The 221,634-nt window shown below is 71.0% G+C and carries 234 protein-coding genes, 1 tRNA gene, 1 pseudogene and 1 riboswitch (1 of these 237 only partly in view); of the genes and pseudogenes, 138 read left to right on the forward strand and 98 right to left on the reverse strand.

Annotated features, from left to right (window positions below; genetic code table 11):
• Nucleotides 1-206: 206 nt before the first annotated feature.
• On the reverse strand, nt 207-968 hold the full coding sequence (locus ACFRIC_RS30015) for a CDP-alcohol phosphatidyltransferase family protein (RefSeq protein WP_382792115.1): 762 nt from the start codon (nt 966-968) through the stop codon (nt 207-209).
• 150 nt (nt 969-1,118) lie between these two features.
• Here ACFRIC_RS30015 and ACFRIC_RS30020 point away from each other — a divergent pair, with 150 nt between their 5' ends.
• On the forward strand, nt 1,119-1,679 hold the full coding sequence (locus ACFRIC_RS30020) for a GNAT family N-acetyltransferase (protein ID WP_382792118.1): 561 nt from the start codon (nt 1,119-1,121) through the stop codon (nt 1,677-1,679).
• A 111-nt stretch (nt 1,680-1,790) separates the two neighbouring features.
• Here ACFRIC_RS30020 and ACFRIC_RS30025 read toward each other — a convergent pair whose 3' ends face one another.
• The 7 genes from ACFRIC_RS30025 to ACFRIC_RS30055 form a co-directional block, all read right to left on the reverse strand.
• Nucleotides 1,791-3,398 carry a type VI secretion protein gene (locus tag ACFRIC_RS30025; protein WP_382792121.1) on the reverse strand — a complete coding sequence of 536 codons (1,608 nt, stop codon included), beginning with the start codon at nt 3,396-3,398 and terminating at the stop codon, nt 1,791-1,793.
• Nucleotides 3,398-4,822, reverse strand: a complete 1,425-nt coding sequence (locus ACFRIC_RS30030; protein WP_382792123.1) for an ATP-binding protein — start codon at nt 4,820-4,822, stop codon at nt 3,398-3,400. The genes ACFRIC_RS30025 and ACFRIC_RS30030 overlap by 1 nt, the downstream gene beginning before the upstream one ends.
• A 14-nt stretch (nt 4,823-4,836) precedes the next feature.
• Nucleotides 4,837-6,396 (reverse strand): SCO6880 family protein, encoded by a 1,560-nt coding sequence (locus tag ACFRIC_RS30035; RefSeq protein ID WP_382792126.1) that lies wholly within the window; start codon nt 6,394-6,396, stop codon nt 4,837-4,839.
• Nucleotides 6,393-7,715 (reverse strand): hypothetical protein, encoded by a 1,323-nt coding sequence (locus tag ACFRIC_RS30040; protein WP_382792129.1) that lies wholly within the window; start codon nt 7,713-7,715, stop codon nt 6,393-6,395. The genes ACFRIC_RS30035 and ACFRIC_RS30040 overlap by 4 nt, the downstream gene beginning before the upstream one ends.
• Nucleotides 7,705-8,559: a hypothetical protein gene (locus tag ACFRIC_RS30045; RefSeq protein ID WP_382792132.1), complete on the reverse strand. Its 855-nt coding sequence runs from the start codon at nt 8,557-8,559 to the stop codon at nt 7,705-7,707. Before ACFRIC_RS30045 ends, ACFRIC_RS30040 begins: the two co-directional genes overlap by 11 nt.
• 207 nt (nt 8,560-8,766) lie before the next feature.
• Entirely contained in the window at nt 8,767-9,075 is a 309-nt protein-coding gene (locus ACFRIC_RS30050; protein WP_037622434.1) for a hypothetical protein, read from the reverse strand.
• A gap of 799 nt (nt 9,076-9,874) precedes the next feature.
• The gene (locus tag ACFRIC_RS30055; RefSeq protein ID WP_382792135.1) at nt 9,875-10,147 is read right to left on the reverse strand and encodes a DUF397 domain-containing protein; all 273 of its coding nucleotides are present in this window, start codon (nt 10,145-10,147) and stop codon (nt 9,875-9,877) included.
• A 485-nt stretch (nt 10,148-10,632) separates the two neighbouring features.
• Here ACFRIC_RS30055 and ACFRIC_RS30060 point away from each other — a divergent pair, with 485 nt between their 5' ends.
• From ACFRIC_RS30060 to ACFRIC_RS30070, 3 genes are all read left to right on the forward strand, one after another.
• On the forward strand, nt 10,633-11,412 hold the full coding sequence (locus ACFRIC_RS30060) for a trypsin-like serine peptidase (protein WP_382792138.1): 780 nt from the start codon (nt 10,633-10,635) through the stop codon (nt 11,410-11,412).
• A gap of 107 nt (nt 11,413-11,519) precedes the next feature.
• Nucleotides 11,520-12,527, forward strand: coding sequence for an NlpC/P60 family protein (locus ACFRIC_RS30065; RefSeq protein WP_382792141.1), 1,008 nt, complete (start codon nt 11,520-11,522; stop codon nt 12,525-12,527).
• Nucleotides 12,528-12,719: 192 nt separating this feature from the next.
• The gene (locus ACFRIC_RS30070) at nt 12,720-13,421 is read left to right on the forward strand and encodes a phosphatase PAP2 family protein (protein ID WP_382792144.1); all 702 of its coding nucleotides are present in this window, start codon (nt 12,720-12,722) and stop codon (nt 13,419-13,421) included.
• A 116-nt stretch (nt 13,422-13,537) separates the two neighbouring features.
• On the opposite strand, the gene ACFRIC_RS30075 is transcribed toward ACFRIC_RS30070, so the two are convergent.
• Together ACFRIC_RS30075 and ACFRIC_RS30080 are read right to left on the reverse strand one after the other, a co-directional pair.
• Complete coding sequence (locus ACFRIC_RS30075; protein ID WP_382792147.1) at nt 13,538-15,124, reverse strand: FAD-binding oxidoreductase; 1,587 nt, start codon at nt 15,122-15,124, stop codon at nt 13,538-13,540.
• 409 nt (nt 15,125-15,533) lie between these two features.
• Nucleotides 15,534-15,704 (reverse strand): hypothetical protein, encoded by a 171-nt coding sequence (locus tag ACFRIC_RS30080; protein ID WP_382792150.1) that lies wholly within the window; start codon nt 15,702-15,704, stop codon nt 15,534-15,536.
• Nucleotides 15,705-15,821: 117 nt separating this feature from the next.
• Between ACFRIC_RS30080 and ACFRIC_RS30085 the strand changes: the two genes are divergently transcribed.
• Together ACFRIC_RS30085 and ACFRIC_RS30090 are read left to right on the forward strand one after the other, a co-directional pair.
• Nucleotides 15,822-16,655 (forward strand): hypothetical protein, encoded by an 834-nt coding sequence (locus tag ACFRIC_RS30085; protein WP_382792153.1) that lies wholly within the window; start codon nt 15,822-15,824, stop codon nt 16,653-16,655.
• A 133-nt stretch (nt 16,656-16,788) separates the two neighbouring features.
• Nucleotides 16,789-16,977 (forward strand): hypothetical protein, encoded by a 189-nt coding sequence (locus tag ACFRIC_RS30090; RefSeq protein ID WP_382792156.1) that lies wholly within the window; start codon nt 16,789-16,791, stop codon nt 16,975-16,977.
• A gap of 103 nt (nt 16,978-17,080) precedes the next feature.
• On the opposite strand, the gene ACFRIC_RS30095 is transcribed toward ACFRIC_RS30090, so the two are convergent.
• Complete coding sequence (locus tag ACFRIC_RS30095; protein WP_382792158.1) at nt 17,081-17,437, reverse strand: metal-sensitive transcriptional regulator; 357 nt, start codon at nt 17,435-17,437, stop codon at nt 17,081-17,083.
• Between the two features lie 237 nt (nt 17,438-17,674).
• On the opposite strand from ACFRIC_RS30095, the gene ACFRIC_RS30100 reads away from it, so the two are divergent.
• Complete coding sequence (locus tag ACFRIC_RS30100; protein WP_037622416.1) at nt 17,675-18,295, forward strand: DUF47 domain-containing protein; 621 nt, start codon at nt 17,675-17,677, stop codon at nt 18,293-18,295.
• Between the two features lie 7 nt (nt 18,296-18,302).
• Nucleotides 18,303-19,301, forward strand: a complete 999-nt coding sequence (locus ACFRIC_RS30105; RefSeq protein ID WP_382792161.1) for an anion permease — start codon at nt 18,303-18,305, stop codon at nt 19,299-19,301.
• Nucleotides 19,302-19,640: 339 nt separating this feature from the next.
• Here the strand turns inward: ACFRIC_RS30105 and pstB are convergent, their stop codons facing one another.
• The 11 genes from pstB to ACFRIC_RS30160 all read right to left on the reverse strand — a co-directional run bounded on the left by pstB (nt 19,641) and on the right by ACFRIC_RS30160 (nt 31,515).
• Nucleotides 19,641-20,417: a phosphate ABC transporter ATP-binding protein PstB gene (pstB, locus tag ACFRIC_RS30110; RefSeq protein ID WP_382792164.1), complete on the reverse strand. Its 777-nt coding sequence runs from the start codon at nt 20,415-20,417 to the stop codon at nt 19,641-19,643.
• 47 nt (nt 20,418-20,464) lie between these two features.
• A complete protein-coding gene (gene pstA / locus ACFRIC_RS30115; protein ID WP_382792167.1) occupies nt 20,465-21,523 on the reverse strand; it encodes a phosphate ABC transporter permease PstA in 1,059 nt (352 codons plus the stop codon).
• On the reverse strand, nt 21,520-22,527 hold the full coding sequence (pstC, locus tag ACFRIC_RS30120) for a phosphate ABC transporter permease subunit PstC (RefSeq protein WP_382792871.1): 1,008 nt from the start codon (nt 22,525-22,527) through the stop codon (nt 21,520-21,522). Before pstC ends, pstA begins: the two co-directional genes overlap by 4 nt.
• 100 nt (nt 22,528-22,627) lie before the next feature.
• Nucleotides 22,628-23,758 (reverse strand): phosphate ABC transporter substrate-binding protein PstS, encoded by a 1,131-nt coding sequence (pstS, locus tag ACFRIC_RS30125; protein ID WP_382792170.1) that lies wholly within the window; start codon nt 23,756-23,758, stop codon nt 22,628-22,630.
• Nucleotides 23,759-24,217: 459 nt separating this feature from the next.
• Entirely contained in the window at nt 24,218-24,631 is a 414-nt protein-coding gene (locus ACFRIC_RS30130) for an NUDIX hydrolase (protein ID WP_382792173.1), read from the reverse strand.
• Nucleotides 24,632-24,641: 10 nt separating this feature from the next.
• Nucleotides 24,642-25,700, reverse strand: a complete 1,059-nt coding sequence (locus tag ACFRIC_RS30135) for a CHAD domain-containing protein (protein ID WP_382792175.1) — start codon at nt 25,698-25,700, stop codon at nt 24,642-24,644.
• A complete protein-coding gene (locus ACFRIC_RS30140) occupies nt 25,681-27,912 on the reverse strand; it encodes an RNA degradosome polyphosphate kinase (RefSeq protein ID WP_382792178.1) in 2,232 nt (743 codons plus the stop codon). Before ACFRIC_RS30140 ends, ACFRIC_RS30135 begins: the two co-directional genes overlap by 20 nt.
• Before the next feature lie 363 nt (nt 27,913-28,275).
• Nucleotides 28,276-29,262: a hypothetical protein gene (locus ACFRIC_RS30145; RefSeq protein ID WP_382792180.1), complete on the reverse strand. Its 987-nt coding sequence runs from the start codon at nt 29,260-29,262 to the stop codon at nt 28,276-28,278.
• On the reverse strand, nt 29,259-30,212 hold the full coding sequence (locus ACFRIC_RS30150) for a hypothetical protein (RefSeq protein ID WP_382792182.1): 954 nt from the start codon (nt 30,210-30,212) through the stop codon (nt 29,259-29,261). The genes ACFRIC_RS30145 and ACFRIC_RS30150 overlap by 4 nt, the downstream gene beginning before the upstream one ends.
• Complete coding sequence (locus tag ACFRIC_RS30155; RefSeq protein WP_382792185.1) at nt 30,209-31,132, reverse strand: ATP-binding cassette domain-containing protein; 924 nt, start codon at nt 31,130-31,132, stop codon at nt 30,209-30,211. The genes ACFRIC_RS30150 and ACFRIC_RS30155 overlap by 4 nt, the downstream gene beginning before the upstream one ends.
• Nucleotides 31,129-31,515 (reverse strand): GntR family transcriptional regulator, encoded by a 387-nt coding sequence (locus ACFRIC_RS30160; RefSeq protein WP_382792874.1) that lies wholly within the window; start codon nt 31,513-31,515, stop codon nt 31,129-31,131. Before ACFRIC_RS30160 ends, ACFRIC_RS30155 begins: the two co-directional genes overlap by 4 nt.
• A 189-nt stretch (nt 31,516-31,704) precedes the next feature.
• On the opposite strand from ACFRIC_RS30160, the gene ACFRIC_RS30165 reads away from it, so the two are divergent.
• From ACFRIC_RS30165 to ACFRIC_RS30185, 5 genes are read left to right on the forward strand one after another with little or no spacing between them, the layout of a single operon-like run.
• A complete protein-coding gene (locus ACFRIC_RS30165; protein ID WP_266760215.1) occupies nt 31,705-32,247 on the forward strand; it encodes an RNA polymerase sigma factor in 543 nt (180 codons plus the stop codon).
• On the forward strand, nt 32,244-33,155 hold the full coding sequence (locus ACFRIC_RS30170; protein ID WP_382792189.1) for a zf-HC2 domain-containing protein: 912 nt from the start codon (nt 32,244-32,246) through the stop codon (nt 33,153-33,155). The genes ACFRIC_RS30165 and ACFRIC_RS30170 overlap by 4 nt, the downstream gene beginning before the upstream one ends.
• The gene (locus tag ACFRIC_RS30175; protein WP_382792192.1) at nt 33,152-34,012 is read left to right on the forward strand and encodes an ABC transporter ATP-binding protein; all 861 of its coding nucleotides are present in this window, start codon (nt 33,152-33,154) and stop codon (nt 34,010-34,012) included. Before ACFRIC_RS30170 ends, ACFRIC_RS30175 begins: the two co-directional genes overlap by 4 nt.
• Nucleotides 34,009-35,574, forward strand: coding sequence for an ABC transporter permease (locus ACFRIC_RS30180; protein WP_382792194.1), 1,566 nt, complete (start codon nt 34,009-34,011; stop codon nt 35,572-35,574). The genes ACFRIC_RS30175 and ACFRIC_RS30180 overlap by 4 nt, the downstream gene beginning before the upstream one ends.
• Nucleotides 35,565-36,281 carry an ABC transporter gene (locus tag ACFRIC_RS30185; RefSeq protein WP_382792197.1) on the forward strand — a complete coding sequence of 239 codons (717 nt, stop codon included), beginning with the start codon at nt 35,565-35,567 and terminating at the stop codon, nt 36,279-36,281. The genes ACFRIC_RS30180 and ACFRIC_RS30185 overlap by 10 nt, the downstream gene beginning before the upstream one ends.
• 61 nt (nt 36,282-36,342) lie before the next feature.
• Here the strand turns inward: ACFRIC_RS30185 and mshD are convergent, their stop codons facing one another.
• Entirely contained in the window at nt 36,343-37,269 is a 927-nt protein-coding gene (gene mshD, locus ACFRIC_RS30190) for a mycothiol synthase (protein ID WP_382792199.1), read from the reverse strand.
• 462 nt (nt 37,270-37,731) lie between these two features.
• On the opposite strand from mshD, the gene ACFRIC_RS30195 reads away from it, so the two are divergent.
• Entirely contained in the window at nt 37,732-39,528 is a 1,797-nt protein-coding gene (locus ACFRIC_RS30195; protein ID WP_382792202.1) for a bifunctional metallophosphatase/5'-nucleotidase, read from the forward strand.
• A 179-nt stretch (nt 39,529-39,707) separates the two neighbouring features.
• Here ACFRIC_RS30195 and ACFRIC_RS30200 read toward each other — a convergent pair whose 3' ends face one another.
• The 4 genes from ACFRIC_RS30200 to ACFRIC_RS30215 all read right to left on the reverse strand — a co-directional run bounded on the left by ACFRIC_RS30200 (nt 39,708) and on the right by ACFRIC_RS30215 (nt 43,398).
• Nucleotides 39,708-41,177 carry a sensor histidine kinase gene (locus ACFRIC_RS30200; RefSeq protein WP_382792205.1) on the reverse strand — a complete coding sequence of 490 codons (1,470 nt, stop codon included), beginning with the start codon at nt 41,175-41,177 and terminating at the stop codon, nt 39,708-39,710.
• Nucleotides 41,177-41,908 (reverse strand): response regulator transcription factor, encoded by a 732-nt coding sequence (locus ACFRIC_RS30205; protein WP_382792208.1) that lies wholly within the window; start codon nt 41,906-41,908, stop codon nt 41,177-41,179. The genes ACFRIC_RS30200 and ACFRIC_RS30205 overlap by 1 nt, the downstream gene beginning before the upstream one ends.
• A gap of 79 nt (nt 41,909-41,987) precedes the next feature.
• On the reverse strand, nt 41,988-42,167 hold the full coding sequence (locus ACFRIC_RS30210) for a hypothetical protein (RefSeq protein ID WP_382792211.1): 180 nt from the start codon (nt 42,165-42,167) through the stop codon (nt 41,988-41,990).
• Between the two features lie 13 nt (nt 42,168-42,180).
• The gene (locus tag ACFRIC_RS30215; protein WP_382792214.1) at nt 42,181-43,398 is read right to left on the reverse strand and encodes a S1C family serine protease; all 1,218 of its coding nucleotides are present in this window, start codon (nt 43,396-43,398) and stop codon (nt 42,181-42,183) included.
• Between the two features lie 536 nt (nt 43,399-43,934).
• Here ACFRIC_RS30215 and ACFRIC_RS30220 point away from each other — a divergent pair.
• Entirely contained in the window at nt 43,935-45,692 is a 1,758-nt protein-coding gene (locus ACFRIC_RS30220; protein ID WP_382792216.1) for a trypsin-like serine protease, read from the forward strand.
• A gap of 154 nt (nt 45,693-45,846) precedes the next feature.
• Here ACFRIC_RS30220 and ACFRIC_RS30225 read toward each other — a convergent pair whose 3' ends face one another.
• A complete protein-coding gene (locus ACFRIC_RS30225) occupies nt 45,847-46,869 on the reverse strand; it encodes a LacI family DNA-binding transcriptional regulator (RefSeq protein ID WP_339130229.1) in 1,023 nt (340 codons plus the stop codon).
• A gap of 23 nt (nt 46,870-46,892) precedes the next feature.
• The gene (locus ACFRIC_RS30230; RefSeq protein WP_339130227.1) at nt 46,893-47,711 is read right to left on the reverse strand and encodes a response regulator transcription factor; all 819 of its coding nucleotides are present in this window, start codon (nt 47,709-47,711) and stop codon (nt 46,893-46,895) included.
• 277 nt (nt 47,712-47,988) lie between these two features.
• Between ACFRIC_RS30230 and ACFRIC_RS30235 the strand changes: the two genes are divergently transcribed.
• The 9 genes from ACFRIC_RS30235 (at nt 47,989) to ACFRIC_RS30275 (ending at nt 53,813) form a co-directional block, all read left to right on the forward strand.
• The gene (locus tag ACFRIC_RS30235; RefSeq protein ID WP_382792221.1) at nt 47,989-48,849 is read left to right on the forward strand and encodes an alpha/beta hydrolase family protein; all 861 of its coding nucleotides are present in this window, start codon (nt 47,989-47,991) and stop codon (nt 48,847-48,849) included.
• Between the two features lie 65 nt (nt 48,850-48,914).
• The gene (locus ACFRIC_RS30240) at nt 48,915-49,169 is read left to right on the forward strand and encodes a MoaD/ThiS family protein (protein WP_355759864.1); all 255 of its coding nucleotides are present in this window, start codon (nt 48,915-48,917) and stop codon (nt 49,167-49,169) included.
• An 8-nt stretch (nt 49,170-49,177) separates the two neighbouring features.
• Entirely contained in the window at nt 49,178-50,350 is a 1,173-nt protein-coding gene (locus ACFRIC_RS30245) for a hypothetical protein (RefSeq protein ID WP_382792224.1), read from the forward strand.
• 169 nt (nt 50,351-50,519) lie between these two features.
• Entirely contained in the window at nt 50,520-51,263 is a 744-nt protein-coding gene (locus tag ACFRIC_RS30250; protein ID WP_382792227.1) for a DUF2993 domain-containing protein, read from the forward strand.
• A 279-nt stretch (nt 51,264-51,542) separates the two neighbouring features.
• The gene (locus tag ACFRIC_RS30255) at nt 51,543-51,623 is read left to right on the forward strand and encodes a putative leader peptide (protein WP_350310325.1); all 81 of its coding nucleotides are present in this window, start codon (nt 51,543-51,545) and stop codon (nt 51,621-51,623) included.
• Nucleotides 51,624-51,776: 153 nt separating this feature from the next.
• Nucleotides 51,777-52,622, forward strand: a complete 846-nt coding sequence (locus ACFRIC_RS30260; RefSeq protein ID WP_382792230.1) for a sulfurtransferase — start codon at nt 51,777-51,779, stop codon at nt 52,620-52,622.
• Between the two features lie 30 nt (nt 52,623-52,652).
• Entirely contained in the window at nt 52,653-52,940 is a 288-nt protein-coding gene (locus ACFRIC_RS30265) for a DUF1416 domain-containing protein (RefSeq protein WP_054232391.1), read from the forward strand.
• A gap of 189 nt (nt 52,941-53,129) precedes the next feature.
• Entirely contained in the window at nt 53,130-53,393 is a 264-nt protein-coding gene (locus tag ACFRIC_RS30270) for a DUF3099 domain-containing protein (RefSeq protein WP_103552296.1), read from the forward strand.
• A 27-nt stretch (nt 53,394-53,420) separates the two neighbouring features.
• Complete coding sequence (locus ACFRIC_RS30275; RefSeq protein ID WP_382792234.1) at nt 53,421-53,813, forward strand: VOC family protein; 393 nt, start codon at nt 53,421-53,423, stop codon at nt 53,811-53,813.
• A gap of 79 nt (nt 53,814-53,892) precedes the next feature.
• Here the strand turns inward: ACFRIC_RS30275 and ACFRIC_RS30280 are convergent, their stop codons facing one another.
• Nucleotides 53,893-54,255: a DsrE family protein gene (locus tag ACFRIC_RS30280; protein ID WP_355759853.1), complete on the reverse strand. Its 363-nt coding sequence runs from the start codon at nt 54,253-54,255 to the stop codon at nt 53,893-53,895.
• A 263-nt stretch (nt 54,256-54,518) separates the two neighbouring features.
• Between ACFRIC_RS30280 and ACFRIC_RS30285 the strand changes: the two genes are divergently transcribed.
• The 7 genes from ACFRIC_RS30285 (at nt 54,519) to ACFRIC_RS30315 (ending at nt 59,592) form a co-directional block, all read left to right on the forward strand.
• Nucleotides 54,519-55,178, forward strand: coding sequence for a hypothetical protein (locus ACFRIC_RS30285; RefSeq protein ID WP_382792238.1), 660 nt, complete (start codon nt 54,519-54,521; stop codon nt 55,176-55,178).
• On the forward strand, nt 55,175-56,203 hold the full coding sequence (locus ACFRIC_RS30290; protein ID WP_382792240.1) for a hypothetical protein: 1,029 nt from the start codon (nt 55,175-55,177) through the stop codon (nt 56,201-56,203). Before ACFRIC_RS30285 ends, ACFRIC_RS30290 begins: the two co-directional genes overlap by 4 nt.
• A gap of 236 nt (nt 56,204-56,439) precedes the next feature.
• Nucleotides 56,440-57,243, forward strand: coding sequence for a hypothetical protein (locus ACFRIC_RS30295; RefSeq protein ID WP_382792242.1), 804 nt, complete (start codon nt 56,440-56,442; stop codon nt 57,241-57,243).
• Between the two features lie 96 nt (nt 57,244-57,339).
• The gene (locus ACFRIC_RS30300) at nt 57,340-57,480 is read left to right on the forward strand and encodes a hypothetical protein (protein ID WP_382792901.1); all 141 of its coding nucleotides are present in this window, start codon (nt 57,340-57,342) and stop codon (nt 57,478-57,480) included.
• A gap of 25 nt (nt 57,481-57,505) precedes the next feature.
• Nucleotides 57,506-58,081 (forward strand): FABP family protein, encoded by a 576-nt coding sequence (locus ACFRIC_RS30305; protein ID WP_037622373.1) that lies wholly within the window; start codon nt 57,506-57,508, stop codon nt 58,079-58,081.
• Between the two features lie 76 nt (nt 58,082-58,157).
• Entirely contained in the window at nt 58,158-58,583 is a 426-nt protein-coding gene (locus ACFRIC_RS30310; RefSeq protein ID WP_355759844.1) for a Fur family transcriptional regulator, read from the forward strand.
• A 43-nt stretch (nt 58,584-58,626) separates the two neighbouring features.
• Nucleotides 58,627-59,592, forward strand: coding sequence for a YgfZ/GcvT domain-containing protein (locus ACFRIC_RS30315; RefSeq protein WP_382792246.1), 966 nt, complete (start codon nt 58,627-58,629; stop codon nt 59,590-59,592).
• A 3-nt stretch (nt 59,593-59,595) separates the two neighbouring features.
• Here the strand turns inward: ACFRIC_RS30315 and dtd are convergent, their stop codons facing one another.
• Nucleotides 59,596-60,021, reverse strand: coding sequence for a D-aminoacyl-tRNA deacylase (dtd, locus tag ACFRIC_RS30320; protein WP_382792248.1), 426 nt, complete (start codon nt 60,019-60,021; stop codon nt 59,596-59,598).
• Nucleotides 60,022-60,215: 194 nt separating this feature from the next.
• Between dtd and ACFRIC_RS30325 the strand changes: the two genes are divergently transcribed.
• The 3 genes from ACFRIC_RS30325 (at nt 60,216) to ACFRIC_RS30335 (ending at nt 63,609) form a co-directional block, all read left to right on the forward strand.
• Nucleotides 60,216-60,869: an AmfC protein gene (locus tag ACFRIC_RS30325; RefSeq protein ID WP_382792251.1), complete on the forward strand. Its 654-nt coding sequence runs from the start codon at nt 60,216-60,218 to the stop codon at nt 60,867-60,869.
• A 146-nt stretch (nt 60,870-61,015) separates the two neighbouring features.
• Nucleotides 61,016-62,137 (forward strand): asparaginase, encoded by a 1,122-nt coding sequence (locus ACFRIC_RS30330; protein WP_382792254.1) that lies wholly within the window; start codon nt 61,016-61,018, stop codon nt 62,135-62,137.
• A gap of 116 nt (nt 62,138-62,253) precedes the next feature.
• Entirely contained in the window at nt 62,254-63,609 is a 1,356-nt protein-coding gene (locus tag ACFRIC_RS30335) for a GNAT family N-acetyltransferase (RefSeq protein WP_382792256.1), read from the forward strand.
• Nucleotides 63,610-63,763: 154 nt separating this feature from the next.
• Here ACFRIC_RS30335 and ACFRIC_RS30340 read toward each other — a convergent pair whose 3' ends face one another.
• Nucleotides 63,764-63,949 carry a hypothetical protein gene (locus ACFRIC_RS30340; RefSeq protein ID WP_037622368.1) on the reverse strand — a complete coding sequence of 62 codons (186 nt, stop codon included), beginning with the start codon at nt 63,947-63,949 and terminating at the stop codon, nt 63,764-63,766.
• Between the two features lie 195 nt (nt 63,950-64,144).
• Between ACFRIC_RS30340 and ACFRIC_RS30345 the strand changes: the two genes are divergently transcribed.
• Nucleotides 64,145-65,074, forward strand: a complete 930-nt coding sequence (locus tag ACFRIC_RS30345; RefSeq protein ID WP_382792261.1) for a FadR/GntR family transcriptional regulator — start codon at nt 64,145-64,147, stop codon at nt 65,072-65,074.
• Here ACFRIC_RS30345 and ACFRIC_RS30350 read toward each other — a convergent pair.
• Complete coding sequence (locus ACFRIC_RS30350; protein WP_382792264.1) at nt 65,064-65,258, reverse strand: hypothetical protein; 195 nt, start codon at nt 65,256-65,258, stop codon at nt 65,064-65,066. The genes ACFRIC_RS30345 and ACFRIC_RS30350 overlap by 11 nt on opposite strands.
• Before the next feature lie 188 nt (nt 65,259-65,446).
• On the opposite strand from ACFRIC_RS30350, the gene ACFRIC_RS30355 reads away from it, so the two are divergent.
• From ACFRIC_RS30355 to ACFRIC_RS30390, 8 genes are all read left to right on the forward strand, one after another.
• The gene (locus tag ACFRIC_RS30355; protein WP_382792266.1) at nt 65,447-66,331 is read left to right on the forward strand and encodes a GntR family transcriptional regulator; all 885 of its coding nucleotides are present in this window, start codon (nt 65,447-65,449) and stop codon (nt 66,329-66,331) included.
• Nucleotides 66,331-67,068, forward strand: a complete 738-nt coding sequence (locus ACFRIC_RS30360; RefSeq protein WP_382792270.1) for an HAD family hydrolase — start codon at nt 66,331-66,333, stop codon at nt 67,066-67,068. The genes ACFRIC_RS30355 and ACFRIC_RS30360 overlap by 1 nt, the downstream gene beginning before the upstream one ends.
• Nucleotides 67,069-67,340: 272 nt before the next feature.
• Nucleotides 67,341-68,384 carry a phosphotransferase gene (locus ACFRIC_RS30365; protein WP_382792273.1) on the forward strand — a complete coding sequence of 348 codons (1,044 nt, stop codon included), beginning with the start codon at nt 67,341-67,343 and terminating at the stop codon, nt 68,382-68,384.
• A 39-nt stretch (nt 68,385-68,423) separates the two neighbouring features.
• Complete coding sequence (locus ACFRIC_RS30370) at nt 68,424-69,077, forward strand: TetR/AcrR family transcriptional regulator (RefSeq protein ID WP_382792276.1); 654 nt, start codon at nt 68,424-68,426, stop codon at nt 69,075-69,077.
• A 66-nt stretch (nt 69,078-69,143) separates the two neighbouring features.
• Complete coding sequence (locus ACFRIC_RS30375) at nt 69,144-71,276, forward strand: HelD family protein (protein ID WP_382792279.1); 2,133 nt, start codon at nt 69,144-69,146, stop codon at nt 71,274-71,276.
• A 114-nt stretch (nt 71,277-71,390) separates the two neighbouring features.
• Entirely contained in the window at nt 71,391-71,903 is a 513-nt protein-coding gene (locus ACFRIC_RS30380) for a helix-turn-helix domain-containing protein (protein WP_382792282.1), read from the forward strand.
• Nucleotides 71,904-71,959: 56 nt separating this feature from the next.
• A complete protein-coding gene (locus tag ACFRIC_RS30385) occupies nt 71,960-72,547 on the forward strand; it encodes a hypothetical protein (RefSeq protein WP_382792285.1) in 588 nt (195 codons plus the stop codon).
• A 116-nt stretch (nt 72,548-72,663) separates the two neighbouring features.
• Nucleotides 72,664-72,996, forward strand: a complete 333-nt coding sequence (locus ACFRIC_RS30390) for a DUF2516 family protein (RefSeq protein WP_382792287.1) — start codon at nt 72,664-72,666, stop codon at nt 72,994-72,996.
• Nucleotides 72,997-73,144: 148 nt separating this feature from the next.
• Here ACFRIC_RS30390 and ACFRIC_RS30395 read toward each other — a convergent pair whose 3' ends face one another.
• The 3 genes from ACFRIC_RS30395 to ACFRIC_RS30405 all read right to left on the reverse strand — a co-directional run bounded on the left by ACFRIC_RS30395 (nt 73,145) and on the right by ACFRIC_RS30405 (nt 76,992).
• Nucleotides 73,145-74,473: a PP2C family protein-serine/threonine phosphatase gene (locus ACFRIC_RS30395; RefSeq protein WP_382792291.1), complete on the reverse strand. Its 1,329-nt coding sequence runs from the start codon at nt 74,471-74,473 to the stop codon at nt 73,145-73,147.
• Between the two features lie 337 nt (nt 74,474-74,810).
• Complete coding sequence (locus tag ACFRIC_RS30400) at nt 74,811-75,953, reverse strand: NlpC/P60 family protein (RefSeq protein ID WP_382792294.1); 1,143 nt, start codon at nt 75,951-75,953, stop codon at nt 74,811-74,813.
• Nucleotides 75,954-76,206: 253 nt separating this feature from the next.
• Nucleotides 76,207-76,992, reverse strand: a complete 786-nt coding sequence (locus ACFRIC_RS30405) for a class I SAM-dependent methyltransferase (RefSeq protein ID WP_382792297.1) — start codon at nt 76,990-76,992, stop codon at nt 76,207-76,209.
• A 398-nt stretch (nt 76,993-77,390) separates the two neighbouring features.
• On the opposite strand from ACFRIC_RS30405, the gene mshA reads away from it, so the two are divergent.
• The 3 genes from mshA (at nt 77,391) to ACFRIC_RS30420 (ending at nt 81,267) form a co-directional block, all read left to right on the forward strand.
• The gene (gene mshA / locus ACFRIC_RS30410; RefSeq protein WP_382792300.1) at nt 77,391-78,728 is read left to right on the forward strand and encodes a D-inositol-3-phosphate glycosyltransferase; all 1,338 of its coding nucleotides are present in this window, start codon (nt 77,391-77,393) and stop codon (nt 78,726-78,728) included.
• 132 nt (nt 78,729-78,860) lie between these two features.
• Nucleotides 78,861-79,352: a YbjN domain-containing protein gene (locus tag ACFRIC_RS30415; protein WP_382792303.1), complete on the forward strand. Its 492-nt coding sequence runs from the start codon at nt 78,861-78,863 to the stop codon at nt 79,350-79,352.
• A 199-nt stretch (nt 79,353-79,551) separates the two neighbouring features.
• Nucleotides 79,552-81,267: a glycosyl hydrolase family 28-related protein gene (locus ACFRIC_RS30420; RefSeq protein WP_382792305.1), complete on the forward strand. Its 1,716-nt coding sequence runs from the start codon at nt 79,552-79,554 to the stop codon at nt 81,265-81,267.
• An 82-nt stretch (nt 81,268-81,349) separates the two neighbouring features.
• On the opposite strand, the gene ACFRIC_RS30425 is transcribed toward ACFRIC_RS30420, so the two are convergent.
• A complete protein-coding gene (locus tag ACFRIC_RS30425; RefSeq protein WP_382792308.1) occupies nt 81,350-82,141 on the reverse strand; it encodes an AraC family transcriptional regulator in 792 nt (263 codons plus the stop codon).
• Between the two features lie 115 nt (nt 82,142-82,256).
• Between ACFRIC_RS30425 and ACFRIC_RS30430 the strand changes: the two genes are divergently transcribed.
• Entirely contained in the window at nt 82,257-82,763 is a 507-nt protein-coding gene (locus ACFRIC_RS30430; RefSeq protein WP_382792877.1) for a DUF2000 family protein, read from the forward strand.
• Between the two features lie 154 nt (nt 82,764-82,917).
• Here ACFRIC_RS30430 and ACFRIC_RS30435 read toward each other — a convergent pair whose 3' ends face one another.
• On the reverse strand, nt 82,918-84,270 hold the full coding sequence (locus ACFRIC_RS30435) for an MDR family MFS transporter (protein ID WP_382792311.1): 1,353 nt from the start codon (nt 84,268-84,270) through the stop codon (nt 82,918-82,920).
• A 195-nt stretch (nt 84,271-84,465) separates the two neighbouring features.
• Here ACFRIC_RS30435 and ACFRIC_RS30440 point away from each other — a divergent pair, with 195 nt between their 5' ends.
• Nucleotides 84,466-85,227 carry a phosphoglyceromutase gene (locus ACFRIC_RS30440; protein WP_339130172.1) on the forward strand — a complete coding sequence of 254 codons (762 nt, stop codon included), beginning with the start codon at nt 84,466-84,468 and terminating at the stop codon, nt 85,225-85,227.
• Nucleotides 85,228-85,330: 103 nt separating this feature from the next.
• Here the strand turns inward: ACFRIC_RS30440 and ACFRIC_RS30445 are convergent, their stop codons facing one another.
• The 11 genes from ACFRIC_RS30445 to ACFRIC_RS30495 all read right to left on the reverse strand — a co-directional run bounded on the left by ACFRIC_RS30445 (nt 85,331) and on the right by ACFRIC_RS30495 (nt 92,650).
• Nucleotides 85,331-85,606, reverse strand: a complete 276-nt coding sequence (locus ACFRIC_RS30445) for a ribosomal protein L7/L12 (protein ID WP_382792315.1) — start codon at nt 85,604-85,606, stop codon at nt 85,331-85,333.
• A gap of 40 nt (nt 85,607-85,646) precedes the next feature.
• Nucleotides 85,647-86,894 carry a tyrosine-type recombinase/integrase gene (locus tag ACFRIC_RS30450; RefSeq protein ID WP_382792318.1) on the reverse strand — a complete coding sequence of 416 codons (1,248 nt, stop codon included), beginning with the start codon at nt 86,892-86,894 and terminating at the stop codon, nt 85,647-85,649.
• Complete coding sequence (locus ACFRIC_RS30455; protein ID WP_362620199.1) at nt 86,894-87,130, reverse strand: helix-turn-helix domain-containing protein; 237 nt, start codon at nt 87,128-87,130, stop codon at nt 86,894-86,896. The genes ACFRIC_RS30450 and ACFRIC_RS30455 overlap by 1 nt, the downstream gene beginning before the upstream one ends.
• Nucleotides 87,123-88,421, reverse strand: a complete 1,299-nt coding sequence (locus ACFRIC_RS30460) for a replication initiator (RefSeq protein ID WP_382792322.1) — start codon at nt 88,419-88,421, stop codon at nt 87,123-87,125. Before ACFRIC_RS30460 ends, ACFRIC_RS30455 begins: the two co-directional genes overlap by 8 nt.
• 164 nt (nt 88,422-88,585) lie before the next feature.
• The gene (locus ACFRIC_RS30465; protein WP_382792325.1) at nt 88,586-88,831 is read right to left on the reverse strand and encodes a SpdD protein; all 246 of its coding nucleotides are present in this window, start codon (nt 88,829-88,831) and stop codon (nt 88,586-88,588) included.
• Between the two features lie 25 nt (nt 88,832-88,856).
• Entirely contained in the window at nt 88,857-89,051 is a 195-nt protein-coding gene (locus ACFRIC_RS30470; RefSeq protein ID WP_382792328.1) for a hypothetical protein, read from the reverse strand.
• A 15-nt stretch (nt 89,052-89,066) separates the two neighbouring features.
• A complete protein-coding gene (locus tag ACFRIC_RS30475; RefSeq protein WP_382792331.1) occupies nt 89,067-89,258 on the reverse strand; it encodes a mobile element transfer protein in 192 nt (63 codons plus the stop codon).
• Between the two features lie 12 nt (nt 89,259-89,270).
• Nucleotides 89,271-89,891 (reverse strand): DUF2637 domain-containing protein, encoded by a 621-nt coding sequence (locus tag ACFRIC_RS30480; RefSeq protein ID WP_382792333.1) that lies wholly within the window; start codon nt 89,889-89,891, stop codon nt 89,271-89,273.
• A gap of 85 nt (nt 89,892-89,976) precedes the next feature.
• A complete protein-coding gene (locus ACFRIC_RS30485) occupies nt 89,977-91,353 on the reverse strand; it encodes an FtsK/SpoIIIE domain-containing protein (RefSeq protein ID WP_382792336.1) in 1,377 nt (458 codons plus the stop codon).
• Entirely contained in the window at nt 91,353-91,709 is a 357-nt protein-coding gene (locus tag ACFRIC_RS30490) for a hypothetical protein (RefSeq protein WP_326787718.1), read from the reverse strand. Before ACFRIC_RS30490 ends, ACFRIC_RS30485 begins: the two co-directional genes overlap by 1 nt.
• Nucleotides 91,710-91,864: 155 nt before the next feature.
• Nucleotides 91,865-92,650 carry a GntR family transcriptional regulator gene (locus ACFRIC_RS30495; RefSeq protein WP_151472681.1) on the reverse strand — a complete coding sequence of 262 codons (786 nt, stop codon included), beginning with the start codon at nt 92,648-92,650 and terminating at the stop codon, nt 91,865-91,867.
• A 107-nt stretch (nt 92,651-92,757) separates the two neighbouring features.
• On the opposite strand from ACFRIC_RS30495, the gene ACFRIC_RS30500 reads away from it, so the two are divergent.
• The 5 genes from ACFRIC_RS30500 (at nt 92,758) to ACFRIC_RS30520 (ending at nt 95,602) form a co-directional block, all read left to right on the forward strand.
• Nucleotides 92,758-93,165 carry an NUDIX hydrolase gene (locus tag ACFRIC_RS30500; RefSeq protein WP_103552356.1) on the forward strand — a complete coding sequence of 136 codons (408 nt, stop codon included), beginning with the start codon at nt 92,758-92,760 and terminating at the stop codon, nt 93,163-93,165.
• 46 nt (nt 93,166-93,211) lie between these two features.
• Complete coding sequence (locus ACFRIC_RS30505; RefSeq protein ID WP_382792341.1) at nt 93,212-93,637, forward strand: ATP-binding protein; 426 nt, start codon at nt 93,212-93,214, stop codon at nt 93,635-93,637.
• Nucleotides 93,631-94,014 (forward strand): hypothetical protein, encoded by a 384-nt coding sequence (locus ACFRIC_RS30510; protein ID WP_382792343.1) that lies wholly within the window; start codon nt 93,631-93,633, stop codon nt 94,012-94,014. The genes ACFRIC_RS30505 and ACFRIC_RS30510 overlap by 7 nt, the downstream gene beginning before the upstream one ends.
• A 99-nt stretch (nt 94,015-94,113) precedes the next feature.
• Nucleotides 94,114-94,569 (forward strand): hypothetical protein, encoded by a 456-nt coding sequence (locus ACFRIC_RS30515; RefSeq protein WP_382792346.1) that lies wholly within the window; start codon nt 94,114-94,116, stop codon nt 94,567-94,569.
• 400 nt (nt 94,570-94,969) lie between these two features.
• Complete coding sequence (locus ACFRIC_RS30520) at nt 94,970-95,602, forward strand: DUF4145 domain-containing protein (RefSeq protein ID WP_382792349.1); 633 nt, start codon at nt 94,970-94,972, stop codon at nt 95,600-95,602.
• 9 nt (nt 95,603-95,611) lie between these two features.
• Here the strand turns inward: ACFRIC_RS30520 and ACFRIC_RS30525 are convergent, their stop codons facing one another.
• Nucleotides 95,612-96,718 carry a TIR domain-containing protein gene (locus ACFRIC_RS30525; protein ID WP_382792352.1) on the reverse strand — a complete coding sequence of 369 codons (1,107 nt, stop codon included), beginning with the start codon at nt 96,716-96,718 and terminating at the stop codon, nt 95,612-95,614.
• Between the two features lie 805 nt (nt 96,719-97,523).
• Between ACFRIC_RS30525 and ACFRIC_RS30530 the strand changes: the two genes are divergently transcribed.
• On the forward strand, nt 97,524-98,096 hold the full coding sequence (locus ACFRIC_RS30530; protein WP_382792355.1) for a suppressor of fused domain protein: 573 nt from the start codon (nt 97,524-97,526) through the stop codon (nt 98,094-98,096).
• Nucleotides 98,097-98,154: 58 nt separating this feature from the next.
• Here ACFRIC_RS30530 and ACFRIC_RS30535 read toward each other — a convergent pair whose 3' ends face one another.
• The 4 genes from ACFRIC_RS30535 to phoU form a co-directional block, all read right to left on the reverse strand.
• The gene (locus ACFRIC_RS30535; protein ID WP_382792358.1) at nt 98,155-98,673 is read right to left on the reverse strand and encodes a hypothetical protein; all 519 of its coding nucleotides are present in this window, start codon (nt 98,671-98,673) and stop codon (nt 98,155-98,157) included.
• Nucleotides 98,674-98,766: 93 nt separating this feature from the next.
• Nucleotides 98,767-102,612 carry an AAA family ATPase gene (locus ACFRIC_RS30540; protein ID WP_382792361.1) on the reverse strand — a complete coding sequence of 1,282 codons (3,846 nt, stop codon included), beginning with the start codon at nt 102,610-102,612 and terminating at the stop codon, nt 98,767-98,769.
• Nucleotides 102,613-102,912: 300 nt separating this feature from the next.
• Nucleotides 102,913-103,065, reverse strand: coding sequence for a hypothetical protein (locus ACFRIC_RS30545; protein WP_328451008.1), 153 nt, complete (start codon nt 103,063-103,065; stop codon nt 102,913-102,915).
• A 698-nt stretch (nt 103,066-103,763) separates the two neighbouring features.
• Entirely contained in the window at nt 103,764-104,453 is a 690-nt protein-coding gene (gene phoU, locus ACFRIC_RS30550; RefSeq protein ID WP_382792364.1) for a phosphate signaling complex protein PhoU, read from the reverse strand.
• Between the two features lie 243 nt (nt 104,454-104,696).
• On the opposite strand from phoU, the gene ACFRIC_RS30555 reads away from it, so the two are divergent.
• Nucleotides 104,697-105,977 carry an ATP-binding protein gene (locus ACFRIC_RS30555; protein WP_355759776.1) on the forward strand — a complete coding sequence of 427 codons (1,281 nt, stop codon included), beginning with the start codon at nt 104,697-104,699 and terminating at the stop codon, nt 105,975-105,977.
• On the forward strand, nt 105,974-106,654 hold the full coding sequence (locus ACFRIC_RS30560) for a response regulator transcription factor (RefSeq protein ID WP_037622332.1): 681 nt from the start codon (nt 105,974-105,976) through the stop codon (nt 106,652-106,654). Before ACFRIC_RS30555 ends, ACFRIC_RS30560 begins: the two co-directional genes overlap by 4 nt.
• Before the next feature lie 186 nt (nt 106,655-106,840).
• Here the strand turns inward: ACFRIC_RS30560 and ACFRIC_RS30565 are convergent, their stop codons facing one another.
• Nucleotides 106,841-107,512 carry a DUF461 domain-containing protein gene (locus ACFRIC_RS30565; RefSeq protein ID WP_382792368.1) on the reverse strand — a complete coding sequence of 224 codons (672 nt, stop codon included), beginning with the start codon at nt 107,510-107,512 and terminating at the stop codon, nt 106,841-106,843.
• 949 nt (nt 107,513-108,461) lie between these two features.
• Here ACFRIC_RS30565 and ACFRIC_RS30570 point away from each other — a divergent pair.
• The 6 genes from ACFRIC_RS30570 (at nt 108,462) to ACFRIC_RS30595 (ending at nt 115,230) form a co-directional block, all read left to right on the forward strand.
• Complete coding sequence (locus tag ACFRIC_RS30570) at nt 108,462-108,944, forward strand: CarD family transcriptional regulator (protein ID WP_003953493.1); 483 nt, start codon at nt 108,462-108,464, stop codon at nt 108,942-108,944.
• A gap of 355 nt (nt 108,945-109,299) precedes the next feature.
• Nucleotides 109,300-110,052, forward strand: coding sequence for a 2-C-methyl-D-erythritol 4-phosphate cytidylyltransferase (ispD, locus tag ACFRIC_RS30575; RefSeq protein ID WP_382792371.1), 753 nt, complete (start codon nt 109,300-109,302; stop codon nt 110,050-110,052).
• 13 nt (nt 110,053-110,065) lie between these two features.
• On the forward strand, nt 110,066-110,602 hold the full coding sequence (ispF, locus tag ACFRIC_RS30580) for a 2-C-methyl-D-erythritol 2,4-cyclodiphosphate synthase (protein ID WP_382792374.1): 537 nt from the start codon (nt 110,066-110,068) through the stop codon (nt 110,600-110,602).
• 335 nt (nt 110,603-110,937) lie between these two features.
• The gene (cysS, locus tag ACFRIC_RS30585; RefSeq protein ID WP_382792376.1) at nt 110,938-112,338 is read left to right on the forward strand and encodes a cysteine--tRNA ligase; all 1,401 of its coding nucleotides are present in this window, start codon (nt 110,938-110,940) and stop codon (nt 112,336-112,338) included.
• Between the two features lie 120 nt (nt 112,339-112,458).
• Nucleotides 112,459-113,400 carry a 23S rRNA (guanosine(2251)-2'-O)-methyltransferase RlmB gene (rlmB, locus tag ACFRIC_RS30590; RefSeq protein WP_382792379.1) on the forward strand — a complete coding sequence of 314 codons (942 nt, stop codon included), beginning with the start codon at nt 112,459-112,461 and terminating at the stop codon, nt 113,398-113,400.
• 117 nt (nt 113,401-113,517) lie between these two features.
• Nucleotides 113,518-115,230, forward strand: coding sequence for a DoxX family membrane protein (locus ACFRIC_RS30595; RefSeq protein ID WP_382792381.1), 1,713 nt, complete (start codon nt 113,518-113,520; stop codon nt 115,228-115,230).
• Between the two features lie 262 nt (nt 115,231-115,492).
• On the opposite strand, the gene ACFRIC_RS30600 is transcribed toward ACFRIC_RS30595, so the two are convergent.
• The 3 genes from ACFRIC_RS30600 to ACFRIC_RS30610 form a co-directional block, all read right to left on the reverse strand.
• The gene (locus tag ACFRIC_RS30600; protein ID WP_362408718.1) at nt 115,493-116,224 is read right to left on the reverse strand and encodes a nucleotidyltransferase family protein; all 732 of its coding nucleotides are present in this window, start codon (nt 116,222-116,224) and stop codon (nt 115,493-115,495) included.
• A 143-nt stretch (nt 116,225-116,367) separates the two neighbouring features.
• Nucleotides 116,368-116,817: a hypothetical protein gene (locus ACFRIC_RS30605; protein WP_382792386.1), complete on the reverse strand. Its 450-nt coding sequence runs from the start codon at nt 116,815-116,817 to the stop codon at nt 116,368-116,370.
• 246 nt (nt 116,818-117,063) lie between these two features.
• Nucleotides 117,064-118,200, reverse strand: coding sequence for an ABC transporter ATP-binding protein (locus ACFRIC_RS30610; protein ID WP_382792388.1), 1,137 nt, complete (start codon nt 118,198-118,200; stop codon nt 117,064-117,066).
• Between the two features lie 239 nt (nt 118,201-118,439).
• Between ACFRIC_RS30610 and ACFRIC_RS30615 the strand changes: the two genes are divergently transcribed.
• Nucleotides 118,440-118,513: transfer RNA gene (locus ACFRIC_RS30615), tRNA-Thr, on the forward strand.
• A 26-nt stretch (nt 118,514-118,539) separates the two neighbouring features.
• Here the strand turns inward: ACFRIC_RS30615 and xerC are convergent.
• Together xerC and ACFRIC_RS30625 are read right to left on the reverse strand one after the other, a co-directional pair.
• Nucleotides 118,540-120,129 carry a tyrosine recombinase XerC gene (gene xerC, locus ACFRIC_RS30620; protein ID WP_382792391.1) on the reverse strand — a complete coding sequence of 530 codons (1,590 nt, stop codon included), beginning with the start codon at nt 120,127-120,129 and terminating at the stop codon, nt 118,540-118,542.
• A 3-nt stretch (nt 120,130-120,132) separates the two neighbouring features.
• Entirely contained in the window at nt 120,133-120,879 is a 747-nt protein-coding gene (locus ACFRIC_RS30625; RefSeq protein WP_382792395.1) for a helix-turn-helix transcriptional regulator, read from the reverse strand.
• 124 nt (nt 120,880-121,003) lie between these two features.
• On the opposite strand from ACFRIC_RS30625, the gene ACFRIC_RS30630 reads away from it, so the two are divergent.
• From ACFRIC_RS30630 to ACFRIC_RS30865, 48 genes are all read left to right on the forward strand, one after another.
• Nucleotides 121,004-121,210 carry a helix-turn-helix transcriptional regulator gene (locus ACFRIC_RS30630; protein WP_382792880.1) on the forward strand — a complete coding sequence of 69 codons (207 nt, stop codon included), beginning with the start codon at nt 121,004-121,006 and terminating at the stop codon, nt 121,208-121,210.
• Complete coding sequence (locus tag ACFRIC_RS30635; protein ID WP_382792397.1) at nt 121,207-121,530, forward strand: hypothetical protein; 324 nt, start codon at nt 121,207-121,209, stop codon at nt 121,528-121,530. Before ACFRIC_RS30630 ends, ACFRIC_RS30635 begins: the two co-directional genes overlap by 4 nt.
• Before the next feature lie 17 nt (nt 121,531-121,547).
• A complete protein-coding gene (locus ACFRIC_RS30640; RefSeq protein WP_382792399.1) occupies nt 121,548-121,949 on the forward strand; it encodes a hypothetical protein in 402 nt (133 codons plus the stop codon).
• A complete protein-coding gene (locus ACFRIC_RS30645) occupies nt 121,946-122,380 on the forward strand; it encodes a hypothetical protein (RefSeq protein ID WP_382792401.1) in 435 nt (144 codons plus the stop codon). The genes ACFRIC_RS30640 and ACFRIC_RS30645 overlap by 4 nt, the downstream gene beginning before the upstream one ends.
• The gene (locus tag ACFRIC_RS30650; protein WP_382792404.1) at nt 122,377-122,685 is read left to right on the forward strand and encodes a hypothetical protein; all 309 of its coding nucleotides are present in this window, start codon (nt 122,377-122,379) and stop codon (nt 122,683-122,685) included. The genes ACFRIC_RS30645 and ACFRIC_RS30650 overlap by 4 nt, the downstream gene beginning before the upstream one ends.
• Nucleotides 122,682-122,921, forward strand: coding sequence for a hypothetical protein (locus ACFRIC_RS30655; protein ID WP_382792406.1), 240 nt, complete (start codon nt 122,682-122,684; stop codon nt 122,919-122,921). The genes ACFRIC_RS30650 and ACFRIC_RS30655 overlap by 4 nt, the downstream gene beginning before the upstream one ends.
• 83 nt (nt 122,922-123,004) lie before the next feature.
• Complete coding sequence (locus tag ACFRIC_RS30660) at nt 123,005-123,928, forward strand: bifunctional DNA primase/polymerase (RefSeq protein ID WP_382792409.1); 924 nt, start codon at nt 123,005-123,007, stop codon at nt 123,926-123,928.
• Nucleotides 123,925-125,091, forward strand: a complete 1,167-nt coding sequence (locus ACFRIC_RS30665; protein ID WP_382792411.1) for a DNA primase — start codon at nt 123,925-123,927, stop codon at nt 125,089-125,091. The genes ACFRIC_RS30660 and ACFRIC_RS30665 overlap by 4 nt, the downstream gene beginning before the upstream one ends.
• A 192-nt stretch (nt 125,092-125,283) precedes the next feature.
• Entirely contained in the window at nt 125,284-125,670 is a 387-nt protein-coding gene (locus ACFRIC_RS30670) for a hypothetical protein (protein ID WP_382792414.1), read from the forward strand.
• Entirely contained in the window at nt 125,667-126,068 is a 402-nt protein-coding gene (locus ACFRIC_RS30675) for a hypothetical protein (protein WP_103554478.1), read from the forward strand. Before ACFRIC_RS30670 ends, ACFRIC_RS30675 begins: the two co-directional genes overlap by 4 nt.
• Nucleotides 126,069-126,173: 105 nt before the next feature.
• Nucleotides 126,174-126,686: a single-stranded DNA-binding protein gene (locus ACFRIC_RS30680; protein ID WP_382792418.1), complete on the forward strand. Its 513-nt coding sequence runs from the start codon at nt 126,174-126,176 to the stop codon at nt 126,684-126,686.
• Nucleotides 126,687-126,694: 8 nt separating this feature from the next.
• Complete coding sequence (locus ACFRIC_RS30685; protein WP_382792421.1) at nt 126,695-126,895, forward strand: hypothetical protein; 201 nt, start codon at nt 126,695-126,697, stop codon at nt 126,893-126,895.
• Nucleotides 126,892-127,533 (forward strand): hypothetical protein, encoded by a 642-nt coding sequence (locus ACFRIC_RS30690; RefSeq protein WP_382792423.1) that lies wholly within the window; start codon nt 126,892-126,894, stop codon nt 127,531-127,533. Before ACFRIC_RS30685 ends, ACFRIC_RS30690 begins: the two co-directional genes overlap by 4 nt.
• The gene (locus ACFRIC_RS30695; RefSeq protein ID WP_382792426.1) at nt 127,533-127,691 is read left to right on the forward strand and encodes a hypothetical protein; all 159 of its coding nucleotides are present in this window, start codon (nt 127,533-127,535) and stop codon (nt 127,689-127,691) included. Before ACFRIC_RS30690 ends, ACFRIC_RS30695 begins: the two co-directional genes overlap by 1 nt.
• 89 nt (nt 127,692-127,780) lie before the next feature.
• A complete protein-coding gene (locus ACFRIC_RS30700; RefSeq protein WP_382792429.1) occupies nt 127,781-127,957 on the forward strand; it encodes a hypothetical protein in 177 nt (58 codons plus the stop codon).
• A gap of 102 nt (nt 127,958-128,059) precedes the next feature.
• On the forward strand, nt 128,060-128,416 hold the full coding sequence (locus ACFRIC_RS30705; RefSeq protein ID WP_382792432.1) for a hypothetical protein: 357 nt from the start codon (nt 128,060-128,062) through the stop codon (nt 128,414-128,416).
• Nucleotides 128,413-129,144: a DUF6907 domain-containing protein gene (locus ACFRIC_RS30710; RefSeq protein WP_382792434.1), complete on the forward strand. Its 732-nt coding sequence runs from the start codon at nt 128,413-128,415 to the stop codon at nt 129,142-129,144. The genes ACFRIC_RS30705 and ACFRIC_RS30710 overlap by 4 nt, the downstream gene beginning before the upstream one ends.
• The gene (locus ACFRIC_RS30715) at nt 129,141-130,259 is read left to right on the forward strand and encodes a hypothetical protein (protein ID WP_382792437.1); all 1,119 of its coding nucleotides are present in this window, start codon (nt 129,141-129,143) and stop codon (nt 130,257-130,259) included. The genes ACFRIC_RS30710 and ACFRIC_RS30715 overlap by 4 nt, the downstream gene beginning before the upstream one ends.
• On the forward strand, nt 130,256-130,432 hold the full coding sequence (locus tag ACFRIC_RS30720) for a hypothetical protein (RefSeq protein WP_382792440.1): 177 nt from the start codon (nt 130,256-130,258) through the stop codon (nt 130,430-130,432). The genes ACFRIC_RS30715 and ACFRIC_RS30720 overlap by 4 nt, the downstream gene beginning before the upstream one ends.
• Nucleotides 130,429-130,830 (forward strand): hypothetical protein, encoded by a 402-nt coding sequence (locus ACFRIC_RS30725; RefSeq protein ID WP_382792442.1) that lies wholly within the window; start codon nt 130,429-130,431, stop codon nt 130,828-130,830. The genes ACFRIC_RS30720 and ACFRIC_RS30725 overlap by 4 nt, the downstream gene beginning before the upstream one ends.
• A 13-nt stretch (nt 130,831-130,843) precedes the next feature.
• A complete protein-coding gene (locus ACFRIC_RS30730; RefSeq protein ID WP_382792445.1) occupies nt 130,844-131,047 on the forward strand; it encodes a hypothetical protein in 204 nt (67 codons plus the stop codon).
• Nucleotides 131,048-131,049: 2 nt separating this feature from the next.
• Nucleotides 131,050-131,385, forward strand: a complete 336-nt coding sequence (locus tag ACFRIC_RS30735) for a hypothetical protein (RefSeq protein ID WP_382792448.1) — start codon at nt 131,050-131,052, stop codon at nt 131,383-131,385.
• A gap of 87 nt (nt 131,386-131,472) precedes the next feature.
• Complete coding sequence (locus ACFRIC_RS30740) at nt 131,473-133,563, forward strand: cell division protein FtsK (RefSeq protein WP_382792451.1); 2,091 nt, start codon at nt 131,473-131,475, stop codon at nt 133,561-133,563.
• 188 nt (nt 133,564-133,751) lie between these two features.
• Nucleotides 133,752-134,156, forward strand: coding sequence for a DUF6221 family protein (locus tag ACFRIC_RS30745; protein ID WP_382792453.1), 405 nt, complete (start codon nt 133,752-133,754; stop codon nt 134,154-134,156).
• 15 nt (nt 134,157-134,171) lie between these two features.
• Nucleotides 134,172-134,372 carry a hypothetical protein gene (locus tag ACFRIC_RS30750; RefSeq protein WP_382792456.1) on the forward strand — a complete coding sequence of 67 codons (201 nt, stop codon included), beginning with the start codon at nt 134,172-134,174 and terminating at the stop codon, nt 134,370-134,372.
• 284 nt (nt 134,373-134,656) lie between these two features.
• A complete protein-coding gene (locus ACFRIC_RS30755) occupies nt 134,657-135,019 on the forward strand; it encodes a hypothetical protein (RefSeq protein WP_382792458.1) in 363 nt (120 codons plus the stop codon).
• Nucleotides 135,020-135,037: 18 nt separating this feature from the next.
• The gene (locus ACFRIC_RS30760; protein ID WP_382792461.1) at nt 135,038-135,322 is read left to right on the forward strand and encodes an HNH endonuclease; all 285 of its coding nucleotides are present in this window, start codon (nt 135,038-135,040) and stop codon (nt 135,320-135,322) included.
• A gap of 118 nt (nt 135,323-135,440) precedes the next feature.
• On the forward strand, nt 135,441-135,878 hold the full coding sequence (locus ACFRIC_RS30765; RefSeq protein WP_382792463.1) for an AAA family ATPase: 438 nt from the start codon (nt 135,441-135,443) through the stop codon (nt 135,876-135,878).
• A gap of 234 nt (nt 135,879-136,112) precedes the next feature.
• On the forward strand, nt 136,113-136,388 hold the full coding sequence (locus ACFRIC_RS30770; protein WP_382792465.1) for a hypothetical protein: 276 nt from the start codon (nt 136,113-136,115) through the stop codon (nt 136,386-136,388).
• On the forward strand, nt 136,381-137,862 hold the full coding sequence (locus ACFRIC_RS30775) for a terminase (RefSeq protein WP_382792468.1): 1,482 nt from the start codon (nt 136,381-136,383) through the stop codon (nt 137,860-137,862). Before ACFRIC_RS30770 ends, ACFRIC_RS30775 begins: the two co-directional genes overlap by 8 nt.
• 11 nt (nt 137,863-137,873) lie before the next feature.
• Nucleotides 137,874-138,050, forward strand: coding sequence for a hypothetical protein (locus ACFRIC_RS30780; protein ID WP_382792470.1), 177 nt, complete (start codon nt 137,874-137,876; stop codon nt 138,048-138,050).
• On the forward strand, nt 138,047-139,213 hold the full coding sequence (locus ACFRIC_RS30785) for a phage portal protein (protein WP_382792473.1): 1,167 nt from the start codon (nt 138,047-138,049) through the stop codon (nt 139,211-139,213). The genes ACFRIC_RS30780 and ACFRIC_RS30785 overlap by 4 nt, the downstream gene beginning before the upstream one ends.
• An 11-nt stretch (nt 139,214-139,224) precedes the next feature.
• Nucleotides 139,225-139,896, forward strand: a complete 672-nt coding sequence (locus tag ACFRIC_RS30790) for an HK97 family phage prohead protease (RefSeq protein WP_326786456.1) — start codon at nt 139,225-139,227, stop codon at nt 139,894-139,896.
• Nucleotides 139,897-140,040: 144 nt separating this feature from the next.
• A complete protein-coding gene (locus tag ACFRIC_RS30795) occupies nt 140,041-141,459 on the forward strand; it encodes a phage major capsid protein (protein ID WP_382792477.1) in 1,419 nt (472 codons plus the stop codon).
• 58 nt (nt 141,460-141,517) lie between these two features.
• On the forward strand, nt 141,518-141,757 hold the full coding sequence (locus ACFRIC_RS30800; RefSeq protein WP_382792480.1) for a hypothetical protein: 240 nt from the start codon (nt 141,518-141,520) through the stop codon (nt 141,755-141,757).
• Nucleotides 141,758-141,767: 10 nt separating this feature from the next.
• Nucleotides 141,768-142,325 (forward strand): head-tail connector protein, encoded by a 558-nt coding sequence (locus ACFRIC_RS30805; RefSeq protein ID WP_382792483.1) that lies wholly within the window; start codon nt 141,768-141,770, stop codon nt 142,323-142,325.
• Nucleotides 142,325-142,789 carry a hypothetical protein gene (locus tag ACFRIC_RS30810; RefSeq protein WP_382792486.1) on the forward strand — a complete coding sequence of 155 codons (465 nt, stop codon included), beginning with the start codon at nt 142,325-142,327 and terminating at the stop codon, nt 142,787-142,789. The genes ACFRIC_RS30805 and ACFRIC_RS30810 overlap by 1 nt, the downstream gene beginning before the upstream one ends.
• A gap of 23 nt (nt 142,790-142,812) precedes the next feature.
• A complete protein-coding gene (locus tag ACFRIC_RS30815) occupies nt 142,813-143,028 on the forward strand; it encodes a hypothetical protein (protein ID WP_382792489.1) in 216 nt (71 codons plus the stop codon).
• Nucleotides 143,028-144,014 (forward strand): phage tail tube protein, encoded by a 987-nt coding sequence (locus ACFRIC_RS30820; RefSeq protein ID WP_382792492.1) that lies wholly within the window; start codon nt 143,028-143,030, stop codon nt 144,012-144,014. Before ACFRIC_RS30815 ends, ACFRIC_RS30820 begins: the two co-directional genes overlap by 1 nt.
• 9 nt (nt 144,015-144,023) lie before the next feature.
• Nucleotides 144,024-144,542 carry a hypothetical protein gene (locus ACFRIC_RS30825; protein ID WP_382792495.1) on the forward strand — a complete coding sequence of 173 codons (519 nt, stop codon included), beginning with the start codon at nt 144,024-144,026 and terminating at the stop codon, nt 144,540-144,542.
• A 15-nt stretch (nt 144,543-144,557) separates the two neighbouring features.
• A complete protein-coding gene (locus ACFRIC_RS30830) occupies nt 144,558-145,049 on the forward strand; it encodes a hypothetical protein (RefSeq protein WP_382792497.1) in 492 nt (163 codons plus the stop codon).
• A gap of 124 nt (nt 145,050-145,173) precedes the next feature.
• On the forward strand, nt 145,174-148,938 hold the full coding sequence (locus tag ACFRIC_RS30835) for a hypothetical protein (protein ID WP_382792499.1): 3,765 nt from the start codon (nt 145,174-145,176) through the stop codon (nt 148,936-148,938).
• 4 nt (nt 148,939-148,942) lie between these two features.
• The gene (locus ACFRIC_RS30840; protein WP_382792502.1) at nt 148,943-151,405 is read left to right on the forward strand and encodes a LamG-like jellyroll fold domain-containing protein; all 2,463 of its coding nucleotides are present in this window, start codon (nt 148,943-148,945) and stop codon (nt 151,403-151,405) included.
• Between the two features lie 8 nt (nt 151,406-151,413).
• Nucleotides 151,414-151,851, forward strand: coding sequence for a hypothetical protein (locus tag ACFRIC_RS30845; RefSeq protein ID WP_382792504.1), 438 nt, complete (start codon nt 151,414-151,416; stop codon nt 151,849-151,851).
• Entirely contained in the window at nt 151,848-152,345 is a 498-nt protein-coding gene (locus tag ACFRIC_RS30850) for a hypothetical protein (protein ID WP_382792507.1), read from the forward strand. The genes ACFRIC_RS30845 and ACFRIC_RS30850 overlap by 4 nt, the downstream gene beginning before the upstream one ends.
• A gap of 61 nt (nt 152,346-152,406) precedes the next feature.
• A complete protein-coding gene (locus ACFRIC_RS30855) occupies nt 152,407-153,174 on the forward strand; it encodes an N-acetylmuramoyl-L-alanine amidase (protein ID WP_382792509.1) in 768 nt (255 codons plus the stop codon).
• An 8-nt stretch (nt 153,175-153,182) separates the two neighbouring features.
• Nucleotides 153,183-153,365, forward strand: coding sequence for a hypothetical protein (locus ACFRIC_RS30860; protein WP_382792512.1), 183 nt, complete (start codon nt 153,183-153,185; stop codon nt 153,363-153,365).
• Nucleotides 153,365-153,634, forward strand: a complete 270-nt coding sequence (locus ACFRIC_RS30865; RefSeq protein ID WP_382792514.1) for a hypothetical protein — start codon at nt 153,365-153,367, stop codon at nt 153,632-153,634. Before ACFRIC_RS30860 ends, ACFRIC_RS30865 begins: the two co-directional genes overlap by 1 nt.
• Before the next feature lie 73 nt (nt 153,635-153,707).
• On the opposite strand, the gene ACFRIC_RS30870 is transcribed toward ACFRIC_RS30865, so the two are convergent.
• Nucleotides 153,708-153,944, reverse strand: coding sequence for a GntR family transcriptional regulator (locus ACFRIC_RS30870; RefSeq protein ID WP_382792516.1), 237 nt, complete (start codon nt 153,942-153,944; stop codon nt 153,708-153,710).
• A gap of 152 nt (nt 153,945-154,096) precedes the next feature.
• Between ACFRIC_RS30870 and ACFRIC_RS30875 the strand changes: the two genes are divergently transcribed.
• Both ACFRIC_RS30875 and ACFRIC_RS30880 read left to right on the forward strand, forming a co-directional pair.
• Complete coding sequence (locus ACFRIC_RS30875; RefSeq protein WP_382792518.1) at nt 154,097-154,294, forward strand: hypothetical protein; 198 nt, start codon at nt 154,097-154,099, stop codon at nt 154,292-154,294.
• A gap of 217 nt (nt 154,295-154,511) precedes the next feature.
• A complete protein-coding gene (locus ACFRIC_RS30880; protein WP_382792521.1) occupies nt 154,512-154,655 on the forward strand; it encodes a hypothetical protein in 144 nt (47 codons plus the stop codon).
• A 489-nt stretch (nt 154,656-155,144) separates the two neighbouring features.
• On the opposite strand, the gene ACFRIC_RS30885 is transcribed toward ACFRIC_RS30880, so the two are convergent.
• Nucleotides 155,145-156,761, reverse strand: coding sequence for a hypothetical protein (locus tag ACFRIC_RS30885; protein ID WP_382792523.1), 1,617 nt, complete (start codon nt 156,759-156,761; stop codon nt 155,145-155,147).
• Nucleotides 156,762-156,957: 196 nt separating this feature from the next.
• Here ACFRIC_RS30885 and ACFRIC_RS30890 point away from each other — a divergent pair, with 196 nt between their 5' ends.
• Nucleotides 156,958-160,080, forward strand: coding sequence for a BTAD domain-containing putative transcriptional regulator (locus ACFRIC_RS30890; RefSeq protein ID WP_382792525.1), 3,123 nt, complete (start codon nt 156,958-156,960; stop codon nt 160,078-160,080).
• Between the two features lie 141 nt (nt 160,081-160,221).
• Here the strand turns inward: ACFRIC_RS30890 and ACFRIC_RS30895 are convergent, their stop codons facing one another.
• The 3 genes from ACFRIC_RS30895 to ACFRIC_RS30905 all read right to left on the reverse strand — a co-directional run bounded on the left by ACFRIC_RS30895 (nt 160,222) and on the right by ACFRIC_RS30905 (nt 163,490).
• The gene (locus tag ACFRIC_RS30895) at nt 160,222-161,427 is read right to left on the reverse strand and encodes a hypothetical protein (protein ID WP_382792528.1); all 1,206 of its coding nucleotides are present in this window, start codon (nt 161,425-161,427) and stop codon (nt 160,222-160,224) included.
• A gap of 2 nt (nt 161,428-161,429) precedes the next feature.
• A complete protein-coding gene (locus ACFRIC_RS30900) occupies nt 161,430-161,624 on the reverse strand; it encodes a hypothetical protein (protein ID WP_382792532.1) in 195 nt (64 codons plus the stop codon).
• Between the two features lie 156 nt (nt 161,625-161,780).
• Nucleotides 161,781-163,490 carry a hypothetical protein gene (locus ACFRIC_RS30905; RefSeq protein ID WP_382792535.1) on the reverse strand — a complete coding sequence of 570 codons (1,710 nt, stop codon included), beginning with the start codon at nt 163,488-163,490 and terminating at the stop codon, nt 161,781-161,783.
• 294 nt (nt 163,491-163,784) lie between these two features.
• On the opposite strand from ACFRIC_RS30905, the gene ACFRIC_RS30910 reads away from it, so the two are divergent.
• Nucleotides 163,785-164,228 (forward strand): DUF4913 domain-containing protein, encoded by a 444-nt coding sequence (locus tag ACFRIC_RS30910; protein WP_382792538.1) that lies wholly within the window; start codon nt 163,785-163,787, stop codon nt 164,226-164,228.
• A gap of 249 nt (nt 164,229-164,477) precedes the next feature.
• On the opposite strand, the gene ACFRIC_RS30915 is transcribed toward ACFRIC_RS30910, so the two are convergent.
• The gene (locus ACFRIC_RS30915) at nt 164,478-165,521 is read right to left on the reverse strand and encodes an NlpC/P60 family protein (protein WP_382792541.1); all 1,044 of its coding nucleotides are present in this window, start codon (nt 165,519-165,521) and stop codon (nt 164,478-164,480) included.
• Nucleotides 165,522-165,682: 161 nt separating this feature from the next.
• Here ACFRIC_RS30915 and ACFRIC_RS30920 point away from each other — a divergent pair, with 161 nt between their 5' ends.
• Nucleotides 165,683-166,075 (forward strand): hypothetical protein, encoded by a 393-nt coding sequence (locus tag ACFRIC_RS30920; RefSeq protein WP_382792544.1) that lies wholly within the window; start codon nt 165,683-165,685, stop codon nt 166,073-166,075.
• Nucleotides 166,072-167,304: a DUF418 domain-containing protein gene (locus ACFRIC_RS30925; protein ID WP_382792547.1), complete on the forward strand. Its 1,233-nt coding sequence runs from the start codon at nt 166,072-166,074 to the stop codon at nt 167,302-167,304. The genes ACFRIC_RS30920 and ACFRIC_RS30925 overlap by 4 nt, the downstream gene beginning before the upstream one ends.
• Here the strand turns inward: ACFRIC_RS30925 and ACFRIC_RS30930 are convergent.
• The 8 genes from ACFRIC_RS30930 to ACFRIC_RS30965 all read right to left on the reverse strand — a co-directional run bounded on the left by ACFRIC_RS30930 (nt 167,222) and on the right by ACFRIC_RS30965 (nt 175,722).
• On the reverse strand, nt 167,222-169,018 hold the full coding sequence (locus ACFRIC_RS30930; RefSeq protein ID WP_382792550.1) for a type IV secretory system conjugative DNA transfer family protein: 1,797 nt from the start codon (nt 169,016-169,018) through the stop codon (nt 167,222-167,224). The two genes, ACFRIC_RS30925 and ACFRIC_RS30930, sit on opposite strands and share 83 nt — an antisense overlap.
• Nucleotides 169,015-170,532: an ATP/GTP-binding protein gene (locus tag ACFRIC_RS30935; protein ID WP_382792883.1), complete on the reverse strand. Its 1,518-nt coding sequence runs from the start codon at nt 170,530-170,532 to the stop codon at nt 169,015-169,017. The genes ACFRIC_RS30930 and ACFRIC_RS30935 overlap by 4 nt, the downstream gene beginning before the upstream one ends.
• Nucleotides 170,533-170,816: 284 nt before the next feature.
• Entirely contained in the window at nt 170,817-172,310 is a 1,494-nt protein-coding gene (locus ACFRIC_RS30940) for an SCO6880 family protein (RefSeq protein ID WP_382792553.1), read from the reverse strand.
• Nucleotides 172,311-172,448: 138 nt separating this feature from the next.
• Nucleotides 172,449-173,681, reverse strand: a complete 1,233-nt coding sequence (locus ACFRIC_RS30945) for a hypothetical protein (protein ID WP_382792555.1) — start codon at nt 173,679-173,681, stop codon at nt 172,449-172,451.
• Nucleotide 173,682: 1 nt separating this feature from the next.
• On the reverse strand, nt 173,683-174,432 hold the full coding sequence (locus ACFRIC_RS30950; RefSeq protein ID WP_382792558.1) for a hypothetical protein: 750 nt from the start codon (nt 174,430-174,432) through the stop codon (nt 173,683-173,685).
• A gap of 18 nt (nt 174,433-174,450) precedes the next feature.
• Nucleotides 174,451-174,738, reverse strand: coding sequence for a hypothetical protein (locus ACFRIC_RS30955; RefSeq protein WP_355763305.1), 288 nt, complete (start codon nt 174,736-174,738; stop codon nt 174,451-174,453).
• A 79-nt stretch (nt 174,739-174,817) separates the two neighbouring features.
• Nucleotides 174,818-175,099: a hypothetical protein gene (locus tag ACFRIC_RS30960; protein WP_365490179.1), complete on the reverse strand. Its 282-nt coding sequence runs from the start codon at nt 175,097-175,099 to the stop codon at nt 174,818-174,820.
• Nucleotides 175,096-175,722 (reverse strand): DUF6668 family protein, encoded by a 627-nt coding sequence (locus ACFRIC_RS30965; RefSeq protein ID WP_382792562.1) that lies wholly within the window; start codon nt 175,720-175,722, stop codon nt 175,096-175,098. The genes ACFRIC_RS30960 and ACFRIC_RS30965 overlap by 4 nt, the downstream gene beginning before the upstream one ends.
• A gap of 407 nt (nt 175,723-176,129) precedes the next feature.
• Between ACFRIC_RS30965 and ACFRIC_RS30970 the strand changes: the two genes are divergently transcribed.
• The 3 genes from ACFRIC_RS30970 (at nt 176,130) to ACFRIC_RS30980 (ending at nt 178,893) form a co-directional block, all read left to right on the forward strand.
• Nucleotides 176,130-176,957: a lytic transglycosylase domain-containing protein gene (locus tag ACFRIC_RS30970; protein ID WP_382792565.1), complete on the forward strand. Its 828-nt coding sequence runs from the start codon at nt 176,130-176,132 to the stop codon at nt 176,955-176,957.
• A 17-nt stretch (nt 176,958-176,974) separates the two neighbouring features.
• Nucleotides 176,975-177,958: a hypothetical protein gene (locus ACFRIC_RS30975; RefSeq protein WP_382792567.1), complete on the forward strand. Its 984-nt coding sequence runs from the start codon at nt 176,975-176,977 to the stop codon at nt 177,956-177,958.
• A gap of 236 nt (nt 177,959-178,194) precedes the next feature.
• Complete coding sequence (locus ACFRIC_RS30980) at nt 178,195-178,893, forward strand: sigma-70 family RNA polymerase sigma factor (RefSeq protein WP_382792569.1); 699 nt, start codon at nt 178,195-178,197, stop codon at nt 178,891-178,893.
• A gap of 55 nt (nt 178,894-178,948) precedes the next feature.
• On the opposite strand, the gene ACFRIC_RS30985 is transcribed toward ACFRIC_RS30980, so the two are convergent.
• A complete protein-coding gene (locus ACFRIC_RS30985) occupies nt 178,949-181,897 on the reverse strand; it encodes a BTAD domain-containing putative transcriptional regulator (protein WP_382792572.1) in 2,949 nt (982 codons plus the stop codon).
• Between the two features lie 197 nt (nt 181,898-182,094).
• On the opposite strand from ACFRIC_RS30985, the gene ACFRIC_RS30990 reads away from it, so the two are divergent.
• On the forward strand, nt 182,095-182,748 hold the full coding sequence (locus ACFRIC_RS30990) for a rhomboid-like protein (protein WP_382792575.1): 654 nt from the start codon (nt 182,095-182,097) through the stop codon (nt 182,746-182,748).
• 9 nt (nt 182,749-182,757) lie between these two features.
• Nucleotides 182,758-184,164, forward strand: a complete 1,407-nt coding sequence (locus ACFRIC_RS30995; protein WP_382792577.1) for an NAD(P)/FAD-dependent oxidoreductase — start codon at nt 182,758-182,760, stop codon at nt 184,162-184,164.
• A 45-nt stretch (nt 184,165-184,209) separates the two neighbouring features.
• Here the strand turns inward: ACFRIC_RS30995 and ACFRIC_RS31000 are convergent, their stop codons facing one another.
• The 3 genes from ACFRIC_RS31000 to ACFRIC_RS31010 all read right to left on the reverse strand — a co-directional run bounded on the left by ACFRIC_RS31000 (nt 184,210) and on the right by ACFRIC_RS31010 (nt 188,053).
• Nucleotides 184,210-185,712, reverse strand: a complete 1,503-nt coding sequence (locus ACFRIC_RS31000) for an MFS transporter (protein WP_382792581.1) — start codon at nt 185,710-185,712, stop codon at nt 184,210-184,212.
• Between the two features lie 80 nt (nt 185,713-185,792).
• Nucleotides 185,793-186,773, reverse strand: coding sequence for a zinc-binding dehydrogenase (locus tag ACFRIC_RS31005; RefSeq protein ID WP_382792583.1), 981 nt, complete (start codon nt 186,771-186,773; stop codon nt 185,793-185,795).
• A 113-nt stretch (nt 186,774-186,886) separates the two neighbouring features.
• Nucleotides 186,887-188,053: an NAD(P)-binding protein gene (locus ACFRIC_RS31010; RefSeq protein ID WP_382792585.1), complete on the reverse strand. Its 1,167-nt coding sequence runs from the start codon at nt 188,051-188,053 to the stop codon at nt 186,887-186,889.
• A gap of 190 nt (nt 188,054-188,243) precedes the next feature.
• On the opposite strand from ACFRIC_RS31010, the gene ACFRIC_RS31015 reads away from it, so the two are divergent.
• Nucleotides 188,244-188,951 (forward strand): pentapeptide repeat-containing protein, encoded by a 708-nt coding sequence (locus tag ACFRIC_RS31015; protein ID WP_382792587.1) that lies wholly within the window; start codon nt 188,244-188,246, stop codon nt 188,949-188,951.
• Nucleotides 188,952-188,971: 20 nt separating this feature from the next.
• Here ACFRIC_RS31015 and ACFRIC_RS31020 read toward each other — a convergent pair whose 3' ends face one another.
• The 3 genes from ACFRIC_RS31020 to ACFRIC_RS31030 form a co-directional block, all read right to left on the reverse strand.
• Nucleotides 188,972-189,466 carry a DUF4913 domain-containing protein gene (locus ACFRIC_RS31020; RefSeq protein WP_382792590.1) on the reverse strand — a complete coding sequence of 165 codons (495 nt, stop codon included), beginning with the start codon at nt 189,464-189,466 and terminating at the stop codon, nt 188,972-188,974.
• A 106-nt stretch (nt 189,467-189,572) separates the two neighbouring features.
• The gene (locus ACFRIC_RS31025) at nt 189,573-190,517 is read right to left on the reverse strand and encodes a hypothetical protein (RefSeq protein ID WP_382792593.1); all 945 of its coding nucleotides are present in this window, start codon (nt 190,515-190,517) and stop codon (nt 189,573-189,575) included.
• Between the two features lie 66 nt (nt 190,518-190,583).
• The gene (locus ACFRIC_RS31030; RefSeq protein WP_382792596.1) at nt 190,584-191,084 is read right to left on the reverse strand and encodes a hypothetical protein; all 501 of its coding nucleotides are present in this window, start codon (nt 191,082-191,084) and stop codon (nt 190,584-190,586) included.
• Between the two features lie 192 nt (nt 191,085-191,276).
• Between ACFRIC_RS31030 and ACFRIC_RS31035 the strand changes: the two genes are divergently transcribed.
• Nucleotides 191,277-192,686 carry a M1 family metallopeptidase gene (locus tag ACFRIC_RS31035; RefSeq protein WP_382792598.1) on the forward strand — a complete coding sequence of 470 codons (1,410 nt, stop codon included), beginning with the start codon at nt 191,277-191,279 and terminating at the stop codon, nt 192,684-192,686.
• Between the two features lie 72 nt (nt 192,687-192,758).
• On the opposite strand, the gene ACFRIC_RS31040 is transcribed toward ACFRIC_RS31035, so the two are convergent.
• Nucleotides 192,759-193,334, reverse strand: a complete 576-nt coding sequence (locus ACFRIC_RS31040; protein ID WP_382792601.1) for a TerD family protein — start codon at nt 193,332-193,334, stop codon at nt 192,759-192,761.
• Nucleotides 193,335-193,548: 214 nt separating this feature from the next.
• On the opposite strand from ACFRIC_RS31040, the gene arfB reads away from it, so the two are divergent.
• On the forward strand, nt 193,549-193,977 hold the full coding sequence (arfB, locus tag ACFRIC_RS31045) for an alternative ribosome rescue aminoacyl-tRNA hydrolase ArfB (protein WP_382792604.1): 429 nt from the start codon (nt 193,549-193,551) through the stop codon (nt 193,975-193,977).
• Nucleotides 193,978-194,013: 36 nt separating this feature from the next.
• Here arfB and ACFRIC_RS31050 read toward each other — a convergent pair whose 3' ends face one another.
• Entirely contained in the window at nt 194,014-194,496 is a 483-nt protein-coding gene (locus ACFRIC_RS31050) for a flavin reductase family protein (RefSeq protein ID WP_382792885.1), read from the reverse strand.
• A gap of 509 nt (nt 194,497-195,005) precedes the next feature.
• Between ACFRIC_RS31050 and cdgB the strand changes: the two genes are divergently transcribed.
• Nucleotides 195,006-196,751 carry a diguanylate cyclase CdgB gene (gene cdgB / locus ACFRIC_RS31055; RefSeq protein ID WP_382792606.1) on the forward strand — a complete coding sequence of 582 codons (1,746 nt, stop codon included), beginning with the start codon at nt 195,006-195,008 and terminating at the stop codon, nt 196,749-196,751.
• A gap of 117 nt (nt 196,752-196,868) precedes the next feature.
• A complete protein-coding gene (locus tag ACFRIC_RS31060; protein ID WP_382792609.1) occupies nt 196,869-197,828 on the forward strand; it encodes a carbohydrate-binding protein in 960 nt (319 codons plus the stop codon).
• 61 nt (nt 197,829-197,889) lie between these two features.
• Here the strand turns inward: ACFRIC_RS31060 and ACFRIC_RS31065 are convergent, their stop codons facing one another.
• The 4 genes from ACFRIC_RS31065 to ACFRIC_RS31080 all read right to left on the reverse strand — a co-directional run bounded on the left by ACFRIC_RS31065 (nt 197,890) and on the right by ACFRIC_RS31080 (nt 201,629).
• The gene (locus ACFRIC_RS31065; protein WP_382792612.1) at nt 197,890-198,246 is read right to left on the reverse strand and encodes a peptidase inhibitor family I36 protein; all 357 of its coding nucleotides are present in this window, start codon (nt 198,244-198,246) and stop codon (nt 197,890-197,892) included.
• Between the two features lie 133 nt (nt 198,247-198,379).
• Nucleotides 198,380-199,297 carry a 1-phosphofructokinase family hexose kinase gene (locus tag ACFRIC_RS31070; protein WP_382792614.1) on the reverse strand — a complete coding sequence of 306 codons (918 nt, stop codon included), beginning with the start codon at nt 199,295-199,297 and terminating at the stop codon, nt 198,380-198,382.
• A gap of 144 nt (nt 199,298-199,441) precedes the next feature.
• Nucleotides 199,442-200,626, reverse strand: a complete 1,185-nt coding sequence (nagA, locus tag ACFRIC_RS31075; RefSeq protein WP_382792617.1) for an N-acetylglucosamine-6-phosphate deacetylase — start codon at nt 200,624-200,626, stop codon at nt 199,442-199,444.
• A gap of 7 nt (nt 200,627-200,633) precedes the next feature.
• Nucleotides 200,634-201,629, reverse strand: a complete 996-nt coding sequence (locus ACFRIC_RS31080; RefSeq protein WP_382792620.1) for an ROK family protein — start codon at nt 201,627-201,629, stop codon at nt 200,634-200,636.
• Nucleotides 201,630-201,783: 154 nt separating this feature from the next.
• On the opposite strand from ACFRIC_RS31080, the gene ACFRIC_RS31085 reads away from it, so the two are divergent.
• Together ACFRIC_RS31085 and otsB are read left to right on the forward strand one after the other, a co-directional pair.
• Nucleotides 201,784-202,011, forward strand: coding sequence for a DUF3263 domain-containing protein (locus ACFRIC_RS31085; RefSeq protein WP_261701885.1), 228 nt, complete (start codon nt 201,784-201,786; stop codon nt 202,009-202,011).
• A gap of 76 nt (nt 202,012-202,087) precedes the next feature.
• Complete coding sequence (otsB, locus tag ACFRIC_RS31090; protein WP_382792623.1) at nt 202,088-202,942, forward strand: trehalose-phosphatase; 855 nt, start codon at nt 202,088-202,090, stop codon at nt 202,940-202,942.
• A 214-nt stretch (nt 202,943-203,156) separates the two neighbouring features.
• Here otsB and ACFRIC_RS31095 read toward each other — a convergent pair whose 3' ends face one another.
• Together ACFRIC_RS31095 and ACFRIC_RS31100 are read right to left on the reverse strand one after the other, a co-directional pair.
• Nucleotides 203,157-204,617 carry a trehalose-6-phosphate synthase gene (locus tag ACFRIC_RS31095; RefSeq protein ID WP_382792627.1) on the reverse strand — a complete coding sequence of 487 codons (1,461 nt, stop codon included), beginning with the start codon at nt 204,615-204,617 and terminating at the stop codon, nt 203,157-203,159.
• 78 nt (nt 204,618-204,695) lie between these two features.
• A complete protein-coding gene (locus ACFRIC_RS31100) occupies nt 204,696-205,640 on the reverse strand; it encodes a glucosyl-3-phosphoglycerate synthase (protein WP_382792630.1) in 945 nt (314 codons plus the stop codon).
• Between the two features lie 205 nt (nt 205,641-205,845).
• A riboswitch (SAM riboswitch) is annotated at nt 205,846-206,002 on the forward strand.
• 17 nt (nt 206,003-206,019) lie between these two features.
• On the opposite strand from ACFRIC_RS31100, the gene thrC reads away from it, so the two are divergent.
• The 5 genes from thrC to ACFRIC_RS31125 all read left to right on the forward strand — a co-directional run bounded on the left by thrC (nt 206,020) and on the right by ACFRIC_RS31125 (nt 211,628).
• Nucleotides 206,020-207,318 carry a threonine synthase gene (gene thrC / locus ACFRIC_RS31105; RefSeq protein WP_382792632.1) on the forward strand — a complete coding sequence of 433 codons (1,299 nt, stop codon included), beginning with the start codon at nt 206,020-206,022 and terminating at the stop codon, nt 207,316-207,318.
• On the forward strand, nt 207,315-207,590 hold the full coding sequence (locus ACFRIC_RS31110) for a MoaD/ThiS family protein (protein ID WP_355766811.1): 276 nt from the start codon (nt 207,315-207,317) through the stop codon (nt 207,588-207,590). Before thrC ends, ACFRIC_RS31110 begins: the two co-directional genes overlap by 4 nt.
• A gap of 441 nt (nt 207,591-208,031) precedes the next feature.
• Nucleotides 208,032-208,235, forward strand: a complete 204-nt coding sequence (locus ACFRIC_RS31115; protein ID WP_005315736.1) for a cold-shock protein — start codon at nt 208,032-208,034, stop codon at nt 208,233-208,235.
• A 362-nt stretch (nt 208,236-208,597) separates the two neighbouring features.
• On the forward strand, nt 208,598-210,220 hold the full coding sequence (gene groL / locus ACFRIC_RS31120) for a chaperonin GroEL (protein WP_103550993.1): 1,623 nt from the start codon (nt 208,598-208,600) through the stop codon (nt 210,218-210,220).
• Between the two features lie 286 nt (nt 210,221-210,506).
• Nucleotides 210,507-211,628 (forward strand): NADH:flavin oxidoreductase, encoded by a 1,122-nt coding sequence (locus tag ACFRIC_RS31125; RefSeq protein ID WP_382792634.1) that lies wholly within the window; start codon nt 210,507-210,509, stop codon nt 211,626-211,628.
• 68 nt (nt 211,629-211,696) lie between these two features.
• Here the strand turns inward: ACFRIC_RS31125 and ACFRIC_RS31130 are convergent, their stop codons facing one another.
• Both ACFRIC_RS31130 and ACFRIC_RS31135 read right to left on the reverse strand, forming a co-directional pair.
• Nucleotides 211,697-211,888: a DUF397 domain-containing protein gene (locus ACFRIC_RS31130; protein WP_382792636.1), complete on the reverse strand. Its 192-nt coding sequence runs from the start codon at nt 211,886-211,888 to the stop codon at nt 211,697-211,699.
• Nucleotides 211,872-212,711, reverse strand: coding sequence for a helix-turn-helix domain-containing protein (locus tag ACFRIC_RS31135; RefSeq protein WP_382792638.1), 840 nt, complete (start codon nt 212,709-212,711; stop codon nt 211,872-211,874). Before ACFRIC_RS31135 ends, ACFRIC_RS31130 begins: the two co-directional genes overlap by 17 nt.
• Before the next feature lie 122 nt (nt 212,712-212,833).
• Between ACFRIC_RS31135 and ACFRIC_RS31140 the strand changes: the two genes are divergently transcribed.
• Nucleotides 212,834-213,040: a hypothetical protein gene (locus ACFRIC_RS31140; protein ID WP_355766823.1), complete on the forward strand. Its 207-nt coding sequence runs from the start codon at nt 212,834-212,836 to the stop codon at nt 213,038-213,040.
• Nucleotides 213,041-213,076: 36 nt separating this feature from the next.
• Here the strand turns inward: ACFRIC_RS31140 and ACFRIC_RS31145 are convergent, their stop codons facing one another.
• The 4 genes from ACFRIC_RS31145 to ACFRIC_RS31160 are packed head-to-tail and all read right to left on the reverse strand — an operon-like array spanning nt 213,077 to nt 217,100.
• Nucleotides 213,077-213,664, reverse strand: coding sequence for a hypothetical protein (locus tag ACFRIC_RS31145; protein ID WP_355766795.1), 588 nt, complete (start codon nt 213,662-213,664; stop codon nt 213,077-213,079).
• A 34-nt stretch (nt 213,665-213,698) separates the two neighbouring features.
• Nucleotides 213,699-215,189 (reverse strand): PTS transporter subunit EIIC, encoded by a 1,491-nt coding sequence (locus ACFRIC_RS31150; protein WP_382792640.1) that lies wholly within the window; start codon nt 215,187-215,189, stop codon nt 213,699-213,701.
• Nucleotides 215,190-215,205: 16 nt separating this feature from the next.
• Nucleotides 215,206-216,141, reverse strand: coding sequence for an N-acetylmuramic acid 6-phosphate etherase (gene murQ / locus ACFRIC_RS31155; RefSeq protein WP_382792643.1), 936 nt, complete (start codon nt 216,139-216,141; stop codon nt 215,206-215,208).
• Between the two features lie 38 nt (nt 216,142-216,179).
• A complete protein-coding gene (locus ACFRIC_RS31160) occupies nt 216,180-217,100 on the reverse strand; it encodes a MurR/RpiR family transcriptional regulator (protein ID WP_382792646.1) in 921 nt (306 codons plus the stop codon).
• A gap of 56 nt (nt 217,101-217,156) precedes the next feature.
• On the opposite strand from ACFRIC_RS31160, the gene ACFRIC_RS31165 reads away from it, so the two are divergent.
• Together ACFRIC_RS31165 and ACFRIC_RS31170 are read left to right on the forward strand one after the other, a co-directional pair.
• Nucleotides 217,157-217,552, forward strand: coding sequence for a hypothetical protein (locus tag ACFRIC_RS31165; protein WP_382792648.1), 396 nt, complete (start codon nt 217,157-217,159; stop codon nt 217,550-217,552).
• Nucleotides 217,549-217,812, forward strand: coding sequence for a DUF4031 domain-containing protein (locus ACFRIC_RS31170; RefSeq protein WP_382792651.1), 264 nt, complete (start codon nt 217,549-217,551; stop codon nt 217,810-217,812). Before ACFRIC_RS31165 ends, ACFRIC_RS31170 begins: the two co-directional genes overlap by 4 nt.
• A gap of 15 nt (nt 217,813-217,827) precedes the next feature.
• On the opposite strand, the gene ACFRIC_RS31175 is transcribed toward ACFRIC_RS31170, so the two are convergent.
• From ACFRIC_RS31175 to ACFRIC_RS31185, 3 genes and pseudogenes are all read right to left on the reverse strand, one after another.
• Nucleotides 217,828-218,934, reverse strand: a complete 1,107-nt coding sequence (locus ACFRIC_RS31175; RefSeq protein WP_382792654.1) for a GNAT family N-acetyltransferase — start codon at nt 218,932-218,934, stop codon at nt 217,828-217,830.
• A gap of 126 nt (nt 218,935-219,060) precedes the next feature.
• Nucleotides 219,061-219,740 (reverse strand): annotated as a pseudogene (locus ACFRIC_RS31180) (hypothetical protein).
• A complete protein-coding gene (locus ACFRIC_RS31185; protein WP_382792657.1) occupies nt 219,698-220,759 on the reverse strand; it encodes a helix-turn-helix domain-containing protein in 1,062 nt (353 codons plus the stop codon). The pseudogene ACFRIC_RS31180 and the gene ACFRIC_RS31185 overlap by 43 nt, the downstream one beginning before the upstream one ends.
• A 110-nt stretch (nt 220,760-220,869) precedes the next feature.
• Between ACFRIC_RS31185 and ACFRIC_RS31190 the strand changes: the two genes are divergently transcribed.
• Nucleotides 220,870-221,634, forward strand: partial view of a saccharopine dehydrogenase family protein gene (locus ACFRIC_RS31190; RefSeq protein ID WP_382792660.1) — the 5' portion only. 267 nt of this gene lie beyond the right edge of the window; the window shows 765 of its 1,032 coding nt (coding positions 1-765); its start codon is at nt 220,870-220,872; the stop codon falls past the right edge of the window.

Here is a 221,634-nt window from a genome sequence, read left to right on the forward strand (position 1 = left end):
GCAGGGGGGACCCTGTGGGAGAGTAGGACGCCGCCGAACAAATTGTGAGAAGACCCCCGGACCGGGGATACCGGTCCGGGGGTTTTCTGCGTTCAAGAACAGTTCTCAAAGGTTCTCAACAGTTCTCAATGGGAATCTCAACAGCTCTCATGGGAAAGGGGGGCGGTCTCCATCAGGAGACCGCCCCCCTTTTCTTTTTGGTGCGGTTACTTCAGGCGGGACGACGCGACGATCGAGACCACGTGTGCCGGCACGAGCAGCCACACGATCGCCGTCACGGCGACGGTCGCGATGCGCGTGGCGGTCAGGTCGCCGAGCGCCAGGTCGACGACCGCGGTGACGAGCAGCAGGATGGTGCACTCGATGCCGTTGACCAGGCGGTGCAGGCCCACGGCCGAGGCCAGCCGGCGGACCTGGGCGAGGCCGCTGGAGCGCGGGACGACGGAGGCGTCGGTCGCCTTCTGCATGCCGCTGTCGGAGCGGGCCACGTGCACGAGGTCGGAGGACGACTTCAGGAGCAGCACACCGATCGCCGCGGCCAGTCCGGCCACCAGGTAGAGATCGAGGCCGAGTTGGGCGGCGCGGATGCCCATGCCCACCATCACGGCGGCATCGGCGAGGTAGGCGCCGAGGCGGTCGAGGTAGACGCCGAGCGGGCTGAACTGGCGGCGCCAGCGCGCGACTTCGCCGTCCACGCAGTCGAGCAGCAGGTAGAGCTGCATGAAGACGACGGAGAGGACGGCGCCGCCGAGGCCCGGCAGGATCAGGGCGACTCCCGAGAGCATCCCCGCGAAGACCATGATCACGGTGATCTGGTTCGGCGAGATGCGGGTGTCGACGAGATGGCGGGTCACGCGAAGGGAGAGGGACCTCATGTAGAGGCGTCCGGCCCAGTGCTCCGCCCGGCTGTCCAACTTGCCCGTGGGGTGGATGACGTTGCGGAGTTCCTCTAGTTGGACTTTGGCCATGCGGTGTTCTCCCTGGAGGGCTTGCGCGTGATCGGATCGGTCGGCTCACAATGCCGTACAGGGAAGAGCATGACGGTGGCCGGGCCGGCGCTGATCGGCAGGGTGGATATCGGATGAGCCCGGCCGTGTGCGCGTACTACGGTGACTGCCATGAACTCGGTTGCCCACGTGATCCGTTCCATACGTTCCGACGAGTGGCCGCAGGTGAAGGAGCTCCGGCTCGACGCCCTGCGGGACCCCGTCGCGCACCTCGCGTTCCTGGAGACCTACGAGGACGCGGTGACGCAGCCGGACGGCTTCTGGCAGGACCGGGCGGCCGGGGCCGCTGTCGACGCCACCGCGCGGCAGCAGATCGTCGCCGTGGGCGAGGACGGGGTGTGGGCCGGGTCCGTGACCGTTCTCGTCGAGGAGGCCGGGGTGCAGGACGCGTTCGGGGACGTGCCCGAGCGCACCCAGGGTCATCTGGTGGGGGTGTACGTACGGCCCGAGTACCGGGGGAGCGTGGCCGGTGTGACCCGGGGGCTCTTCGACGCCGCTCTGGCGTGGTCCTGGGACGCCGGGCTCGACCGCGTGCGGCTGTTCGTGCACGAGAAGAACGGTCGTGCCGAGGCGTTCTACCGGAAGGCGGGTTTCCTGCCCACCGGGCGGACGACCCCCATGCCGGGGGACACCGGCGAGCTGGAGCTCGAGTTCGTCATCGAGCGGGGATAGGGCGGCCCGTCCGTATCAGCCGCGTATCCGTGTCAGCCCCGAATCCGCATCAGCCCCGAATCCGCATCAGCTACGTATCCGGTCCGGTGTCGGGGGCGGGCTCCGGACCGCTCAGACCGGAAGCTCGTACTGCGGCCAGCGGGAGCGGAGTTGTTCGCGGGACCGGACGAGCGCCAGGGTCGGCAGACCGCGGGCCGGGCCCGTGGTCAGCAGGTCGGGGAGCTGGGGGAGCGGGGCCACGGCCGCGATGTCGTCCAGGACGAGCGTGAGTGGTGGGTCGAGCCGACCGGAGGATGACCGTTCGGCCATGCGCCGGCCACGCTCGACCACGCTTGAGGCGAGGGCCGTCAGGAGAGGCATGGCGCCGGGGCCGGCCTTGGGGTCCTCGAGGGGTTCACCGATCATATAAAGCGTGCCCCCTTCATTGACGAAGGAATCCAAGGCGAGGCTGTCACTTCGGTTCGGAGTGCAGGATTCTCGGATGTTGACCGTGCCGAGCGCCGACAGCGCACGTGCCGTCAGCTCCTGGGCGATGTCACGGCGTTCGGGATGCGAGACGAGCGCGGCCTCGAGCTCCCCGGCGGTGCCGGACGCTGCCCTGGGATGCGTCCGCAGGGCTCGTACGGCGTCCTGCACCTGTGAGCCCTGGGCCCAGCGGTGCACGTGGCGGATGGCCTTGCCCTCCACCGCGGCGGCGTGCAGATAGCAGCGCATGAGCGTCTCGGCGACGTCGGCCATCGCCTGGTCGGCCTTGGCGGAGGGGCGTACCGGGGCGAGGAGGGCGGCCGCTCTGGCCGCCGCCGTCTCCTTGTCCTCGCACCCTGCCGACGGGGACCAGTGCAGCCGGGCCGGGGTGTCGCAGAGGTGGGCGGGGTCGTAGAGGAGGACGGGGCCCAGTTTGGCGCGGGCGTCCTTGGTCTCCGACCAGATGCGGGGGGCGGAGGTGATGACGAGGACCGGGCCCTCGGCGTCGCGGACGGCCTGGGCGGCGGTGAGGTGACGTGTCTCGGCGGGGGCGAGGACGACCGCGCGCGCGGACGTCCACGCCGGTCCCGGCTGCGGTGCCGCGGCGACGGCCGGGGCTACGGCGGCTTCGGCGGCGATGGTGTCGAGGCCGCCCAGGTGCTCGTGGGCCGGCGCGCCCGCGGGTTCGGGCACCTGCGGGGGCGTCCCGTCCGGCGCGGCCGCCCTGGGGGCCGTCTCCAGGGGCTGTGCGGGCAGTGGCCGCTGTTCCGTCCTGGCCGGGGGCACCACCGGATCGGGCGCTTCCGTGGATGCCCTGGACGCCCTGGACGCGCGCTTGGACGCCTTGGGCTCCAGGCCCTGTGCTCGTCGTCGTGCTCGTCCGGCGCGCCACCGTGCCAGGGTGCCCATCACGAACACCGTGAGGACCAGCAGGACCATCAACTGGCCGATGAACAGGCCCCAGAAGAGGCCGTAGTCCGACAGTTGGGCGGGCGGGGTGTCGGGCCAGGCGCCGGCGATGTCGTGCGGCTCGCCGATCAGATGGCGCATGGCCAGGGGCGTACGGGTGAAGGTGATGGCGTCCGGCCAGGCGCCGCGGGAGAACCAGCCCGCGAGGCCTGTCGCCGACCACACCATCAGGGTCATGCCGAGCAGGAAGCCCAGCACCCCGATCAGCAGGCCGTCCGGAATGCCGCCCGCCCCCTCGTGCCGGGGGCCGTGGCGGTCGTCGCGCTGGTCGGGGTACGGGCTCATCACGCCACCGTGGACTCGGTGGAGCCGTCGAGATCGCTGAGGTGCTGTTCCATGAAGGCGGCCGCCCGTTCCTCGGCCTCCAGTTCGGCGGCGCGCATGGCGTCGTCGGAGAGCAGGTCCGCGGAGGACTCCGTCATCGCGCGGTCGGTGAAGACCAGCGGGCGTTCCGTCTCGGTGATCAGGTGTTTGACCACCTGGACGTTGCCGTTGACGTCCCAGACCGCGATGCCCGGGGTCAGCGTCGGGATGATCTCGACCGCCCAGCGGGGCAGGCCGAGGACCCGGCCCGTGGACCGGGCCTCGTCCGCCTTCTGCGCGTAGATGGTCCGTGTCGAGGCCATCTTCAGGATCGCGGCGGCCTCCTTGGCCGCCGCTCCGTCGACGACGTCCGACAGGTGGTGGACCACCGCCACGAAGGACAGGCCGAGGCGGCGCCCGAACTTCAGGAGCCGCTGGAAGAGCTGGGCCACGAAGGGGCTGTTGATGATGTGCCAGGCCTCTTCCACCAGGAAGATGCGCTTCTTGCGGTCGGGCCGGATCCAGGTGTGCTCCAGCCACACACCGACGATCGCCATCAGGATCGGCATGGCGATGGAGTTCCGGTCGATGTGCGACAGGTCGAAGACGATGAGCGGGGCGTCCAGGTCGATGCCGACCGTCGTCGGGCCGTCGAACATGCCCCTGAGGTCACCGTCGACGAGCCGGTCCAGCACCAGGGCGACGTCCAGGCCCCAGGCCCGTACGTCGTCTATGGCGACGTTCATCGCCTCGGCGGACTCCGGTTCGGGGTGGCGGAGCTGCTCGACGATGTCCGTGAGCACCGGCTGGCGCTCGACGATCGTCTCGTTGACGTAGGCGTGCGCGACCTTCAGGGCGAAGCCGGACCGCTCGTCGAGGCCGTGGCCCATCGCGACCTCGATGATCGTGCGCAGCAGGGCGAGCTGCCCCGTCGTCGTGATCGAGGGGTCGAGCGGGTTGAGCCGGATGCCCATGTCCAGGGCGGCCGTGGGGTCGAGCCGGATGGGAGTTATCCCCAGCTCCTGCGCGATGAGGTTCCATTCGCCGACGCCGTCCTCGCCCTGGGCGTCGAGGACGACGACCTGGCGGTCCCGGAAGCGCAACTGCCGCAGGACGTACGTCTTCTCCAGGGCCGACTTGCCGTTGCCGGACTCGCCGAGGACCAGCCAGTGCGGGGCGGGGAGCTGCTGCCCGTAGAGCTGGAAGGGGTCGTAGATGTAGCCCTTGCCGGAGTAGACCTCGCGGCCGATGATGACGCCCGAGTCGCCGAGACCCGGTGCGGCGGTGGGCAGGTAGACCGCCTGCGCCTGGCCCGTGGACGTGCGTACGGGCAGGCGGGTCGTCTCGACCTTGCCGAAGAGGAAGGACGTGAAGGCGTCCGTCGCGGCGGACAGCGGATCCCGCATCAGTGCATCAGCCCCTACCTGCGGATTCCGGTGGCGAACGGCAGTGTGTTGACGAAGGCACGGTGGTGCTCGCGGTCGCACCACTCCAGTTTCAGATACGACTTGCCGGCCGAGGCGCGGATGGTGCGCTTGTCGCGCGCGAGGGCCTCGGGGTTGCGGGAGGAGACGGTGATGTAGCCGACGAGGTTGACGCCCGCGGCGCCGCTCGCGAGGTCCTCGCCGCGCTGGTCGAGGCGGTTGTGCGAGGCGATGTCGCGCGGGTCGACGGTCCGGTTCATCTTGGCGGCGCGGCTGGCCTCGGCCTCGTCGTTCGTCTTCTCGGTCAGCATGCGCTCGATGGCGATCTCGGTGGGTTCGAGGTCCATGGTCACGGCGACCGTGCGGATGACGTCCGGGGTGTGGACGAGGAGCGGGGCGAGGAAGTTGACGCCGACCGGGGTCATCGGCCACTCCTTCACCCAGGCCGTGGCGTGGCACCAGGGCGCGCGGGTGGAGGACTCGCGGGTCTTCGCCTGGAGGTACGTCGGCTCCATCGCGTCCAGTTCGGCCGGCCAGGCGTTGCGCCTGGTCATGGCCTGGATGTGGTCGATGGGGTGGTCGGGGTCGTACATCGAGTGCACGAGGGAGGCGAGCCGTCCCTGGCCGAGCGGCTGCCGCACGCGGATGTCGGCTTCCTGGAGCCGTGAGCAGATGTCGGTGAGCTCGCGGGCCATGACGACGGCGAGTCCGGCGTCCCGGTCGACCTTGCGTCCGCCCTGCGGCCGGGCCGCCCGCGCCATGGCCTGGCCCTCGGCGGCGAGTTCCCGCGAGTAGTGCATGCAGGCGACGAGGTAGGCGCGGTGCTGCTCGCTGCTCGTGGACACCATCGACTGGAGCTGGTCGTACGACTGCTGGAGCCAGCCGGGGGCGCGCTCGTCGCCGCGTACGGAGACGTCCTTGGCGTGGGCGTCCGGGTCGGCCGGGAGGGTGCGGGCGAGCATCTGGAGGCGGGTGACGAAGCCGTCGCCGTTCGCCACGTGCTTGAGCAGCGTGCCGAAGCGGTCGACGAGGGCCTCCTGGTCCTCGCTGTCGCGCAGGCCGACGCCCGGGCCCTCGATCTCGATGGCGGCGGTGACGGTCCGGCGGTCGGCGTGGAGCAGGACGGCGATCTCGTCGGGTCCGAAGGGGGCGGCGAGCCAGGCGATGCGCCCGATGCCGGGCGGCGGTCCGATCTCGACCTCCCTACCGTCGAGGTGGACACCGGCCTCCATCACCTGGCTGCGGTAGGCCGTTCCCTGGCGCAGGGTCCGCTTGTAGCTGCGGTTGATCTCGAACCACTTGTAGAACGTGCGCCGCTTGTACGGGACGTACACCGCGGCGAGCGCGAGCAGCGGGAAGCCCATGAGCAGCACGATCCGCAGGGACAGCACCGGGACGAGCAGGCCGCACATCATGCCGAGGAACGCGCCGCCGATGATGAGCGCGATCTCGCCGGACTCGCGGTTCCGGCCGACGATCGCGTTCGGCCGGGCGCGGCCGATCAGATATGTACGGCGGGGCGTGACCGGATGGGACAGGTGGGACTCGGTCGTCAACGCCCTTCACCTCCCGTGCGGTTGCTGTTGCGGGTGTTGCTTGCGTGCGGGGTGTTGATCGCGCTGCTGCGCGGCGGTGGTGCGGCGGAGGGGACGGATCCGCCGCCTCCGTTCGGCGTGCGGCTGCTGTGCGCGGCCACACCGCCGGACGCGGGGTTGGCGGGGCGGGGCTGGCTGTTGCCGCCTCCGCCTCCGCCGCCGTTGTTGTCGGCGCGGGAGCTGTGGGTCTTGATGCCCTGGGCGACCAGGGTGGCCGGCGAGCTGATGACGGCGGCGGCCTTGCCCTCGGCGCCCTGCATGATGCGGTTGTTGCGGGAGCCGGCGATCTCGTCGCCGAAGCCGGGGACGAAGCGGTAGATCATCGCGCTGGCGAAGATGGCGAGCAGGATGATGGCGAGTCCGGAGACGACGGCGGAGAACGCGTCGGGGCCGTTGTCGGAGCTGAGGGCGCCGGCGAGGCCGAGCACGATGACGATGACCGGTTTCACCAGGATGACCGCGATCATGATGCCCGCCCAGCGGCGGACGTGGCCCCACAGGTTCTTGTCGACGAGGCCCGCGTAGACGACGGTGCCGAGGAGGGCGCCGACGTAGAGCAGGGCGGCCCGGATGACCAGCTCCAGCCAGAGGATTCCGGCGGCCAGGATCGAGACCATCGAGACGACGATGAGCATGATCGGGCCGCCGCCGATGTTGCCGCCCTTGTCGAGGGCGCCGGAGAACGTTCCGAAGAAGGCGTCCGTCTGGTTGCCGGTGGTCTTGGCGAGCACCTCGGTCACGCCGTCCGTCGCGGAGACGACGGTGTAGAGGATGAGCGGGGTGAACGCGGAGGCCAGCACGGTCAGCCAGAGGAAGCCGATCGCCTCGGACAGGGCCGTGCCGAGGGGGACACCCCGTACGGCCCGCTTCGCCACGGCCAGCAGCCACAGGAGCAGGGTGAGGATCGTGGAAGCCGCGAAGACGACGGCGTACTGCTGGAGGAACTTGGGGTTCGTGAAGTCGACGTTGGCGGTGTCATTCACGGCCGCGGAGAGTTTGTTGATGGTCCAGGAGGCGGCGTCGGCGCAGCCGTTCGCGAGGGAGGAGAGGGGGTCGAGGGTGGAGGTACCGGGTTCGGTGGTGAGGCCGGATTTGCCGGAGCCCTTGGTTCCGCTGTCGCAGTACTTTCTGGCGGGGCCGCGGACGAGTTCACAAGGGTTGCGGCTGGGAGTCGGGCTGGGGGCGGCGACCGCCTTGGTGGCCAGCAGGACGGCGGCCGACTGCATCGCCGCCACCGTGGCGGCGAGCGAGAGGACACGGCGCGGCTTGTTAGCGGGCATACGTGAACCCTCCGAACTCCTCGACGGCCTTGGTCATGTCGTCCGCGGTGGAGGCCTTCTGGTCCCGCCCCACCGGGACGGGCCCGTCCTTCTGAGTGAAGTCGGTGACCTTCCAGTCCCCGTCGATCCACTTCAGCTGGTAGGTCGTCGTGTACCAGCTCTCCGACACAGGGTTGGTTGAGCCGTCGCCGGACAGGCCGAACAGCGAGGTGTACCAGAGCTCGACCGTGGCGCTGTCCGTGCTGGAAGCCTTGGTCTTGGTGCCGACCGGGATGATCCGCGAGATGAAGGTCTGGCCGGCCGGGGCGGCGCCGTTCTTGTCCAGGCCGATGTTCGTCAGGAACTTCTCACTCGTGTAGGCCGCGTCCAGGTCGGGCTGCCGTGCGGCAGCGACGTCGGGCGCGTACACCGCGTCGACGATCGCGTGCCGCTGGTCGGCGTTGAACATGCCGGTGGAGCCTAGGGCGATACCGTAATTGGCGGCCGCGCTCTGTGCGCCCTCCGGTGTGTGGGGGAAGCCCGACGGGATGCCGGCGGACTTCGTCGTCACCGGGTGGTTGCCGGAGGCGGCCGTCGGGGACGTCTTCGCCTTGTCGCCGCTGCCGTCGCCCGACGAGGCCGCGTCGTCCCCGCGGTTCGCGAAGGCGATCGCGGCGATGAGCAGGACGACGACACCGACGACCGTGACCAGGCTCCGCGAGGAGGATCCGCGTCCGCGCCGCGCGCCGCCGTAGACGTCGCCCGGACGGTCGGGCAGGCGGGTACGGGTCTGGCCGGAGCCGCCGTACCCCCCGTCCTCGCCGCGCGGGCCGTCGCCGTACCCGGGTTCGTCACCGAGACTCATGCCGCGTACGCCCCCTCAATCTCTCGCTGAACCACGTAGTACGACGGTAGCCGTGCTGGTTCCCGCGCGGGCGCGGTGTGGTGACTGGACATCAGGGAGTTGCAACCTCAGCCGGTGGGCACGACGGACGGATGGATCGGAGGACGAGAATCCGGGCGCGCCCGGCCGGGTACTGACGGCACGCCGGTGCGGCATGGCCGTGCCGGGCTACACGGCCATGCCGTACACGATGGTGAAGAGCGTGCCGAGGGATCCGATGATGAAGACCCCGGTGAGCCCGGCGATGATGAGTCCCTTGCCCTGTTCGGCGCTGAAGGTGTCGCGGAGCGCGGTCGCGCCGATGCGCTGTTTGGCCGCACCCCAGATCGCGATGCCGAGGCAGAGCAGGATGGCCACCGCCATCACCACCTCGACCATCACCTTGGCTTCGTTGCCCAGGCTGCCGAAGGGGCCCCAGTCCGGGGCGATTCCGCCGATGATTGTGTTGATGTCGCCCTTGTCGGCTGCGAAAAGCATGTAAGTCACCGCCCCTAGTGGGTAGTTCTGCACCCCCTGCCACTGCGCGCAGAGGTCGGGCCCATTCTCGCCGACAATGACGCCTTCGTATGTCGACTTGACGTCATTGGTTGGCGGGATTCGTGCGAATTCCTTGTCACCGGCGTACGCGGGACCCTCGCGGGAGGCGTACGGCGGTGTACGAGAGTCGTATCGTCACTCTGTGTATCACGGGTGGTCACGCCGGGCAATGAAGCGGAAGCGAAACCTGGCGCGTGGTTCCGTCGTTGTCCCCTTCTGTGCCTCGCGCGCGGGGGGATGGCGGGGAGATATTCGAACGGACGCGGTTGCGGGGAGGGGCTTCTGACGGTGCGTCGCGCCGGTGTTCCCCGGGTCGCCGGGGCCCTGCGGGGTGGACGCACGGAACGGGCCGCGGCTGGTTGCCGCGGCCCGTTCCGCCGGGTGGTGCCGGGGAACCCCACGTCTCCCGGCGTCCGCCCTACTCCGGAGGCCGGCCGGTGAACGCGGTGACCGCCTCCGGGGTGCCCCGGCGGGTCGGGCCGTCGTGGCCCGGGGTCGCGGTGGCGAGGTGGCCGGTGCCGCCGAACGTGTTCCGGCCGATCGTGATGCCTTACGGGTCGTGCGCCGCGGCGCCGGTGGCCGGGCGGGCCCGCGGACGACCATCCCTTGTTGAGTACGTGACAACAAGAGGCTCGTGGAAGCCTTGCTCGCGCATTGCCGAACGCGGCGGGCGCGTGACCCTCCCATGGCTCACGGATGGCCGACCGCTGACGGCCGCTTGACCCGACTCACAGCTTTTTCAGGGGAATTGCACGGGTGGCGGCGTCACGTCGTGCGGCCCGAGGCCGTCCTGCAGCCCCTCGACGAAGTGGTCGAACTCGCCCGCCCGGACCCCGAGCACGAACGCGTCCCACTTCCTGCGCGTGGTCGTCACGACGTTCTCCGGATCGCCGGTCTCCCTGATGTAGACCAAGTCGTCTTCGCCGAAGGCGAGTTCGATCCAGGGGCCCGGGCCGGTCGCGTCCTCGGGCGCGGCACGGGTCCAGTCGAGGCCGGCGGGGAGGTCAGTCACGGTCGTGCTCCTCGGACTTCCGCCGGACGGGCGTGGGCATCGCGGACTCCAACTCCCCTGTGTGATCGGAGACGTTCACGGCCACCGTATCGCCGACCCGGAGCCGTGGCCTCCGGCTCCCCTGGGATCGGGTGGTGCCAGGGGATCGCCGGGTGATCCGGGTGGTGCCGGAGGATCGCCGGGTGATCCGGGTGATCCGGGTGGTCCTTGTTCCGGGCGACGGTTCGTCCCGCGCGGGCTTCTCTCCGTCTGTCCTCTCGCCACTCCGGTGTCTGGCTGCCCCGTCGCTCCGTCGGCTCGTCCGTTCCGGTGCCGATGGGAGTACCTGGCGCGGGTTCCACGGCGCTCGCGGCGGCCCGGACCGGAGGGCCGGGAGGGGGCGTCGTGGCTGGTGGGGCGCGGTGGCCGGGCGGGGGCGGCGTTCACAGGTGATACTCGGACTGGTCCGAGGTTTTTCTCACCCGCTTGCGGCAAGGTGAGGGGCGATGAAGAGCATCCGCATCACCCGTCTCCCGGAGACCCGGCGGCCGGTCCTGCTCGGTGCGGCCCTGGTGCTGCTCGCGGTGACGTCCTCGTCCGTCGCCGCGGCCGACGACGGCCCCGGGCCGTTCGGCGTGACCGTCCGGGCCGCCGACAACGGCCGGAGTGCCCGGGTGGGCGCCCTGTTCCACGGGAGCGCCGCGAGCAAGGGCGCCGGCGGGCACTTCTGCACCGCCTCCGTCGTGCACAGCGAGGGGCGCGATCTGGTCGTCACGGCCGCCCACTGCCTGGACGGCGAGGCGGAACTGTCCTTCGCGCCTGGCTACCGCGACGGCAAGGCGCCCCACGGGTTCTGGGACGTCGAGGGCGTGTTCCTCCCCGACGGTTGGAAGAAGGACCAGGACGAGGACAGCGACGTCGCCTTCGCCGTGCTCGCCACCCGCGACGGCGAGGGCGTCGAGGACGCCGTCGGCGGCGGGAACGCCTTCGCCGCGCACCGCGCCACCGGGGCCACCGCCGTCACCGTCACCGGATACCCCGGCTCCCTCGACGCCCCCGTCACCTGCACCGACAAGCCCACCGCGCACAGCCGTACGCAGCAGCGCGTCGCCTGCCCCGCCTTCGCCGGCGGAACCAGCGGCAGCCCCTGGGTGAACGGGGACGGGGCGGTCGTCGGCGTCATCGGCGGTCACGAACAGGGCGGGGACACCGACGACGTCTCGTACAGCCCCGTGTTCGGCACCGAGGCCGAGAACCTGTACCACGTGGCCGCCCTGGCCGGTTGACGCCGCTCCGACGGGACGAACCGCTCCGTCCGTGCGCGTGACACCCCTCTCCCGCAGGGGCCCGCCTCTACACTGACGTCGGCGGACTCCTGGGCGGCGAGGGGCGGTTGACGGTGCGTAAGGCCTGGATCGTGGCGACCGCGGCCGTGGGCGCGGGGATGGGCTTCGTGATGGTCCTCGTCGTCGGGGTCTACCTGGTCGCCGGGAACCTCGCGGGCGGCATCGGCGGCGGTTCGGTCGGGCTCGCCAAGGGCGCTGTGCCCGCCGCGTACCAGTCCCTCGTACAGAAGTGGGGCAATCTCTGCGGCGCGATCAATCCCGCCCTGCTCGCCGCGCAGCTCTATCAGGAGAGCGGATTCAATCCCAACGCGAAGAGTCCGGCACAGGCGGAAGGGATAGCGCAATTCATTCCGGGGACGTGGGCCACGCACGGCGTCGACGGCGACGGGGACGGCGTCCGTGACGTCTGGAACCCGAATGACGCGATTCCGTCGGCCGCCTCGTACGACTGCGAGCTCGCCTCCTATGTGAAGAACGCTCCGGGAAACGTCACCGAGAACATGCTCGCCGCCTACAACGCGGGCGCCTACGCGGTCATCAAGTACGGGGGCGTGCCGCCGTACGCGGAGACCCGGAACTATGTGAAGACGATCACCACGCTGGCCAAGAGCTTCGCCGCTCCCGTCACCCGAGTGGACCCCTCGAAGCAGGCCGCGGGGGCCATCACGTACGCGCAGAAGAAGCTCGGCACCCCCTACCTGTGGGGTGGCAACGGCACGGCTGACCAGGGCGGACGGTTCGACTGCTCGGGTCTGACCAAGGCCTCGTACGAGAGTGTCGGGGTGAGCCTGCCGCGGGTGGCCAACGACCAGTACAACGCCGGGCCGCACCCCAAGCGGGACGAACTGCTGCCCGGGGACCTGGTCTTCTTCTCCGACGACCTCACCAACTCCCGCGCCATCCGGCACGTGGGTATCTACGTGGGCGGCGGATACATGATCGACGCTCCCCGGCCGGGTGCCGTCATCCGGTTCGACCCCGTCGACACGCCCGACTATTTCGGGGCCACACGGGTGACCGAGGATGGCGCGAAAGCATTGCCCACTTCGGTATGAATCCACCCTCTGATCTGCGGAGATATCTCTCTTCGATAACGTGTGCGTGATCATTCCGTGGAGGGTGGAACGTATTGGAGGGGACCGTGCGTTCCTGTTGACGTAGAGAACCGATCTACAACCACGGGGGTGGACGGAGCGGCGCGCGAAAGGGCGCGGTCGCGGGAATGACGACGAAGGGGCCGCAGCGCCATGGCGCAACTCGCCGAATCCGGTTCGAACCCCGACGTCGACCTGCTCTACGACATCAATGGCCTGGCCAAGCACACGCCGCACTGGGTCGACCGGGCCATGGAGTTCGTCGGCGAGTGGGGTCTCCTGCTCGCGATGGTCCTGCTCGTCGTGTGGTGCTGGTCGAGCGTGCGGCGGCGGGGCGGCTCCGACGCGGCGGCGACCGTGGCCGCACTCGTCTGGGTCCCGCTCGCGGCCGGTGTCGCCCTCCTCGTGAACGTCCCGATAAGGGGTTTCGTGGAGCGTCCGCGCCCCTTCGTGGACCACCAGGGCCTGGACGTCCTCGTGGGCGGCAAGACCGACTTCTCCTTCGTCAGCGACCACGCGACCATCACCATGGCGATGGGTGTCGGACTCTTCGTCGCGAACCGGAAGTTCGGGCTCGCCGGGATCGCGCTGGCCCTGCTCGAAGGGTTCTGCCGGGTCTTCATGGGCGTGCACTACCCGACGGACGTCGTCGGCGGATTCGCGCTCGGTACGGCCGTCGTCCTGCTGCTGTCGCCGCTCGCCATGGCCCTGCTCACGCCGGTCATGAAGGCCGTCGAGGCCGCGCCGCGCGCGGGCCTTCTGATCCGGGCGCGCGGCGCCGTGCCCGCCGGGCGGGAGACATTGATCCCGGGGGCGCGGGCCGAGCACTCGGAGGAGCGGGACCTCGCCGCGTAGGGGCTCGCTGGGGCGGGTGCCTGATCCGTCTGACCTGGCTGATCTGGCTGACCTGTCCGGCCCGGTGGCCCGTGTGGTGGTGGGCCGCCGGGCCCGTGCGGCGGCCCGTGGTGGTCTCAGAGGGCCTGCGGGAACGAGAAGAAGCGGTTCGGGTCGTACTGGTGCTTCAGGGCCGCGAGGCGCGTGGCCGCGTCTCCGTAGTACGCCTTGCGCCAGTTCGTCAGCGTCGCGTCCGTGTAGTTCTGGTAGGCCGCGCCCGAGGCGTACCGGGTCATCGCGTTGTGGGCGCCCGTCAGCCAGGACTGGGCGGTGGTGCCGGAGGTGCCCGCCCGCCAGGAGACGATGTACTGCGCCAGCATCCGCGAGCGGCGGTGCACGAACGCGGTGGACGTCGGCGCCACGCGGTTGACCGCGCCGCCCAGCGCGGTGAGGGCGATGCTGCCCGCGCCGCCGCGGACCCCGGAGATCTGGTTCAGGAGCGTCTGGACGCCGGCCGCCGAGATCGAGCGGTCGAAGAAGTCCGAGCGGGCCGCGTACGTCTCCCGGCCGAGGGCGCCCTGCGGGCTGCGGCCCGGCGTCGAACCCGGCAGATGGCACTGGGCGTCGGCGGAGAACGACGAGCAGCCCGCGTACACCTCCATCGACTCCTCGTACGAGCGCCGCTTGAGGGAGACGCTGCGCGCGGGGGAGCCGATCCGGTCCGCCAGCCGGTCCACCGCGTTCTGGAGCTCGCCGTAGGTGCCGAGGGAGAAGGCGGCTATGGAGACGGTGGGGGTGCCGCCGGCCGCGTTGGACAGGTGGCAGGACGACCAGATCTCGTCCGGCTGGCTCGGGCCCCACTCCTGCCAGGCCTTCACCACCGCGGCGGCCTTGGCCCACGGCCAGGTCATGTACGCCGACACGGCCTGCGGCGCGGGGTGGGTCTTGAAGCGGAGCTCGGTGACGACGCCGAAGTTGCCGTTGCCGGCGCCGCGCAGTGCCCAGAACAGGTCCTTGTTCTCGGTCGCGTTCGCGGTGAGCTGCTTGCCGTCGGCGGTGATCAGCGTCGCCTGCGTGAGGCTGTCGCAGGTCAGTCCGTACGCCCGGGACACCACGCCGTGGCCGCCGCCCAGGGTCAGGCCGGAGACGCCGACGGTGGGGCAGGAGCCGGCGGGGATGGTGACGCCCTTCGCGGCCAGCGCCCGGTAGACGTCGATCAGCTTGGAACCGGCGCCGACCACCGCCTCGTTCGCCGAGGCGCGGATCTTGTTCAGCTTGGAGACGTCGATGATCAGGCGGCCGTCGCCGGAGGACCAACCCGCGTAGGAGTGGCCGCCGTTGCGGATCGAGACCTTCACGCCGTGGGCGCGGGCGTAGTCCATCGTGGTGCGGATGTCGTCGGCGTGCGCGACGTAGGCGACGGCGGCGGGCTTCAGGTTGTCGAAGCGGGTGTTGTAGAGCTGGTGGGAGGTGGTCCAGCTCCGGTCGCCGGGGCGGATCAGGGAGCCGTCCAGTTGGCGCGACAGCGCGGTCCAGTTGGCGGCTGCCGCGTCGGCCGCGGTCGCCGTGCGTATGCCGCTGGTGTCGGCCGCCCCGGCCGTGGCGTTCGTGGACCCGCCCTTGCCGTCGGCGTGCGTGCCGCCCTTGCCGCTGCCGCTGCAGGCGGACGTCGCCGCCGCCGCGAGGACGGCCGTGGTGCCGCCGATGAACGAACGCCGTTGCATGTGTGCCTCCCGTGGGTTCCGTGGAACGAGACGGGCCCCCGGGTCCGGGGGTTCCGCACGGCTGTGTCGCAGAACGGCTACAGCACTGCGCATCCCAGCACGGTGGGGTTCGGGTGATGGCGGCGGGGTGGCCGAGACCGGTGGGGCGGGTTCGGTCCGGTGGGGGGTCGGGGCCGTACCGGTGCATCAGCCCGTCGCCGTTGGGTGAGGAGTGACCGTCGGTGGCGACGGCCATTGATGTACCGGCACGGCCCCTCGCGCCGGATCCCGTCTGCGGGTCCGCGTTCGCTGGGGTTCGGGCGTGAGTTTCAGCCCCTCCGGCGATTGAGGAGCGGGGTCTGGGGCGGAGCCCCAGGTTCGGGTCGGGTAGGGGCGGAGGGGGCGAGGAAAGGCTGGGCGGTGCGCCGGTTCAGGGGGTCATGGCCAGGGCGTGGGTCGCGGCGTCCGTGCGGGCCTGGCTTCTGGCGCGGCGGGCCGGACCGCGCCAGCCGCAGGTGCAGCGGGCCAGGCAGAAGGGGCCTTGCTCGACCGTGGTCGTCCGATGGCCGGCGCCCGGGTCCGTCTCGTCCAGATGCTCCACACCGACAACGTTACCCAAGGCAAGTGAACGGATTCCCGCCGCGTGACGGGCGCCTCCACCTGTCGTTAACCGGACGACGGGATGGCCCGGGACGGACCGGCTGGGGGTCGGTGGACGATGGTGGCGCAGCAGCAGGAACGCGCGCGGGTCCTGGTCGCGTTCGTCGCGGCGGGACTCATGGTCTGTGGCACCGGATGCTCGGGCGGCGGGGCGGCCGCCGAGGACGTCCGCAGCGGTCCCGGCACCGTGGACACGCTGCGCCGGGCGGTGGCCGCCCTGGAGCGCGCCGGCAGCGCGAAGGCCAGTACGTCGATGGAGATGGCCACCGGCGGGACCCGGGTCACCATCCGCGGGCAGGGCGTGTACGACTTCAGGAAGCAGACGGGGCGGCTGAAGGTGCTGCTGCCGCAGGACCCGGCGGGCGCGGCCGAGCACCGGCCGATCACCGAACTCCTCGCTCCGGGCGCTCTGTTCATGAAGAACCGGGGGGCGGGAGTGCCCGCCGACAAATGGGTGCGGGTGGAGACGGCCGGTCTCACGGACGGCAACCTCGTCACGGGCGGCGCCACCGACCCGTACGCCGCGGCCGAACTGCTGCGCGGCGCGCGGTCGGTGACCTATGTGGGGAAGACCGAGGTCGCCGGGGTCCCCGTACGGCACTATCGCGGCACCGCCGACCTCGGCACCGCCGCGCGGGACGCCTCGACGGGGCAGCGGCCGGCGCTGAGGGCGGCCGCGAAGGGGTTCGCCACCACCGCCGTGCCCTTCGACGCCTACCTCGACGACCAGGGGCGGCTGCGCAAGGTCCGGCACCGGTTCAGCTTCGTCAACGGGCAGCGCAAGGGCACCGTGGCCGTCGCCTCGACGCTCCTGCTGTACGACTTCGGCAGCCCCGCCGTCGTACGGCTGCCGGATTCCTCCGACATCTACGCCGGGAAGATCGCGGAGTAGTGGCTTCCGGGGGGATGGGCAAGAGCATCCGGAGCCGTAGCTTCAGAGGAGGGCTGGAAATGGCCCTTCCGTGCCATGCGCGGTGCGTAGGCCGCTCCCTACTCTAGGAAGTCGGTTACGGCAGGAAGAGGTGATGTTCGTGGCTCCGGTCGGCGGTGCGGCAGTTCAGGACCACGTGGCCCTCGCCGAGATCGACCTGTGCGGTGAGCTGATCATCGCGGCCTCCGCGGCGCACGAGGACCGCCTCAGCCTGGAGAGCATCGACGCGGTCCTGAAAGTGGCCGAAGAGCGCGCTCCCGTGCAGCGGGGCGGGGAGGACTAGTCCTTTCCGGCCCCGTCCCGGTGGCCGAGGCGCGCACGTCGCGGATGTCACATGCGTCGTATCTCTCACGTTTCGCGCACTTCGCGAGGCCGCGGCGGCCGGCTCAGGTGCGCAGCAGGCGGCCGATCGCCTTCGTCGCCTCGTCGACCTTCGCGTCGATCTCGTCGCCGCCCTTGACGGCCGCGTCCGCCACGCAGTGCCGCAGGTGCTCCTCCAGGAGCTGGAGGGCGAAGGACTGGAGCGCCTTGGTGGAGGCGGACACCTGGGTGAGTATGTCGATGCAGTAGACGTCCTCGTCGACCATCCGCTGCAGGCCCCGGATCTGGCCCTCGATGCGGCGCAGCCGCTTCAGGTGCTCGTCCTTCTGCTGGTGGTAGCCGTGGATGCCGCGGTCGTGATCGGTCACGGCCTGCTGCGGGTCTCCGGAGGGCGCCGTCGCGCCGGCCTCGGTGGTCGTCATCGCGTCCTCCTGTGGATCCGATCGGCGATCCTGTCTGAAACGCCACTTACATATACCCCTGGTGGGTATATCGTACCGAACTTTGCTGGGTATGGAGCCCTTGCCCGGCGCCGGTACCGGACCCCGTGCCGATCACTGTGCCTGATGGGCGACACTGGGTGGCGGCCCGTTAGCCGTGGCCGGATGATGCGCCTAGCATCAGCCTGACCGAAACCGAAGCACCCCGAGGACCCCAACGTGCGCTTTCGTCTGACCCCCAGGGAGACGAGCTTCTACGACATGTTCTCCGCATCCGCGGACAACATCGTCACGGGCTCGAAACTCCTGATGGAACTGCTCGGGGCGGACGCTTCCGCTCGGGCCGAGATCGCAGAGCGTATGCGGGCCGCGGAACACGCTGGTGACGACGCGACACACGCGATCTTCCACCAGCTGAACTCCTCCTTCATCACGCCCTTCGACCGCGAGGACATCTACAACCTCGCCTCCTCCCTCGACGACATCATGGACTTCATGGAGGAGGCCGTCGATCTCGTCGTCCTCTACAACGTCGAGGAACTCCCCAAGGGCGTCGAGCAGCAGATCGAGGTCCTGGCGCGTGCCGCCGAGCTGACCGCCGAGGCCATGCCCAATCTGCGGACCATGGACAACCTCACGGAGTACTGGATCGAGGTCAACCGTCTGGAGAACCAGGCCGACCAGATCCACCGCAAGCTGTTGGCCCACCTCTTCAACGGCAAGTACGACGCCATCGAGGTGCTGAAGCTCAAGCAGATCGTGGACGTGCTGGAGGAAGCGGCCGACGCGTTCGAGCACGTGGCGAACACGGTGGAGACCATCGCCGTCAAGGAGTCCTGACCCGTTCATGGACACCTTTGCTTTGATCGTGACCATCGGGGTCGCGCTCGGTTTCACGTACACGAACGGCTTCCACGACTCGGCGAACGCCATCGCCACCTCCGTGTCCACGCGCGCCCTGACGCCGCGGGCCGCGCTCGCCATGGCCGCGGTGATGAACCTCGCCGGCGCGTTCCTCGGCAGCGGGGTCGCCAAGACCGTCAGTGAGGGGCTGATCCAGACGCCCGAGGGCTCGAAGGGGATGGGCATCCTCTTCGCGGCGCTCGTCGGCGCGATCACCTGGAACCTGATCACCTGGTACTTCGGTCTGCCCTCCTCTTCCTCGCACGCCCTGTTCGGCGGCATGGTCGGGGCGGCCCTGGCCGGCGGTACGACGGTCTACTGGAGCGGGCTGGTCGACAAGGTCATCATCCCGATGTTCCTGTCGCCGGTCGTCGGTCTGCTCGTCGGCTATCTCGTGATGGCCTTGATCATGTGGCTGTTCCGGCGGTCCAACCCGCACAAGACCAAGCGCGGTTTCCGTATCGCGCAGACGGTGTCCGCGGCCGGCATGGCGCTCGGGCACGGTCTCCAGGACGCCCAGAAGACGATGGGTGTCGTGGTGATGGCGCTGGTCATCGCCGGCGAGCAGAGCGCGAACGACCCGATTCCGGTCTGGGTGAAGATCGTCTGTGCGGCGATGCTGTCGCTGGGGACGTACGCCGGTGGCTGGCGCATCATGCGGACGCTCGGGCGGAAGATCATCGAGCTCGATCCGCCGCAGGGGTTCGCCGCGGAGACCACCGGTGCCTCGATCATGTTCGCGACCGCCTACCTCTTCAAGGCGCCGATCTCCACGACCCACGTCATCACCTCGGCGATCATGGGTGTCGGGGCGACGAAGCGGGTGAACGCCGTGCGGTGGGGTGTCGCCAAGAACATCGTCCTCGGCTGGTTCATCACCATGCCGGCCGCCGCTCTCGTGGCCGCGGCCAGCTTCTGGGTCGTGAATCTGGCGTTCCTGTAGGAGTGCGAGTACGACGCCGCCGGTGTCCGGCGGTGTGCGGGGCCGGTCCTTCGGGGCCGGCCCCCTTCGTCTTTCCGCCCAGGTGACATGGCGGCGGCCATCTGCGCGCGGTGGCGATCTGTGCCCGGGGACCGGCCCGGCCCCCCCGGGGTTCCGCCGGCCCCTGGGGGCTCCGCCCCCAGACCCCCGGTGTCCCGCCCGCCCACCCGTCTCGGTCCGCTGGGAAGGGACCGCAGGGAACGCGAACGGGCCCGCCCCCGGGAGCCAGGGGCGGGCCCTTCTCGTCCTCGCGGTGGCACCGCCATGCAGCACCGCGAGGGGTTTCGGGAGGCGGTCCGATCAGCCGAAGCGACCGGAGATGTAGTCCTCCGTGGCCTGGACGGACGGGTTGGAGAAGATCCGCTCCGTGTCGTCGATCTCGATGAGGCGGCCGGGCTGGCCCACCGCGGAGAGGTTGAAGAACGCCGTGCGGTCGGAGACGCGGGCGGCCTGCTGCATGTTGTGCGTCACGATGACGATCGTGAAGCGCTCCTTCAGCTCACCGATCAGGTCCTCGATGGCGAGGGTGGAGATCGGGTCCAGGGCCGAGCAGGGCTCGTCCATGAGGAGGACCTGCGGCTCGACCGCGATGGCCCGCGCGATGCACAGACGCTGCTGCTGACCGCCGGACAGGCCGGACCCGGGCTTGTTCAGCCGGTCCTTGACCTCGTTCCAGAGGTTCGCGCCCTTGAGGGACCGCTCGACGATGTCGTTGAGCTCGGACTTCTTGTAGGAGCCGTTGAGCTTCAGACCCGCCGCCACGTTGTCGAAGATCGACATGGTGGGGAAGGGGTTGGGGCGCTGGAAGACCATGCCGATGGTGCGGCGCACGGCGACGGGGTCTATGCCGTTCCCGTACAGGTCCTCGTCGTCGAGCAACACCTTGCCCTCGACGCGGCCACCGGGGGTGACCTCGTGCATGCGGTTCAGGGTGCGCAGGAAGGTCGACTTTCCGCAGCCGGAGGGGCCGATGAAGGCCGTCACGGAGCGGGGCTCGACCGTCATGGAGATGTCTTCGATCGCCTTGTGGGCGCTGTAGTAGGCGGTCAGACCGCTTACGTCGATTCGCTTGGCCATGTCAGTCACTGCTTCTTTCGAAAGGATCGGATCGCTGATCGGCCGCGTCAGCGGCCCGTCTTGGGTGCCTTCCAGCGCGCGATGGCGCGGGCACCCATGTTGAGGATCATGACGAACAGGATGAGGGCGAGCGCCGCTGCCCAGGCCCTGTCGGTGGACGCCGTGGTTCCGGCCGCGTACTGCTGGTAGATGTACAGCGGCAGCGACGCCTGGGGACCGTCGAACGGGTTGTTGTTGATGAACCCGGTGCCCCACACGAGCAGCAGCACGGGAGCGGTCTCACCGGTGATGCGCGCGACGGCGAGCATCACGCCCGTGGTGATGCCGCCGATGGACGTCGGCAGGACCACCTTGAGGATGGTGCGCCACTTCGGGATGCCGAGCGCGAGGGAGGCCTCGCGCAGCTCGTTCGGGACGAGCTTGAGCATCTCCTCGGTGGAGCGGACCACCACGGGCATCATCAGGATCGACAGGGCCATCGCGCCGGCGAAGCCGGAGTAGCCCATGCCCAGGATCAGGATCCAGAAGCTGAGGACGAACAGACCGGCGACGATCGACGGGATGCCCGTCATGACGTCGACGAAGAAGGTGACGGCCTTGGCGAGCTTGCCGCGGCCGTACTCGACGAGGTAGATCGCGGTGAGCACACCGATCGGCACGGCGATGAGCGAGGCGATGCCCACCTGCTCCAGGGTGCCGATGATCGCGTGGTAGATACCGCCGCCGGTCTCGGCGTCGGCGACCACGCCCATGGAGTGGCTCAGGAAGTAGGTGTCGAAGACCTTCACACCGCGCTTGAGCGTCTCCCAGATCAGGGAGACGAGCGGGACGACGGCGACGATGAAGCAGACCCACACCAGGCTGGTGGCGACCCGGTCCTTGGCCTGGCGGCGGCCCTCGACGCGCGCGGCGACGACGTACGTACCGAGGACGAAGAGGATCGCGGCGATCAGGCCCCACTGGATCTTGCTGTCGAGGCCGGCGGCGAAGGAGATGCCCACTCCGACCGCGATGGATCCCGCCGCGAGGGCCCAGGGGGACCACTTGGGAAGGCTGCCGCCGCGCAGGGAGCTGGCGTGCTTGCGGGTGACGGGTGCGTTGCTCATGCGTTGGCCCCCGAGTACTCCTTGCGGCGGTTGATGATCAGACGCGCCGCGCCGTTGACCAGCAGGGTGATCACGAACAGGACCAGACCCGAGGCGATCAGGGCGTCCTGGCCGAACTCGTTGGCCTCGTTGAACTTGGCCGCGATGTTCTGCGCGAACGTGCCGCCGCCGGGATCGAGCAGGCTGGCCTGGATGTCGAAGCTCGGGGACAGCACGGTGGCGACGGCCATCGTCTCGCCGAGCGCGCGGCCGAGGCCGAGCATCGAGGCGGAGATCACGCCGGAGCGGCCGAAGGGCAGCACCGACATGCGGATGACCTCCCAGCGCGTGGCGCCGAGAGCGAGTGCGGCTTCCTGGTGCATCTGCGGAGCCTGGCGGAAGACCTCACGGCTCACGTTCGTGATGATCGGAAGGATCATGATCGCGAGCAGGATGCCGACGGTGAGCATGGAGCGGGGCGCGCCGTCCTGCCAGGTGAAGATGCCGGTCCAGCCGAAGTAGGTGTCGAGCCAGCCGAACAGCCCGACCATGTGCGGTACGAGGACGATGGCGCCCCAGAGGCCGTACACGATGGAGGGGACGGCGGCGAGCAGGTCGATCACGTACGCGATGGGTCCGCCGAGCTTGCGCGGCGCGTAGTGCGTGATGAACAGGGCGATGCCGACCGCTACCGGGACCGCGAGGGCCATGGCGATGATCGCGGAGACCACCGTGCCGAAGGCCAGCACCGCGATGCCGAAGACCGGCGGTACCAGGTTGGGGTTCCACTCGAAGGTGGTGAGGAAGTTGCCCTCGTTCTTGCTGAGCGCGAGGGAGGCGCGGTAGGTGAGGAAGACCGCGATGGCGGCCATGATCACCAGGAGGAGGATGCCGGAACCGCGCGAGAGGCCGAGGAAGACGCGGTCTCCGGGGCGGGTGGCACCACGGGCGGCGCGCTTGCGCGTGGCGCCCGAAGATCGTGGGGTGGGGGGAGGTGCTTCAGTGTTCCGTGTCGATATGTCCATCATGAGTCTCCGGTCTGCGGAGCCGGTTCGAGTACCGGCTCCAGGCGGCGGTGCACCGGACGGTGCGGCCCGCCTCGGCGAGGCGGGCCGCACACTCGGGTCAGCTCAGGTTCGAGACGGTGCTGCGAACCTTGGTGATGATCTCGGCGGGGATCGGGGCGTACTGGGCGGCGGTGAGCTGGTTCTGGCCGTCCTCGCTCGCGATGTAGGTGAGGAACGCCTTCGTGGCGGCCAGGGTGTCGGCCTTGTTGCCCTTCTCGCAGACGATCTCGTAGGTGACGAGCGTGAGCGGGTAGGCGCCCTCGGCGGTCGGCTTGTAGTTCAGCTCGAGCGCGAGGTCGTTGCCCGTGCCGACGACCTTGGCGCTGGAGATGGCCTTGGTGGCGTTCTCGACGGAGGCCTTGACCGGGGTGGCCGCGTCCGTCTTGAGGTCGACGGTCTTGATGCCGTCGGCGGCGTAGGAGAGCTCGAAGTACGAGATCGCGCCGGGGGTCTGCTTCACCTGCTGGGCGAGGCCGGACGAACCCTGGGCGGACTGGCCGCCCTTGGCCTGCCACGCCTTGCCGCCGGAGTAGTTCCAGTCGGAGGGGGCGGTGGCCTTGAGGTACTTGGTGAAGTTGTCCGTGGTGCCGGACTCGTCCGAGCGGTGGAACGCCTGGATCTTGGTGCTGGGGAGCTTCGCGTCGGGGTTCAGCTTCTTGATGGCCGCGTCGTCCCACGTCTTGATCTTGCCGTCGAAGATCTTGGCGATCGTCGCGGGGTCCAGGACGAGGTTGTCGACACCGTCGACGTTGTAGCCGAGCGCGATGGGGCCACCGACCATGGGCAGGTCGACCGCGGCGTTGTTGTTGCAGACCTTCTTGGCGGCCGTGGCCTCTTCGGGCTTGAGCGGCGAGTCCGAACCGGCGAACGCGGTCTGGCCCTGCGTGAACGCGGTGACGCCGGCGCCCGAACCGGTCGGGTTGTAGTTGATCTGGACGTCCTTGCAGGCGGCCGTGAAGGCCTTGACCCAGGCGTCGATCGCGTTCTTCTGCGCGGAGGAGCCGGAGGCCTGCAGCTGACCCTTGGCGTCGTCACACTTGATGGCGCTGTTGTTGCTGGCCGAGGCCGAGCTGCCGCCACCGCTGGTGTTGCCGGTGTCGTCAGAACCGCACGCCGTGAGGGCCAGGGCGCCAGAGACGGCGAGAGCACCGAGGGTGAGGGCCCGCCGGTTCATGCGCTGAAGCTTCACTTCGGGAGTTCCTTCCAGGAGCCGCCGTCAGGTGGCGGCGTGCGATGTCTGTGTACTGCGGTCCGTAGCGATGGGAAGGGTTCGCCCCGAGGCGTTCTTCGCACCGCGTAAGGCCGAAATTAAGCAGATCAGGTGAAGGCGCCGAAGGCCGTAAGTGAACGGGGGGTGAACCCCTGACGGCGGTGCGGTGAGGTCACGGAACGCTCACGTCGAGGACACGGCTGTGTCCCGGCCGAGGGGGCCGGAAGGGAAACTCCAGGTAATCGAACGGGTGCGGTCGCGACGCGTGGAGCCCATGTTCCCGTCATAGCTCATTCGCCCCGGTTTCCTCATGAGCAACAGCGAAGGGCGCGCCGACTACGGTGAGTGTCCGCCGTCGGCTCCCCGGGCTCGATGTCGCCCATGGACGTGCGCCGTGCCGGAAGCCCGGGCGGCGCCTCTCCTTTCCAGGGGAACACGTCAGGCCAGGTGCAGCGCGTCCAGCAGCGCGTCGACCAGATCGCGGTCGCGGGGCTGGGTGAGGCGGTGGCGTGCGGCGGTGGGGGAGAGCCAGAGGACGCGGTCGACCTCGTCGTTCGGGGCGAAGCGGCCGTCGGCGGCCTCGGCGGCCCAGTAACGGACCTCCTTGGGGCGCCCGCCGACGTCGTAGCGGAGGGTGGGGAGCACGGCACCGGGGACGGCGCCGTAACCCGTCTCCTCCTCGACCTCGCGCAGCGCGCCGGCCAGGAACTCCTCGTCCCGCTTCAGCTTGCCCTTCGGGTGCGACCAGTCGTCGTACTTGGGCCGGTGGACGAGGCAGATCTGCAGCGCTGAGTCGACCGGGGAGCGGCGCCACAGGACGCAGCCCGCCGCGTGGATGGTGTCGTCGGCCATGGGGCCTCCCTCAGGGGGTGCGTACGGCTTCCTTCTGCCATGCCTGCTGGAAGGCGAACCGTGCCGCCTCCACCTCGTGGCGCTGGTCGGCGTGCAGCACGCCGAGCGCGTACGCCGTCGCCGGCGCGATCCGCGGAGTGCGCGCCGCCGAGGCGGCGGCCGAGGCCGCCTCCGCCGCGTCCCGGTGCCGGTTCAGCGCCGTGCCCGCGCCGAGCAGGCGTACGTCGACGGGGCACTCGCCCCGGTGCAGCACCTCACCGGCGTAGCGGTGCAGCCGCAGCAGCAGCCGGACCTGGTGCCAGGGCGCGTCCTGCGGCTGGGGCGCGGTGTCGGCGGAGAGGCCGTGCACGAGGGCTTCCGCGTTGTAGGGACGGCCCGCTACGACCAGCGGCAGCGCGCTGACGGCGTCGGCCAGCCGTTCCTGGGCCGCGGTGGCCAGTGGGCGCAGATCGGCGTGGTCCGCGGCCGGGGCCAGCGGAACCTCGCTGGCCAGCACGGCGACGCTGTCGGCGACGGCGTGGAAGCGGGAGGAACCCAGTGCCTGGAGGGCCGCCGAGTGGGCGCGGGTGCGGGCGAGCGTGAGCTGGCGGTCGAGGAGCGCGCCCGCCTTCGCGGCGCCGACGGTGAGACTGCCGGTCTTGGGGGCCGCGGCGGGGGCCCGGCCCGTCTGGCCGGGCACGGTGGCCGTGCCGGAGAGCCGGTTCAGCGCGCCGATCAGCCGTTCCAGGCGTGCGGCGTAGGCGTGTTCGCGCGCCAGGGTGCCCGAGAGCCAGGCCAGTTCGGGGCGCATCCCCTCCGACCAGTCCGGGTCGAGGAGCGGCCGGAAGGTGTGCAGGCTGCCGCTGATGCGGCGCGCGGAGTGGCGCAGGGAGCGCGCCGCGTCGCCGGGCTCCCCTCCTCCGCTCGCCGCGCCGCCGGTTTCCCGGTGCTGGCGCAGTGAGCGGAGGAATTCCGTGGCCTGGGCCCGCAGATAGCCCGCGAGGGCGTCACCGATCGGGGTGTCTCCCTCGCCGAGGGAGGCCGTTTCGGCCACGGAACCGGTGGGGGGATCAAGGTGCTGCTGTGCCACGCCGGCGCCTCCGGGCGTCTATGAGCATCTCCTGGACGTTCCGCAGGGGTTGTCCCTCCGCGTCGGTCGCGTGGCGGATCCACTCGCCGTCGGGGCCGAGGTGCCAGGAGGCCGTGGTGTCGGACATGCCGGTCTCCAGCAGCCGGTTCAGGGCTGCGCGGTGAGCCGGGTCGGTGACCCTGACCAGGGCCTCGATCCGCCGGTCGAGGTTGCGGTGCATCATGTCGGCGCTGCCGATCCACACCTCGGGTTCGCCTCCGTTGCCGAAGGTGAAGACCCGGGAGTGCTCCAGGAAGCGGCCGAGGACGGAACGGACTCGTATGTTCTCGGACAGGTCCGGGACGCCGGGGCGGACGGCGCATATCCCGCGCACCCAGACGTCGACCGGCACACCGGCCTGGGAGGCGCGGTACAGCGCGTCGATGAGCGCCTCGTCCACCATCGAGTTGACCTTGATGCGGACGAAGGCGGGGCGCCCGGCCTTGTGGTGCTGTACTTCCTTGTTGATCCGCGCGACCAGGCCGTCGCGCAGCGACTTGGGCGCGACGAGCAGACGGCGGTAGGTCTCGCGGCGCGAGTAGCCCGAGAGCCGGTTGAAGAGGTCCGAGAGGTCCGCGCCGACCTGGGGATCGGCGGTGAGCAGTCCGAGGTCCTCGTACAGCCGGGCGGTCTTCGGGTGGTAGTTGCCGGTGCCGACGTGGGAGTAGCGGCGCAGGGTCTCACCCTCCTGCCGGACCACGAGCGACAGCTTGCAGTGGGTCTTCAGGCCGACGAGGCCGTACACGACGTGGCAGCCGGACTCCTCGAGCTTGCGGGCCCACTTGATGTTGGCCTGCTCGTCGAAGCGCGCCTTGATCTCGACCAGGACGAGGACCTGCTTGCCGGACTCGGCCGCGTCTATCAGCGCGTCCACGATCGGGGAGTCGCCGGAGGTGCGGTAGAGCGTCTGCTTGATGGCGAGCACGTCGGGGTCGGCGGCGGCCTGTTCCAGGAAGGCCTGCACCGAGGTGGAGAAGGAGTCGTACGGGTGGTGCAGCAGGACGTCGCGCTCGCGCAGCGCGGCGAAGATGTCGGGCGGCGAGGCCGACTCGACCTCGGCGAGGTCGCGGTGGGTGCCCGCGATGAACTTGGGGTACTTCAGCTCGGGCCGGTCCAGGGAGCCGATGCCGAAGAGGCCGGTGAGGTCGAGGGGACCCGGCAGCGGGTACACCTCGGCCTCGGAGATCTTCAGTTCGCGTACGAGGAGATCCAGGACGTAGCGGTCGATGGACTCCTCGACCTCCAGGCGCACCGGCGGGCCGAAGCGGCGCCGCATGAGCTCCTTCTCCAGCGCCTGCAGGAGGTTCTCGGCGTCGTCCTCCTCGACCTCCAGGTCCTCGTTGCGGGTGAGCCGGAAGGTGTGGTGCTCGAGGACCTCCATGCCCGGGAAGAGCTCCTCCAGGTGGGCCGCGATCACGTCCTCGATGGGGACGTAGCGGTTCGGGGAGGCCTCCAGGAAGCGGGAGAGCAGCGGCGGGACCTTGACGCGCGCGAAGTGGCGGTGGCCGCTGACCGGGTTCCGTACGACGACGGCGAGGTTCAGGGACAGGCCGGAGATGTACGGGAAGGGGTGCGCGGGGTCGACCGCCAGCGGGGTCAGGACCGGGAAGATCTGGTGCCGGAAGAGAGTGAACAGGCGGGCCTGCTCCTTCTCGGTCAGCTCGCTCCAGCGGACGAGGTGGATGCCCTCCTCGGCGAGCGCGGGGGCGACGTCCTCCTGGTAGCAGGCGGCGTGGCGGGCCATGAGTTCGCGGGAGCGGGCCCAGATCATCTCCAGGACCTCGCGGGGCTGGAGGCCCGAGGCGGACTTGGTGGCGACACCGGTGGCGATGCGGCGCTTGAGGCCGGCCACGCGGACCATGAAGAACTCGTCCAGGTTGCTGGCGAAGATCGCCAGGAAGTTGGCGCGCTCCAGCAGGGGCGTGTTCGGGTCCTCGGCGAGCTCCAGGACGCGCTCGTTGAACGCGAGCCAGCTCCGCTCACGGTCCAGGAACCGCCCCTGGGGCAGCATGATCCCGTCCTGCTCCAGGTCCTCGTACGCGTCGAGGTCGGCGTCGAGATCGGGCTCCAGGTCGGACACGTTCGCCGCGACGGTGTGCGGGCGGTGGGCGGCGATGGAGCCGACGGAGGGCTGCGGGTGCTGCACGGGTGCCTGGGCGCTTCGCTGGTTCATGGACCCATTCTTCCGTGCCGAGGGCGAGACCGGCGCGTCGGAGAGGGCGGGCGTCAGCGCGCTGATGCGGAGAATCCCGTTCCGCTTCGCTGGCGTACGCTGACTCCGCGTCGACGGGGAGGGCTCGTTCTCCGGCGCGGGAGAAGGCTCGGGCACGGCGGGCTGCATTGCTCGAGCGTCGCAAGGTCACCTGAATCGATGGTTACGGCGACATGACGTGCGGGATATCTGGGGGAGGCTCCCGGACGTCTGCATGTCCGGGAGCCGTGTACACACCCACCCGCGTCGCGTGCGCGTCCGCCGGCACCGCCTCCGGTCGCGGATGCCGTGCCCCCCTCGGTCGCGGATGCGTGCTACCGACGGTTACGCGAGCCGTCGGCGCAGCAGCGCGAAGGCCGCGGCGACCGCGAGCCCCGCGACGGCCAGGAGCAGGCCGCTCTCCACGAGCTGGAGGGGCCAGTAATGGGACTGAGGCTGGTAGGTGCTCCAGAAGTCGGTCCACGGACCCCGCCTGATACACGCCTCGAGGGCGGAACCGTCGGTCCCGACGCAGGCCAGGCTGGTGTTCACCCGCTCGCCGTCGGCGGTGACGGAACCGTGTTCGAGGAGCATGGAGCCGTACGGGACATGCAGTGCGGCCCGTCCGGTGGTCGTCACGGCGGGCCACAGGCTCATCCGGAACCCGTCCAGCACCTCGTGCAGGACGACGGCCGCGGCGAGGGCGGCCGCTGCGGCGGGCAGGGCCCTGCGCAGGACCAGGCCGGCGAGCGCCCCGAGGGCGAGGCCCGCGAGGGCGTACGCGACGGCCACCGGCCCGGAGGAGATGAAGACGTTCGCGTTGAACCAGCCGCCGGACAGGTCCCCTCTCCCCGCACGGCGGGTCCAGTTGCCGAGCAGGACCGCCAGCGTGGTGCCCGCCGTCAGCAGGACCGCGGGGACGGCGAGCCTGGTGGCGAGCCAGCGCGCCGGGGTGACGGACTGGGTCCACGCCAGCCGCGCCGTGCCGCTCTCCAGCTCGCGGCCGGTCAGCGCGGCACCCGCCCAGACCGCGACCGCGTACATCTGGAACGTGACGCACGCGGAGACCAGGGCGAGGCCGGTGGCGTAGGTCCTGGCCGTCGTGGTCCACCGGGCGGTTCCGCAGTCCATCGGGAACGGGTCCGACGCGTCGCAGCCGCCGACGATCGCGCGGGCGTCGGGGCCGACGGCGAGCAGCCAGATCAGGGCCGCCACGGCGGCGAGCAGGGCGGCGCCCCAGACGTACAGGGCCGTGCGGTGCAGGCGCAGCACGGTCCAGGTCAGGCCGGACGGGCGGTACGGGGCCGGGCGTCGCCCGGTCAGGGTGCTCATGAGGTCGACACCCTCCGCACGAGGGCGAAGGCGGCGGCGACCAGGATCGCGGTGGCGGCGAGCAGGACGCCGGTCTCCAGGAGCTGGCGGGGCCAGTAGTCGGGGGAGGGGAGGTACGTGCGGGTGAAGCGGACGATGTCGTGCCGGGCGAGGCAGGCGTGGCTCTCGTAGCAGCCCGGGTCGGGGATCTCCGCGCCCGTGGAGGTGATCGCCCGGCTGTGCACGGACAGTTCGGGCTGCTGGTAACTGCCCTGGAAGGGCCAGGAGTTGGCGCGGAACGCGATGACCGCGTACTGCGTGAGACCCGCGACGGCCAGGGCGGGCAGGGTGCGGCGCAGCGCGAGACCGGCGACGGCGCCGACGGCCAGTCCGAGGAGCGGGGCGGCGACGGTGGCCGGGCCGATGGAGAAGTAGACGGCGCGCGGTCCGATGCCGGCCAGCAGGAGATTGGCGTGGGCCGACCACAGCATCCGGTACAGCACGACCAGCAGGCCCGTGCCCGCGGCGACGAGCAGCGCGGGAACCGCCAGTTTGGCGGCGAGCCAGCGGGCCGGGGTGACGGACTGGGTCCAGGCCAGGCGCGCGGTGCCGTTCTCCAGTTCGCGGGCGGTCAGGGAGCCGGCCGCGAAGACGGCGACGGCGAACGAGGCGATGTTCAGCAGGGAGGCCGGGTCGTAGAAGAGGTCGTTGTAGACCCCCGAGAACGTGGAGCCGATGATGCCGCCCGTCCAGGCGTCCTTCTGCACGCCCGCGTAGCCGAACGTGTCGAGCAGGTGCTGGGTGTGGCCGGCGCCGGGGCCGTACAGCCACAGCAGGAGTCCGGCGGTGAGCACGACGAAGCCGGTCCAGATCCACAGGGCGGTGCGGTGCAGCCGCAGGACCGTCCAGACCAGGCCGCGCGGCGCGGGCAGGGCGCGGCGGGCGGGGGCCGCCTGGGCGAGGGCGCTCATCGGGTCACCGCCACGGGGGCCGCGGTGGTGCCGGGGGTGAGCAGCGCGGGGGTCCGGGGGGACCGCAGATGGGCGAGGAGCAGTTCCTCCAGGGAGGGGCGTTCGGCCTGCCACTGTTCGTCCACCGGTCCTTCGTTGCGTATCAGCGCGGTGATGCCGCGGCCGGCGGGGCGGGACTCGACGACGAGGTGCGGGGCGAGGTCGGCGGGGGTGCCGCGTCCGGTGACCACGGTGTGCGCGAGGAGCAGGTCGTCCAGGCCGCCGCCGAGCCGGACGCGTCCGGCGCCCAGGAGCAGCAGGTGGTCGCAGGCGTCGGCCAGTTCGGTGACGATGTGCGAGGACACCAGCACGGTGGTGCCGTGTTCGGCGGCGTCGGCCATGAGGGTGCCCAGCAGTTCGTGGCGGGCCAGCGGGTCCAGGTCGGCCATCGGTTCGTCCAGCAGCATCAGTTCGGGCCGTTTGCCCAGCGCGAGGGCCAGCGCCACGCGGGTCCGCTGGCCGCCGGACAGGGCCCGGACCTTGGTGCCCGGGTCGAGCGAGCCCTGCTCCACGATCGAGGCGGCGTGCGCGGCGTCCCAGCGGGCCGGGTTGAGTTCGGCGCCCAGGCGCAGCGTCTCGGCGATCGTGAGCTGGGGGTGCAGGGGCTTGTCCTGGGCGAGGTAGGCGATGCGCTCGCGTGCCTCGGCCGGGCTCGTGCCGAGCACGGTGAGCGTGCCGGCGGCGGGGCGCAGCAGCCCGGCCAGGGTCGCCAGCAGCGTCGACTTGCCCGCGCCGTTGGGGCCGACGAGGGCGCTGACCCGCCCGGCCGGGAGGCGGAAGGAGCAGTCGTCCAGGGCCGCGGCGGCGCGCCGGCCGCGGCGCACGGTGAGGCCGTGCGTCTCGACGGCGACGGTGGATCGGGTGGTGCTGGTGGAACTCACTGGTCCCCCTTCGGGAAGTGTGCGTCCAGTACGGAGCCGAACAGGGCCGCCACGTCCTCGCGGTCGAGGCCGGCGGCGCGGGCGTCGCGGGCCCAGGCCTCCAGTTCCTCGCGCAGGGGCGAGTCCGCGGGGGCGGCGCCGAGCGTCCTGCGGACGAAGGTGCCGAGGCCGCGCCTGGCCTCGACCAGCCCTTCGCGCTCCAGTTCGCGGTAGGCCTTCAGGACGGTGTTCGGATTGATGGCGGTGGCTTCGACGACCTCGCGGGCCGTGGGGAGCTTGTCGCCCGGTTCGAGGAGGCCGAGCCGGAGGGCCTGCTTCGTCTGCTGGACGATCTGGAGGTAGGTGGCGACGCCACTGCGCCGGTCGATGCGGTACACGACCACTCGGACAACCACCCTTTCACTAATTGAGTAGTGAAAGGGTGGTGCAAGGGGGAGCCCGCCGTCAAGTTCCGGGCCCGCCGGGCGGGCCGCTCCGGCCGTGGATCAGGGTGTTCACCAGGCACGCGAAGGCTTTCGGAAATTTCCGGCCGAGGTGTGAACCGATCGGCGGGGCTCGTCCGATGAGGGGATGTGAGGGAAACGAGAAGCGACGGAGAGCTGCTGCGGGCCATCGCGGCGGACGGGGACCGTCGCGCCTTCGAAGAGCTGTACCGGCGGTACGCGCCATGGCTGACCGCGCGGTTGCGCGGCCGGTGCGCCGACGCCGGGATCGTCGACGACGTCGTCCAGGAGACCTTCCTCGCCGTGTGGCGCGGCACCGCCCGCTACCGCGAGGAGGGCGACCCGGCCGGCTGGCTGTGGCGCATCGGCTCGCGGCGCCTCGTCGACTCGATGCGCGGTGACGGCGCCCGCGGCCGGCTCCGCAACGCGCTGGCCCGCCTCCGGCACCGCGACGAGGCCTCCGCGGAGGAGCGCGTGCTGGCGGGCGTCGAACACGGCGATCTGGCGGGCGCGCTGACCAGACTCTCGCCCGAACTCCGGGCGGTGCTCCAGGCCACCGTGATCGACGGACTCAGCACCAGGGAAGCGGCCGTCCTGCTCGGTATCCCGCCGGGCACGGTCAAGACGCGGGCACTGCGTGCGCGCAAGCAGTTGCGGGAGGCGTTGGCATGAGCGACGACCGTCACGGAAGCGATGGCACTGAGATGAGCGGTGACAGCCGTACGACCTGGCACGTGCCGGAGGACGACCTCCAGGCCTATGTGCGGGGCGAGTTGGCGGCGCCCCGCCTGTGGTCCGCCGACACCCACCTCGCCGCGTGCGCGCGCTGCCGGGAGACCCTGGCCGCGATCAGCGACCCCGTCGCCCTGGACGCCGGATGGGAACGGCTCGACGCCGAACTCGACGCCCCGCGGCCGGGCCCGGTGGAATGGCTCCTCGTCCGGCTCGGCGTCGCCGACCACACGGCACGGCTGCTGACCGCCTCCCCCGCCCTGCGCCGCTCCTGGCTGGGCGCGATCGGCTCCCTGCTGGCCATGACCGTGGTCGCGGCCGACGCGGTGCGGGCCGGAGCGACCCCCACCCTCTTCCTGGCCCTCGCGCCGCTGCTCCCGCTCGCCGGGGTCGCGGTGTCCTACGGCCCCGGGATCGACCCGACGTACGAGATGGCGGTGGTCTCCCCGCTGCACGGCTTCCGGCTCCTGATGATCCGCACGGTCGCGGTCCTGACCGTGTGCCTGGGGTTCAGCGGCCTCGCCACCCTCGCCCTCCCCTCCTACGGACTGCACGCCCTGGCCTGGCTGCTGCCCGCCCTCGCCCTCACCGCGACCGGACTCGCGCTCACCTCCCGGCTCGGCCCCGTCCTCGCCCCCTGCCTGGTCGGCGGCGGCTGGATCGCCCTGCTGCTCGTGGCCCGGGCGACCACGGAACCCGACTCCACGCTCGCCCCGTTCACCGCGGCCGGGCAGGGCGTCTCCGGGGCCGTCGCGGCACTGGCCGCCGTACTCCTCTATCTCGCACGGGACCGGTTCGACGCGTCGCGCCTCCCGTTCACCGACTTCACCGACAGGAACGCAGCATGATCCCCACCGTCTCCGCCTCCGGGCTGAGCCTCCGCTTCGGCGGGACGCTCGCGCTCGACGACGTCTCCCTCCGCCTCCGAGAAGGGGTCACCGGACTCCTCGGCCCCAACGGCGCCGGAAAGACCACCCTGTTGCGGGTGCTCGCCACCGCCGTGCCCGCCGACCGGGGCTCCTTCACCGTCCTCGGCCACGACCCGGCGGGCACCGCCGGACGCCTCGACGTGCGGCGCGCACTGGGCTACCTCCCGCAGACGCCCGGATTCCACCAGGACTTCTCGGCCTTCGAGTTCGTCGACTACGTGGCCATCCTCAAGGAGCAGACCGACCGCGGGGCCCGGCACCGCGAGGTCCGCCGTGTCCTGGACTCCGTGGGCCTGTCCGACGTGCGCGGCAAGCGCATCAAGCGGCTCTCCGGCGGTATGCGGCAGCGCGTCGCACTCGCCGCCGCCCTGGTCGGTGACCCCGGCTTCCTCGTCCTGGACGAACCGACCGTCGGGCTCGACCCGGAACAGCGCATGCGCTTCCGGGAACTGATCGCACAGGCGGGAGAAGGCCGCACCGTCCTGCTCTCCACCCACCAGACCGAGGACGTCGCGATGCTCTGCCACCGCGTGATCGTCATGGACGCCGGCCGTATCCGCTTCGAGGGCACCCCCGCGGAGCTGACCGAGCGGGCGGCCGGGCGGGTGTGGAGCAGCACGGAGCGCGATCCGTCGGCCCGCGCCGGATGGCGCACGGGCACGGGCGCCTTCCGCAACGTCGGCGATCCGCCCGAGGGCGCCGACCTCCTCGAACCGACCCTGGAGGACGGCTACTTGCTCACGCTCGACGCCCGGACCGCGGAGGTGGCGGCATGAGCACCACCGACATGGTCACGAGGACGGCCCCCACGGGGGTGGAGCCGTCCGCCGAGGCCCGGGTGTCCCGGCCGGCCGCCGTCCTGGCACTCGCCCGCTTCGAAGCACGCGAACTGCTGCTCCAGATCCCGGTCCTGCTCTTCCTCGCACTGTATGTGGGCTATGCCGGCTGGAGGTTGTTCCTCGGCGGCGACGGCATGGACGACTTCCCGGTCCTCCAGGACACCGACAGAGCCACCCAGCCGACACCGATGCTGCTGGCCGTCGCCGTGTTCATCTGCGTCAACCGCGCCGTGCTGCGCTCCCGCCGGCAGTCCACCGACCAGCACTTCGACATCCTGCCCATGGAGCACTGGCGGCGTACGGTGGCGCACGCGCTGTCCGTCCTGCCCCTCGGCGCGATCACGGCGCTCGTCGTCGGCTTCCAGTTCACCTGGGCGGCGCTGAAGCCGGGTGCCGTCGGCCACGGCTCACTCGCCGAACTGGCCGTGGGCCCGCTGACGGTCCTGCTGGCCGGTGTCCTCGGCGTCCTGCTCGCCCGGGTGATACCGGTCGGGTTCGTCGCCCCGCCCTTCGTGATCGGCGCGTTCGTCCTCACCACCCTGGTCTCCGCGGCCACCCAGGGAAAGCACTGGGTGAGCTGGCTCGGACCGGTCGTCGTGGAAGAGGGCGCCGACCCCTTCCCCTCCGCACTGCTGGGCCGCCCGGCAGCCTGGCACGCGCTCTATCTGACGGGCCTCGTGGTCCTGCTGCTCTGCGTCGCCGTGCTGGTGAGCGGCGGCCGGACGAGGCTGGTCACGTCGCTGACGGCTCTCGCCCTCACCGCGACGGCCGTCGGCGTGGCCGGGCAGTCCCCGGGTGATCCGGCCTCGCTGATCGCGGCCCGCACCCAGGCCTCCGTGAGCCCGCAGAAGGAACAGACCTGTGTCCGCCACGGACGGTCCACGTACTGCGCCTTCCCCGAGTGGACCGGCCGCATCGCCGACTGGGCCGAGGCGGTCGACCGCATCCAGTCCCGCGCGGGCGGTTCCGCCCGAGGCGAGCGGCTGACCGTGCGCCAGAAGATCGACGCCCGCTACGGCCTGCAGGGCGATGCCGCGATCGAGCCCTCCTCGACGCCCGGACATGTCACGGTCGGCACGAAGTGGGGCGGCAACCGCCTTCCCGAGTTCGCGGTCGGTGTCGCCTCGGTCCTGGTCACGGGCACCGAGAACGAGGCCGGACAGATGTGCGACGCCCGCGCGGTGACCACGATGTGGCTGGCGCTGAGCACCCAGCCGGACCCGATGCAGTCCCTGCGTGACGTCCGGCTCGACGACAGCATCGCGGGCTCCGCGATCGCGCTGGCCCCCACCAGCCCCGTCTCCATGTCGGCCCAGCAGACCGCCGTGGTGCGCCAACTGCTCCAGAAGCCGCACTACACGGTCGCCGCGAAGGTCAAGGCGCACTGGACGGAACTGACGTCCGCGAAGACGTCCACGGCACGGGTGGCCGAGCTGCTCGGCGTGAGGGCCGAAGGCAAGGGGACCTCGGCGGACTCGGGGAGCGGATCGTGCGAGTAGCGACCACGAGGAGCGGGGCTCTTGCCGACCGTCTCACGCAGGTTACCGGGCCCCCGTCCGCGCACGTCGTGGCCCGCGCCCTGGTCCGCCCGGTGTGGCGCGGTCTGCCCCGGTGGGCCGTGATGACGGGCGCCGTCCTCGGACTGGTGCTGGCCGGATCCTCCCGGACGGTCTCCGGGGAACCGGACCCGTGGCTGTGTCTCACCCTGCTGCGGGCCGCCTCCCTCGCCTTCGGCCTGGGACTGGCGTTCCTGTTCGACGACCCGGCCCGGCACACCACGGCCACGGTGCCGACCAGACGCCCGGTGCGGACCGGGCTGCGGCTGGTGCTCGTCGTCCCGTTCATGGCGGCGTGCTGGACGGCGGCGCTGTTCCTCGTACCCGCCGAGGGCCGGCCCCCGATGGGCGCGATCACCCTGGAGGCGGCCGCCGTCATGACCCTCGCCCTGACCGCCGGGCTCCTCGCCGTGCGGCACTCGGGGGCCACCGAACCGGGGATCGGGATATCCGCCGGGCTGGTGGGCGCCTTCTTCGGCGCCGCCGTGCTGCTTCCCTCGCGGTGGGAGCTCTTCGTCGCTCCGTCCGACCCGCACTGGGACGACGCGCACCGACGATGGGCGGCCGTCCTGGTCGTGCTGGTGCTGGTGGGAGCCTGCTCCCTGGGCGAGCCCCTGCGCCGCCGGAGAGCCGTCCTCGCCCGCCGCTGACTCCGGCTCGGCGACGGCCCGCCGCCGGCTCCGGTCTCGCGACGGCGCCCGCGGCGCGGGCTCAGGACTCCGTTCGGTACATCAGGTCCGTCTCGTGGGTGACGAAGCCGAGACGCTCGTAGACGCTGACCGCTGCCTTGTTGTCGGCGTCGACGTAGAGCATCGCGGTGGGCAGGGCCTGTGCGGCGAGGTGGCGCAGTCCGATCGTGGTCAGCGCCTTGCCGAGTCCGCCGCCCTGGGCGCCGGGCCGCACGCCGAGGACGTACACCTCGCCCAAGCCCTCCTCGGCGTGGACCTTGGTCCAGTGGAAGCCGACGAGTTCGTCGCCGCGGAAGGCGAGGAAGAAGCCGGCGGGGTCGAACCACGGTTCGGCGATCCGGTCGTCCAGGTCGCGCTGGGTGAGGGAGCCCTGCTCGGGGTGGTGGGCGAAGGCGGCGGCGTTCACGGCGAGCCAGGCGGCGTCGTCCTCGCCCGGGACGAAGCTCCGGACGGTGACCCCCTCCGGCAGCTTCGGCTCGGGCAGGTCGAGGGAGTCCAACGGGCGGCGCATCTGGCGCAGTTCGCGGAAAAGGGTGAGGCCCAGGACCTGGGCGAGATGCCGGGCGGCGGAGTGACCGCCGTGCGCCCACACCCGCAGCCGCTTCCCGGACTCGTTGAGCATCGCCGAGCCGAGCGCCCGCCCGTGCCCGTGCCCCCGGTGCGCCGGATGGACGACCAGTTCGGCGGCCGGGGCCTCGACGGGGTCGGTGTCCTCGAGCTGTGCGTAGCCGACCAGTTCGGCGCCGACGGTCAGCAGCAGATGCCGGACGCCCTCACGGCTTCCGCCCTTGAGCTGGAGCCGCCCCTGCTCGGACACGGCCTGCTGTCCATCGGTGTGAGCGGCCTCCACGAGCAGCCGGAGCACGTCCTCGGCCTGGGCCGGGGAGAGCGCTGAGTAGGTCTCGATGGAGCGGGAGAGGGAGAAGGGCGCCGCGTCGTCGCTGGTCATGGATACGAGGGTACGGCCCGGCGATCGGGGGACAAGGAGTTGGGCGACGCGGACACGGATCGTGGCGGGCGGGGGCCCGGCGGGGAGGGCGGATCGCGCCTCGGCGGGGGAGTCCGGGAGCGGGCTCCCCGGGTTCGCGGAAGGAGGGCGAGGGGGTGGGGCGGGAGCCGCGGTGACGTGGTTTTCGGCTCGCGGTGCGGTGATGGCAATCAGTCCGTAACCCCTAACCCCCTTTCGCGCTACGCGCGTTGATTCTAAAGTGCGTGCAAAGCCACGGCTGTTCATCAGCCCGCCCACGGTCCGCACGGGCCCCAGGGCACGCATCATCTGCTCGGTTCACGTACGACGCACCGGGCACGTACGACCTGCTCGGCTCATGTGCGACGCACGGGGCACGCTCCATCCGCTCGGCGCACGCACCGCACACCGCTTCGGCCATTTCACCGTTCTCCAGGGGGAACCATGCCGCCCACGATCCGGTCCAGACGTACTCATCGCCTCCTCGCGGCCGCCGCCGGTCTCGCCACCCTCGGGGCGCTGGCCGCCGCGATCCCGGCGAGCGCGCACCAGGACGAGGCGACGCCGTCGCACCACCACGGCAGCGGCCGCTACCAGGACGTCCAGCTCCTGTCCTTCAACGACCTGCACGGCAATCTGGAGCCGCCGACCGGTTCCTCGGGCCGGGTCACGGAGCTGCAGGCGGACGGCACGACGAAGACCATCGACGCGGGTGGTGTCGAGTACCTGGCCACGCATCTGCGCAACGCCCGCAAGGGCAACAAGTACTCGATCACGGCGGCCGCCGGTGACATGGTCGGCGCCTCCCCGCTGATCTCCGGTCTCTTCCACGACGAGCCGACGATCGAGGCGCTCAACGGCCTCGACCTGGACGTCACTTCGGTCGGCAACCACGAGTTCGACGAGGGCGCCAAGGAACTGGCCCGGCTCCAGAAGGGCGGCTGCCACCCGGTGGACGGCTGCGCCGGCGGCAAGAAGTTCACCGGCGCCGACTTCCCCTACCTCGCGGCGAACGTCACCGACGAGAAGACCGGCAAGCCGATCCTCAAGCCCTACTGGGTGTGGAAGAAGAACGGCGTCAAGGTCGGCTTCATCGGCGTGACGCTGGAGGGCACGCCGAACATCGTGTCGGCCGAGGGCGTCAAGGGCCTGAAGTTCGGCGACGAGGTCGAGACGATCAACAAGTACGCCAAGGAGCTCCAGCGCCAGGGCGTGAAGTCGATCGTCGCGCTGATCCACGAGGGCGGTGCGCCCGCGTCGACGGCGTACAACTACGACTGCGACAGCCCCGGCGCCGGTGACGGCATCTCCGGGCCGATCGTCGACATCGCGAAGAACGTCACCCCGGCCGTGGACGCGCTGATCACCGGTCACACCCACCAGGCGTACGCGTGCACCATCCCCGACCCGGCGGGCCGGCCCCGCATGGTCACCTCGGCCTCCTCCTTCGGCCGGCTGTACACGGACACGACGCTGACGTACGACCGCTGGACCGGCGACATCGCCCGTACGGCGGTGAAGTCCGCGAACCACGTGGTCACGCGTGACGTCGCGAAGGCCGCCGACATGACGTCGCTGGTCACCAAGTGGAAGGCGCTCTCCGCGCCGGTCGCCTCGCGGCCCATCGGCTACATCGCGGGCGACATCGGCAACACCGGCACCGAGTCCCAGGCCGGCGACCTGATCGCCGACGCGCAGCTCGCGTACGCCAAGTCCGTCGACCCCGAGGCCGACCTCGCGGTGATGAACCCGGGAGGCATCCGCGCCGGACTCACCTACACCGCGAGCGGCACCGAGGGAGACGGGGTGGTGACCTTCGGGGAGGCGTACACGGTCCAGCCGTTCGCCAACACCGTCAACCTGGTCGACCTGACCGGCGCACAGGTGATCACCGCGCTCCAGCAGCAGGTCAGCGGCGCCAACGAGGCCTCCCCGAAGATCCTCCAGATCTCCAAGGGCCTCACCTACACCCTCGATCTGACCAAGACCGGCGCGGCCCGTGTCGTCGCCGACTCGGTCAAGCTCGACGGCACGGCGATCGACCCGGCCGCCACCTACCGCGTCGCGATGAACTCCTTCCTCGCGGGCGGCGGCGACGGATTCGCCGAGCTCGGCAAGGGCGCCAACGTCCGTGTCGGCGGCGACGACCTGGCGGCCCTGGAGACCTACCTGACGGCCAACTCCTCGGCCGCGACGCCGTACCCGGTCCCGGCGGCGGACCGGATCACGGTCCTGAAGTAGCCGGAGGCGCGCGACCGGGCCGGCGGACGACCGCCGGACCGGTCCCGCGCCCGCACCGCGTCACATCGCACCGCATACGGGCGAGCCCCCACCCGAGGCCGGGTGGGGGCTCGCCCGCGTCAGGAGCAGGCTGGAGGAGCAGGCTGGAGGAGCAGGACCGAGGAGCAGGACCGAGCAGGTCAGCGGGTGTCGGGCGGGGCGGTCGGGGCTCCCGGAAGCCGGACGGCCGCGATCGTGCCGCCGCCCTCCGCGGGGTTCAGCGTCACCTCGCCCCCGCACTGCTGAACCGTGCGGGCCACGATGGACAGGCCGAGACCCGAGCCGGGCAGGGCCCGCGCGTCCGGGGAACGCCAGAAGCGGTCGAAGACGTGCGGGAGTTCGTCACCGGGGATGCCGGGGCCGTGGTCGCGCACGGTCAGCTTGCCGTCCTTCAGCCGGACGTCGATCGTGCCGCCCGCGGGGCTGAACTTCACGGCGTTGTCGAGGATGTTCACGATCGCCCGCTCCAGGGCGGAGGGCTCCGCCCGGACGAACCAGGGCTCCAGCTCGGCCGTGATCGTCAGCTCCGGGCCGCGCAGCCGGGCCCGGCGCAGGGCCGCTTCCACGGTGTCCTGCAGGGCCACGACCTCCACCCGGTCGGCCGTGGGGCCCGCCTCCGAGCGCGACAGCGTCTGAAGGTCGCCGATCAGCGCCGCCAGTTCGGTCATCTGCGCCGTCACCGAGGCGAGCAGCGCCTTGCGGTCCGCCGGGGGGATCGGGCGGCCCGTCTCCTCGCTCCGGGTGAGGAGTTCGATGTTCGTCCGCAGGGAGGTGAGGGGGGTCCGCAGCTCGTGTCCGGCGTCGGCGATGAGCTGCTGCTGAAGATCGCGTGAACTGGCGAGGGAGGCGGTCATCGAGTTGAAGGACCGGGAGAGCCGGGCGATCTCGTCGTCGCTGTCCCCGTCGACGGGGATGCGGATGGTCAGGTCCTCGGTGCGGGCGACGTGTTCGACGGCCTCGGTGAGTTCGTCCACCGGCCGAAGCCCGGCCCGCGCGACCCAGAGCCCGGCCGCCCCGGCACCGACCACGCCGATGCCGCCGACGAGCAGGAGGACGAGGGCCAGTTCGTTGAGGGTGGCGTCGGTGGCCTTGAGGGGGACGGCGTACATCGTCGCGGCGTCCTTGACGAGCGTCGTCGTCCCGTCCAGGTTGGCGATGGTCAGCGGGACCGTGAACACCCGCACCGCGTTGCCCTTGGTGTCGGTACCGTCGCGGAAGGTGCCGTGGCCCTGGACCGGGTTCTTCGCGAGGGCGGTGTCCCCGCCGGTGATCTCGATCTTGCCGGGTGAGATGGAGGCGACACAGACCTGGCCGTCCGCCGTGACCACTTGGAGGTAGGACTCGAACTGGGCCCGGAATCCCCCGGCGTCGGGCGGGGTCTGGCCGGACGGGGCGTTGGGGGTGCTGCTGCAGTTCTGGATGGTGGCGGAGATGTTCCTGCCCTGCGGGCGGGCCGCCGAGGACTGCAACTGGTTGTTCAGCTCGTCGTACAACTTCCCCTGGACGATGAACCAGCACGTCACCGAGACCGCCGCCACCGCGAAGGCCACCGCGGCCGCCACCAGGAGGGCCAGCCGGGAGCGCAGCGGCAGTGAGGTGAAGCGTGGCATCACTCCGCGCCACCGGATCGCAGCACGTACCCCACGCCCCGCACCGTGTGGACCAGGCGCGGCTCTCCGCCCGCCTCCGTCTTGCGGCGCAGGTACATGACGTACACGTCGAGGGAGTTCGACGACGGTTCGAAGTCGAAGCCCCAGACGGCCTTCAGGATCTGCTCGCGGGTGAGGACCTGGCGCGGGTGGGCCAGGAACATCTCCAGCAGGGTGAACTCGGTGCGGGTCAGCTCCACCGGCCGCCCTGCACGGGTGACCTCGCGCGTCGACAGGTCCATGCGCAGGTCGCCGAAGGTCAGCGCGTCGTCCTCGACGACGGCGCCGGCGGCTGTCGCGTACGAGCTGCGCCGCAGCAACGCGCGGATACGGGCGAAGAGTTCGTCGAGCTCGAAGGGCTTGACGAGGTAGTCGTCCGCCCCGGCGTCCAGCCCGGTGACGCGGTCGCCGACCGTGTCCCGGGCTGTCAGCATGAGGATGGGCGTGGTGGTGCCCGCGCCGCGCATCCGGCGGGCCGCGGTGAGGCCGTCCATGCGCGGCATCTGGATGTCGAGGACGACGAGGTCGGGCTGGTAGGCCGTCGCCTTCTCCAGGGCGTCCGCGCCGTCGACCGCGACCTCGGTGTCGTATCCCTCGAAGGCGAGGCTGCGCCTGAGTGCGTCGCGCACGGCCGGCTCGTCGTCGACGATCAGGATGCGCTGGGTGTCACGGTCGCCTTCGGCGGAGCTCATGGGCGTCGGGTTCCTCGGGTGGTATGAGTGGTGATCCGGTGCTTTCAGCCTTGCACGTTCCTGGCCGTGCCGGAATGGATCAGCTGCGTACGGTGCGGCGGCGGGCGGAGGTCCGGCCCCGGGCGGGCCGGGACACGGCGGAGGCCAGTTCGGGGGCACGCCGGACGGGCGGGTGCAGTTCGCGGGCGACCGCCAGGGCGAGGCCGAGTGCGGCGGCGTCGCCCGCGGCGGTGGTGTGCTGGACGCTCTTGATCATCATGGTGACCTCCCGGCTAGCTGTCGGAACCGCCGGCCCGCAGGGTGGCCAGGTCGGACTTGACGGTGTTGATCGGGATGGCGAAGCCGAGGCCGACGCTGCCCGCGCTCGACGAGGAGGACGAGGAGTCCGAAGCGGCCGAGTACATCGCGGAGTTGATGCCGACGATGTTGCCGTTCATGTCGATGAGGGCGCCGCCGGAGTTGCCCGGGTTGAGCGAGGCGTCGGTCTGCAGGGCCTTGTACGTCGTCGTGGAGGAGCCGGTGTCGCCGTTGAACTGCCGGCCGCCGAACTCGAACGGCCACTGGCCGTTGCCGCCATCCTGCTGCTGGCTCTGGCTCTGGCTCTCGTCGGTCGAGACGGTCACGTCCCGGTCGAGGGCGGAGACGATGCCGCTGGTGACGGTGCCGGTCAGGCCCTCGGGGGAGCCGATGGCCACGACCTGGTCGCCGACCTGGACGCCGTCGGAGTTGCCGAGTGTCGCGGGCTTCAGACCGGAGGGCGCGTGGTCCAGCTTGATCAGCGCGAGGTCCTTCTTGCTGTCGGTGCCCACCACGGTGGCGGCGTACGACTTGCCGTCGTCGAGCTGCACCTTGATCTCGGAGGCGCCCGAGACGACGTGGTTGTTGGTGATGATCTCGCCGCCGGTCGTGATGATCACGCCCGAGCCGGTGGACGAGCCCGCGTTCGAGGTCGCGCCGATCTCGACGATGCTCGGGCTGACCGCCTTGGCGACGCCGGAGACGGTGCCGCGCTGGCTGGTGGGCACCACGTTGGCGCTGGTGGTGCTGGAGGTGGCGACGGTGTCGTTGCCGGTCAGCTCCTGGAAGGCGTACGCGGTGCCGCCGCCGATCGCCGCGGCGACGATCGCCACGGCGGCGAGGAGGGCGAACGGACCCTTGGCGCGCCGCTTTCCGGCCGGGCTCGCGGGGGGCTCGGTGTGGCCGGGGGCCACGGTGGCGAACGCGGCGGTGGTGCCGGCGGGGTCGTGCTCGGGGTGGCCGGCGTACGGGCCGGCCGGGTGACCCCCGCCGCCGTGGCCGGAGCCGGAGCCGGAGCCCGGCCACACCGTGGTACCCGGCTCGACGTGGACCGGCCCGGCCGGGTCGTACGCCGGGGGCGGGGGCCACTCGGGGTTCACGGGGGAGGAGGGGTGCGACGGCTGCTCCGGGTACGCGGACCCGTGGTGGTCGCCCTGGGGGTACTCGCCGCTACGGCGGAAGCTCTCGGTCATGGAAAAAGACTGTCCCCCGATCATGAGAGCTCCCTGAGTGGCCTCTGAGAAGCCCGACAGAACCTCGTATGCCCGATATAAAGACGCTTTCTGTGAGCCGGCCGGGAGACGCCTGCGGGCACCGTGAGAACGGTCTGTGCGCGCTCGCCGGATGTTTTCGCCGTCGCCGGGTCACTCGCCGGAGGCGTCCGCCGTCGTCCGCGCCGCGCCCGGCGAGTGGTGTCTCCGCGGTCGTAAGGACAGCGCTTCCGGCGTGTGCCCGGTCGCGCACCGTGCGTGGTTTCGTCCCCTTCCGGTGAACGGCGGGTTGCGCGTCGGCGATGTCCGGGAACGCCGGGGACGAACACTTCTCCGACCCCTGTGAAGGCCGTGTGCCCAGAGATCGGTGAGGCCTACGATTCCCGGGCCGGAGGGGGGCTCCGCGGTTACGCCCGATGTCGATGCAAGCGATTGCCGTCGACGGTCGGGCCGGTGCGTCGTACGCCCTTCTCGGGCCACTGACGAGAGATGTACGCACCCACACCCAGGAGTCCTTAGTGATACCTGCCCTGCGCGCCCGTTGGAGACGCCCCGCCACGGCGTTGCCGACGGCCGCTCTCGCGCTGGCGCTGACCTGCGCCGGCGCCATCGCGGCACAGCCCGCCTCCGCGGCCGGTGACCCGGCCGGACTGCCCGACGCGAGCGTCGCCCAGTCCACGGCGGCGCCCGCGCCGACCGCCTCCGACAAGGAGCTGCGCCACCGCGTCGTCGAGGCCGCCAAGACCCAGGCGACGCCCGGCACGGCGCCCAAGAAGACGCCGTTCATCATCGGCGGCAGCGAGACGACGATCTCCTCCGCGCCGTGGATGGTCCAGCTCTCCTACTACGACAGTGCGGCGGGGACCGGCTACTTCTGCGGCGGCACCCTCGTCGCCCCGAACAAGGTCCTGACCGCGGCCCACTGTGTCGCGGGTCTGGACTGGGTGGACAACGGCGCGGTCGTCGCCGGTGCCACCGGTCTGCTGGACGACACCAACGGCACCGTCGCGGGCGTCTACCGCCAGTGGAACCACCCGCACTTCGACGGCTCGACCCTCCAGAACGACGTCGCGGTCCTCACCCTGGACCGTCCGCTGGAGCAGCAGTGGGCGAAGCTGTCGGCCGCGGGCGACAGCGCCTCGTACAAGGCCGGCAACTCCGCCACCGTCTACGGCTGGGGCCTGACCTCGGGCGCCGCGGACGCCGACCTGTCGGCGAACCTGCGCAAGGTCACCCTGCCGCTGGTGTCGGACTCCACCTGCAACAGCGCGATGAACACCGTCCTCGGCGAGGACGACTTCATCGAGGGCTCGATGTTCTGCGCGGGCACCCCGGCGACCGGCGTCGACGAGGGCACCAAGAGCCCGTGCAACGGTGACTCCGGTGGCCCGGTGATGTTCGGCGGCAAGATCATCGGCATCGTCTCGTGGGGCGTCTCCGGCTGCACCGCCAAGGGCGCCTACCCGGTGTTCACCAAGGTGTCCTCGTACACCTGGGCGGCCCAGCCGCGCATCGACGACGCCGACCTGACCTTCGACGGCCGCGCCGACCTGCTGGAGCGCACGCCGTCCGGCGGTCTGTTCGAGCAGGACAGCAAGGGCACCTCGCTGGCCGCCCGCGCCTACCAGGGCAACGGCTGGCAGAACGCGAGCTGGGTCCTCCAGGCCGATCTGGACCGGGACTTCTACCAGGACCTGATCATGCGGGACAAGGGCGACGGCAAGCTCTACCGCAGCTACATGAACCACAGCTCGGGCGAGTTCGAGTGGATGCAGATCAGCTCGGTGTGGGGCGGCTACAAGTCGTACGCCATCCCCGGCGACCTGACCGGCGACTCGCGCCCCGACCTGGTCGCGGTGGACTCCGACGGTTCGGTCTACCTCTACCCGGGCAAGGGCACCGGCCAGTTCTACGGCCGCGTCAAGATCGTCGACAGGGCGTGGAAGAACGTCAAGATCTTCGGTCACGGCGACCTGTCCGGCGACGGCCGCGCCGACCTGCTGGTCCGCAACAGCTCGGGCGTCCTGTACCTCTACCGGGGCACGCAGGTCGAGAAGACCCCGTTCTCGGCGCGCATCCAGGCTCGTACGGGCTGGAACTTCACCTCTTACGTGGCCAACGGCGACGTGACCGGTGACGGCATCGCGGACGTCATCGCCCGCGACTCGGGCGGCACGCTGTGGCTCTACCCGGGCACCAACAAGGCCTCCAGCAGCCTCTTCGGCACCCGCAAGAGCCTCGGCACCGGCTTCAACCAGTACAACCTGCTGTTCTAGGCCTATAGCTCCAGAGGCCTGCCGGGCCCTTTCGGCCCGCACCCGCACACAGAGATCCCCGCGTCCCGTCAGGGCCGCGGGGATCTTCGTCGTCCGGGTGGAGAAGGCGTGGGGCGGGGGCGGTGGCCGCGGACGGCCGCCGCCCGGGGGCGGGCTACTCGCAGCCGCAGGACTGCCGTACCACCAGGCGCGAGGGGAACAGCTTCAGCCGCTCGCGGCGGGAGCCGGGCACCCGCAGTCCGTCGTCCAGGACGAGGTCCACGGCCGCGCGGGCCATCGCCGAGCGGTCCGATGCGATCGTTGTCAGAGGGGGGTCGGTCAGAGCCGCTTCCTTGACGTCGTCGAACCCGGCGACCGCGAGCTGTCCCGGCACGTCGATGCGCAGCTCGCGCGCCGCGCGCAGGACACCGATCGCCTGGTCGTCCGTGGAGCAGAAGATGGCCGGCGGCCGGTGCGGTCCCGCGAGCAGCTCCAGGCCGACCTTGTAGGCGTCGTAGCGGTTGTACGGGGCCTCGAAGAGGCGTCCCTCGGTCGGCTTGCCGGCCTCCTGCATGGCGCGCCGCCAGCCCTCGACGTGGTCGGAGACGGGGTCGCCGACGGCGGGGGTCTCGGCCGTGCCACCCAGACAGGCCACGTACTCGTAGCCGTGCTCCAGGAGGTGCCGGGTGGCGAGCTGGGCGCCCCCTATGTCGTCGGTGACGACGGCGACGTCGTCGATCGCCTCGGGGCGCTCGTGCAGCAGCACCACGCGGGCGTCCCAGGCGTCGATCTCGGCGGCCGCGTGGTCGTTCAGCGCGTGGCTGACGAGGATCAGCCCGGAGACCCGCATGCCGAGGAAGGCGCGCAGATAGTGGACCTCGCGCTCGGCGATGTAGTCGGAGTTGCCGACCAGGACCATTTTCCCGCGCTCGGCGGCGGCCTGTTCGACCGCGTGCGCCATCTCCCCGAAGAAGGGCTGGCGCGCGTCCGGCACGATCAGGCCTATGAGCTCCGTCCGCCGCGAGGCCATGGCCTGGGCGACCCGGTCGGGCCGGTACCCCAGCTCCTTGATCGCGGCGAGAACGCGCTCGCGCGTGGCCGGGGCAACCGGCCGGGGTCCGTTGTTGATGACATAGCTGACGACGGCGGTGGAAGTACCCGCCAGTCGCGCCACATCATCCCTAGTCACCTTGGCCACGCGCGGAGTCTACGCGGATGGACCTACCTCTGGGCAGGGCGTACGGCAGCTTCCTGGGGCTGCTCGGCGGCCTGCGTGGGAGCGGTCCCGTCCGGGCGCGCCGTCTCGTCCGCATCATCCGGCTTTGGCTGGGCCGCCTTGGCCTTCGCGGTGTCCGCGGCGCGCTCCACCTTCTCCGGCGTAACGAATCGATAACCGACGTTCCGGACGGTTCCGATCAGCGACTCGTGCTCGGGACCGAGCTTCGCGCGCAGACGGCGTACGTGGACGTCGACCGTGCGCGTACCGCCGAAGTAGTCGTAGCCCCAGACCTCCTGGAGGAGCTGGGCGCGGGTGAAGACGCGGCCCGGGTGCTGGGCGAGGTACTTCAGGAGCTCGAACTCCTTGAAGGTGAGGTCGAGGACCCGGCCCTTGAGCTTGGCGCTGTAGGTCGCCTCGTCCACGGAGAGATCGCCGTTGCGGATCTCCATCGGGGAGTCGTCGTTGACGATCTGCTGGCGGCCCATCGCGAGCCGCAGCCGTGCCTCGACCTCGGCGGGACCCGCCGTGTCGAGCAGTACGTCGTCGATGCCCCAGTCGGCCGTGACGGCCGCGAGGCCGCCCTCGGTCACGACGAGGACGAGCGGACAGCCGGGTCCCGTGGAGCGCAGCAACTGGCACAGGCTGCGGACCTGGGGAAGGTCGCGTCGTCCGTCGATCAGGATGACGTCGGCACCGGGGGTGTCGACGAGGGCCGGGCCCTCCGCCGGAGCCACGCGCACGTTGTGCAGCAGCAGGCCGAGCGCGGGAAGCACCTCCGTCGACGGCTGGAGGGCGTTGGTCAGGAGCAGGAGAGAGCTCATCGAGCCTCACCCACCCGGGTCGTCCTGCCTTCGTGCACGGTTCGCTCGCCCATAACGTCTGGTTCCTCCTCGGTCCCTGCGAGGACGTTTGCGGCACTGCCCTGTACATGACGGCTCCCGCGCCTCCGGGATCCGCCGCGCCTTCGCGGCCCGTACACCTGCGGTTTCCCGCTTCGTATACAACGCTTCTGAAAGCACAAAAGGACCCGGGGGCTACTCTGCCCGAGTCCTCATGCCCAGCAGAATAGCCCACATGAGCCCAGGTCCGGCAGGTCACATGACGCGTTCGTTCAAGAGTCCACGCCTTGAGACGGCGGCGCGCACCCCTCTGCGGAGGTTTCTGCGTACGGCCGACGGGGTGGACATCGACGCGGCCTACGACCCCGGAACGGAGTCGTCCGGTGACCTTGCGTTCATCGTCGCACACGGATTCACGGGCGATCTGGACCGTCCGCACGTCCGCCGGGCGGCCGGCGTCCTCGCCCGCGGCGGGGCGGTGGTCACCTTCTCCTTCCGCGGCCACGGCGGATCGGGCGGCCGTTCCACCGTCGGCGACCGCGAGGTCCTCGATCTGGCGGCCGCCGTCGCCTGGGCGCGCGAACTCGGGCACACCAGGATCGTGACGGTCGGCTTCTCGATGGGCGGCTCGGTGGTGCTGCGGCACGCGGCGCTCTACGGGGAGAAGGGTCCGCAGGCCGCGGGCGGTGAACCGGCGGCAGCCCGGGAGCACGAGGGGCGCGCGCAGGCGCGTACGGACGCGGTGGTCTCGGTGAGCGCGCCGGCCCGCTGGTACTACCGGGGTACGGCCCCCATGCGGCGGGTGCACTGGCTGGTGACCCGTCCGGAGGGCCGGATCGTGGGCCGCGTCGGTCTGCGGACCCGGATCCACCACCGTGACTGGGATCCGGTGCCGGCGTCCCCGGTCGAGTGCGTCCCGCACATCGCCCCGACCCCGCTCCTCATCGTCCACGGCGACCGGGACGGCTATTTCCCGGTCGACCACCCGCGCATGCTGGCCGAGGCCTCCGCCGGGCACGCCGAGCTGTGGCTGGAGCACGGCATGGGCCACGCGGAGAACGCCGCCCCCGACGCCCTGCTGGCCCGCATCCGCGACTGGGCCGCCGCCCACGTGGCCTAGCCTGGCGGGGTTCACGCAAACAGGTGCGCGGACACCACACACCAGATCGCTGATTGAGGAACGAGATGGCAAAGGGCACGGTGCGTTACTGGGCCGCCGCCAAGGCCGCTGCAGGCGTCGGCGACGAGCCGTACGACGCCGGCACGCTCGCCGAGGCACTCGACGCGGCCCGCGAACGACACCCCGGCGAATTCGTCCACGTCCTGCGGCGATGCTCGTTCCTGATCGACGGTGATCCCGTGGGGACCCGCGGGCATGAGACGGTACGGCTGGCCGAGGGCGGCACGGTCGAGGTGCTCCCGCCGTTCGCAGGAGGGTGAGCGAGACGATGAGCAACCAGCCGTACGAGGGTCGCCGCGAGGCGTACGACCCCTATCAGCAAGCACAGCAGCACCAGTCCCAGGAGCCCCAGCAGCACGCCGACTGGCCGCAGCACACCCAGCAGTGGGAGGGGCGGACCTGGGAGACGCAGGCACAGGCCCCGGTCCAGGAGGCCGACACCTCCTACCTGCCCCCGTCGCAGGGGTACCAGGGCTTCGGCGAGCCCCAGGGGTACGGCGCCGCGGGAGCGACCCTGCCCCCCGAGGCCCCGGCGCAGCCGTGGAACCCGGCCCACGCGCCGGCCGGCGGCCCGGGAGACCCCTCCCGCCCCGGCGGGACCGCGCGGGACGGCGGGACCCTGCCCGAGAACGCCGACGGGACCGACGTCGCCTACGGGCCCGCCACGGTCACCGGCCAGAGCCGGATCACCGACGCGCAGCGCGCCCGCGCCGAGGGACGGTCGCCGATCATCGAGCCCGGGATCCAGCCGGCCGCGCTGACCGCGCTGCTCGCGCTGCTGCTCTCCGGGACGGCGGCGATCGGGGAGTACGCGCTCGTCGTACCGCTCGTCCTGCTCCAGGCCGTCACCGCGGCCGGCTGGTTCCGGCTGAACGGGATGTGGCCCGCCCGGCAGGGCATCGCGCTGGCGTTCCTGGGCGCGGTGACCGCCGACGTGGCGCTGCTCGCCGCCGGCCGGGAGAACGCGCCCGCCGCGATCCTCGGCACCCTCGGCGTGTGGGTCCTGCTGACCCTCGTGCTCCAGCTCCGCAGCCATGCCGACCCGGACACCCGCATGTACGGCCTGATGGCGACCGTCGTCTCCGCGGCGCTGGCGATCATCGCGGCCGGTCATCTGGCCGCCGAGCCGGACGCCGTCACGGTGGGCGCGGCCGCGGTGGCCGTCGCGATCCTGGCCCGCGCGCTGCCGCTGCCCACGGCGGCCTCCGTGGTCGTCGCGCTGCTGGCCGCCACCGGCGCCGGCATCGCGGTCGGCGGGATGACGGACCTGGGCACGCACGGCGCCTTCCTCGGTCTCGGCGCGGGCGTGTGCGCGCTGATCGGCCACCGGGTGGCGAGCTACGACTACCCCTCCCGCTTCGTCCACTTCACCGCGGGCGTGGCGCTGCCGCTGGCCGCGGCCGCCCCGGCGGTCTACCTGCTGGGCCGCGCCCTGGGCTGACCGGCGGAGCGGGCGGTCGTCCGCGGTCCTGGGGCCGCGCCGATTCGTCACAGGTGATCGACAACTACCTTGAAGGGCCCCCGATTCGGGGGCCCTTCGGGGTTAGGCTCGCGTCCGGTGGCCACTCGGCCGTCCAGACGGGGCCGTCCCAGGTAGGGGAACAACGAGCATGCGCGCACTGCGAATAACCCTGGTTCTGTTAGTCGTTCTCGGCGGACTGTTCGTACTGGCCGACCGGGTGGCGGTCTGGTTCGCGGAGGACGAGGCGGCGGGCCGCATCAAGACCAGCGAGGGCCTCGCGTCCACTCCCGACGTGTCCATCGGGGGCTTCCCGTTCCTCACCCAGGTCGCCTCGGGCGAACTCGACGACGTGAAGGTCGGCATCAAGGACTACCAGGCGTCCACGGGCGGGACGGGCGCCTCCGCGGGCACGATCCGCATCGACGACCTCAACGCCGAGATGCACGGTGTCGCCTTCAGCGGCGACTACAGCTCCGCCACCGCCGGCAGCGCCACCGGCACCGCGTCGATCTCGTACGCCGAACTGCTGAAGGCCGCCAAGCCCGAGCCCCTGGACGTCGGGTTCGGCATCAAGACCCAGGTCACGGGCCTCTCCGACGGCGGCAACGGCAAGGTCAAGGTCGCCGTCAAGCTGACCGTCCCCGGCTCCAAGGCGTCCAAGACCCTCTCGGTGCTCAGCTCCGTGTCCGTCTCCGGCGACACCGTGAAGGTGCACGCCGATTCCCTGCCCAAGCTGGGCGTCCAGCTCGCCGAGGGCCGGATCCGCTCGATCACCGACTTCGAGCAGAAGATCGAACAGCTTCCCGGCGGGATCAAGCTGGACAAGGTCGAGGCGGCCCACGACGGGGTCGAGATCTCGGTGAAGGGTTCGGACGTCCGGCTGGTCGGGTAGTCGGGTAGGAGGCCCGAACGGACCGGTGATGAACCCGGCCGGACCCGTGACGGGACCCGGCCGGGCCGGTCGTGGACCTCGGCGTGAGGGGTGCTGTCCGAAAGGCGAGACGGCCCCGTCCGTACCGCAGATGGCGGGCGGTGCGGTGACCGGCGGAGCCCTCCGGAATCCGTGCGGGACGGGCCCCGACGGCATGTTCGTTTCACAGTGCGGACGATCGCGTCTCAGTATCCGACACACCGGTGACATGCCCGCCTGTCCGTCCCTACGATCGGACCCATGAAGCGACAGGCGGATCTCACGAAGCGGCGGGCAGTAGACCTGTGCCGCGTCGCCGCCATGCTCTGTCGCACCTTCTGAGCGGAAGCGTTCCCGTCTTCCGCGAGCCGGGCCCTTGGACCTCTCTTGTCCGGGCCACCATTGCGCCGCGCAGCCCTCACCGGCATGCAGCACCGCACCGCGCAGCCTCTCCATCGCACCACCCCGCCGCAACTGCCCCGGAGGAGAACGAGCATGAGCCGCAGCGACGTCCTGGTAGACGCCGATTGGGTCCAGGACCACCTGGACGACCCGAACGTGGCGGTCGTCGAGGTCGACGAGGACACGTCGGCGTACGAGAAGAACCACATCAAGAACGCCATCCGGATCGACTGGACGAAGGACCTCCAGGACCCGGTCCGCCGTGACTTCATCGACCAGGAGGGCTTCGAGAAGCTCCTCTCGGCCAAGGGCATCGGGAACGACACCCTGGTCGTCCTCTACGGCGGCAACAACAACTGGTTCGCGTCCTACGCCTACTGGTACTTCAAGCTCTACGGCCACGAGAACGTGAAGCTGCTCGACGGCGGCCGCAAGAAGTGGGAGCTCGACTCCCGCGACCTGGTCGACGGCTCGCAGGTTCCCGACCGCGCCGCCACCTCGTACAAGGCCAAGGCCCAGAACACGGCCATCCGCGCCTTCCGCGACGACGTCGTCGCCGCGATCGGCTCGCAGAACCTGGTCGACGTCCGGTCGCCCGACGAGTTCAGCGGCAAGCTGCTCGCCCCGGCGCACCTGCCGCAGGAGCAGTCGCAGCGTCCGGGCCACGTCCCGAGCGCCCGCAACATCCCGTGGTCGAAGAACGCCAACGACGACGGCACCTTCAAGTCGGACGACGAGCTCAAGGAGCTCTACGCCGCCGAGCAGGTCGACCTCGCCAAGGACACGATCGCCTACTGCCGCATCGGTGAGCGTTCCGCGCTCACCTGGTTCGTGCTGCACGAGCTCCTCGGTGTGCAGAACGTCAAGAACTACGACGGCTCGTGGACCGAGTACGGCTCCCTCGTCGGCGTGCCGATCGAGCTCGGCGCCAACAAGTAACCCCCAAGGCCTGAAGGACGGAATCGAAATATGTGTGGAGCGAAGGCCGGCGGCCCCGACGCCTCGACGATCAAGCCCGGTGAGACCACCATCCAGGGTCAGGTGACCCGCGACGGCGAGCCGGTGACGGGCTACGTCCGTCTGCTGGACTCGACCGGCGAGTTCACCGCGGAGGTCCCCACCTCCGCGACGGGCCAGTTCCGCTTCTACGCGGCCGAGGGCACCTGGACCGTCCGCGCGCTGGTGCCCGGTGGCACCGCCGACCGCACGGTCGTCGCCCAGACGGGCGGCCTCGCCGAGGTCGCGATCGCCGTCTGAACGGCGGACCGCCGTCCATGACGGCAGTCGACTGAACGGCCGAAGGGCCGCACCCCCGGGGGTTGGACGCTTACCGGATCGGGGTGCGGCCCTTCGGCTCGTCCGCTTCCGGGATCGCCCGGCTCGTCCGCCGCCTCCGGGCCCGTCCGGCACTGCGCCGGACGGGTTGTCCGGGCCTACGCTGGTGGTATGTACGCGCGCAGGCGGCATCAGTACTTCGCCATGATGGGGACGTGCATCGTGCTGTTCGTCCTCGCGTGGTCGGTCGTACGGCTGTGGTCGGTTCCCGCGGCCGTCGCCATGTGCGTGGTGGCCATGCTGATTCCGCCGGTGGCCGCGATGGTGGCCAACCGGCGGGGGCCCGAGGACCGATGGTGGGACGATCCGTCCGGGGACCCGAAGTCCGACGAGTGGTGGGACGAACTGGACGGCAAGAAGCGGCGGCAGCAGTAGGAAGCAGCAGGAGCGGAAAAGGCGTCTATGTCGCGTACGAGGCTGTCCACCGTGGTGCTCGACGCACCCGACGCCCATGAACTCGCCGACTTCTACCGGAGGCTGCTCGGGTACGAGGTGCGGTCGGAGGAGCCCGACTGGGTGCTCATCGGGCCGCCGTTCGAGGGGATCGGGCTCGCCTTCGAGACCGAGCCGCTCTACACGCCGCCGGTGTGGCCCGCGGGCCCCGGCGACCAGCGGATGATGCTGCACATCGACATCGAGGTCGACGACCTCGCCGAGGAGACCGCCCGCGCCGTGGAACAGGGCGCCCGGCTCGCCGAGCACCAGCCCCAGGACGACGTACGGGTGCTCTTCGACCCGGCGGGCCACCCCTTCTGTCTCTGGGTGGACACGCGCACGCGACGCCGGCGGGGCTGACGGCACGGGCGAGCGGGCCGGTGGCGGCCCGCGACGGCGGCCGCCGGCGGGAGCGCCCGCTCCGGGAGCCGGGCGGCGGTCAGTAGACCAGCGCCTGCGTCCCGTCCGTCATCGCCTCCTGCACGAACACCTGCGCACCCGCGATCCGCACGCCCTCCAGGACGTCCTTCTCCGTGATGTCGCGCCGGGCCGCGCACTGGGTGCACAGGGTGATGCGCCCGGCCGCCAGGATCGAGTCGATCAGATCGGGCAGCGGTGCCGCGTGCGGCAGCTCGAACTCCGCGGCGCGGCCCGGCAGCGCGAACCACGAGGACTCGCCGGTCAGCCAGAGGGAGACCTCGACGCCACTGGCCACGGCCACCGCGGCGACGGTGAACGCCTGTGAGCAGCGCTCCGGGGCGTCGGCCCCCGCCGTCACCTTGATCACGAGCTTGTTCGCCATGGCCGCCATCGTAGTCCGAATCGTGATCAACGCCGGTGCAACCCCGTGTGGGGGCCATGGGTCTCCTGTGCGCGGATATGGAATCCGTGCTTCACCTTCTGTGGGGGGACGTCTTGGTAGTACCCGAAGGATCCGAATCACCGGAAAGACCGAGCGTGTCCGATGACGCGCCGATTGTCGATCCGGCTACGACGGCGGACGCTCCGTCAGGGCCCAGGCCCCGCCGACGCGGTCGTACGACTCTGCTCATCGTCACGGCCGCCGTGCTCGGTCTCGTCGCCGGTACCTGCACCGGATTCGTGGTCCAGGCCCACCGCGAGCCGACCCGGCTGCCCTCGCTGTCGCAGCCGGTGCTGAACCAGGCGAAGGGCCCCGGCCCCGAGCCCCTGTCCGCGGCCCAGGACCACCGTGTCAAGACGAACGGCGACCTCCGCAAGCTGCTGATCAGCCGGCCGAAGGGCGCGAAGAGCGCCGACTGGGTGGGCAACGACGGCTGGATGGACCTGACGGACTACGCGGAGTCCTACAAGAAGCCGGCCGAGATCTTCCCCGACCTCATCAACGACCAGTTCCGCCGCGCGGCCGTCGTCGGCTGGCAGCAGGGCAGCACGTACACCGTGGAGATCCGCCTGGTGCAGTTCCGCCAGGAGGAGAGCCTGAAGGCCGCCGAGGACAGCGAGAACAACTACTACTGGGCGGAGAAGAAGGGCGGCACCCGCAGTTGGTCCGTCCCCGGCACCGGTGACGGTATGGCGTACGTCCACACCCGTCCCGAGACGAAGCCGGGCTATCTCCCCGTGTACTCGGCGGAGGCGCACGCCTGGCGCGGCGACATCGCCATGGAGATCTGGGTCTACGACACCCGGCCGATCTCCAAGGACAAGATCATGGATCTGGCCAAGCGGCAGGTGGGACGACTGTGAGCGAGAACCCGACCGAGAACCCCACCGAGGTCCCTGCCGAGGTCCGCGCCGAGGGTGCCACCGGGAACCCCGCGCAGGGCGTCTCCGAGACCCCGGCCGAGACTTCCGTCGAAGCCCAGGCCGAGGCCCCCGCCGTGGCTCCCGTCACCTCCGCCGAGACCCCGGCCGAGACTTCCGTCGAAGCCTCCGCCGAGACCCCCGCCGAAGCCCCCGCGCCGGGCTCCGACCCCGCTCAGGGCGTCGCCGAGTCCTCCGGTGAGGCCGTCGTCGCGCCCAGGAAGCGGCTGCGTGCCCGCCGTGTCGTCGCCGTCTCCGGTGCCGTCCTGCTCGTCGCCGCCGTCGTCGGCGGGGTCGGCTGGACCTCCGCGACCGTGAACGCCGCCGACCGCGATCCCGGGGCGCCCACCTGGCGTTTCCCGAAGCCCGCGAAGGACAAGGACAAGGAGGCGAAGTCCGCCAAGGGCCTCGCCGGCATGCTCCTGCCCTTCGACAAGGCCTACACGCCAGGTCCCGACCTCGGCGAGTTCGGCAACGACGCCGAGCTGAACGGCCGTCAGGCCACCGCGCTGCGCAAGGAGTCCCTCCGCGACCTGCCCCGCACCCAGCGGCGGCGGCTGGAGAAGGAGATCGACGAAGAGCACATCAAGGGTGTGGTCATGCGCAGTTACGCCAGCGCGGACTCGTACGCGGTCTACAAGAAGCAGACCTTCACCGCGAGCATCACGCTGTCCCAGATGGAGAACCAGCGGACCGTGCGGGAGATCTCCAAGTCGCACAACGCGCTGCTCGAATCGCTCGGCATCTTCCGCAAGGGCCCGAAGATCGAGGGCCACAAGAACGCCGGGTGCTTCCTGCCGCCCAAGGACAAGACCGAGAAGCTCGACATGATGTTCTGCTCCGCGTACGTGGGCGACGTCCTGGTGAGCGCCACCGTTTCCGGCATCAAGCCGCTCGACGGCCCGACCGTCACGCGCTTCCTGGCCGCCCAGCTCGACCGGATCACGGACCCGGGGGAGGCCGTATGACCGAGAACCTTGCCACGCCCGACGCCCCGGAGGCGCCCGTGGAAACCGCAGCGGAGGCAGCCGTGGAAGCGGCACCGAACGCTTCGCCGCACGTAGCCCCGGAAGCAGCCCCGGAAGCAGCCCCGAAGGCATCCGTGGAAGCGTCGCCGGAAGCCGTCGTGGATGCAGCCACGCAGACAGCGACGGAAACAGTCCCGGAAACAGTCCCGGAGGCGGCGCCGGCAGCAGCCGGGGAAGTGCCCGCCGAACCGCTCGTGGCGGCACCCCGGGTCAAGAAGGACCGCCGGATCCTTCGTGCCGTGCTGCGCTGGACCGCGGCCACCGTGGTGTTCGCGACGGTCGGCGCGGCCGCCGCGTACGGCATCACCGACATGCGGCGCACCGACGTCCCGGGCCTCGCCACCGCGTCCGACGGGCGCTGGAACTACCCCGAGATCCAGTTGCCCCCGCTGCCGTCGGGCAGCCCGAGGGCCTTCGCCGAGACGAACAAGGCGAACGTCCACTACGCCGACCTGCGCAAGCTCCTGCTGCCCGTTCCCGAGGGCGCGAAGGCGGACAAGGACCTGCGCGGTACGGACGGCTGGCTGGCGAAGAAGGACTTCCTCGACGCGTACGCCTCGAAGGACGACCGCGATCACGTCGGCCGGCTGCTGAGCGACTACGCCCTGCGGCACATCGCGGCCCGCGGCTGGACCAGCCCGGACGGCACCCACACCCGGATCTATCTGCTCCGGTTCGACTCCGCCACCATCGTGGACACGCTCCAGCAGGACGAGCTCACGAGCTGGGACAGCCCGAACTTCGCGCTGCGGGGCGCTGCCGACGTGCACAGCGACGAGAGCCTCCCGCAGTCCACCCAGGTGGAGAACGTCCCCCACTACGTGTACGAGGAGGCCAAGCCGTACGGCGCCGAGCAGGTCAGGCAGGCGTACCTGGTGGCCGGGGACACCCTCGCCCTGGTCGTGCAGTCCCGCAAGGGCGGCGCGCGGAAGATCCCCTTCCAGCAGACCGTCGTCCTGCAGAGCCAACTCCTCGGCTGAGCGCGACGGGTCCGGAGGGACCCACCTGGAAGAGAAGGCCGGGCCCCAGCCGCGTAAGCTGGGGCCCGGCCTTTTGTGTACTCCCCCATCTCGGCTGTGCCCGAGCGGGGACCCGTTCCGCTCATCGAGGAGCACCCCGTGGAGATCTTCTTCGAAACCCTGCTGGCCCTGGTCTGCGTCGGCGTGCTCGCCTTCGCCGCGCTGACCGTGAAGAAGCTGTACCAGGGCCAGCGCTGACCCCCACCAAGGAACTGTTCAGCTCATGATCGAGATCCCGTCGGACCTCCACAAGGACCTGGTCCCCCTTGTCTTCCTGCTCGGCGACTGGGCCGGAGTCGGTGTCCACGACTTCCCCGGCTCCGAGAAGTGCAACTTCGGGCAGGAGGTCAGCTTCACGCACGACGGGCGGGACTTCCTCGAATACCGCTCGCACAGCTGGGTGCTCGACGAGAACGGCGAGAAGGTCCGGCCGCTGGAGACGGAGACCGGCTTCTGGCGCGTCGACGCCGACCGCAAGGTCGAGGTCGTGATGACCCGCGACGACGGCGTCGTCGAGATCTGGTACGGCGAGATCGCCGACAAGAAGCCGCAGATCGACCTGGTCACCGACGCCGTGGCCCGTACGGCCGCCTCCGGCCCCTACAGCGGTGGCAAGCGCCTGTACGGCTACGTGAACAGCGACCTCATGTGGGTCGGCGAGAAGCAGACCCCCGAGGTCGAGCTGCGCCCCTACATGTCCGGCCACCTGAAGAAGGTCGTCACCCCGGAGGACGTCGAGCGCTGGGCCAAGGCCCTGCCCGACGACATGCCGGACGACGGGATCGCCTTCTTCAAGTAGGACCCCGCCGCGCGCTCCCGGGCCGCCCTGCCGTTCCCCAGGGCGGCCTCCACGGGAATGGTCCTAGACTTCCAGTGTGGTGAGCACCGATTGGAAGAGCGACCTCAGGCAGCGCGGCTACCGGCTGACGCCTCAGCGCCAGCTTGTCCTCGAAGCAGTGGACACCCTGGAGCACGCGACCCCCGACGACATCCTCGGCGAAGTGAGGAAGACGGCGTCGGGGGTCAACATTTCCACGGTCTACCGGACCCTGGAGCTCCTGGAGGAGCTCGGGCTGGTCAGCCACGCCCATCTGGGACACGGCGCCCCGACCTACCACCTGGCCGACCGGCACCACCACATCCACCTCGTCTGCCGCGACTGCTCGAACGTCATCGAGGCCGACGTCTCGGTCGCCGCCGAGTTCACCGCCAAGCTCCGGGAATCCTTCGGCTTCGAGACGGAGATGAAGCACTTCGCCATCTTCGGCCGCTGCAAGGACTGCCAGGACCTGCAGAAGTGACAGAAATAAAATCGGCGACCGCTCCGTCGTAGTGTGTATGTCCATGAAGAGTTCCCTCCTGGCCCTGCCCGGCGCCGTTCCCGCCGAAGGCGTGGACGAAGGCGTCGCCGCCCACTACGGCGACCTGTTCCGTGAGCAGCGCGCCCTCGCCGACGGCCTCGGCTTCGTGGACCTCTCGCACCGCGGTGTCGTCACGGTCACCGGGGACGACCGGCTGGTCTGGCTGCACCTGCTGCTCACCCAGCACGTCACCGACCTCCCGGCCGGCCAGGCCACCGAGGCGCTGATCCTCTCCGCGAACGGCCATATCGAGCACGCGCTGTACCTCGTGGACGACGGCACGACGGTGTGGATGCACACGGAGCCCGACACCCAGGACGCGCTGATCGCCTACCTGGAGTCGATGAAGTTCTTCTACCGCGTCGAAGTCGCCGACCGCACCGCCGACTTCGCGGTCGTCGAGCTGCCCGCCGGTTCGATCGCCGAGGTCCCCGAGGGCGTCGTCGTCCGCGAGACGCCGTACGGCCGTGATCTCTTCCTGCCGCGCGCGGACCTGGAGTCCTTCGCGGAGAAGGCCGGACCGCCCGCCGGACTCCTCGCCCACGAGGCCCTGCGCGTCGAGCAGCACCGGCCCCGCCTCGGCTTCGAGACCGACCACCGCACCATCCCGCACGAGCTGGGCTGGATCGGCACCGCCGTGCACCTCCAGAAGGGCTGCTACCGCGGCCAGGAGACGGTCGCCCGCGTCCAGAACCTGGGCAAGCCCCCGCGCCGCCTGGTCTTCCTCCACCTCGACGGCAGCGAGGTCGTCCTGCCCCCGCACGGCACCGAGCTGCGCCTCGCGGGCGAGGACCCCGCAGGCCGCACGATCGGCTTCATCACCACGTCCGTACGCCACCACGAACTCGGCCCGATCGCCCTGGCCCTCGTGAAGCGCAACGTGCCGGTGGACGCCCCGCTGATGGCGGACTCGACGGCGGCGGCACAGGAGGTCGTGGTCGAGCCGTAGGGCTCACATCTCCAGGAGGACGGTGAACGGGCCGTCGTTCGTCAGCGAGACGCGCATCTGGGCGCCGAACCGGCCCGTGGCCACCGTGGCGCCCAGCTCGCGGAGCCGGGCGACCACCTCGTCGACCAGGGGCTCGGCCACATCGCCGGGGGCGGCCGCGTTCCACGTGGGGCGGCGGCCCTTGCGGGCGTCGCCGTACAGCGTGAACTGGCTGATGACGAGCAGCGGCGCGTCGACGTCGGAGCAGGACCGTTCGTCGGTCAGCATCCGCAGCGACCAGAGCTTGCGGGCGAGTTGGGCCGCCTTCTCCTTGGTGTCCTCGTGGGTGACCCCGACCAGGACGCACAGGCCCTCGCCGCTGATCTCGCCGACCGTCTCGCCGTCCACGACGACGCTCGCGCCGTCCACTCTCTGCACCACCGCACGCATGCGGACCATGATGCCGTGTCATGGCTGCGTCGTGCCGTGCGGGCCCTTCGCGTGATTTTCCGGGGTAACCAACCCGCCATCTGGGGCCGATCGGGTCACTCGGTCACATAGCGGCCATCTGGGGTGGCACCATGCGGGGTGTTGCGGTCCGGCCGTTGGGCGGACCGCGCCGGTCGAGGGGACGGTTGAGGTACATGAGCACATCGAGGACCGGGCGGACCGGAGCCGTGTCATTGACCCGTACGAGCGCACGGGCAGAGGCGATGACGGCCCGGACGCCGGTGCAGCGCACCGACAGCGGCCCGCTGGCGGCCGATCCGGCCCCGGCCGGTATCGCCGTGCTCCGCCTGCCCGAACTGCGGACACTGCGCCGGGACGCCCAGCGGGACGAGGCCGACCTCAGCTACGTCCGGCGGCTGCTCCAGGGGCGCATCGACATCCTGCGCGCGGAGCTCGCCCGCCGCGGGGAGCACCGGATGCCCGCGCCCGCCTCCGGGCACCTCGCGTCCGTGGACGGCGGGAAGCCCTCGGTCGTGGAGCGGCTCTCGGAGATCCTGACGGACGCGCCGGCCCGGTACCGCTCCTCGGCCCGCCACGTCACCGTCGGCACCCCGCACGGCGAGGAGTACCGGGCACTGGCCGCCGACATGCTCGCCGAGGTGGAGCTGTCGGACCTGGAGGCCCGCACGGACGACGAGCTGGGCGCCGGGCTCGGCCGTCTCGTCCGGTACGAGCGGCAGGTGTCCGGGCGGCGCCAGCAGCTCCAGCGCACGGCCGACGATTGCAGCGCCGAGATCGCCCGCAGGTACCGTGAAGGGGAAGCACAAGTAGACGACCTGCTCATGTGACGTGGCGGCCCCGGCGATCCCGGGGCCGAGGGGCGCGCCGGCATCCAGGAGGCGCGCTTCCGCTCCGCGCGGGCGAGGGCGCCGTCCGGGGCACGACCCGGCCGCCGCCTTCGGAGCGGGTCCCCGTTCCCGGAAGGCCACCGCCGATGTCCGCAGCTCCCCGCACGCCCGAAGGCCCGCCCATATCCGACGGCACCCCGGGCACACCGGGTGAGCCCGGTGCACCCGGCGTCCCGAGCACGCCCCGTACGGCTCGTACACCCGGCTCGGCTCCCGGTCCCGAGGGGAGCCCCCGGTCCGGCACGTCCGGTGCGAGCGGCGGGTCCGGGGCGCTCCCGGTGCTCGCCGAGGTCGTGCGTTCCGGCTTCGTCGAGGGGCACCACCGCGGCAGCCTGGTCGTCCTGGCCGCGGACGGGACGGTCGAGCTGGCGCTCGGCGACGTGACGGCCCCGGTCTTCCCGCGCTCGTCGAACAAGCCGATGCAGGCCGCGGGCATCCTGCGCGCGGGCCTGGACCTGGCCGGGGAGCGCCTGGCCCTGGCCGCCGCGAGCCACTCCGGCGAGGTCTTCCACCGTGATCTGGTCCAGAAGATGCTCGTCGAGCACGGGCTGGACGCCGGTCAGCTCCAGTGCCCGCCGGACCTGCCGCTGGACGCCGTCGAGGCCGAGACGTACCTCGCCTCGGGCGCCGTCCGCGACCGGGTCACCATGAACTGCTCCGGCAAGCACACGGCGATGCTGGCGGTGTGCGCGCTGCGCGGCTGGTCCACCGAGTCCTACCTCGACCCCGGGCACCCTCTCCAGCAGCTCATCCACACCGTGGTCGAGGAGGCCGCCGGGGAGCGCGTCGCGGCGGTCGGCACGGACGGCTGCGGGGCACCCCTGATGGCCATCACCCTCACGGGTCTCGCCCGCGCCTTCCGCTCCTTCGTGCTCGCGGCCCCCGGCTCCGCCGAGCGCCGGGTGGCCGACGCCATGCGCGCCCACCCCGAGTACGTCGCCGGCACCCGCCGCCCCGACACGTGGCTGATGCGCGAGGTCCCGGGCGCCCTGTCCAAGATGGGCGCCGAGGCCGTCCAGGCGGTCGTGCTGCCCGACGGCCGCGCTCTGGCCTTCAAGATCGACGACGGCGGGGGCCGTGCCCTGGGCCCCGTCCTGGCCCGCGGCCTGGACCTGCTGGGCGTGACCGGCCCGGTGGTGACACGGATCGGCGCGGCCCCCCTGCTCGGCGGCGGCCGCGAGGTGGGGGAGATCCGGGCGGCATTCTGACCCGGGATCCGTGTGTCCCCACCCGGGATCCCGGGTGGGGACCGCAGGGACCGGCCGCGTGGGGCCGCGCGGAAATCCGCGCGACACCCCGGCCGGGGTCCGCCTAGCGTGGCTTCATGACCCCGCACGAAGCTCTCGCCGCCCAGGACGCCCAAGCCGTCACAGATGCCGGAGACGCCGGAGACGCCGGAGGCGCGGACGCCGGCGGTACGGGCGCGGCCGCCGACGTGATCGACGTACGGCCGATCGCCGCCCCCGACCTCCGCGACTGGCTGCGCGCCGTGAAGACGGTGTTCCTTCAGGAGCCGGCCGTCTCGGACGAGGACGTCGAGAACCGCCGGACGGCGTTCATCCTGGGCAGGACCCTGGGCGCCTTCGACGGCTCCCGCTGTGTGGCGACGTTCCGGTCGTTCCCGCAGGAGGTCACCGCGGTCGGCGGGGCGGTCGTCCCCGCGGACGCCATCTCGAACGTGACCGTGACCCCCACGCACCGCCGCCGGGGCCTGCTCACCCGCATGATGGCGGCCGACCTGGCGGCGGCGAGGGAGCGGGGCGACGTCGTCGCGACGCTCATCGCGGCCGAGTACCCGATCTACGGCCGGTTCGGCTTCGGCCCGGCCACCACCTCCACCGAGTGGACGGTGGACGTGCCGCGCACCGGTCTCGACCCGCGCTGGGCGGGCCCGGCCGACGGCGGCCGTATCGACCTCCTGGACGCCGACGACGTCCGCAAGGCGGGACCCGAGCTGCACGAGCGGGTCCGGCGCGGCCGGCCAGGAATGATCAACCGCGACGCCCGCTGGTGGCAGATGAACACCGGCCTGCTGCGCTTCGCCGGCTTCCCCTGGAAGGAACCGTTCTACGCCGCCTACCGCTCGGCGTCGGGCGAGATCGAGGGACTCGTCTCCTACACCGCCGACGACGACTGGGGAGACTCCAACCAGCCCCACAACACGGCGGAGGTGAAGTGGCTGCTCGCGGCGACGCCGGCGGCCGAGCGTGCCCTGTGGAGCTACCTCTGCTCGATCGACTGGATCACCCGGGTCAAGACCGGCCGCCGCGCCCCCGACGACCTGCTGCCGCAGTTCCTGCCCGACCCGCGCGGCGCCCGTGTCACCAGCCATACGGACTGGCTCTGGGTGCGGATCCTGGACGTCGTACGGGCCCTGGAGGCGCGGACGTACGGCACCGCCGGGACGCTCGTGCTGGACGTGAGGGACGAGGGCGGACCGGACGGAGGCCGCTTCCGGCTCCGGGCCGCCAAGGACGGCACGGCGACCTGCGAGCCGGTGACCGAGGAGGCGGACCTGTCGCTGTCCATCGCCGATCTGGCGACGCTGTGGCTCGGGGACGAGTCCGCGGTGCGGCTCGCGGCGCTGGGCCGGGTCCGGGAACGGCAAGAGGGCGCCGCCGCTCTGGCCGACGCCCTGCTGCGGACGTCCAGGCGACCGTGGTGCCCGGACATCTTCTGAACGGTCGCTGTCTGTAAGGGCGTTCTCCTTCCGTGCGGGTGGCGGGCGGCTGCCGATCCGTAGCGATTCAGTTGTGTGGTGCTGACTGACCGTGCTCCCGGCTCCCCTCCGGAAGGGAGCGCGGTCAGCCGGACTGGCGGACGGTGTCGTCCGTTCAGCCGGACTGGGCGAGCAGCATCACGAGGATCACGGCCCCGATGCCGCTGACGGTGGTGTTCCGGGCCTTGAGCCCGACGGACAGCGCGACGAACGCGATGATGCCCATCGGCCCGTACTCCCACTGGATGAGTTGCTCGAATCCGATGGCCAGGGCGGCGACGGCGAGGGCGACGAGCGGCATGACGGTCCCTCCTTGGGGACGGGGAGGCGGACCCCCGCTGAGGACCGTCCGCCCCGGCCACCCGGCGTCCGGGTGGAACTTCGGCGGCCAACCCTCCGGAAGTTTGACCATGTTGTGCAAGTTGGCGACCAACTCATCCATAGTTATCTCCGGGTTGGGACGACTCATAACCACCTATCCGGCAACTGCCCAAAGATGGCGGGAAGTTGTAGGGTTCTGGTTGTGGAGCCGAAGCATGCCGTCGTCAACGGACGGAACAGGTCACCACGGCCGCCGAGGTCACACCGCGAGGTGGCCGACGAGCTGCGCAGCCGGATCAGGTCCGGTGAGCTGCGGGCCGGCGAGCGCATGCCGACCCAGGCCAGACTGGCCGACGAGTTCGGCGTCGAGCGCGGCGCGGTGCGCCAGGCGCTGCGCATCCTGCAGTCGGAGCACCTGCTCGTCAACGTGTCCAAGGGGAGCCCGGCGACGGTCGCGGACCACCCCGAGAGGGCTCTGGCCGGGCCACAGGCGTGGCCGCAGTCGACCATGGTGGCGCTCGCCCCGCGGATCACGGCGGCCTTCGAGGTCCCGCACGTGGCGGTCGACGCGCTGTGTCTGACCGCGGTGTCGCTCACCCTCGCGATGGGCGAGCCGTTGCGCGAGATTCACGCGGGACGCCTAAAACCGGCCAGGGTCGACGTCCGGGTGCTGCTTCCCAGCCGCGACATCGACCTCGCGTTTCCCACGCCGGTCGACGGCCTGGCGGACGACCGGCCGCGGCGTCGCTGGCTGGCCCAGCGCAACGCCCAGGTGCAGGTGCTGCGGCACAATCTGCTGGCGCTGCGGACCACACACGGCGTCGACGTGCGGGTTTCCTTCCGCGCGCTGCCCTTCACACCGCCCGTGAAGCTCTACCTGCTCAACGAGGCGGAGGCGCTCTTCGCGTACTACACGCTGGCGCGGCGGGGCGAGGAGATCGACCACGAGTACCTGGAGACGTACGACGCCGAGGGCACGCAGTCGATGCTGTTCCCGTTCAGGCGGGGGGTGGGACTGCGGGACACCACGTTCGTGGAACAGTCCCACCTCTGGTTCGACGCGCTGTGGGAGACGATCAGTTCGGAACCGCTGATCACGAACTGACGGCCGGTCCCGCCACCAGCAGGGCCAGGACGACGGCTCCGATGGAGCTGCACGTGGGGTTCTTCGCCTTGATCCCGATGGTGAGCAGCAGCAGACCGACGATGCCCGTCGGTCCGTACTGCCATTGGACGAGTTGCTCGAAGCCGACGACGAAGACGGCGGAGAGGAGGGCGATGGCGGGCATGGTGGTTCCTCCTGCTTCTCTTCGGTGACCTGCTCGGGGTGCTGGGTGCCGTGGATGGGTGAGAGGAGGCAAAACTTCCGCCATCTTGGCCAAGTTGGTAACCAACTCTGGTTAGGTTGTCCCCACTTGGTAAGTGTCCATAAACAACTTTCGAGTAACTCCCCAAAGATGGGAGAGAGTTGTACCGTTTGGTCGTGACTCAGGAGAACGTTGTGGTGAGTGACAGCAGCAGAAGGCTTTCGCCGCAGGAGATCGCCGAGGTCCTGCGGGAGCGCATCCGCACCGGCGAGCTGAAGGCCGGAGACCGTCTGCCCACCCAGGCGGAGCTGGCCGACGAGTTCGGCGTCGAGCGCGGCACGGTCCGCCTCGCCCTGCGCGAACTCCAGGAGGGCGGCCTGCTCAGCAACGTCAGCAAGGGCAGCCCACCCCGGATCGCGCAGGTCGCTCCCACCCGCAACGGACCGCAGCCGACCATGGTGGGCCTGGCCCCGCGTCTCGCCGAGGCGTTCTCCGTCCCCCATGTGCGGATCGACGCGGCCTGTCTCACCGCGGAGACGCTGATGCTGGCGCTCAGCGAGCCGGTGCGACAGATCCACGACGGCAGGATCCGCCCGGAGCGCATCGACTTCCGGATCCTGCTGCCCAGCCGCGAGATCAACCTGGCGTTCCCCATCTCCGTCGACGACCGCGGTGACGACGACCCGGTCCATCGGCGCTGGCTGGAGCAGCGCAACGCCCAGGGCCACGTCCTGCGCCACAACCTCCATGCCCTGCGCTCCTCGCACGGCATCGACGTCCATGTGACCTTCCGGGCCCTGCCCTTCACCCCGCCCGTGAAGCTGTACCTGCTCAACGGGACGGAGGCGCTGATCGCCTACTACATGATCGCCAGGCGGGAGGAGGAGATCTCGGACGACGAGACGCTGGACATGTACGACGCCCTGGGCACGGAGTCCCTGCTCTTCTCCTTCGAGAAGCGGTCGGGCGCGCGCGACACCGCGTTCGTGGACGAGTCCCAGAAGTGGTTCAACGCCCTCTGGGAAACCATCACCACCGACCTGAAACTCAACTAGTGACTTCTGATACGACGCAGACTGATGCGGTGGCGACTCAGACGGAGAACCTGCGGGACACGATCACCCGGGCACGCTTCGTGCTCTTCGACTTCGACGGGCCGATCTGCCGGCTGTACGCGGGGCACGCCGCCGAGACGGTGGCAAGGGATCTGGTCGACTGGCTCGAACGACAGGGGATGCGCGGGCTGTTGACCCCGGAGGAGAGCAGACACCCCGATCCGCTGGAGGTCCTGCACGCGGTCGACCGGCGGCGTCCGCGCAGCGACCTGGTGGCCGAGCTGGAGGCACGGTTCACCCAGCAGGAACTCAAGGCGGTGCCCAAGGCCTGGCCCACCGAGTACGCCGACGCGGTGATACGGACCTGGACGGCCGTCGGTGCCCGGCTGGCGGTCACCACCAACAACTCGCCCCGCACGGCCGCCCGTTACCTGGAGGGCCGCGGCCTGGCCGAATGCTTCGCGCCCCACATCTACGGCCGCACCCAGGATCTGCGCCACCTCAAACCGGACCCCGACTGTCTCAACCGGGCCCTGAAGGCCTTCGGCGCGGAGCCGTCGAAGGCACTCATGATCGGCGACGCCCCCTCGGACCTGTACGCGGCCCAGCGGGCCGGGGTCCCGTTCCTCGGCTACGCGCGTCACGAGGACAAGGAGAAGCAGCTCCGGGACGCCGGGGCCGAGCATGTGGTGACGTCGATGAAGACGGTGCTGCGGGCTTTGTGGGGTCAGCACTGAGCGCGTGCGCTGTGCCCCGACCGTGTGAACCGGAAAGAGGTCGCATCGTGGCCCACGGTGGCGTACTCGCTGCTCAGCGGCCGCTTTCCGGATCCGGCTCGTCCGTCCGCTCGGCGGATCAGCGCTATGTGCAGCGGGTCTTCTGGAACTATGCCCATTTACGAGGAGCTGAGGAGTACGTTTCTCTCCTCTTTTCTCATCGGTTTGCGGTCACGTGAGAGCGGTCAATGGCACCCGAATCGGCTTCTTTGGCTTGGCGACGAGCCGTTGAGGTGAGTGGCGACGAGGCAGCGGTCGAAGGACCACTCCACGGCTACCACCACGAGACGTATGTCGTTCCGCTGCCGGGCGAACAGGTCCGCTGGAAGTGCCGGGAGCCGAGACCCGGGCTGCTGTGGTTCGACCGGCGCTGTTTCGCGTCCGAGGAGGAAGTACTCGGTGCGCTGCAGGGGCGCATCGCGGGCATCCCCGACCTCATCGCGGTGGCCCCCACCCGCCTCCAGCGGTTCATCGAGGGTGAGACGCTGGGGGCGCGGTACGGATCTGGCAGCCGGATCCCCTCGTCCCTCTTCGGACAAATCGTTTCCCTTTTCGGGCAGTTGGCCCTCGTGAAGCCGGATTCCCTGGCCGCGGAACGGACATGCACGTCAGACGACCGGGCGGCCGAAGGTGATACCGCCGGGTTTTTGGAGCGGCTCGTCCTGTTCACGGAGAGGCGGGTGTACCAGCGGAATATGCACAGGTTCGACGGCCTGTTCCGCGACCTCAATCTGCGCCCCGCTTCCTTCAGGAATCTTCGGCGGCATGTGTCGGGACTGACCCCGCGCCCTTTCTGTCTGCTGCACGCCGATCTGCACCGCGAGAATTTCGTGGTCGACGGAGCGGGCCGGCTCTGGACGATCGACTGGGAACTGGCGATGTTCGGCGACCCGCTCTACGACCTGGCCACCCACCTCTACCTGATGCGGTATCCGGAGGACCAGGAACGCCGGATGACCGAGCGGTGGTGCGAGACCGTCGAGGGCGTCGCCCCCGGCAGCTCGGCCGGCTGGGAGACGGACCTGCCCAAGCTGCTCGCCTACAAGCGGGCGCAGTCCGTCTTCACCGACGTCATCCGGACGGCTCTGTCGCTGACTGAGGAGCCGGAGGTCGACGAGCGTCTCCTGGTCCGCGCGGGCGGCGGCCTGCAGCAGGTGCTGCACGCCGCGACGGAACCGCTGGGGATCGAGTCGCCGACCGTGGAGGACGTCACGACCTCGCTCGAGAAGTGGTACTTCAAGAGCTACACGCCGGTCGGCGGCAAGCGCCGGCCATGACTCGGTCACCGGCCCCCGCCCCTGCGTAGGCTCGTGACCATGAGTGACACCGGACTGCGTGAACGCAAGAGGCGACGGATGTACCAGTCCGTCTCCGACACCGCCATCGGCCTCTTCCTGGAGAAGGGGTTCGACGCCGTGTCCGTCGCCGAGGTCGCGGCCGCCGCCGAGATCTCCAAGCCGACGCTGTTCCGGTACTTCCCGTCCAAGGAGGACCTGGTCCTGCACCGGTTCGCGGACCACGAGACCGAGGCCGCGCGGGTCGTCGAGGAGGGCCGGGCGGCCGGGCGGTCCGCGATCGACGCGCTCCGCGAGCACTTCCTGGACGGTCTGCGCGGGGAGGACCCCGTCACCGGGCTCAACGAGCATCCCGGCATCCTCGCCTTCCACCGGCTGCTCTACGGGACACCCTCGCTGGTGGCGCGGATGTACGGGTACCTGGAGCGGTCCGAGGCCGCGCTCGCCGACGCCCTCGCCGAGCCGCTGGGCCCCGGACTCGACGCGCGGCTCGCGGCCGGACAGATCACGGCCGTGCGCCGCATCCTCGCCGAGGACAACCTGCGGCGGATCGCGGAGGGGGAGCGGGTGGCGGCCGTACGGCCGGACGCGGTGGCGGCGGCCGAGCGGGCCTTCGCGCAGCTCGCGGCCGCGTTTCCCGGGCTGGCGGCCCGTCCGGCTCACGCGAGCCGGTGACCGCCCCATGGTCGTGCCTGAGTTAAAAATGTTACTCGGTTACGTTATTCCGGTACCCTGGATGGAATGACGCACCCCGACCCCGCCCGACGGCCTGCCCCGGACCTGCCGCTCGCCCGTTCGCTGACCCGCTCCCTCGCCCGCGAACGCGCCTTCCACGACACCTGTCGCGCCGCCCTCGCAGCGATGGTCGAAGGCGCCGAGGAACAGGTCGTCGCGGGCGAGGACGTCTCCGCCTCCGGGGCCGACGCCGAAGTGCTCGGGTACGGGCTGCGCAGCCGGGCCAAGGAGATGCGGGAGCTGCCCCAAGGCCCCCTGTTCTTCGGCCGGCTGGACTTCCAGGACTCCGTGGCGGCCGCCGGCGATCACGCCGGGCAGAGCTACCACATCGGGCGGCTGCGGATCAGGGAGCACCCCGCCGCCCCGCCCCTCGTCGTCGACTGGCGGGCCCCCGTCTCGCGCGCCTTCTACCAGGCCGGCGCCCGCGACCCCCAGGGCGTCGCCGTCCGCCGCCGGTTCGGCTGGGCCCCCGGCAGCCGCGGCGACTCCGCCGACCTCACGGGTCTCGAGGACGAGCCCATCGGGATGGAGCGGCAGTCATCAGGCCCGGCCCGTCAGGAGCCGGCCGGCGCCGGGAGCGCGGAGGACGGGGCCGCCCGGGGAGGCTCGATCCTCACCGAGGAGATCGAGCGCCCCCGTGTCGGCCCCATGCGGGACATCGCCGCCACCATCCAGCCCGAACAGGACGATCTCGTACGGGCCGATCCGGCGGCCTCGGTCTGTGTGCAGGGCGCCCCGGGCACCGGCAAGACGGCCGTCGGCCTGCACCGGGCCGCCTATCTCCTCTACACGCATCCCCAGCGCGTCCGGCGCGGCGGACTGCTGATCCTCGGCCCCAACCGCACCTTCCTGTCGTACATCGCCGAGGTCCTGCCCGCGCTCGGCGAGACCGGCGTGCGCCAGTCGACCATCGGCGAGGAGATCGCCCGCCGTCCGGTGACCGGGGAGGACGGCGAACGTGCCGCGGCCGTCAAGCACGACGCCCGGATGGCGCGGGTGCTGCACCGGGCGCTGTACGGGAACATCGGCGTGCCGGACGACGACCTCGCGGTGCCGGACGGCACCTACCGCTGGCGGGTCCCCGTCGCCGTACTGCGCCGCATCGTGGACGACGTACGAGCCGAGGAACCGCCGTACGACGTGGGGCGGGAGCGGGTGCGGACGCGGGTCGTGCGTCATGTGCGGCAGAAGGCCGAACTGCGGTCCGGTCCGCAGACGAACGCCTGGGCGCAGCGGATCTCGCGGGCCCGGCCGGTCGGCGCGTACGTCGACGCCGTGTGGCCGAAGGTGCGCCCCGAGGAACTGCTCGCCCGGCTGCTCACCGACGCCGAGGCGCTGGAGCGGGTGGCCGAGGGGGTCCTCGACGCCGAGGAGCGGAAGGCGCTCCTGTGGGCGAAGCCGCCTCGGTCGTGGAAGTCGGCGCGCTGGTCGGCCGCCGATCTCGTCCTCCTCGACGAGATCGCCGGGCTGATCGAACACCCCGAGGGATACGGCCACTTGGTGATCGACGAGGCGCAGGACCTGTCGCCGATGGAGTGCCGGGCCATCGCGCGGCGGGCCTCCTTCGGGTCGCTGACCGTGCTCGGGGACCTCGCGCAGGGCACGACCCCCTGGGCGGCCCGGGAGTGGGGCGAGCTCCTGGCCCACCTGGGCAAGCCGGATGCCGCCGTCGTCCCGCTGACGGTCGGGTTCCGGGTGCCCGGGGCGGTCGTCGAACTCGCCAACCAGGTGCTCGGCCGCCTGGACGTGGACGTCCCTGAGGCCCGGTCCCTGCGCAGGGACGGCGAGTTGAGGATCCGGCCGGCCGCCGACCTCTCGGCCGAGACGGTCGCGGCCGTACGGGAGGCACTCGCGCACGAGGGGTCCATCGGGGTCATCGCCGCGGACGCGGATGTCGCGCAGGTGCGGGAAGCGCTGTGCGCCGCCGGGATGGACGTCGCCGGAGTCGACGAACTCGGCGCCCGGATCGCCGTGCTGCCCGCGAGTCTGGCCAAGGGGCTGGAGTACGACCACGTGGTGGCCGTGGAACCGGCGGCGATGGCGGAGGCCGAGGCCCGGGGCCTGCACCGGCTCTACGTGGTGCTGACCCGCGCGGTGTCCCGCCTGGACGTGATCCACACCCGCCCGCTGCCCTGGTGACCCCGGCTGCGATGCCGCCGTCGCGATCGACCGACCGGCCGCACCTCTGTGGCGAGGCGCACTTTTGCAAGCGGGTGCTTGCAATAGTTAGCGAGGATGGGGCAAGGTGGAGTCATGGCATCGCTCAACGTCGGCAATCTCGGTGAGTACCTGCGGGAACAACGGCGCACCGCGCAGTTGTCGCTGCGGCAGCTCGCCGACGCCGCCGGGGTGTCCAATCCGTATCTGAGCCAGATCGAGCGCGGGCTGCGCAAGCCGAGCGCGGAGGTGCTCCAGCAGGTCGCCAAGGCCCTGCGGATCTCCGCCGAGACGCTGTACGTGCGCGCCGGCATCCTCGACGCCGAGCGGGACCGGGACGAGGTGGAGACACGTGCCGTCATCCTCGCCGATCCCACGCTGAACGAGCGGCAGAAGCAGGTGCTGCTCCAGATCTACGAGTCCTTCCGCAAGGAGAACGGATTCGAGATCGCGCCGGCGGACGAGACCGGTCACGGCGACGAGGTGCCCGGCACCGACGCACCCGAGGCTCAGGACATACCGGACGCCCAGCCTTCACAGGACAGCGCAGTCCGCGGCCCCCGCACGGCCGACGGCAGCGATGCCGGTCCGCAGCAGAGCGCGAGCTGACCGCATGCGGATCACCAAAACCCTCAGCTGAAAGCGATTACGGGAGGACCATCGTCATGGCCATCACCGACGACATCCGCAAGGCCGCCACGGACCCGACCCCGCTCTACTTCCTCGCCGGCACCGCCGACCTGGCCGTTCAGCAGGCGAAGAAGGTCCCCGGCATCGTGGAGCAGATCCGCGCCGAGGCCCCGGGCCGGATCGACACCGTGAAGAACATCGACCCCAACGCCGTGCAGGAGAAGGCCACCGCCCGCGCCAAGGTGGCGCAGGAGAACCTGCAGGCCAAGGTGACGGAGATCCTCAGCACCCTCGACACCGACCTGAAGAAGCTCGGCGAGTCCGCCCAGGACCTCGCCCTGCGCGGTGTCGGCGTCGCCGCCGAGTACGCCGTCAAGGCGCGCGAGACGTACGAGAAGGTCGCCGAGCACGGCGAGCAGACCGTGCGGACCTGGCGCGGCGAGGCCGCCGAGGAGATCGAGGACTTCGCCATCGTCGTCGAGCCGAAGGCCGAGCCGGTCGAGGTCAAGGAAGAGGTGAAGCCGGCGGTCGCCGCCGAGGACTCCGCCTCCAAGAAGACCCCGGCGAAGAAGGCCTCCGTGCGCAAGCCGGTCGCCAAGAAGACCACTCCGCCCGCGAAGTAGCCGCGGGGAGCACCACGATTCCGCCGTGCGCGGACGGGCCGGGCACTCTCCGAGTTCCCGGCCCGTTCTCCGGGTACGGTGGCCGTAGAGACGACTCGAACCGGGCGGTGGACATTGTGCTGATGACGGCATTCGGCGGTCTGATGTGGCTGATCTTCACAGCCATGCTCGTGCTCGCCGTGGTGGCGCTGGTGCTGGCCGCGATCGCCCGCGAGGACGCCTACCGCGCCGCGGACAAGCAGAACAAGGTGTTCTGGCTGATCATCCTCGGCATCACCGTGGCGGTGAACCTGCTGGTGCCGATGCTCTTCCTCCAGCTCGCGGGTCTGGTCGCCACGATCGTCTTCTTCGTCGACGTCCGCCCCGCGCTGCGCCAGGTCTCCGGCGGAGGCCGCCGAGGCGGCAGCAGCAGCGACGGCCCGTACGGCCCGTACAACGGCGGCAGGTAACCCTCCCGCCCCGTACGGCCCGTACAACGGCGGCAGGTAACCCTCCCGCCTCCGGAAGCCATTCTCCGGAACCTCAGGCCCCTACGCCGCTCCGTCCCGGACCCCGCCCCCACCGGACCGACACCGCGACAGCCGGCGCAGCGGCAGGCTAGGGCGCCCGGTCCAGCAGCAGTACCGCCACGTCGTCCGCCAACTCCCCACCGTTGAGTTCGCGCGCCTCGTTCACCGTCGCCCGCAGCAGGTCCTCCCCCTGGAGCCCCGTGGCAAGCTGCCGCCGGACCATGTCCACCATGCCGTCCAGGCCCAGACGCTCCTTGCCCACGCCGGTGTGACCCTCGATCAGGCCGTCGGTGTAGAGCATCAGGCTCCACGCGGCACCCAGCTCCACCTGCATCCGCGGCCAGCGGGCGTTCGGCAGCAGACCGAGCGCGGGTCCGTTGTTGTCGTACGGCAGCAGTTCGGCGGGCCGCCCCGGACGGGCGATCAGCGGGGACGGGTGACCGGCCAGGCAGAGCCCGGCCCGGCGCCCGTCCGGCGCGATGTCCACGGTGCACAGCGTCGCGAAGATCTCGTCGTTCTCGCGCTCGTGCTCCAGGACCTGCTGCAACGTGGACAGCAGCTCGTCACCGCACAGCCCCGCGAACGTCAGCGCGCGCCAGGCGATACGCAGCTCCACGCCGAGTGCCGCCTCGTCGGGCCCGTGCCCGCAGACGTCGCCGATCATCGCGTGCACCGTGCCGTCGGACGTGCGCACGGTGTCGTAGAAGTCGCCGCCGAGCAGCGCGCGGGAGCGTCCCGGGCGGTAGCGCGCGGCGAACCGCAGAGGGGAGCCCTCCAGCAGCGGCGTCGGCAGCAGTCCGCGCTCCAGGCGAGCGTTCTCCTGAGCGCGGAGCTTGGACTCGGTGAGCCGGCGTTCGGCCTTGTCGGAACGTTTCCGCTCCACCGCGTACCGGATCGCGCGGCTCAGCAGCCGGCTGTCCAGCTCGTCACGGAAGAGATAGTCCTGGGCGCCGACACGCACCGCCTCCGTGCCGCGCTCGGCGTCACCGGACGCGGTGAGCGCGAGGACGGCGTGGCCGGGCGCGAGCTGCAGGACGTGCTTGAGCGTCGCCAGCTCGTCGGCGCTCTCCGCCGCCCGGCCCGGCGCGGGCAGCGCGAGGTCGAGCAGGATGCAGTGGACGTCGTCGGTGAGGAGCCGCTCGGCCTCGGTGAGGTTGCGGGCGGTGCGGACCCGGACCGGCTTGCCGGTCGCGTCGAGCATCTCGGGCACGCCGAGCGAACCCGCCGGGTCGTCCTCGATGACCAGGAGGGTCAGATGGCCGGTGCCGGGGTTCGGGGTCGTGGTGCGGGCTTCCGGTGTCGTGCCGGCGGGGCCGCCGGTGATGTCGCCGGACGGGCCGCCGGGTGAGAACACGGCTTGAGCCTGACCACTTTCCACGGCCGGGATCGCTCTCTGCCGCGGTACGGGTACGGGCATCGTCTGGGTTCCTTCCCTCCCCCCGAGGGCGTGGTGGGCGAAGGACCTCGACCCACCGACGGGGACCATAGCGCCCGCCGGTGCCGCAGCGGAATGGCCGACGGCGGCCCGCCGGGCAAAGGGCCACCGTCATATGCCGCATCCCGTAACGCATTTGGACAGGACGCGGTCCCGCCGGGGATGACGAAGGTCACGTCCCCGGGTTCGGGTGGCCGGGGCAACCGTGCGGTGGGTCACGTGCGGTGGGTCACGCGAAGCCGTGCCCCCACGAACCCGGGACGGACCACCGCCAGGTCGTCACGCCGCCAAGCCGTCACACCGTCCTGCCATGACGCCGTCACGAGTGACCCCGTACCTCTTTCGTGGCGTCGGCGCCCGACGACGGAGCGTCCCCGTCCGGCCGTACGACGCCCAGGATCCGCATCGAACCCGCGCCGGTGATCGTCACCGTGCGCCCGGGGCGCGGGGCGTGCACGATCGCGCCGTCCCCTATGTACATCCCGACATGGCTGGCGTCGTCGAAGTAGATGATCAGGTCGCCGGGGCGCATGTCCTTGATGTCGATGTGCTTGAGCTGGCGCCACTGCTCCTGCGAGGTGCGGGGGATGGGATGCCCGGCGGCCGCCCAGGCCTGCGAGGTGAGCCCCGAGCAGTCGAACGTCTTCGGACCCTCGGCGCCCCACTCGTACGGCTTGCCGATCTGGTCGGTCGCGTACTTCACGGCCTTCTTGCCCTGTTCGGACGCGTCGCTCTTGATGTCGGCGAGGACGCCGGAGCTCAGCCAGGCCGACTGCGCCTGGTGGGCGGCCTCCTCCTCCAGCTTCGCGAGCCGCTCCTTCTCCTTCTTCTCCAGCCGGGACTCCAGCTTCTCGGCGTCGGAGATCCGCTGCTTGATCTTCTTCTGCGCCTCGGCCCTGTCCTCGCGGTCGGCCTCCAGCTTCCGCCACTGCGCGGAGGCGTCCTTCGCGTACTGCCGCAAGTCCTGCTGGGTGCGCGCCATCTCGTCCAGCAGTCCCTTGGTGGCGTGCTCGCCCTGCCGCACCCGGCCGGCACCGTCCAGGAACTCCTGCGGGTCGTCGCTCAGCCACAGTCGGGCCTCGGGCGGCAGCCCGCCGCCGCGGTACTGGGCGCGGGCCGCGGCACCCGCGCGATCCTTCAACGCGTCCAGTTTCGCCTGCTGCTTGACGATCTGCCGGGCCAGCCCGACGATCTCGGCGGACTGCTTCTGGGTCTTCTCCTCGGCGGCGTTGTACGCGTCCGTGGCGACCGCCGCTTCGTGGTAGAGCTTGTCGAGCTTCTTGCGGACCGCTTCAAGGTCCTTGTTGCTCACGGGTGTCGGGGTGGCCGCGGAGGTCCTGGTCGGCGCCGGTTTCGGTGCCGGGCTCGCGTAGGCCGTCCCTGACGGCGCCAGCACCACGCAGGCGCACGCGCAGGCCAGGGCCACGGCCGCCGTGGTCAGACTCCACTTGCCGGATCCCATCTCCGCCCCCCACCTGATTTACCGTCAGTAACTTACGGACGCCTGAGGGATCGTGCCATGTCGGCGCGCAATGCGACAGAGCCGGGCAAGAACTCCCGTCCCTCGCGCGCGAGGCAGGCAGGAACTCCCTTCCCCGGAGCCCGCGTCGGCATGACGATCTCACCCTCCCGCCTGTGTGACGTGCGACTCACCGAGATCGTTCCCCTCAGGCCACCCACTGGTCGCCTCCCGGTCGCCGGACCCCCACGCTCCGTCAGGCGCGGGGCGCCAACGCCTCCCAGCGCACCGTCACTTCTCCCTGGCGCCAGCGGGCGGGCCCGTCCACGACCGGCCAGTCGGCCGTCAGATCGCGGACCGCGCGTATCCAGCGCTGTCTCGCGCCGTACGCGGCGTACGGCGCGGCGGCCGCCCACGCGCGGTCGAAGTCGCGCAGGAACGCGTGCACGGGCTCGCCCGGCACATTGCGGTGGATGAGGGCCTTGGGCAGCCGCTCGGCCAGGTCGGACGGGCGGTCCAGGGAGCCGAGCCGGGTGGCGAAGGTGACCGTGCGCGGGCCGTCCGGGCCGAGGGCGACCCAGACGTGCCGGCGGCCGATCTCGTCGCAGGTGCCCTCGACGAGCAGCCCGCCCCGGGAGCCGGGGCCGGCGGGCGCGAGCCGTGCGCAGAGCCGCCGCCAGACCTCGGCGACCTGCTCCTCGTCGTACTGGCGCAGCACGTTGGCCGCCCGGATCAGATGCGGCCGGCCCGGCACCGGCACCTCGAAGCCGCCGTGCCGGAAGGCGAGGCCCTCGCGTTCGTACGGGTGGGCGGCGGCGACCCGCGCCGGTTCGATCTCGACGCCGAAGACGTGGGTGCGGGGGGCGGCGGTGCGCAGCCGGGCCAGCAGTTCGACCGCGGTCCACGGCGCGGCGCCGTAGCCGAGGTCCACGGCCACCGGCTCCGCTGCCCGGCGCAGTTCGGCGCCGTGCGTGGCCGCGATCCAGCGGTCCATGCGGCGCAGGCGGTTGGGGTTCGTCGTCCCGCGCGTCACCGTGCCCACGACGGGGGTGCTCCCGCTCGAGCGGAGCCGAGAGTGGGGGAGGGGCGCTGGGCGGGCTGTCATGCGTACGAGACTAGGCGCCCGGCAGCGGCCCGGGTGACCCTGTGGACAACCGGCGGCCACCCCCCATCCCGCTGTGGAAGACCCTGCCGGACCCGGCCCGAGGTGGGCCTTGGACGGCCGGTGCGACGGCCCGGCGGCGGCCAGTGCGGCGGCGAGTGAGGAGACCAGGGACGGACGGACCGGGGAAGCAGACGCACCCCGCGATCGAACGGTTGAGCGACCAGGGGTAATGATTCGGCAAAGGGGAAATGGAGCGGACCCGTCCGGCGTTCCACCTCCTGGAGGGCGTGAACACGTCCTCCGACCGGCATGCCCGCAGCAAGGAGGATCGCCACGTGAGCCAGTACGTGAGCAGGCTCGGGCGTCGCTCCCCGGCGACTTCCTCGCGGCTCAGGCTGCACCGCAGGCCCCGGCGCGTGGCGATGCTCTCCGTGCACACCTCGCCCCTGCACCAGCCCGGCACGGGCGACGCGGGCGGCATGAACGTGTACATCGTCGAGCTCGCCCAGCGGCTGGCCGCGATCAACATCGAGGTCGAGATCTTCACGCGGGCGACCACCGGAGCGCTCCCGCCGGCCGTCGAGCTGGCTCCCGGCGTCCTCGTCCGGCACGTCGACGCGGGCCCCTACGAAGGCCTCGCCAAGGAAGACCTCCCCGCGCAGCTCTGCGCCTTCACCCACGGCGTCATGCAGGCCTGGGCCGGTCACCGCCCCGGCTACTACGACCTCGTGCACTCGCACTACTGGCTCTCCGGCCACGTCGGCTGGCTGGCCGCCGAACGCTGGGGCGCGCCCCTGGTCCACGCGATGCACACCATGGCCAAGGTCAAGAACGCGGCGCTGGCGGAGGGCGACACCCCCGAGCCCGCCGCGCGTGTCATCGGCGAGACCCAGATCGTGCGCGCCGCCGACCGCCTCATCGCGAACACCGCCGAGGAGGCCGACGAACTCGTACGCCACTACGGCGCGGACGCCGGCCACGTCGCCGTCGTCCACCCCGGGGTCAACCTCGACCGCTTCCGTCCCGCCGACGGCCGTGCCGCCGCCCGCGCGCGGCTCGGCCTCCCGCAGGACGCCCTGATCCCCCTCTTCGCGGGCCGCATACAGCCCCTCAAGGCCCCCGACGTGCTGCTGCGCGCGGTCGCCGTGCTGCTCGACGAGCGGCCCGAGCTGCGCCGCCGGATCGTCGTCCCCGTGGTGGGCGGCCCGAGCGGCAGCGGGCTCGCCAAGCCCGAAGGGCTCCAGAAGCTGGCCGCGCGCCTGGGCATCGCCGACGTCGTACGGTTCCGCCCGCCCGTCGGGCAGGACCAGCTCGCGGACTGGTTCCGGGCCGCGAGCGTGCTGGTCATGCCCTCGTACAGCGAGTCCTTCGGGCTGGTCGCCATCGAGGCGCAGGCGGCCGGTACGCCGGTGCTCGCGGCCGAGGTCGGAGGCCTGCCGGTGGCCGTGCGCCACCAGGAGACCGGTTTCCTCGTGCAGGGTCACCATCCCGCCGACTACGCGCGCGTGCTGCGCGAATTCGCCGACGACGAGACCCTCGTGGCCAAGATGGGTGCCGCCGCCGCACGTCACGCGGAGCGCTTCGGCTGGGACACCGCGGCGGCGGCGACGGCGGACGTGTACACGGCGGCGACCCAGGACCACCGGCGCCGCCTGCGCGCCCACCACGCCTGACCCGCCTGCCGGTCCCGACGTGCGGACTCACCGTCCCGTGGCGTCCACCGATCCCGAAGCGCGGACCCCTCGTCTCGTCACGCCTCCGTGCCCGACGCGTCTCCCCGTGACCTGGTCACGTACGCTCGCCGCATGGCTGACGCAGCGTCGATCATCGAGCAGGTCCTCACCGAGGCCGAGCTGGAGTGGGAGAGTCCCGGCGCGGGCTCGTACGTCGTGAAACTGCCCGGCACCCGCAAGCTGTCGACGACGGTCTCGCTGATCGTCGGCAAGCACTCGCTGTCGCTGAACGCGTTCGTCATCCGCCACCCCGACGAGAACCACGAAGCGGTCCACCGCTGGCTCCTGGAGCGCAATCTCAAGCTCTACGGGGTCGCCTACGCGGTCGATCCCCTCGGAGACGTGTACCTGGTCGGCAAGCTGCCGCTGACCGCCGTGACCCCGGAGGAGGTCGACCGTCTCCTCGGGTCCGTCCTCGAAGCCGCCGACGGCTCCTTCAACACCCTCCTGGAACTCGGTTTCGCCTCCGCGATCCGCAAGGAGTACGCCTGGCGGGTGTCGCGCGGCGAGTCGACGCGCAACCTCGAAGCGTTCACGCATCTGACTCAGAAGCCTGCTCCCTGACGCTCGCCGTCCGGTGGCTCCGCCCGGGTTCACCTTCCGCCAACAAGCCTGTGCAGGACCCTTTCCCCGCCCGGGGTCCCCGTGGCATGCTCACCGCCGACGCAGATCTGAACATCGTTCACATCCATGAAATGCACGCGGAAACGGGAAGCGCATGGAAGGGCGGTCGGGCATGAACAGCAGGCACGGGAACACGGGGATGACCAGGCGGACCCTGCTCGGCGGCGCCACGGCCGTGGCGGCCACCGCCGTCACCGGCACGACGGCACCGGGGACGGCCGGGCCGGCCCTGCCGCCCGCCCGGGGCACGGGCACCGCCCCGTACCGCGGCGCGCCGGGCACCTCCGCCCGGTCCGGGGAAGTGCCGGCGCTCTGGCGGGAGTTCGTCCGCACCCCGTTCACCCATCCGCAGATCCCGTACGTCGGCAGGTCGGGCGCGTACCGAGGGGCCGCCCGGCTGCCCCGCCGGCCCGTCGTGACCGACATCCGCGACCACGGCGCCGTCGCCGCCGACGGCACGACGGACTGCGCCCCCGCGATCAACCGTGCCATCGCCGCCGCCGGAAGGGCCGGCGGTGGCACGGTCACCATCCCTCCCGGGACGTTCCGCATCGACGACCTGATCCGCATCGGCCACTCGAACGTGGTCCTCCGGGGCGCCGGCAGCGGCCGTACGACGCTGTACGCGACCAGGAACCTCACCGAACTGATCGGCGCCTACGGATCCCGGTACGGCGGCGACAAGTCGTCCTGGTCCTGGGCCGGCGGCCTCATCTGGCTGGCGCCCACCGCCCGTTGGGACTCCCTCGTCGCCGCCGTCAAGGCGAAGGCATGGCCCTTCGAGGGCTGGACCGGCAACACGCGCGACGCCTGGCGCACCCTCACGACCGTCGAGCCCGCGCGGCAGGGGTCGTGGACGGTGACCGTCGCGGACGCCTCCGCGCTGCGCCCCGGGTCGCTCGTCCTGCTGCGCCTCGCCGACGACGCCGGTCACACGCTCCTGGAGCACATGTCGGGCGGCGGACCGGGACCGGAGGCGTACTTCTGGGACGACAAGACCAAGCTGACCTCGTACGTCCCCTACGAGTGGCCCGTCCGCGTCGCCCATGTGCGCGGCCGCAGGGTGACGCTCGAACGCCCCCTCCCGCTCGACGTACGCCCGGAGTGGGACCCCCGGCTGACCACGCACGTCGAGGAGCTGACCGGCTCGGGGGTGGAGGGGCTCACCCTGGAGGCCGTGGAGACTCCGCAGTCCCCGCACCTCCTCGACAAGGGCTACAACGGAGTCGTCCTTCAGTGCGCCTACGACTGCTGGGTGGACGACGTCACGGTCCGCCACGTCGACAACGGATTCGGGCTCGTCGCCGCCTCCGCCTGCACCCTGCGCCGTACGACCGTCGCCGGACGCGGCTCGCACCACCCGTACTTCTGCCGCGAGGGCTCGCACGACAACCTGATCGAGCATTTCACCGTCGAGGAGCGCACCGTTCCCGCGCCCGCCGGAACCCAACTGCACGGCATCAACGTCGAGGGCCTGTCCTCGTACAACGTCTGGTCGCGCGGCGACATGCGCATGGGCACGTTCGACTCCCACCGCGGACTGCCCTTCGCGAACGTCCGCACCGACATCACCGTCGACAACGACGGCCGGCACGGCGGCGACGCCTCGGCGGGACCGCTCTTCGGGGCGCGCTTCACCCACTGGAACATCCGGGTCACCAACGGCCGGGCCGGTCTCATGAAGATCGACGGCCTCGCCCCCTGCAGCGCCACCGTCGGCGTCAACGAGGTCACCGAGTTCGACCAGATCGACGTACCCGACTTCGCCGGCGACCTGCATGCCCGGCTGGAGCTGTACGGGACGACCGACGTCGTACGGCCGCGCAATCTGTACGAGGCGCAGCGGGACCTCTAGGGCGTGGGGCTCCGGGGTCGGCGCGGCGGCCCCCGGCGCACGATCGCGCATACCGTCGCCGTCGCGCGCGCGGACCGTCCCGTCACGACCGCGCGTACCGCCCCGGAGTCACCCCCACCAACCGCCGGAAATGACGGGTGAGATGGGACTGGTCGTAGAAGCCGGTCAGCGCGGCCACCTCGCCCGGGGGGCGTCCGTCGAGGAGCAGGCGGCGGGCGCGGTCCACGCGGCGGGACATCAGGTACTGGTGCGGGGCGATGCCGAACGCGCCGCTGAACGCCCGGACCAGGTGCGCCGGGTGGGCGTTCACGAGCCGCGCGGCCTCGTCCAGGGCGATGCCCTCCACCACCCGCTCGTCGAGGAGTTCGCGCAGCCGGCGGGCGAGCGGACGGTCAGCGGGCGGGAGTCCCGGCGCCGACCGGGGGAGGAGCAGCCCGCGCAGCCGGTCCGAGATCAGCGTCAGCCTGCTGTCGGCCTCCAGCTCGTCGCCGGGGCGTGCGAGAGCCGTGTGCACCTGGGCGACCCGGGCCCGCAGCACGGGATCAGCGAGATCGGGGCCGTCCACCGCGGGGCCGATGAGGTCGTCGGCGAGGCGTGAGCCGTCGAGGTAGAGGACCCGCTTGCGGAATCCGTGCGCGGTGGCGGGCGCGCCGTTGTGCGGGATGTGCGGCGGCAGCAGGGTCACCGTGTCGCGCGGGGTGCCGTGCTCGTGCCGGTCGAGGTCGTAGCGGACGGCTCCGTCGTCGACGATCAGCAGGGTCCAGGCCTCGTGCACGTGCATCGGGTACGCGTACTCGGTGTAGTGCGCGTGAAAGACCTCGACGATGCCCGGGACGCCGGGACGCCAGGCGGACGTCTCACGCTGGGGGGCCATGCAAAGAACGTACAAGACGAGGGGGTACGAGGCTCGGCAGTCTTCTCGCATGAGCAGCGAGACCGACACGAACCCGTCCGGCGGGGCCGACATGAACCCGTCCGCCGGGGCCGACATGAACCCGTCCGGCGGAACCGGGACGAACGCATCCGGTGGGACCGACGTGACCCCGTCCGGCGCCGGCGGCGCGAGCTTTCCGGACGTGGCGCCCGTGCGCTTCGACACCAAGATCACCGTCGTCCTGCGGGACGACCTCGAGCCCTGGCAGCGGCTCAACGTGACCGCCTTCCTCGTCAGCGGCCTGGGGACGGTCGTCCCCGAGGTGATCGGGGAGCCGTACGAGGACGCCGACGCGGTCTCCTATCTGCCGATGTTCCGGCAGCCGGTGCTGGTGCTCGAAGCCTCGAAGGAGACGCTGACCGCCGCGCACGGCCGGGCGCTGTCCCGGGCGCTGCCGCGGGCGGTCTTCACCTCGGACCTCTTCGCCACGGGCAACGACCGGGACAACCGCGCGGCCGTACGAGCGGTGCCGACCGGCGGGCTCGACCTGGTGGGACTCGCGGTGTACGGGCCGCGGAACGCGGTGGACAAGGTGGTGAAGGGGGCGCGGATGCACCCGTGAGGTGCGGGCGCATCCGCGCGGAGGACTTCTGGGCCGGGGTGCTTCGACGCGGGCCGGCTCTCGGAACGGGGCTCCGGCCGGGGTTCGGACCGTCTCTCGGACCAGTTCTGGGACCGGGGTTCGGACCGGCTCGGACGAGGGTTCGGGCCGGGGCTCAGGCGGAGGTGACCCCGGCCGCGGCTCCGGTTCCGGCGCCCTGGGCCGGCTCCCGCACGGAGCCGGGCAGTGACTCCCGTACCGATTCCAGCACCGCCTCCCGTACCGGGTCCTGGGCGGAGTCGGGGACCGAACCGGCCTCCCGGACGGACTCCTCCGCCGGGAGTCGCCGCATGAGCAGCCCGTATCCGAGGCCGGCCGCCGTGCCGACCACCGCGCACAGGCCCCACAGCCAGGCCGCGCCGAAGCGGTCGATGACGACACCGGACATGACCGGGGCGATGAGCGAGGCCAGCGCCCAGGACAGGGTGTACATGCCCTGGTAGCGGCCACGCCCGTGGACGGGGGAGAGGCGGACGACGAGACCGGTCTGCGTCGGGGCGTTGACGATCTCGGCGAGCGTCCACACGCAGACGGTGAGGGTGAAGACCCCGACCGACCCGGCGAAGGCGGTGAGCCCGAACCCGTATCCGGCGAGCAGCGACGAGACGACGAGCAGCGACTTGGGGTCCCGGTGCTCGATGAACCGGCCGACGGGGATCTGGAGCGCGACGATCATGAAGCCGTTGACGGCGATCGCCGTGCCGTAGTCGGCCGGGGTGAATCCGGCCCGGCCCATGGCGACCGGCAGTCCGACGGAGCCCTGCTGGAAGACCAGGGCGACGAGGAACGACAGCCCGACCACGCTCATGAACCGGCCGTCGCGCAGCACGGTCCCGAGTCCGACCGGGGCCTCCGCCTCCTTGGCGGCCTGCACCGGCTTGGACTCCGGGAGCTTCGCGAAGACGACGATCGCGCAGACGAGGGTCATGGCCGCCTCGATGACGAAGCCCGCGAGGTAGCTGTACTCGGCGATGAAGCCGGCGCCCATGGAGGAGACGGCGAAGCCGAGGTTGATGGCCCAGTAGTTGAGCGAGAAGGCGCGGACGCGGTCCTCGGGCCGGACGATGTCGGCCATCATCGCCTGCACGGCGGGCCGGGAGGCGTTGCTGGCCATCCCGACGAGGAAGGCGACGGCGGCGATGGCCACGGGGTCGTGCATGAAGCCGAGCAGGGCGACCGAGGCGGCCGTCGACACCTGCGCGACGAGCAGCGTGGGGCGCCGTCCGAACCGGTCGGTCATGACACCCGCGACCAGCGAGGAGATGACACCGCCGAGGCCGTGCAGGGAGGCGACCAGGCCCGCGTACGAGGCGGAGTAGCCGCGGTCGAGGGTCAGATACAGGGCCATGAAGGTGGCGACGAAGGCCCCGAGCCGGTTGACGAGTGTGCTCGTCCACAGCCACCAGAACTCGCGGGGGAGCCCTGAGACGGTCTCTCGGACGGCACGTCTCATGACGGCGGCAGGCATGGATCCCCCACGGATGTAAGCGGCTCGGGCGGTGAGCACAACTTACGAGCCGCCGGCCTCCGAGAGCCACTCAATTAACAGATGCCGTCAACTGACGGTCTCCGGAGTGGGCGAGGGACGGCCGTCCGGGGGCTCCGGTGTCCGACTGATGGCCGAGGGCGCGAGCGGTCGCGGGGTTCGATTACGCTCGGAGCCATGGCCGACGCACCGTACAAGCTGATCCTCCTCCGCCACGGCGAGAGCGAATGGAACGCGAAGAATCTGTTCACCGGTTGGGTGGACGTCAACCTCAACGAGAAGGGCGAGAAGGAGGCAGTCCGCGGCGGTGAGCTGCTCAAGGACGCCGGCCTGCTGCCCGACGTGGTCCACACCTCGCTCCAGAAGCGCGCGATCCGCACCGCGCAGCTCGCGCTGGAGGCCGCGGACCGTCACTGGATCCCGGTCCACCGGAGCTGGCGCCTGAACGAGCGTCACTACGGCGCCCTCCAGGGCAAGGACAAGGCCCAGACGCTCGCCGAGTTCGGCGAGGAGCAGTTCATGCTGTGGCGCCGCTCGTACGACACCCCGCCGCCGGCGCTCGACCGCGACGCCGAGTACTCCCAGTTCGACGACGCGCGCTACGCGGCCCTGCCGCCCGAGCTGCGCCCCCAGACGGAGTGCCTCAAGGACGTCGTCGTCCGCATGCTCCCGTACTGGTTCGACGGCATCGTCCCGGACCTGCTGACCGGCCGTACGGTCCTGGTCGCGGCCCACGGCAACTCGCTGCGCGCCCTGGTCAAGCACCTCGACGGCATCTCCGACGCCGACATCGCGGGCCTGAACATCCCCACCGGCATCCCCCTCTCCTACGAGCTGGACGCCGACTTCAAGCCCCTGAACCCGGGCGGCACCTACCTCGACCCGGACGCGGCAGCGGCGGCGATCGAGGCGGTCAAGAACCAGGGCAAGAAGAAGTAACCCGACACCAGTAAGCCCCCTACCTGCGGGTTCTCCGTTGGTAGGGGGCTTGTTGCTGTGCTGGGGCCGTCTCTGGGCCGTCAGCCGGTCGGCCGGGCCGTACTCAGCGCTTCGGGAAGTCCGGCTCCGGCTGTTCTCTCGTCTCTGCCCGGGCTCCCGCATCGCGGAGGGCCGAGACGGCCGCCGCCGCGGTTTCCTCGGACACGTCGGTGAAGATCACGGCGGGAACCTGCGTCACCAGAACCTTGCTGTGCCAGAGGCTCAGCCCTTTCAGTCGACGCACGACCTGGACGACGTCCATCACGCGAGGACCGGGGTCGGTGAGCACCACGTCATGAGACACGTCGTCGCACACCAGCAAGAAGTACTCGTCCGCCAAGGCTCTCCCCACCCCTCTCCGGTTCGGAGCGTACGAGCCCTCAGCCGTTATGTCGCATAGTTTTGGCCGAGCCGAAGACGGCAGCCACGGCTTTGCGGGTTCGCTCCTGGCTGGACGGCATCAGGTGCGCGTAGACGCGAAGTGTCAGACCGGGGTCCGAGTGGCCCAGGTACTCGGCCAGGGCCTTGATGTTCTCCCCTGCGTCCAGGAGCACCGACGCGTAGAAGTGCCGTAGCGCGTGCATGCCGTTCTCGCGGGACTCGGCGTACGGCTGTCCATGCTCGGGGACCGGGATCACCCCGGCGCCGGCCAGCGCCCGCTTCCACGCCTCCTCGTTGAGCGACGTGCGCCAGACATGACCCCCGCGCGGCCCGGTGAAGATCAGCCGCTTCGTCACTGGGGGACCGTCCGAGACCTTCCACGGCAACGTGATCTCGACCGGCGGGAACGCCTTCATGTGAGCCCGGAGGGCGTCAGCGACCGGCGCGGGGAGTGGGACGTCCCGAAGCTTGCCGCCCTTCGGCGGGGCGAACACGGCCTTGCTGCGGCTCAGCTTGAGCTGCTGGACCACGTGCAGCGTGCCCGCCTCGAAGTCGACCGCGTCGACAGCGACGCCGAGAATCTCGCCCTGGCGCAGTCCGCAGCCACCGCCCAGGTCGACCATCGCCCGGAACCGCTCAGGCATGGTGGCCCGAACAGCGAAGACCCGTTCCGGCGTCCACGGCACCACGCGTCTGGCGTCCACAGTCGGCGGCCTGACCGAGCGAGCCGCACACGGATTGCGGGGGAGATGCCCGTCATCCACGGCCGCGCTCAGCGCAGCGCGCACGTTGGAGTAGATCGTCCGGGCGTACGAGCCCCGGACGCCGTTCTCCTGAAGCTGCCGCACCCAGTCGCGGATATGGGCGGGCTGGAAGGACCCGAGGGGGCGCGTACCCAGGTACGGGAACGCGTGGAGCCGAAGCTGCGACTCCATCGAGGCATGGGTGTTCGGGTCAGCGCCCTGGGTCCCCACCCAGCGTTCGGCGTACTGCTGGAAGGTGATCCGGGCCGCGCGCGGGTCGATGTACTGCCCGCGCGCCATGTCCGCCTCGATGTGGGCGAGCCACTGATCCGCGAGCCGCTTCTGCCGGTCAGGAAAGCTCTTGGCCTTCTCCGTACCGTCCGGGCCGACGTAACGCGCCTTGTAGCGAAGCCCAGAGCCGTAACGCTCGCTCTTGACCTTGCGGACCCTGCCGTCCGGACCCGTCTCGCTCTTGTACCAGCGGTCTTGGATGTGTCCGGCCATCAGGCGGCAGCCCCTTCCATCAGGGACTCGACCCACGCCCGGACGTCATCGGGGTCGTAGCGCAGATGCCGGCCGACCCGGAAGCCGCGGGGGCCGGTGCGCTTCCGGCGCCACTGGTAGACCGTCTCGATCGGCACGCCCAGAAGTTCGGCGACGTCCGAAGGCGTGAGGTACCGCCGTGGAAGGGGGCGCGGCTCGTCGGGAACCTGCGCCACGGCAAGGCGCCGCTCAGCCATGAGTAGGCTCTCCTTCTGTTCCGGGGGCGGGTTCGAGGGATGCGGCGAGCCAGGCTTCGGCGCCGGACAGGCCAGTTCCGGCGAAGACCCAGTGCGATACGACGAGGGTCGTCGTATCGGTGTCGCCCGCGGTGGCTGCGGCGGCTTGTGCTCGGCGCCATTCAGCGCGGGCGGTGCGGAGGGCGCCGAGGGTGGTGGAGTAGCGGCGGGACTTGGTGGAGAAGTGACCGCGGAAGCCGAGCATGTGCGCCCAGGCCCGGAGCCGGAGATCTGCTAACTCCTTGCGGGCCCCGAGAGTCCAGGCCGTTCGGATCAGCCGGCGGGCGTGCTCGCTGATGTCGAGCTGGGCCAGTTCGGCGAGGAACTTAAGCGGGCGATCGAGAGCTCCCGTCGCAGTCTCGGCACCCTTGGTGGCGTACTTCGCGATGTACGAGGCGACGGCCCGCTCGGTCAGTTCCTGGCCGCCGTCGAAGTCGGCGGAGCGGATCGTGCGGACGTCGAGCTGACGGCCGAAGGTGAAGGTGTGGGTGCGTCCGTCGATGACCGGGCCGTCCACGCGAACGTGGGCAGCGGCGGCGCCGATGGCGTCGGTGAGCAGGTCGGCGGTTGCCCAGGCCGGAGGCGTGGTGTCGCCGCCCTCGGGGCCGTCGATGCGGATGACGGCGTGGAAGTGGACGGCTCCGCGCTTCTGGTACTCGGCGACCTTGGCGAAGGAGACGCGGGCGTACTGGCGGAACGCGCGCTGTGAGAGTCCGGCGCGCTTGGCGACCTCGCGACGCAGGTAGGTGGAAAAGCGCCGCCAGAGCGGACCGGCGTGGGCGTTCCAGAGGACGGCGGCTTCGTAGTCGTAGGTGTCCGGGTCGAGCGGGGTGCCGAGTGTGGCGTCGTCCTGGTCGTGGTGGACGCCGCAGCGGCAGCGGCGGACCGAACCGGCCGGGCCTGTGGGGCGGTTGTGGACGGGGCCGAAGCTCGGGGCGGTGAACGTGGCGAAGACACGCGGGTGCACCGCGACGCGTTCCGGGATGCCCTTGCCGCCGCGAAGGCCGCTGGTGATCAGGTGGAAGGTGTCGCGGCGGTAGACCTCGGCGCAGGCTTCGCAGCGGGTGGAGCGGCGGTTGTTGCAGCGGACCAGGAGGTGACCGGCCGGGAGGCCGGCGGAGTCGAGGCGGCGGAGGACGGTGCCGATCTCGCCGGTACGAGTGTCCACGTCGTACTCGGTGCGGTGGCCGTCGAGGCGGATCGGATGGGTGCAGCCGCCGAGACTGGAGAGCTGCCGCAGCAGTTCGGGCATGGTGCCGAGCGAGGCCAGTTCGGCGAGTTGCGTGAGCGGGGGCGGTGTGGAGCGGGCGATGATGGCGTTCTCCTTCTGGCTTCGGCTAGGAGGGGTAGGGCCCCCGGGGCGGCGGATGCTTGGCGGTATCGAGGCCGTCCCGGGGATCTGTCGTTCAGCGGCTTTCAGTGGCGGTGCCGGTCGCGGAGCATCGAGCGCAGGACCACGGCGGCGATGGCCACGGAGATAGCGGTGACGGCGACGGCGGCCAGGAGCGCGGTGAGGACGACTCCGCCGGCGAGGACGGCCGCGACTGCTCCGGTGCTGATGGAGATCTGCGGAACCGCGCGTCGTACGGGTGCCGGATCGGCCGGGGCGTGGCTGTACGCGGGCGGCGGGGTCGGGTTGTCGGGGTACTTGGGCAGGAACACGGCGAACCTCTCCTTGCCTACTCGTCTAGTTGTGTGAGCCGTTTAGGACGTCCACGCCGGAGCGCGTGCCGGAGTCGATGGCCGGGGCCATGAAGGTGCGCGAGAGCAGGAATCCGAACAGGGCGATCACGACCACGATCCAGGTGCGGACACCGAGGAACTTGATCGCTCCCCAGGCGATGAGCCCGAGGACGAAGACGAGCGGCAGGCTGACGGTCACGGGGGTCAGGTCCTTTCAGCGGACGGGGCAGCGGTGGGTACGGGCGGTGAGTTCGGCGGCGGCGCGGCTGTCGTAGTCGGCGGAGAAGCCGCAGCGCGGGGCGGTGCAGGCGGCGGTGTGCTTCTCGCGGCCACGGCCGTCGTAGGACGTGCCGACCTGAACGGGGCCGATGCGAGTGACGGAGCGGAAGCGGCGGTTTGCGGTCACGCGGATCTCCTGTCAGAGCTGAGCGGCGATGGCGTCGGCCATGGGGGCCGGGACGCCGAGTCGGGCGCGGAGGGTCGGAGCGTCGATGGCCACTCCGGTACGGGCCTGGTGTTCGGCGGCGACCTTGCGTGCGTGCTCGACCAGAGCGGCCGGGACGGATACGGCGGGCGGAGTGGGGGTCGGTTCGGGTGCCGGTTGCGCGCGGAGCTCCGGTACGACTTCGGGCGCGTCCTCCTGGTCCTCGGCGTCCTCGGTCTCCTCGTGTGGCTCTGGAGTCGAGTGGGCGAGGAGCGTGCCGCCGAGGAAGGCGACCGCGGGCCAGCCCGCGACGAGGATGCGGAGCCAGGCCGGGACCTGGTCAAGATCGAGGAGCCCGGCAGTGGCGACGTTCGCGCCGAGGGATGCGACAAGCGCGATGACGAACCAGCACCACCCGGCAGCTTTCGCGTCGCCAGTCCGCAGCCGTCGCCAGGCCGCGACGAGCAGCAGGTCGACCGAGACGGGATACGCCCACGCCTTCCACCCGTCCTGACCGGCCGCCGAGGCGACGTCGTGCAGGTGGGCGAAGGACAGCGCGGCGGCGATGACCGCTTGGACGAGCACCGCGTCGATACGGGCCAGGTGGGCGCGCATGCTGCGGCTCCTTCCGGAATCAGGCATGGCAGGGGTAGGGACGTGGCGCGAGACGGTCACGCCGGCCGAGAGGGAACGGGGAAGCTCAGTCGGTCACAGGACGCGGCTGGACAGCCGGGGCCGGAGACTCGACGGGCGGTACGGGCACGTCGGGCCGGAAGGGCTTGAGCGCGGGCAGGTCGGGCACCAAGTGCGCCGACTCGCGGCAGATCTCGGCAGCGTCGCCGAGGGAGAGGTACGGCGTGCGGATGCGGGACCAGCCGCCAGAGGAGTCGCCCGCGACGGCCAGGCCAGGGCTCTCGGGAGCAATGGCGCAGGCGGCGGAGACCGCTTCGGGGGCGATGTCGCCGAGGGCCATTTTGGCGGAGGCTTCGTCGTTGACGCGGTGGCAGACGCGGCCGGTCAACTGGGCCCGGAGCATGGTCGCTCCCTTGCCGAGTTCGGCGCCGAAGCGCTGGCCGCAGACCTCCAGGTAGATCCCGGCGGCGCGGCCGAGCTGGGCAAGCCGGATGAGCTGAGTGACCATCTCGTCGCGCCGTTCCTCATCCTTGCGTGTGGCGACGAGGAAGAGTTCGGCCACCTCGTCGACGAACAGCACGATGGGGACGGGTCGTTCGTCCTCGGGCAGCCCCCAGACGTCCGAGGTGATCTCCTCGTCGGGCGTACTCGGGGCGAGACCCTGTCGAGCCTTGATCAGTTCGTACCGCTCCTCCATTTCCTCGATGAGCACCGGCAGCAGTTCGGCGGCCTGCTCGGGGTCGGTGGCCAGAGCGGAGAGCCGTGCGGCGAAGGGCGAGAGCTCCACGCCACGCTTGCAGTCGATGCCGACCAGGGCAACGGGCTGAGGAGCGAGCCCGGCGACGAGGTGGCGCAGGTACATGGACTTGCCGGAGAGCGTTGCGCCGAGCGTGAGTTGGTGAGGGATGGCGCGGTAGTCGCGTACGAACGGGGTGGCGTCCTCGCGCAGGGCCACGGGCACTTTGAGGAGTCCGGATGCGACCTTGCGGGGCATCCGCACGCGCCGCAGTACGTCGAAGCCGACGAGCCGCAGTTCGACTACGCCGGGCTTGACCGTGCTGACGTACACGGCATGAACTCCCCAGGCGTGACGCAGTCGTTCGGCCGATGCGGCCACGTCCGCCGGCTCCTGCCCTGGAGCGAGCCGAAGACGCAGACGTAACCCGGTCGATGTGGGACGGATGATGCCCCGCCGAGGCGGTACCGGCCGGACCTCATGGCGGGTGGTGGCCTTGACCGCCAGGACCCGCAGCCGGGACGGAGCCACGGTTAGACCGCACGCCTCCATGACCGAACCGTACGAGCCGAGCAGCCGGGCTGTGGATAACGGCAGGCCGATCGTGGACCAGTAGACGCCCGGGTGCTTGGCTCGGGCGTAGGCAGCCCCGCCACCGAGCGCGGCGACAGGACCACCCACCTCCAGAAGCGTTGTCAGGCCGGTCATCAGGCCGAGGCCCCCATGGCGGCCGGGAACATGGCCGGGGTGACGGCGGCGGAACGGTAGGCGATGCCGTGCCGCTGCTGCCCGTTGAACACGCTCTCCCACGGACGGGCCACCAGTCCCGGCAGCGAGACCGGTGCCCCGAGCGCGAGCCCTTCGGAGACCCCGCTCTCCGGAACGGTGACCTTGATCAGGGACGACTCCCCTTCCTCGATGTAGACGACGCCGATCGTCATCAGGGCCTCGCCACTGACGGCGTCCTTCGCGATCTCGCCGGTCTGGCGGTCACGGACCTTGGGCTCGGGCGCCTCGGTCAGCAGGATCGTCGCGGCCGAGGTCTCCACACGGATGGTGCGCAAGGTTTCTTCCTATCTACTCGTCTATACAAGATGCAGTCTTCGAACCCGACGACTTCGGGAACGCCAACCACACTGCCACACAACTTGCTCACTCGTCTATACGAGTAGGGCTGTTGGGGTGTACGAGTCCGAAAAGTGGCCTCGCGCACCGCCGATCAGGTCGCCGGGAGCTGGTAGTTGAGGACGTACGCGTCCGCCGCCATGACGGTGTCGCAGACCTCCACGGCCCGCTTCTCCGTGTCGAAGGCGGTGCGGATGAGGTGGATCACCGGTACGCCAGAGGCGAGTCGGAGCGTCTTGACCTCGGCAGGCGAGGGCATCCGGGCGCGGATCTCCTCCTCGAAGTGGTCGAGGTGGTGGCCCAGCTCCTCAAGGCGGGCGTAGATGCCGCCGGGGCCCGGGTTGGGTTCGGCGATCTGCGTACCGCGCGCGATGTCGAGCGGGAGGTAAGAGGTGGCGAACTCGACCGGTCGGCCGTCGAGCAGGTACCGGCGACGCCGGGCGAGCACGCGCCGCACAGACCCGAGCCGGGTGGAGATGTCCTGACTGGCCTTCTCTTCCTTGACCTCAAGGCTGTCCACCTGCGGGTGACTGCCCGCGGCGTCCGCCTCGACGATGAACGCCGACTTCCCCTGCTCGCGGTGACGCCGGGCGAAGCGGTCGGAGGCCAGCCGGCGGACGGGGGGACGCGGCCGGACGAAGACGCCCTTGCCGTGCTCGGCGGCGACCAGGCCCTCGCCCTGGAGGATGGAGAAGGAGTTGCGGACGGTCATCCGGGAGACGCCGTAGTGCTCGACGAGTTCGGCCTCCGAGGGGAGCTTTTCGCCCTCCTTGAATCGCCCACGGTCGATGGCCTCGCGCAGCTGGTCGGCGATCTGCCGGAACACCGCACGATCGCTCGTGGGGTCCAGATCGCCGAGCAGGGACGGAAGTGAGGTCACGAGTACTCCTTTAGGTATCTAGACGAGTGGGCGAGTGTTGTTGCTACGGTGGAGAGCCTAGCCAGCCGAGAGGGCCGAGGAACGTGAGCACTGACCGTCCGCACTCCGTGAGCGTCGCCGGAGTCATCGTCGACGACCAGGGCCGGGCCCTCTTGATCCAGCGGCGCGACAACGGCCAGTGGGAACCCCCGGGTGGCGTCGTCGAGCGGGAGGAAACCCTCCCCGAGGCACTTCAGCGCGAAGTCCTCGAAGAAACCGGCATCAAGATCGCGCTTCCCGCGACCCTCACCGGCGTCTACAAGAACATGACGGGCCTGATCGTCTCGCTGGTCTTCCGCTGTGAAGCCGCCGACGGCTCGCCCACCACCGGGGACGAGACCCGCGCACTGCGTTGGGCCACCCGCGAAGAAGTCACCGACCTCGCCGACGAGGCGTACGCGATCCGCGTCCTGGACGCACTCGACGCGGCGTCCCCGCCAGCCATCCGCGCCCACGACGGCGTGAAACTCGTCTAGCCCGAACCCGCTGCACATGGCGGCCTACCAGCACGAAGGAACTTGTATGCACGAGTATACGAGCACGGCGCGGGTCTGGGGACTCACTTGCCCAGGATTTCCGGAAGAGGTGAGCAGGGCCCGCCGCTGGACCCGCGACATCCTGCGCGACTCGCCCTTAGCCGAGGACGCGGAGCTGATCGTGAGCGAGCTGAGCGCGAACGCGATCCTCCACACGGCCAGCGGACAGGAGGCGGGCAGCTTCCACCTGGCACTTGCGGTGTCCTCGCAGGTGGTCGCACTGTCGGTCACTGACAACGGAGGCCGCGGCGCTCCGAAGGTCGAGCACCAGGACCAGGAGGCCGAGCAGGGCCGGGGCCTGGCCATGGTGGACGCCATCGCTCACCGACTGGTGGTCCACGACAGCGCCGACGGCTGCACCATCACCGCGGAGCTCTACGCAGGCGCACACTCAGGAGGCCACCCGTGCTGACCCCCGGCATCCGGCGCGGCTACTGGTGTGAGTGCTGGACCGAAGACGTCACCGGCCGACAGGAACCGGCATTCGTCGCATCCTTCGACGCCGACACCCCACCCCAGGCCGACGGATGGGTAGAGGTCGTCCTCCGCACGCTCACGCCCATGCTGGACGCCGACGCCCGCGACCAGGCGTGGGACTGGCTCTACGACGAGCGCATCGACACCAGACGAGCCCTCATCAACGGCGACCCCTGCACCGTGACGGTCGCCCAGGCCGACATCCGCGTCACATGGACGATCCGCCCAGTCCTCTTCCTGCCGCTCGCACACCGCCAAGCAATCCAACTCCCAGCCTGCGTAGACGACTTCAAACCACTCGCTAGCTCATGAACGGTCTTGGACAGGACACGCGACCGCATGAGTGAGAAACAGCCGGCCATCTTGGCTGCCCAAGCTTGCTGGGCTTTGCTGGCTCCAAGGAGGCAGCCCATGGCAGATGAAACCGGTGCCCTTCTCGACCTGTGGAAGGGCCAGCGGGACGAGGCTCGGCAGATGGAGAACCAGCGAGCGACGCTGACCAACATCGTGATCATCGTGACGGCAGCGGCCCTAGGCTTCCTCGCGCAAGGAAGCCTCACGACATCCTCCCTTGGCGTGACGCTGCCGCTGTTCGTTCTTGGCAGCTTCGGGGCAGTAGCGAGCGCCAAGTACGGCGAACGCTGGGCTGTTCATTCCGGCCTGGCTGACAGGTTCCGCCACGAGATAGGCCTGCGCCACCCAGCGTTGAACCTGCCCGATCTCATAGAAGCGAACCGCGCGGAGCATGCGGCCGAGTTCCCTCACGTCCTCAAGCTGAAGATCTGGATCCTCTGGGTCGTGCTGCACTCAGCGATCGCAGCCACAGGCCTCGCCCTCAGCCTGTGGATCTTCATCGCCCGCACCTGACCATCACGCCGCAACGACGTGCACAGAAAAGCCGATCACGGCCACTGTCAACCATCAGCTGGGATCGAACTGTCAAGCATCACCCGGGATCGGACACAGCCCCACAGGCCCTACTGAGTTACAACCTTCTCTACTGGTTCAAGGCGGCTCGCTCCGCTCCCCGCGCGCGGCCCGGCCCCCGGCCGGGCCTGCGCTCCTGTCTCCGCCCCGCTCCAGCCCGGCCGGCGCCCATGCCGCGCACGCAGCATGCAGCCACCCGATGCCAGAGAAGACGAACGTCGTGGCAGGGGCGGTCGGGTCCACGGCTTTACGGAGCCACTTCGGGGCGAGCCTCGAAGCCGCTCTACCGACCTCTGCGTTGCTGCTCCACGCTCCGCAAGAGACACCTAGCATTACTCGCATGACAGACGCTCAGGACCGTGTGGGGACAAAGATTCTAGCCACTTGCGGCAGTTGCGATAAGACAGTCATGGCAACAGTGGCAGGAGTGCTAGTGGAGGAAAACGGGGACAATGGCTTGCCAACTTTGCTACAGCTGGCGTCCTGTTCGAAGTGTGGAGATGCATTGCTAGCAATGGAAGAAGATTACGGGGATGGATGGGATGAAGATCCCGTAACCGTATGGCCGCAAACTCAACAGGTCATGAGCCCTCTCATCCCGGAAACTTTGCGCAGACAACATGGTGAGACTTACCGATGCTTCACTGCAAAAGCCTATACGGCTACCGTCGTCATGGTACGCAGAACCCTAGAGGGGTTGTGTCGGGAACAGGGTGCACAAGGCCGAAGCCTTATGCAGATGCTTCAACACCTCAACAGCTCCGGCAAGATCGAAGGACGGCTGCTTGAGTGGAGCCAAGAGCTACGTATGCTCGGCAACGAGGGTGCGCACTTCACGAACACCTCGATAACTCCTGAGGACGCCGCGGATGCGATCGTTTTCAGCGAGGCACTTATAGACTATATCTACGTCTATTCTACGCAGTTCGAAAACTTCAAAAAGCGGCGCCCCAAGAAGACCGGCGAGAGCTAGGAAATCTCCTCAGTCAATATTGATACCGCTCCAGCCCTCAAGTGTATTAACAACGTCCTGAATCTTTGCAAATCCGATCCTGCCAGGCTTGATGGATTTTCGAAGTGGGACACTAAGAACCTCCATCGTCTTCAGCATTCCGAGAACTTCAACAAGTCCCGCAGACAATTCCCGCAAATCGGTGGACTCATCGGTCACGCTCGCGATGAGGCTTTTTGCAAGATCTGACGCTTCTTTAGTCTTAACTCCTGACAGCTGGCCAACCATGGATCGCATGAGAGCATCCGCATCAGTCACTGAGCTTGCCAGCTGCGAGGCTGATTCCTGCAACTTAACCGAAGGGTCACGCACAGCCTGCGCCATGGCAATCGAGCGTGCTCTCATTACACCAGGGGAGGTTGCGGTGAATTGCTGCATCTCCGCCTGCACAACAGTGAACCAATTCGTGAGGTCTTCTTCAGCACGCTTCATCTCTGCGGGAAGTCGATCTCCGATTGAATTCAACTGCTCCAGGTGCTCAAACAAGTCAAATTCTTCATCTACCTCAGCGCCCCCATCGCTCTCGACTGGGTGCAACTGGGGCTCACTCATCTTCTCCTCTGCCTCGGCGATGATTTTCACGAGCTTGTTGGCAATGCGAGAGAGAGCGGTTCTCCATTCTTTCGTTCCACGCCCCGAAAGGAAAGCTTCTTCAAGGTTTTCAAATTGGATGGATTCAATGAGTCTGACTTCAGGCAATGGATGGCTGGCTGAAATAGCGCTAGCTCCCAGGATTACGATGGGGAGTACGAGGAATCCAGCATCCAACAGTTTCGCTGACCCGTAGAAAGCATTCAGCTCTTCCCGGCATGCAGGCCTGTTGAAATACTGCATCGTGATAATCGGCATGAAAATTGATGCGCCACGCAGCTCGCTATCAATTCGCTTCCGCCAGTCGTTCCCCCATCCGATACTGTCCCTATCGAAGAAAATCTCCAGTTGCCCGCCAGTGGTGGCAGCATAAAAACTACCGAGGTCGCTGGTGAAGTGCTCTACGGCTTGATTCAGGAGTTCATCGTCCAAGTGGGCATAGCTAACAAAGATGCGATTTGCCTGGCCAGAGGTAGTGGCGTCCATAAATAATCGTCCTCCAAGATGTGCCCACGGCCTCGCGCTGGCCATGCCCTTCGTGTCAACAGTATGAACCCCAATGGCCTTCCCACGCCGGAGTACTCAGCAGTAGCGGCAGCTGCCTCAGTGAACTGCGCTCGGCTTTTCAGGCGACGGCGGAACCGACCGCGTCAGTCCGTCTACCCATCACTACGATGCGGATGAGCGCGGATGCGTGCGGACCATCTGCCCAGGTGAGCAGCCCCCGAGCCCAAGGGGACACCCCACCCAAGTTGCTCCGGGACGAAGAGGTCCTCACCCAAGGTCTCACCTCCAGGCCTCCGCCGGCGCAGCTTGCTCTGGTCGACGGCATGACAGCGTGGCTGAGGCCAGCGGGGGTCCAGCGAGGCACACGCGTGCGTGCTCGGTCGACGCACCCGCCGTCGTGGCTGACTGTCGTCGGCTGAGGTTCAGACGGGGCGTGTCGAAGGTGCCGGCTGTCGGTCGAGCGGGCTGAAGCTGGGCCGTCTCTGGGCCGTCTGACGTTGGTCAACAGCGGCCAATGATGACCAACGACGACCGCCAGGCGCCCGAGCCCACCGTCCCTGAGCAGCGAAAACGCAGGTCACCAAGATCTCCGGCAAGACCCAGGGCAAGAAGAAGTAACGCGACACCAGTAAGCCCCCTACCTGCGGGTTCTCCGCCGGTAGGGGGCTTGTTGCTGTGCTGGGGCCGTCTGGGGGCTGACTCGCTCACGGCCTGGCTCGGTCGCTACTGTCCAGAGGCCATCGTGTGAACGGCCGGGCACAAGGACGTCGGACAAGGGAGCCTCGTGACGGAGCTCATTGACCATCTTGAGAGCCGCCTCGGGCGCATGCTCGGGGCCTGGTACCCGCCCCCAGGAGCTGCGCCAGGCACTCCTCAGGTCGCACACTTTCGTGACGGCAAGATCCCGGGCGCACAAGCGTTCGCCACGATCGGCCTCTCTCGTATCCCGTTGTGGCAGCCGACCACGGACCGCCACTTCCACCTGGAACTCCTGACCTGCGAGTACGCCAACCGCTCGGAAGGCTATGGGCACTTCCCAGACGTACTGGACTACGTCGCGGGGCGGCTGGTGGCGAGCGGCGAGGCGGTATTGCGCGGTGACGTCGTCCCGCTTCCCGTACCGCTGCCCGGCGGAACCATGACAGCCCTCTACGCAGCCTTGCCTGTTTACTTCGACGAGGACTTCTTCTCGGTCACTGTGGAGAACGGCAGCGATGTCGCTGTCGTCTGGCTGATCCCCATCACCACATCGGAGACCGCCTACATCCGCAACGAGGGCTGGGAAGCCTTCGAAAACGCGCTGAGCCGCCAGGACCCCGACCTTCTCGATTCCAATCGTCCCGAACTCGACCTATAGCACCGCCCAAGGTCTGACCAACGCGCCGCCCCTCAAGCGCCCCAGCCCCTCACACACGTCAGCGCCCGTAAAGCCCCAAATGTGGCGTGGTGTGGAGCCAGTCGGTGAGGGTGGTGAAGTCGGTGTCGGTCAGGCCCTTGGATGCGGGGACGTGGTGCAGCAAGTAGGGGGGATCGTGCTGTGCTGCCACCCATAGGTGGTCCACGGGGCCGATCTCGTCGTCGATCCAGATGAAGGGGCGGCCCTCGGCCCGTTCGACGATCGGGCGGGTCTTCCAGTGCAGGCCCCGGGGACCCGGCTCGGGGGTCTCGGGCCACTCCAGCACGGGGAGCCGGGGCAGTCCGATCGCCGGGCCCACCGATTCGTTCGCCTCCTCCATCCACGTCGTGGCCCACACCAGATCGCATCCCAGCGCCATCAGACGGGGGCCCACGGTCGGGTCGAGCCGGCTCAGCAGTGGGTTCTCCCCGTCCGGGAGTGCCTCGTAGTCGGCGTCGGAGGTTGTGGGGCGGAGCGGAGATGTGCCGAACGGGATCAAAGGGCCGTCGACGTCCAGGAAGAGGAGGGGACGTTCCATCGGTGCCTGGTGGCTCCTTTCCGTACCGCCGGGGTGGCGGGTGCCGTCCCCGGCGGTGCAGTCAATCGGCCCAGCGGGCAACCCCGCAACCGGTCAGTCCGTCAGGCGTAGGGCCGTTCGTGCTTCCTGGCCCTGCCAGCCGGACTCGGTGCGCCATACGACGTGTACGCCGAAGGCTTCCCGGATCGCTTCGGGAGCCCAGTCGTCCGTGGGCGGTTCGGACAGGACCAGGTACCGGGTGTCCGCGGTGCGGGTCTCCACCCGGTCGAGCTCCATGAGGCGGGCCGCTCCCGCGCGCAACTGCGGGTAGCCGGAACGGTCGGCGCCGAGCACCTCGTAGCGGACGAAGCCGTCCGGGCCCTCCAGGGTCGCGTCCGAGACCCTGGAGTCCGAGGGGCGAAGCCCCGCTCGCAGGAGCGCGGCCTTCAGTTCGTAGCGCACGGCCTCGTGCGTGTTGCAGTCGCGGTCGGTCTGAGCCTCGACGTCCAGTCGCCGCGTGAGTGCCTCGCTCCACGCCGTCCCTCCCTCGGACGGGGCGGGCTCGATCTCCAGGAGGGCGGCAGTGTTCATGGGGGCGGTGTCCTTCGGTTCGAATGTGCTGCGCGGGTCGGTGGGTGGTGGCGGAGTGAGCGGCCCGATCGGCCCGATCGGCGTGACTGGCCGGATCGGCGTGACCGGCGTGATCGTCACGGGGGGTGTCTTGGCGGTGGCGCTGGCGGTGTCCGTGTCCGCGTTCGTTTCCGTTTCCGTTTCCGCGTTCGTCTCAGTCGGCATTTCGGTCGGCATTTCCGTTTGTGTTCCCGTCTCGCTCTGGGGGAGGGGCTCGGTCGGCGTCCCCGTTTCCGGGCCGGTGTGGAGCCGATGGCGGAGTTCGTCCCGGGCCCGGTCGAGGACGTCGGTCCACTGGCGGAACGCCGGGTCCTCCGTCAGGGCGGCCCGCAGGCCGGGAGCGTCCGACGCGATCGCCTGCCGGGTGTGCTGGGCGAGGTCCGCCAGCTCGCTCAGCCGGTCGCGGTCGGCGGACCCCAGCAGACGCCAGACGCTCAGCCAGTCGACCCGGTCGCGTCTCAGGCACCGGGCGGCCATGCCCTTCAGCTCGGAGAGCAGCGCCGTCGCCTCCGGCGGGGGCGGACCGTCCCCGTGGGCGATGTCCCGCAGGACGCCGAGCGCGGCCTCGTAACGGGGCGCCATCCGGGAGGAGATGGGGCGGCGGCCGAAGTCGCCGGCCGAGACCAGGCTCAACTGGCCCTCGTTCCGGGTCACCCAGCCCTCCAGCCGGGAGCCGGTGGCCGGGGTGGGCTCGCCGTGGCGCGGGACGAGGAGGACGGTTCGCTCGGTGGCGGGCGCGAGGACCTTCACCTTGAGATGGGAGCCGGGGCCGGGACCGAGCACCCGTACCTCGACGGGCGTGCCCACCGGCAGGTCGTCGCCGGCGGAGCCGTTCGCGCCGGACGCGTCGGCGTCGGAACCTCCGGGTGGCGTCCCGTTCGGCGACTGCGTCCCCGTGGGCGCCAAGTAGGCGTACCCGGAGCTGACTTCACCGGCCCCGTCGTCGTCCGGCCGGCCCAGTTCCGGCGGCAGCGGTGTCGTGTGGAGGACCGTCAGCGTCTGGGTGCTGCGGGACAGGGCGACGTACAACTGGCGCAGCCCGACCGGACCTTGGTCGGCCATGGCCGTGGGCTCCAGCACCAGGACGTGGTCGAACTCCATGCCCTTGGCCTGGGCGGCGGGGAGCACGGACACGGTCCGCAGGGTCTCCTCGGTCATGCCGTCCACGAGGTCGACGCGCCGCCGGACCTCCTCCATCCAGCCGGAGTCGTCGGGGACGACGACGGCGATCGACCTGGGGGTGCGGCCGTCGTTCGTGCCCGCGAGGAGCGCCGTACGGGTCGCCGCCTCGTCCAGCAGTTCCCACGGGGTGGTGGGGACGAGTCGTACGGCGCCGTCGCCGGCCCTTCGTACGGCCGTGGGGTAGGGAAGGGACGGGGCGATGGCCCGGGCCAGGGGTGCCACGAACTCCATGATCTCCGCGGGGACGCGGTAGCTGGTGTTCAGCTCGGCCACGCGCCAGTCGCCCTGGCCGGACAGAATCCCGCCCAGCCGTTTCCAACTGGTGTAGGAGTGCGGTCCGGTGGCCTGGGCCAGATCGCCGAGCACGGTCATCGAGCCGGTCGGACACCGCCTGCGCAGCGACCTCGCCTGCATCGGGGTGAGGTCCTGCGCCTCGTCGACCACGATGTGCCGGTACCGCCGGGGACTCTCGCCCGCGATGAGGAAGCGCAGCTCTTCGAGGCAGACCAAGTCGTCGGTCGTCCAGGGTTCTTCGGCCGCGCTGTCGGCCTTCGGTCGCTGCAAGGAGGCCTGTTCGCCCTGATCGAGGATCCCCTCGGCGCACTCACGCAGCCTGGTGGGGGAGTTGAGCAGACCGCGCAGGGCCTCCTCGGCGCTCAGCGCGGGCCAGATCCGGTCCACGAGGGTGATGACCTGCCGGTTGCGCTCCAGCTCACGGCGTACCGTCGCGTCCCTGCTGCGGTGCGGGGCGATGCCCACGAGCTCACCCAGCAGCCGGTCCACCAGCAGGGTGCGGAACCGGTCCCGGCGCGCACGGTGGCCCTCGGCTCCCTCGCGGGCGTCCATGAGGAGACCGAGCACGTCCGAGCGCGCCAGACGCAGCGAGGTGCCGCCCACGACGACGACGAAGGCCGGTTCGTCCTGGGCGTGGGAGGGGGCGGAGACGACGGTGTCGAGGGCCTCGGGACGGCACTCGCTCTCCACGCGCCTGCGCAGCACGGCCGCCATGCGTTCGTCGGACTTCACCAGCCGGGCGGCGGGGGAGTCCGTGCCCCGGACCTCGCCTTCCCAGAGGCGGGCGAGCTGTACGGCGGTGACGTTCCGGGTGCCGAGGGTCGGCAGTACGCGCCCCACGTACTCCAGGAAGTTCCGGTGCGGGCCCACGACGAGGATGTCCTGTGCGCGGAAGTGGTCGTTGTTGACGAGCCAGGTCACCCGGTGCAGACCCACCGCGGACTTGCCGGTGCCGGGGCCGCCCTGGATGACGAGGATGTCCGAGGGGGAACCGGTGACCAGGGCCATCTGGTCGCGCCTGATCGTCTCGACGATGTCGCGCATCCGGCCGCTGCGGGAGCGGCGCAGCTCCCGCAGCAGGAATTCGTCGACCGGCTGCGGCTTCTGACGGCGTCGGCCGGGGGGCTGCCGCTGTGCCGGGATCGTCCGCGGCCGTGCGTGGCGGCCTCCGGCGGGCGGGGCGGTCGTGCCGTCCGCGTCCTCCGGGGATTCCTCGCTGGCCGGGGCGTCGGTGGTGTCAGGGGCGTCGGTGGTGTCAGTGGTGTCCAGGAAGGCGGAACCTTCGAGGGCTTCGGAGGGTCCGGGGGTTCCCGCAAGGTCCAGGGCCTCGAACGGCCCGGACTCGTCCGTGAAGGCCGCCGGCAGGACTCCCGCCCGCCCGGCACCCGACGCGCCGGGGTACGGACCCGCGGCCGGGCCGATCTCGTCCATGAAGTCCTCGACCAGGCGCCCGGCGCAGCGCAACTGGCGTCTCAGGAGGACGTCACCCGGTGTCTCCGGCCGGGCGTTGTACCAGCTCACGGCGATCGGGTTCGTCCAGGAGACGACCACCTGATCGCGGGTCTCGGTGTCGAAGACATGGCGTCGTCCGATGTAGAACGTCTCCGGCTCGGCGTCGCCCGCCTCCTGGACGTCGACACGGCTGATGACCAGGGCCTCGCCGCCGAGTCCGCCGTACTCCTCCGCGGTGGTCGCCGCCTTCTCGCGGACCGCGATGCCGTCCTTGGCGCTCGCGGAGGCCGAGGCCGCCGACGGCGACGTCATCTCAGCGAGCCTGGCCTCGTAGCAGTCGTAGGCGCGGTCGACGGCCTTCTGTTCGATGGCGATGACCGCGTTCCGTGGTGTCGTGCTCACGTGTGTCCCCTCCTGGCGACGCCCTTCGCGCCGCCGCGGGCCAGGGCCCGCCTCCCCTGTCTCAGAGGTAGCAGAGTTCGCCGGTCAGACCACGGTCAATCGGACAACAGCACCACAATCGAGCAGATATCGGTCGGGGCCGAACGTATCCGGTCCTGGCGCGTACGTGTTCGTGCGGTGGCCGGAGGCCGGGATCGAGCGGCGGGGCCGGCTGTGGACAGGGGCGAGGGGAGTTGCCCGGCAAGGACGAAGGGCCCCGTCGTGGTGACGGGGCCCTTCGGGACGTACGTACGTGCGTGATCAGCCGCACTGGCAGGGATTGCCCGACTGGCAGCCGCAGCCGCAGCCTGAGCCGCAGCCGCAGGCGCCGAACAAAGGGAGGTTCTTGATCTCGGCGGGCTGTTGGGTGTCGCGGTCCTGGGTCGGGTCGGGCGTGCTGGGGGATTCGGCCATGGGTCCCTCCTTCAGGCACGAAGACGTCCGGCGCACACCGCGCCGTACGGCTTCCGTCGCCCATCTCATGCCCAGCCCGGCGGGCGCATCAACGGCGCACTGAGGCGTCTCACGCGCCCAGGGCGCGAATCCCGCGCGGGGCGGACCACCACGAGGTCGCGCCGCCCCACCCACGCGGCGGAGCCGAACCCCGCCCAAGCGGCGGAGCCGAACCCCGCCCAAGCGGCGGAGCCGAGGCCCCGCCCAAGCGGCGGAGCCGAGGCCCCGCCCAAGCGGCGGAGCCGAGGCCCCGCCCAAGCGGCGGAGCCGAACCCCGCTTCCGCGGTGGAGCCGAACCCCGCTTCCGCGGTGGAGCTGAAGCCCCGCCCACGCCGCGGAGCCGAAATCCCGCCTCCGCGGCGGAGCCGACGCCATGCGCATGCGGCTGATCTGAGGCCCCGTCCCCCCGTGGCTGGGCCGAAACCCCGCCCACGAGGATGAGCCGACGCCCTGCGCACGCGGCGGAAGCTGAGCCCCGCCCCCGCGGCGGAGCCGAAACCCGCCCCCGCGGCGGAGCCGAAACCCGCCCCCGCGGCGGAGCCGGGGCCCCGGAACGTGGCCGAGCCCGGTCGCTCCCTCGTTGGGAGCGGCCGGGCCCGTCAGACTTCTCTCCATGGCTGGTTCCGGCCGGATTCAGGCCTGGTTCCCGCCCGGCAGGGCTATGCGCCCTCCACCCCCGTGACCGGCTGGATGTCCGCCTGGAGCTCGTCCGCGTGTTCGCCGGTGACCAGGTACACGACGCGCTTGGCCACCGACACGGCGTGGTCGGCGAAGCGCTCGTAGTAGCGGCCGAGGAGGGTCACGTCGACCGCGGTCTCGATGCCGTGCTGCCACTTGTCGTCCAGCAGGTGCTGGAAGAGCGTGCGGTGCAGCATGTCCATGTCGTCGTCGTCCTGCTCGAGCTGCATCGCCAGGTCGACGTCCTTGGTGATGATGACCTCGGCGGCCTTGGCCATCAGGCGCTGGGCGAGCTGGCCCATCTCCAGGATCGTGGCGTGCAGGTCGTGCGGGACCGCGCGGTCGGGGAAGCGCAGCCGGGCCAGCTTGGCCACGTGCTGGGCGAGGTCCCCGGAGCGCTCCAGGTCGGCCGACATCCGCAGCGACGTCACGACGATACGGAGATCCGTCGCCACCGGCTGCTGGCGGGCCAGCAGGGCTATCGCGCGGGCCTCGAGCTCGTGCTGGAGATCGTCGACCTTCTGGTCGGCGGCGATCACGCTCTCGGCCAGCTTCAGGTCGGAGTCGAGGATGGCCGTCGTGGCGCGCCCGATCGCCGACCCGACGAGCCGGGCCATCTCGACCAGGCCGTCGCCGATCGAGTCAAGTTCCTCGTGATACGCGTCACGCATGTGGTCGTCCCTCTCGTACGTCAGCTTTCGGGGTCCGGGGTCCGGGACCTGCCTGTTCCGGCCGCCGGCCGGCCGCCGGAGGGACCCTGGAACCCCACGCTCCCACGTTCGGGCCCGTACGCGTCCGTTTCCGACATCTCAAGTGAATCAGTACTGGCTCCTGGGTGAACTCTGGGCGACGAGTGTTCGAGCTCGCACTCGGATGGCTGTGGCCAGGAGCTACGCCATGCCTAACCTGGGTGCATGGACGTGAACGCGGCGGTCGCCGCAGCGGCAGCGATCGCCGGAGTGCTCACCGGTGTCATCGCCATGCTGGCGTTCCGCTGGAGCGAGCGCGACCAGAAACGCCCGACCCGCACTTCCCTGCACACGGACGCCGTGCTTCCGCCCGGCGTCGACACCGTGCTCTCCGTGCTCAGGTCGTCCGCGGTCGTACTCGACGAAGCGGACGCCGTGGTCAAGGCCAGCTCGGCGGCGTACGCCCTCGGACTGGTGCGCGGCGGCAAGCTCGCCGTCGAACCGATGCTCCACATGGCGCGTGACACCCGTCGTGACGGGGAGATACGTCAGGTGGAGCTGGACCTGCCGAGAAGGGGCACGGGACGGGGAGAGGCCCTCGCCGTCTCGGCGAGAGTGGCTCCCCTCGGATCCAGGCTCGTCCTCCTTCTCGTGGAGGACCTGACGGAGGCGCGCCGCATCGAGGCCGTGCGGCGGGACTTCGTGGCGAACGTCAGCCATGAACTGAAGACTCCCGTCGGAGCGCTCTCCCTTCTCTCCGAGGCCGTCATGGACGCGTCGGACGACCCGGAGGCCGTCGAGCGCTTCGCCGGACGCATGCAGATAGAGGCCACCCGGCTCACCAACCTCGTGCAGGAGCTCATCGACCTGTCGAGGGTCCAGAACGACGATCCTCTCGAGGACGCCGAACCGGTCCGGGTCGACGAGCTGGTCGCCGAGGCGATCGACCGCTGCCGCCACCAGGCCGGTGCGAAGCAGATCACCATGGCCGCCGGCGGCACCGCCGACCTCAGCCTGTGGGGGAACCGGGGCCAGCTCGCCGCCGCCCTCGGCAACCTCGTCGAGAACGCCGTCAACTACTCGCCCGCCCGCACCCGCGTCGGCATAGCCGCCCGCCGGGTGACCGCACCCGGTGGCGAGCACATCGAGATCGCCGTGACCGACCAGGGCATCGGCATCTCGGACAAGGACAAGGAGCGCATCTTCGAGCGCTTCTACCGTGTCGATCCGGCCCGCTCCCGTGCCACCGGCGGTACGGGCCTCGGATTGGCGATCGTCAAGCACGTGGCCGCCTCGCACGGCGGGGAGGTCACGGTGTGGAGCTCCGAGGGTCAGGGCTCCACGTTCACCCTGCGGCTGCCGGAGGCGAGTGCGGCCCGCGACCGTGTCACCACCGATCACCACATGCCCGGACTCGACGAAGAGGACGAGACCGGGCAGCCCGACGGGACGACCACCGTCACATCCCCGTACGAACCGCTTCCTGCCCCGGAGGTCCTTCCGTGACCCGTGTGCTCGTCGTCGAGGACGAGGAGTCGTTCTCCGACGCCCTGTCGTACATGCTTCGCAAGGAGGGCTTCGAGGTCGCCATCGCGACCACCGGGCCCGACGGACTGGACGAGTTCGAGCGCAACGGCGCCGACCTCGTCCTCCTCGACCTGATGCTGCCGGGGCTGCCCGGCACGGAGGTCTGCCGTCAGCTGCGCGGCCGCTCCAACGTCCCGGTGATCATGGTCACCGCCAAGGACAGCGAGATCGACAAGGTGGTCGGACTCGAAATAGGAGCCGACGACTACGTCACCAAGCCCTTCTCCTCCCGTGAGCTGGTCGCCCGTATCCGGGCCGTCCTGCGGCGTCGCGGGGAGCCGGAGGAGGTCGCCCCGGCCGCCCTGGAGGCCGGTCCCGTCCGGATGGACGTCGACCGTCACGTCGTCACCGTCTCCGGCGGCAAGGTCGACCTCCCGCTGAAGGAGTTCGACCTCCTGGAGATGCTGCTGCGCAACGCGGGCCGCGTGCTGACCCGCATGCAGCTCATCGACCGGGTCTGGGGTGCCGACTACGTCGGTGACACCAAGACCCTCGACGTCCACGTCAAGCGCCTGCGCGCGAAGATCGAGCCCGACCCGGGCGCGCCCCGCTACCTGGTGACGGTCCGCGGCCTCGGCTACAAGTTCGAGCCGTAGACCGGCCTCGCCACAGGGCGGTACGACACGGCAGTACGCCGAAGGGCGGGACCCCCGGAGTGGGGGTCCCGCCCTTCGGCGTACTGGACTTCCGCGCGCGTGCTGGACTGCCGTGTGCGTACGGCCGCGGTGGGCGCCGGCCGGGTACGGGACCGGGGACCGGCCGCGTCTAGCGTGCGGCCGGTGTCACTGGCCGGCGGACGCCGACGCGGTGGCCGTCGCGCTCGACGACGCGCTCGTGCCGGCCTGGCCCGCCTCGGAGGCGGACGCGGACGTGGACGGGGAGCCCGTGGCCGACTCGGACGGCGAGGTGGCCGGGGCCGAGGAGGTGGCCGGGGCGGACGGGATGTCGCTCGGGCCCCAGTCGGAGAAGTAGCTCTCGGCCGGGACGACGTAGGCGCCCAGGCTCACGTCACCGGTCTCGCTGAAGGCGAAGGTCACCTTCTGGACGCTGCCGTTCAGGACGGTCTGGGAGGGGCTGGACAGCACCGCGGAGGCGTTGCCCTTGCCGCCGAGGACGATCGAGCCGCCGGCCGGGACGGTCAGCTTGCTCTTGCCGTCGGCGGCCTTGAGCTGGGCGGTGCCCTCGCCCTCGACCTTGATCGAGTCCACGGTCTGGGCGCTGGTGCCGTTGTTGTACAGCGTCGCGGAGACCACGGCGGGGCCGGTGGCCTTCACGTCGGGCTGGGTGATCACGAGGGCGTTCTGGACCTTGATCACGCCCACGGAGGTGGCCGCGTTGTCCGGCTTGATCTCGTTCGTCTGGGCGTCGGTGCCGGCGCCGCACGCGGCGAGCGAGGCGATCGAGAAGGCGATGACGGCGGCGGCGAGAGAGCCGCGTCGAAGGCTGCTGCTCACGGCGGCGGCAACTCCTTGAACGTGGGCGAAGCAGGGCGACCTCTGTGTAAAGCCGCCCTAAGGGTCTGTCAGCGGCCTTAGGTTACCGATCCGTTCCCGCCCGACCGCACCCGACCCTCCCCAAGCCCCCGACTTTGCTCACCCGGGTGAAACAACGGGGCGGGGTCGGGGCGGCCGACGCCGGGTCCGGGGGCTCTCCGGGTCCGGCTCGGCTGCCCGGAGCGGGGGTCTGTCCGGTGGGCGTCCGCGGTGGCGCTCCGGTCCGGTGGGGGGCGGGGCCGTGCCGGTGCATCAGCCCGTCGCCGTTGGACGGAGACGTGACCGTTGGGGGCGACGGACATCGATGGACCGGCACGGCCCCTTCCGCCGGATGCCGACTGCTGGTGTGTCGTGGCGGGGGTGGACGGGGTGTGGGCGTGGGTGTGGCGGTGGGCTTCTGTGCGACCCGTGTGCGCCTCCGGACCGCCGTCCGACACGCCGTGCGCCGGTGTGCGCCCACCCCTTTGTCGAGCGCGCCGGTCCGTCATTCACATAAGTTCCGCGGACTTAGGCTTGCGCATTTCGAGGAATGAATGCCCGGCTCTCCGGGAAAAGGATCACCGTGTCATCAGGGGCGTCGAGTACGTGATCATCGTTCGCCTTGATCAATTCCGGATTCGTCTCGTACTCGGCTCCGTCCATCGAACGGAGTAGCGGAACTCGCGCTCTTGGAGCAGGACAAAACGGGATGTTCGGACCCTGGCGACGGGCTCCGGGTGTGTGTAACGTACGCGTTTCACTCCGCATGGACAGCCGCTCCCACCTGCGAATACCCTCTTCCGCTCGCCCCTCGCAGCACGTTCCTGTTGCGGTTGTCAAGCCCCGAGATATGCCCTGACCTGCGAAAACGCCATTCAGAAGACGCCGTTTCCGTGTTACTCTGGATAGCCACGGAAGGGGTACCTGTCACATGACGTTCAAGGTTGGCGACACCGTGGTCTATCCCCATCACGGGGCCGCGCTGATCGAGGCCATCGAAACTCGCCAGATCAAAGGCGTGGACAAGACCTACTTGGTGCTGAAGGTCGCCCAGGGTGACCTGACGGTACGTGTGCCAGCGGACAATGCGGAGTTCGTCGGCGTGCGTGATGTGGTCGGTCAGGACGGGCTGGACCGGGTCTTCGAGGTGCTGCGTGCGCCGTACGCCGAGGAGCCCACGAACTGGTCGCGTCGCTACAAGGCAAATCTGGAGAAGCTCGCCTCCGGCGATGTCATCAAGGTCGCGGAAGTCGTGCGTGACCTGTGGCGTCGTGAGCGCGAGCGCGGACTCTCCGCAGGTGAGAAGCGCATGCTCGCCAAGGCGCGCCAGATCCTGGTGAGCGAGCTCGCCCTCGCGGAGAACACCAACGAGGACAAGGCCGAGGCCCTGCTCGACGAGGTTCTCGCGTCCTGACGCTGGCTCAGTCGCCGAGACGCGAGCCGTCTTGACGTACGCCCAAGCCCGCGCAGAAGCGCAATGAAAATGCCGCGGTGCCCGATGACGCAATTACCGTATTGCTGTCGCCGGGCGCTGCGGCATGTTCGTACCCGCACCCAATCGGTAAACCGGCCGTTCACCCGGCATCGGCTTTCCCGCGGTATACCGGCGTATCCGATACTTGGGATGCCTAGCCGGGCGGTTGACTTGACCGGATGTCACGGAAGGGTCCGGTCAAGGCGTCGCGCCCGGTGCTCCCCCAGCTCCCCGAGCAGGGGGTACCCCCAGGCCATACCCATCCCGGTCGAGCACACAAACCTGACAGGAACCGATGTCTGACGTTTCGCTCCCTTCGCCGCCGGAGGCCCGTACCGCCGTCGTGATCCCGGCCGCCGGACGAGGTGTGCGCCTCGGTCCGGGCGCCCCCAAGGCGCTCCGCGCGCTGAACGGCACGCCCATGCTCATCCACGCCGTCCGCGCGATGGCCGCCTCGCGTGCCGTCTCGCTGGTCGTCGTCGTGGCTCCGCCGGACGGCACGGCCGAGGTCAAGACGCTGCTCGACGCGCACGCGCTGCCCGAGCGCACCGACTTCCTGGTCGTCCCGGGCGGTGACAGCCGCCAGGAGTCCGTGAAGTACGGCCTCGACGCGCTGCCCCCCGGCGTCGACATCGTCCTGGTGCACGACGCGGCCCGGCCGCTCGTCCCCGTCGACACGGTGGACGCCGTGATCGAGGCCGTACGGGACGGCGCTCCCGCCGTCGTACCGGCGCTGCCGCTCGCCGACACCGTCAAGGAGGTCGAGCCCGCGACCGTCGCCGGGGAGACCGAGCCGGTCGTGGCCACCCCGGAGCGGGCCCGGCTGCGTGCCGTCCAGACGCCCCAGGGCTTCGACCGCGAGACGCTGCTGCGGGCCCACGAGACCGTGACCGACGACGTGACCGACGACGCGAGCATGGTAGAGCAGTTGGGCGTGCGGGTCGTGGTGGTGCCGGGCCACGAGGAGGCGTTCAAGGTGACGCGCCCGCTGGACCTGGTGCTGGCGGAGGCCGTTCTGGCGCGGCGGAGGCTCAACGATGGGTTCTGAGACACCGGAGGCTATGGCCGTACCGGAGCCGGGTCAGGCCGCGGTCCAGGGTCTGGTGCTCCCGCTGGTCGGGATCGGCACCGACATCCACGCCTTCGAGGAAGGCCGGGAGCTGTGGTGCGCCGGCCTGAAGTGGGAGGGGCAGGGGCCCGGGCTCGCCGGGCACTCGGACGCCGACGTCGTCGCGCACGCCGCGTGCAACGCGCTCTTCTCGGCCGCGGGCCTCGGTGACCTAGGTGCCCACTTCGGCACCGGGCGCCCGGAGTGGTCCGGGGCGCCGGGGGTCGTGCTGCTGACGGAGGCGGCGCGGATCGTCCGCGAGGCCGGTTTCGTCGTCGGCAACGTCGCGGTCCAGGTCGTCGGCCCCCGCCCGAAGATCGGCAAGCGGCGGGACGAGGCCCAGAAGATCCTGTCCGACGCGGTGGGCGCGCCGGTCTCGGTGTCGGGCGCCACGACGGACGGCCTCGGTTTCCCCGGCCGCGACGAGGGTCTGATGGCGGTCGCCACGGCACTGGTCGTACGAGCGGACCGAACGGGTCGTACGAGCTGACCGAACGGGTCGTACGAGCCGACCGAACGGGTCGTACGAGCCGAACGGAACGGACGCGGGCACCGGCTGTCCGGGCGGCGGGAAACGCCGCTCGTCCGGACCGTCGGAAGGACCGGTTCGCCCGGCGTCCGGGCCGCCTTGGAGCAGGCCGGCCCGGAGGACCCGCGCACCGGCCCCCGGCGGCCCGGAGTACCGGCCTCCGGAGCGCCGGAAGCCCCCGGTGGTCCCCCCGACGCTCCCCCCTGCACCCCCTGGCTCCCCCGTTTGTCACGAATACGTGGCCATGCTGGGGGAAGGGGCGCGGGGCACTGCCCGGGGCCCACTACCCTGGAGTGGTGACTATTCGCCTGTACGACACCAGCGCCCGGCAGATCCGTGACTTCACCCCGCTCGTGCCGGGTTGCGTCTCGATCTACCTCTGTGGCGCGACCGTGCAGGCCGCACCGCACATCGGGCACATCCGCTCGGGCCTCAACTTCGACATCATGCGCCGCTGGTTCGCGTACCGCGGCTACGACGTGACGTTCATCAGGAACGTCACGGACATCGACGACAAGATCATCGCCAAGTCGGCCGCCCAGGGCCGCCCCTGGTGGGCCATCGGCTACGAGAACGAGCGTGCCTTCAACGAGGGTTACGACGCGCTCGGCTGCCTGCCGCCCACGTACGAGCCCCGGGCGACCGGTCATGTCCCCGAGATGATCGAGATGATGCAGGGTCTCATCGAGCGCGGTCACGCCTACGAGGCCGACGGGAACGTCTACTTCGACGTGCGCTCGTACGACGGCTATCTGGAGCTCTCCAACCAGGAGCTCGAGAACCTGCTCCAGCCCTCGGGCGAGGGCGAGACCGGCAAGCGCGACCCGCGTGACTTCGCCATGTGGAAGTCCGTGAAGCCGGGCGAGCCGAGCTGGGAGACGCCCTGGGGCCGCGGCCGTCCGGGCTGGCACCTGGAGTGCTCCGCGATGGCCCACAAGTACCTGGGCAGCGCCTTCGACATCCATGGCGGCGGGATCGACCTGATCTTCCCGCACCACGAGAACGAGATCGCGCAGGCCAAGGCCTTCGGGGACGAGTTCGCGAAGTACTGGGTGCACAACGCCTGGGTCACCCTGAGCGGCGAGAAGATGTCGAAGTCCCTCGGGAACTCGGTCCTCGTGTCCACGATGACCAAGGTGTGGCGTCCCATCGTGCTGCGCTACTACCTCGGCACCCCGCACTACCGCTCGATGATCGAGTACAGCGAAGGCGCCCTGCGCGACGCCGAGTCGGCGTTCGCGCGCATCGAGGGTTTCGTGCAGCGCGTCGTCGAGAAGGCGGGAGGCGTCGTCGAGCTGGCCGCCGAGGTGCCGCCCGCGTTCGCCGAGGCGATGGACGACGACCTGGGCGTCCCCCAGGCGCTGGCCATCGTGCACACGACGGTCCGCCAGGGGAACTCCGCCCTGGCCGCCGACGACAAGGAAGCCGCCGTGGCGCGCCTCGCCGAGGTGCGGGCCATGCTCGGCGTCCTCGGACTCGACCCGCTCGACCCGCAGTGGGCCGAGGACGGGGACCGCGGCGACGATCTGCACGGTGTCGTCGACACCCTCGTCCACCTGGTCCTCGACCAGCGCGAGGCCGCCCGCGGCCGCAAGGACTGGGCCGCCGCGGACGCCATCCGCGACCAGCTCAACCAGTCCGGCCTGGTCATCGAGGACAGCCCGCAGGGGCCCCGCTGGACGCTCGGACCGCGCTGACGGCCCGCTCCGGCGACCCCGGCCGACCCCCGGTCGGCCTTGATCGATTGTGCCGCCCGGACCTCCGGGCGGCACACTGCATATACGTACACACGCACGTCTCACACAGACAGGTAGGTCATGGCTGCTAACAACCGCCGCATGTCCGGCAAGAAGGGCGCGCAGGTCGGCAGTGGCGGCCAGCGGCGCCGGGGCCTGGAGGGCAAGGGCCCGACCCCGCCCGCCGAGATGCGCAAGGGTCACAAGAAGAACCGCATCGCGGGCGCCAAGGCGAAGCAGGCCGTCCGCCGCCCCGCGCCCCGCGGCCGCGGCGGCAAGGGCACGTCCGAGATGGTCGTCGGCCGCAACCCCGTCGTCGAGGCGCTGCGCGAGGGCGTCCCCGCGACGACGCTCTACGTCCAGCAGTTCATCGACAACGACGAGCGGGTCCGCGAGGCGCTCCAGCTCGTCGCCGAGCGCGGCGGCATCCACCTGATGGAGGCCCCGCGTCCCGAGCTGGACCGCATGACCAACGGGCTCAACCACCAGGGTCTCGTCCTCCAGGTCCCGCCGTACGAGTACGCGCACCCCGAGGACCTCGCCGCCGCCGCGTACGACGAGGGCCAGGACCCGCTGATCGTCGCCCTCGACGGCGTGACCGACCCGCGCAACCTCGGAGCGGTCGTCCGTTCCGCCTCCGCCTTCGGCGGCCACGGTGTCGTCGTGCCCGAGCGGCGCGCGGCCGGCATGACCGCCGGTGCCTGGAAGACGTCGGCCGGTGCCGCCGCCCGTACGCCCGTCGCGCGCGCCGCGAACCTGACGCGCGCCCTGGAGTCGTACAAGAAGGCCGGCCTCGTGGTGGTCGGTCTGGCCGCCGACGGCGAGGTCGAGGTCGGTGAACTGGAGGCCCTGGGCGGCCCGGTGGTCATCGTCGTCGGCAGCGAGGGCAAGGGTCTGTCCCGGCTCGTCGGCGAGACCTGCGACTTCCGGGTGCGGATTCCGATGCCCGGTGGCGCGGAGTCGCTGAACGCCGGTGTGGCGGCGGGAGTTGTGCTGTACGAGGCGGCGCGCCGCCGCGCCTGAACGGACGTCCGGGCGGTCACCCTCGCGGGGTGATCGGAGTGTTCTGAACGATCTTGACGCGGTCCGGACAGTTCCGCGTGGTCAAAGCAGTGTCCTAACCACACGTCACTCGGTTAGATGAGTGTGGACACCAGAACACCCCGCACACCCACGGGGGACCGCTCGTCGGGATTCGACGACGTTCCCGCGCTGAGCATGGTGAAGGTGCCGAGCGATCCGGCGCAGGTCATCGTCAACCATGCGAGCTTCCGCGTCCAGTTGGCGGGTGCGTCACGGGGCCAGTCCCCGCGCATCGCGCGGCACTTGGGCTCTCCCGGCGCCGGGGCGCCGGGCCGAGCGGGCGGGGCCGGTCCGGCCGGCGGGGCCCGCCGCCGCGCGCCCGTCGTCTGGAGCGGGAAGTCCGCGCCGGACGACACCGGCGCCCACCGCCTGCTCCAGGCCGTACGGAGCGCGGGCGTCCCGCACGGCTCCACCGGGCCGACGGCGGACGCCGGTTCGACGCAGGTCATCCCGCGCATCGGCGAACAGCCCGGCTACGCGGGCGATCTGACCGTCGACACGGTCGAGACGCCCCTCGTCGGCAGCCAGCGCTCCCCCCTCGGCGAGGAGCAGCGGCTGCTGCCCCAGATGCGCAGCGTGGGCAGCGCCTACGACGAACCCCGGTACGGCGGACCGCCCTACGGCGAACACGCGTACACGGACGGCGACTTCGGGGACGAGGACGGCTTCGAGGACGAGGAACGCTTCGAGGAGACGGCCCGCCCGGCCTCCGGCAGGCGGCGCGGCTCCGACTCGGTCCGGCACGCCTATCACCCCGGGCGCCGGATGAACCTCGGCGTCGTGCTGCTCCCGCTGCGCGTCTTCCTCGGATTCATCTCCGTCTACGCCGGCATGGGCAAGCTCTGCGACCCCGTCTACTTCGACGGCGGCAAGCGCGGCTCCATGGTGAAGTGGCTCAACACGCTGCATCCGTGGGAAGTCGCCGAGCCGCTGCGGCAGTTCGCGCTGCATCACCCCATCGGCTCCGGACTCGTCATCGCCTTCTTCCAGGTCATCGTCGGCGTCCTGACCGTCCTCGGGCTGTGGCAGCGGGTGGCGGCCGTGGTCGGCGCGATGCTGTCGGCGGCGCTCATCGTCACCGTGAGCTGGAAGACGGTGCCCGTGTACGACACGCCGGACATCATCTACCTCGCCGCCTGGTCCCCGCTGATCATCGCGGGTGCCCCGGTCTACTCCGCCGACGGACGGCTCGCCGGCGAGGCCTGGCGGACGCTCGGTCCGCGCGCCGACATCTGGGACCTGCGCGCCCGTGTGCTGCGGCGGGGCGCGCTGCTCACGGCCGTCGTCGTCGGCCTGACCCTGCTCATCGGTTCGCTCCTCGGCGGTGCCGTCCGCGACTCCAGCCGGATCGTGGTTCCCGGTCCCGGCGAGGCCCCGCGCAACGAACTGCCCGGCTCCCCGCTCCCCGAGACGCCCGGTGAACGGCACCGGAAGGCCACGCCCTCGGCCTCCGAGCCGCCGACCCACAGCAGCTCCGCGACCCCGTCGCAGTCGGCCGGCACGCCGGGCGCCACCCGGCAGACCGACCCGGCCGGCGGCGGGCAGCAGCCCAGTCAGACCCAGGGCAGCGGCCAGGCCCCGCCCGAGCAGTCCTCGCCGGTCGACCGGGCGCCGAGCACCAGCGCCGGTCCTTCCAGCAGCGGCGGCACGGCGACCGGGGGCAGCGGCGGCACCGGCGGCACGGGAGGCACGGGCACCGGGAGCGGCACCTCCACCGGCGGCAGCTCGTCCACGGGCCAGCCGGGTCTGGTGGGCGGCCTGCTGGGCTGACGCCCCACCGCCCCCACGCCGCCCGCACGACCGGGCGCGACGACGGCAGGGCCCCGCACAGGGATGTGCGGGGCCCTGCCGTCGTGCGTTGCCGGCGTGGTGCCGTCGTGCGTTGTCGGTGCGATGCCGTCGTGAGGGCGTGCGGTTTCGTCGTGCGGGCGTGCCAGGACGGTCTCGCGGGACCGTGCGCGTGCGCCGGGCTCCGCCTCGTGGCGCCGTGCGCGGGGCCCGGTGCCTGCCTCGTGGAGCCGTGCGGGGACTTCTAGCGGCCCAGGGCCGCGAGTTCCTTCGCCGCCTCCGTGAGGTCCTTGGCGGTGTCGATGGCGCGCCAGTAGGCGCCCTGCGGGATCGGGAAGCCCGACAGCCGGCGCTCGCGGGCCAGGCGGGGGAAGGTGGTGCGCTCGTGGTCGCCGCGCTCGGGGAGCATGTCGGTGAACTCGGGCGAGAAGACGTAGACGCCCGCGTTGATCTCGAACGTGGAGGGCGGCGCCTCGATGAAGTCGGTGATGTGACCGAAGCCGTCCGTCTTGACGGCGCCCCACGGGATGCGCGGACGGGCCAGCGCGAGGGTGGCGACGGCGTCGCGCTCGGCGTGGAAGTCCGCCATGTCGCGCAGCGAGAAACGGGTCCAGATGTCACCGTTCGTCGCGTACCAGGGCAGGTCGGGGTGCGGCAGGCGCGCGGCCGCGTACTTGAGGCCGCCACCGCGGCCCAGGGGCTCCGTCTCGACGACGGTCGTGACGTTGAGCGGGAGGTCGGCCGAGTCCAGCCACTTCTGGAGGACGTCGGCGAGGTGACCGCACGAGACGACGACGTCGGTGACGCCCTCTTCGGCGAGCCAGGTGAGCTGATGGCCGATGATCGGTGTCCCGGTGCCGGGAATCTCGACCATCGGCTTGGGCCGGTCGTCGGTGTAGGGACGCAGCCGGGAACCCTGGCCGCCGGCCAGGACGACGGCTTGCACGGGGCGCGACGCGGCGTTCGGATCGGTCATGTCCGAACTGTACGTGGCGCCCCGCACGCGCTTTCCCGCGGCAACCGTTCCTTAACAGGCTGTTACCGGGCGGCCCCGAACCGGTGCGTGCCGGCCGGTCCGGAACCGGTGCGTGGCGGCCGGTGTGTCCCGGCCTGTGCTTGCTAGAGATGGCCGGCCGCGACCCCCGAGGCGAACGCCGTGTCGCACACGGGCCGGGCGAAGGACTGGGCGCGCGTCGGCCCGTACGCGCGGACGGCGGCACGGCCGAGGGCGCGGGCGATGGAGACGCAGTGCTTCGCGAGCGACGGGCGGCCGTTCACCGCCTGCTGGAGGTGGGTGAGGGCCACGCCCGGGTCCTTCTCCTGGAGTTCCAGGAGCAGCTTGTCGCGCAGGACGTCCTGCGGGGCGCGGGAGACGGCTCGCGTCGAGACCTCCTCGGAGGACGCGGTGAGCACCGAGCTCGAAGGGTTCCCCGACCAGTTGACTTGGGTGACCGCGAGCGTCCCGGAGAGCACCAGGACTACGGGCAGAACGAGGGCGAGGGTCCGGCCGATCTGGCGGGCGGGGCCACGGCCACGCCGGGGCCGCTGGTTAGTGGTGGAGTGCTTCACGCGAGTGAGGGTAGCGCGGGGTGATGATTTGGCGACATTTAGTCACCAGTTCGGGGGACGGGGAAGTTGGTATTTCGGGGTAGCGGGTTGACGGACGACTACCGTACGGCGATCGAAATGCCCGGTCTGCCGGGGTATTTGTCGACAACGAAGAGGGCCCCGCGGTCGGCCGCGGGGCCCTCTTCGTCAACTTGGGTGAATTCAACCCTTACGGGGGTGAGTTCTTCCGCCCGGATGACGCGGACGTCAGTCGGACAGGCGCTCGCCCGTCGAGGTGGAGAACACGTGGATCTCGCCCGGACGCGGCACGACGTGCAGCGTGGCGCCCTTGTCCGGGACGGCGCGGCCGCTGACGCGGACGACGAGGTCCTTGTGCTCGTCGCCGACCTTGGCGGAGCCGTAGACGTAGCCGTCGGCGCCGAGCTCCTCGACGACGTTCACGGAGACGGCGAGACCGGCCGGGGCGTCCTCGGTGTCCTTGGAGAGCGACTTGGCGGCCTCGCCGTTGTGCTCGACGACGTCGAAGTGCTCGGGGCGCACGCCGACGGTGACCGTGCGGTCGCCCTTGTCCGCGGCGGCCTGGAGGGCCTCACGGTTGACCGGGACGACGCTGTTGCCGAACTTCACGCCGCCGTCGGTGATCGGGACCTCGACCAGGTTCATGGCCGGGGAGCCGATGAAGCCGGCGACGAAGAGGTTGGCCGGGCGGTCGTACATGTTGCGCGGCGAGTCGACCTGCTGGAGCAGACCGTCCTTGAGCACGGCCACGCGGTCGCCCATGGTCATGGCCTCGACCTGGTCGTGGGTGACGTACACCGTGGTGATGCCGAGGCGGCGCTGCAGCGAGGCGATCTGCGTACGGGTGGAGACGCGGAGCTTGGCGTCGAGGTTCGACAGCGGCTCGTCCATGAGGAAGACCTGGGGCTCGCGCACGATGGCGCGGCCCATGGCGACACGCTGGCGCTGACCGCCGGAGAGGGCCTTCGGCTTGCGGCCGAGGTACTCGGTGAGGTCGAGGATCTTCGCCGCGTCCTCGACCTTCTGGCGGATCTCGGCCTTGTTGACGCCGGCGATCTTGAGCGCGAAGCCCATGTTGTCGGCGACGGTCATGTGCGGGTACAGCGCGTAGTTCTGGAACACCATCGCGATGTCCCGGTCCTTGGGCGGCAGGTGCGTGACGTCGCGGTCGCCGATGCGGATGGCGCCGCCGTTGACGTCCTCGAGCCCCGCGAGCATGCGGAGCGAGGTGGACTTGCCGCAGCCGGACGGACCGACGAGGACGAGGAACTCGCCGTCGGCGATCTCGATGTCCAGGCCGTCGACGGCGGGCTTCTCGGAACCCGGGTAGATCCGGGTCGCCTTGTCGAACGAGACAGTGGCCATGGTGATGGGCCCCCTTCACCGGCAGGAACGTGCCGGACGATCCGTTGTAAAGGTGGTGATCCACTATGGAAACGCCCATAGTGGTGTAGTCCAGATGAGTGAACCGGGTCAGGACGCTACCTGGCGTTCATGTGTTCTGTCAGCACCCGGACGCCGATGAAGTTCGCGGAAACTCTCGACAGCCCCCCGCGGCGACCTGGGTACACTGCACGGGCACGCACGCCCCGGGCGCGCGTCAGGCCTCCTTAGCTCAGATGGCCAGAGCAACGCACTTGTAATGCGTAGGTCGTCGGTTCGAATCCGACAGGGGGCTCAACTACAGGGCAGGTCAGGGGACGTTTAACCCTCGGCCTGCCCTTCGCTTTGAGGCTCCTGCGTGAGCGATGCGTGAGCGCCAGTGTCAGAGGCCGGCTTCCGGGCGCGGGGGACAGCCGCAGCAGCCCGCTCCGTCAGCGCCTCCTCGTACTCCTCGAACAGCTCCATGTATGTGTCCGAGGTCAAGCTGATCGTCGAGTGCCGCAGCTTCGCCTTCGCGTCATGGATGTCCCCGCCGCCGGCCTTCACGAGAGCCGCCGCGCCGTGGCGCAGGTCCCGCAGGTTGATCGGCGGGAGATCCTCGGCGGCAACGATCTCGCGGAACGCGTCACTGACCATCTCGGGGTGCAGCCACGTTCCGTCGTCCTGCGTGAAGATCTTCCCTGTGTCCGCCCACGGCAGCCGGTCCTCCAGCCGCTTGGCCCGCTCCGCCGCCTGCCGCTCCCGGTGCGCCAGCAGGACCGCCACCGTCTCCCGGTCCAGCTTCACGGACGCCGCCGACCCGTCCGTCTTCGGGTCCGTCTCGATCGGCGTCCACCCGTCCGTGACGATCTCCTTCGCCACGGCGATCGTGCGGGCCTCCCAGTCGACGTTCGTCCAGTCCTGGCCCACGCCCTCACCGCGGCGCAGCCCGTGGTGCGCGACCAAGTGGTAGAAGGCGTACAGGCGGTGCCCCTCGGCTGCGTCCAGGAACGCGCCCAGCTGGGCCGGCGTCCACACCATGACCGGGCCCGGCTTCACCCCGGTCTCGCGCCAGCGCGCCACCCGCTCCGCCGTCCACAGCATCCCCTTAGGCCGCTTCGCCGAGCCGATGTCCACGTGGGCCGCCGGGTTGAAGGTGATGTACTGCCGGCCGATCGCGAAGTTCAGGGCGGTCCGCAGAGCCCGGCGGATGTCGTGCTTCGTCGCGTGCCCGGTGATCCGGCGGAACGGCGGCATCTCCGCGAGCCTGGCCCGCTCTTCGGTCAGCCGCTGCGCCTCTGCGGCCGGCGGCCGGGACCGCTTGCCCCAAGTAGCCTTCGCCGCCTGCTCGCGCCGCGCCTCGTTCTCCGCGCGGATCGTCTCGTTGCGGTCGTCGATCCCGTCGAAGAAGTCCTGCACGTGTCCGACGTTGAGGCGGTCCAGGCGGTGGTGCCCGAGGCCGTCACGCAGGTGGTAGTTGACCCGCGACTTGTACCCGTTCACGGTCGTCGCCCGCCGCGACTTGCTCTTGGCCTCCAGCCACTCGTCGAGCAGGTCTGCCACGGTCATGACATCCGTCAGTTTCAGCCCGGTGCGAAAGCGGCGGCGCGTCTCTTCCAGGCTGGGCAGTGAGGCCTTCTTGTTCTTGGAGACTTCCTCGAGGAGGTCGCCGATCCGGACCTGGCCGTCTGCGTCGTCGGCGTCGGGCAGGTCGAGCAGGGCCCGGACCTTGTCGAGGTCGGCTTGTGCGTCCTTGGCCGTGGCGTAGCCGGAGCGGGAGAAGGAGCGCCGGCCACCATCCCCGCGGGGAGGGAGCTCCTGACGTACCGCCCACACTCCGTGCCGTCGGGACGACAGCTGCGGGCACGCCTTGTTTAGCGCCCTGCCCTCAGCGTTGCGGCAGTAGCAACGGCGGTACGTCGACCCCTTCATGGATTACTTCCCGGCGTCCCGTTGTGACTCATACCTTTCCAGCCTCTCCTCAAGCTCCTCGATCGACTTCTGCAACTTGTCGCGGTCGACATCTGCCATCGGTTTGGACGACGCAGCCAAGTCTCGCATTTCGTCTAGGCGCACACGCTGTTGTTCCATAAGCCACTCACCTGTGATCGGTTCGTGTATACCCAACTCCTTGCGCCAGCGAGGGCCAAACTTCGCATTCAGCTCTGACTGTCGCTCCAGGGAGATCCGGGAGTAGTGATTCAGTTCGGCCTGAATCTCGTCGAGTTGGACCCTGGCGCGACGTGATTCCATCGCAGCCACCGCGGCTCTCTGGTTTGCCGCCTGCACGGCAGCGATCGCATGGGCCTCAATGTCCCGAGCCTCTTCCACCCTTTCGATATACGAATCGCGACGTCGATGAAGCGCCTTCACTTGCGTGATGAGTTCCTCGATGTCCATCGTTTCCGGGCTCGACTCGGGGTCGCCAATGCTAAGCGCGAGCATTTCCGAGACGGTGCTTTCTAGCGCCCTTGCAATCAGGTCGGCCTCTTGCAACCGGACGGCTCGCTGACCCGACTCGATCTTGGCAATGGTTTGCTGATAAAGGCTCCCTCCTAGCTCGGAGATACGAGTGGCTAGCTCCGCCTGCGATAGCTGCAACAGCACTCGTCGCCGCTTCATCTGACGCACGAAGACGTCTTCGGCCATGTGACCCGCCTGGGTCAGCTCGTGCTCATCCAACGCAACCAACATCCTTCATGCTCAACACGCTACATCCTGATGTTGTTGTTGCACTACACCGCCACCGGGTACATACTCGTGGTGTTCAACCACTACACCGTGAGGGGGTTGAGCGGTGTCAGAGCTGCTCACTTCTGGGGCGCCTAGGTACCTGACCACGAGCGATGTGGCTTCGAGGTACCGCACAGCACCCAGCACCATCCGCTACTGGCGACACATCGGCTACGGCCCCAAGGGCATCAAGGTTGGGCGTCGCGTCCTGTACTCGCTCACCGAGATTGACCGGTTCGAGAAGGCGCTGGCCGACCAGTCCACGAAGGAACCTGCGTGACGACCCCGGCCCTGTCGATCGCCGAGGTGCTGAATCAGCCGGCCCTCGTACCGCTGTGGCCGACCGTCGGCCGGGCCCTGGGCCTCGCCGAGTCCACCACCTACCAGCTGGCAGCCGAGAACAGGCTGCCCATCGAGGTCATCCGACTGGGCCGACGACGGGTCGCCCGGACCGTAGACCTCCACCGCTTCCTCGGGCTCGTCCCGCAGGAGAACGGCGCCGGTCCCGTGTACCAGACGGGATCGCCCGCCGGAAAAGACGAAGAGGCCGGGTACCAGCCGGCCTCTCCTGTCGAGCAATCCGCGCCTACGTCCAAGTAGAAGAACGGAACAGCTCCATGAACAGAGTAACCACGGCGGCAATGGCGCCGTCGACCCCGATCGAGCAGAACGCCAGCCTCGCCACGTCCGTGGCGATCAATGGGGTTCAGGTCCCCGTTGCCCGCCCGGCGGACCAGCTCACCGCCGACCAGGTCTGTGACCTCCCGATGGGCGAGCTTCTCGCCCAGGTGAACGGCAGCCTCGACACCACCGAGATCGACGGCCCGAAGTTCCTCGGCTACGTCACCGTCACCAACTCGGGCCACATCACCATCTACACCCCGGGCCACCTCGGCGACGACACCACCGATGCGGCCATCCGGTACCTCATCACCCAGCACCTCGGCCTGCCGACCACGCTCTTCCCGGACGTCTTCCAGGTCACCCGCTTCACCTTCACGCCGCAGGAGGTCCAGTGACCTTCGAACCCTCCGGCGGCTTCACCACCTCGGGTGTCTGGTACGCCGCCGTCCAAGAAGCCCAGGCCAAGCTGCACCGCGAAGACCCGGGCGCCTGGATCGACGTCAAGGCGATCGGTCATGCGGCCTGGCGGGAGCTCACCCCGGTCGAGCAGGCCCACGCCCTCGATGACTTGTTCGTGGCCTACGTCCTGCGCGTCAACGACGAGCAGCGCGCTGCCCGGCTGGACCAGGCTGCGGCCGAGGTCAAGACATACCTCGTAGGCGACGACGAGCACATCCTTCAGGACCAGCTCGGGACCGTCGACCGGCCGATCGCCGAGGACACGGAGGTCAAGGTGTGCGCCTCGGCCCTCGCGAACGTTCTCGATGAACTCGACCTGATCCGCCACCGCCTGTCGATGCGTGACCGGGAGGGGGAGAAGCAGTGACCCGTACCGCGCAGGACACGTTCCTGTCCGACCAGACCCTGGCCACCGCCCGGGACGCGGCCGCCGACCCGAGCCTCGTGCCGGTCGCCATCACCGCCGCGAACGGTGAGCAGTGCACCTGGTGCGACTGCCCGCTCGCCCTGCACAAGCAGCCCGGCTACCGCTGCGGCGGCTGCCCGACGCAGGCCGAGAACGTCGTCAGCGCCTTCGCCGGCCCCGGCGTCCGCTACGACTTCCCGGCTTGCGACCGGCACACCACCGACATCGTCGCGTCCATCGCGCAGGTCGTCGGAGGTGCCCGATGACCGAGACCCTGCCCGGCGAATGGCCGGTCGACGAGCCCGTCGACCTGGTCCCCGAGGACCTCTACGTGAAGCGGGCCGCCGAGCGCGGGCGGCACGAGATCGTCCTCGGCTCGATCCGCGCCCACCTCGAAGAGCAGCCCAGCCCGGTCGCCGTGCTCACCGCCGTCCGCCAGTGGATCAACGAGGTCATCGCCCTCGGCGACGAGGTCACCCGCGAGAAGCGCAAGGCCGCCTGACCCGCGGGCGGGCGCCGGCTTCCCCCACCGGCGCCCGCCCGCCACACGGACTACCTGATCCAGCTCGCAGAAGAGAGCCGTTCGTGAACGTCGGCATCGAGATCCCAGCCGAACTCCCGGCCGCCGCCGCGGCCTACGCCGCCGCCGGCATCAAGGTCTTTCGCGTCCGCCGCAACAAGACGCCCTACGCCAACTGCCCGCGCTGCGACAAGAACAGCAGCCTGTACGTCCAGCACCGCCCCGAGGCATGCCAGTGCGGGGTGCCCACCTGCCACGGCTTCTGGGCAGCTACCACCGACCCGGCGCTTATCCACAGATGGTGGAGAGAAGAGCCCGGCGCCAACATCGGCGCGCCCTGCAAGCTGAACGGCTGGGCCGTCATCGACGTCGACCCGCGCAACGGTGGAGACCGGTCCCTCCAAGCCCTCGAACAGCGCGCCGGTGTCCTGCCCGGCACGGGCATGCAGCTCACCGGCGGAGGCGGACTGCACCTGCCATACCTGTCGCCCGGCTTCGATCTCCCTGGCGAGCCCTTTCCCGGTATCGACTTCAAGCACAACGGCTACATCCTGCTCGCCCCGTCCGTCCACGCCTCCGGAGGCCGGTACCGCTGGGCAGGAGACGGCCTCTTCCGCCAACCGTCCGAACCGTGGCCGTCGGCGCTGCTGCCCCGCAAGGAGCGCCCTGCCGTCCCTGCCCCGCGACCCGCCCGCCAGCGCTTCCCGGTATACGGAAACAGGCCCAAGGGCAGGCCGGGCGGCGGACGGATGTGGACCGTGGCCGACCTCGTCCAGCACGTCATGGACGCGAGCACGGGCAACCGGAACAACGCCTTCTTCTTCGCTGCCTGCCGCGCCCACGAACTGTCCGAACAGGGCCTGCTCGACCTGATCGACACGCGTGCAGGCCTGATGTCCGCCGCCGCCTCCGTCGGCCTGACCGAGTCCGAAGCCCGCGCCAGCTTCGACAGTGCGGCCACGCGGCCGGGTGACAGGGGGGCTGCGTGACCACCGACATCGACCAGGCCATGGACGCCTACTTCGGTTCGGACGGCGACGAGCCGCCCTATGACTGGAGCGGCGCCGCGCCTGCCGACGCCGACCGTGAGCCCGCGCCCCGTACCTGGGCAGCGCAGGATCTGCGGTCCGTCCTCGACGGCAGCTACAAGCCGCCGCAGCCCAGCGTCGGGCGACGGGACGACGGCGTCGGGCTGTTCTATCCCGGGCGGATGAACAGCGTCGCCAGCGAGTCCGAGGCGGGCAAGACATGGTTCGCCCTGATCGCCTGCCTGCAGGAACTCAACGACGGCAACCACGTCCTGTACATCGACTTCGAGGACGACGCGGGCGGCGTGGTCGGCCGACTCCTCTGCCTCGGCGGCGTACCCGCCGACATCCTCGAACGGTTCCACTACATCCGCCCCGAGAATCAGATGGGCCCAGTTGACGCCGTCGACCTCGGCGCGGTGCTGGAGCTGAACCCGACCCTCGCCATCGTCGACGGCGTCACCGAGGGCATGAGCCTCTTCGGCCTGGAGCTGAAGGACAACACCGACATCGCCAAGTTCGGCCGGCTCCTGCTCCGCCCGCTCATGAACTCCGGGGCCGCCGTCGTCACCCTCGACCACGTCGTCAAGTCCAGCGAGAACCGCGGCCGGTACAGCATCGGCGGCGTCCACAAACTCAACGGCCTCAACGGCGTGATGTACATGCTGGAGAACCGGCGCCCCTTCGGCATCGGCGTCACCGGCAAGTCCACCGTGCGCGTCGCCAAGGACCGGCCCGGCCAGATCCGCAAGAACGGCCTGTCCCACTCCAGCGGCATGCACTGGTACGCCGACCTGGTCGTCAAGTCCGAGACCCAGGAGTACGCGGAGGCCCACCTGTACGCGCCGCGAGAGCGCGACGAGGCGGACCGCGAGGCCGACGAGGACGAGAAGCGGATCAACGGCATCAAGCGCCAGGTCCTCGACGCGGTCCGCAAGGCGCCCGACGCGCTGACGGGCAAGGGCATCGAGGACCGCGTCACCGGCAAGGCCGCAGACATCCGCAAGGCCGTCGCCGCGCTGGTCGACAGCGGGCAGATCGTCGCTCGTCCCGGCCCTCGGAACGCCACCCTCCACTCCATCCCCGACCCTCCTGAATCCGCTGCCGAACAGCCTGCCGCTTGACCTCGTCCCGACCTCGTCCCCACCTCGTCCGGACGCGGTCAGTGAGACCTCGTCCCTCGTCCCACTTCTTTAGGTGGGACGAGGACGAGGTCACACAAGGGGGGTTGCCTCATCAGCCCGGGACGAGGACGAGGTCACCACAACCGCAACAGGAGCCGATCCCATGCCCGTTCTCACCAAGTCCCCCGCGTCGTGAACGTCGACGACATCGTGGCGGAGAAGATCGCCGCCGCCCGCGCCCGCATCGAGGCGACCAAGCGCCGGCGTGCAGCCCTCGCCGCCGCCCGGCAGCGCGGCCTCGCCCACCGGCACGCACAGAAGCTCCGCAACCTCGAAGCCTCCCGGCAGCGGGAAGCTTCCCCGGCCGAGAGTGACGGCCTCGTGTACGACGACGTCGTCGTCGAGGTCACCACCGAGGAGTTCCACGCCGCCGTTCGCGGCTCCCTCGCCCGGCTCGGCCTCACCTACGCCGAGCTCGAAGACCAAGCCCGCCGCCGCGACTTCACCAGCGCCCAGGCGCAGTCGCTCTGGGTGTCCATCGGCGGCGCCGTCAACACCGAACTACTGGAGGAACAGTGACCACCATCGACGCGATCCGCTCGAACCCCCTCATCGACGAGGCAGCCGCAGAACGCATCGCCACCCTGTGGAACGCCGCCTATCCCGGCATGCGCGAGCTCCTCACCACCGTCATCGACGGCCAGCGCAGCTACCTGAACGAGCACCCCGACAGCTCCGTCCGCGCAGAGATCAAGCGCCACGAGGAGACGCGCCTCGCGCTCGGCCAGCTGGACCGCGGCACCTACCGCGGGTGCACCCGCAGCCCCGGGATGTTCGACACCTGGGGCGCGCTGTCCGCGATCAAACGCCTCCCGATGCCGACCGGTAGCAAGCACGGCGGCAACGTCTACCGGCTCGCCGCAGAGCTGTCGGACATCGAGGCCGCCCGCGCGGCGGCACTGGCCGCCAACGCCTGATCCCGCACAGCACCGGCCGGGCCCGCGGATATCGGGCCCGGCCTCCCGCCCAGCATCCCACTAGCTGACCTTGCCGACAGCGGCAAGATCAGGAAGGAGTCCTCCGTGTCCGGAGAGACCGTGATCACCATCGTCGGCAACCTGGTCGACGACCCCGAACTCCGCTTCACCCCGGCCGGAGTGGCCGTCGCCAAGTTCCGGATCGCCTCCACCCCTCGCCGCTTCAACAAGACGACGAACGAGTGGGAGGACGGCGAGGGCCTGTTCCTCACCTGCTCGGTGTGGCGGCAGGCCGCCGAGAACGTCGCCGAGTCCCTCGCCCGCGGCACCCGCGTCATCGTCCAGGGCCGCCTCAAGCAGCGGTCCTACGAGGACAAGGAGCAGGTGAAGCGGACCGTCTACGAGATCGACGTCGACGAGGTCGGCCCGAGCCTTCTTCGCGCCTCCGCGAAATTGGTCAAGAACCCGGCGGGCGCTAATTCCGTACCGGCGAACGGAACTAGCCAGGACCCGTGGGCCGGAGCCAAGCCCGCCAACGGCCAGCAGCAGGGCAGCGGGTGGGGCAACCAGCAGCCCGCCCAGGCCGCGGCCGGTCACCCCGACGAGCCCCCCTTCTAGGAGCCGACGTGACCCCCAACGAGATCCAGATGCTCGTCGTCGGCGCCGCCCTGGGCGCGCAGCTGATGAACCTGCTGCACATGCGGTGGGACGCGCAGGCCGCCCGCCGCAGCGCGGCCGCCTCGCGGGCCGCCCGCAGGCAGGCCTCCGCCGACCTGTTCTACGGCAGCCTGCGCCTGTACCGGCTGCGGAACCGGAGCCGCATGTGACCGCCAGCTGTGGCGCCTGCGAGCGCGAGCTCGAGCACGGCTACCTCTGCCCGGGTGACACGCTCGCCCTGGCGGAGCGGCTGGAGCGGCTGCCGAAGCTGTTCGTCGAGCTCGGCCTGTACCTGGCACCCGGAGCTCGGTCGGCCGGAGAGCGCATCAGCTCCGGCCCGGCCGGGTCCCGGCTCCCCCTGAACGACACCGTCCTCGACCTCCGCCACGGCGGCATCGCCCTGGTGCTGGAGTCCTGGCGCTCGGACATCCACTCCGTGCGCTGCTGGAGTGAGCCCGCCATCACGGGCGGCCTCGACTACCGGGTCATGCACGCTTGCCGGTGGATCGGCATGCAGCTGGAGTGGATCGCCTCCAGCTACCCGGGCGCCGGCGATCTGGCCCGAGAGGTCCGCGACTTGGAGGGCAACGCCCTCTCCATCGTCGGCGCGAAGCCGGACCGCGGCCGGCTCCTCGGCCAGTGCGTCGCTGTCGACGCGTCGGGCGTGGTGTGCGGGGCGCCGATCCGCTACCGCAACGGCGACAAGGTCCTCGTCTGCTCGTGGTGTAGCTACACCTATGAGGAGCGGGACTTCATGACGCTGTACCAGCTGCAGCCGCGCGAGGCCGAGCAGAAGGAGGCGTCCTGATGGCGTCCTACGTGACGTGCCGCGTCCTGACCGGCCGCGGCAACCAGTGCACGGGCGAGGCTGTCGACCCGGGCGCCGAACTGAAGATCTGCGCCCGGCACTTGGCGGAGGCGCAGCGCCTGATCCACGAGGCGTTCCGCCGATCGAGGACGACATGACCACCAATACGCAATGGGGGGTTGTGCTTAACCCCCCATGCGGTATCCTTCTGGAGGTGGAAGACACCCCCTGGCGGGACCGCATCCGAATGGAAGACGAGTTGCTGGAACAGCTCGACGACCAGGCAGAACAGGCCCGCAAACGAAGAGCACAAGCCCTCGCAGAGGGAGTCGGCGAACTCGGCAGCGTCTACGCCGTGGCCAAGGACCGAAAGCTCAGCCAGACCGCCGTCTCGAAGGCGATCAAGAAGTACACAACCGAATAGACCGCGAGGGCCGGACGACAGCTCTCTCAGGTGCTGGAACACCCGAGAGCGCGCGCGTCGCCCGACCCTCTACCGAACATCCTGATTGCACCAGGAGTCGGCATGACCGATCTTTCCACGTCCACAGCTGTGGACGACACCACCCTGACCGAGCCTGTGCGCGACCTGCTCGCGGCAGTGCTCGAAGCGATCGACCTCCCGCATCCGGCGACCGTCGGCGGCTCCGAGGCGCACGACCGCCTGCTGAGTACCCGCGTCGTGCACGCAAGGATCGCCCTGCGCAGCATCCTCGACGACGGCCCGGACATGGGCCCCGCCTGGAACGCCCAGTACCTGCGTGAGCGGCTCGCCCAGCACCCCGTCGCCGGCTACGTGAGCGTCGACCAGGCGGACGCCGCCCTCGCCGAGGGCAAGACCTGGGCCGAGGCCGTCGCGCTCCCCGCAGGGGAGGACCAGTGACCGCCACCCCGCCCGCGTTCGGGCCCACCGAGACGTTCCCTTGCGACGAGAACAGCACGCCGTTCGCTGCCGTCACCCTGTCCTTCACGGTGACCCGCGAGCAGCTGCGCGCCGCGCTCGCCATCGGCCAGGCCGAGCAGGCCGGCGAACCGCCACTGCCGGAGCTGACCGTCGTCGACACCCGCCGCCAGGTCGAGGGCTACTTCGCCGCCGCCGCGGTCATCGAGTCGGAGCGTGAGCTCCAGGCCGTCAACGCCCGGCTCACCCCGGACATGGCCGCCCAGCTGGACGCGGTCATCGACCGGGCGTACACCCGCGCCGAACGGCCCGACCCGCCTCGGCAGGACCCGCGGTACAGCGAGGGCACCGTCACCGTGCAGACCCTCGACAGCGGCGAAGTCACCGTGCCCGAGCCCGCCTGGTGCCTCGGCCACGACGACGAGAACGTCAGCTACCTCGCCGACCTCACCCACAACGGCGCCCGCACCACCGCACCGCTCGTCACCGCGAAGTACGGGCTGGCGCAGATCATGCACGCGTACATCAGCCACGCCCCGCACGCCCAGCAGCAGCCCGAACCGAAGCCGCTGCTGTCCTTCCTCCTCGACGGGCACGGCGACCTCGACCCCGCCGACGGCCACAACCTCGCCCGCGCCCTGCGCGTCGCCGCCGTCCGCATCGAGCGCATGGCCACCGACCTCGACCACCTCCGAGGTGAGGGCCAGTGACCCCCCGCAAGCTCACCTGGGGACAGATCGTTGTCCTCGGCATCGCGGCCGTCGCCATGGTCGTCGTCGGCGGCTTCGGCGCCTGGGGCACGTACAGCAACGCCGTCACCGAGTTCCACCGGCAGGCCACCGCGGCCGGCGTCGTCGCCGCAGGCGAGGGCCTCACCCTCATCCTCGCCCTGATCATGCTGGGGCGGACGATGCTCAACCAGGCCTCGCCCGGCATCGTCCGGGCTGGCATGTGGGTCGCCCCGGTGTCCGCCAGCTTCATCGGCATCTCCATCGCTGGAGACGTCCGCGAGGCAGCGGTGTACGCGGTCACCCCGCTGGCCATGTCCGGTGCCGCCGAAGGCCTCGGTCTGATCGCACGCAGCATTGTCGTCTACCGCACCGGCCTGGACGCCGAGACCATGCGCCGCAACGCGGATGCCGCCCGGCAGCTGGCCTTCAACCGGGCCGTCGCCGACGGCCACCCCGACAAGCGGAAGCGCAACCGTGCGGTCCGCCGGTACTGGCGTCTCGCCCGATCCGTCGGTGTCGGTGACGCCGAGCTCGGTGCCGGCCTGGTCGACGTCCAGCGGACGCGCGTCCGGGAAGGGGCTGATGCGGCCCTCGCATCCATGTACGGCGGCACGGTTGCTACGGACAGATCGTCCGTAGCAAAAACGCCCCGGTCCGTCTCCGCGACCGAGGCCCTGCGCTCCCGGTTCGCTGACATGGACCCGGCCGACGCCATCCGGTTCGCCAGTGATGCGCGACCTGATGCGCCCCCGGCCGAGCTCGCCCACATCCTCGGCACCTACGGCGTCCACGTCGACGCCGTGGTGGTCGCCCTCGTCCTCGGCCAGCGCCCCCCGGAGTACGAAGCGCATCGCCCTGATACGGCTGATGCGCCCCAGGTCAAAGAGCTGGAGCCGCTCGACATGGCGGGCGCCGTCGCCGAGGCCGCATCGACCCTCGGATCGGACGCATCACCCCGGGACATCGCCGACCACATCGCCCGGCACCGGCGCCTCGTCGTCACCGAGCCGTACATCCGCACCGCCCTCTCCCGGGCCGCGAAGAAGCCCACGCCCGCCCCGCAGCCCGACCCGATGGAAGGCGGATACGCATGATGCGCATCCTGTTCGGCCTCGTCCTCGCGCTCCTCGTCGCGTACCCGCCGCTCTTCGACATCGCCCTGTCCGGCACCACCAAGGCGGCGTCCTACCCGCCGCTGCTCGCCTTCGCCGTCGGCGTCATCCTGTGGCCGGGCCTCGCCCGGCGCGTGAAGAGGTGGGTGAAGTGAGCGAGCCCAACCCGTCCAACCTGCCCGAGGCCTACCGGCAGTACCTGGAGCCGGCCGCCCACCACCGCCCGCCGAACGTCCTCTACGACCAGCAGGGCCGCCCCGTCCACTTCACCATCGGCCAGCCGTCGGCCCCGCTCGTCGTCCAGGCGCCCGTCCAGCAGGGCCTCGACCCGGCCCTGCAGCGGCTGATCATCATCACGTTCCTGATCCTCGCCGTGGTCGTCGTCTGCACCGCGGCCGTGTGCGCGGTCGTCGTCCTCGTCGGCGGAACGCTGATCGGGATCATCGGCACCGTCTCCGCGAACCTCCCCATGATCGGGCTGTCCATGGTCGGCGTGATCCTCGCCGCCGGGTGGGCCGCCTCCAAGCTCCGCACCGCCAAGAAGCAGCGCTGACCAGGAGAAAGACGTGAACCGAGAAGCGCACGTGCGGCTGGCTGACGCCGCGGTCACCCGGGCCGAGCGGCTCGCCGGGGCCGCCGAGACCGCCGCCAAGGGCGACGCCCGGCACAAGGCCGTCCCGATCGCCGCGGTCGGCTCCCTGTGGGCCGCCATCGCCGACTCCCACACCCGCATCGCCCGTCTACTGCCCGACACCACCCCGGAGGCCTGACCGTGCCTGCCTCGTACACCAGCGCAGAGAAGCGCCGCCTGGCCTGGCTCACCCTGAAGGCCGCCAAGCAGTCCCTCGCCGGAGACCGGAACGCCGACACCATCGACGACCGCCTCAAGCGCGAGGCCGAGCGGATCGGCGAGCGTGCCGAGGAGCGTGGTCAGGCCGAGGTCGCCGAGCTGGAGCGCCGTCTCAGCCAGGCCCGCCGGGACGCCGCGGGCGCCAAGGTCACCATGCGCACCAGCAGCGGCAAGGACCGCGCGGACGCCCGCCGCACGATGCACGACCACGAGCAGGCCGCCCGCCGCATCGAACGCGAGCTGCGCCGCTACCGCTAGCCGCGCCCCGGGGACGGCGTCACACCGCCAAGCAAGCCGCCGTCCCCGGGCGTCCCACACCTCACCGAGAGGCAGGACCAGCACAGCATGACCGACACCCTGATCAAGCCGCCACAGGACGCCGAAGACGCCTGGCAGGACGCGCCGGACGCGCACCAGGACATCGAGGCCGTCGACCGTCCCGACAACCCGCTCGCCGACTGGCTCACCGTCCCCGACGCGCCGATCCTGCCCGCCTGGGCACGCAACTGGGCGTCCGTCCGCGCCAACAGCGGCGCCCTCGCCAAGGTCACCTGGTGGCACACCCGCTACCACTCCCTCCGCAGCCCCAAGTACGCCGTCAAGGTCGTCGGCTACTCCGCCCGCGGTGCCTTCCGAGGCGGACGACGCCTGTGGCCCGTCCTCGCCGCCCAGGACCACACCCGGGCGGTCAAGGCCCTCGCCGCCCAGTCCAAGGCCAAGTCCGAGGACGACGCCCTCGCCCAGCGCTACCAGGTAGCTCACCGGGACCGCACCCTCGCCCGACGCTGGCGCTGGGGAGCCGCGCTCGGCCTCGTCTCCGCCGCGGTCGTTGCCCTCGACTACGCCTCCCTCGGCCTCCAGCTGGCCGCCGGCTGCATGATGTGCGGCGGCCTGGCCGCCATCGGCTGGTCCGACGAGGCGCAGATCCTCGACCACGGCACCCCGCCCCTGCGCATCGCCATGGACTCTCAGCAGCTCAACGATGCCCTGCGCGCCACCGGCCTGCTCAAGCAGGGCAAGGGCGACGACGACGGCCCCAAGGTCAGCTGCGTGATGGGGCCGCTCCGCGACGGCAAGGGCTGGGCCGTCGTCTTCGACCTGCCCCGCGGCGGCGGCAAGACCGCCTCCGACGTCCTCGCCAAGCGGACCGCCATCGCCGCCGAGCTCGGCGTCGACGAGATCCAGGTCATCATGAGCCGTGTCCGCGCAGCTCACGGCGGCAACGCAGGCCGCGTCTCGATGTGGGTCGCCGACGACGACCCCTACCTCGCCCCGCCCACCGCCTCGCCCCTGGAGGGCATGGACGCCTTCTCCATCTGGGACCCGATCCCCTTCGGCCAGGACGCCCGCGGCAACCGCGTCACCCTGCCCATCGTCTGGCAGTCGATGTTCTTCGGCGGCCTGCCCCGGCGCGGCAAGACCTTCTCCCAGCGCCTGCTCACCGCCGCCGGCCTCCTCGACCCCTACGTCCGGCACTACGTCTGCGACTTCAAGGGCGGCCAGGACTGGATCCAGACGCGGCAGGTCGCCCACCGCCTGGTCCTCGGCGCCGAAGAGGACGCCATCCTCGCCTTCAAGGCCCTGCTCAAGGAGCTGCTCGCCGAGATGGAGCGCCGCTTCTCCATCTTGCGCGGCCTGCCCACATCGATCTGCCCCGAGGGCAAGCTCACCCCCGAGATCGTCAAGCGGTACGACATGCCGTTCATCCTGTTCACCGTCGACGAGCTGCAGGAAGCGTTCCTTGCCGTCGACGACCAGGAGCGCGAGGAGATCATCAACGACATGGCGCGCATCGCCCGCCGCGGCCCCGCCGCCGGGTTCATCTCCAACTACGCCTCGCAGCGCCCCGACGCCAAGTCCGTGCCCACCAAGCTCCGCGAGATCATCACCATCCGCTACTCGACGCAGGTCACCGACCAGACGTCCTCCGACATGGTCCTCGGCAAGGGCAAGGCCGCCCAGGGCGCGGACGCGTCCGTCCTGTCCGAGGAGCACAAGGGCGTCGGCGTCCTCGTCACCGGCCCGGCGTCCTTCGTCACCGTGAAGGCGGACATGCTGGAGACCGCCGGCTTCAACGCCATGTGCGCCAAGGGCCGGACCCTGCGCGAAGCCTGCGGTCAGCTCACCGGCGACGCGGCCAACGACCACAGCGTCATCGCCGAAGCCTCCGGCGTCACCATCAGCCCCGTCCTGTCCGACTGCCTCGCCGTCATGCGGCACAGCCCCAAGCTGCACACCGTCGACCTGCTCGCCCGGCTGGAGAACCTCGACGAGGACTACGGCGACTGGGACGCTGAACGCCTCGCCAAGGAGCTGGAGGACGCCGGCGTGAAGCGCATGACCAAGCAGGTCAACATCGGCGGCAAGAACCTCGCCGGGTACCGCCGCGAGGACCTCGAAGCCGCCATGCCCATCGAGCTCCTCAACGCCCGGTAGAGGGGGAGGGCACTACAGCCCCCGCTACGAGACCCCCCTCTTGGCCACCCCTATCAGGGGAGTGGATCTAGAGGGGGGTCTCTACCGTCATAGACCCCCCTGTAGTGGCCGCCCACCTGCGACGTAGTGGGGATAGAGGGGTTCTTAGGGATGCCCCTGAAAACCCCTGCAGGCGGCATCATGGAGGCATGGACATCGACTTGTCGGAGTGGCTCCGCGTCCAGCTCGACACGGATGCGCGCGATATCGCCGACCCCTATGCAGAGAAGGCCTGGCACGCTCGCGACTGCGTGATGCTCCCCGACGGCGACTCTCCGACCTACCCCTGCGACTGCGGCGTGCCCGACCGGCTGCTCCGTGAAATCGAGGCCAAGCGTCAGATCGTCGCCCCCTACGCTGCCGCACTCACTGACCGGGAGATGCTCAGGGCCCGCATGCGCGAGGTGATCTACAAGGAACCAGAGGAGTTCGCCCGGCTCCACCGGCAGGAGAGCGAGCTGATCGACAGGGCATCGTCGCTGGCGTCCGTCGTCCGTCTCCTGGCCCTGCCCTATGCGGACCGCCTCGGATACCGGGAAGACTGGCGGCCGTAGCCGCATCATGGAGTCATGGAGTCGCAGATCATCCGGCCCGGCCACCTCACCGCCCACCAGACCGCCAGGCAGCTCGGCATCAGCCTCGACGGCGTCCGCCAGCTCGTCCGCCGCGGCCAGCTGCGGCGGTCCGGCGGCACTCCCCGGCAGGCCTGGTACGCCGTCGACGACGTCAAGGACCTCCTCGTCAAACGAGCTACTCCCAAGGCCGCTTGACCGCAGGTCAGCGCGATGTCACGATCTGCGTGTACAACTGTGCCCTCAACCGGCACCACAGACGCACACGAAGCCCCAGCTACGGTCCCCCCGGCTGGGGCTTCGTCGTGCCCGCCGTCCGCCGCCTGGAGGGACGCTCACCGCGCAGGACACGGGCCGCGGTGAGCCCGGGGCCCAGGCGGCGGACCTTCACTCTCACGAGTCACAGGACTGCCACACGGCCACCACGAGGCTCCCCAACGGCGCATGATGCCCACTCAGCATCCACAGTCCTTGGGGGGACCATGCACATCCGAAGAGCCACCGCAGCAGCCCTACTCGCCCTCGCGCTCGGTACCGCCGGCTGCAGCAGCCAGTCCGACGGCGGGAAGCCCAGCGAGCCCACCACGGCCGCCGCCAGCCCCACGCCGACCGTCGACGAAGCCGCAGCCCGCCAGGCATGCGTGGACGCCGTCGCCAGCATCGAGGCAGACGCCAACGGCGAAGTACCCTCCGAGCCCGTCCCCGACGAGTGCTCAAGCCTCAGCCAAGGCGACTACCTGAAGGCCTACATGGACGGCATCCAGCAGTCCAACCAGGAAGGCCGCGACGCCCTCCAGGACCTGATCGACGAAGCGTCCAGGTCCGCCGAGGCCAACCAGCCCTAGCCGAGCAAGGAGGCGCCCGTGGCCGATATCCGCAACGGGCGCCCCTACCGCCGCCTCGTCGCCGCACAGAAGGCGTTGGGCCTCCCCTGCTGGATCTGCGGCCACAACATCCCGACCGCTGTCGACGGCCGCCGGCACCCGCTCGCGTTCACCCTCGACCACCTCGTACCCCTCAGCCGAGGCGGCTCCCTCCTCGACCCCGCCAACGCGAGGTCGGCACACCGCCGGTGCAACTCGGCCCGCGGCAACCGCACCACGGTGCAACCCAGGACAGCGCCGCAGCGAGCATCACGGAGATGGTGAGACGGCCCCGCGCTTCCCCCGTGGGGCTCACACCCACGGTTCCTCCGGCCAAGCCGGTGTGCGCACTAGGACACCTGTCATCACGCAGGGCCGACAGTCACAGGGTAGGTGACGCGGTGTGTTGATCGTCGTCACCGGTCCACCAGCCGCGGGCAAGTCGAGCTGGATCAAGGCGCACGCGACAGCGCGTGACATCGTCATCGACCTGGACCTGATGGCACTGGCGATGGCCGGCCCCGGCGCTGACCACCACAACCACACCGACGTGCTGACCCGAGTCGTGCACCGAGCCCGGTACGCAGCCATCGACGAGGCATGCCAGCACCTCGACAAGGTCGACGTCTACCTGATCCACACCCAGCCCAGCGCCAAGGCGCTCGCGAAGTACAAGAGGCTGGAAGCCCGCATCATCACCGTCGACCCCGGGCGGGACATCGTCATGCAGAGGGTCAAGGCCATGCGGCAGCCCGAGATGGAACGGGTCGTCACCCGCTGGTACAACGCCCGGCGCGGGCGGCCGGCCGAGGCGATGCCCCAGGCATCCCGGGCGTGGTGATCATGATCGAACCGAGGAGCCCGGACACTTTTTAGGCGCAGGACCGGGCGACCCAAACGCCCTTCTCGCCCGATTTTTTGCGCGGCGATTTTGAAAGCCTATTCACGCGAACTGAGTTGGGTCACATTAGTGGCTTCACTCTCCGTGACATCACTCTCCGTGACTCCGCTATTTCCGCGAACTCGGTTCGAGTGAATTAGTGACGGCCGTGTCCACGCCAACTCGGGGGTGGTCGTGAGCATTGTCGACAAGATCACTCACGAGCTCGAAGATCTTCATGCCGACGAGACCTCGCCCGGCATGGCCGCCGTCGCCCTGGACCTCGCGATGGCCATGGCGGGCACGGACGCCCCCACGGCCAAGGCCGTTGCTGCCCGCGAACTCCGTTCGATCATGGCCGACCTGCGGCGGCTGGCCCCCGTCGGGGAGAAGGGGGACACCGTCGATGACATTGCTGAGCAGCGAAAGAAGCGCCGAGCCGCTGCAGCAGAGCGGGCCGTCGGTGGCTGACGGCCCCGTGTACGGCCACCAGCGCCCCCGTCTCTTCACCGTGCCGGGTACGGCGCTGTCGAGCGCGGGGCAGGAGGCCGTCGACCTGGCGGCCCGCGCCGGGCTGAAGCTCGATCCGTGGCAGCAGCACATCCTCGACCAGGGCATGGGTGAGCGGGCGGACGGCAACTGGGCGGCGCCCGAGGTGTGCGTGAACATCCCGCGCCAGAACGGCAAGGGCGGGGTGCTCGAAGCCCGGGAGCTGTGGGGCCTGTTCATCGGCGGCGAGCGGCTCATCCTGCACTCGGCGCACGAGTTCAAGACGGCGAAGAACGCGTACAAGCGGATCGAGAACCTGATCCGCGCATGCCCTGACCTGCACAAACGCGTGAAGATCTACCGCAAGACGGTAGGTGACGAGGCCATCGAGCTGCACTCCGGGCAGGAGCTGCGGTTCATCGCCCGCTCCGGTGGCTCCGGTCGTGGCTTCACCGCGGACTGCGTAATCCTCGACGAGGACATGATCCTGGGGGACGACGCCATGGCGGCGCTCGCACCGACGCTGGCCGCGGTCGCGAACCCGCAGACCTGGTACCTGGGGAGCGCGGGCATCGGCCACCAGTCCGTACAGCTGGGCCGGTTGCGGCGCCGGGCCCTGGCGGCCGCCGAGACCGGTGTGCCGGATCCGACGCTCGCCTACTTCGAGTGGTCGATCAACGAGCACCGTGACGAGTGCGGGCAAGGCTGCACGGAGCACGACAACGTGGCGGACCCCGAGTCGATCCTGAAGTCCAACCCGGCGATCGGCTACCGGCTGACGCTGGAGAAGTCCGGGAACGAGCGGCTGACACTGGGCGACACCCTGTTCTCCCGCGAGCGCCTGGGCGTGGGCGTGTATCCGTCGGACACGGCGGACACGTGGCAGGTCATCGGTGAGGACGTGTGGCGGGCGCTGGCGGCTGCCGAGTCTGCGGCTGAGGGCCAAGTGGTCTTCGCCATCGACATGACCCCGGAACGATCGCACGCGGCCATCGCCGTAGCGGGCCGCTGGCGGGGCGGCGTGCACGTCGAGGTCGTCGACCATCGGCCCGGTACCGGCTGGATCCTGGAGCGGGCCAAGGAACTGCACAAGAAGTGGAAGCCGCGCTGCTGGGTGGTCGACCCGGGCGGCCCGGCCGGATCGCTGATTCCCGACCTGGAGGACGAAGAGAACGGGCTCGGCGTCGAGGTGGTCAAGCCGAAGGCCCGCGACGTGGCCAACGCGTGCGGCCAGTTCTACGACGCGGTCACCGAGCAGACCCTTAGCCACCTCGATCAAGCACCTCTCGCGACAGCGTTGGCGGGCGCACAGAAGCGGCCGCTCGGGGATGCGTGGGCGTGGGCCCGCCGCGGCGTGAACGTCGACATCAGCCCGCTGGTGGCCGCGACCTTCGCCAAGTGGGGCCTGGGCGCCGAGGTCGAGGACGACGTCGACCCGATGGACAACATCTTCTGAGAGGGGCCCGTATGACCAGGGCGAAGGTCGCGGGCGCCTTGGCGACGGCGGCCGGTTGGTCGCTGCGGCATCTGCCCGGCGCGGCCGGTGCGCTGCTGCTGTCGGCGGCGGCATGGCTCATCTACGTACCCGCAGGGCTGGCCGTGGCCGGTCTGTTCTGCCTGGCCGCGGACTGGAGGTCGAGGTGAGCCTGTTCTTCAGCCGACGCGAGAGGCGGTCTCCGTTCGCCGAGCCGCCGATCCCCCGGCCGTCCATGCTGGGCTCGACGTTCGCGAGCATCAACCTGTCACACGCCGAGGCAAGCCTGCAGAAGGTCGCCGTATGGGCGGCCACGGACCTGGTCGCATCCCTCGTGTCCACGCTGCCCGTCGACGTGTACGAGGGCACCGGGGCCTCCCGCAAGGAACTGCCAAAGCCGCCGCTCCTTGAGGACCCGGCAGGCGACGGGTACGGGCTGGGCGACTGGACGTACCAGTACATGATGTCGGTGCTGCTGCGCGGCAACACCTACGGCAAGGTGGCCGACCGGGACCGGATGGCAAACCCTACGCAGGTCGTCCTGTACCACCCGGACGAGGTGCAGGGCTGGCGGGATCCGGCCAGCGGGGTGGCCCGTTGGCGGGTGTCCGGGGAGACGCTCGATGCCGAGGCCGCTGCGGACATGTGGCACCAGCGGGCGTACTCGATTCCCGGCCGGCTGCTGGGGCTGTCGCCGGTGGCGCACCACGCATCGACGATCGGCCAGGGCCTGGCGGCCGCGAAGTTCGGCCAGCAGTTCTTCGAGGAGGGCGGCACCCCGTCGGGGCTGCTGACCAACGAGCAGGCCCTGGACCCGAAGCAGGCGCGTGTGGCGAAGGAGCGGTTCATGGCCGCGCTGCGCGGCTCGCGGGAGCCGCTGGTCCTGGGGCAGGGCTGGAAGTTCCAGGCGGTCTCTGTGGCCCCGGAGGAGTCGCAGTTCCTGGAGACGCAGAAGTACACGGCCGCCGAGTGCGCGCGGATCTACGGGCCGGGCATGCCGGAGATCCTCGGCTATGAGACGGGCGGGTCTATGACCTACGCCAATGTCGAGCAGCGCAGCCTCGACCTGCTGACCTACGCACTCGACCGATGGCTCGTGCGCACCGAGCGGATGTGGACGTCGATGCTGCCGCCCGGGCAGTACGTGAAGATCAACCGCGCCGCGCTGGCCCGTACCGACCTGCTGACCCGCTACCGCGCGCACGCCATCGCCCTGCGCAACCAGTTCGCAGTGCCCAACGAGGTGCGCGACATCGAGGACAAGGCTCCGCTGCCCGGGGGCGATGTGCCGCTGCCGCTGGCTACCGCGAAGCCGGAAGAGACCGGACAGTGAAAGGGGACGCCGTGAGCGTCAAGAGCGACCGGGCGAAGACGTCCGGTACCGAGCGGCGCGCGTTCCCCGTGCAGCTCGAAGTCCGCGCCAAGAAGGGCGCGAGCGGAGTGTCCACGGTCGAGGGGTACGCCTCGGTCACCGAGTCGCCGTTCGAGATGTGGGACTGGCTGGGCCCGTACAGCGAGGTCGTCCGCACGGGCGCGTTCGCCAAGACCTTGGCGGAGAACCCGCAGGTGCAGCTGCTGCTCAACCACGGCGGCCTGGCGATGGCATACACGAAGGCCGGCAGCCTGCGCCTGTCGGAGGACACGACCGGCCTGCACATGGAGGCCGACGTCTCCACGAAGCGCTCCGACGTCGGCGACATGCTGGCCGCCCTCGAGGAGGGCAGCGTCGACGAGATGTCGTTCGCGTTCCGGGTGACCCGGCAGCAGTGGTCCCCGGACTACGACCAGCGGGACATCCTCGAGGTGGACCTGCACCGCGGCGACGTGAGCGTCGTCAACTTCGGTGCGAACCCCGCCACCACGGTGGGCGCGATGCGCTCCGCCGACTTCGACCGCCTCGACGAGGCGGACGCGCGGGCGCTGTACGAGCGCCTGCAGCGGCGCCTGGAGCCCGCCCCCGTGGCGGCCCGGCACCCGCTGTCCCTGTACCTGGCTGAGGCCGACCTGCTGGCCTGAGCCGTTTCCGCCTGCACCACCTGACGCGCCGGAGTCCACGCCGGAGCGCTCGTCGGCCTGCCCGCACGAGCGCCACCACCTGGACCACCACCCCGACGGTTCAGCGGGCGCGACCCCACCACAACCCTATGAAGGGAGCGAGCCATGCTCGCCTACCTGCGCAAGCAGATGACAGCCGCGCTCGAAGCCCGGGCCGCGCTGAAGACCGAGATGGACGGGATCCTCGCGGCGCCGAAGGCCGAGAGCCGGGACCTGTCCGACGACGAGGCCCGCACGTTCGGCGAGAAGCGCGAGGCGCTCAAGTCGAAGGACACCGAGATCGAGGCGTTCCGCGAGCGGATCGCCGACCTGGAGAAGGACGAGCAGCGCGAGCAGCGCGCGGCGGAGATCCTCGCCGAGCACCGCCAGACCGGCGAGCGGCGCGAGCGCGTGACCGTCGTCTCGGAACCGGAGACCTACCGCAAGGGCGGGCAGACGTCGTACTTCCGCGACCTGTTCCGGGCCCAGATGAAGGGCGACACGTCGTCCATCGAGCGGCTGTCGCGCAACGACCGCGAGGTCCAGGACCACGTGGAGCGGATCGCCCGCGGCGCTGAGCAGGCCCTGGCGGGTATGGAGGCCCGCGCGCTGACCACGACGGACGGCGCCGGCGGCGAGTTCGTCCCGCCGCTGTGGATGATCAACGACTACATCGCGCTGGCCCGCGGTGGCCGTGTGGTCGCCGACCAGGTCCGCCCGATGGGGCTGCCCTCCGGCACCGACGCGATCAGCCTGCCGCGCGTCGCGACCGGTACCGCGGTGGCGGAGCAGACCACGCAGAACACCGCGGTGCAGAACACCGACGCGACCACCAACTCGGTGACCGCGAACGTGACCACGATCGCCGGACAGCAGGTCGTCGCCCAGCAGCTGCTGGACCAGTCGCCGATCAACATGGACCAGATCCTGCTGGCGGACCTGGCCGCGGACTACGCGGTCAAGGCCGACACCTTCGTCATCAACAACAACGCGACCAACAAGGTCGGCCTGCTCAACGTGTCCGGCCTCAACGCGGTGACCTACACCGACGCCTCGCCGACCACGGCCGAGCTGTACCCGAAGGTCGCCGACGCGATCCAGCAGATCCACACCGGACGGTTCCTGCCCGGAGACAAGATCTTCATGGCGCCCCGCCGGTGGGCGTGGTTCACCGCGGCCGTCGACACCGCGGGCCGGCCGCTGGTCGTGCCCTCGGCCAACATGCCGCAGAACGTCCTCGCCGCCATGGGCGTCGTCGCGTCGGAGGGCTTCGTCGGGACGCTGCAGGGCCTGCCCGTGTACGTGGACCCGAACATCCCGGTGAACCTCGGGGCCGGCACCAACGAGGACCGCATCGTCATCCTGCGGTCGACGGACGTCATCTTCTTCGAGGGCACCCCGCAGGCCGAGGCGTTCCGCGAGACGAAGGCCGACCAGCTGTCCGTGCTGCTGCGGTTCTACAACTACGCGGCCCTGCACGCCTCGCGCTACCCGAAGGCCATCTCGGTCATCGCCGGCACCGGTCTGGTCACCCCGACGTTCTGACGGCTTCCCGGGCCGGACGGCTGCGGCTGTCCGGCCCGGGGCCGCGAGGAGGTACGACATGCCCGAGAGGGAAACCGCGACGAACGTGCGTACCGGGGAGAGCGTCGTCTCCGAGGTGCCCACGGCCGACGAGGCGTACATCGCGTCCCTGCGGCGCGAGCGCGCGGGCTACGTCACCCACGGCCGCAAGGACCGTGTGGCGGCAGTGGACGCCGAGCTGAAGCGGTGGGGCGCCGGCCCGGAGGAGACCGCGGCCGAGTCGAAGCCGCGGCGCACTGCCCGCGGCGCCAAGAGCTGAGGCGGGCGGCATGGCCCTGCTGACGCTGGCCGAGGCGAAGGCCCAGCTCGACATCGACGGCACTGCCGACGACACCGAGCTGCAGGTGTACATCGAAGCGCTCACCGCCCCCATCGAGCGCTACGTGGGCCCGGTCGAGAACCGGACCGTGACCGAGACCGTCGACGGCCGGGGCCCCACGATCGCCGTCACGCAGGTGCCCGTCGTCTCGCTCACCTCCCTGACTCCGATCCTGACCGGCGGGGCCGCCCTCGCGACGGACGACGTCGTGATGGACAGCGACGCCGGGATCATCCGCCGCCGCGACGGCGGCTCGTTCGCCGGCGGTCCGTGGACGGCCGTCTACGAGGCCGGCCGGGGCACCATCCCGCCCACCATCAACCTCGCCGCGCGGATCCTTCTGCAGCACCTGTGGCGCACCCAGTACGGGGCGTCGCGCGGGCTGTCCGGGGTGGGTGGCGGCGAGGACTTCAGCGTTACCGAGGCCGTGCCGGGCTGGGGCTACGCCATCCCCAACCGGGTCCTGCAGCTGCTGGAGCCGTACAAGGTCCCGCCGGGGGTGGCGTAGTGCAGACCTCCCGCGTACCTGCTGCGGTCGACGCGCTGTTGGCGATCCTGCGGGCCAGGCCAGCGCTGGCCGAGGTCGCCATCGTCGATGGGCCAACGGCGGTGAACCTGACCCAGCGACGCCGGATCCATATCGGCTGGTCGCCGGGCAGCGATCAGGCTGTCGAGCTGGAGCAGTCTTTCAATGCGGCTGGGGCCCGGACCCGCGACGAGGCGTTCGTGATCTCCGGCTACGCGGAATCGCGAGGCGGGGACAAGGACATGGCGTTCCGCCGTGCCGACGCCTTCGACCTGGTCGGCGAGGTCGAGCAGGCGCTTCGGGCCACCGATGCGGCGCCCGAGGCCCCCACCCTGAACGGCGCGGTCCTGTGGGCGCATCTCACGACTGGCAACGTCCAGCAGTCCGCCAGCGAAGGGGCGTCTGTGGGCGTCGAGTTCGCAGTGTCCTGCCGAGCCCGTATCTGATCCATCAACCGAGGAGTACAGCCATGGCGCGAGTGCGCTACGTGGGCTCGGACCCGGTCACCGTGCCTGAGCTCGGCGACCGGCTCATCGAGCCGGACCAGGTGGTCGAGGTCCCCGACGCAAGGTTCGAGGGCTACGTCTGCCAGACCACCAACTGGGAGTCCGTCGAGGAGCCCGGCATGCGTGCCGCGGCTGAGGCGAAGAAGGCGGCGCGTGCCGCGAAGGGAGCTGATCTCTGATGGCGATCGGTTCGGGCCTCGGCGCCCAGCTCGGCATCTCCGCCGAGTCGACCTACGGCACGTTCGTCGCGCCGGCCAAGTTCATCGAGTTCACCAAGGAATCGTTGGCCCTCAAGAAGACCACCGCCCAGAGCGCGGGCATCGCGGCCGGACGCCTGCTCGCGCTGTCGTCCCGACGTGTGCTGACGCGCCAGGAGGTCCAGGGCTCCATCGACCTGGAGATCGTCAACAAGTCCATGGGCGTCCTGCTGCAGGCGCTCATGGGTACGACGGTCACCCCCGTGCAGCAGGTGGCGACCACCGCGTACCTGCAGACCCACACCCTCGCGGACACGTTCGGCAAGAGCTTGACGATCCAGAAGGGCGTACCCCTCACGACCGGGGTCGTCACGGACAAGACGTTCCTGGGCTGCAAGGTCACCTCGGCGGAGTTCGCGTGCGAGGTGGGCGGCATGCTCACCGGGTCGTTCGAGTTCGACGGCAAGACGTGCGACGAGGCGCAGACCCTGGCGACGGCCGCGTACCCGAGCATGAGCCCGTTCCACTTCAGCCAGATGGCCGTCAAAACCGGAACGTATTCCTCGGAGACGGCGCGCGACGGCGTCCGCAAGGTCAGCGTCAAGATCGAACGGCCCCAGGCCACGGAGCGTTTCTACGCGGGCCAGGCCGGGCTGAAGAAGGAACCGATCAGCAACGACCAGGTGAAGATCACCGGCAGCCTGGAGACGGACTACATCGACACGATCCTCGACGACCTCCACACCAGCGACGGCGCGACGTCCCTCGTCTGGGAGTTCGTCGGCCCGATCATCGCGTCGACCTACGCCGAGACGTTCCGCATCACCCTGCCCGCGGTCAAGTTCGACGAGGGCCCCCCGGTCGTCGATGGCTTCGACGTCATCCGGCCCACCTTCAACTTCACCGCCCTGTACGACGGCACCAACCCGGTGAAGATCGAGTACATGTCCACGGACGTCACGCTGTGAGGTGACCTCGTGGTCTCCGACATCCGCATCACCAACACCGGCAGCCTGATCGAACTGCAGCGCCGCCTTCGGGCTGCCGGTCACGAGAACATCCGCGCCTCAATGCAGCGCCGCCTGCGCCGCGCGGCCGAACCCCTGCAAGGTGAACTCCAGTCCACCATCCGCGGGCTGAGCATCACCTCGCAGGGGCGCCGCGGCCGGGCGGGCGGCCCGTCCCCGACGACCCGGCCTCTACGCGCCACGATTGCCGAAGCCATCCGCATTTCGGTGCGGACCGCTGGCAACCCGGGCGCCAAGGTCTGGCTCGACAAAGGGCGCCTCCCGCCCGACATGATCACCGCCAAGTCGGACATGGCGACCGCGATCAACAAGGGCCGGATCAGGCACCCCGTCTACGGCAACAAGCGCCGCTGGGTGCAGCAGAACGCCACCCCCCTGTGGTGGGACAACACCGTCCGCAAGGGCCGCCCCCGCATGGAGCGCGAAGCCGCCCGTGTCCTCGACGACGTCCGCCGTCGTCTTGAGTAATCCCAGGAGCAGCAAGTGATCGTTTCCTACCGCCACGAAGACGGCACCGTCGACGAGGTCTCCACCGACGACCTGTCCGCGATCGAGTCGTCCGTCATCGAGTCCGCCACCGGCCTGGACTGGGACGACGTCGACACCGCGCTGCGCCACCAACAGCCGACCGCGATGCGCGCCGTGCTGTGGGTGTTCCGCAAGCGGCAGCAGCCCACGCTCCGGTTCACCGACTTCGACCTGCCCGGCTGGAAGCGCCGCACGAAGGCCCGGCTGGAGTACCTCGAAATCCTCGACATGGCCGAGACGCTGATGAAGAACCCGGACACGGCGAACGGGGGCGTCGAGCAGATGGCGGAGTTCATGCGGGCGCTGGCGCACGACGAGGCCGACGTCGACAAGGCGTTCAGCGAACTGGCCCCAAAAGACCCGGCCACCGCCACCCCGCAGGCGCCGGCCCCGGAGGAATCGCCGGACGCCGCATCGGAGACCTCCTCGACGAGTACTGGCCTCTGATCGCCCATCTCCTGCACATCGGGCCCACCGAGCTGGAGGCCATGCCGCGGGCCCGCTTCCTCCAGGCCGTGATCTGGGTCGATCGACACGTGGCCGCTCAGGCCCAGACAGCTGGAGGTGAGTGATGGCCAGCAACACCCTCCTGTTCACGCTGACCGGCCGGGACCGGCTCAGCCCTGTCCTGGACAAGGCAGGCGACTCCGCGAGCGACCTGGAGAAGACGCTCGCCAAGGTCGGGGCCGCCATCCCGGCAGCCGCGGCCCTGGCTCCCCTCGCAGCCCAGGCGGGCGCCGCGGCGGTCGCGGTCGCCGCGTTCGGGGCGGCGGCCGCCAAGCAGATCGCCGACGTCAAGAAGGCGACCGACGCGCAGGGCAAGTACCAGGAGGCAGTCGACGAATCGGGCAAGCACTCGCAGGGAGCGGCGCAAGCCCAGCTCACCTACCAGCGGACGCTCGGCAAGATGCCGAAGGCGACCCAGGAAGCAGCTGTCGGACTGTCGTCCCTGAAGGACTCCTACAACGAGTGGTCGGACTCTCTCGCGGGCGACACCATGCCCGTGTTCACGCACTCGTTCGCCCTGTTCCAGGCGATGCTCCCGAAGACGTCCGGCCTGGCGAAGGGAGCGTCGAAGGAGCTGGACCGCCTCGTTCAGATCGTCGGCGGCGGGATGGCCTCGCCCGGCTTCGACGCCTTCATGGACCGCTTCGCCGACTTCAGCACCTCCGCCCTGCACCATGCGGTGGACGGCGTCGTGGACCTGTCCCGCGCGGTTGGCGACTTCGCCTCCGACGGCGGGTTCAGCGACTTCAAGGACATGGCGCGCGAGGCCGGCCCGATGCTGGTCGAGACGCTGACCAACCTGGCGAAGGCGGCGCTGACCCTGGTGAACGCCGGCGGCGACATGGGCATCGTCCTGCTCACCGGGGCGAACGCCCTGTCGGAGCTGGTCAACGCCGTGCCGCCCGAGGCGCTGGCCGTGTTCGTGAAGCTGTACGGGGTGCTCCGCCTCGTGCGTATCGGTATCGCCGGCGTTGCCGCAGTGACCGGAGCGCAGGTGTCGGCTGGGCTGGCCGGCTTCGTGCGGGCCGCCCGGTTCGGTGGCGTCAGCTCGGCGATCTCCGGGGTGGTCGGCCGCATGTCCACGCTGACGAAGGTGGCTGGCGGGCTCGGTGTCCTGGGCGCGGTGGCGATCGGGATCGACGCTCTCGCCACCAAGGCCCGCGGCGCGCCGCCGGACGTCGACAAGCTCGTCACCTCGCTGAAGACGCTGGCGGCAACGGGCGAGACCACGGGCGAGCTGGCGAAGACGTTCCCGACGGTGGACGCCTTCATCGCGAAGCTGAACAAGATGAAGGGCGAGCAACGGGCCCTGGACGAGGGCACGAGCTGGGCGCGCGTGGCCGGGTTCGGCCCGGTCCTGGACCAGCTCACCCCCCGCCTCGACTCCCTGATCAACAAGGGTGACGGGATGGTCGCCCTCGGCGAGGACTTCAAGTCCTTCGACCAGGCGCTCGCCTCTGCCGTGAACAGCGGCTACGCCGAGCAGGCGGCGAAGAGTTTCGAGCCGTACAAGGCGGCGCTGAAGGCGGCGGGCCGCTCGCAGAAGGAGATCAACGAACTCTTCCCCGACTACACAGCGGGGCTCGCCGGGCTCAAGGCCGACAACCAGTTGGCAGCCCAGGGAATGAGTCTGTTCGGGCAGCAGGCCTTGGACACGAAGGCCAAGCTCGACCAGCAGAAGACGGCGACCGACGGACTGCGGCAGGCCATCGTCGCCCTGAACGACGTGAACCGCTCGAACCTGGGCGGCATGATCGGCTTTGAGGCGGCCATCGACGCCACGGCGAAGGCGGCGAAGGAGAATGCCGGCTCGCTGAAGATGGTCAACGGCGAGCTCGACCTCAACTCGCCGAAGGCACAGGCCGCCGCCACCGCACTGTCCGACCTCGGCGCGAAGACGGACGCGGCCACCACCGCAGCGCTCGATGCGAACGAGCCGTGGGAGAAGGTCAACGGCATCTACGAGCGGGGCCGTTCGAAGCTCGTCGCCTACGCGCAGACGATGGGCCTGTCCGCGACCGAGGCGAACAAGCTCGCCGACAAGATCTTGAAGGTCCCGGACAAGAAGGACGTCCAGTTCAAGATGAAGGCCGAGGACGCGGTCCGTGACCTGGACGCGTTCATGGCCGCCGTGAAGAAGACGCCGGACGCCAAGTCCGTGAAGATGTCCGCGATCACGAAGGAGGGCGAGCGGCAGCTCGAAGCCCTGGGCTACAAGGTCACGCACATGAAGGACGGCAGCGTCACCGTGTCGGCGAAGACCGGCGGGGCGCAGTCCGACATCGGCCGGGTGCAGGCCGCCCGCGACCGCTTGTCGGGCAAGAACATCAGCATCACCGCCGCCACCGATGCGTTCTGGCGCGCCAGCAACAGCCTGATCGGCAGGGTGCTCGGCACGTCGTACATCAACGTGCAGATGCGGAAGGTCGAGAGCTCCGCCTCGCCGGCCTTCCGCGCCAGGGGCGGACCCGTCCGCCTCGCGGGCGGCGGCAATCCCGGAGGCCGCATCACCGGTCCGGGGACGAGCACGTCAGATTCGATCCCGGCGATGCTGTCCGACGGCGAGTGGGTGATCCGCGCGTCCGCGGTCGCCAAGTACGGCGACCACTTCATGGCCGCACTCAACGCCGGACGCCTGCAGATGGCGCGCGCGGCCGGCGGCGGCATGACGGCCGCCGGTACGGCGGGCGCGGGCACGGCTGCGGCGAACGGACTGGCCCAGGGACTGAAGGGCAGCGCGGGCACGGTGGACGCCGCGGCTCGCGCCATGGCCGGTGCGGTCGTGACCGGCATCAAGACCGAGCTGCAGATCGCGTCTCCGTCGAAGAAGACGAAGGCCCTGGCGAAGGACGTGGGCAAGGGGTTCATCGACGGTCTGACCGGCTCCCGCGACAAGATCAAGTCGGTGTCGAAGGATCTCGCGGCCGATGTCAGGACGGCCTTCTCCGGGAAGAAGGAGTCCGGCCTCCTGAAGATGATCGACAAGCAGACGGCGAAGCTGCTGGACTCGGCGAAGAAGCGCGACGCCATCGCGGCCAAGATTGCCGAGGCGAAGAAGTACGCGTCCGACGTGACCAGCGCGGCACGCGAGAGCGCCAGCCTGTCCAACCTGGGCATGGACGCCGACTCGGTCACCGCGGGCGGCATCAAGGGCGGGCTCGCCAGCAAGTTGGCGCAGGTCAAGCAGTTCACGAAGTACATCGACATGCTGGCCAAGCGCGGCCTGAGCAAGTCCCTGCTGCGGCAGATCCTCAACATGGGCCCCGAGCAGGGCTATGCCTACGCGAGCGCGTTGGCCGGGGCGGACAAGAACACCTTCAAGTCCATCAACTCCATGCAGAGCCAGCTGGACAAGTCGACGAAGACCCTCGGCCAGGTCGGCGCCGACCGCCTGTACGACTCCGGCAAACAGGCCGGGAAGGGCTTCCTGAAGGGGCTGGAGGGCCAGCAGAAGGACATCGAGAAGCTGATGATGTCCATCGCCAAGGGCATGCAGGCTGCGATCAAGAAGGCGCTGGGGATCAAGTCACCCTCCACCGTGATGGCGGAGCTCGGCCGCTTCTCCACGAAGGGGCTCGCGCACGGCCTGGTCGACGCGGTGCCGCACCTCGACCGGGCGCTCGACGTGGTGTCCGGCCGGGTCGCCGGGACACGGCCAGTCTTCGGCGGCCGCGCTGCCGCGGCAGGCGCCGGCGGCGTGGTCTACAACGTGAACCTCGTCATCGAGCAGGCCATGGACCCGGTCGCGGTGGGCCGCGAACTCCAGCGCCTCCTTGTCCAGTTCGGCCGCGCGCAGGGCGCGACCGTGCGACTGAGTGTCGGGGGGTGAACGGATGACTGTACTCGTGGAGATGGGCTGGGGCGGGCTGGTACAGCTGCCCAGCACCATCACGTGGACGGACATCAGCCAGTACTTCGACGGCATCGTCAAGGGCGCCGTGATCACCCGGGGTGCGGCCGACGAGCTGTCGGAGACACAACCCGGCACGGCCACCCTCACCCTCGACAACGAGGACGGCCGGTTCACTCCGGGCAACAGCTCCAGCCCCTACTACCCGTATGTCCGGAAGAACGCGCCGATCCGCATCTCAAAGGCGGTCATCCCGACCCGGTCCGGCTCGGCGCCCTACCCGCTCGCCATGCTCGGCGACGACTTCGACGACAACCGCATCAGCAGCACGCTGTGGCCCAACAGCTACGGCGGCGCCTCGGAGACGGGCGGCCGGATGCGGGTGCCCGTCAACGTGGGCACGACGGCCGGCTACCAGTCCGCCCGCGAGTGGACGTTCACCGCCTCGAAGCTGACGGCGAAGCTCGTCACCCTGCCGACCGCGAACGGGTCGTCATCCGGCTCGGCGTCGATGTGGGTCAACTCGACCACCAGCGGAACCCGGATCGGCTGGTCGTACAACCCGGTGAGCGGCAACCTCAGCGCGGCCAACCAGGTCGGCTTCTCGGACGGCGGCGCCACCGTCCTCCCGTACAACGCCATCGACTACGTGTGGCTACGGGTACGGGAGTCCGGCGGCACCGTCTACTGGGAGTCGTCGGGCGACGGCGCCAGCTGGACCGTGCGCCGCTCTCTCGCCACCCCGGCCTGGGTCGGCAGCCAGACGCAGGCGGTGGAGTTCGCCGCGACCCGGACGGGCGGGACCGCGGATCACATCGAGTGGGACCTCGTAGGCGCCGACGTGCGCCCGCGGTTCTACGGCATGGTCAACGAGTTCCCCATCGAGTGGGAGGGCTTGACCAGCACCGTCACCATCTCGTGCACCGACCTGTTCAAGCGGCTCAACCGGCTGCCGGTCCTCAAGAGCATGCTGGCCGAGGAGATCCTGCACCAGGACGTCGCCGGGGTCACCGACTTCGTGTCCGCGTACTACCCCCTCACCGAGCCCGCAGGATCAACGGCGGCGGGCGACCTGTCGGGGCGGGGAAGCGGCGCGCTCGCCGTCACCCAGGTCTCGGCGGGCGGCACGCTCGAATTCGGCACCGACGGGCTGGCCGACACCGGCGACACCGCGGCCACATTCACACCCGCATCCGGCTCGGCCGGCAAGTACCTGACCGGCGATCTCGGCGCGCAGTTCGCGGCCGACAGCACCACGTACTGGCAGACCACGGAATTCTGGATCAAGACGACCACCGTCAGCCGAGCCATCCTCGGTATGTTCGACGGCGGCCTCGACCACCAGATCGTGTACGCGCTGAACGCCAGCGGCGTGCTGACCATCGAGCACACCGACGGCGGCGGCACGCTCACCGTCTTCACCTCGGGCGGCGCCAGCCTCACCGACGGGGCCTGGCATCACATCGTCCACGACGGCTACCCCACCAAGCAGTTGTACGTGGACGGCGTCGCATCGTCCTTCACCAGCAGCGTCGTCGACATGACGGGCCTGCGCACCATGCACATCGGCGGGTACCGCGGGGCCAGGCTTTTCAACGGGCAGATCGCGCACGTGGCGGTGACCTCGGTCAGCGGCACCATCGGCGCGACGATCTCCCCGTCTCACTACCAGGCGGCGACCACTGGGTTCTCCGGTGAGGATGCCGACGTCCGCATGGCGCGGCTGGCCCGGTACGCAGGCATCCCGTCGGTGACGATCCTGGGCGCCACCCACGACGCCATCGCCTCGCAAGGCCCGGGCGGCACCGGTGTCGTGCCCAGGATGCGGGAAGTCGAGAGCACCGAGTCGGGAAAGCTGTACGCCGAGCGGGACTTCTACGGCCTGGCCTACCAGTCCCGTGACCTGCGCTACAACCCCGATCCGTCCAGCGAGGTCTTCACGATCGACTACGCCGATCTGGAGCCGGGCACCGGCTACGCCGACGACGATCAGAAGCTGGTCAACGCGGTCGAGGCGAGCAGGCCGGGCGGGGCCACGCAGCGTGTCACGGCGCCCGCCTCCGTCCTGGCGTTCGGCGAGTACCCACAGCAACTCAACTTGATCAAGACGTCCGACAACAGCGTGCTGGACGCGGCGTACTGGCTGGTGTCCCGCTATGCCTCCCCGGCGCCGGAGATGCGCGAAGTGGTCATCGAGGCGTACACGATGTCCAACTATCTGGACATCCTCGACGCCGACATCTCCAGCTACTTCACGGTCACCTCGATGCCTTCGCAGGCGCCGGCGTCGAGCGTCCGCGCCACCGTCGAGGGCTACAGCGAGACGCTCAAAGAGCGATCGCACGTCATCCAGTTCCGCACCTCGGCGTCGGCTACCGACAGCGTCTGGGTCCTGGGTGACACGACCTACGGCGTCCTCGATTCCACCACCCGCCTCGCCTACTAGGAGCCCTCATGCCGATCGCCGTGGTCAGGGCAGAGACCTACTACCTGCCGCCGCCGCGCGAGCCCGCCAACGTGTGGGCCGATGTACCCGCTGCCGAACTGGTCTGGCGATGGATGGAGTACCGGACCGGGCGCCGCCTCATTCCGCCGGAGGGCGACGTCGAGGACCTGGCCTTCGCCCGCATCAACCAGAACCGGTGGCTCGCCGATTGCAGCAGCTGCGGCTCGGCCGCGATCGTCTCGCCCACCGACCCCAGGTATGCGTGCACCGAGTGTCAGTGGGGATGGTTCCCGCTCGTCTTCCCCGCCGACCCGGCTGCCGTCGAGGCCAGCCTCATGGGGCTCAAGCCCGGCCTGCGGAACTGGTGGAACGACAACGACCCGGCCAACCCGAACCGGCCTCCGGACCCCGGTCCCGAACCGGGACCGGAGGGTGAGCCGGCATGACGTTCACACCGCGCACCTGGGTCGTCGGCGAGGTGGTCTCCGCCGCGATCATGAACCAAGAGGTGAGAGATCAGTTCAACTCGATCTTCGCCGCCTGGACGACATACGTCCCAACGTGGACGTCGAGCGGTACCGCACCAGCCCTGGGCAACGGCACGATGGTCGGCCGGTACATGAAGATCGGCCGCACCGTCATCTGCCACATCAACATGACCACCGGCTCAACCAGCACCTACGGCACCGGCAACTACAACTGGAGCTTGCCGTTCACCGCCGCCAACGCGGGTGCATCCATCGTCGGCACCGCGCACCTGCTCGGCGTCGACCGGTGGGCCGGAGAGATCGTCATCTCCCCGAACGCGAGCAACTGTTCCGCGTTCATGTCGAGCAGCGGCACCAACACGAAGATCGACTTCATGACCGCCGCCAGGCCCGAGACCCTGGCCTCTGGCGCTCAGATCCGCCTCACCTTCATCTACGAGTCCGCGACCTGACCTGCCCCGCCCCTGCCGCCCCGTGCCGATGGCTGGGGCCTTTCTCATGTCTGGAGAGCCCATGGGCACACCACTCACCCCGGACCGGCTGATAGCGATCCTCAAGGCGGAGGGCGTCAAGGTCGCCGAGTACCCGGGCTGGCGCACCCGCGAGCGGGACGACGAGACCGGCAAGCCGTTCGGCCCGGTCCACATGATCGTCAACCACCACACCGCCGGGAAGGACTCACTCGCCGTCGTCGCCAAGAACGGCGTCCCCGGCTTGCCCGCGCCGCTCGCTCACATCCACCTGGCGAAGTCCGGCCTGGCCACGCTGTGCAGCGCAGGCCGGGCGAACCACGCCGGACTGATGGCGCGCAACGCCTACGACTCGTTCCTCAACGAGGAGTCCACGCACCCGGCGCCGGCCAAGAACACAGGCACGGTCGACGGGAACGATCTCTCATACGGGATCGAGACGGAGAACCTGGGCAACGGCACGGACCCGTACACCCGGGCGCAGTACGACGCGTGGGTGCGGATCAACGCCGCGATCTGCCGGGAGTACGGCTGGTCGGAAGAGTCGTGCGGCTGCCACAAGGAAACCTCGATCGAGGGCAAGGTCGACCCGCTCGGCCCGGTCGAGGGGTACGGCACCCGCGCGCGGTTCGCGTTCACCGGCAAGCAGTTCCGGGCGGACGTCGAGCAGCGGCTGGCGCACCCGGCGAAGTGGTCCCCGCCGATCACCCTTCCCGCCCCGCTCCCGGGCCCGGCGCCGAAGCCGCAGCCCACCACCGAGCAGCGGCTCACCGCCCTAGAGCAGCGCGTCACCGCGCTCGAGAAGAAGTGAGGACCACCATGAAGATCTCCAGCATCGCCAAGTCGATCGTTGCCGGGCTCGCGGCCGGCGCCTCCGTCGCCGCCACTGCCGTGCAGGACGGGGCGCTCACCACTGGGGAGGGTGTGACCATCGCGCTCGCCGTCCTCGCCGCCTGGGGCATCACCTGGGCGGTGCCCAACCGGCCGGCCTCGGGCGTCTGATGGGCGCCCCCGCCTCGGACCCGGCGGGCGTCTACATCAGTTCGGCGCAGATGTACCAGGAGCTGAGATCCCTGAGCGATGGACTGACCCGGGTCGAGACCAAGCTCGACAGCATCGGGCAGGGCATGAACGATCTCGGCAAGGACGTCGCCGACCACGAGACCCGCATCCGCACCCTGGAAAAAGCCCGATGGCCACTGCCCACCATCGGCGTCCTCGCCGGTGTGGCCGGCGCAGCGACGGGCGCCGTCGCCCTCTTCGCACGATGACCGCGGCCCCGCTCTCCTTCGGGAGGGCGGGGCCGCTTTCGTGCGTCCAGGGGTACCCGGATCGTGGGTACCCCTACGGCTTGGGCAGTTCAGTCACGAAGGTGCCGATGCCGTTCTGCATCTGGGCGAGGCCGGCAGCCCGGAGCTCGGTGAGCACCCGGCGCGCAGTCATCTGTGCGATCCCGAACTCGCCGTGCAGGGCCAGTACGCCCGGCAGCTGTGTGCCCGGCGGATACGTTCCGTCCGCGATCCGCGCCTCGATGACCTCGTACACCTGCTGCCACCGCGGGATGTCCGGCTTCCAGTCCATGATCTCGACGCTAGGCACGACAGGCTCACCCGGCGAGACGAGATTGCCTGACACGCCTAGCTACCCTAGCTACCTAGGGCTACGCTGCGGATACGGAAAAACCCGGCGGCCGCTGACACGGCCCCGGGCGTGGACGACTGGTTGGAGTCGACATGGCGAAGCCTACGCACGCCCCGGCACCCCGCACAGAGCAGGCGCCCGAACAGTGGTGTCACTGGCACAAGGGACCGTCACAGACCGCAGTTCTGGTGGACGCGATCGAGAAGAACTCCGCCCCGCCCCACCCCTTGTACGCGTGCGCGCCGTGCCGGGAGCAGCGCGGCCTCATCCCGCTCGCCGACCTGCCGTGACCTGGACGCCGCGGCCGCCGCACGTCAACCGGCTGACGCGCGCCCAATACTCCGGCTGGAACTGCTGCTGGTGCGGCACCCAGCTGGCGCGCGGCGCGAGGTCAGCCGGCCGGGCGGCCGGCATGAGCGACGCCCACGACCTGAGCGTCGAGGTGTACGAGTGCGGCCCCCGCTGCCCGATGCGGCCCCGGCGCCCCTCGCAGAACGGAGAGATCACGTGAGCAAGAAGACCCTGCCCCGGTACACCGGCCCCATGTCCGACTACTGCTGGGCCGAGCAATCCGGTGGCGGCCTGCACTGCTGCCTCCCTCGGGGGCACGCCGGGCTGCACTACCACCCGTACAGCCGCACGAACTTCTGATCTCCCGGACCCGGCGCGGCGGTGCCGGGTCCGGGACCCGTCCGCCTCGTACCCCGTGAGATCTGGGGGCGGGCGGGACCGGGCCCCGGCCGGACGCCGATCCGGCCGGGGCCTCTCTGTGTCTGGCCATTGCGTGCGACAGGGCGTGCGCGAGACAATGGAACTGCCCAGCTCAGGACCCGCGCGGAATCACCCGGTTGCGTGAGCGGTGCGTGAGCGGAGGTCCCATCGGGGGCCGAAATCCCCGGAGTGAGCCGGAGTCAACTGACCCACTCACCAGGGATTTTCAGAGTAGCCGGAGTATCCCGGAGTGACCCAGCGTGGAACCTATCGACTTGTAATGCGTAGGTCGTCGGTTCGAATCCGACAGGGGGCTCAGTGGGAAGCCCAGCTCGGATCTTGTCCGAGCTGGGCTTTCGCGTTCCGGGGGGCCTGGGGCCCGGTGGGTCCCCGATGTCCTGGGTGGGTTCCGGGTGGGTGGGGCCGGGGTCAGAGGGTGAACTTGACCGCTTCCAGCCAGCGGTCGTTCTCCAGGGCGCCGCCGAAGACGTAGCCGGGGCGGGCGTCGGCGCAGCCCTGGGCGCCCCAGTCGAAGCCGTGGACCTTGGCCGTCTGGCAGACGCGGCCGCTGCCGATGTTGATGGCGAAACCCGACATCCGGGGCGCGCTCTTCTTCGTGCTGCCGATGTAGTTGTTCCTGCCGTCGGCGATCACGGCCGTCCACCGCGGCTCCCACGTGCCCCGGCCGTCGGTCGAGGCGAGGTCGTGGACGAAGGCGTTGGCGGCCGAGCCGCCGCCCCCGGACACCGCGATGTTCAGCGCCTTGATCGGGTTGTTCCGGCCCGAGGTGCCGGCCATCGTGCCGTCGCACACGGGCTTCTGCCAGCCCTGCCCGGAGACGTAGGCGCGATAGCAGATGTGCCGTCCCGAGGGATCGTTGCGGGCGAGCCGGTTCACGGCGGTGGCGGCGGTGTCCTGCGCGGGCCGCGCGGTCACCGTGGCCCGCGGCGGCCTGGCGGTCACCGTGACGACGGGCCCGGCGCCCTTCCCCTCGTCCTTCGTGCCGCCGGACCCCTTGGATCCCTTCTTCGCGCCCTTCGACTCCTTCGGTCCGGGCGACGGTGACGTCGAGGGGCTCGGCGGCGGGACGCTCGCCGTCGAGGTGGAGACCGGCCCCGACCTCTCCGCCTGCGGGCTCGCGCTCGTCTCGCCGGTCGACCGGGCGGCTTCGGTACGGCCCCCGCCGTCGTCCGACCCGCCGCTGCCCAGCATCACCAGCGGGACGATGACGAGCGCGGCCGCCACGAGGGCCACCGGCCCGACGACCAGCGGTCTGTGCAGCAGGCCCGGGCCCCGGTACTCGTCGTCCGACTGGCGCGACCCGGCCCGGCGGACGAGCTGCGGGGCGGGTGTGCCGAATCCGGCCTCCCGGTTCGAGGCCGCGGCGAATCCGGGGGCCTCGCCGGCCGGGTCCTGGTCCAGGTCCAGGTCCGAGCCCGCGTCCGTGGGCGGCTCCGGGTCCGCGTCCGCCTCCGGGTTCGAGGCGGGGAGCGGGGGTGGGGGCGGGGGCGGTGTCAGGGACTCCCGTCGGCGCTGCTGCTCCAGCGTGTACGCCTCCACGTCGAAGTCGTCGTCGTCCTCGTCCTCGCCGTCGTCCTCGCGGTTGTCGCGGTTCTCGTCCTCGTCCTCGTCCTCGGCGTACGCGTCGTACGCGAGGGCGTTCTCCTCGTCTCCGTCCTCGTCGTGGGCGAGGCCGCTCGGCCCGGGCTTCTGCGCGTTCTCGGCGGTCGGCGGGGGCGGTGGTTCCTCTCGCTGGTCCACGAGCGTGCTCGAACCGTCCGGGGCCACCTCGACGTGCGCCACGTACCCCGCGGACGGGTCCGAGATCGTGGCGGACACGGTGGTGCCGCGGTCCCGCGCGTACCCGTGCAGCGCGTCGAGGATCGCGGCGTCGACCGTCACCCCGTCGGTCGACGGTACGGGCTCACCGTCGATGGCGGCCGAACCGTCACCGGAGATGACCACCGTGAAGCGGGGGTCCGGCTCGCCGGGCACGGCGGGGACGTCCTCCGAGGGCGGTCCGGGTGTCTGTTCGCCACGGCTCATGGCGCTTCCTTCCTGACGTGCCCGACCGCGTACCTGCCGGCCGGGCCCCGTCGCGTCGGGTCCTCGTAGCGCAACGGGCGCCGCCGGGGAACGGTTCAAATCGCGGCCGGCGCGATACGGAAGCGGAAGGGTGTGTGGCCGCTTGCACACGCTCAACACCCCTAAGCGGAAAGGGGTGTTCAGTAGAGTGCGGAGAGTGAACGCCTACGAGGAATCCGTGCGCTTCGCCGTGCTGGGGCCGGTCCGGGCATGGCGCGGGGAACGCGAGGTGGACGTCGGTGCCCCGCAGCAGCGGGCGGTACTGGCGGCGCTGCTCCTGCGCCGGGGGCGCCCCGTCATGCTCGGCGAACTCCTGGACGCTGTCTGGGGCGAGGAGCCGCCGACGGCCGCCGTGTCGGTCGTACGGACCTATGTGTCACGTCTGCGCAAGGGGCTGGAACCGGAACGTGACGCCACCGCCGCCCCCCGTGTGATCGTCTCCGTCGGTGACGGATACGCGCTCCGGATCCCCGAAGGCGCGCTGGATCTGGGGGTGTTCGAGAGACGGGTCGCCGAGGCCAGGAAGCTGCGGGCCGCCGGTGACCCGTCCGCGGCGGCCGACCTGCTGCGCGCCGCGCTCGGCGGCTGGCAGGGGGCGGCGCTGGCGGGGGTGCCGGGACCGCTCGCCGAGTCCGAGGGTTCCCGGCTGGGCGAGCAGCGGCTGACCGCGCTGGAACTGCGGCTGGACGTCGACGTCGAACTCGGACGGCACGGCGAGGTGATCGCCGAACTGGCCGCGCTGGCGGGGAAGTTCCCGCTGCGGGAAGGGCTGTGCCGGCTGCTCATGCTGGCGCTGTACCGGTCCGGGCGGCAGGCCGAGGCGCTGGCCGCCTACCGGGCGACGCGTGGCACCCTCGTGTCCGAGCTGGGCATCGAGCCCGGCGCGTCGCTGAAGGACCTGCACGAACGCATCCTGGCCGCCGACCCGTCCCTGGACGCCGGTCCGCCGATGGGTGTCGGTCCGCCCGTGGGCGCAGGTGCGGCTCCGGGGGTCGGTGGGTCTCCGGGTGCCGGCGAATCTCCGGGGGTCGGTCCGCCGTCGGGCCCCGGGTCGTCCGAGGGCGGCGGTGCTCCGCCGGAACCCGGTCCCTCCTCCGTGGCGCGGACTCCCGAACCCGCGGGTCCCCGGCCGGAGCGCGCGGCACGGACGGCCCCGCCGAACGGGGTGCAGGCGGCGATCCCGGCTCAACTGCCCGCGGATCTGCCGACGTTCGCGGGCCGGGAGGCGGAACTCGAACGTGTGAGGGCCCTGTTGCCGGGCGTGGGTGAGACTCCGACCGCCGTGGTGATCGGCGCGATCGGCGGCATGGCCGGTATCGGCAAGACCACCCTGGCCGTGCACTGGGCCCACGAGATGGCCGCCCGCTTCCCCGACGGGCAGCTCTACGTCAACCTGCGCGGCTTCGACCCGACCGGTGTGGTGATGACACCGGACGACGCCATCCGCACCTTCCTCGACGCCCTCGGCGTCCCCCCGATGCGGATACCCGCCGGTCTCGACGCCCAGGCGGCGCTCTACCGCAGCATGCTCGCCCAGCGCCGGATCCTCGTCCTGCTGGACAACGCCCGTGACACCGAGCAGGTCCGCCCGCTGCTGCCCGGCGCTCCGGGCTGCCTGGTCATCGTCACCAGCCGCAACCAGCTCACCGGTCTGGTCGCGGCGGAGGGCGCGTACCCGCTGACCCTGGACCAGCTCACCCCCGCCGAGTCGTACGACCTTCTGGCGCGCCGCCTCGGCACCGTCCGTCCGGCGGCCGAACCGCGGGCGGTGGACGAGATCATCACGCGGTGCGCCCGGCTGCCGCTGGCGCTGTCCATCGTCGCCGCTCACGCCGCCGCGCACCCCGGCTTCCCGCTCAGCGCGATCGTCGACGAACTGCGCGAGAGTCACGGGAGCCTGGACGCCTTCACCGGGGGCGACGACATCACCACGGACGTACGGGCGGTCTTCTCTTGGTCGTACAAGGCGTTGTCCGGCCCGGCCGCGCGGCTGTTCCATCTGCTGAGCCTGCACTCCGGGCCCGACATCTCCGCGCCCGCCGCGGCCGCGCTCGCCGGGCTGCCGGCGCGGGAGGCCCGCGGTCTGCTCGTCGAGCTGACCCGGGCCCATCTGCTCACCGAGCACTTCCCCGGCCGCTACACCCTGCACGACCTGCTGCGCGTGTACGCCGCCGAACGCGTCCAGGCCGAGGAGACACCGCGCGAGCGGGCGACGGCCCTGGAACGGCTGCTCTCCTGGTACCTGCACACCGCGGACGCCGCCTACCCGCACATCACCCCGCGCCGGCGCCCGATCCCCCTGGACCCGCCGCCCCCGCTGTGCCGGCCGCTGGAGTTCACGACGTACGACGAGGCGCTCGGCTGGTGCGAGAAGGAGCGGGGCAACCTGGTCAGCACCGTGCACACGGCTGCCGCGTCGGGACATCCCGGCATCGCCTGGCGGCTGCCCGCCGTCCTGTGGGGGTTCTTCTACCTCCGCAGCCACATGCACGACTGGCTCGACACCGCCCGGGTGGGGCTGGCCGCCGCCCGCGCCGCCGACGACCGCTGGGGCGAGGCCCAGGGGCTCGCGGACGTGGGGGCGGCCCTGCGCAGTTCGGGCCGGCTCGACGAGACGATCGACCATCTGCGGCAGGCGATGGTCGCCTACCGCGATCTGGGGGACCACGACGGCAGAGGCGCCGCGGTGTCCAACCTGGGCGACGCCTATCTGCAGTCCGGGCGGCTCGCCGAGGCCGTCGAGTACACCCGTCGCGGGCTGGTCATCGAGCGGGCCATCGGCGGTGCCTGGGGCGAGGGGATCTCCCTGTGCAACCTGGGCGACGCCTACCAGCGGCAGGGCCGGTTCGAGGAGGCGGTCGACTGCCTGGAGCGGGCCCTGGCCGTGCTGCGCGCGGGCGGCAACCGGTGGGTCGAGGGGGTCACCCTCGACATCCTGGGCACCGCCCATCGGCGTCTGGGGCGGCACGGCGCCGCCGTCGAGTACCACCTCGAGGCGCTCAAGACGCATCGGGACATCGGCAACCGCTGGGGCGAGGGCCACACCCTCGGCAACCTCGGGGACGTCCATCTCGACGCCGACGAACCGGAGGCCGCGCGCGAGGCCTGGCGGCAGGCCCTGGCGATCTTCGTGGAGTTCGACCATCCGGACGCCGAGAAGGTACGCGAACGGCTCGGCCGCCTGGGCGACGTCTCGTCCGACGTCCCGCCCGAGGCCTGGCCCGACGCCCCGCGCGGCGCCCATGCCGAGGGGGCCGCCGAACCGGAGCGGACCGCCTGACATACGCCTCCTTCGATTCCTTCGGTGTCCCAGGTGCCTTCGGTGCCTTGGGCGCCTTCGGGTTCCCTCCGCACAACGGGGTGCGGGGGAGGACGGTTCAACGGCGTCCGGCCGGACGGAACCTCCGGGGTGCGGCGGATGTCAGACGCGTCGCGGTGCGGGCGGGGCGGACGTGTGCTGGCCGGCGGGCGGCAGCGGTCGGAGCGTCCCGGGCCGTGGAGCGGTTCCGTTGTTCCTCGGGGCCGAGGACCGGGAGAGGGCGTCGAGCGAATCGCTCAGGACCTGGTGACCGTCACCGCTGATCGGGGACGCCACGGGGGCGGAACCGAGCGTCGGGGACACCGGGGTGGCCCGGCCGAGCAGGGGCGACACGGGCGTCGCCTGGTCGAGGAGGGATGACACGGGCGTCGCCTGGTCGAGCAGGGGTGACACCGGGGTGGCCTGGCTCAGCAGTGGGGAGACCGGGAGCGCCACGTACGGCACGGGGGAGACCGGACTCGCCGGGTAGGGCAGCGGGGAGAGCCCGTCCGTCGGGTTTGGCCGCAAGGACGCCTGGCTCGTCGGAGGGGACTCCGGGGTCGAGAAGAACGGCGCGGCCGCCCGACTCGGCAGGTCGAGGTCCGAGGGAGCGACAGCCGACACCGCCCGATCCCGCGCGGGGTGCTCGCGTTCCGACCGCGCGGCCTCGTCCTCCCGTCGTCCGGCCGGGTCCTGCCCCGAGGGGACGGACGCCGGGGGCGCCTCGCGCGCCAGCTCCCTCTCGTACGCGTTGGTGGCGCAGCGGGCGACGAGCGGCATGCTCTCGGGGGACTTCTCGAACGCCTCGCGGTACTTCCTGTTGTTCCTGACCAGGTCCAGGACCGCGTCCTCGAAGGCCTCGCGCTCGGGCGTCGGCAGCCGGAGGATGCGCTGTTCGAGGAGCGCGAGTCCCGCGTGTACGGGTCCCGCCGGGCCGGATCGCTCCCCGCCCCGGCCGAAGGAGCCGTCGCCCGGTCCGCCGCCCGGTCCCTCGACCGGTCTGCCGCCCTGCCCGTGGTCGGCCACGGTTCCCGTGCCGCCGGCGACGGGGCCTTCTCCGCCGGGGGCCGAGCCTCCGGCGCCCGGCGCGGGGCCGCTTCCGCCTCCGCCCGGCGCCGAGCGCGACCCGCCCGTGAAGGTCCGCAGCAGGCGCCGGAGTTCGGTGAGCAGCCGCTCCCACACGGTGTCCGCGTCGGCCGGACCCGTCCCGCCGCGTCCCTGGTTCCGTAGGCCGTACTCGGTTCTGAGCAGGTCACGCGCCAGCCTGGACCGGGAACCGCCGCGGGTCGGCCGGGCCCGGCCCCGGGGAGCCGTGTCGTCGATCGCCACGGTCAGGCCCCGCGCGGTTCGAACCCGCTCGGCAGGGGCAGCAGCCCCGGCGGCAGCGGGGCGTCGGGGAACCAGCGGGCGCCGTCGGCCGGACGCGGCGGGTCCGTACGGTCGTAGCATCCGTGCGCGGCGGGCGCGGACCGGCGGCGCTTCAGCAGGCCCTGACCCGCGAACCGCCGTACGTGGACACTGGACATGCGCGTACCTCCGGACGTCTGGGCCGTACGGCGTCGGCCGGGCGCCGACAGGGTTCGGAGAGCACAACGGGTGCCGGGCACCGGTCAGTTCAACGGGAGGAGCGTCCGTCGGCCGGAGAGTTCTCCGGCCGACGGCCGCCATCCGTCCCGGGCGGCCTACCTCTTGCTGGGACCGCCGGCCTTCTTGTTCCGGTACTGGTCGCCCCTCACCCACGCCCCGAAGCCGCCCCCCTTCTTCGGCGGCTCCTTCGCCTTCTTCCCCGACGAACTGCTCTGCGGGGTTCCGGACGGCGGACTGGGGTTTCTGGGGGCACGGGCCAGGGGCTCTCCGAACTCGGAGGAGGCCGAGCCGGTGCTCGGGGTGTGCTGCTGCGTGTTCGTGTACGAGGGGTGATACATCTCGGTGTTCGCGACCGGCGACGGCGGGGCGAACGACTCCTCCTGGTCGGGTGACGCGGACAGCGGATAGGAGTAGTGCTGTCCGTCGCCCCCCTGGAGGGAGTAGGTGTAGTGCGGCTGCCCGGTCGTCGGGCCGCCCTGCGGGAGGCCGCCCGGAGGGAAGTGGTCCCCGGTCGTGGGCACCTCCGCCGTCGGGGAGTAGTCGGCTGTCGGGGAGTAGTCCGCCGTCGGCGAGTAGCGCGCGGCGGAGGTTCCGAGGTCGAGGCCGGCCATGCCCTGCGACAACTGGTTGCCGTAGTCCGGCGTGCCGGGCCAGGCGGACGTGCTCGCCCGTCGCTGCTGCTCCTCCTGGAAGGCCGCGAGCTTCTGGTCGAGTGTGTGGGCCGCCTCCGCCTGGGCCTGGAGTTCGGCCTGCACCGCCGCCACGGTCGCGGCCCTGCCCGCCCCTTGCAGCGAGGCGTTGGTGTCCACCCGGGTGAGCTGACGGCTCACCACCTGGGACAGGTCGTTCGGGCTCTCCGTGCCCGCCACCCGTCCTGTCGCGGGGTCCGCCAGGACGACCACCGCGTTGGGGTCGTCGAACGCCTTGTGGAAGGTCTTCAGCGAATGACCGCTCGCCGCGCTCTCCTGGGAGGTCGACGAACTGGCCGAGGACTTGCTCGCGTTGCGCGCCTTCTCCTGGTTGCGCCAGCGGTTCTGTTTGTCCGCGAACTGGGGGTCGTCCGGCGCGGGGATCTGGTCGAACGAGTTCTGCGAGTGCACGTTGTACGTCGCTCTCGTCTCCAGCGACCACGCCCCCGACTCCTGCGAGTCGTTCCTGATGCCCATCACCTTGACGTGCATGTTGGTGACGAGACCGGCCTCGATCCGCTCCCTCAGGTGGGGCCACTCGTACTTCGTCAGGACGCTGTTGTCCACCCTGCCGCCGAGCATCATCGCCTCGACCGGGCCCCGGGTGCCGTCCACGTAGTGGTTCGACATGTACGTCCACAGGTCGGCCTGGACCTTGGCGTCCGACCAGTTCGCGAACCCGCAGTTCCTGCCGTTGAAGATCTTTCCCGGGGGTGACGTCTCCAGGATGAGACCGCCGGCCTTCGCGGCCTGGCGGGCCGGGTAGTAGGGCTCCGTCTTGCTCCAGAGGTACTTCTTGTCGTAGGTCTCCCGCGCCTTCGCGTCCCGCAGCCGGTCGAAGTCCTTGTGCTTCCGGTTCGCCCGCCACCAGTCCGCCGGGACGTGCAGGGCGTTGAGCCGGTCGAACTGGGCGATCAGGTTGGTCGCCGCGTCGCCCGACCACTGCGCGTCGGGCTTGTACCCCTGGTTGAGCCACTGCCCGTTGAGGTGGAGCCGGTCCATGTAGCCGTTGAAGGCCTGCATGAACGCCGGGTCCTTGTGCAGGTTGTACTTCGTCAGGTCCGCTCTCATGTCCGCTTCGTCGGACCTGAACTTCGCCTCGTCGAAAGCCACCATCGTGAGGTCCTCCTTGCCGGAGCGGCAAGTGCGGTGCCGCTCGCCCGCGTTGTGGCACCGCCGTGCCGAACGATCGTCTTTCCGTTGCGTTCGGCGGTCGTTCTCGGCGGTCGCCGAAGAAGCAACGGACGTCACCGCCGGGCGGTTCAACGCGGCCTCGGCGCGCGGATCCGCCGCGCCCCTGAACCCCGTACCGCACGCGTGCGTTGTGGTGCCGGGATCCGGGTCTCACGCTTCCCGGCTTCCTCGACCACTGTCCGACGCGGCTTCGGCCGCGCATCAGGAAGGAGCGCCATGACGACCCCGACGCATGACGCCGAGCAGGCGGCGCCTCCCGCCCCCAAGTTCATCCTCTACCTGGAGGCGCCCGAGTACGGCCGGGCGCTGCGGCAGCTCACCCTGTGGGTGCACCACGTGCTGCTCCCGGTCTACGGCAGGGAGGTCACCGCCCTGGCTCCCTGGTGTTCGCGCTGGTGGGAGCATCCGGAGGCGGTCGCCCAGCTGCACGGGCTGTGGCTCGCCTGGGGGGAGTTGAGCGACACCGGATCCGAGGCCGGTCTGAGCGGTCCGGCCGGCTGGCACCGGGACTATCTGGCCCCGATCATGCAGAACCTGCGGGACCCGTCCGGGGTGTTCGCCGGCTGCAAGCCCGGCTCGCACCGCCCGAAGGAGGTTCCCGCCGTCGACGCCGCCGACCCGTTCGGGCCGTCGGCCGGGCCGTCGCCGGCCGAGGGCTGAGGAGGGCGTCCGGGGGCGGAGCGGGGCGGACGGGCGGGCCCAGGACCGGCGAGTCCGGGGGCCCGGCGCCGACACGGGCGCCGATGCGGGACGGCACAAGGGTGGCACCGGCCGTGGCCCCCGGCGAGGGGCGGATCCCGGCGAGGGGCGGACCCCCGCGAGGGGCGGACCCCCGCGGTCCGCCCCTCGACCCGTGTCCGGGCTTCCCACGTCCGGGCTTCAGGCCCGCCGCCCGCCGGCCTCCGTGCCTCAGGCGTCCGGACGGACCACCCCGAGGATCTCCATCGACGCGGCCGGGGACACGTACACCCAGCGGCCCGGACGAGGAGCCTGGATGATCTTGCCGTCGCCGATGTAGAGGGCGACATGACTGGCGTCGGCGAAGTAGATGATGAGGTCGCCGGGCCGCATGTCCTCCACGGGGACGCGCTTCAGCCGCCGCCACTGCTCCTCGGAGGTGCGGGGGATGGGGTGGCCCGCGTACAGCCAGGCCTGTGAGGTCAGCCCGGAGCAGTCGTAGGAATCGGGGCCCTCGGCTCCCCACACGTACGGCTTGCCGAGCTGACGGGTGGCGAACTCGATCGCCTTCTTGCCGGCGGGGGTCGCCTCCGTGCCGACCTTGTCGAGGACGCCCGAGCCCACCCACTTCGCCTGGGCGGCGTCGGCCTCCTTCTTCTCCAGCGCGGCGATCCGCTCGATCTCCTTCTTCTCCAGCCGCGACTCCAGCTTCTTCGCCTCGTCGATGTGCTTCTCGACCGCCCGGCGCTCGGTGTCCTTGGCGCGGCGGCTCTCCCGCAGGCTCTTCAGGACGTCGGCGGCGTCGTCGCTGCGGGTCTCCAGGTCCTCGCGGGTGGCGGTCAGGGCGGTCAGCACCCCCTGGGTCGCCTGCTGCGCCTGCCGGGCCAAGGAGGCGTTGTCGAGGGCGTGTTCGGGGTTGTCGGAGAGGGCGAACTGCATCTCGGCGGGCAGGCTGTCGCCCCGGTACTGGGCGCGGGCCGCCGCCCCCGCCAGGGAGGTGAGGCGGCCCAGCCGTGTCTCGGCCGCCTCGATCCGGGTCCGCAGCGTGTGCACGCGCTTCTCCTGCTCGGTCACCTTCTCGTCGGCGGCGTCGTACTTGTTCGTGGCCACCTCCGCGTCGTGGTACAGGCGTTTGAGCTCGGCGTGCACCTCGGCGAGGGTGGCGGGCCCGGCCGGATCGGCACCGGCCGGTGGCGCCGTCGTCGCCGCCAGGGCGAGGGCCAGGGTGACGGTCGCCGCCGTCCGGTGGCCGTGGGCGCGCAGGGTCCGTCTCATCTGGGCCGAAGCTCCTTCCAAGGGCGTCGCACGCGGGGTGCGGGGCGGGATCGCCCCCACAACGGGGCGGTGGCGTCCGGTGGTTCAAAGCGCGGGTATGAACCGGTGGGACGCGCGCCCCGTTGTGCGTCCAGGTGCGGTTCGCGGACGAAGGGATCGGTATGGGCGCGGAGTTGGTGCTGCTGGCGCTGTGCACGGGATCCGGGCTCGGATTCCTGACGCTGGCGACACGGTCGGCGCTGGCGGCCCTGCGGCTGTCCCTGCGCGGACTGCGCGTCATGGGTCAGGTGAGGCCCCGGGAGGGTTCGGACCGGCGGTGGGGCGGGCTCGTGGTGTTCTCCGACCACCTGGGGCGGGGGCTCGTCCTCGACCCGGGTTGGCGGGGGCCGCTGTGCGGGCTGCCGCCGGTCGGCGGCCGCGTGCCCGTGGTCTACGCGCGGAACCGGCCCGCCACGGCCCGGCTGTGGACGCTGCGGTACCTGCTGGCGCCGTCGTTCGGATGGTTCCTGTCCTCGACCCTGGCGTTCGGCACGGGCGTCGTGGTCTCGTCGTGAGCGGCCGGAAGGACGAGACGGGCGGCGGGGGCGCTCCGGCCGGTCGGGTCGGTGAGATCGATGTGCTGCGGGGGGCCGCGCTGTTCGGCATCCTGCTCGTCAACGCACAGCTCATGGCGGGCCCTTACACCCCCTTCGGCGGCGGGCCCGGGGCCTCGGCCGTCGACCGGGCGGCGGCGTGGGGTGTGACCGCGACGACCACCGCCTATCAGCTCTTCTCCTTCCTCCTCGGCTACAGCTTCGTCCTCGACCGGCGCGCGGCCCGGCCGTCGGACCCCGCGGCCGGACTCCGTCATCTGCGGCGCACGGCGGGCCTCTTCGGCCTCGGGCTGGCGCACGCCGTGCTGCTGTACCCCGGCGACATCCTGATGACGTACGCCGCGCTCGGGCTGATCCTGTACGGGCTGCGCGACCTCACGTCCCGGGCCGCCGTGCGCCTCGCGGCCGCTCTGGTGGCGGGCCTGGCCGTCCTGCTGCTCGGGTACGGGCTGCTCACCGTCGCCCTCACCGAACCGGTCACGCCGGCCCGGTACGCGCCCCTGGTCGCGGACACCGTGGCCGCCTACCGCGGCGGTCCCTCGTCGGTGATCGGGGCGCATCTGCGCGAGCTGCCCTCGGCACTCGGCGCGAACCTGATGTACGCGCCGGACATGCTGGCGGCGTTCCTCGCGGGACTCGCGGCGGCGAAGTCCGCACTGGTGGAGCGGCGCGGCCGGGACCGGGTGTGGCTGCGGCGGACCCTCGCACGGTGGCTGCCGGCGGGTCTGGCGGGCGGTGTCGTCACCGCCTGCTGCGCGAACGGCCCCCTGGACAGCCGGTGGTTCCTGGTCGGGCACGCGGTGTCGCTGCTGACCGCGCCGGCGCTCACGGTGTCGTACGCGTGCGGAGTGCTCCTCCTGGCCGGCGCCCGGCGCCCGGTGGCGGCCGTGCTCGCCGCCTCCGGGCGCATGGCGCTCAGCCAGTACCTCACCCAGTCGCTCGTCCTCGCCTGTGTGTTCACCGGGTACGGGCTCGGTCTCTACGACCGTGTCGGCACGGCCGCCGTCCTCGCGGGCTGCGTGCTCCTGTACGGCGCCCAACTGGCCCTCGGCGCACTGCTGATGAGCCGGGTCCGGTACGGGCCCGCCGAACTGGTGCTGCGCACGGTCACGCTGGCGCGACGTCCCGGCCGGGCTCCGGCTTGCTCAGGGTCACACCCGGCAGGGCGCGACCGGCTGCCCGTTCCGTGATCGCCGCCGTCTCCGCCTTCGCCGCCGCCGAGATGGCGCCGGCCCCGGGCTCCTTGTACCAGGGGCGCAGCCGGATCAGGGCGGGCCTGACACCGGTCGCGAGGAGCAGCGCGGTGCCCTTGGGCAGGGCGCGGATCCGGTCGGGCGGCAGGACGGCCTCCTGGCGGTAGGAGTACGAGCGTGACGTGCCGTCCTTGCTGCGCGAGACGCTCGGGGTGCGCACGTCGTGCTGGCCGACGAGGGTGGAGATCTTCTGGACGAAGTCGGCGTCGTCCAGGCCCGCGCCGAGGAGCTTGATGGTGGCCGCGCTCCACAGGGCGTCCATGCCGACCTCCCCCCACACCCGGGCTCCCTGGCGGTAGCTCTGCAGCAGGGTGACGACGTTGATGCCGCGGGAGCCGAAGTGAGAGTACAGGTCGGGGAGATCGGAGATGCGGCACACGTTCGCCGCCTCGTCGAGGACCGCCGTCAGCGGGGGGTCGAGGCGTCCGCCCATGCGTTCGGCGGCCACGACACCGGCCCGCATCGTGGCGTCCGCGAGGCCCGCGATGACGCCGGCCGCCGAACCGCCCCCGTCCTTGGACAGGAGGTAGAGCGTGTCGTGGCCGAGGACGTGCTCGTCGGGGCGGAACTCGGGAAGGCCGGGGTCGGGGGTGACCCAGGCGAGGATCTCGGGGTCGAGGAGGCAGGAGACGGTCTGCCGGGCGGTCTCGTAGATGCCGTCGCGTGTCTCCACCGCGCCCCGGACCGTGCCCTGCAACTGCTCGGCCATCGCGCCGAGTCCGACCTGGCGGAGCAGGTCGATCGGGGTGCGGTCGGCGGGATCGGCGAGCCAGGCGAGGAGTTCGGTCAGCGGGGTCCCGCCGCGTGCGGCGGCGAGGAAGAGCGCGGTGAGCGTGTTCTGGGCGGCCGAGATCCAGAAGTCCTTCTTCGCGCTGTCGTCGTTGACGGACGCGACGAAGTGGCCGGCCATCCGGCGGGCGCCCTCGATGGTGTGGCACTCGCCGAGGATGTTCCACCACATCGCGCGCGGGGTGTGGGCGATGCCCTGCGGGTCGAACGTCCAGACCGTGCCCGCCTTCGCGCGTTCGGCGCGGGTGACGGCGTACACGTCGGCCTTGTTGGACGTCAGCAGGACGGCACCCTGGGCGCGCAGCACCCGGGGGACGGCGATGCCGGTCGACTTGCCGGCGCGGGGCGCCATCAGGTCGAGCTCCACGTCCTCGTAACTGCTGCGCAGTTCGGGGCCCTTGGGCTCCAGGTCGCCGAGGAGGTTGCCGGTCTCGTCCGGGTGCACCTGGTCGCGGCCCTTGAGGCCGGGGCGCAGGTCGCGGGCGCGGGCCTCGATGCCCTTCGGGCACATCGCGGCGAGTTCCCGCCGCCCGGCCAGCCCCTTGGGGCGGGCCGAACGGTCCATGAGGAGGCGTACGACGACGGCGACGGGCAGGGTCACCAGCGCGAGCAGCCCGGCCATGCCCGCGTAGACGGCGGCGGCCGGTGCCTCGGGCCACAGGGCGCCCGGCCCGTCGGAGGCGAGGCGGGTGACGGTGGACAGGGCGAACGGCGGGGCGGCCCAGCCGCTGCCGGAGAGCCCGGACCCGAGGGTGCCGCCGGACCAGACGACCGTGAACACCAGCAGGCCGGTGGCGGCGAGGGCGACGACGGCCCACGGCAGCAGGTCGTGCGGGTCGGTCCCGCCGCGGGGGGCGCTCACGCGGTCCACCGCCCGGCCGCCGCCTCGGTGCCGGGAGCGCCGGGACCGCCGGTGGTGCCGGGGAAGCCGTGGACGCCTTCGCGCGCGGCGCGTGCCACCTGTTCGGCGGCGCGGGCGGCGGCCTTCTCGACGGCGTCCTCGTTCGGCGTCCAGCGGGTGTTGGTGTTGTGCAGCCGGCGCTCCGCGTCGGTGATGGCGACCTTGATGGGGATGCCGGGGCGGCCGCCGACCTTGATGAGGAAACGGCCGCGGCCGGGCGGTTCCTCGTTGTCGCCGTTGACGCCCCAGCCGGGCGGCGAGGACCAGGAGGAGACGAGTTCGATCTCGCGCCGGGACAGGCCGACCACCTTGCCCAGGTCCTCCATCTCCGTCTTCGGCAGCCCGGCGCACACCACCATCCCGGCCCGTTCGACGAAGCCGCGGGCCTTGGCGCGGTCGGCGTCGGTGCCGAGGGCCTCGGCGTCCTTGAGCGTGTGGGTGATCTTCGCGTCGCCGAGGCCGAGCGAGCGGTTCAGCCGGGTCAGGGCGTCGATGCGGTCGACGATGCCGGATGCCGCGCGCAGCGGCCGCCACAGCTCGTCGAGGACGGTGAAGAACCAGCGCCTGGGCGCGAGTCCGGCGTCCGCGAGGGCGTGCGAGGCGGCCACCGTGCCGAGGCCGTCCGACCAGGCCGCCAGCATCGCGGCGGCCGTGAGCTGGGTGTCCGCCTCGCCGATGCCGGAGATGTCGATGCACACGGCGGGCGCGTCGGGATCGATCCGGGTGGAGGTCTCGGAGGCGAAGGTGTCGCCGAGCGGGCCGTCGAGGATGCCGAGCAGGGAGCGGTGCAGCGGGTCGACGGCGTCTCGGTAGCGGGCGTCGTCGCCCCGGTCGAGCGTGACCGCGCGCACCCGGGGCGGGCCCTCGGTCAGCACCCGCAGCACGTCGGGCAGCAGCAGCGCCCGTCCCTCGGGGGTCCGTTCGCGCAGATGGTGCAGGACGGCGGAGAGCACGGACTGCTCGTGGTCGTCCATGGGCCGCCCGCGGACGATGGTGATGAGGGCGGCGACCATGTTCAGCACGCGTCCGTGGGCCTCGGCCTTCAGGACCTCTCCGGCCTCGCCGCCGATCTTCACGGCCGCCTCGCCCATGGCCCCGGGGTCGAGGACGTTGATGCCGCCCCGGCCGCGGCCGATGGAGATCACCTGGCCGCCCAGCGCGCGGACGGTGTCGGCGTAGTCGGGCTTGAGGTCGCCGAGGACGAGCGGGACGACGCCGGTCGCGGCGAGCCCGATCAGCATGCGGTTGACCAGGGTGGACTTGCCGAGGCCCGGCATGCCGAGCATGAACAGGGAGGGGTTGGAGATGTAGCGGGCCCGGGTGAACCAGTTCAGCGGGTCGCCGCACACGGTGGCGCCGGTGAACAGGTGCTGCCCGAGCGGGACCCCGGTCATCGGAGATCCGGAACCCGCGGCGAAGGGCCACATGCCGCATGCCTGCACGGTGGTGGCCCGCCACATGGTGGGCGGATCCATGTAGCCGACGCGCCCGCCGCCCACGCCGTACCAGCCGCGGTGCGGCACGAACAGCTCCTTGGGCTTCGCAGCGCCCTTCGCCGCACTTTTCGCCGTGCCCTTGGCAGCGCCCTTCGCACTGCCCTTCGCAGCGCTCTTCTCCGAGCGCTGCACCGTCCCCCTCCGCGCGGACGGGTCCGTCCCGCTGTCCTCGCGTGCGGAGCGGCCGCCGTCCACGGCCGTGAGCGCCTGCCGCTCCTCGGCCAGCCGGTCGGCCCGCTCGGCCTGCTTCTGCTCACGCCGGCTCACAGCGCCTCCTGGAGTTCGTGCGGGACGAGGGTCTGCTCCCAGGGGAGGATCCCGGCGGGCAGGGTGCAGGTGAACGCCGCCGCCTGCATCCGGTCCGCGGGCCGCATCAGCACCCGGGACGCGGCGGTCAGATTGCGGACGGCGACGCTCGCGTCCGCCAGCTCCTCCAGGCTGTCCACGGTGACGGTCAGCATCAGCGAGAACTCCACGAGCCCCGCGCCCGAGGCCTCCTCCGCGGCGGTCTGCTCGGCCGCCCTCACCTCGGAGGCCGCGCGGGCCTGCACCATGCCCTTGCCGGAGGAGGCCATGAACTGGGCGCTGCGCCGGTCCGCCTCGACGATGCGGGCCGAGGTGGCGGGGTCGATGGGCCGGTAGACCAGGGCGACCCGCTTGCGGCGGGTGCCGGGGGCCGCCTCCAGCATGCCCCGGAGCACCGAGGAGCGGACGGTGCCGCGCGGCGCCAGGGTCAGCAGCCAGGTGCGCGAGACACCGGAGTCGTGCTGGTAGCTGTTCACGGTCTCGACGGCGGCGGCGGGGCCCGCGTCGTCCCACTCCAGGCCGGTTCCGCCCTGCTGGGCACGGGCGGTGAGGACGTCGGCGGCGACGGCGGGGTCGTAGGCGACCCGGACGACCTCGGCGATCCGCTCGGCCGACAGCGGGTAGGCGGCACCCCCGCCGGCCGCGACGAGCCCGCTGAGCAGGCCCGGGATGCGGACGGCGAGATCGGCGATCACGTCGTCCTTCTTGCGCCGCTGGCCCGGCGGGACGCCGTAGGTCAGCGTGACGTAGGTGTGCATCTCGGACGAGGCGCTCGGGTACCGGTCCACGACCTCCTCCATGACCGCGCGGGCGGCCGGCGGGGCGTCGGGGTGGATGCGGGGCAGCACCTCGTGCGCGAGCCGGGTGCCCGGGTCGGGAGCGGTCTCCACGATCACGGTGGCGCCCTTCAGACCGGGTTCGTGCGCCAGCCGGGCCAGCCACTCGCCCCACAGCGCCACCCATACGTCGACCTGGTCCGGGTCGATGAGCGAACCGCCGTCGGGGTCGCAGCCCAGGACGATCGTGTACAGGTTGCGGACCGGGTGGTGCAGCACGCCGAACGGGCGGTCGTAGGCGTCCCGGCCCTCGGTCGCGGTGACCTTGTTGAGCAGGCCCGGCGGCCGGAACCGGCCGCCGGGGCGTGCGGACAGCGGGCCGGAGACGTACAGGTGGGCGCCCTTGGCCTTGCGGCGCCACCACCCGACGCGCAGGGTGACCAACTGGTAGACGTTGCGCCCGTCCTGGGTGCGGATGGCGAGCGGGACCAGGAACACGACGACCGGGACGAGCACGACCAGCGCCGCGTACAGCGAGATCAGCGACGCGAGCAGGGTGATGATGAGCCCGCCGAACACCCCGAAGGTGCCGACGAGTCCGAGCGGTCCGAGCCCCGGCCGTCGTGGCCTGCGCCAGTTTCCGTAGGTCGGATGGATGACGGCTTCCGTGGACATGGGTCCGTTTTCCCTTCGTGAGGTGACGGGGGTCGGGCGCGGCGCGGTGAGACCGCCGGGTTCCCGCGGGGGGAGCGGGAACCCGGCGGCCGTTCAAGGGGGGAGTCGTACGGGAGGGGGCGGGTCAGGCGACGGCGGTCACTTGTTGTGGCCCAGTTCGCCGTCGGCGCCCTCTACGGCGCCGGTCACCGTGGAACTGGCCACCTGTGCCGCGGCGACCGCCGCGAGAACGGCGACCCCCGCGGGTCCGGCGGCCGCGGCCGCGCCGCCCGCCGCGGAGGCACCCGAGGCACCGGCCCGGCCCGCCGCGGCCGCGCCGTTCGCGCCGCTCGCTCCGGACGCGCCCGACTCTCCGCCCGCCCCCGCTGCGCCGGAGGAGCCGCCCGCTCCGGACGAGCCGCCCGAGCCGCCGGATCCGGTCGCCCCGCTCGGGCCCATCTGTCCGCCGCCGCCGGAGGCGCCGCGGCTGCCGCCGAGCTGGACCGCGCCGCTGGCCAGGCTGGAGCCCGCCTGTCCCATGGAGGACATCGGGTTGCCGGTGCCCATGGCGGCGGTCGCGGGCACGATGAGCTTGAGCAGCGCGGGCAGGGCGATGGCGGACAGCAGCATGACGCCGATGCCTGCGATCCGGGTGTTGATGGTGCTGACGTCACCGGTTCCGCTGTTCTTGCCCGAGTTGATCATCGCCATGCCGGCGTTGAGCACGAGGGCGACGGCGGGTTTGTAGAGCAGCCAGGCGATCATCCAGCCGATGTGCTTGCGCCACCAGCCCGAGCCCCAGTCGGTCATCGAGGCGGCGGCGGCCAGCGGGAGGGTGCCCAGCAGCAGCATCATCACGCCGAGCCGGATGTACATCAGCACCGTGTGGACGATCCCGGCGATCAGCAGCAGGAACGCGAGGACCAGCAGCAGGAAGGACTGGATCCCGCTGCCGTCCGAGCAGGCCCCGACGTTGTTCAGCGAGTCCCGTACGGCGTTGTTGAAGAGGTAGTTGGAGTAGCTGTCGCCGACGGCCGCGGCGGCCACGACCACGGTGGTGGCGGCGCCCGAGACGAGCACCACCCGCATGATGCCCTTCAGTGCCGTGCGGCCCGCGTCGCCCTTGCGCTCGATGGCCATGCGGCAGGCGGCGAACAGCAGCGAGCCGACCGCGAGGTAGACCACGATCCACTGCGTGTCGCTGCTGATGTCCTTCGACGTCTGGGTCTGTTCCAGCGTCGGGACGTTGGTGGTCAGCGCCGCGAACACCGCGACCGCGCCCGCGAGGATCGTCTTCGCGATGAGGTCGACGATGGTCCCGATGGGATCACCGAGAAAGCTGAAGAACCCCTTCACCAGGTCGATGACCGGGTTCCCGGACGTGCAGTTCACGTCAAACCCCCCAAAGGATGAAGCCGTTGGTGCTCTGGACGGCCGACACCGGCGAGTGCAGCGAGCCGTTGTCGTCGGCCCGGAGCTTCCAGTCGCCGCCGCTCCAGCGCAGGGAGATGTCGGTCGCCGCGTATCCCTGGGCGCTCTTGAGGAGCAGCCGGACCGTCGCCGCCTTGTCCGTGTACGAGCTCACGGAGAAGCCCACGTACGACGCGACGGCCGTGCCGCTGTTCTGGCTGTCGGTGCTCTGCACGGTGGCCCGCTGGAACTCGAACATGTCGCGTCCCCGGCCGGGCACGACCTGCTGCTCGGTGACGGTGCGCCAGTCCGAGCCGCTCATCTGCGAGGGGATGACGTGGGCGGCCAGCGCGGCCCCGGTGGGCGTGTGCGCGTAGCACCACCACAGGGGTCCCTGGATCAGGGTCGGCCCCGCGGTGGGGGAGACGGGCACCCGCGCGACACCGAGCGTGCGCCAGCCGACGTCCTTGGGCGCCTTGTCGGGCAGCCCCGTGCCGGCGCTGTCGTCGGTACGGCAGCCCCGGGGCCGGCCGTCCTTCGCGGACGGGCCGGCCAGGGGGCCCTCGGTGGCCGCGGCGTTCGCGTGGGCCGCGGTCGTGTCCGGGCCGGACAGCATGGTGACGACGCCGCCCACCACGACCACGACGGCCAGGAATCCGGCCGAAAGCTGCCAACTGCGCTGTTTGTAGTACGGCCCGGATTCCTCGAGCCGGCGCTCCCTGCGCTTGAACATCACGACCGTCCGCCGGGCCTACGCGAAGACGAAGCTGACGAGCGGGCCCGCGGTGGCCACGAGGACACAGCCGCCGAGCACCATCCCGAGCCGGCTCATGTGCTCCGAGCTCTCGCCCCGCTTCACGGACATGGCCATCATCGCGCCGGTGATCAGCACTCCGGCGACACCGGCGGCGGTGCCGGCCCAGGCGGCTATGCCGAGGACCGTGTTGACCTTGGAGGTGAGCTCCCCGGGGGCGTTGGCCGCGGGCTGCGGGACGCCGGCGGCGAGGATGTTGGTGGCTTCGTACAGCAGAGAGGACATGAGGATCTCCGAGGGGTTCGGCGCCCGGCACGAGCGGTGGGCGGGAGGGTGACTTGCTGTGCGCGAAGGTGCGGCGGGGTCAGGGCCCGAGGAGCTGGAGGCTGCCGAGGGCCGCGACGAGCGGACCGGCCGACGTGGCGACCAGGCAGCTCAGGGTCACGAAGAAGACGCCGCGGAAGTGCTCGCCGCCCTCGCCGGGATCGCCGCGGCGGAGCTGGAGCGCCATCTGGATGCCGACGATGATCAGTCCGCCGACACCGCAGGCCGAGGCGCACCAGGCGAGCAGGCCGAGGATCGTGTCGGCCTCCACGGGCGGGGTGTACGCGGCCAGGAAGCGCGCGTCGAGGAGGGGCTGGGTCACGACGCGGCTCCCTCGCCGTGGATGTCGGCGCCCACCAGCCTGGCGAGCGTGGCGAGTTGCCTGGGAACGGACCTGGGGCTGCCGCCGGTGCGCCAGGCCGGTATCCACGGGACGCGGTGCACCCGGGCGACGGAGCGGAGCACGCGGACGCGGCGCAGCAGACCGAGCGGGAGCCGTCCGGGGGCGTCGGCCACGAGGACCACGCCCAGCAGTTCGAGCCCCTGGGGGGCGTCGCCGCCGTCGAGCGCGCCGAGCGCCTGGGAGACGGAGCGCAGCCCGCGGGCGCTGGTCCGGCCGACCAGGACGACCCGGCGTGGCTCGCCGCGGGCGGGGTCCGGCCACCGGGCCCCCACCTCCACCCCGCCGAACAGCTCGGCGAGCGAGGTCGCGCCGGAGCCGCCGTGCGCCTTGACCCAGCCGACCTCGTCACGGGACGCGGCGCGGGCCACCTTGGGCGCCTTCGGCCGGCCCCAGGCCGGCTCCGCCCCGGAGGCCGGGGCCGTCCGCCGCCCGGCCCCGGTCCGCGCCGGAACGGTCCTGGACCGCGGAGCGGGCTGCACGACGGGCTGGGCCACGGCCTGCGCCGCCGCTTGCGGTACGGCCTGCGGTACGGGCTGAGCCACGGCCTGCGCCACGGCTTGCGGCGCGGCTTGAGCCACGGGCCGCGGCGCGGGCTGCGCGACGGCCTGTGTCCCGGTGTGGGTGACGGGCTGCGGTGCGGGCTGCGCGACGGGCTGCTGTGCGGCTGCCGTCGACGGGTCGGCGGGGGCCGGTCGTGGTCGCGGTGGTGCCGGTTGCGGGTTCTTCGGACCCCGTACCCATGACCCCGGGCCCGACGGCATCCCCGAAGGAGTGCTCATGAGTGCCCGCCCCCCTCTTCGCTCGTAGATCGGCTGCTCTGGCTCATCTGGTTTCCACTGGTTTGAACTTATTTGCCCCGGGGCCCGTTTGGATCTGTCGAGCCCGTCGGACAGCACAACGGGCCGTGTGGCCGCAGCGGTTCAAGGCGAGGGGAAGAAGGCGGGCGCTCATGAGCCAAGAGAGCGGGGAAGGCGGTTCGTCGACCGCCGTGCGGAACGGGATCATCGCGGGCACCGGCTGCGGCTGCCTGCTGTCACCGCTCGCCCTGGCCGGAACCCTGGTCGTCGTGGTGATCATGGGCGGGTTCGGCGTGCTGCTGGCCCCGCTCATCGCGCTGTACCTGCTGTTCCACGGAGGCGGGGGCGATCCCCCCAGTCAGGACACCGCGGACCAGACCCTCGGCATCTTCCAGGGCGACGGCAAGGGCGAGCTGGACACCTCCACCGTCCCCGCGGACCTGGTGGACCCCATCCAGAAGGCCGGCGAACTGTGCGGGGCCATCGGCCCGATCGTCATCGCCTCTCAGATCGAGAAGGAGTCCGGCTTCAACAGCGCGCTGGTCGGCCCGAACGGCGAACTGGGCCTCTCGCAACTGCCGCCCGACCTCTTCAGCACGTACGGCAAGGACGACGACGACAACGGCAAGACCTCGGCCCTGGACGCGAAGGACTCGATCATGGCGCAGGGCCGGTACATGTGCGAACTCGCCAAGCAGGGCCAGCAGATGATCGACGCCGGCCAGGTGAACCAGAGCGACGGGAACGGGACCACCAACACGGTCCTGGACCTCGCGCTGGCCGGCTACGACGTCGGGATGGACGCCGTCCGCGCGGCCAAGGGGGTGCCGCAGACGAACGAGGCCCAGGGCTATGTCCTCGCCGTCCGCGCCCAGTTCGCCAAGTACCAGGGCATCGGCGCCCCTCCCTCGGGTGCCACTCCGGGAGTCACACCCGACCCGGACGCGACCACGACCGGCCCCGCGCCGACCACCACCTGAGCATGAGGAGGACAGCCATGACCCGCTTCGATGTGTACATCTCCGGCGACGGGCTCGCCGAGATCGACGGACACACCCTGGTCCCCGAGCCCGGCCAGTCCGTGCACGAGGCCGTCCTCGACCGCCTTCAGGGGTACGCGGAGGAGCGGGACGGCGCCGTCGTGGCGACGGTGTACGACGGCCCCGGCGCCGCCCGGTTCCTGCTGGAGGTGCTTCCGGACGGGTCGAGCGGCGTCCTGGAACCGGAGGAGGAGGCGCCCGCCGAGCCGGCCGCCGAAGCTCCCGCCCCCGCCGAAGCGCCCGCCCCTGCCGAGGCCGGCGCCGACCCCGGTGCGCCCACCGGTCCTGTCGCCCCCGCCGCTGCCGACGCTCCCGCCACCGTCGTCGTCCCTGCCCCTGCCGGTGCCGACGCTCCCGCCACCGTCGTCGTCCCTGCCCCCGCCGCGGCCACCGCCTCCGCCGTCGCCACCGCGGTCGCCCGGGCCCGCGCCACGGCCGCCGCCCGGGCCGAGATGCCGGACCCGGCCGCCGTCGCGGCCCCCGCCGTCACCACCCAGCTCCCCGCCGACCTCGCCGAACACATCGCCCGCATCAACGCGTCGGCCTCCGACGGGCGGCTCGACGAGGCGTTCGACGACGCGACCGCGCTGCGCGAGAGCCTGACGGGCTCGATGGGCGCCGAGCACCCGTACGCCGTGGAGGCGCGGGCCGTCGAGGCGTACCTCGCGCATCTGCGCGGCGACCACCGGGAGGCCATCGTGCTGGCGCTGGCCGTGGCGCGGATCCGCTGCGGGGCCGGGGACGGCCGGGCGCCCGCGGAGGTGGCGCGGGCGGCGGCGGCCTGGCAGCAGCTCGACGACGACCGGGCCGTCGTGGCCCACGGGCGTGAACTCCTCCACATGTGGGCCATGTTGGACCGGGGCGGCCTGCTGCCTCCCGGCTACGCGGCACTCGTCGGACAGGTCCGCAGACAGGTCGACGCCCTGGAGGCGTACGTCTGACGCGCACGTCTGACGCATACATCTGACGCGTACATCAGAGAGGTACGGCCGAGCCCGGCCGCCCCGTACGCCTCACGGCTACCCACGGTCACACCGGCCGTGACCGGCTCGTCCATCGCTTCGTACACCCGACGTCAAACGAACGTGGAACGCCCCTCGCGACACTCCGTTCCCCCGGAGGCCCCGGCTCCGGTCCCCTGACCGGGGCCGGTCCTCCCAAGGAACAGGAGCACTCCATGAACGTCACCGTCATCGGATCGGCGAGCGCGGTCTCGTCCGAGGAGCGCGCGCTGCGCGACCTCTACCTGGAACACGGCCCGGCGCTCTACACGTACGTGCTGCGCATGCTGGGCGGGGACACGCACCGTACCGAGGACGTCATCCAGGAGACGCTGCTGCGCTGCTGGAACAAGCGGAACCTGGTCGACGACGAGGGGATGGCCGTACGACCCTGGATGTTCCGGGTCGCCCGCAACCTCGTCATCGACGGCCACCGGACGCGGATGGCGCGGCCGTTGGAGATAGGCGGCGCCACCTGGCTGAACGAACTGGGCGCCGAGGTGGACGACATCGAGCGGATGCTCTCCTCGATCGTGGTCCAGGAGGCGCTGCGGGCGCTCAGCCCCGCCCACCGTGACGTGATCCGGGCGACGTTCCTGGAGGACCGCACGACGCAGGAGGCGGCGGAGGTCCTGGGCATCCCGCAGGGCACGGTCAAGTCCCGGGTGTACTACGCGCTGCGCGGCTTACGGCTGGCGCTGCGCGAGCACGGCGTCGTGCCGGACGAGAACGGCCACCTGCGCCCCCCGGCCCCCGATCCGGACCCGGCGTCGGACCCGGCACCGGCATCGACACCGAACCCGCCGCCGATGCCGAAGTCCCCTCAAGCCCGAACCCCCCAAGCCCGAACCCCTCAAGCCCGAACCGCGGCCTGAATCCCACCCTGTCTCCCTGTCTCCCTGCCCCACCCCGTCCCCCGGCCCCGTTCGGTCACATCCCGCCGGCTCCCGTTCCCGGCCCCCGGGTCGGTTCGTCCGTTCCGGGAGCGGAGCTGTCCAGGTCGCGCAGGGTCTCGCGGAGGTCCGCGGCCTCCGGGTGGGAGTTCTCCTCCAGCAGGGCCAGCGCCGCGCGCAAGGCGCCGACCGCCGCCTCGCGATCGCCGGCGGCGAGCCTGGAGTCGGCGATGTGCCGCAGGGTGTCCGCCTCCAGATAGTGGTCGCCGACCTCCCGGTACAACGCCAGCGCGCGCTCGAAGCGTTCGACGGCGGCGCCGTACCGGCCGAGGTGGTGCAGGGCGTAGCCGACACTGTCCTGGGCCGCGGCCTCGCCGAGCGGGTCGCCGGTCTCCTGGTGCAGCGCGACGGCCTTCTCGCAGTACTCCATCGCCTTGTCGTGCTCGCCGAGCAGGATGTACGTCCAGCCGACCTCGTTCAGGACGAGGGCCTCGTTGCCGACGTTGCCCTCGGCCCGGTACAGCTCGCGGGCGTGCGTGTAGTGGTCCAGCGAGACGGTGAACCGGCCCTCCCCGTTGGCCTGGTAGGCGAGACAGCGCCGGGTCCGGGCCTGGCCGGGCCCGTCGCCCGCGGCCCGGAACAGCTCCAGCGCGCGCCCGAGGTCCCGTCGCGCCTCGGCGGAGTGCGCGAACCGGGTGTGGAAGAAGCCCAGGCCGCGCAGGGCGTGCGCCTCGCCGACCCGGTCGCCGACGGCGCGGGCGGCCCGCAGCGCGGCGCTGTTGATCTCCATCAGGTCGTGCCAGAAGCCGAGCCGGTCGAAGTACAGGTCGAGGCCGACGGCGGTGCGCCAGGCATGGTCCTCGTAGCCGTGGGAGGCGGCGTGCTGCACGACCGCACGCAGGACGTGCCGCTCGGTGCGGAACCACTGCGTGGCCTGTCTGCGGCCGGTGAACCGGAGCGGGCCGCTGTCCGTTGTGTTCGGCGGCAGGGGCAGGGTCTCGCGGCGCGGGCTGATGATCGCGGAGGCGTGGTGGGTGGTGTGGAGGTAGTGGTCGTGCATGCGCAGCAGCGCGGCGCCGCGCCGTTCCTCGGTGTCCTCGGTGTCGGCCAGTTCGCGGGCGTAGGCGCGCAGCAGGTCGTGGAAGGCGTACCGGCCGGGGGCGTGTTCGCCGAGCAGGCTGGCCCCGGTGAGTTCGGCGAGCAGCGCGCGCACCGGGCGGCTCGGTGCCGCGGCCAGGGCGGCGGCGCAGGCCGTGCCGATGTCGGGTCCCGGGTGGAGGGACAGCAGGCGGAACAGTTCCGCCGCGGCGGGCGGCAGCGCGCGGTACGACCAGGAGAAGACGGCGCGCGCGTCGGTGTGGGCGTCGCCGCCGGTGAACGCGTCCAGGCTTCCGTGGGTCTCGCGGAGTTCGCCCGCGATGTCGGCGAGCCGGAAGCCGGGGTGGTGGGCGGCGCGTGCCGCCACGATGGCGAGGGCCAGCGGCAGCCGGGCGCACAGTCCGACGATGGCCTCGGCGGCCTCCGGTTCGGCGTCCACGCGCGCGGTGCCGATGCGCCGGGTGAGCATGGCGCGGGCCTCGGCGCCGGTCAGCGGGCCCAGGGTGAGCGGGTGGGCGCCGTGTCCGGCGACCAGTCCGGTGAGCCGGCTGCGGCTGGTGACGATGACGAGGCAGCCCGGTGTGCCGGGCAGCAGGGGTCGTACCTGTCCGCTGTCACGGGCGTTGTCCAGCACGATCAGGACGCGTCGGCGGGCGAGGACGCTGCGGTAGAGGGCGGCCTGCGCGTCGAGTCCTTCGGGGACGGCCTGCGGGGCCACGCCGAGGGCGACGAGGAAGGTCTCCAGCGCCTCGGAGGGGTCCATGACGGAGCCGCCCTGGTCGTATCCGCGCAGGTTCACGTAGAGGCTGCCGTCGGGGAAGCGGTGGGCGACGCGGTGCGCCCAGTGCACGGCCAGGGTGGTCTTGCCGGCTCCGGCCATGCCGTTGACGAGGCCGATGACGGCGGTGTCCGGGTGGCCGTCGGCGGGCAGCAGTGCGTCCACCTGGGCGAGTTCGGTGTCGCGGCCGGTGAACAGTGGCAGGTCCGCCGGGAGTTGGGAGGGGTGCACGTCCTCGGCGGCCCGGGGCGGACCGTCCCGGCCGGGGGTCTGGGCGGAGTCGGTGTCCGGGCCGTCTTCGGTGTCCGCGGTGCCGCCGTCCACGGCCGGCACCGGTACCGGCGGTGGCGACAGGTCCGGGTCCCCGGCCAGCAGCCGTGCGTGGGCGGCCCGCAGGGACGGGCCGGGTTCGATGCCGAGCTCGTCCACGAGCGTGCGGCGGGTGTTCGCGTAGACCTGCAGGGCCTCGGCCTGCCGGCCGCAGCGGTACAGGGCCACGAGCAGCAGTTCGCACACGGCCTCGCGCAGCGGCTGTGCCGCGTGCAGCGCCACGAGTTCGGGGAGCACCGCTTCGTGGCGCCCGAGTTCGAGCTCCACGCGGAGCCGGTACTCCAGGGCGGTCAGCCGCCGTTCGGCCAGGCGGACCCGCTCGGTCTCCGCGAACGGCCCGGGAACGCCGGTCAGGGGGGTGCCGTGCCAGGCGGCGAGCGCGCTGTCCAGCAGCCGGGCGGCCCCGCGGCTGTCGCCCCGGGCGCGGTGGCGTTCGGCCAGCGTCAGGTCGTCCTCGAACGCGCCGAGGTCGCTGGTGATCTCCTCGGTCCGCAGGGCGTAGCCGTCGCCCATGGACACCACGAACCGGGGCGGGGCGCCCGGGGTCCGTCCGGGCTCCAGCAGCTTGCGCAGCCGGGACACGTAGGTGCGCAGCACGGGGACGGCGCCGGCCGGCGGGTCGTGCCCCCAGATGCCGTCGACGAGTTCGCCGACGCCGACCGCGCGCCCGCGGCGCAGGAGCAGCGCCGCGAGTACGGCCTTCTGCTGGGGTGGTCCGAGTGCCAGTTCCGTTCCGTCCCGCCAGGCGCGCAACGGGCCCAGTAAGGAAAAACGCAGCACTTCCGCACCATGGGTAACTCTCACGGCACCAGAGAGTAGCGAGCGCCGTTGCGAACACCCGGTCGATTCGGCCATTCCCGGATTCGTGTCGTGTGCGCGCCACATTCACGGTCCGGCCGGAATGCGCCGGCGGCCCGCTCGGCTCGTCCGGAATGTCGATCGCGCAAGGGACACTGCGGTCATGGGTGAATCAGGCCATGCGGGGTGAACGGTTCTTCCACAGGGTGTGGATGTACGTGCGCGGTGCGCCGGGCACGTACATCTGGCTGACGATTCTCTTCATCACCACCGTGGCTCTGCACCACATGTCTCCGGATTTCGAAGAGGACTTCCTGCGGCAGCGCTCGACGAACATCCACGAGCTGTCCAGCAACCCGGTGCGGGTGCTGTTCGCCAGCGCGATGTGGATCGACGGCGGCCACTGGCTGCCGTACGCCGTCCTCTACACCCTCTTCCAGGCGCCCGCCGAACGCTGGCTGGGAACCGCCCGCTGGCTCGCGGTCAACGCGGCCGCACATGTGCTGTCCACGCTGGTCAGCGAGGGTGCCCTGCTCTGGGCGATCGAACACGGAGTGGCACCGCACTCGGCGGTCGACACCCTCGACGTCGGGGTGAGCTACGCCCTGGCCGGGGTGGTCGGCGTGCTCACGTACCGGATCGCGGCACCCTGGCGGTACGCGTATCTCCTGGCCGTCCTGGCGGCGTACGGGATTCCCTTCATGATGGAGCGGACCTTCACCGATCTCGGGCATTTCACCTCCGTCCTCATCGGACTCGCGTGTTATCCGCTGACCAGAGGGCGCGGAAAAGCATGGAATCCGAAGGAGACAGTCGACACCCGGCGGAGTTAGCGTCCCGTCATGAGCAGCTCGGCGAGCAGGGTCGTGAACGGTGGCATCTCCTTCTGGTACGCGGACGACGGTCTGCCCGCGCCGCGGGAGCCGCTGCCCGGCGACGCGACCGCCGACGTCGTCGTGGTCGGCGGCGGCTACACGGGACTGTGGACCGCGTACTACCTGAAGAAGGCGGCCCCCTCCCTGCGGGTCACGGTCCTGGAGCAGAAGTTCTGCGGCTACGGCGCCTCGGGGCGCAACGGCGGCTGGCTCTACAACGGCATCGCGGGCCGCGACCGGTACGCGGCGCTGCACGGCCAGGAGGCGGCCGTACGGCTCCAGCGGGCCATGAACGACACCGTGGACGAGGTCGTCCGGGTCGCCGCCGACGAGGGCATCGAGGCCGACGTCCACCAGGGCGGCGTCCTGGAGGTGGCGTACACGCCCGCCCAGCTCGCGCGGCTCAAGGCCTTCCACGCGCACGAGCTGTCGTTCGGCGAGAAGGACCGCGAGCTGTACGGCGCCGGGGAGACCGCCGAACGCATCCGCGTCGCGGACGCGGTGGGCTCGACCTGGACCCCGCACGGGGCCCGGCTGCACCCGGTGAAGCTGGTCAAGGGCCTCGCCGCCGCCGTCGAGGCGCTCGGCGTCACCATCCACGAGCAGACGCCGGTGACCGAGATCCGCCCCAAGCACGCGGTGACCCCGTACGGCACCGTACGCGCCCCCTACGTCCTGCGCTGCACCGAGGGCTTCACCGCGAACCTCAAGGGCCAGAAGCGGACCTGGCTGCCGATGAACTCGTCCATGATCGCGACGGAGCCGCTGACGGACGGCCAGTGGGCGGAGATCGGCTGGGAGGGCCGCGAGACGCTCGGCGACATGGCCCACGCGTACATGTACGCCCAGCGCACCGCCGACGGCCGTATCGCGCTCGGCGGCCGCGGTGTCCCGTACCGCTTCGGCTCGCGCACCGACAACGACGGCCGCACCCAGCAGTCCACCATCGACGCCCTGTACGAGATCCTCGTCCGCCTCTTCCCCTCGCTGACCGGCGTCCAGGTCTCCCATGCCTGGTCGGGCGTTCTGGGCGTCCCGCGCGACTGGTGCGCCACCGTCACCCTCGACCGCTCCACAGGTCTCGGCTGGGCCGGCGGCTACGTCGGCTCCGGTGTCGCCACCACCAACCTCGCCGCCCGGACCCTGCGCGACCTCGTGCGGCAGGACTCGGGCGAGGCGGGCGCGACCGGGCTGACCGACCTGCCCTGGGTCGGCCACGAGGTGCGCAAGTGGGAACCGGAGCCCTTCCGCTGGATCGGCGTCCACGGCATGTACGCCACCTACCGCACGGCCGACCGCCGCGAACGGACCACCCACAGCCCGGAGTCGTCCCGGCTGGCCCGGATCGCCGACCGCGTGGCCGGGCGCCACTGACCGCGGCCGTCACCGGTCCCGGCGTCGGTCCGCCGGCCCCCGGCTTCAGCCCACCGACTCCGGGACCGCCGCGCCCGCCGGCGCCGCGTGCCGGGGGGCCTTGGCCGTGACCATGAGGCCCGCGACCAGGCCGGCCATGAGCATGATCCCGGCGGCCCACCAGATGGCCACGGTGTAGCCGTGGACCGTGCCCTCGCGGACGATCAGCGCCTTCTGCGCGGGATCACGGAGATGGGCGGCGATGTAGGCGGTGCTGCTCGTGGTGGCGATGGTGTTCAGCAGCGCCGTGCCGATCGAACCGCCGACCTGCTGCGAGGTGTTGACGGTCGCGGAGGTCACGCCCGCGTCCTGCGGGGCGACCCCGGCCGTGGCGGTGGCGAAGACCGGCATGAAGGTCAGGCCCATGCCCAGGCCCAGCAGGAGCAGACCGGGCAGCAGCTCGCTCGCGTAGTCGGACTCGACGGTGAGCTGGGTGAAGAACAGCATGCCGCCGGCGGCCAGGATCATGCCCGGCACCATCAGCATGCGCGGGGCCACACGCGGCAGCAGCCGCGCCGAGATCTGCGTCGAGCCGATGATGATGGCGACGGTCAGCGGCAGGAAGGCGAGCCCCGTCTTCAGCGGCGAGTACCGGAGGACGACCTGGAGGTAGTAGGTCATGAACAGGAACACGCCGAACATGCCGATGACGGCGAGTCCCATCGTCAGGAAGCAGCCGGCGCGGTTGCGGTCCTTGACGATGTGCAGCGGCAGCAGCGGGCTCGGCGCCCTGCTCTGCCACCACACGAACACCACCAGCAGCGCCACCCCGCCCGCGAGGAGACCCAGCACCAGCGGGTCCGTCCAGCCGCGCGACTCCGCCTCGCTGAACCCGTAGACGATCGCCACGAGCCCGCCGCAGCCCAGCACCGCGCCGGGCACGTCGAGCCGGACGTTCTTGTGGCCCGGCCGGTCGCGCAGCAGTCCGAACGCGCCGAACACCGCGATGACGGCGATGGGGATGTTGACGTACAGGCACCAGCGCCAGTTCAGGTACTCCGTCAGCAGGCCGCCCACGATGAACCCGATCGCCGCGCCCGAGCCCGCCAGCGCCCCGTAGATGCCGAACGCCTTGCCGCGCTCCTTCGGGTCGGTGAAGGTCGTGGTCAGCAGGGACAGCGCCGAGGGCGCGAGCAGGGCGGCGAACGCGCCCTGGAGGGCGCGGGCGCCGAACAGCATGCCGGACGTGGTGGCCGCGCCGCCGAGACCCGACGCCAGCGCGAAGCCGATCAGCCCGATGACGAACGTGCGTTTGCGCCCGACGAGGTCGGCGATGCGGCCGCCGAGCAGCAGCAGTCCGCCGAAGGCCAGCGTGTAGGCCGTGATGACCCACTGCCGGTTGCCGTCGGATATGCCGAGATCGCGTTGAGCGGAGGGAAGCGCGATGTTCACGATCGTCGCGTCCAGCACCACCATGAGCTGGGCCAGCGCGATGATCACCAGCGCCCACCAGCGGTGCGGGTCGGGACCCACGGGCGCTTCTGGTTCACCTGTCCGGGTGACACTCATTCGCCCAGAAGACCATGAAACGGAATGCGTCGCATCTTTGGGCGATTTCGCTTCGCGGGACGCTTCGTGCCGGCTCGTGGTCATGGTTCCAGCACCACCTTTCCGGTCGTGGCCCTGTTCTCCAGGGCCCGGTGCGCCGAGGCGGCCTCGGCCAGGGGGAAGCGGGTGACGGCCGGGACGAGACGCCCGGCGGCGGCCTCGGCCAGGGCCCGCAGTTCCAGGGTCCGTACGGGGTCGGGCCCGCCCGCCTCGCGCATCATCACGGGGCCGAGCACCTGCTCGGACACCCCGTCCACGAGGTACGGGGAACCGCCCCGCAGGCCCGCGCCCGACCAGCCGAAGACGAGATGCCGGCCGCCGGGTCCGAGCAGTCCGACGGCCTCCCGCGCCACGTCGCCGCCGACCCCGTCGAGCACGACCGTCGCCGCCCGGCCGCCGAGCTGCGCGCGGACCTTCCCCGGCCAGCCGGGATCGGTGTAGTCGACGGCCACGTCGGCGCCGTTCGCGCGGGCCAGCGCCACCTTCTCCGGGCCGCCCGCGAGACCCACCACCGTCGCGCCCGCGTGGTGCGCGTACTGCACGAGGAGCGTGCCGATGCCGCCCGCCGCCGCGGGCACGACGACCACGGAGGAGGGGCCGAGGCCGGCGAACTGCACGATCCCCATCGCCGTACGGCCTGTTCCGATCATGGCGACGGCCTCCGCGAAGTCGAGGTTCCCGGGAATGTCGTGGAGGCGCTCGACCTCCGTGACCGCCAGCTCGGCGTAGCCGCCCGGGGCGAAACCGAGATGGGCGACCACGCGTCTGCCGAGCCAGAGCTCCGCGACACCCTCGCCGAGGGACTCGACGGTTCCGGCGACCTCACGGCCCGGGACGGTCGGCAGGACGGGCTGGGGCGCCGGGCCGCCCCGCATGCCCGCGCGCAGGGCGGTGTCCAGGAGATGGACGCCCGCGGCGGCCACGGCGATCCGGACCTGGCCGGGCCCCGGCTCGGGGTCCTCGGTCCGTTCGAGGACGAGGTTCTCGGCGGGACCGAAGGCGTGCAGTCGGATCGCGTGCATCGGGGGCTCCTCGGGCTGCGGGATCTGCGGGGGTGTGCCGCATGTGCGGATCTGCGGGTCCACGGATCTGCGGGATCCACGGATCCGCGGGGTCACCTCCCCAGGGTTCAACCTCAAGCTCGCTTGAGGTCAAGGCGTTCCCGGATGCCCAGGGCCAGCGACACGGCCTCCATCGCGCTGTTGAAGGACACCTCGGAGAGCACCCCGGGAGCCGCGACCTGGTCGCCCACGAGGTACACGCCGTCCCCCCGGTCGATGCGCGGGCGGTCCCGCCAGGTCGTACCGGGCACGTCGACCGCGCCGGTACGGCCGTCGGCGACGCTCGTACGCCGCCAGGTGACCCGCTCGCGCCAGCCCTCGAAGGCGAGGTCGAGCAACCGCTCGGCCCGCGCGGCACCCTGTGCCCCGGTCTCCCCCGGGGCGATGGGGATCTGCCCCTGGAGGAGCTGCTCGCCGGCCGGGGCGAGGGTGCGGTCCCGGGCGGTGAAGCGCTCGATCCAGCCCGGCGCGTCCAGGTCGGAGACGGCGAACGCGTCCCCGCGGCGGGTGCGCAGCGCCAGGTCGACGAGGGCGGTGCGGCCGCTCGGCCAGGTCAGCGAGTCGTCCTTCAGCAGCCGGCGGGCCGCGTCGAGCGAGGTGGCGACGACGACCGGGCCCCGGCCGGCCGGGACGGTGTCCACCCGGGCCAGCGTCTCCATCCGCACACCCAGGTTCCACGCCCGCCCGGCCATCCGGTCGATGACGTTGGCCCAGCCGCCCCGGGGGCAGTGCACCTCCGTCGGCACCTTCATGGCCCGGCGCAGCCGCTGCTGCACGAACGCCGCCGACAGCGAACCGGGATCGTGGTGGAAGAGGGCGACGGCCGAGTAGTGGGCCGCGGCCCGCGCGCCCTCCTCCCCGGCCTGTCCGGTCGCCCAGGTCAGGAAGTCGACGTCGGCCGGGGCCCGCTGGCAGGAGCGCCGCAGCAGCTTCAGCATCGCGAAGGGCGGGGTGCGGCGCAGCACGCCCTTGTGCCGCAGCCGCAGCCGGGCGGCCTCCAGCGGCGGGATCGGGGCGAGCGCTCCGATCAGGTCCCGCTGCGCGAGCCAGGTCCAGTGCGGGCCCGCGCTGTAGAGGGCGTGCGGTCCCTGGTTCGTCCGGTACGGCCCCTCGGCGGTGCGGGCCCGTCCGCCGAGGGTGTGGTGGGCCTCGTACACGGTGACCTCGGCGCCCGCCTCGGCGGCGGTGATGGCGGCGGTGAGTCCGGCGAAGCCGCCGCCGATGACGGTGATGCGGTGCATGGCTGGAGGTCTCCTCTGCTCGGGGCCGGCTGTCGCGCCCGGGGGCGCGGCGGTGCTGTGACGACAGGCCTTTCCGCGAGTACGACGGGACGCGGCCCCGGAATGTGACATGCGAGGCGTTCTCGCAGGCCGGGGCGCCCGTCGTCACGGTCCGGCGCCCGTTGTCGGTGGGGGCGGGCAGGATGGGGGCATGGCGAGGAGAGTGGCGGGCGGACGCGGCGGTACGGGCGCGAAGGAGCAGGGGGCGGGGCCGAAGGGGGCACGGCGGCCGGAGCTGCGGCTGCCCCCGCTGGAGCCGTACGACGGCGGGGAGCTGGAGCCGGACGGCGACTACGACGGGCTGGAGTTCCGGGAGGCGGACTTCGCGGGGCAGGACGGCGGGGGAGCCCGCTTCATGGACTGCGCGCTGACGGGCTGCGCGCTGGACGAGACACGGCTGCACCGCGCGCGCGTGCTGGACTCGGTCCTCACCGGCATCCGGGGGGTCGGCACCGATCTCGCGGAGTCGACACTGCGCGATGTCGAGCTGATCGACGCCCGCCTCGGCGGGGTGCAGCTCCACGGCTCGGTCCTGGAACGGGTGGTCGTGCGCGGCGGGAAGATCGACTATCTGAACCTGCGCAAGGCGAGGCTCAAGGACGTCGTCTTCGAGGGCTGTGTCCTGGTCGAGCCGGACTTCGGGGGCGCCCGCCTGGAGCGGGTGGAGTTCGTGGACTGCGTCCTGAAGGGGGCGGACCTGACGGAGGCCACCCTGGTGGACGTCGACCTGCGCGCGGCGGCGGAACTCGACATCGCCCGCGGAGTGGACCGCCTCGCGGGCGCGGTCATCAACACCCACCAACTCCTGGACCTGGCACCGGTGCTGGCGGCGGCGCTGGGGGTCAGGGTGGAGGGCTGAGATCCGCTCTCAGGGCGGGGTCACCCCGGGTAGGGGTCCATCGAGGGAGTCTCCTTGTCCCGGTGGCCGCCCTTGCAGCCCGCGAAGGGGCCGGCGGGGTCGCGCAGCGAGGCCATGACATGGGTGAGGTGGTCGCGGTGCCACAGCGCGGGTCCGCTCATCCCGGCCGCGTGCCCGGTCAGCTCCTGCCAGGTCATCCACAGACCGTAGAACTGGGCCACCGCTTCGGGGTGCCGCCACCAGCTCGCGCACCAGGGCGCCGTCGAGGTGACCTCACGGCCGTACACCGGCAGCAGAAGGTGCCGCACCCACAGGGTCAGCCGGAAAAGGGCGTCGTCCTGTTCCGGCCCTTCCAGATACAGGATGAACGGCGAGGGCCGGGGCGACGGCTCCGGGCGCGGGGCGCCGTCGGCGGCCGGGACGTCCTCGGCGACGGCTTCCTCCTCCGGGGGCCGGAGTTCCCGGCCCGGCCCGGGGGCCTCGGGGGCGCCGGGCAGCGTGCTGTTCTCGTGCATGCGGGGATGTCCTCGGGGCCGGAGCGGAACGGGGAGAGGCGGGGGCATCCGGCCGCCGGGACGCCCGTGCAGGGCGTCCCGGGGCCGGCTGTCCGGTCGTTCGCGGCTACTGGGCCAGATTCGTGCGCTGGGTGACGGCCTTCGGCGGCGGCGACGGGAGGGCCGAGGACGTCGCCGCGGGCGCGGTGGAGGTCTCGGCGCCCGGCGACCGCAGGGAGGCCACGCTCGATGCCGACGCCAGGGCCGCCGAGGCCGGCGGCACCCGGTTCATGGGGTAGTTGTCCCCGGGCAGGCTCGTGTTGCTGCCGACGCTCGCCTCCGGCGACGCCGTGGTCGGCAGGAAGCCGCCCTGGGTGGCGCGCTGCTGGTAGCTGGTCAGGGAACCGCCGAGGGTGAGCGTCGTCCCCCAGGTCGTGAGCTGCTGCAACTGCTGCCGGGTCCGGTCGGGATCGGCGGCCTGCGCGCTCATCACGGTTCCGCCGATGGTGGCGGCGCTGCCCAGCACGCTGACCACGGCCCGCGTCCGGTTCACGTCGGGGTCGTGGTACGCCTTGTAGGCGGTGATCCCCAGATTGCCGAGCGCCTCGGTCCCGGCCAGATAGGGCGCCGCCGTCTGCAGCCGCTTCGCCGTGTCGCCCTCGGCGTAGACCGAGGCGATCTGGGCGGCGATGGGGAGGGCCTTCGTCGCGAACGAGATGATCGGTTCCGCGTTCGCCACGACCCAGTTCTTCGCTCCCGTGGTGTACTGCCAGATCTTTCCGGACGTGCCCTGGGCCAGGTAGGACGGGGGCCTGCCGACACCCTCCTGGTAGTAGATGCCCTGTTCACGTTCGGGGTGCGGGCGCTCGGGGAGCTCGGGCATGCCCTCCGGGGCGATGATCGGGACGGGAACGGACGTGCGATCGGTGCCCGCGGTGGCGGCGGGAACGGCCGGGACGCCGACGAAGGGGATCTCGCGGACGCTGTCGACCGACGCGGTCGAATCCTCACCGTCCGAAACCGAGGCGCCCTGCCCCGCCTCCAGGTCGGACCGTCTCTTCTGGGGTGGCATCCGAGATTCCTTCCGTGCGCCGGAGTCGCTCTACGCGCAGCACAACGGACCCGCGGTCCCGTCGGTTCAGGAGACGCGGGGAAAGCGGGCCTGGAGGGTCCAGATGGCCGGGTTTTCGGCGAGGTCCTCGTGCAGGTCGGTGAGGTCCGCGAGCAGGTCGTGCAGGAAGTCGCGGGCCTCGCGGCGGAGCTCGGTGTGGGAGAAGGTCAGCGGTTCCTCGTCGCCCGGCATCCAGTCGGCCTCGATGTCCACCCAGCCGAAGCGGCGCTCGAAGAGCATGCGGTCGGTGGACTCCGTGAAGTCCAGCTCCGCCTGCTGGGGGCGGGAGGCCCGGCTGCCCATCGGGTCGCGGTCGAGCTGCTCCACGATGTCGCACAGCGCCCACGCGAAGTCGAGCACCGGCACCCAGCCCCAGCCCGTGGACACCTCCCGGTCCGTCTTGGTGTCGGCGAGGTACACGTCCCCGCAGAACAGGTCGTGCCGCAGCGCACGGACGTCCGCGCGGCGGTAGTCGGTCTGCGGGGGGTCGGGGAAGCGGTTGGAGAGGGCGTAGCCGATGTCGAGCACGAGGTGATGGTGTCACGCCGGACGCGGTCCACTCCCCGTCCCGGTCGGCGGGAGGGCGGGGCGGCCGGGACGGTCGGGTTCCGGCCCGCCGGGGTCCGGCGGCGGTGGTTTCCGGCCGGAGCCGGGGCACCGGGCCCCCGGGCCGCGCAGCGCACCCCGCGTGAGGCGGAACGGCGGCCTAGGATCGCGGATGTGCCCCGATCCTCCGCCACCGTCCCCTTTGCCCTGGCCCTCGCGCTCGCCGCCGGGCTCACCGCCTGCGGCGGGGACGCCGTGCACGGGAAACCGGGCGCGGCCGGTGTCGGCGACCCGTACTTCCCGAAGATGGGCAACGGCGGGTACGACGTCACCCACTACGGACTCACCCTGTCCTACGACCCCCGGGACAAGCGGCTGACGGGAACCGCCGAGATCACCGCACGGGCCCTGCAGGACCTCAGCGCCTTCCACCTGGACCTGCTGGGTCTGCACGTCTCCGACGTCACCGTCGAGGGCCGCGCCGCCGGCTGGAGCCGGGCGGGCCAGGAACTGACCGTGCGCCCGCACGACGACCTCGACCGGGGAGAGACGTTCAGCACGACCGTCCACTACTCCGGGATCCCGCGGACGATCACCGACGCCGACGCCTCCAAGGAGGGCTGGCTGCGCACGGCCGACGGCGCCCTCGCCCTCGGGGAACCCACGGGGTCGATGGCCTGGTTCCCCGGCGACCACCACCCCTCCGACAAGGCGGCGTACGACGTCAGGATCACCGTCCCGAAGGGCCTCCAGGCCGTCTCCAACGGCGAGTTGACGAGCGAGTCGACCAAGGGCGGCCGGACGACGTACGCCTGGCACACCGCCGAACCGATGGCGAGCTATGTGGCGACCCTCGCGATCGGCCGGTACGACGTCACCCGCTCGACGGCGAAGAACGGCCTGCCGGTCTACGTGGCGGTGGACCCCACCCAGAAACAGGCGAGCGAGAAGGTGCTGGGACGGATCCCCGAGGTCATGGACTGGGAGGAGTACAACTTCGGCCCGTACCCCTTCTCCTCCACCGGGGCGGTCGTGGACCGCCCCGACGACGTGGGCTACGCCCTGGAGACCCAGACCCGCCCCGTCTTCCCCGGCGCCCCCGACACCGCCACCCTGGTCCACGAACTGGCCCACCAGTGGTTCGGCGACTCGGTCACCCCGAAGTCCTGGCGGGACATGTGGCTCAACGAGGGGTTCGCCACCTACGCGGAGTGGCTGTGGCAGGAGGACCACGGCGGCGACTCGGCGGAGAAGATCTTCAACTCCCTCTACCGGGGCGACTACTACGAACCGGTCGACAGCAGCGAGGTCTGGGCCTTCCCGCCCGCGGACCCGCCCGGACCCGCGCAGATCTCCGACCCGCCCGTCTACTACCGCGGCGCGATGGTCCTGCACAAGATCCGTCAACTGGTGGGCGACGACACCTTCTACGACATCGTCCAGGGCTGGGCCGCCACCCGTCGCCACGCGAACGCGGACACGGCCGAGTTCACCGCGTACGTCGAGAAGGCCGCGCCGGACAAGGACTTCAGCGGGATCTGGAAGGACTGGCTGTACGGGAAGGGGAAACCGGCCCACCCGTGAGCGCGCGAGAGGAGCCCCCGGGCGAACCGCGGTCCGGGGGCTCCTCTCGAAGTGCGCCTGCGCGCCGGGCCGTCAGACGCTGACGCCGAAGTCCTGCGCGATGCCCACGAGGCCCGAGGCGTAGCCCTGGCCGACCGCGCGGAACTTCCACTCCGCGCCGTTGCGGTACAGCTCGCCGAAGACCATGGCGGTCTCGGTGGCCGCGTCCTCGGAGAGGTCGTAGCGGGCGATCTCGGTGCCGCCGGCCTGGTTCACGATGCGGATGTAGGCGTTGCGGACCTGGCCGAAGTTCTGCGAGCGGGTCTCCGCGTCGTAGATGGAGACCGGGAAGACGATCTTCTCGACGTCGGCGGGCAGGCCCGCGAGGTTGACGTTGATCGCCTCGTCGTCGCCGGCGCCCTCACCCGTGCGGTTGTCACCGGTGTGGACGATGGTCTGGTCCGGGGTCTGCTTGTTGTTGAAGAACACGAAGTGGGCGTCCGAGTAGACCTTGCCCTGGGGGTTGACCGCGATGGCCGAGGCGTCGAGGTCGAAGTCGGTGCCCGTGGTGGTGCGGACATCCCAGCCGAGGCCCACGGTGACGGCGGTCAGGCCCGGAGCCTCCTTGGTGAGCGAGACGTTGCCACCCTTGGACAGGCTTACAGCCATTGTTGGGAGTCCCTTCCCTCGTGACGTACGGGCTTCGTACTGGGGACGAAGCTACCGTCACCCCTATGAACGCCAAGGGGGGTACCCGAGGTTCCGTCTGTCTTTACCTTTTTTACCGAGACTCACCCCTTCACCCCGGCAGAGGCCGATGTTCACCCCCACGGGCGCCGAAAAGCGGGTGACGCGGACCGGTCGCGCGGGCGACCATGAACACATGTCCGGTCCTTATGTCATCCGCGGCTCCGTCTCCCTGCCCGAGGCCGAGCTCATGTGGCGTTTCTCGCGCTCCGGCGGGCCGGGCGGGCAGCACGTGAACACCAGCGACTCGCAGGTCGAGCTCCGCTTCGACCTCGCCAACACCGAGGCGCTGCCGCCCGTCTGGAAGGACCGTGCCCTCGCGAAGCTGGAGGGCCGTCTCGTCGACGGGGTCATCAGCGTGCGCTCCTCCGAGCACCGCTCCCAGTGGCGCAACCGCGAGACGGCGGCCGTGCGCCTGGCCTCCCTTCTCGCCGAGGCGACCGCGCCGCCGCCCAAGCCGCGCCGCGCCACCCGTATCCCCCGGGGCATCAACGAACGCCGGCTGCGCGAGAAGAAGGCCCGCTCCGAGACCAAGCGCGGCCGCACGGGCCGCGACTGGGGCTAGGGCCGTTCGTAGCCCGTCGGGCCCGTTGCGGCGGCCTCAGCCGAGCTGCCGGTAGCGGCCCTTGAAGTACGTCAGGGGACCGCCGTCCGCGCTCGGCACCCGGGCCGTCAGGACACGGCCGATGACGAGGGTGTGGTCGCCGGCGGTGATCCGCTGTTCGGTGCTGCACTCCAGGGTGGCCAGGGCGCCGCCCACCAGGAGGGCGCCGGACGCCTCGCCGCGGACGTAGGGGATGTCCTCGAAGAGGAGCCGGTCGCTGATGCGGCCCTTCATCGAGAACCGGCCGGCGATGTGGCGCTGGCTCTCCGCGAGCACGGAGACGCCCCACAGCGGCTGCTCGTCGAGCAGGTCGTCCATCCGGGACCCCTCGCGCAGGCTGACCAGGACGAGCGGCGGGTCCAGGGAGACGGACATGAAGGCGGTCGCGGTCATGCCGACGTCCTCGCCGCGCGGCCCGTCCGGGGCCAGCGCGGGCTCGTGGGCGGTCACCAGGACCACACCCGCGGCCAGCCGGGTCATGGCGGCGCGGAACTCGTCGTTGCTCACCCCCTCAGCATGCACGGACGGGGTGGCGGGAAGGGCAGGGGGAGTCGTGAGCACGCCGAAACGCTAGTCTCCGCATCCGGGGCGCCACATCGGACCTCGGTCCGAACCGGGACCTAGGTCCCGGGGCGGAGACGGAGGCCGTACCCTCGTCCCTACTCCTCCGGTGGACACGGGGAGCGCACAGGTTCTGCACAGTCGTCGAATAATGCATTCTGCAAACGCACACCGGAATGCAGAAACTCCACTCAATTGCTCAGGTTCCGCTGTGACTTGAGTCACAGGAGCCATATTTTGTTGACCCTGTGTACCGAGTGGGGAGCGCGCTGTGATTCAGTGGCGGAGGCGTTGAGCGGGGAAGCTACCAAGCAGTACGGCGTGAAGGGGTTCGCGGGGAAGCGCCGGGCAGTCAGCACGGAACCGAAAGAGCACCCAGTACGCCGAAGGAACCCTGGAGTTGCTGCGAGGTCTCGAGGGGAGGGCGAATGGAGACCGAGTCGGAGCCCTACGTCCGTCTTGCGACCCTGAGGCAGCTTCATCAGGTCATGGCGGACATGAACACCGCGCGCAGCCTGGCGGACACGCTGCAGACCGTCGCCGACGGCGTCGTCACCGGGCTCGGCTACGAGCTGGCGTGCGTCAACCTCGTACGCCCCGACGGCGACCTCGTCGTCGCCGCCCTCGCCGGGAACCCGGCCGCCGAAGCCCTCATCACCGGCCGTGTCGGCTCGCGCGCCTCCTGGGACCGCCGGCTCACCATGGGCGAGGCCTGGGGCGACCTGCGGTTCATACCGCACACCGAGGGCTGGGTCCTGGACGAGGACGACGTGCCGCAGTGGTACACCGACGGTCCCGCGCCCCGCTTCGAGGACGAGTGGCACCCCTCCGACCGCCTCTTCGCGCCGCTGTACACCCCGAGCGTCTCCGGCAGCGGCGGCAACGGCGGCGGTAATGGCGGCGGCAACGGCGGTGGGCACGGCGAGCTGATCGGCGTGCTCTCCGTGGACCGGCCGCGCAACGGCCGCAAGCCGGGCGCCTGGGGCCGCGAAGCCCTCCAGATGTACGCCTTCCAGGCCGCCATCGCGATCAGCAATGCCCGTCTACGCGCGAATATGCAGCGCGCCCTGGTCCGCCTGGAACGCGAGCAGCAGGCGCTGCGCGCCAGCGAGGAATCCTTCCGGCAGGCCTTCGAGTACGCCCCCTCCGGCATGGCCATCGCCGAGATGGGCGGCGACCAGCACGGCCGCATCCTGCGCACCAACGACGCCCTGTGCCGGCTCCTGGGCCGGCCCGCCTCCGCGATGCGCCGCTACTCCTTCTCCGACCTCGTCCACCCCGAGGACATCGGCACCCTGCTGCGGACCTCCGCCGAGGGCGGCCGGGCCGAACTGCGGCTCGGGCGCCGCGACGGCACCTATGTCTGGGTCCACCTGCGCAACTCCGTCGTCGCGGACGCCGCCGACGGCCCGCGCTTCCTGCTCACCCACGTCGAGGACATAGAGGACCGCAAGCGCCGGGAGCTCCAGCTCGCGCACCGCGCCTCGCACGACGCCCTCACCGGCCTGCCCAACTCCGCCGAGCTGCGCTCCCGGCTCGGCGCCCGCCTGTGCCGGCGCCCGGCCTCCCTGCCGCCCGGCGCGGTCGCCTCGCTGGACGCCGCGTACGGCCACGGGGACTTCGCGGACCCGCTGTCCGGCGAGTACGACGACACCGGCCACCCCGCCTACGACGGGAACGGTCACGGCTTCGACTTCCGGGCCGGCGCCGAGGCGTTCGAGGCCTTCGACCACCACGTGCACACCGTCGCCCCCGAGGGCGAGACGGACGACGGCACCAAGGGGCTCGCGGTGCTGTTCTGCGACCTCGACGGCTTCAAGTCGATCAACGACAGGTTCGGGCACAACGCGGGTGACGAGGTTCTCATCGAGGTGGCCCGCCGCCTCACCCACGGGGTCCGGGACGGCGACACGGTGGCCCGGCTCGGCGGGGACGAGTTCGTCGTGCTCGCCGACGGTCTCGGCCGGGCGGACGCCCAGGACCTCGCCGTACGCCTGAGGAACGCGATCATCCCTCCCATCAGGGTCGATGGACGGGCCGTCCGCGTGGGCGCCAGCTTCGGCATCGGCTGGGCCCACTGTGGAATGACGGCGGACGAGGTGTTGAAATCCGCTGACGAGCGGATGTACGTCGAGAAACGTTCTCGTCCCAAACAACACAGGCGTGCGGGATAACACGCAGGTCAGTGCGTCGATGCGGTGAAGGACCCCCGTTTGGCCCAGCGAAACCGGGTAGGCTCGCCATTCATTCGTGTACCGAGTCAGAACCGCACCCGCTGAGGAGACCAAGGGATGACGCCCGGCAACAACGGCGCGAGCACGCCCGAGGAGGACGACCCGTTCGGCTATCTCTACGCCGACGGTCAGGCCAACGGAGCCACGCCGCCCTCCGGCGGCGGGGGCTACGGCTACCCGGGCTCGGTCAACCGGGTGCGGGCGGTCGGCGAGCGCAAGTACGGCCAGCAGACCGCTCAGGGCGGCTACGGACAGCAGGCCCCCACCGCCCCGTACGGCCAGGTGCCGCAGCAGGGCGGCTACGGACAGCCGAACGCGCACTACGGAGCCCCCGAGACCGTTCCCGGCGGCGCGCAGACCGCGCGGACGCCGATGCCCGGTCACGGTGACGGCGGCGGGCGCGGGAGCGGCCCGAACACCAAGGGTCTGCTCATCGGCGCGATCGCCGTGGTCGCCGCCGTGGTGATCGGCATCGCCATCGCCATGACGGGCGGCGGTGACGACGACAAGGGCAACCAGGCGGACACGACCCCGACGGCTTCCCAGAGCGCCGCTCCGACCCAACAGGAGACGAAGGGCGCGGACGAGCCCGAGGCTCTCCCCAAGATCGACGGCAAGGCGCTGAAGCTGGAGGGCGGCACCTCCCTCTCCTCGGACGTGAAGGGCGCGAAGGCCGACGGCGGGTTCTACGTGAACGGCTTCAACCAGGTCGGAGCCAAGGTGACCTGGACGTTCAGCGGCGTCAAGAAGGCCGAGGATCTTCGGCTGTACGCGCGATACAGCGTTCCCGGTGCCGATGCCAACGCGACGCTGACGGTGAACGGCAAGGCGAACACCCAGCCCCTCGGTCTGAAGAACTTCATCGGGTCTCCGAAGGGGGACTACGAGAAGGGCTGGCAGAGCACGTGGGCTCCGGTCTCGCTGAACAAGGGGACCAACGTCATCGAGATCAGCTGCGCCGAGGGCAATCAGTGCGACGCGCTCTTCGATCAGCTATGGCTGGAACAAGTGTCTTGAACGGGAACGGTCCGCCGGTGGACCGGCGGACCGTCATGAGCCCCTGGCGGGGTTCGCGGCACTAGCCCCCGTAGACCGCGATCCCCGTGACGGTGTTACCGGGGTTGTCCGAGAAGGTGTGCGGCCGCAGCGTGACCAGTCGGGTGCCGACGTCACAGCCGGTGCCGGGCGTTATGTGCCAGAACTCGATGCGGTAGGACGTCTGGTTCGACACGGACCGGGCCGTGGTGAACGGATAGCAGCCAGGCGTCACGGACATGACGGTCCTGGTACCGGTCCTGTTCTTCCCGGACCAGCCGCAGACCTTCCCCTGCGGGCAGGTGTTGGGGTCGGCGGCGGCAGCCGGTGTGGCAAGGGCGCCGCTCAGCATCGCGCCGGTCACGGCCAGCATCGTCAGGCTCTTCTTGAGCGCGTTCATATGGGTTCCCCTCGATCTTTCGCTACTGGTCGACATAGCGAACGGTGATGATCTGATCATCAGGGCTGCCGCGCGAGGGGAGGGCGTTTCTCGGCCAACCGTCAGACGGGTGCCGGCGAGGGGCGCAGGGACTTCAGGCCGCGGTCACCGAGACGCGTGCCAGCATCTTCTCGTAGGCCGCGCGGTCGAACTCGCCCGCCGCCGGGGATCGCACGGCGGCCGCCGACAGGGCGACCGCGCGGGTGAGGCGGTCCGGCCAGGGGAGTTGTTCCACCAGGCCGGAGAGCAGTCCGGCCACCGCGGAGTCGCCCGCGCCGGTCGGGTTGCCGTGTTCCCGGGCGGGCGGGACGGCGCGCCAGCAGCCCTCCGGGGCGACGGCCAGCAGGCCGTGCGGACCCAGCGAGGCGACGACCGCCCGGGCCCCGCGCCGCCTGGCGTCCTGGGTGGCGCGCGACGGTTCGTGGGAACCGGTGAGTTCCGCCAGTTCCTCGGCGTTCGGCTTGACGAGGTCCGGCCGCGCGGCGACCCCGCGCCGCAGCGGCTCCCCGCTGGTGTCCAGCAGTACCGGGACGGCCGACGCGCGCGCGGTGCGTACGAGTTGGGCGTAGGCGCCGACCGGGACGCCTGGGGGCAGGCTGCCGCACAGGGCCACCGCCGAGGCGGAGCGCAGCAGACGCTCGTACGTCTCCTGGAAGGCCGACCATTCGGCGGGGGTTATCGCCGGGCCCGGTTCGTTGAGCTGGGTGGTGTCACCGGTCGTCGTGTCGACCACGGCTATCGTGCGGCGCGTCGCTCCCTCCACCGGGACGAGCGCGTCCACCACCCCGGCCGACTCGGCCAGTTGGTCCCGCACGATGCGGCCGGTGGCACCGCCGGCGAACCCGGTGACCGTCACCTCGTGCCCGAGCGCGGCCAGCACGCGCCCCACGTTCAGGCCCTTGCCGCCGGGGCGTTCGGTCACCTCGCTCACCCGGTGCGAGCCGTGCGGGCGCAGGGACCGCACGCGATAGGTGATGTCGAGAGCGGTGTTCAGTGTGACCGTGAGGATCACCTGGGCCGACCTCCCCCGAAGAGTTCTGTGACGTGGGCGCCGTTCGGACGCCCGCCGGTGTTTCCGGAGGCTCGATCATGCCAAACACAACGGCGGTCGGCCCAGTCCCCCCGGGCCAACCGCCGTAAGCAACAAAGGTATGAATCACCCCAGTTGGGGATCGACCACCCATTCACCGCCGCGCATGACGCCCTTGAGCGCGAAGTCGGCGTCGAGGACCACGAGGTCCGCGTCCTTGCCCGGCTCCAGGGAGCCCACCCGGTCGTACCGGCCCAGCAGGCGGGCGGGGTTGACGGAGAGGGCTGTCACGACGTCCTCGACCGGCAGCCGGTCGACCGTGACGGCGCGCTGGAAGGCGCGGTCGAGGGTGAGGGTGGAGCCGGCGATCGAACCGCCCTCCACGAGGCGGGCGACGCCGTCCGCGACCTCGACCTCCAGCGGGCCGAGCATGTAGCGGCCGTCGCCGAAGCCGGCGGCGTCCATCGCGTCGGTGATGAACGCGACCCGGCCGGGACCCGCGTGATGGAACGCCAGCTCCAGCGAGGCGGGGTGCAGATGCGTGCCGTCGTTGATCAGCTCGACGGTGATCCGCTCGTCCTCCAGGAGGGCGGCGATGGGGCCCGGCGCGCGGTGCCCGAGCGCCGGCATCGCGTTGAACAGGTGGGTCGCCACGGTCGCGCCGGCGTCGATGGCCGCCTTCGTCTGCTCGTACGACGCGTCGGTGTGCCCGATCGCGGCGATCACCCCGTGCTCGGCGAGCAGCCGTACGGAGTCGAGGCCGCCCGGCAGTTCGGGGGCGAGCGTGACCATGCTGGCCCGGCCGCGCGCCGCGTCGATCAGCTTGCGGACCTCCGCCGGGTCCGGGTCGCGCAGCAGTTCCTCGGAGTGCGCGCCCTTGCGGCACGGCGAGATGAACGGGCCCTCGAAGTGGATGCCGGCGATGTCGCCCTGCTCGGCCAGTTCGGAGAGCATCCCGGCGCGTTCGGCGAGGCCGTGCATGTCGCCGGTGACGGTCGAGGCGACGACGGTCGTGGTGCCGTGCAGCCGGTGGGTGTGGATGCCCCGCAGGACGTCCTCGGCCGTTCCCGAGGTGAAGGACGCGCCGCCGCCGCCGTGGTTGTGGAGGTCGACGAAGCCGGGGACCACCCAGTGGCCGGACAGGTCGGTCACGGTCGCGTCCGCGGGCGCTGCCGCGTGGACTCCGCCGGGCCGCGTCTCGGAGGCACCCGCGGCGGCGATCCGCGAACCGTCGACGATCACGCGGCCGTCGTGCACGATCCCGGTGGGCAGCACCACCCGGGCGCCGGCGAGAACCTTGCTAGGAGCCATCGGGTGGTTACCTCCGGGGAGTCGTAGAAGTGGTGTTCAGGAGGTCCCGGGCGAGGAGCCCGGCACCGAGGCATCCGGCGGTGTCCCCGAGGGCGGCGGGGACGATGGACGGCAGTTTCTGGAAGGTGACACGGCGTTCGACCGCGGCCCGCAGGGGTGTGAACAAGGTTTCCCCCGCCTCCGCGAGCCCGCCACCGATGATCAGGGTGCGCGGGTCCAGGAGGGTGAGCGCGGTGACCAGGCCGTCGGCGAGCGCGTCGACGGCCTCCTGCCACACGGCCAGCGCCCTCGGGTCGCCCGACTCGACGGCCTTGGCGCAGTCCGCCGCGTCCGCGGTGGGGTCGCCCGACGCCTCGGCCCAGGCCTGGCTGACGGCCGCCGCGGAGGCGAACCGCTCCAGACAGCCGCGCTGCCCGCACGGGCACGGGGCCCCGCCGGGCCGTACGACGATGTGGCCGATCTCGCCCGCGAAGCCGTGCGCGCCTTCCTCGACGCCGCCGTTGATGCCGATGGCGCCCGCGATGCCGGTGCCCAGCGGGACGAACAGGAAGCGGTCCGCTCCCCGTCCGGCGCCGATCCGGCCCTCCGCGAGGCCGCCGGTGCGCACGTCGTGCCCGAGCGCGACGGGTACTCCGCCGAGCCGTTCGGCGAGCAGTCGGCGCAGCGGGACGTCGCGCCAGCCGAGGTTGGCGGCGTAGACCGCGATGCCATTCCGCGCGTCCACGATGCCGGGGACGGCGACGCCGGCGGCCAGCGCGCTCTCGCCGAAGTTCTCCTCGCCGTAGGCGCGCAGTTCGGCGGCGAAGTCGAGGATGTCCTCTACGACGGCGTCGGGCCCGCGCTCACGGCCGGTCGCCCGGCGGGCCTGGTGCAGCAGCGCGGGGTGCCCGGAGGCCTGCGGCCGCGGCGCGTCGGGGCGGTCCGGGGAGGGCTCGGCGTCCACCCCGACGAGGGCGGCCTTCATCCCGGTGCCGCCCACATCGAGGGCGATGACGTGTCTCACGGGGGACAGTGTCGCGCTTTACCCCTGGAAAGGTCTAGTCCACTCACGGGATGGAGACCTTGTATCCGCATTCCGAGACATGAGCGGGGCCCTGCCGGTCCCCTGGCGGGCCCGGGCCCGTCGTCTGTCGGTGCCGGGGACTACCGTGCTGTCCATGGAAGAGCTGCCCGCGCGCGAACGGAGCATCCTCGCCCTGGAGCGCCGCGGCTTCCCCGGCCCCGGCGCCAAGGAGCGCGCCATACGCGAACAACTGGGCCTGGCCCCGGTCCGCTACTACCAGCTCCTGAACGCGCTGCTGAACGATCCGCGAGCCCTCGCGCACGACCCTGTCACGGTGAACAGGCTCCGCCGTGTCCGCGAGTCCCGCCGCGACGAACGCTGAGCACGGGCAGGATCCGGCCCCTCCGGCGTCCGAGGAGCGGGGGGTGCGTCCGGCGTCGCCCGGATAGGGTCGCCCCATGGGCAGCCACCCCGAATCCAAGGACTCCTTGCCGACTCCGGTGACCCCCGCCGGGCGCGACGCTCTGGAAGCGATCCTCACGCGTCCCGCCCGGACGGTCGTCGCACTCGACTTCGACGGAACACTCGCCCCCATCGTCCCCGACCCCGACCGGGCCCGCGCCCACCCCGACGCGGTCCCGGCGCTCGCCGCCCTCGCCCCCAAGGTCGCCTCCGTCGCCGTCGTCACCGGCCGCCCGGCCGGTGTCGCCGTGCGCCACGGAGGCTTCGCCGGCGTGCCGGGGCTGGAGCACCTGGTCGTCCTCGGTCACTACGGCGCCGAGCGCTGGGACGCGGTCAGCGGCACGGTCACCGCGCCCGCTCCGCACCCGGGCGTCGCGGCCGTCCGGGCCGAACTGCCGGGGTTCCTCGACGCGATCGGTGCCTGGCAGGGCACCTGGATCGAGGAGAAGGGCCGCGCGGTCGCCGTGCACACGCGCCGGGCCGCCGATCCGCAGGCCGCGTTCGAGGCGTTGCGGGAGCCGCTGGGCGAGCTCGCCGCGCGGCACGGGCTGATCGTCGAACCGGGGCGCATGGTCCTGGAGCTGCGTCCGCCCGGCATGGACAAGGGGGTCGCCCTGCTGGAGTACGTCCGTGAGGTCGGTGCCGAGGCCGTTCTGTACGCCGGGGACGATCTGGGGGACCTGCCTGCGTTCGGCGCCGTCGACAAGCTGCGCTCCGACGGGGTTCCCGGGCTGCTGGTGTGCAGCGGCAGCTCCGAGGTCGCCGAGCTGGCCGAACGCGCCGACCTGGTGGTCGACGGGCCCGCCGGGGTCGTCCGGATCCTCGCCGCCCTGGCGGCCGCGCTCGACTGACGCGGCCGGCGACCCCCGCGCGGGGCGGGCGGGCCACAAGCCGGTTCTCGCCCCCTCCGCCCCTACCCTTCCCGTACCTGGGGCTCCGCCCCAGACCCCGCTCCTCAATCGCCGGAGGGGCTGAACTTTCGCCGGCCGGGGCTGGAACCGTCTGGACCCTGGACCCGCAGCCGGGATCCGGCGGACAGGAACCCCGACCGCCGCCCGCCCCTCCTCAGCTCTCCAGCGCGTGGAGTTGGTCCAGGAACCACTGGGCCGGGGGAAGGGCGGTGGCCGCGGCGGTCAGGCGTTTGGTGCGTTCGGCGCGTTCGCCCGGCTGCATGGTGAGCGCCTCGTACAGCGCCCGCGCCGTCCCGGTGATGTCGTACGGGTTCACGGAGATCGCGTCCTCGCCCAGTTCCTCGTACGCCCCGGCCTCCCGGGACAGGACCAGCGCACAGCCCTCGTCGGAGACGACCGGGATCTCCTTGGCGACGAGGTTCATGCCGTCCCTGATGGGGTTGACGAGGGCGACGTCGGCGAGCCGGTAGGCGGCGAGCGAGCGCGCGAAGTCGTCCTTCACGTGCAGCACCACCGGGGTCCAGCCGGGCGTTCCGTAGTGCGCGTTGATCTCGTCGGCGAGCCGCTGCACCTCGGCCGTGTAGTCCCGGTAGACGGCGAGGTCCTGCCGCGACGGGTAGGCGAACGCCACGTGGACGACCCGCTCGCGCCACTCCGGGTGGTCGTCGAGGAGCTGCCGGTACGCCAGCAGCCCCCGCACGATGTTCTTGGACAGCTCGGTCCGGTCGACGCGCACGATCGTCCTGCGGTCCGCGCCGATCTCCTCGCGCAGCGCGGCCATCCGTTCCCCGACGTCCGCGCGGTGCGAACGCTCGCGAAGGAACTCGGCGTCCGCGCCGAGGCCGTGCACGCCGACCCGGGTCTCGCGCACCGGCGGCCGGGCGCCGTCCAGGTGCTCGATCGTGCGGGGGGTGCCGCCCGAGGGCGAGCCGGCGCGGTAGCGGCCGGGTTCGGTCGCCTCCGCGCAGCGCGTGAACGCGGTGGCCCACCGCCAGGTCAGGAAGGCGACCCGGTCCGCGCCGAGCATGCCCGCCATCAGCTCCGCGCGGATGTCGTCGGGGAGCATCCGGAAGTAGTCCTCGGGCGCCCACGGGGTGTGGGAGAAGTGACCGATACGCAGGTCGGGGCGCAGTTCGCGGAGCATCCCGGGCACCAGGCACAGGTGGTAGTCCTGGACCAGCACGGCCGCGCCCTCGGCCGCCTCCTCGGCCAGCGCCTCGGCGAAGGCGCGGTTGTAGGCCCGGTACGACTCCCACTGGCGCCGGAACTCCGCGTCGAAGACCGGCTCCAGCGGGGTCTGGTAGAGCAGGTGGTGCACGAACCACAGCACGGAGTTGGCGACGCCGTTGTAGGCGTCGGCGTGCGTGTCGGCGTCGATGGCCAGCATCCGTACGCCGTCCTCGTGGACTCCGCGCCGCACGGCCTCCCGGTCGCCGTCCCCGAGGGCGGAGCAGACCCAGAGGGCGCCCGCGTCCGGCCCGATCGCCGAGAGTCCGGAGACGAGGCCGCCGCCGCCACGTCTGGCGTGCAGCGAGTCGTCCTCCCGTACCTCGTAGGTGACCGGGCCGCGGTTGGAGGCGACCAGAATCCTGTGGGCACCGTGCGTTGAAGCCATGCCTCGAAACCTAGCCCCGTCTCGAAACGCTCAAACGCGCCCTTCGGCCGTATGCGATCGGCGGCCGTCGGCGCCGGACTACGCGGCTCTGCGCGTCTGGTACTCGGAGATTTCGCTCATCGGCGGCCTTTCCTCCGTGTCCACGGAGTACGTGCGCGGCCGGAAACCGTCGCGGTCGCGCTCGAACTGGGTGAGGGAGGGACGGATCAGGTGTCCGCGCGCCAGCCGGAGCTGCGCGGCGCGGTAGATCGCGGCGGCCATGCGGCCGAGCGCCTGCCCGTCCTGGTGGCGGTGCTTGCGCACTCCGACGTCGACCTGGGCGAGGGCGTCCAGGCCCACCAGGTGCAGGGCGTCGACGAGCATGCCCAGCTCGACGCCGTAGCCGACGGGGAAGGGGAGCTGTTCGAGCAGCGAGCGGCGGGCCGCGTACTCGCCGCCGAGCGGCTGGACGAAGCCCGCGAGCTGCGGCCAGTGCATGTTCAGGAGCGGGCGGGCCATCAGCTCGGTGACCCGGCCGCCCTGCCCGCCGCCGCCGGCCATCGGGCGGTCGTACATGGCCTTGACCAGGTCGACGCCGGGTTCGGTGAGCAGCGGGCCCACGATCCCGGAGACGAAGTCGGACGAGAACTCCTTGAGGTCCGCGTCGACGAAGCAGACGATGTCCCCGCTCGTCACGAGCAGCGACCGCCACAGCACCTCGCCCTTGCCGGGCACGGCCGGGATCCGCGGGAGGATGTCGTCGCGGTGCACGACGCGCGCGCCCGCGGCGGCGGCGACCGCGGCGGTGCGGTCGCTCGAACCGGAGTCGACGACGACGATCTCGTCGACGAGGGGCACCTGCTGCATCAGATCGTGGCGGATGATCGCGACGATCTCGCCGACCGTCTCCTCCTCGTTGAGCGCGGGCAGCACGACACTCACCGTCGATCCGGTGACACGCTTGGCTGCCATGATCCTGTGGAGCGGGCGGTCGGTCGCGGACCAGGAGCGTGTGCTCAGCCAGCTTTCGACTTCTCTCAGCACCGTCTGCGGCTCCTCACTGTCTGATCACACGCTCTCATCGGCGTGCCCGCTGCGGCCAGCGGCAGATCGATTGCCGTCGTCTCGCGGTTCGGACGACTATCTCAACTGTCCTGGCCTTCGGTTACAGTCTTGAACAACGCGCATGACCATCGCATGTCCTGGATCGTCGGCGCGTATCGTGTTCAACAGTTCAACAATCAAATACCGCTCATCCAGAGGGGCAGAGGGATACGGCCCGATGAAGCCCCGGCAACCCTCCAGCCGGTCTCGTACCGATCGATGTCGATCGCGTCGCGAGGCTCCCGGCTAGGGAAGGTGCCAAATCCGTCTCACGGCGAAGTGCGCCGTGAGGAAGATGAGGAGAAAGGGCCTCGCCTCCATGGCTGCGCAGACAGTTGCAAGCACCACGAACTCCGCCGACGCGGTAGACCTCGGCCCGGCCGCGGCGCTTTCCTGCCGCGAGTGCGGACACCGCGTCCTGCTCGGCCCGGTCTTCGCCTGCGAGGAGTGTTTCGGCCCGCTGGAGATCGCCTACGACTTCTCGGCCTACGACACCGAAGAGCTCCGCAAGCGCATCGAAGCGGGACCCGCGAACATCTGGCGCTACGCGCCGCTCCTGCCCGTCCCCGCGGACGTGGCGGACAAGCCGAACATCAACCCCGGCTGGACCAAGCTCGTCCAGGCCGACAACCTGGCCCGCGAGCTCGGCGTCGACGCCGGGAAGCTCTTCGTCAAGGACGACTCCGGCAACCCGACGCACTCCTTCAAGGACCGCGTCGTCGCCCAGGCCATCGAAGCGGCCCGCGTCTTCGGCTTCACCACCCTCTCCTGCTCCTCCACCGGCAACCTCGCCGGGGCGGTGGGCGCCGCGGCGGCCCGCGCCGGCTTCCGTTCCTGCGTGTTCATCCCGCACGACCTGGAGCAGGGCAAGGTCGTCATGGCCGCGGTCTACGGCGGCGAGCTCGTCGGCATCCAGGGCAACTACGACGACGTGAACCGTTTCTGCTCCGAGCTGATCGGCGACCCGGCCGGCGAGGGCTGGGGCTTCGTCAACGTCAACCTGCGGCCCTACTACGCCGAGGGCTCCAAGACCCTGGCGTACGAGATCTGCGAGCAGCTCGGCTGGAAGCTCCCCGACCAGCTCGTCGTGCCCATCGCCTCCGGCTCCCAGCTCACGAAGATCGACAAGGGGCTCCAGGAGCTGATCAAGCTCGGACTCGTCGAGGACAAGCCGTACAAGATCTTCGGCGCCCAGGCCGAGGGCTGCTCCCCGGTGTCCGTGGCCTACAAGGCCGGTCACGACGTCGTACGGCCGCAGAAGCCGGACACCATCGCCAAGTCGCTCGCCATCGGCAACCCGGCGGACGGCCCGTACGTGCTCGACATCGCCCGGCGCACCGGCGGCGCGGTGGAGGACGTGAACGACGAGCAGATCGTCGACGCGATCAAGCTGCTCGCGCGCACCGAGGGCATCTTCGCGGAGACGGCCGGCGGTGTGACCGTCGGTGTCACCCGCAAGCTCATCGAGAACGGTCTCCTCGACCCGGCCCTCACCACGGTCGTGCTGAACACCGGCGACGGCCTCAAGACCCTGGACGCGGTGGCCTCCGACACCGGGCTGACCGCGACCATCCGCCCGAACCTCGACTCCTTCCGAGAGGCTGGCCTCGCATCATGAGCGTCAACGTCCGCATCCCCACCATCCTGCGCACCTACACCGGTGGTGCCGCCGAGGTGACGGCCGAGGGCGCGACCCTCGCCGAGGTCATCAGCGACCTGGAGAAGAACCACACGGGCATCGCCGCGCGCGTCCTGGACGACCAGGGCAAGCTGCGTCGCTTCGTGAACGTGTACGTCAACGACGACGACGTGCGCTTCGAGCAGGGACTGGAGACGGCGACTCCGGACGGTGTCGGCGTTTCGATCATTCCGGCCGTCGCCGGAGGCTGATCGTTACCCTCGGTAATGCCGAACACAGCGCGTTCACATAATTGCCCCCTCCGTGAGACAAACGGAGGGGGCAATTCTGTTGGGTTGAACGCGCTAGAGTTGGGGAAGTCGCTCCGATTTGGATGTTGGTTTCATGCCGGACGCATATGAGTGACCGTTCTTCGGGCGACAAGAAGTAGCCAAAGTGACTCACCTTTTTGGGCATTTTATGGCATTTGCGGGGCCCGACTTGCCCTGAATCCTTGCGCATTCTCCACATATCATTGATCGGCCATGCCCAGAATTCTCGTCCGATTGACCTGTTGCAGAGGGCAGTTGGACAGATACATTCAGCCGCGGTCGACGCGTTCCGGCGCACACCCCCAACCGTTGGGGGGTGAGGTCTGACCCGGATCCGCGAAGTGTGGATCTGTGCAAGGGCCAGTAATAGGGGAGTTAGGCATGGCTCAGGGCACCGTCAAGTGGTTCAACGCGGAGAAGGGGTACGGCTTCATCGCGGTCGACGGTGGTGCGGACGTCTTCGTGCACTACAGCGCGATTCAGATGGACGGCTACCGCACCCTTGAAGAGGGTCAGCGAGTGGAGTTCGAGATCTCGCAGGGCCAGAAGGGTCCGCAGGCGGACATGGTCAAACTCGCCGTCTGATCGGGCGCGAACGACCACCGACTCAACTCACGCACGAGGGGCCCGCATCCCACCAGGGATGCGGGCCCCTCGTGCGTGTCCAGGGGGCTTCCAGGGGGCTCGCTTCGCGAGCGCACCTTGCTCCCGCCCGTCGCCCGACCGCCACCCCTCGACGAGCTCGCTTCGCGAGCGCACCTTGCACTCGACGGGGTCGAGTGCTAATCATTGGCGTTAGCACTCTCCGAGTGAGAGTGACAGAACTTGGATCGGGCCGGCGAGGCTCGCGGGCCTGTGGGGCAAGGAACCACAGGGCTCGGGGGCCGTCCGTCGCGGGCGCGGGCGCGATCCGGAGCAATCCACCCCGTCCGGGAGGACCACTTCACATGGCCAAGATCATCGCGTTCGACGAGGAGGCACGGCGCGGTCTCGAGCGCGGGATGAACCAGCTCGCCGACGCCGTCAAGGTCACCCTCGGCCCCAAGGGCCGTAACGTCGTCCTCGAGAAGAAGTGGGGCGCGCCCACGATCACCAACGATGGTGTTTCCATCGCCAAGGAGATCGAGCTCGAGGACCCGTACGAGAAGATCGGCGCCGAGCTGGTCAAGGAAGTCGCCAAGAAGACGGACGACGTCGCCGGTGACGGTACGACCACCGCGACCGTCCTCGCCCAGGCGCTCGTCCGCGAGGGCCTGCGCAACGTCGCCGCCGGCGCCAACCCGATGGCCCTCAAGCGCGGTATCGAGAAGGCCGTCGAGGCCGTCTCCGGTGCCCTGCTCGAGCAGGCCAAGGATGTCGAGACCAAGGAGCAGATCGCTTCCACGGCCTCCATCTCCGCCGCCGACACCCAGATCGGCGAGCTCATCGCCGAGGCGATGGACAAGGTCGGCAAGGAAGGCGTCATCACCGTCGAGGAGTCCCAGACCTTCGGTCTGGAGCTGGAGCTCACCGAGGGTATGCGCTTCGACAAGGGCTACATCTCGGCGTACTTCGCCACCGACATGGAGCGTATGGAGGCCGTCCTCGACGACCCGTACATCCTGATCGCGAACTCCAAGATCGCGAACGTGAAGGACCTGCTCCCGCTCCTGGAGAAGGTCATGCAGTCGGGCAAGCCGCTGCTGATCATCGCCGAGGACGTCGAGGGCGAGGCCCTGTCGACCCTGGTCGTGAACAAGATCCGTGGCACCTTCAAGTCCGTCGCCGTCAAGGCCCCGGGCTTCGGTGACCGCCGCAAGGCCATGCTCGGCGACATCGCCATCCTCACGGGCGGCGAGGTCATCTCCGAGGAGGTCGGCCTCAAGCTGGAGAACGCGGGTCTGGACCTGCTGGGCCGCGCCCGCAAGGTCGTCATCACCAAGGACGAGACCACGATCGTCGACGGCTCCGGCTCCGCCGACCAGGTCGCCGGCCGTGTGAACCAGATCCGTGCCGAGATCGAGAACTCGGACTCGGACTACGACCGCGAGAAGCTCCAGGAGCGTCTGGCGAAGCTGGCCGGCGGCGTGGCCGTCATCAAGGCCGGTGCCGCCACCGAGGTCGAGCTCAAGGAGCGCAAGCACCGCATCGAGGACGCCGTTCGCAACGCGAAGGCGGCCGTCGAGGAGGGCATCGTCGCCGGTGGTGGCGTGGCCCTGCTCCAGGCTTCCTCGGTCTTCGAGAAGCTCGAGCTCTCGGGTGACGAGGCGACCGGCGCCAACGCCGTGCGTCTGGCCCTGGAGGCCCCGCTCAAGCAGATCGCCGTCAACGGTGGTCTCGAGGGTGGCGTCATCGTCGAGAAGGTGCGCAACCTTCCCGTCGGCCACGGCCTGAACGCCGCGACCGGTGAGTACGTCGACATGATCGCCGAAGGCATCATCGACCCGGCGAAGGTGACGCGTTCCGCTCTGCAGAACGCCGCCTCCATCGCCGCGCTGTTCCTGACCACCGAGGCCGTCATCGCCGACAAGCCGGAGAAGGCCGCGGCCCCGGCCGGCGGCGGCATGCCGGGCGGTGACATGGACTTCTGATCGACCCCGGTCGATCAACCGTCCTGACGTTCCGAGGGCGGCACCTTCCCGCAAGGGAGGGTGCCGCCCTCGGGCGTTTCCCGGCCCGCCGCCGGACGTCTCCTCGGGCGGGCCGCCCCGGTACGTGGCCCGGATCACAGGGACGAGTCCCGGGGCGGCGGAATGCCTCGCCCGGTGCGGAGGTTGACGCTGAAGAGCAGTTGATGCATGTGCACATACCGCACGGAATCTCCTGTTTCGCAGACCGCTCGACGTCATACCGACCACCTCTCCGAGGAGCCCCCACGTGACCGCTGACGCCGCGTCCCGCGCAGCCGAGATCCTGTCCCGTCCCGTCTCCATCAACGGCCTGAGCGTTCCGAACCGGATCGCCATGGCCCCGATGACCCGGATGTTCTCGCCGGGCGGCGTACCGGGAGAGGACGTGGTCGGCTACTACTCCCGCCGTGCCGCCGCGGGCGTCGGCCTGATCGTCACCGAGGGCACCTACGTCGGCCACGAGTCGGCCGGACAGAGCGACGCGGTGCCGCGCTTCCACGGCGAGGACCAGCTCGCCGGATGGACGAAGGTCGCCGACGCCGTGCACGCGGCGGGCGGCACGATCGTCCCGCAGCTCTGGCACATCGGCATGGTCCGCAAGGCCGGCGAGCCGCCCTTCGTGGACGCCCCGCCCGTCGGCCCCTCCGGCCTCTACAAGGAGGGCGCGCAGGTCACCGGCAAGAGCATGACCCAGCAGGACCTGGACGACGTCATCGAGGCGTTCGCCAAGGCCGCCGCCGACGCCGAGCGCATCGGCTTCGACGGGGTCGAACTGCACGGCGCCCACGGCTACCTGCTCGACCAGTTCCACTGGGCGGGCACCAACCGCCGCGAGGACGCGTACGGCGGCGACCCGGTGGCCCGTACGAAGTTCTCGGCGGAGATCGTCGCCGCGGTGCGCGCGGCCGTCTCGCCCGAGTTCCCCGTCATCTTCCGCTACTCGCAGTGGAAGCAGCAGGCGTACGACGCCCGCCTCGCGGAGACCCCGGAGGAGCTGGAGGCGATCCTCGCCCCGCTCGCCGCGGCCGGAGTGGACTCCTTCCACGCCTCCACCCGCCGCTACTGGGTGCCCGAGTTCGACGGTTCCGACCTCAACCTCGCCGGCTGGACGAAGAAGCTGACGGGCAAGCCCACCATCACCGTCGGCTCGGTGGGCCTGGACGGCGACTTCATCAAGGCCTTCGTGGGCGAGGGATCGCCGGTCAAGGGCATCGACGACCTCCTCGACCGCATGGAGCGCGACGAGTTCGACCTCGTCGCCATCGGCCGCGCGCTGCTCCAGGACCCGGAGTGGGCGGCGAAGGTCCTGGCCGGCCGCTTCGACGAGCTCGCGCCGTACGACGCGGCGGCGCTGGGCTCGCTGAGCTGACAGCTTCCCGGAAACGGGGGGAACGGGGGAGGGACGGCGCCCGCTGTACGCGGGTGCCGTCCCTTTTTTCAGAGGTGCGCGACGAAGGCACCCCAGGCTCGGGCGCCGAAGGCGATCACCGGGCCGGGGTTCTTGGAGTCCCGTACGGGGACGAGGTGTTCGCCGAAGGTGACTTCCAGGCAGTCGCCGCCGCTTGCTCCGCTGTAGCTGGACTTGTGCCAAGTGGCCTTGTTCAGGGCGTACTCAGGGCTGTCGCTCATGCGCGTAATCCTCTGCCACCGAGTGGACCAGAGCCAGTGATTCGTGCGGTGAGAGTGCGCTGGCCGCAAGGAGGTGGAAGGTCAGGTCGTGGTGGGCGACCGTGGCCGGGTCGTCCTCCAGTCGGCCTGTCCCCAGACCCTGCAGGTAGGCGAGAGGCGCAGCGCCGTCGAAGGTCATCAGCTTGAGGGAGCCCTCCATGGCCATGTGGGCTCCTGCTGAGAAGGGCAGCACTTGCACGATGATCCTGCGCTGTTCGGCCAGGGTAGCAATGTGGCGTAAGGCCTCGGCCATGACCGGCCACGCCCCGACCCGTCGGCGCAGTACAGCTTCGTCAAGGATCGCCCACAACAACGGCGTTGTTGGATCGTCGAGCAGGCGTGCACGGTCCAGCCGGGCAGCGACCAACTCATCGATGGCCTGCGCTGTTGCCGTCGGGCGACCTCGTCGGAACATCGCCTGGGCATACCCCCGCGTCTGCAGCAGGCCGGGGACGAGCGCCGGCGCATACTCCCTGATCGCCGTCGCCATGGCCTCCGCCTCCGCGGCTTCCACGAAGTGATCCGGGTACTTCGACCTCGCCAGCGCCCTGCAATTGCGCTCGAAGAAGCCCCTGGTTCCCAGGATCTCGTCTATCCGGACGGCGTATTCGAGCTGGAGGCGGCGGGTGCCCGACTCCAGTTGGCCGATGAAGGAACCGCTGACGAAGAGCGGTTCGCCCAGTTCGGACTGGCTGAGGCCGGCGTTCTCGCGGGCGTGCCGCAACTCCGCGCCGATCATGGCGCGCGGGGAGGAGGAGGGGTCGAGGTCCTTGGGGTGGGGCATGGCGACTTCCCGTCCAACAGGTGGGGTTGTTGGAGCGCCGACTCTGGCCAGGTTACGGGCATGCCGGTCACGCTGGGTGGTGAAAGGGAACACTCAGCGTGGAGGGATCGGTGGGTATGGAGATGACGTCCGGCGAGGAGTACGCGATCGACGTGCGGGACGGACGGCTCGGCCAGGTGATGGGGCGCGAGGGCGGTCTCGTACAACTGCGGCCGCCAGGCGGGGGGATCGAGTGGGACTGTCCGCCCGAGGCTCTCGGGGAGGCTCCGCCGGGCGAGGTGCTGCGGGCCCGGGTGCGGCGGCTCAACGCGGAGGGGCGGCTGCCCTGACCCGGGGAGGGGGCCCGCTTTCGGGCCCCGGCCTGCCTAGAGATTCCCCATGGGCTCGATGTCGACCTTGACCGGGGTGCCCCAGATACGCAGCACCTCGTAGTCGGTGAACTCGTGGACGAGGCGATAGGCCATGCCGGGGCGGGGGGCCCGGCGTTCGGCGGCGAGGAAGCGCTCGGCCTCCTGGCGGTCGCGGCGGGGGGTGCCGCACAGGAGCCACGTCTGGCCGTTCCAGACCTCCGGGAGCCAGCGCTGCTGGGGCTGGGGGCGGTCGCCGCGCACCCCGTAGCGGGACATCGTGCGGTCGGGCAGCTCGTCCGGGGCGGGCGCCCGGCCGTGCGTGTACGCGTCGTTGACCTCGGTGCGGCGGGCGGTGCGGCGGCGGGTCTCGCACAGCAGACAGCGGTCCGGGGCGCTCTCGTCCACCGGGCCGTTCGGGTGCTCGGAGCAGCGGGTGGTCGGCTTGGCCGTCGTCACCGTCTCGTCGAGCAGGTCCAGGGCCCGCTTCAGGTCCGCCTTGACCTCGTGCAGCTTGGCGTCGGGGGTGTCGGCGTTCAGGGCGTCGCCGTGCTCCCCGAGCAGCCGCAGAGCACGGCCCAGGGCGGTCAGCTGTGCGTGGTTCATGCCCCCAGCGTCGCACGCGCCACCGACAGCGCGGCTACACGGCGGCCTGTTCCGCCCGCCGGGCCGGTGACCGGCCGTCGCGGCCGCTGTCGAGCCCCCCGTCGGGACCGGTGCCGCGGATGCCGCCGAGGCCGAGGAAGTACGTGGCCGCGAAGCCGACGGCGTACCCCGTCAGCAGGCCGCCCGCGTAGATCGCCGCGGTGACGGCGAGGCCCCGGTTGCCGGACAGCAGCGGGAACAGGGCCAGCCCGGAGGGGCCGATGGCGGTCGAGCCGACATGATCGCCCAGCATCGAGAAGAAGCCGATGAACGCGCCGCCCGCCGCCCCGCCCGCGCAGGCCGTGACGAAGGGCCGGCCGAGCGGCAGGGACACCCCGTAGATCAAGGGTTCGCCGACGCCGAGGAGACCGGCCGGGAGCGCCGATCTGATGGTCGTGCGGAGCGAGGTGTCGTGGCGCAGCCGGACATACACCGCGAGGGCCGCGCCGACCTGGCCCGCGCCGGCCATGGCGAGCACGGGCAGCAGGACGGTGTAGCCCTGCTGCTCGATGAGCGTGGTGTGGATGGGGATGAGGGCCTGGTGCAGGCCGAGCATCACCAGGGGGAGGAACAGGGCGCCGAGGACGAGCCCGGCGAAGGCGCCGGTGGTGGAGAGCAGCCAGGCGGCGGCGGTGCCGATTGCGGCGGAGAGCTCACCGGCCGCGTACATCAGCGCGTACAGCGTCACCAGTCCGGTCAGCAGCACGGTGAGGGTGGGGGTGATCAGGACGTCCAGGGTGGGCGGGACCCAGCGGCGGCACCACTTCTCCACGTACGTCCCGAGCAGGGCCGCGGCCAGGGCGCCCAGGACGCCGCCCTGGCCGGGGGCGAGCGTCACCCCGAGGACGGTGACCTTGGCGACCCCCGCGTACACGACGATCGCGGCCACCGCGCCGCCGAGGACGGGGGTGCCGCCGAACACCTTGGCCGTGTTGTGGCCCACGAAGACGGCGATCAGCGCCATGAATCCGGAGGCGATGGCGGTCAGCGCGGGGGTGAGGCCCCTCAGCACGCCGAGGTTGATCAGCAGGCCGTTGAGGCCGGCGATCACCCCGCAGCCGATCAGGGCCGGGATCAGCGGCACGAAGACGTCCGCGATCCGCCGCAGGAACAGCTTGAGCGGGGTGGCGTTGCGCCGGGAGCGGGCGGCCTTCAGTTCGGCGCCGCGCAGCGCGAGCCGGTCCGCGGTGGTCGTGGGTCCGCCGGCGGCCGGTTCCGTGTCGTGCGGGGCGTCCGCCAGCAGGGCCTCGAACGCGGGCGTCACGCGGGCGACCGTGCCGGGGCCCAGGACGATCTGGCAGGAGCCGTCGTGCGTGACGAGGCCGAGGACGGCCGGCAGGGCCCGCAGGCCCTGCTCGTCCATCAGGCCGGGGTTCCGCAGACCCAGCCGGAGCCGGGTCATGCAGTGGGTGACGGTGAGGACGTTCGCGGGACCGCCCACGAGGGGGAGGATCGCCGCTGCTGTGGTGGAGTCGGGGATGCTCACCCCCCGAGCGTGCTGGTCAGCCGGCCGAAGCCGCCAGCGCGGCGCGCAGATGGCCCCCCGACTGCTCCAGAAGGCGGGCGGCGGTGGGACCGTCGACTCCGCCGAGGATCGTCAGGATGGCGTTCTTCACCTCGCCGTCCGTCGCGGCGAGCGCGTGCTCGATCTCCTCGTCGGAGGCCCCGGTGGCGAGCTCGACGATGCGCCGGGAGCGGGCCCGCAGCTTCTCGTTTGAGGCCCGGACGTCGACCATCAGGTTCCCGTACGTCTTGCCGAGCCGGATCATCGTGATCGTCGAGAGCATGTTCAGGACGAGCTTCTGTGCGGTGCCGGACTTCAGCCGGGTCGAGCCCGTGAGCAGTTCGGGGCCGACCACGACCTCGATGCCGTGATCCGCGGCGGAGGCGAGCGCGCTGTCCGCGTTGCACGACAGGCCGATCGTGAGGGCACCCTGTTTGCGGGCGTGCTCGACCGCGCCCACGGCGTACGGGGTGCGGCCCGAGGCGGAGACCCCGACCACGGTGTCGTCGGCCGTCAGCGCGAGTGCGTCCAGGTCGGCCACCGCGAGTTCCGGCGAGTCCTCGGCGCCCTCGATCGAGGTGACCACGGCCTCGGGGCCGCCCGCGATCAGGCCGACGACCCGGGAGGGATCGGTGTTGAACGTGGGCGGGCACTCGGAGGCGTCCAGGATGCCGAGGCGGCCCGCGGTGCCGGCGCCCGCGTAGATGAGGCGGCCGCCGCGGGCCATGCGTTCCGCGATGCCGTCGATCGCGGCGGCGATGCGCGTGAGCTGCGCGGCGACGGCCGCGGGCACCGTCGTGTCCTCGCCGTTCATGATCCGCGCGATCTCCAGCGTGGACAGCCGGTCGATCTCCGACAGTTCGGGGCGGAACGCCTCGGTGGTCAGCGTCTCCAACTCTGCTCGAAGATCGCCGTGGTTGGACATGGAGGTCATGGAGAGGCGGCTCTTTCCGATGAGGTCGTGCGGAGCGGCTACCGGCCGCCGCGCGGGGAGTGGCGGTGCGCGAGGGCCTCGTACGAGGCGGACAGCGCGGGTGCCGCCGTGTCGTAGGTGCGCTGGGCGACCCCGACGAACAGACAGTCCACCACCAGGAGCTGGCTGGTCCGCGACGACATGGCCGCCGGACGCAGCTCGCTCTCACGGGCGGCCGAGGTGGTCAGGACGTGGTCGGCGTACTGCGCGACCGGTCCGCCCGGACGGCCGGTGACCGCCACCGTCGTCGCCCCGTGCTCGAAGGCGACGCGGAGCGGTTCGATGACGTCGCCGGTGGAGCCGGAGTGCGTGACGGCTATCGCCACGTCCTTCGCGCGCAGTTGGACGGCGCTGGTCACCGCGAGGTGCGGGTCGATGTGCGCGAAGGCCATGACCCCGATCCGCATGAGTTTCTGCTGGAGGTCCTGGGCGACCAGCCCGGAGGCGCCGACGCCGTAGACGTCGACGCGGCGGGCGGCGGCGATGGCGGCGACGGCCGCGCCGAGCTGGACGGTGTCGAGCGCGGCGGCGGTGTCGGCGAGGGTCTGCTGCTCGTCGTAGGCGAGCTTGGCGACGACGTCGGCGATCGGGTCGTCGACCGCTATGTCCGCGGTGACGGCGGGGGCCCGGCCCGACTGCTGCTGGGCGGCGAGCCCGGCGAGCGCGAGGCGCAGGTCCCGGTATCCGGGGTAGCCGAGGAGGCGGGCCGTGCGCACGACCGTGGCCTCGCTGGTGCCGGTCAGCTCGGCGAGTCCGGTGACCGTGAGGGCCGCGCATCCGGCCGGGTCACCGGCGACGGCCTCGGCGACCCGCTGCATGCTGCGTGTCATCGAGGGGGCGAGGGTCCGCACCTTGGCCGCGAGGGCCGCGGGGGCGGGGGGTGCCTCACCCGCGAAAATTTCCTTCACGTCATGGGTCACACCATGAAAGATATTTTCCTTTGGGGTGAACGGTCAAGGGTGCGCACAATAGGGACATGAACCCCTCCGGCACCCCCCTCAGCCCTCTGGAGCAGGCGTTGCACGCGGCACGCGCCCGTGTGCTCGCCGACCTGATAGCGGGCCAGGTGGCCGAGGCGGACGTCGTCTCCCTGGTCGAGGACTCGGTGGTGCAGCGCCGCTGGTGGGTCGAGCAGTGGCCGGACGGCGTCGAGTTCGTCGCCGGGCTCGTCGCCCAGGACGTCCAGGACGCGCTCCTGGAGCGGCACGGACGATGGCCGCTGTGCCCGGTGTGCACCTCCGGCGGCCCGCACGCCCTGGACGTCGAGCCCGAACTGGGCCCCGACCCGCACTGGGTGTGCCACGAGGCCGGCGTGAAGATCTCCCCGGTCGGCTCGCTCGGCTCGGCGACCGGCACGAACCCGCCCTCGTGACCGTCTACATCGATCCGCCCATCTGGCCGGGACACGGCCGTGTCTGGTCCCACCTGATCAGCGACGTCTCCTACGACGAACTCCACGCGTTCGCCGAGGAACTGGGCGCGCCCCCGCGGGCCTTCGAGCGCGACCACTACGACATCCCCTCGCACCGCTACGCCGACGCGGTCGCCGCCGGAGCGGTGCAGGTCAGCAGCCGTGAGGTCGTACGGCTGCTGCACGGCGCTGGGCTGCGCCGCCGCAAGCGCGCGCGGTGAACCGGGCGGGGCCGTTCAGGCCTCGCGGGAGTACAGCCTCAAGGACGTCTCCCAGTCGTGCAGTTCGTGGGCGGCCCGCTCCACCTCCTCGCTCGCCCGGGTGAAACCGGCGCGGGCGATGACCCGTTGCGAGGGGGCGTTGTCCTGCTCGATGGCGGCGAACAGGAGCTTGACGTCGTCGCGGGCGAGGGTCGTCTCCGCCAGGGCGCGCAGGGCCTCGGTGGCGTAGCCCCGGCCGCGGGCGTTCTCCGCGAGGTCGTAGCCCACCTCGGCGCGCCCCTCGTCGTCGGGCACTCCGTGGAAGCCGATCGCGCCGACCGCGCGTCCGTCCTCGCGCCGTACGAGCACGAACATCCCCCACTCCGGCCGGTGCACCCCCTTCTCGTAGGAGCTCGCGACCATCCCCGCGGCATCCCGGGTGCCGTGGAACGGGCCGCCCTCGATCCATTCGAAGCCGCCCGTGCCGCCCTCGCGCAGCTCGGCGGCGGCGGCCGGGGTGACTCCCTGGAGGGTGAGCCGCTCGGTGCCGATCACCAGGTTGTTGTTCCAGCGCCACTCGGTGACCGGTTCGCGGGCGGGCAGGTCGCCGCGCCCGGTGGCCCACAGGAGGGTGTCCCACGGGGCGCCGGGCTCGGGCCGCACGTGCGGGAAGATCCGGGTGAGGACCCAGGCGCACAGCTCGGCCGGCGGCTCGTACGGCAGGCCGAGCCCCTCGGCGATGTCGTACGTGTGCAGCAGGACCTCGGCGATCCCCATCGCGGCGAAGCCTTCGCGGTTCGCGCTGCGGAACGGGTACGGGTGGAAGGCGCGGACCTCGCGCGGGGTCGTGCGGACGGCGGCGGCGAGCAGGGCGCCGGTCGTCTCGATCACGTCGACGACGCCCGCGTTGTCCGCGCCGTCCTCCATCGTGATCTCGAACGGTACGTAGGCCGTGGTGGCCCGGCCGGCCAACTGTCCGGCGTACGCGATGAGATCACTGGCGATGTGCTCGGCGGTCCGCCGGCAGTCCCACTCCAGGCGTCCCGCCCGTACCCCGTCCCAGTCGTGTCCGGCCGCCGCCCGCAGCAGCGTGGCGCAGCTCGCGACGGCTTCCTCGATCCGGTCCCCACCCGTGTCAGTCATGCGGCCGAGGATAGGTCGGATCGCCCGGCCGGACCTACGGGATTACCCGCCGGACCGGGGTACCGCCTGAGGGGGCTGGATTTTCGCGGCCGGAGGGACTGCGGCCCTCCCGCCGGAGGGGCTGGGTCATTCGGTCGTCAGTGTTGTCAGTTCGGTCTCCATGTTCCGGCGGGCCGGGGTGGTCCAGGTGCGCTGGCCGTAGGTGGTTCTGAACAGCGCGGGCAGAGCCAGGAGTTGGCGGAGAACCGCCGCACGGCCCACGCGGAAGGCGTCGTCGGGCACGAACGCGTACTCCTCGCGGACGGCGGCCGTGTAGGCGGCGTACGTGTCCGGGGGCGAGGCCAGGATCGCGAGGTCCGCGTCGCACAGGACGGCGCCGTCGGTGTCGTCGTCGGCGGGGTCGTGCGAGACGGTGAGGCGGACGAGCCGGGGACCTCGGCCGTGCGCTCCGGGGCGACACCCAGTTCGTCCAGCGCGCGTTCCGCGAGCCGGGCGGAGCGCTCCTCGTTCTCCGAGCGGTCCGGGAGGTACACGGCGTCGTGGAACCAGGCCGCCAGGCGCACGGCGGCCGGATCGCCGGCGCGCTCCCCGTGGGCCTCCAGCAGGTCGATGTGGTCGAGGACCGCGAGGAGATGGCCGGTGGTGTGGTACCGGCGCCGGGGTTCGGCCCAGCGGCCCAGCAGGTTCTCCGCGTAGGGCCCCGGCGCGGGGCCGGACCCGTCACCGCCCCGTGCGGCCAGGACGGTGTCCGCCCAGCGCTTAGTCAGGTCCTCGTGGGCCGGGTGGCGGTTGCTCTCTGCTGCCATGCGTCCATTGTCCCCGCCGGACTCCCCGCTGCCGTACTCCCCGTCGTGGTGCCGTCCGTGGTGCTCCCGGCCGCCGGGCCCGTGCGCGAGCGGAAGGTGCGGCGGTAGGCGTCCGGAGGCACGCCCACCGTGCGGTTGAAGTGCCGGCGCAGTGTCGTGGCGGTTCCCATGCCGGTGGCCGCCGCGACGGCGTCGATGCCCGCGTCGGTGGTCTCCAGCAACTCCTGGGCGTGGCGGATCCGTTGGGTCAGCAGCCACTGGAGCGGGGTGGTGCCGGTCACCGACCTGAAGTGGCGGCCGAGCGTGCGTGAGCTCATCCGCGCCCGGCGGGCCAGGTCCTCCACGGTCAGCGGACGGTCCAGCCGCTCGATGACCCAGGGGAACAGCTCGGCGAGCGGGTGGTGGTCGGGGGCGGGCACCGGGGTGCTGACGAACTGGGCCTGGCCGCCGTCCCGGTGCGGGGGCACGACCAGGTTGCGGGCGACGGTATTGGCGACGGAGGACCCGTGGTCGAGGCGGACGAGGTGCAGGCACAGGTCCATGGCGGCGGCCTTGCCCGCGGAGGTCAGCACGCCGCCGTCGTCCACGTAGAGGACGTCCGGGTCCACCCGTACCCGGGGATGGCGGTCGGCCAGCGCGCGGGTGTGCGCCCAGTGCGTGGTCGCCCGTCTGTCGTCCAGCAGTCCGGCGGCGGCCAGGACGAACGCGCCGGTGCACAGGGACGCCACCCGCGCACCCGCCTCGTGGGCCGCGCGCACCGCGTCGACGAGGTCGGCCGGCGGCTCCCGGTCCACGTCCGCCCAGCCCGGGACGATCACCGTGTCGGCTTCGGGAAGCCGGTCGAAGCCGTGGTCGGGCTCCAGCCGGAACGGGCCGACGCGCACCGCCCTCGGCCCGCAGACCGCGAGGTCGTACCAGGGGACCCGGACGGCGTCCGGCGCGGAGCCGAAGACCTCGCAGGCCAGACCCAGTTCGAAGTGCAGCATCCCGTCGGTGACGGCCAGCGCGACAGAGGTCATGTCCGGAATTGTATGGGGCGTGTCGTTCCGGACACTCGTGCCGGGCGTCCGCCCTCGCCAGGATGTCCTTACGGATCACGGCAGTTCACTTCGAGTACGGGGGAGGACCCATGAAGTCGGGTCAAGCGGTGACGGTGTTCGGCGCGTACGGGCACACCGGCCGGTTCGTGGTGGCCGAACTGCTGGAGCGCGGGTTCGTCCCGGTCCTCTCCGGGCGGGACGCCGAGAAGCTGAAGGACCTGGCCACCACGTGGCCGGGCCTGGACGTCCGCCCGGCCACGGTCGGGGACCCGGCGTCCCTCGACCACGCGCTGACCGGTGCCGTCGCGGTGGTCAACTGCGCCGGACCCTTCGCCACGACGGCCGCCCCCGTGATCGAGGCGGCCCTGCGCGCCGGGATCCCGTACGTGGACGTGGCGGCCGAGATCGAGGCCAACCTGGACACGTTCACGCACTTCGCCGAGCGGGCCGAGGCGGCGGGAGCGGTGATCGTCCCGGCGATGGCGTTCTACGGCGGCCTCGGCGACCTGCTCGTCACCGCCGCGATGGGCGGGTGGACGGCCGCCGACGAGGCCCACGTCGCGTACGGGCTGAGCGGCTGGCACCCCACTCCCGGGACGCGTGCCGCGGGCGCGGTCTCCCGGGAGCGGCGCGGCGGCCGGCGCGTCCGCCACACGAAGGGGCGGCTGGAGTACGTCCACGACACCCCGCCCACCCTGGAGTGGCCGTTCCCCGAACCGACGGGTCCGCGCGCCGTCATCGGGGAGTTCTCGATGGCCGACGTGGTCACCGTGCCCAGCCACCTCGCCGTCCCCGAGGTGCGCACCTACATGACCGTCGAGGCGGCCGGGGAACTGGCGGCCCCGGACACCCCG

Source organism: Streptomyces sp. NPDC056738 (genome assembly GCF_042790435.1).
Classification (GTDB): Bacteria; Actinomycetota; Actinomycetes; order Streptomycetales; family Streptomycetaceae; genus Streptomyces.

Coding starts and splice junctions, on each gene's coding strand:
- ACFRIC_RS30015 (WP_382792115.1), bottom strand. CDS start 968: ATGGCCAAAGTCCAACTAGAGGAACTCCGCAACGTCATCCACCCCACG.
- ACFRIC_RS30020 (WP_382792118.1), top strand. CDS start 1,119: ATGAACTCGGTTGCCCACGTGATCCGTTCCATACGTTCCGACGAGTGG.
- ACFRIC_RS30025 (WP_382792121.1), bottom strand. CDS start 3,398: ATGAGCCCGTACCCCGACCAGCGCGACGACCGCCACGGCCCCCGGCAC.
- ACFRIC_RS30030 (WP_382792123.1), bottom strand. CDS start 4,822: ATGCGGGATCCGCTGTCCGCCGCGACGGACGCCTTCACGTCCTTCCTC.
- ACFRIC_RS30040 (WP_382792129.1), bottom strand. CDS start 7,715: ATGCCCGCTAACAAGCCGCGCCGTGTCCTCTCGCTCGCCGCCACGGTG.
- ACFRIC_RS30045 (WP_382792132.1), bottom strand. CDS start 8,559: ATGAGTCTCGGTGACGAACCCGGGTACGGCGACGGCCCGCGCGGCGAG.
- ACFRIC_RS30050 (WP_037622434.1), bottom strand. CDS start 9,075: ATGCTTTTCGCAGCCGACAAGGGCGACATCAACACAATCATCGGCGGA.
- ACFRIC_RS30060 (WP_382792138.1), top strand. CDS start 10,633: ATGAAGAGCATCCGCATCACCCGTCTCCCGGAGACCCGGCGGCCGGTC.
- ACFRIC_RS30070 (WP_382792144.1), top strand. CDS start 12,720: ATGGCGCAACTCGCCGAATCCGGTTCGAACCCCGACGTCGACCTGCTC.
- ACFRIC_RS30075 (WP_382792147.1), bottom strand. CDS start 15,124: ATGCAACGGCGTTCGTTCATCGGCGGCACCACGGCCGTCCTCGCGGCG.
- ACFRIC_RS30085 (WP_382792153.1), top strand. CDS start 15,822: ATGGTGGCGCAGCAGCAGGAACGCGCGCGGGTCCTGGTCGCGTTCGTC.
- ACFRIC_RS30090 (WP_382792156.1), top strand. CDS start 16,789: ATGTTCGTGGCTCCGGTCGGCGGTGCGGCAGTTCAGGACCACGTGGCC.
- ACFRIC_RS30095 (WP_382792158.1), bottom strand. CDS start 17,437: ATGACGACCACCGAGGCCGGCGCGACGGCGCCCTCCGGAGACCCGCAG.
- ACFRIC_RS30105 (WP_382792161.1), top strand. CDS start 18,303: ATGGACACCTTTGCTTTGATCGTGACCATCGGGGTCGCGCTCGGTTTC.
- pstB (WP_382792164.1), bottom strand. CDS start 20,417: ATGGCCAAGCGAATCGACGTAAGCGGTCTGACCGCCTACTACAGCGCC.
- pstA (WP_382792167.1), bottom strand. CDS start 21,523: ATGAGCAACGCACCCGTCACCCGCAAGCACGCCAGCTCCCTGCGCGGC.
- pstC (WP_382792871.1), bottom strand. CDS start 22,527: ATGGACATATCGACACGGAACACTGAAGCACCTCCCCCCACCCCACGA.
- ACFRIC_RS30130 (WP_382792173.1), bottom strand. CDS start 24,631: ATGGCCGACGACACCATCCACGCGGCGGGCTGCGTCCTGTGGCGCCGC.
- ACFRIC_RS30140 (WP_382792178.1), bottom strand. CDS start 27,912: ATGAACCAGCGAAGCGCCCAGGCACCCGTGCAGCACCCGCAGCCCTCC.
- ACFRIC_RS30145 (WP_382792180.1), bottom strand. CDS start 29,262: ATGAGCACCCTGACCGGGCGACGCCCGGCCCCGTACCGCCCGTCCGGC.
- ACFRIC_RS30150 (WP_382792182.1), bottom strand. CDS start 30,212: ATGAGCGCCCTCGCCCAGGCGGCCCCCGCCCGCCGCGCCCTGCCCGCG.
- ACFRIC_RS30170 (WP_382792189.1), top strand. CDS start 32,244: ATGAGCGACGACCGTCACGGAAGCGATGGCACTGAGATGAGCGGTGAC.
- ACFRIC_RS30175 (WP_382792192.1), top strand. CDS start 33,152: ATGATCCCCACCGTCTCCGCCTCCGGGCTGAGCCTCCGCTTCGGCGGG.
- ACFRIC_RS30180 (WP_382792194.1), top strand. CDS start 34,009: ATGAGCACCACCGACATGGTCACGAGGACGGCCCCCACGGGGGTGGAG.
- mshD (WP_382792199.1), bottom strand. CDS start 37,269: ATGACCAGCGACGACGCGGCGCCCTTCTCCCTCTCCCGCTCCATCGAG.
- ACFRIC_RS30195 (WP_382792202.1), top strand. CDS start 37,732: ATGCCGCCCACGATCCGGTCCAGACGTACTCATCGCCTCCTCGCGGCC.
- ACFRIC_RS30200 (WP_382792205.1), bottom strand. CDS start 41,177: ATGCCACGCTTCACCTCACTGCCGCTGCGCTCCCGGCTGGCCCTCCTG.
- ACFRIC_RS30205 (WP_382792208.1), bottom strand. CDS start 41,908: ATGAGCTCCGCCGAAGGCGACCGTGACACCCAGCGCATCCTGATCGTC.
- ACFRIC_RS30210 (WP_382792211.1), bottom strand. CDS start 42,167: ATGATGATCAAGAGCGTCCAGCACACCACCGCCGCGGGCGACGCCGCC.
- ACFRIC_RS30215 (WP_382792214.1), bottom strand. CDS start 43,398: ATGACCGAGAGCTTCCGCCGTAGCGGCGAGTACCCCCAGGGCGACCAC.
- ACFRIC_RS30230 (WP_339130227.1), bottom strand. CDS start 47,711: ATGAGCTCTCTCCTGCTCCTGACCAACGCCCTCCAGCCGTCGACGGAG.
- ACFRIC_RS30235 (WP_382792221.1), top strand. CDS start 47,989: ATGACGCGTTCGTTCAAGAGTCCACGCCTTGAGACGGCGGCGCGCACC.
- ACFRIC_RS30240 (WP_355759864.1), top strand. CDS start 48,915: ATGGCAAAGGGCACGGTGCGTTACTGGGCCGCCGCCAAGGCCGCTGCA.
- ACFRIC_RS30245 (WP_382792224.1), top strand. CDS start 49,178: ATGAGCAACCAGCCGTACGAGGGTCGCCGCGAGGCGTACGACCCCTAT.
- ACFRIC_RS30250 (WP_382792227.1), top strand. CDS start 50,520: ATGCGCGCACTGCGAATAACCCTGGTTCTGTTAGTCGTTCTCGGCGGA.
- ACFRIC_RS30255 (WP_350310325.1), top strand. CDS start 51,543: ATGAAGCGACAGGCGGATCTCACGAAGCGGCGGGCAGTAGACCTGTGC.
- ACFRIC_RS30260 (WP_382792230.1), top strand. CDS start 51,777: ATGAGCCGCAGCGACGTCCTGGTAGACGCCGATTGGGTCCAGGACCAC.
- ACFRIC_RS30265 (WP_054232391.1), top strand. CDS start 52,653: ATGTGTGGAGCGAAGGCCGGCGGCCCCGACGCCTCGACGATCAAGCCC.
- ACFRIC_RS30270 (WP_103552296.1), top strand. CDS start 53,130: ATGTACGCGCGCAGGCGGCATCAGTACTTCGCCATGATGGGGACGTGC.
- ACFRIC_RS30275 (WP_382792234.1), top strand. CDS start 53,421: ATGTCGCGTACGAGGCTGTCCACCGTGGTGCTCGACGCACCCGACGCC.
- ACFRIC_RS30280 (WP_355759853.1), bottom strand. CDS start 54,255: ATGGCGAACAAGCTCGTGATCAAGGTGACGGCGGGGGCCGACGCCCCG.
- ACFRIC_RS30305 (WP_037622373.1), top strand. CDS start 57,506: ATGATCGAGATCCCGTCGGACCTCCACAAGGACCTGGTCCCCCTTGTC.
- ACFRIC_RS30315 (WP_382792246.1), top strand. CDS start 58,627: ATGAAGAGTTCCCTCCTGGCCCTGCCCGGCGCCGTTCCCGCCGAAGGC.
- dtd (WP_382792248.1), bottom strand. CDS start 60,021: ATGCGTGCGGTGGTGCAGAGAGTGGACGGCGCGAGCGTCGTCGTGGAC.
- ACFRIC_RS30325 (WP_382792251.1), top strand. CDS start 60,216: ATGAGCACATCGAGGACCGGGCGGACCGGAGCCGTGTCATTGACCCGT.
- ACFRIC_RS30330 (WP_382792254.1), top strand. CDS start 61,016: ATGTCCGCAGCTCCCCGCACGCCCGAAGGCCCGCCCATATCCGACGGC.
- ACFRIC_RS30335 (WP_382792256.1), top strand. CDS start 62,254: ATGACCCCGCACGAAGCTCTCGCCGCCCAGGACGCCCAAGCCGTCACA.
- ACFRIC_RS30340 (WP_037622368.1), bottom strand. CDS start 63,949: ATGCCGCTCGTCGCCCTCGCCGTCGCCGCCCTGGCCATCGGATTCGAG.
- ACFRIC_RS30345 (WP_382792261.1), top strand. CDS start 64,145: ATGGCGGGAAGTTGTAGGGTTCTGGTTGTGGAGCCGAAGCATGCCGTC.
- ACFRIC_RS30350 (WP_382792264.1), bottom strand. CDS start 65,258: ATGCCCGCCATCGCCCTCCTCTCCGCCGTCTTCGTCGTCGGCTTCGAG.
- ACFRIC_RS30370 (WP_382792276.1), top strand. CDS start 68,424: ATGAGTGACACCGGACTGCGTGAACGCAAGAGGCGACGGATGTACCAG.
- ACFRIC_RS30375 (WP_382792279.1), top strand. CDS start 69,144: ATGACGCACCCCGACCCCGCCCGACGGCCTGCCCCGGACCTGCCGCTC.
- ACFRIC_RS30380 (WP_382792282.1), top strand. CDS start 71,391: ATGGCATCGCTCAACGTCGGCAATCTCGGTGAGTACCTGCGGGAACAA.
- ACFRIC_RS30385 (WP_382792285.1), top strand. CDS start 71,960: ATGGCCATCACCGACGACATCCGCAAGGCCGCCACGGACCCGACCCCG.
- ACFRIC_RS30395 (WP_382792291.1), bottom strand. CDS start 74,473: ATGCCCGTACCCGTACCGCGGCAGAGAGCGATCCCGGCCGTGGAAAGT.
- ACFRIC_RS30400 (WP_382792294.1), bottom strand. CDS start 75,953: ATGGGATCCGGCAAGTGGAGTCTGACCACGGCGGCCGTGGCCCTGGCC.
- ACFRIC_RS30415 (WP_382792303.1), top strand. CDS start 78,861: ATGGCTGACGCAGCGTCGATCATCGAGCAGGTCCTCACCGAGGCCGAG.
- ACFRIC_RS30420 (WP_382792305.1), top strand. CDS start 79,552: ATGACCAGGCGGACCCTGCTCGGCGGCGCCACGGCCGTGGCGGCCACC.
- ACFRIC_RS30425 (WP_382792308.1), bottom strand. CDS start 82,141: ATGGCCCCCCAGCGTGAGACGTCCGCCTGGCGTCCCGGCGTCCCGGGC.
- ACFRIC_RS30430 (WP_382792877.1), top strand. CDS start 82,257: ATGAACCCGTCCGGCGGAACCGGGACGAACGCATCCGGTGGGACCGAC.
- ACFRIC_RS30435 (WP_382792311.1), bottom strand. CDS start 84,270: ATGCCTGCCGCCGTCATGAGACGTGCCGTCCGAGAGACCGTCTCAGGG.
- ACFRIC_RS30440 (WP_339130172.1), top strand. CDS start 84,466: ATGGCCGACGCACCGTACAAGCTGATCCTCCTCCGCCACGGCGAGAGC.
- ACFRIC_RS30450 (WP_382792318.1), bottom strand. CDS start 86,894: ATGGCCGGACACATCCAAGACCGCTGGTACAAGAGCGAGACGGGTCCG.
- ACFRIC_RS30455 (WP_362620199.1), bottom strand. CDS start 87,130: ATGGCTGAGCGGCGCCTTGCCGTGGCGCAGGTTCCCGACGAGCCGCGC.
- ACFRIC_RS30460 (WP_382792322.1), bottom strand. CDS start 88,421: ATGCCCGAACTGCTGCGGCAGCTCTCCAGTCTCGGCGGCTGCACCCAT.
- ACFRIC_RS30480 (WP_382792333.1), bottom strand. CDS start 89,891: ATGCGCGCCCACCTGGCCCGTATCGACGCGGTGCTCGTCCAAGCGGTC.
- ACFRIC_RS30485 (WP_382792336.1), bottom strand. CDS start 91,353: ATGACCGGCCTGACAACGCTTCTGGAGGTGGGTGGTCCTGTCGCCGCG.
- ACFRIC_RS30505 (WP_382792341.1), top strand. CDS start 93,212: ATGCACGAGTATACGAGCACGGCGCGGGTCTGGGGACTCACTTGCCCA.
- ACFRIC_RS30515 (WP_382792346.1), top strand. CDS start 94,114: ATGGCAGATGAAACCGGTGCCCTTCTCGACCTGTGGAAGGGCCAGCGG.
- ACFRIC_RS30520 (WP_382792349.1), top strand. CDS start 94,970: ATGACAGACGCTCAGGACCGTGTGGGGACAAAGATTCTAGCCACTTGC.
- ACFRIC_RS30525 (WP_382792352.1), bottom strand. CDS start 96,718: ATGGACGCCACTACCTCTGGCCAGGCAAATCGCATCTTTGTTAGCTAT.
- ACFRIC_RS30535 (WP_382792358.1), bottom strand. CDS start 98,673: ATGGAACGTCCCCTCCTCTTCCTGGACGTCGACGGCCCTTTGATCCCG.
- ACFRIC_RS30545 (WP_328451008.1), bottom strand. CDS start 103,065: ATGGCCGAATCCCCCAGCACGCCCGACCCGACCCAGGACCGCGACACC.
- phoU (WP_382792364.1), bottom strand. CDS start 104,453: ATGCGTGACGCGTATCACGAGGAACTTGACTCGATCGGCGACGGCCTG.
- ACFRIC_RS30555 (WP_355759776.1), top strand. CDS start 104,697: ATGGACGTGAACGCGGCGGTCGCCGCAGCGGCAGCGATCGCCGGAGTG.
- ACFRIC_RS30570 (WP_003953493.1), top strand. CDS start 108,462: ATGACGTTCAAGGTTGGCGACACCGTGGTCTATCCCCATCACGGGGCC.
- ispD (WP_382792371.1), top strand. CDS start 109,300: ATGTCTGACGTTTCGCTCCCTTCGCCGCCGGAGGCCCGTACCGCCGTC.
- ispF (WP_382792374.1), top strand. CDS start 110,066: ATGGCCGTACCGGAGCCGGGTCAGGCCGCGGTCCAGGGTCTGGTGCTC.
- rlmB (WP_382792379.1), top strand. CDS start 112,459: ATGGCTGCTAACAACCGCCGCATGTCCGGCAAGAAGGGCGCGCAGGTC.
- ACFRIC_RS30595 (WP_382792381.1), top strand. CDS start 113,518: ATGAGTGTGGACACCAGAACACCCCGCACACCCACGGGGGACCGCTCG.
- ACFRIC_RS30600 (WP_362408718.1), bottom strand. CDS start 116,224: ATGACCGATCCGAACGCCGCGTCGCGCCCCGTGCAAGCCGTCGTCCTG.
- ACFRIC_RS30610 (WP_382792388.1), bottom strand. CDS start 118,200: ATGGCCACTGTCTCGTTCGACAAGGCGACCCGGATCTACCCGGGTTCC.
- xerC (WP_382792391.1), bottom strand. CDS start 120,129: ATGAAGGGGTCGACGTACCGCCGTTGCTACTGCCGCAACGCTGAGGGC.
- ACFRIC_RS30640 (WP_382792399.1), top strand. CDS start 121,548: ATGAACAGAGTAACCACGGCGGCAATGGCGCCGTCGACCCCGATCGAG.
- ACFRIC_RS30655 (WP_382792406.1), top strand. CDS start 122,682: ATGACCGAGACCCTGCCCGGCGAATGGCCGGTCGACGAGCCCGTCGAC.
- ACFRIC_RS30695 (WP_382792426.1), top strand. CDS start 127,533: ATGGCGTCCTACGTGACGTGCCGCGTCCTGACCGGCCGCGGCAACCAG.
- ACFRIC_RS30700 (WP_382792429.1), top strand. CDS start 127,781: ATGGAAGACGAGTTGCTGGAACAGCTCGACGACCAGGCAGAACAGGCC.
- ACFRIC_RS30705 (WP_382792432.1), top strand. CDS start 128,060: ATGACCGATCTTTCCACGTCCACAGCTGTGGACGACACCACCCTGACC.
- ACFRIC_RS30720 (WP_382792440.1), top strand. CDS start 130,256: ATGATGCGCATCCTGTTCGGCCTCGTCCTCGCGCTCCTCGTCGCGTAC.
- ACFRIC_RS30740 (WP_382792451.1), top strand. CDS start 131,473: ATGACCGACACCCTGATCAAGCCGCCACAGGACGCCGAAGACGCCTGG.
- ACFRIC_RS30745 (WP_382792453.1), top strand. CDS start 133,752: ATGGACATCGACTTGTCGGAGTGGCTCCGCGTCCAGCTCGACACGGAT.
- ACFRIC_RS30750 (WP_382792456.1), top strand. CDS start 134,172: ATGGAGTCGCAGATCATCCGGCCCGGCCACCTCACCGCCCACCAGACC.
- ACFRIC_RS30755 (WP_382792458.1), top strand. CDS start 134,657: ATGCACATCCGAAGAGCCACCGCAGCAGCCCTACTCGCCCTCGCGCTC.
- ACFRIC_RS30780 (WP_382792470.1), top strand. CDS start 137,874: ATGACCAGGGCGAAGGTCGCGGGCGCCTTGGCGACGGCGGCCGGTTGG.
- ACFRIC_RS30795 (WP_382792477.1), top strand. CDS start 140,041: ATGCTCGCCTACCTGCGCAAGCAGATGACAGCCGCGCTCGAAGCCCGG.
- ACFRIC_RS30800 (WP_382792480.1), top strand. CDS start 141,518: ATGCCCGAGAGGGAAACCGCGACGAACGTGCGTACCGGGGAGAGCGTC.
- ACFRIC_RS30805 (WP_382792483.1), top strand. CDS start 141,768: ATGGCCCTGCTGACGCTGGCCGAGGCGAAGGCCCAGCTCGACATCGAC.
- ACFRIC_RS30815 (WP_382792489.1), top strand. CDS start 142,813: ATGGCGCGAGTGCGCTACGTGGGCTCGGACCCGGTCACCGTGCCTGAG.
- ACFRIC_RS30820 (WP_382792492.1), top strand. CDS start 143,028: ATGGCGATCGGTTCGGGCCTCGGCGCCCAGCTCGGCATCTCCGCCGAG.
- ACFRIC_RS30835 (WP_382792499.1), top strand. CDS start 145,174: ATGGCCAGCAACACCCTCCTGTTCACGCTGACCGGCCGGGACCGGCTC.
- ACFRIC_RS30840 (WP_382792502.1), top strand. CDS start 148,943: ATGACTGTACTCGTGGAGATGGGCTGGGGCGGGCTGGTACAGCTGCCC.
- ACFRIC_RS30845 (WP_382792504.1), top strand. CDS start 151,414: ATGCCGATCGCCGTGGTCAGGGCAGAGACCTACTACCTGCCGCCGCCG.
- ACFRIC_RS30850 (WP_382792507.1), top strand. CDS start 151,848: ATGACGTTCACACCGCGCACCTGGGTCGTCGGCGAGGTGGTCTCCGCC.
- ACFRIC_RS30855 (WP_382792509.1), top strand. CDS start 152,407: ATGGGCACACCACTCACCCCGGACCGGCTGATAGCGATCCTCAAGGCG.
- ACFRIC_RS30860 (WP_382792512.1), top strand. CDS start 153,183: ATGAAGATCTCCAGCATCGCCAAGTCGATCGTTGCCGGGCTCGCGGCC.
- ACFRIC_RS30865 (WP_382792514.1), top strand. CDS start 153,365: ATGGGCGCCCCCGCCTCGGACCCGGCGGGCGTCTACATCAGTTCGGCG.
- ACFRIC_RS30870 (WP_382792516.1), bottom strand. CDS start 153,944: ATGGACTGGAAGCCGGACATCCCGCGGTGGCAGCAGGTGTACGAGGTC.
- ACFRIC_RS30875 (WP_382792518.1), top strand. CDS start 154,097: ATGGCGAAGCCTACGCACGCCCCGGCACCCCGCACAGAGCAGGCGCCC.
- ACFRIC_RS30885 (WP_382792523.1), bottom strand. CDS start 156,761: ATGAGCCGTGGCGAACAGACACCCGGACCGCCCTCGGAGGACGTCCCC.
- ACFRIC_RS30900 (WP_382792532.1), bottom strand. CDS start 161,624: ATGTCCAGTGTCCACGTACGGCGGTTCGCGGGTCAGGGCCTGCTGAAG.
- ACFRIC_RS30905 (WP_382792535.1), bottom strand. CDS start 163,490: ATGGTGGCTTTCGACGAGGCGAAGTTCAGGTCCGACGAAGCGGACATG.
- ACFRIC_RS30910 (WP_382792538.1), top strand. CDS start 163,785: ATGACGACCCCGACGCATGACGCCGAGCAGGCGGCGCCTCCCGCCCCC.
- ACFRIC_RS30915 (WP_382792541.1), bottom strand. CDS start 165,521: ATGAGACGGACCCTGCGCGCCCACGGCCACCGGACGGCGGCGACCGTC.
- ACFRIC_RS30920 (WP_382792544.1), top strand. CDS start 165,683: ATGGGCGCGGAGTTGGTGCTGCTGGCGCTGTGCACGGGATCCGGGCTC.
- ACFRIC_RS30935 (WP_382792883.1), bottom strand. CDS start 170,532: ATGGATCCGCCCACCATGTGGCGGGCCACCACCGTGCAGGCATGCGGC.
- ACFRIC_RS30940 (WP_382792553.1), bottom strand. CDS start 172,310: ATGTCCACGGAAGCCGTCATCCATCCGACCTACGGAAACTGGCGCAGG.
- ACFRIC_RS30950 (WP_382792558.1), bottom strand. CDS start 174,432: ATGTTCAAGCGCAGGGAGCGCCGGCTCGAGGAATCCGGGCCGTACTAC.
- ACFRIC_RS30955 (WP_355763305.1), bottom strand. CDS start 174,738: ATGTCCTCTCTGCTGTACGAAGCCACCAACATCCTCGCCGCCGGCGTC.
- ACFRIC_RS30970 (WP_382792565.1), top strand. CDS start 176,130: ATGAGCCAAGAGAGCGGGGAAGGCGGTTCGTCGACCGCCGTGCGGAAC.
- ACFRIC_RS30975 (WP_382792567.1), top strand. CDS start 176,975: ATGACCCGCTTCGATGTGTACATCTCCGGCGACGGGCTCGCCGAGATC.
- ACFRIC_RS30980 (WP_382792569.1), top strand. CDS start 178,195: ATGAACGTCACCGTCATCGGATCGGCGAGCGCGGTCTCGTCCGAGGAG.
- ACFRIC_RS30990 (WP_382792575.1), top strand. CDS start 182,095: ATGCGGGGTGAACGGTTCTTCCACAGGGTGTGGATGTACGTGCGCGGT.
- ACFRIC_RS30995 (WP_382792577.1), top strand. CDS start 182,758: ATGAGCAGCTCGGCGAGCAGGGTCGTGAACGGTGGCATCTCCTTCTGG.
- ACFRIC_RS31000 (WP_382792581.1), bottom strand. CDS start 185,712: ATGAGTGTCACCCGGACAGGTGAACCAGAAGCGCCCGTGGGTCCCGAC.
- ACFRIC_RS31005 (WP_382792583.1), bottom strand. CDS start 186,773: ATGCACGCGATCCGACTGCACGCCTTCGGTCCCGCCGAGAACCTCGTC.
- ACFRIC_RS31010 (WP_382792585.1), bottom strand. CDS start 188,053: ATGCACCGCATCACCGTCATCGGCGGCGGCTTCGCCGGACTCACCGCC.
- ACFRIC_RS31015 (WP_382792587.1), top strand. CDS start 188,244: ATGGCGAGGAGAGTGGCGGGCGGACGCGGCGGTACGGGCGCGAAGGAG.
- ACFRIC_RS31020 (WP_382792590.1), bottom strand. CDS start 189,466: ATGCACGAGAACAGCACGCTGCCCGGCGCCCCCGAGGCCCCCGGGCCG.
- ACFRIC_RS31025 (WP_382792593.1), bottom strand. CDS start 190,517: ATGCCACCCCAGAAGAGACGGTCCGACCTGGAGGCGGGGCAGGGCGCC.
- ACFRIC_RS31040 (WP_382792601.1), bottom strand. CDS start 193,334: ATGGCTGTAAGCCTGTCCAAGGGTGGCAACGTCTCGCTCACCAAGGAG.
- arfB (WP_382792604.1), top strand. CDS start 193,549: ATGTCCGGTCCTTATGTCATCCGCGGCTCCGTCTCCCTGCCCGAGGCC.
- ACFRIC_RS31050 (WP_382792885.1), bottom strand. CDS start 194,496: ATGACCCGGCTGGCCGCGGGTGTGGTCCTGGTGACCGCCCACGAGCCC.
- cdgB (WP_382792606.1), top strand. CDS start 195,006: ATGGAGACCGAGTCGGAGCCCTACGTCCGTCTTGCGACCCTGAGGCAG.
- ACFRIC_RS31060 (WP_382792609.1), top strand. CDS start 196,869: ATGACGCCCGGCAACAACGGCGCGAGCACGCCCGAGGAGGACGACCCG.
- ACFRIC_RS31065 (WP_382792612.1), bottom strand. CDS start 198,246: ATGAACGCGCTCAAGAAGAGCCTGACGATGCTGGCCGTGACCGGCGCG.
- nagA (WP_382792617.1), bottom strand. CDS start 200,626: ATGGCTCCTAGCAAGGTTCTCGCCGGCGCCCGGGTGGTGCTGCCCACC.
- ACFRIC_RS31085 (WP_261701885.1), top strand. CDS start 201,784: ATGGAAGAGCTGCCCGCGCGCGAACGGAGCATCCTCGCCCTGGAGCGC.
- otsB (WP_382792623.1), top strand. CDS start 202,088: ATGGGCAGCCACCCCGAATCCAAGGACTCCTTGCCGACTCCGGTGACC.
- ACFRIC_RS31095 (WP_382792627.1), bottom strand. CDS start 204,617: ATGGCTTCAACGCACGGTGCCCACAGGATTCTGGTCGCCTCCAACCGC.
- thrC (WP_382792632.1), top strand. CDS start 206,020: ATGGCTGCGCAGACAGTTGCAAGCACCACGAACTCCGCCGACGCGGTA.
- ACFRIC_RS31110 (WP_355766811.1), top strand. CDS start 207,315: ATGAGCGTCAACGTCCGCATCCCCACCATCCTGCGCACCTACACCGGT.
- ACFRIC_RS31115 (WP_005315736.1), top strand. CDS start 208,032: ATGGCTCAGGGCACCGTCAAGTGGTTCAACGCGGAGAAGGGGTACGGC.
- groL (WP_103550993.1), top strand. CDS start 208,598: ATGGCCAAGATCATCGCGTTCGACGAGGAGGCACGGCGCGGTCTCGAG.
- ACFRIC_RS31130 (WP_382792636.1), bottom strand. CDS start 211,888: ATGAGCGACAGCCCTGAGTACGCCCTGAACAAGGCCACTTGGCACAAG.
- ACFRIC_RS31135 (WP_382792638.1), bottom strand. CDS start 212,711: ATGCCCCACCCCAAGGACCTCGACCCCTCCTCCTCCCCGCGCGCCATG.
- ACFRIC_RS31140 (WP_355766823.1), top strand. CDS start 212,834: ATGACGTCCGGCGAGGAGTACGCGATCGACGTGCGGGACGGACGGCTC.
- ACFRIC_RS31145 (WP_355766795.1), bottom strand. CDS start 213,664: ATGAACCACGCACAGCTGACCGCCCTGGGCCGTGCTCTGCGGCTGCTC.
- murQ (WP_382792643.1), bottom strand. CDS start 216,141: ATGACCTCCATGTCCAACCACGGCGATCTTCGAGCAGAGTTGGAGACG.
- ACFRIC_RS31165 (WP_382792648.1), top strand. CDS start 217,157: ATGAACCCCTCCGGCACCCCCCTCAGCCCTCTGGAGCAGGCGTTGCAC.
- ACFRIC_RS31175 (WP_382792654.1), bottom strand. CDS start 218,934: ATGACTGACACGGGTGGGGACCGGATCGAGGAAGCCGTCGCGAGCTGC.
- ACFRIC_RS31185 (WP_382792657.1), bottom strand. CDS start 220,759: ATGACCTCTGTCGCGCTGGCCGTCACCGACGGGATGCTGCACTTCGAA.